The organism is Flavobacterium sp. ASV13 (assembly GCF_000745775.1).
Classification (GTDB): Bacteria; Bacteroidota; Bacteroidia; order Flavobacteriales; family Flavobacteriaceae; genus Flavobacterium.
Map to the genome: position 1 here is coordinate 1 of NZ_JQJY01000001.1, position 230,686 is coordinate 230,686.

At 31.9% G+C, this 230,686-nt stretch carries 200 protein-coding genes, 1 tRNA gene and 3 pseudogenes (1 of these 204 cut by a window edge); 85 read left to right on the top strand and 119 right to left on the bottom strand.

Annotated elements, in window-relative coordinates:
• The first annotated feature begins 339 nt into the window (after nt 1–339).
• Both GQ47_RS00005 and GQ47_RS00010 read left to right on the top strand, forming a co-directional pair.
• Nucleotides 340–792 (top strand): DUF1569 domain-containing protein, encoded by a 453-nt coding sequence (locus GQ47_RS00005; protein ID WP_035643414.1) that lies wholly within the window; start codon nt 340–342, stop codon nt 790–792.
• A 13-nt stretch (nt 793–805) separates the two neighbouring features.
• Entirely contained in the window at nt 806–1,240 is a 435-nt protein-coding gene (locus tag GQ47_RS00010; protein WP_035644980.1) for a nuclear transport factor 2 family protein, read from the top strand.
• A 5-nt stretch (nt 1,241–1,245) separates the two neighbouring features.
• Here the strand turns inward: GQ47_RS00010 and nth are convergent, their stop codons facing one another.
• Together nth and GQ47_RS00020 are read right to left on the bottom strand one after the other, a co-directional pair.
• Nucleotides 1,246–1,890 carry an endonuclease III domain-containing protein gene (nth, locus tag GQ47_RS00015; RefSeq protein ID WP_035643417.1) on the bottom strand — a complete coding sequence of 215 codons (645 nt, stop codon included), beginning with the start codon at nt 1,888–1,890 and terminating at the stop codon, nt 1,246–1,248.
• Nucleotides 1,891–1,938: 48 nt separating this feature from the next.
• On the bottom strand, nt 1,939–2,805 hold the full coding sequence (locus GQ47_RS00020; RefSeq protein WP_035643421.1) for an alpha/beta hydrolase: 867 nt from the start codon (nt 2,803–2,805) through the stop codon (nt 1,939–1,941).
• A gap of 137 nt (nt 2,806–2,942) precedes the next feature.
• On the opposite strand from GQ47_RS00020, the gene GQ47_RS00025 reads away from it, so the two are divergent.
• The 6 genes from GQ47_RS00025 (at nt 2,943) to GQ47_RS00050 (ending at nt 12,557) form a co-directional block, all read left to right on the top strand.
• Nucleotides 2,943–4,370 (top strand): glycogen synthase, encoded by a 1,428-nt coding sequence (locus GQ47_RS00025; protein ID WP_035643423.1) that lies wholly within the window; start codon nt 2,943–2,945, stop codon nt 4,368–4,370.
• The gene (locus GQ47_RS00030; RefSeq protein ID WP_035643426.1) at nt 4,360–5,640 is read left to right on the top strand and encodes a glucose-1-phosphate adenylyltransferase; all 1,281 of its coding nucleotides are present in this window, start codon (nt 4,360–4,362) and stop codon (nt 5,638–5,640) included. The genes GQ47_RS00025 and GQ47_RS00030 overlap by 11 nt, the downstream gene beginning before the upstream one ends.
• A 55-nt stretch (nt 5,641–5,695) precedes the next feature.
• Nucleotides 5,696–7,600, top strand: a complete 1,905-nt coding sequence (gene glgB, locus GQ47_RS00035) for a 1,4-alpha-glucan branching protein GlgB (RefSeq protein WP_035643429.1) — start codon at nt 5,696–5,698, stop codon at nt 7,598–7,600.
• A gap of 201 nt (nt 7,601–7,801) precedes the next feature.
• Nucleotides 7,802–10,201 (top strand): glycoside hydrolase family 31 protein, encoded by a 2,400-nt coding sequence (locus tag GQ47_RS00040; RefSeq protein WP_035643432.1) that lies wholly within the window; start codon nt 7,802–7,804, stop codon nt 10,199–10,201.
• Nucleotides 10,202–10,286: 85 nt separating this feature from the next.
• The gene (locus GQ47_RS00045; protein WP_035643434.1) at nt 10,287–11,099 is read left to right on the top strand and encodes a M48 family metallopeptidase; all 813 of its coding nucleotides are present in this window, start codon (nt 10,287–10,289) and stop codon (nt 11,097–11,099) included.
• Between the two features lie 153 nt (nt 11,100–11,252).
• Entirely contained in the window at nt 11,253–12,557 is a 1,305-nt protein-coding gene (locus GQ47_RS00050) for an MFS transporter (RefSeq protein WP_035643436.1), read from the top strand.
• A gap of 125 nt (nt 12,558–12,682) precedes the next feature.
• Here the strand turns inward: GQ47_RS00050 and GQ47_RS00055 are convergent, their stop codons facing one another.
• The 4 genes from GQ47_RS00055 to GQ47_RS00070 are packed head-to-tail and all read right to left on the bottom strand — an operon-like array spanning nt 12,683 to nt 15,557.
• Nucleotides 12,683–13,405, bottom strand: a complete 723-nt coding sequence (locus tag GQ47_RS00055; RefSeq protein ID WP_035643438.1) for a head GIN domain-containing protein — start codon at nt 13,403–13,405, stop codon at nt 12,683–12,685.
• 19 nt (nt 13,406–13,424) lie between these two features.
• The gene (locus GQ47_RS00060) at nt 13,425–14,486 is read right to left on the bottom strand and encodes a hypothetical protein (RefSeq protein ID WP_035643439.1); all 1,062 of its coding nucleotides are present in this window, start codon (nt 14,484–14,486) and stop codon (nt 13,425–13,427) included.
• Nucleotides 14,470–15,006: an anti ECF-type sigma factor gene (locus tag GQ47_RS00065; RefSeq protein WP_035643441.1), complete on the bottom strand. Its 537-nt coding sequence runs from the start codon at nt 15,004–15,006 to the stop codon at nt 14,470–14,472. Before GQ47_RS00065 ends, GQ47_RS00060 begins: the two co-directional genes overlap by 17 nt.
• A complete protein-coding gene (locus GQ47_RS00070; RefSeq protein ID WP_035643443.1) occupies nt 15,003–15,557 on the bottom strand; it encodes an RNA polymerase sigma factor in 555 nt (184 codons plus the stop codon). The genes GQ47_RS00065 and GQ47_RS00070 overlap by 4 nt, the downstream gene beginning before the upstream one ends.
• A gap of 152 nt (nt 15,558–15,709) precedes the next feature.
• Here GQ47_RS00070 and GQ47_RS00075 point away from each other — a divergent pair, with 152 nt between their 5' ends.
• From GQ47_RS00075 to GQ47_RS00115, 8 genes are all read left to right on the top strand, one after another.
• Nucleotides 15,710–16,708 (top strand): DUF6252 domain-containing protein, encoded by a 999-nt coding sequence (locus GQ47_RS00075; protein WP_035643446.1) that lies wholly within the window; start codon nt 15,710–15,712, stop codon nt 16,706–16,708.
• A 243-nt stretch (nt 16,709–16,951) separates the two neighbouring features.
• Entirely contained in the window at nt 16,952–19,405 is a 2,454-nt protein-coding gene (gene lon / locus GQ47_RS00080; protein ID WP_035643448.1) for an endopeptidase La, read from the top strand.
• 209 nt (nt 19,406–19,614) lie between these two features.
• Entirely contained in the window at nt 19,615–20,634 is a 1,020-nt protein-coding gene (porQ, locus tag GQ47_RS00085) for a type IX secretion system protein PorQ (protein ID WP_035643450.1), read from the top strand.
• Nucleotides 20,635–20,638: 4 nt separating this feature from the next.
• On the top strand, nt 20,639–21,244 hold the full coding sequence (locus GQ47_RS00090) for a murein L,D-transpeptidase catalytic domain-containing protein (protein WP_035643452.1): 606 nt from the start codon (nt 20,639–20,641) through the stop codon (nt 21,242–21,244).
• Nucleotides 21,245–21,529: 285 nt separating this feature from the next.
• Entirely contained in the window at nt 21,530–22,222 is a 693-nt protein-coding gene (cmk, locus tag GQ47_RS00095; protein WP_035643455.1) for a (d)CMP kinase, read from the top strand.
• Between the two features lie 69 nt (nt 22,223–22,291).
• Complete coding sequence (locus GQ47_RS00100; RefSeq protein ID WP_035643457.1) at nt 22,292–23,668, top strand: nucleoside permease; 1,377 nt, start codon at nt 22,292–22,294, stop codon at nt 23,666–23,668.
• Between the two features lie 385 nt (nt 23,669–24,053).
• Nucleotides 24,054–25,829, top strand: a complete 1,776-nt coding sequence (gene rpsA, locus GQ47_RS00110; RefSeq protein ID WP_035643463.1) for a 30S ribosomal protein S1 — start codon at nt 24,054–24,056, stop codon at nt 25,827–25,829.
• 188 nt (nt 25,830–26,017) lie between these two features.
• Nucleotides 26,018–28,327 (top strand): DUF7619 domain-containing protein, encoded by a 2,310-nt coding sequence (locus GQ47_RS00115; protein ID WP_238567924.1) that lies wholly within the window; start codon nt 26,018–26,020, stop codon nt 28,325–28,327.
• 68 nt (nt 28,328–28,395) lie between these two features.
• On the opposite strand, the gene GQ47_RS00120 is transcribed toward GQ47_RS00115, so the two are convergent.
• Nucleotides 28,396–28,932: an ExbD/TolR family protein gene (locus tag GQ47_RS00120; RefSeq protein ID WP_035643467.1), complete on the bottom strand. Its 537-nt coding sequence runs from the start codon at nt 28,930–28,932 to the stop codon at nt 28,396–28,398.
• Nucleotides 28,933–29,013: 81 nt separating this feature from the next.
• Entirely contained in the window at nt 29,014–29,964 is a 951-nt protein-coding gene (locus tag GQ47_RS00125; RefSeq protein ID WP_051951246.1) for a S66 peptidase family protein, read from the bottom strand.
• A gap of 351 nt (nt 29,965–30,315) precedes the next feature.
• On the opposite strand from GQ47_RS00125, the pseudogene GQ47_RS00130 reads away from it, so the two are divergent.
• Nucleotides 30,316–30,567: pseudogene (locus GQ47_RS00130) on the top strand (fasciclin domain-containing protein); the annotation flags it as partial.
• A gap of 752 nt (nt 30,568–31,319) precedes the next feature.
• Here GQ47_RS00130 and GQ47_RS00135 read toward each other — a convergent pair.
• Entirely contained in the window at nt 31,320–32,354 is a 1,035-nt protein-coding gene (locus GQ47_RS00135; protein ID WP_035643471.1) for a LacI family DNA-binding transcriptional regulator, read from the bottom strand.
• 164 nt (nt 32,355–32,518) lie between these two features.
• Between GQ47_RS00135 and GQ47_RS00140 the strand changes: the two genes are divergently transcribed.
• From GQ47_RS00140 to GQ47_RS00170, 7 genes are all read left to right on the top strand, one after another.
• Nucleotides 32,519–35,158 (top strand): TonB-dependent receptor, encoded by a 2,640-nt coding sequence (locus GQ47_RS00140; RefSeq protein ID WP_051951248.1) that lies wholly within the window; start codon nt 32,519–32,521, stop codon nt 35,156–35,158.
• Between the two features lie 89 nt (nt 35,159–35,247).
• Nucleotides 35,248–36,468: an MFS transporter gene (locus GQ47_RS00145; RefSeq protein WP_035643475.1), complete on the top strand. Its 1,221-nt coding sequence runs from the start codon at nt 35,248–35,250 to the stop codon at nt 36,466–36,468.
• Nucleotides 36,458–38,323: a trehalase family glycosidase gene (locus tag GQ47_RS00150; protein WP_035643486.1), complete on the top strand. Its 1,866-nt coding sequence runs from the start codon at nt 36,458–36,460 to the stop codon at nt 38,321–38,323. The genes GQ47_RS00145 and GQ47_RS00150 overlap by 11 nt, the downstream gene beginning before the upstream one ends.
• Nucleotides 38,324–39,353: 1,030 nt before the next feature.
• Nucleotides 39,354–41,015 (top strand): T9SS type A sorting domain-containing protein, encoded by a 1,662-nt coding sequence (locus GQ47_RS00155; protein ID WP_035643489.1) that lies wholly within the window; start codon nt 39,354–39,356, stop codon nt 41,013–41,015.
• A gap of 6 nt (nt 41,016–41,021) precedes the next feature.
• Nucleotides 41,022–46,172: a DUF5977 domain-containing protein gene (locus tag GQ47_RS00160; RefSeq protein WP_152560970.1), complete on the top strand. Its 5,151-nt coding sequence runs from the start codon at nt 41,022–41,024 to the stop codon at nt 46,170–46,172.
• Between the two features lie 77 nt (nt 46,173–46,249).
• Nucleotides 46,250–49,594 (top strand): DUF6443 domain-containing protein, encoded by a 3,345-nt coding sequence (locus tag GQ47_RS00165; protein ID WP_238567926.1) that lies wholly within the window; start codon nt 46,250–46,252, stop codon nt 49,592–49,594.
• A gap of 5 nt (nt 49,595–49,599) precedes the next feature.
• Entirely contained in the window at nt 49,600–49,854 is a 255-nt protein-coding gene (locus GQ47_RS00170) for a hypothetical protein (protein ID WP_035643494.1), read from the top strand.
• Nucleotides 49,855–50,509: 655 nt separating this feature from the next.
• Here GQ47_RS00170 and GQ47_RS00175 read toward each other — a convergent pair.
• The 4 genes from GQ47_RS00175 to GQ47_RS00190 all read right to left on the bottom strand — a co-directional run bounded on the left by GQ47_RS00175 (nt 50,510) and on the right by GQ47_RS00190 (nt 56,006).
• On the bottom strand, nt 50,510–51,112 hold the full coding sequence (locus GQ47_RS00175; protein WP_035643497.1) for an IS3 family transposase: 603 nt from the start codon (nt 51,110–51,112) through the stop codon (nt 50,510–50,512).
• Between the two features lie 137 nt (nt 51,113–51,249).
• The gene (locus GQ47_RS00180) at nt 51,250–52,413 is read right to left on the bottom strand and encodes an IS3 family transposase (protein ID WP_035643501.1); all 1,164 of its coding nucleotides are present in this window, start codon (nt 52,411–52,413) and stop codon (nt 51,250–51,252) included.
• A gap of 797 nt (nt 52,414–53,210) precedes the next feature.
• Nucleotides 53,211–54,059, bottom strand: a complete 849-nt coding sequence (locus GQ47_RS00185) for a hypothetical protein (protein ID WP_051951252.1) — start codon at nt 54,057–54,059, stop codon at nt 53,211–53,213.
• On the bottom strand, nt 54,060–56,006 hold the full coding sequence (locus GQ47_RS00190; protein WP_035643503.1) for an AbiJ-related protein: 1,947 nt from the start codon (nt 56,004–56,006) through the stop codon (nt 54,060–54,062).
• Nucleotides 56,007–56,209: 203 nt separating this feature from the next.
• On the opposite strand from GQ47_RS00190, the gene GQ47_RS00195 reads away from it, so the two are divergent.
• Nucleotides 56,210–56,842, top strand: coding sequence for a hypothetical protein (locus GQ47_RS00195; RefSeq protein WP_035643504.1), 633 nt, complete (start codon nt 56,210–56,212; stop codon nt 56,840–56,842).
• A gap of 118 nt (nt 56,843–56,960) precedes the next feature.
• Entirely contained in the window at nt 56,961–57,842 is an 882-nt protein-coding gene (locus GQ47_RS00200) for a hypothetical protein (RefSeq protein ID WP_035643505.1), read from the top strand.
• Between the two features lie 57 nt (nt 57,843–57,899).
• Here GQ47_RS00200 and GQ47_RS22725 read toward each other — a convergent pair whose 3' ends face one another.
• Entirely contained in the window at nt 57,900–58,505 is a 606-nt protein-coding gene (locus tag GQ47_RS22725) for a transposase (RefSeq protein WP_051951254.1), read from the bottom strand.
• A 12-nt stretch (nt 58,506–58,517) separates the two neighbouring features.
• Nucleotides 58,518–59,687 carry an IS3 family transposase gene (locus GQ47_RS00210; protein ID WP_081909292.1) on the bottom strand — a complete coding sequence of 390 codons (1,170 nt, stop codon included), beginning with the start codon at nt 59,685–59,687 and terminating at the stop codon, nt 58,518–58,520.
• A 76-nt stretch (nt 59,688–59,763) separates the two neighbouring features.
• On the opposite strand from GQ47_RS00210, the gene GQ47_RS00215 reads away from it, so the two are divergent.
• Nucleotides 59,764–60,021: a carboxymuconolactone decarboxylase family protein gene (locus tag GQ47_RS00215; RefSeq protein WP_051951256.1), complete on the top strand. Its 258-nt coding sequence runs from the start codon at nt 59,764–59,766 to the stop codon at nt 60,019–60,021.
• Nucleotides 60,022–60,165: 144 nt separating this feature from the next.
• Here GQ47_RS00215 and GQ47_RS22730 read toward each other — a convergent pair whose 3' ends face one another.
• On the bottom strand, nt 60,166–60,894 hold the full coding sequence (locus GQ47_RS22730) for a hypothetical protein (protein ID WP_051951258.1): 729 nt from the start codon (nt 60,892–60,894) through the stop codon (nt 60,166–60,168).
• Nucleotides 60,895–61,315: 421 nt separating this feature from the next.
• Between GQ47_RS22730 and GQ47_RS23815 the strand changes: the two genes are divergently transcribed.
• Entirely contained in the window at nt 61,316–61,444 is a 129-nt protein-coding gene (locus GQ47_RS23815; RefSeq protein WP_256380875.1) for a hypothetical protein, read from the top strand.
• A gap of 126 nt (nt 61,445–61,570) precedes the next feature.
• On the opposite strand, the gene GQ47_RS00225 is transcribed toward GQ47_RS23815, so the two are convergent.
• From GQ47_RS00225 to GQ47_RS00265, 7 genes are all read right to left on the bottom strand, one after another.
• Nucleotides 61,571–63,403, bottom strand: coding sequence for a DUF262 domain-containing protein (locus tag GQ47_RS00225; protein ID WP_035643507.1), 1,833 nt, complete (start codon nt 63,401–63,403; stop codon nt 61,571–61,573).
• Nucleotides 63,404–63,523: 120 nt separating this feature from the next.
• The gene (locus GQ47_RS00230; protein WP_035643510.1) at nt 63,524–64,774 is read right to left on the bottom strand and encodes a hypothetical protein; all 1,251 of its coding nucleotides are present in this window, start codon (nt 64,772–64,774) and stop codon (nt 63,524–63,526) included.
• Nucleotide 64,775: 1 nt separating this feature from the next.
• Nucleotides 64,776–65,033 carry a hypothetical protein gene (locus GQ47_RS00235; protein WP_035643512.1) on the bottom strand — a complete coding sequence of 86 codons (258 nt, stop codon included), beginning with the start codon at nt 65,031–65,033 and terminating at the stop codon, nt 64,776–64,778.
• A 498-nt stretch (nt 65,034–65,531) separates the two neighbouring features.
• On the bottom strand, nt 65,532–65,954 hold the full coding sequence (locus GQ47_RS00245) for a ubiquitination-like system serine protease family protein (protein WP_202965005.1): 423 nt from the start codon (nt 65,952–65,954) through the stop codon (nt 65,532–65,534).
• Nucleotides 65,938–67,119, bottom strand: a complete 1,182-nt coding sequence (locus GQ47_RS00250; protein ID WP_035643519.1) for a ThiF family adenylyltransferase — start codon at nt 67,117–67,119, stop codon at nt 65,938–65,940. The genes GQ47_RS00245 and GQ47_RS00250 overlap by 17 nt, the downstream gene beginning before the upstream one ends.
• The gene (locus GQ47_RS00255) at nt 67,094–67,795 is read right to left on the bottom strand and encodes a multiubiquitin domain-containing protein (protein WP_035643521.1); all 702 of its coding nucleotides are present in this window, start codon (nt 67,793–67,795) and stop codon (nt 67,094–67,096) included. The genes GQ47_RS00250 and GQ47_RS00255 overlap by 26 nt, the downstream gene beginning before the upstream one ends.
• 318 nt (nt 67,796–68,113) lie before the next feature.
• Nucleotides 68,114–68,359, bottom strand: a complete 246-nt coding sequence (locus GQ47_RS00265; protein ID WP_035643527.1) for a DUF2188 domain-containing protein — start codon at nt 68,357–68,359, stop codon at nt 68,114–68,116.
• Between the two features lie 99 nt (nt 68,360–68,458).
• Here GQ47_RS00265 and GQ47_RS00270 point away from each other — a divergent pair, with 99 nt between their 5' ends.
• The 3 genes from GQ47_RS00270 (at nt 68,459) to GQ47_RS00280 (ending at nt 70,349) form a co-directional block, all read left to right on the top strand.
• Nucleotides 68,459–68,860, top strand: coding sequence for a helix-turn-helix domain-containing protein (locus GQ47_RS00270; protein WP_081909293.1), 402 nt, complete (start codon nt 68,459–68,461; stop codon nt 68,858–68,860).
• Complete coding sequence (locus GQ47_RS00275) at nt 68,857–69,771, top strand: ImmA/IrrE family metallo-endopeptidase (protein ID WP_035643532.1); 915 nt, start codon at nt 68,857–68,859, stop codon at nt 69,769–69,771. Before GQ47_RS00270 ends, GQ47_RS00275 begins: the two co-directional genes overlap by 4 nt.
• Nucleotides 69,772–69,911: 140 nt before the next feature.
• Nucleotides 69,912–70,349 carry a hypothetical protein gene (locus tag GQ47_RS00280; protein ID WP_035643534.1) on the top strand — a complete coding sequence of 146 codons (438 nt, stop codon included), beginning with the start codon at nt 69,912–69,914 and terminating at the stop codon, nt 70,347–70,349.
• Nucleotides 70,350–70,456: 107 nt separating this feature from the next.
• Here GQ47_RS00280 and GQ47_RS00285 read toward each other — a convergent pair whose 3' ends face one another.
• Both GQ47_RS00285 and GQ47_RS00290 read right to left on the bottom strand, forming a co-directional pair.
• Nucleotides 70,457–71,080: a recombinase family protein gene (locus tag GQ47_RS00285; RefSeq protein ID WP_035643537.1), complete on the bottom strand. Its 624-nt coding sequence runs from the start codon at nt 71,078–71,080 to the stop codon at nt 70,457–70,459.
• Between the two features lie 238 nt (nt 71,081–71,318).
• On the bottom strand, nt 71,319–71,840 hold the full coding sequence (locus GQ47_RS00290; RefSeq protein WP_035643540.1) for a hypothetical protein: 522 nt from the start codon (nt 71,838–71,840) through the stop codon (nt 71,319–71,321).
• Between the two features lie 321 nt (nt 71,841–72,161).
• On the opposite strand from GQ47_RS00290, the gene GQ47_RS00295 reads away from it, so the two are divergent.
• Nucleotides 72,162–73,058 (top strand): restriction endonuclease, encoded by an 897-nt coding sequence (locus GQ47_RS00295; protein ID WP_035643543.1) that lies wholly within the window; start codon nt 72,162–72,164, stop codon nt 73,056–73,058.
• A 117-nt stretch (nt 73,059–73,175) separates the two neighbouring features.
• Here the strand turns inward: GQ47_RS00295 and GQ47_RS00300 are convergent, their stop codons facing one another.
• On the bottom strand, nt 73,176–74,216 hold the full coding sequence (locus GQ47_RS00300) for a hypothetical protein (protein ID WP_035643545.1): 1,041 nt from the start codon (nt 74,214–74,216) through the stop codon (nt 73,176–73,178).
• Between the two features lie 99 nt (nt 74,217–74,315).
• Here GQ47_RS00300 and GQ47_RS00305 point away from each other — a divergent pair, with 99 nt between their 5' ends.
• Nucleotides 74,316–74,552, top strand: coding sequence for a helix-turn-helix transcriptional regulator (locus GQ47_RS00305; RefSeq protein WP_035643548.1), 237 nt, complete (start codon nt 74,316–74,318; stop codon nt 74,550–74,552).
• Nucleotides 74,553–74,704: 152 nt separating this feature from the next.
• Here GQ47_RS00305 and GQ47_RS00310 read toward each other — a convergent pair whose 3' ends face one another.
• Nucleotides 74,705–75,130: a hypothetical protein gene (locus GQ47_RS00310; RefSeq protein WP_035643551.1), complete on the bottom strand. Its 426-nt coding sequence runs from the start codon at nt 75,128–75,130 to the stop codon at nt 74,705–74,707.
• A 601-nt stretch (nt 75,131–75,731) separates the two neighbouring features.
• On the opposite strand from GQ47_RS00310, the gene GQ47_RS00315 reads away from it, so the two are divergent.
• Nucleotides 75,732–77,330 (top strand): hypothetical protein, encoded by a 1,599-nt coding sequence (locus tag GQ47_RS00315; RefSeq protein ID WP_035643553.1) that lies wholly within the window; start codon nt 75,732–75,734, stop codon nt 77,328–77,330.
• Nucleotides 77,331–77,614: 284 nt separating this feature from the next.
• On the opposite strand, the gene GQ47_RS00320 is transcribed toward GQ47_RS00315, so the two are convergent.
• A complete protein-coding gene (locus GQ47_RS00320; RefSeq protein WP_035643555.1) occupies nt 77,615–77,914 on the bottom strand; it encodes a DUF1810 family protein in 300 nt (99 codons plus the stop codon).
• 549 nt (nt 77,915–78,463) lie between these two features.
• Here GQ47_RS00320 and GQ47_RS00325 point away from each other — a divergent pair.
• The 3 genes and pseudogenes from GQ47_RS00325 to GQ47_RS00335 all read left to right on the top strand — a co-directional run.
• Nucleotides 78,464–79,018, top strand: coding sequence for a fasciclin domain-containing protein (locus tag GQ47_RS00325; RefSeq protein WP_035643556.1), 555 nt, complete (start codon nt 78,464–78,466; stop codon nt 79,016–79,018).
• Nucleotides 79,019–79,151: 133 nt separating this feature from the next.
• Nucleotides 79,152–80,780, top strand: a complete 1,629-nt coding sequence (locus GQ47_RS23370) for a recombinase family protein (RefSeq protein ID WP_035643559.1) — start codon at nt 79,152–79,154, stop codon at nt 80,778–80,780.
• Nucleotides 80,767–81,090, top strand: a pseudogene (locus GQ47_RS00335) (fasciclin domain-containing protein); the annotation flags it as partial. The gene GQ47_RS23370 and the pseudogene GQ47_RS00335, both read left to right, overlap by 14 nt.
• An 80-nt stretch (nt 81,091–81,170) precedes the next feature.
• On the opposite strand, the gene GQ47_RS00340 reads toward GQ47_RS00335, so the two are convergent.
• The 8 genes from GQ47_RS00340 to GQ47_RS00375 form a co-directional block, all read right to left on the bottom strand.
• Entirely contained in the window at nt 81,171–82,016 is an 846-nt protein-coding gene (locus GQ47_RS00340; protein WP_035643561.1) for an EamA family transporter, read from the bottom strand.
• A gap of 50 nt (nt 82,017–82,066) precedes the next feature.
• Nucleotides 82,067–82,210 carry a hypothetical protein gene (locus GQ47_RS00345; RefSeq protein ID WP_035643563.1) on the bottom strand — a complete coding sequence of 48 codons (144 nt, stop codon included), beginning with the start codon at nt 82,208–82,210 and terminating at the stop codon, nt 82,067–82,069.
• 78 nt (nt 82,211–82,288) lie between these two features.
• The gene (locus GQ47_RS00350; RefSeq protein WP_035643566.1) at nt 82,289–83,722 is read right to left on the bottom strand and encodes a serine hydrolase; all 1,434 of its coding nucleotides are present in this window, start codon (nt 83,720–83,722) and stop codon (nt 82,289–82,291) included.
• 76 nt (nt 83,723–83,798) lie between these two features.
• A complete protein-coding gene (locus tag GQ47_RS00355; protein WP_035643569.1) occupies nt 83,799–85,673 on the bottom strand; it encodes a M56 family metallopeptidase in 1,875 nt (624 codons plus the stop codon).
• A 5-nt stretch (nt 85,674–85,678) separates the two neighbouring features.
• Complete coding sequence (locus GQ47_RS00360; protein WP_035643571.1) at nt 85,679–86,047, bottom strand: BlaI/MecI/CopY family transcriptional regulator; 369 nt, start codon at nt 86,045–86,047, stop codon at nt 85,679–85,681.
• 39 nt (nt 86,048–86,086) lie between these two features.
• Nucleotides 86,087–87,706, bottom strand: coding sequence for a M56 family metallopeptidase (locus GQ47_RS00365; protein ID WP_035643573.1), 1,620 nt, complete (start codon nt 87,704–87,706; stop codon nt 86,087–86,089).
• Between the two features lie 6 nt (nt 87,707–87,712).
• Complete coding sequence (locus tag GQ47_RS00370; RefSeq protein WP_035643575.1) at nt 87,713–88,081, bottom strand: BlaI/MecI/CopY family transcriptional regulator; 369 nt, start codon at nt 88,079–88,081, stop codon at nt 87,713–87,715.
• A 163-nt stretch (nt 88,082–88,244) separates the two neighbouring features.
• Nucleotides 88,245–89,465 carry an MDR family MFS transporter gene (locus GQ47_RS00375; RefSeq protein ID WP_035643579.1) on the bottom strand — a complete coding sequence of 407 codons (1,221 nt, stop codon included), beginning with the start codon at nt 89,463–89,465 and terminating at the stop codon, nt 88,245–88,247.
• 101 nt (nt 89,466–89,566) lie between these two features.
• Here GQ47_RS00375 and GQ47_RS00380 point away from each other — a divergent pair, with 101 nt between their 5' ends.
• The 5 genes from GQ47_RS00380 to GQ47_RS00400 all read left to right on the top strand — a co-directional run bounded on the left by GQ47_RS00380 (nt 89,567) and on the right by GQ47_RS00400 (nt 93,290).
• Entirely contained in the window at nt 89,567–90,166 is a 600-nt protein-coding gene (locus GQ47_RS00380; RefSeq protein WP_035643581.1) for a DUF1684 domain-containing protein, read from the top strand.
• Nucleotides 90,166–90,813, top strand: a complete 648-nt coding sequence (locus GQ47_RS00385; protein WP_035643584.1) for a TatD family hydrolase — start codon at nt 90,166–90,168, stop codon at nt 90,811–90,813. Before GQ47_RS00380 ends, GQ47_RS00385 begins: the two co-directional genes overlap by 1 nt.
• A 49-nt stretch (nt 90,814–90,862) precedes the next feature.
• Nucleotides 90,863–91,585 (top strand): tRNA threonylcarbamoyladenosine dehydratase, encoded by a 723-nt coding sequence (locus tag GQ47_RS00390; protein ID WP_035643586.1) that lies wholly within the window; start codon nt 90,863–90,865, stop codon nt 91,583–91,585.
• A 128-nt stretch (nt 91,586–91,713) separates the two neighbouring features.
• On the top strand, nt 91,714–92,376 hold the full coding sequence (locus GQ47_RS00395) for an HAD family hydrolase (RefSeq protein WP_035643589.1): 663 nt from the start codon (nt 91,714–91,716) through the stop codon (nt 92,374–92,376).
• Nucleotides 92,377–92,447: 71 nt separating this feature from the next.
• Entirely contained in the window at nt 92,448–93,290 is an 843-nt protein-coding gene (locus GQ47_RS00400) for a DUF2911 domain-containing protein (protein ID WP_035643592.1), read from the top strand.
• Nucleotides 93,291–93,528: 238 nt separating this feature from the next.
• On the opposite strand, the gene GQ47_RS00405 is transcribed toward GQ47_RS00400, so the two are convergent.
• The 15 genes from GQ47_RS00405 to GQ47_RS00475 form a co-directional block, all read right to left on the bottom strand.
• Nucleotides 93,529–94,158, bottom strand: a complete 630-nt coding sequence (locus GQ47_RS00405; protein ID WP_035643595.1) for an MCP four helix bundle domain-containing protein — start codon at nt 94,156–94,158, stop codon at nt 93,529–93,531.
• Nucleotides 94,155–94,787: a hypothetical protein gene (locus tag GQ47_RS00410; RefSeq protein ID WP_035643597.1), complete on the bottom strand. Its 633-nt coding sequence runs from the start codon at nt 94,785–94,787 to the stop codon at nt 94,155–94,157. The genes GQ47_RS00405 and GQ47_RS00410 overlap by 4 nt, the downstream gene beginning before the upstream one ends.
• 244 nt (nt 94,788–95,031) lie before the next feature.
• Nucleotides 95,032–95,364, bottom strand: a complete 333-nt coding sequence (locus GQ47_RS00415) for a DUF805 domain-containing protein (protein WP_035643599.1) — start codon at nt 95,362–95,364, stop codon at nt 95,032–95,034.
• 7 nt (nt 95,365–95,371) lie between these two features.
• Nucleotides 95,372–97,108 carry a sodium:solute symporter family protein gene (locus tag GQ47_RS00420; protein ID WP_035643602.1) on the bottom strand — a complete coding sequence of 579 codons (1,737 nt, stop codon included), beginning with the start codon at nt 97,106–97,108 and terminating at the stop codon, nt 95,372–95,374.
• A 123-nt stretch (nt 97,109–97,231) separates the two neighbouring features.
• Nucleotides 97,232–99,763: a PIG-L family deacetylase gene (locus GQ47_RS00425; protein WP_035643605.1), complete on the bottom strand. Its 2,532-nt coding sequence runs from the start codon at nt 99,761–99,763 to the stop codon at nt 97,232–97,234.
• Nucleotides 99,764–99,979: 216 nt separating this feature from the next.
• On the bottom strand, nt 99,980–101,566 hold the full coding sequence (locus GQ47_RS00430) for an LVIVD repeat-containing protein (RefSeq protein ID WP_238567927.1): 1,587 nt from the start codon (nt 101,564–101,566) through the stop codon (nt 99,980–99,982).
• 239 nt (nt 101,567–101,805) lie between these two features.
• Complete coding sequence (locus GQ47_RS00435; protein WP_035643609.1) at nt 101,806–102,324, bottom strand: hypothetical protein; 519 nt, start codon at nt 102,322–102,324, stop codon at nt 101,806–101,808.
• A gap of 194 nt (nt 102,325–102,518) precedes the next feature.
• The gene (locus tag GQ47_RS00440) at nt 102,519–104,351 is read right to left on the bottom strand and encodes a hypothetical protein (protein ID WP_035643612.1); all 1,833 of its coding nucleotides are present in this window, start codon (nt 104,349–104,351) and stop codon (nt 102,519–102,521) included.
• Nucleotides 104,352–104,435: 84 nt separating this feature from the next.
• Nucleotides 104,436–105,536 (bottom strand): AI-2E family transporter, encoded by a 1,101-nt coding sequence (locus tag GQ47_RS00445; protein WP_035643615.1) that lies wholly within the window; start codon nt 105,534–105,536, stop codon nt 104,436–104,438.
• A gap of 109 nt (nt 105,537–105,645) precedes the next feature.
• Nucleotides 105,646–106,176 carry a mechanosensitive ion channel domain-containing protein gene (locus GQ47_RS00450; protein WP_035643618.1) on the bottom strand — a complete coding sequence of 177 codons (531 nt, stop codon included), beginning with the start codon at nt 106,174–106,176 and terminating at the stop codon, nt 105,646–105,648.
• Nucleotides 106,177–106,186: 10 nt separating this feature from the next.
• On the bottom strand, nt 106,187–106,771 hold the full coding sequence (locus tag GQ47_RS00455; RefSeq protein WP_035643621.1) for a Maf-like protein: 585 nt from the start codon (nt 106,769–106,771) through the stop codon (nt 106,187–106,189).
• Nucleotides 106,764–107,690 carry a geranylgeranylglycerol-phosphate geranylgeranyltransferase gene (locus GQ47_RS00460; RefSeq protein ID WP_081909294.1) on the bottom strand — a complete coding sequence of 309 codons (927 nt, stop codon included), beginning with the start codon at nt 107,688–107,690 and terminating at the stop codon, nt 106,764–106,766. The genes GQ47_RS00455 and GQ47_RS00460 overlap by 8 nt, the downstream gene beginning before the upstream one ends.
• A gap of 83 nt (nt 107,691–107,773) precedes the next feature.
• A complete protein-coding gene (locus GQ47_RS00465) occupies nt 107,774–108,301 on the bottom strand; it encodes a KdsC family phosphatase (RefSeq protein WP_035643624.1) in 528 nt (175 codons plus the stop codon).
• Nucleotides 108,285–109,046, bottom strand: a complete 762-nt coding sequence (locus tag GQ47_RS00470; RefSeq protein WP_035643627.1) for a Rossmann-like and DUF2520 domain-containing protein — start codon at nt 109,044–109,046, stop codon at nt 108,285–108,287. Before GQ47_RS00470 ends, GQ47_RS00465 begins: the two co-directional genes overlap by 17 nt.
• 156 nt (nt 109,047–109,202) lie before the next feature.
• Nucleotides 109,203–110,888 carry a glycoside hydrolase family 28 protein gene (locus GQ47_RS00475; RefSeq protein WP_035643629.1) on the bottom strand — a complete coding sequence of 562 codons (1,686 nt, stop codon included), beginning with the start codon at nt 110,886–110,888 and terminating at the stop codon, nt 109,203–109,205.
• Nucleotides 110,889–111,201: 313 nt separating this feature from the next.
• On the opposite strand from GQ47_RS00475, the gene ccsA reads away from it, so the two are divergent.
• Nucleotides 111,202–114,420, top strand: a complete 3,219-nt coding sequence (gene ccsA / locus GQ47_RS00480) for a cytochrome c biogenesis protein CcsA (RefSeq protein ID WP_035643631.1) — start codon at nt 111,202–111,204, stop codon at nt 114,418–114,420.
• A gap of 78 nt (nt 114,421–114,498) precedes the next feature.
• On the opposite strand, the gene GQ47_RS22735 is transcribed toward ccsA, so the two are convergent.
• The 4 genes from GQ47_RS22735 to GQ47_RS00500 form a co-directional block, all read right to left on the bottom strand.
• Nucleotides 114,499–115,233, bottom strand: coding sequence for a DUF3667 domain-containing protein (locus tag GQ47_RS22735; protein ID WP_051951260.1), 735 nt, complete (start codon nt 115,231–115,233; stop codon nt 114,499–114,501).
• 9 nt (nt 115,234–115,242) lie between these two features.
• Entirely contained in the window at nt 115,243–115,629 is a 387-nt protein-coding gene (locus GQ47_RS00490; RefSeq protein ID WP_035643634.1) for a DoxX family protein, read from the bottom strand.
• A gap of 91 nt (nt 115,630–115,720) precedes the next feature.
• Nucleotides 115,721–116,509: an anti-sigma factor gene (locus GQ47_RS00495; protein ID WP_035643636.1), complete on the bottom strand. Its 789-nt coding sequence runs from the start codon at nt 116,507–116,509 to the stop codon at nt 115,721–115,723.
• Nucleotides 116,509–117,039, bottom strand: coding sequence for an RNA polymerase sigma factor (locus tag GQ47_RS00500; RefSeq protein WP_035643638.1), 531 nt, complete (start codon nt 117,037–117,039; stop codon nt 116,509–116,511). Before GQ47_RS00500 ends, GQ47_RS00495 begins: the two co-directional genes overlap by 1 nt.
• A 933-nt stretch (nt 117,040–117,972) precedes the next feature.
• Between GQ47_RS00500 and GQ47_RS00505 the strand changes: the two genes are divergently transcribed.
• Nucleotides 117,973–118,557, top strand: a complete 585-nt coding sequence (locus GQ47_RS00505) for a glutathione peroxidase (protein ID WP_035643641.1) — start codon at nt 117,973–117,975, stop codon at nt 118,555–118,557.
• A gap of 208 nt (nt 118,558–118,765) precedes the next feature.
• Here the strand turns inward: GQ47_RS00505 and GQ47_RS00510 are convergent, their stop codons facing one another.
• Nucleotides 118,766–119,263: a GNAT family N-acetyltransferase gene (locus GQ47_RS00510; RefSeq protein WP_035643644.1), complete on the bottom strand. Its 498-nt coding sequence runs from the start codon at nt 119,261–119,263 to the stop codon at nt 118,766–118,768.
• Between the two features lie 27 nt (nt 119,264–119,290).
• Nucleotides 119,291–120,466, bottom strand: coding sequence for a thioredoxin family protein (locus GQ47_RS00515; RefSeq protein WP_035643647.1), 1,176 nt, complete (start codon nt 120,464–120,466; stop codon nt 119,291–119,293).
• Nucleotides 120,467–120,641: 175 nt separating this feature from the next.
• Here GQ47_RS00515 and menD point away from each other — a divergent pair, with 175 nt between their 5' ends.
• Nucleotides 120,642–122,306: a 2-succinyl-5-enolpyruvyl-6-hydroxy-3-cyclohexene-1-carboxylic-acid synthase gene (gene menD, locus GQ47_RS00520; protein WP_035643650.1), complete on the top strand. Its 1,665-nt coding sequence runs from the start codon at nt 120,642–120,644 to the stop codon at nt 122,304–122,306.
• A gap of 91 nt (nt 122,307–122,397) precedes the next feature.
• Nucleotides 122,398–122,739 (top strand): DUF2853 family protein, encoded by a 342-nt coding sequence (locus GQ47_RS00525; RefSeq protein ID WP_035645014.1) that lies wholly within the window; start codon nt 122,398–122,400, stop codon nt 122,737–122,739.
• Nucleotides 122,740–122,786: 47 nt separating this feature from the next.
• On the opposite strand, the gene GQ47_RS00530 is transcribed toward GQ47_RS00525, so the two are convergent.
• Complete coding sequence (locus GQ47_RS00530) at nt 122,787–124,136, bottom strand: M28 family metallopeptidase (protein WP_035643653.1); 1,350 nt, start codon at nt 124,134–124,136, stop codon at nt 122,787–122,789.
• A gap of 142 nt (nt 124,137–124,278) precedes the next feature.
• On the opposite strand from GQ47_RS00530, the gene GQ47_RS00535 reads away from it, so the two are divergent.
• From GQ47_RS00535 to GQ47_RS00560, 6 genes are all read left to right on the top strand, one after another.
• Complete coding sequence (locus GQ47_RS00535) at nt 124,279–125,136, top strand: CvfB family protein (RefSeq protein ID WP_035643656.1); 858 nt, start codon at nt 124,279–124,281, stop codon at nt 125,134–125,136.
• Between the two features lie 727 nt (nt 125,137–125,863).
• Complete coding sequence (locus GQ47_RS00540; protein WP_012024845.1) at nt 125,864–126,697, top strand: 1,4-dihydroxy-2-naphthoyl-CoA synthase; 834 nt, start codon at nt 125,864–125,866, stop codon at nt 126,695–126,697.
• Between the two features lie 101 nt (nt 126,698–126,798).
• Nucleotides 126,799–127,761, top strand: coding sequence for a 1,4-dihydroxy-2-naphthoate octaprenyltransferase (menA, locus tag GQ47_RS00545; RefSeq protein ID WP_035643660.1), 963 nt, complete (start codon nt 126,799–126,801; stop codon nt 127,759–127,761).
• A gap of 26 nt (nt 127,762–127,787) precedes the next feature.
• Nucleotides 127,788–128,465 (top strand): metal-dependent hydrolase, encoded by a 678-nt coding sequence (locus GQ47_RS00550; protein WP_035643662.1) that lies wholly within the window; start codon nt 127,788–127,790, stop codon nt 128,463–128,465.
• Between the two features lie 235 nt (nt 128,466–128,700).
• Entirely contained in the window at nt 128,701–129,903 is a 1,203-nt protein-coding gene (locus tag GQ47_RS00555; protein WP_035643664.1) for a tetratricopeptide repeat protein, read from the top strand.
• Between the two features lie 93 nt (nt 129,904–129,996).
• Complete coding sequence (locus tag GQ47_RS00560; protein ID WP_035643667.1) at nt 129,997–131,043, top strand: o-succinylbenzoate synthase; 1,047 nt, start codon at nt 129,997–129,999, stop codon at nt 131,041–131,043.
• Nucleotides 131,044–131,104: 61 nt separating this feature from the next.
• Here the strand turns inward: GQ47_RS00560 and GQ47_RS00565 are convergent, their stop codons facing one another.
• Nucleotides 131,105–131,644 (bottom strand): hypothetical protein, encoded by a 540-nt coding sequence (locus GQ47_RS00565; RefSeq protein WP_035643669.1) that lies wholly within the window; start codon nt 131,642–131,644, stop codon nt 131,105–131,107.
• A 289-nt stretch (nt 131,645–131,933) separates the two neighbouring features.
• Between GQ47_RS00565 and GQ47_RS00570 the strand changes: the two genes are divergently transcribed.
• Both GQ47_RS00570 and GQ47_RS00575 read left to right on the top strand, forming a co-directional pair.
• Complete coding sequence (locus GQ47_RS00570; protein ID WP_035643671.1) at nt 131,934–132,407, top strand: CYTH domain-containing protein; 474 nt, start codon at nt 131,934–131,936, stop codon at nt 132,405–132,407.
• A gap of 7 nt (nt 132,408–132,414) precedes the next feature.
• On the top strand, nt 132,415–133,380 hold the full coding sequence (locus GQ47_RS00575; RefSeq protein ID WP_035643673.1) for a YpdA family putative bacillithiol disulfide reductase: 966 nt from the start codon (nt 132,415–132,417) through the stop codon (nt 133,378–133,380).
• A gap of 109 nt (nt 133,381–133,489) precedes the next feature.
• Here GQ47_RS00575 and GQ47_RS00580 read toward each other — a convergent pair whose 3' ends face one another.
• Both GQ47_RS00580 and msrA read right to left on the bottom strand, forming a co-directional pair.
• Nucleotides 133,490–135,058 carry a protein adenylyltransferase SelO gene (locus GQ47_RS00580; protein ID WP_035645015.1) on the bottom strand — a complete coding sequence of 523 codons (1,569 nt, stop codon included), beginning with the start codon at nt 135,056–135,058 and terminating at the stop codon, nt 133,490–133,492.
• 86 nt (nt 135,059–135,144) lie between these two features.
• Entirely contained in the window at nt 135,145–135,675 is a 531-nt protein-coding gene (gene msrA / locus GQ47_RS00585; RefSeq protein WP_035643676.1) for a peptide-methionine (S)-S-oxide reductase MsrA, read from the bottom strand.
• Nucleotides 135,676–135,857: 182 nt separating this feature from the next.
• Between msrA and GQ47_RS00590 the strand changes: the two genes are divergently transcribed.
• Entirely contained in the window at nt 135,858–137,345 is a 1,488-nt protein-coding gene (locus GQ47_RS00590) for an aminotransferase class V-fold PLP-dependent enzyme (RefSeq protein WP_035643678.1), read from the top strand.
• A gap of 278 nt (nt 137,346–137,623) precedes the next feature.
• Here GQ47_RS00590 and GQ47_RS00595 read toward each other — a convergent pair whose 3' ends face one another.
• The 6 genes from GQ47_RS00595 to GQ47_RS00620 form a co-directional block, all read right to left on the bottom strand.
• A complete protein-coding gene (locus GQ47_RS00595; RefSeq protein WP_035643681.1) occupies nt 137,624–139,366 on the bottom strand; it encodes an APC family permease in 1,743 nt (580 codons plus the stop codon).
• 144 nt (nt 139,367–139,510) lie between these two features.
• Nucleotides 139,511–139,981 (bottom strand): nuclear transport factor 2 family protein, encoded by a 471-nt coding sequence (locus tag GQ47_RS00600; protein ID WP_035643683.1) that lies wholly within the window; start codon nt 139,979–139,981, stop codon nt 139,511–139,513.
• A 52-nt stretch (nt 139,982–140,033) separates the two neighbouring features.
• On the bottom strand, nt 140,034–140,558 hold the full coding sequence (locus tag GQ47_RS00605; RefSeq protein WP_035643686.1) for a hypothetical protein: 525 nt from the start codon (nt 140,556–140,558) through the stop codon (nt 140,034–140,036).
• 12 nt (nt 140,559–140,570) lie between these two features.
• The gene (locus tag GQ47_RS00610) at nt 140,571–141,044 is read right to left on the bottom strand and encodes a hypothetical protein (protein WP_035643689.1); all 474 of its coding nucleotides are present in this window, start codon (nt 141,042–141,044) and stop codon (nt 140,571–140,573) included.
• 6 nt (nt 141,045–141,050) lie between these two features.
• Complete coding sequence (locus tag GQ47_RS00615) at nt 141,051–141,728, bottom strand: peptidoglycan DD-metalloendopeptidase family protein (RefSeq protein ID WP_035643690.1); 678 nt, start codon at nt 141,726–141,728, stop codon at nt 141,051–141,053.
• An 11-nt stretch (nt 141,729–141,739) separates the two neighbouring features.
• Nucleotides 141,740–142,405: a spermidine synthase gene (locus tag GQ47_RS00620; RefSeq protein ID WP_035643692.1), complete on the bottom strand. Its 666-nt coding sequence runs from the start codon at nt 142,403–142,405 to the stop codon at nt 141,740–141,742.
• 66 nt (nt 142,406–142,471) lie between these two features.
• On the opposite strand from GQ47_RS00620, the gene GQ47_RS00625 reads away from it, so the two are divergent.
• Nucleotides 142,472–143,023, top strand: coding sequence for a 1-acyl-sn-glycerol-3-phosphate acyltransferase (locus tag GQ47_RS00625; RefSeq protein WP_035643694.1), 552 nt, complete (start codon nt 142,472–142,474; stop codon nt 143,021–143,023).
• A gap of 84 nt (nt 143,024–143,107) precedes the next feature.
• Here the strand turns inward: GQ47_RS00625 and GQ47_RS00630 are convergent, their stop codons facing one another.
• Entirely contained in the window at nt 143,108–143,578 is a 471-nt protein-coding gene (locus GQ47_RS00630; RefSeq protein ID WP_035643696.1) for a helix-turn-helix domain-containing protein, read from the bottom strand.
• A 312-nt stretch (nt 143,579–143,890) separates the two neighbouring features.
• On the opposite strand from GQ47_RS00630, the gene GQ47_RS00635 reads away from it, so the two are divergent.
• From GQ47_RS00635 to GQ47_RS00650, 4 genes are all read left to right on the top strand, one after another.
• Nucleotides 143,891–145,045 carry a M14 family metallopeptidase gene (locus GQ47_RS00635; protein ID WP_035643699.1) on the top strand — a complete coding sequence of 385 codons (1,155 nt, stop codon included), beginning with the start codon at nt 143,891–143,893 and terminating at the stop codon, nt 145,043–145,045.
• Nucleotides 145,046–145,122: 77 nt separating this feature from the next.
• Complete coding sequence (locus GQ47_RS00640; RefSeq protein WP_007805990.1) at nt 145,123–145,602, top strand: Lrp/AsnC family transcriptional regulator; 480 nt, start codon at nt 145,123–145,125, stop codon at nt 145,600–145,602.
• A gap of 94 nt (nt 145,603–145,696) precedes the next feature.
• Nucleotides 145,697–148,279 carry a phosphoenolpyruvate carboxylase gene (locus GQ47_RS00645; protein WP_035643701.1) on the top strand — a complete coding sequence of 861 codons (2,583 nt, stop codon included), beginning with the start codon at nt 145,697–145,699 and terminating at the stop codon, nt 148,277–148,279.
• A gap of 11 nt (nt 148,280–148,290) precedes the next feature.
• Nucleotides 148,291–148,806 carry a DinB family protein gene (locus GQ47_RS00650; protein ID WP_035643704.1) on the top strand — a complete coding sequence of 172 codons (516 nt, stop codon included), beginning with the start codon at nt 148,291–148,293 and terminating at the stop codon, nt 148,804–148,806.
• 50 nt (nt 148,807–148,856) lie between these two features.
• On the opposite strand, the gene recQ is transcribed toward GQ47_RS00650, so the two are convergent.
• From recQ to aroB, 6 genes are all read right to left on the bottom strand, one after another.
• Entirely contained in the window at nt 148,857–150,977 is a 2,121-nt protein-coding gene (gene recQ / locus GQ47_RS00655; protein ID WP_035643707.1) for a DNA helicase RecQ, read from the bottom strand.
• Nucleotides 150,978–151,129: 152 nt separating this feature from the next.
• The gene (locus GQ47_RS23535) at nt 151,130–151,540 is read right to left on the bottom strand and encodes a hypothetical protein (protein WP_035643709.1); all 411 of its coding nucleotides are present in this window, start codon (nt 151,538–151,540) and stop codon (nt 151,130–151,132) included.
• An 8-nt stretch (nt 151,541–151,548) separates the two neighbouring features.
• Nucleotides 151,549–152,517 (bottom strand): deoxyhypusine synthase family protein, encoded by a 969-nt coding sequence (locus GQ47_RS00665; RefSeq protein ID WP_035643712.1) that lies wholly within the window; start codon nt 152,515–152,517, stop codon nt 151,549–151,551.
• Nucleotides 152,518–152,623: 106 nt separating this feature from the next.
• On the bottom strand, nt 152,624–154,027 hold the full coding sequence (locus tag GQ47_RS00670) for a type III PLP-dependent enzyme domain-containing protein (RefSeq protein WP_035643715.1): 1,404 nt from the start codon (nt 154,025–154,027) through the stop codon (nt 152,624–152,626).
• A gap of 60 nt (nt 154,028–154,087) precedes the next feature.
• Nucleotides 154,088–154,267 carry a hypothetical protein gene (locus GQ47_RS23540; protein WP_026728688.1) on the bottom strand — a complete coding sequence of 60 codons (180 nt, stop codon included), beginning with the start codon at nt 154,265–154,267 and terminating at the stop codon, nt 154,088–154,090.
• 57 nt (nt 154,268–154,324) lie between these two features.
• Entirely contained in the window at nt 154,325–155,392 is a 1,068-nt protein-coding gene (gene aroB / locus GQ47_RS00680) for a 3-dehydroquinate synthase (RefSeq protein WP_035643719.1), read from the bottom strand.
• A gap of 259 nt (nt 155,393–155,651) precedes the next feature.
• Here aroB and GQ47_RS00685 point away from each other — a divergent pair, with 259 nt between their 5' ends.
• Nucleotides 155,652–156,821, top strand: a complete 1,170-nt coding sequence (locus GQ47_RS00685) for a proline dehydrogenase family protein (RefSeq protein ID WP_035643722.1) — start codon at nt 155,652–155,654, stop codon at nt 156,819–156,821.
• A gap of 298 nt (nt 156,822–157,119) precedes the next feature.
• On the opposite strand, the gene GQ47_RS00690 is transcribed toward GQ47_RS00685, so the two are convergent.
• Entirely contained in the window at nt 157,120–158,910 is a 1,791-nt protein-coding gene (locus GQ47_RS00690) for an ABC transporter ATP-binding protein (RefSeq protein WP_035643725.1), read from the bottom strand.
• A gap of 269 nt (nt 158,911–159,179) precedes the next feature.
• On the opposite strand from GQ47_RS00690, the gene GQ47_RS00695 reads away from it, so the two are divergent.
• From GQ47_RS00695 to GQ47_RS00705, 3 genes are all read left to right on the top strand, one after another.
• Nucleotides 159,180–159,254: transfer RNA gene (locus GQ47_RS00695), tRNA-Val, on the top strand.
• Between the two features lie 310 nt (nt 159,255–159,564).
• Entirely contained in the window at nt 159,565–160,131 is a 567-nt protein-coding gene (locus GQ47_RS00700) for a hypothetical protein (RefSeq protein ID WP_035643728.1), read from the top strand.
• A gap of 355 nt (nt 160,132–160,486) precedes the next feature.
• Nucleotides 160,487–161,602 (top strand): nuclear transport factor 2 family protein, encoded by a 1,116-nt coding sequence (locus GQ47_RS00705; protein ID WP_035643730.1) that lies wholly within the window; start codon nt 160,487–160,489, stop codon nt 161,600–161,602.
• Between the two features lie 100 nt (nt 161,603–161,702).
• On the opposite strand, the gene GQ47_RS00710 is transcribed toward GQ47_RS00705, so the two are convergent.
• Nucleotides 161,703–162,629, bottom strand: coding sequence for a gliding motility protein GldB-related protein (locus GQ47_RS00710; RefSeq protein WP_035643732.1), 927 nt, complete (start codon nt 162,627–162,629; stop codon nt 161,703–161,705).
• Nucleotides 162,630–163,191: 562 nt separating this feature from the next.
• Between GQ47_RS00710 and GQ47_RS00715 the strand changes: the two genes are divergently transcribed.
• The 5 genes from GQ47_RS00715 to GQ47_RS00735 all read left to right on the top strand — a co-directional run bounded on the left by GQ47_RS00715 (nt 163,192) and on the right by GQ47_RS00735 (nt 168,059).
• On the top strand, nt 163,192–163,860 hold the full coding sequence (locus tag GQ47_RS00715) for a GNAT family protein (protein ID WP_051951262.1): 669 nt from the start codon (nt 163,192–163,194) through the stop codon (nt 163,858–163,860).
• Between the two features lie 212 nt (nt 163,861–164,072).
• Entirely contained in the window at nt 164,073–165,266 is a 1,194-nt protein-coding gene (locus GQ47_RS00720) for an outer membrane protein assembly factor BamB family protein (protein WP_035645020.1), read from the top strand.
• A gap of 203 nt (nt 165,267–165,469) precedes the next feature.
• Nucleotides 165,470–166,336 carry a chromate resistance protein ChrB domain-containing protein gene (locus tag GQ47_RS00725; RefSeq protein ID WP_035643734.1) on the top strand — a complete coding sequence of 289 codons (867 nt, stop codon included), beginning with the start codon at nt 165,470–165,472 and terminating at the stop codon, nt 166,334–166,336.
• Between the two features lie 59 nt (nt 166,337–166,395).
• Nucleotides 166,396–166,893 (top strand): hypothetical protein, encoded by a 498-nt coding sequence (locus tag GQ47_RS00730; protein WP_035645022.1) that lies wholly within the window; start codon nt 166,396–166,398, stop codon nt 166,891–166,893.
• Between the two features lie 2 nt (nt 166,894–166,895).
• Nucleotides 166,896–168,059: a chromate transporter gene (locus GQ47_RS00735; RefSeq protein ID WP_035643737.1), complete on the top strand. Its 1,164-nt coding sequence runs from the start codon at nt 166,896–166,898 to the stop codon at nt 168,057–168,059.
• A gap of 14 nt (nt 168,060–168,073) precedes the next feature.
• On the opposite strand, the gene GQ47_RS00740 is transcribed toward GQ47_RS00735, so the two are convergent.
• The 3 genes from GQ47_RS00740 to GQ47_RS00750 all read right to left on the bottom strand — a co-directional run bounded on the left by GQ47_RS00740 (nt 168,074) and on the right by GQ47_RS00750 (nt 170,667).
• Entirely contained in the window at nt 168,074–168,679 is a 606-nt protein-coding gene (locus GQ47_RS00740; RefSeq protein WP_035643740.1) for a class I SAM-dependent DNA methyltransferase, read from the bottom strand.
• Nucleotides 168,680–168,763: 84 nt separating this feature from the next.
• Nucleotides 168,764–170,065 carry an alginate export family protein gene (locus tag GQ47_RS00745; RefSeq protein WP_051951264.1) on the bottom strand — a complete coding sequence of 434 codons (1,302 nt, stop codon included), beginning with the start codon at nt 170,063–170,065 and terminating at the stop codon, nt 168,764–168,766.
• Between the two features lie 194 nt (nt 170,066–170,259).
• Nucleotides 170,260–170,667: a VOC family protein gene (locus GQ47_RS00750; RefSeq protein WP_035643743.1), complete on the bottom strand. Its 408-nt coding sequence runs from the start codon at nt 170,665–170,667 to the stop codon at nt 170,260–170,262.
• 135 nt (nt 170,668–170,802) lie between these two features.
• Between GQ47_RS00750 and GQ47_RS00755 the strand changes: the two genes are divergently transcribed.
• Nucleotides 170,803–171,246: a PepSY-like domain-containing protein gene (locus GQ47_RS00755; protein ID WP_035643745.1), complete on the top strand. Its 444-nt coding sequence runs from the start codon at nt 170,803–170,805 to the stop codon at nt 171,244–171,246.
• A 274-nt stretch (nt 171,247–171,520) separates the two neighbouring features.
• Nucleotides 171,521–172,972, top strand: coding sequence for a glycosyltransferase family 2 protein (locus GQ47_RS00760; protein ID WP_035643747.1), 1,452 nt, complete (start codon nt 171,521–171,523; stop codon nt 172,970–172,972).
• Between the two features lie 60 nt (nt 172,973–173,032).
• Here the strand turns inward: GQ47_RS00760 and GQ47_RS00765 are convergent, their stop codons facing one another.
• Together GQ47_RS00765 and GQ47_RS00770 are read right to left on the bottom strand one after the other, a co-directional pair.
• The gene (locus tag GQ47_RS00765; protein WP_081909295.1) at nt 173,033–174,088 is read right to left on the bottom strand and encodes a linear amide C-N hydrolase; all 1,056 of its coding nucleotides are present in this window, start codon (nt 174,086–174,088) and stop codon (nt 173,033–173,035) included.
• Between the two features lie 132 nt (nt 174,089–174,220).
• Entirely contained in the window at nt 174,221–174,595 is a 375-nt protein-coding gene (locus GQ47_RS00770) for a hypothetical protein (protein ID WP_035643749.1), read from the bottom strand.
• Between the two features lie 297 nt (nt 174,596–174,892).
• On the opposite strand from GQ47_RS00770, the gene GQ47_RS00775 reads away from it, so the two are divergent.
• Nucleotides 174,893–175,942 carry a serine hydrolase gene (locus GQ47_RS00775; protein ID WP_238567928.1) on the top strand — a complete coding sequence of 350 codons (1,050 nt, stop codon included), beginning with the start codon at nt 174,893–174,895 and terminating at the stop codon, nt 175,940–175,942.
• Between the two features lie 36 nt (nt 175,943–175,978).
• Here the strand turns inward: GQ47_RS00775 and GQ47_RS00780 are convergent, their stop codons facing one another.
• The 8 genes from GQ47_RS00780 to GQ47_RS00815 all read right to left on the bottom strand — a co-directional run bounded on the left by GQ47_RS00780 (nt 175,979) and on the right by GQ47_RS00815 (nt 181,448).
• Nucleotides 175,979–176,911: a transglutaminase-like domain-containing protein gene (locus GQ47_RS00780; protein ID WP_035643752.1), complete on the bottom strand. Its 933-nt coding sequence runs from the start codon at nt 176,909–176,911 to the stop codon at nt 175,979–175,981.
• Nucleotides 176,912–176,930: 19 nt separating this feature from the next.
• Nucleotides 176,931–177,782, bottom strand: coding sequence for a substrate-binding domain-containing protein (locus GQ47_RS00785; RefSeq protein WP_035643754.1), 852 nt, complete (start codon nt 177,780–177,782; stop codon nt 176,931–176,933).
• A 53-nt stretch (nt 177,783–177,835) separates the two neighbouring features.
• A complete protein-coding gene (locus GQ47_RS00790; RefSeq protein WP_035643756.1) occupies nt 177,836–178,309 on the bottom strand; it encodes a DUF4265 domain-containing protein in 474 nt (157 codons plus the stop codon).
• Nucleotides 178,310–178,401: 92 nt separating this feature from the next.
• Nucleotides 178,402–178,794: a VOC family protein gene (locus tag GQ47_RS00795; protein WP_035643758.1), complete on the bottom strand. Its 393-nt coding sequence runs from the start codon at nt 178,792–178,794 to the stop codon at nt 178,402–178,404.
• 38 nt (nt 178,795–178,832) lie between these two features.
• Nucleotides 178,833–179,096, bottom strand: coding sequence for a hypothetical protein (locus GQ47_RS00800; RefSeq protein WP_035643760.1), 264 nt, complete (start codon nt 179,094–179,096; stop codon nt 178,833–178,835).
• Nucleotides 179,089–179,964 carry a nucleoside phosphorylase gene (locus tag GQ47_RS00805; RefSeq protein WP_035643762.1) on the bottom strand — a complete coding sequence of 292 codons (876 nt, stop codon included), beginning with the start codon at nt 179,962–179,964 and terminating at the stop codon, nt 179,089–179,091. Before GQ47_RS00805 ends, GQ47_RS00800 begins: the two co-directional genes overlap by 8 nt.
• Before the next feature lie 95 nt (nt 179,965–180,059).
• Nucleotides 180,060–180,392: a translation initiation factor gene (locus tag GQ47_RS00810; RefSeq protein WP_035643764.1), complete on the bottom strand. Its 333-nt coding sequence runs from the start codon at nt 180,390–180,392 to the stop codon at nt 180,060–180,062.
• Nucleotides 180,393–180,497: 105 nt separating this feature from the next.
• Entirely contained in the window at nt 180,498–181,448 is a 951-nt protein-coding gene (locus GQ47_RS00815; protein WP_035643766.1) for an isopenicillin N synthase family dioxygenase, read from the bottom strand.
• 174 nt (nt 181,449–181,622) lie between these two features.
• Here GQ47_RS00815 and GQ47_RS00820 point away from each other — a divergent pair, with 174 nt between their 5' ends.
• Nucleotides 181,623–183,599: an alpha-ketoacid dehydrogenase subunit alpha/beta gene (locus GQ47_RS00820; RefSeq protein ID WP_035643767.1), complete on the top strand. Its 1,977-nt coding sequence runs from the start codon at nt 181,623–181,625 to the stop codon at nt 183,597–183,599.
• Between the two features lie 112 nt (nt 183,600–183,711).
• On the opposite strand, the gene GQ47_RS00825 is transcribed toward GQ47_RS00820, so the two are convergent.
• The 4 genes from GQ47_RS00825 to GQ47_RS00840 all read right to left on the bottom strand — a co-directional run bounded on the left by GQ47_RS00825 (nt 183,712) and on the right by GQ47_RS00840 (nt 186,262).
• Complete coding sequence (locus GQ47_RS00825) at nt 183,712–184,683, bottom strand: quinone oxidoreductase family protein (RefSeq protein ID WP_035643769.1); 972 nt, start codon at nt 184,681–184,683, stop codon at nt 183,712–183,714.
• 74 nt (nt 184,684–184,757) lie between these two features.
• Nucleotides 184,758–185,336: a Crp/Fnr family transcriptional regulator gene (locus tag GQ47_RS00830; protein WP_035643771.1), complete on the bottom strand. Its 579-nt coding sequence runs from the start codon at nt 185,334–185,336 to the stop codon at nt 184,758–184,760.
• An 11-nt stretch (nt 185,337–185,347) separates the two neighbouring features.
• Nucleotides 185,348–185,848: a hypothetical protein gene (locus GQ47_RS00835; RefSeq protein WP_152560972.1), complete on the bottom strand. Its 501-nt coding sequence runs from the start codon at nt 185,846–185,848 to the stop codon at nt 185,348–185,350.
• Between the two features lie 9 nt (nt 185,849–185,857).
• Nucleotides 185,858–186,262, bottom strand: a complete 405-nt coding sequence (locus GQ47_RS00840) for a hypothetical protein (RefSeq protein WP_035643775.1) — start codon at nt 186,260–186,262, stop codon at nt 185,858–185,860.
• A 126-nt stretch (nt 186,263–186,388) separates the two neighbouring features.
• On the opposite strand from GQ47_RS00840, the gene GQ47_RS00845 reads away from it, so the two are divergent.
• Nucleotides 186,389–186,817 (top strand): hypothetical protein, encoded by a 429-nt coding sequence (locus tag GQ47_RS00845; protein WP_035643777.1) that lies wholly within the window; start codon nt 186,389–186,391, stop codon nt 186,815–186,817.
• A 186-nt stretch (nt 186,818–187,003) separates the two neighbouring features.
• On the opposite strand, the gene GQ47_RS00850 is transcribed toward GQ47_RS00845, so the two are convergent.
• A complete protein-coding gene (locus tag GQ47_RS00850; protein WP_035643779.1) occupies nt 187,004–188,260 on the bottom strand; it encodes a mechanosensitive ion channel family protein in 1,257 nt (418 codons plus the stop codon).
• The gene (locus GQ47_RS00855; RefSeq protein ID WP_035643781.1) at nt 188,253–188,540 is read right to left on the bottom strand and encodes a DUF3817 domain-containing protein; all 288 of its coding nucleotides are present in this window, start codon (nt 188,538–188,540) and stop codon (nt 188,253–188,255) included. Before GQ47_RS00855 ends, GQ47_RS00850 begins: the two co-directional genes overlap by 8 nt.
• A 105-nt stretch (nt 188,541–188,645) precedes the next feature.
• On the opposite strand from GQ47_RS00855, the gene GQ47_RS00860 reads away from it, so the two are divergent.
• The 4 genes from GQ47_RS00860 (at nt 188,646) to GQ47_RS00875 (ending at nt 193,698) form a co-directional block, all read left to right on the top strand.
• Nucleotides 188,646–189,179: a DUF6155 family protein gene (locus tag GQ47_RS00860; protein WP_035643784.1), complete on the top strand. Its 534-nt coding sequence runs from the start codon at nt 188,646–188,648 to the stop codon at nt 189,177–189,179.
• A gap of 109 nt (nt 189,180–189,288) precedes the next feature.
• The gene (locus GQ47_RS00865; RefSeq protein WP_035643785.1) at nt 189,289–190,827 is read left to right on the top strand and encodes a DEAD/DEAH box helicase; all 1,539 of its coding nucleotides are present in this window, start codon (nt 189,289–189,291) and stop codon (nt 190,825–190,827) included.
• A gap of 186 nt (nt 190,828–191,013) precedes the next feature.
• On the top strand, nt 191,014–192,348 hold the full coding sequence (locus GQ47_RS00870; protein WP_035645026.1) for a DEAD/DEAH box helicase: 1,335 nt from the start codon (nt 191,014–191,016) through the stop codon (nt 192,346–192,348).
• Nucleotides 192,349–192,429: 81 nt separating this feature from the next.
• Nucleotides 192,430–193,698, top strand: coding sequence for an NAD(P)/FAD-dependent oxidoreductase (locus GQ47_RS00875; protein ID WP_035643786.1), 1,269 nt, complete (start codon nt 192,430–192,432; stop codon nt 193,696–193,698).
• A 58-nt stretch (nt 193,699–193,756) separates the two neighbouring features.
• Here the strand turns inward: GQ47_RS00875 and GQ47_RS00880 are convergent, their stop codons facing one another.
• Nucleotides 193,757–194,029, bottom strand: a complete 273-nt coding sequence (locus GQ47_RS00880; protein WP_035643788.1) for a DUF4242 domain-containing protein — start codon at nt 194,027–194,029, stop codon at nt 193,757–193,759.
• 156 nt (nt 194,030–194,185) lie between these two features.
• On the bottom strand, nt 194,186–195,415 hold the full coding sequence (locus tag GQ47_RS00885) for a multidrug effflux MFS transporter (protein WP_035643790.1): 1,230 nt from the start codon (nt 195,413–195,415) through the stop codon (nt 194,186–194,188).
• A 142-nt stretch (nt 195,416–195,557) separates the two neighbouring features.
• Here GQ47_RS00885 and GQ47_RS00890 point away from each other — a divergent pair, with 142 nt between their 5' ends.
• Nucleotides 195,558–195,977 (top strand): hypothetical protein, encoded by a 420-nt coding sequence (locus GQ47_RS00890; RefSeq protein ID WP_035643792.1) that lies wholly within the window; start codon nt 195,558–195,560, stop codon nt 195,975–195,977.
• A 269-nt stretch (nt 195,978–196,246) separates the two neighbouring features.
• Here GQ47_RS00890 and GQ47_RS00895 read toward each other — a convergent pair whose 3' ends face one another.
• Nucleotides 196,247–196,612: a hypothetical protein gene (locus GQ47_RS00895; RefSeq protein WP_035643793.1), complete on the bottom strand. Its 366-nt coding sequence runs from the start codon at nt 196,610–196,612 to the stop codon at nt 196,247–196,249.
• 43 nt (nt 196,613–196,655) lie between these two features.
• On the opposite strand from GQ47_RS00895, the gene GQ47_RS00900 reads away from it, so the two are divergent.
• From GQ47_RS00900 to GQ47_RS00910, 3 genes are all read left to right on the top strand, one after another.
• Complete coding sequence (locus GQ47_RS00900) at nt 196,656–197,204, top strand: hypothetical protein (RefSeq protein WP_035643795.1); 549 nt, start codon at nt 196,656–196,658, stop codon at nt 197,202–197,204.
• A 524-nt stretch (nt 197,205–197,728) separates the two neighbouring features.
• The gene (locus tag GQ47_RS00905) at nt 197,729–199,648 is read left to right on the top strand and encodes a DUF294 nucleotidyltransferase-like domain-containing protein (RefSeq protein ID WP_035643798.1); all 1,920 of its coding nucleotides are present in this window, start codon (nt 197,729–197,731) and stop codon (nt 199,646–199,648) included.
• Nucleotides 199,649–199,651: 3 nt separating this feature from the next.
• The gene (locus GQ47_RS00910; protein ID WP_035643800.1) at nt 199,652–200,248 is read left to right on the top strand and encodes a 3'-5' exonuclease; all 597 of its coding nucleotides are present in this window, start codon (nt 199,652–199,654) and stop codon (nt 200,246–200,248) included.
• A gap of 78 nt (nt 200,249–200,326) precedes the next feature.
• On the opposite strand, the pseudogene acs reads toward GQ47_RS00910, so the two are convergent.
• The 7 genes and pseudogenes from acs to GQ47_RS00945 form a co-directional block, all read right to left on the bottom strand.
• Nucleotides 200,327–202,234: pseudogene (gene acs, locus GQ47_RS00915) on the bottom strand (acetate--CoA ligase).
• Between the two features lie 498 nt (nt 202,235–202,732).
• Nucleotides 202,733–204,202: a ketol-acid reductoisomerase gene (gene ilvC, locus GQ47_RS00920; protein WP_035643802.1), complete on the bottom strand. Its 1,470-nt coding sequence runs from the start codon at nt 204,200–204,202 to the stop codon at nt 202,733–202,735.
• 61 nt (nt 204,203–204,263) lie between these two features.
• A complete protein-coding gene (gene ilvN / locus GQ47_RS00925) occupies nt 204,264–204,785 on the bottom strand; it encodes an acetolactate synthase small subunit (RefSeq protein WP_035643804.1) in 522 nt (173 codons plus the stop codon).
• 90 nt (nt 204,786–204,875) lie between these two features.
• The gene (gene ilvB / locus GQ47_RS00930; protein ID WP_035643806.1) at nt 204,876–206,564 is read right to left on the bottom strand and encodes a biosynthetic-type acetolactate synthase large subunit; all 1,689 of its coding nucleotides are present in this window, start codon (nt 206,562–206,564) and stop codon (nt 204,876–204,878) included.
• A 64-nt stretch (nt 206,565–206,628) separates the two neighbouring features.
• Nucleotides 206,629–208,302 carry a dihydroxy-acid dehydratase gene (ilvD, locus tag GQ47_RS00935; RefSeq protein WP_035643807.1) on the bottom strand — a complete coding sequence of 558 codons (1,674 nt, stop codon included), beginning with the start codon at nt 208,300–208,302 and terminating at the stop codon, nt 206,629–206,631.
• Between the two features lie 272 nt (nt 208,303–208,574).
• A complete protein-coding gene (leuB, locus tag GQ47_RS00940; protein WP_035643809.1) occupies nt 208,575–209,693 on the bottom strand; it encodes a 3-isopropylmalate dehydrogenase in 1,119 nt (372 codons plus the stop codon).
• 70 nt (nt 209,694–209,763) lie between these two features.
• On the bottom strand, nt 209,764–210,939 hold the full coding sequence (locus GQ47_RS00945; RefSeq protein ID WP_081909306.1) for a 2-isopropylmalate synthase: 1,176 nt from the start codon (nt 210,937–210,939) through the stop codon (nt 209,764–209,766).
• A gap of 155 nt (nt 210,940–211,094) precedes the next feature.
• On the opposite strand from GQ47_RS00945, the gene GQ47_RS00950 reads away from it, so the two are divergent.
• A complete protein-coding gene (locus tag GQ47_RS00950; RefSeq protein ID WP_035643811.1) occupies nt 211,095–212,639 on the top strand; it encodes a hypothetical protein in 1,545 nt (514 codons plus the stop codon).
• Between the two features lie 78 nt (nt 212,640–212,717).
• On the opposite strand, the gene GQ47_RS00955 is transcribed toward GQ47_RS00950, so the two are convergent.
• Together GQ47_RS00955 and GQ47_RS00960 are read right to left on the bottom strand one after the other, a co-directional pair.
• The gene (locus GQ47_RS00955) at nt 212,718–214,373 is read right to left on the bottom strand and encodes a M1 family metallopeptidase (RefSeq protein WP_035643813.1); all 1,656 of its coding nucleotides are present in this window, start codon (nt 214,371–214,373) and stop codon (nt 212,718–212,720) included.
• A 167-nt stretch (nt 214,374–214,540) separates the two neighbouring features.
• Complete coding sequence (locus GQ47_RS00960) at nt 214,541–216,193, bottom strand: M1 family metallopeptidase (protein ID WP_035643815.1); 1,653 nt, start codon at nt 216,191–216,193, stop codon at nt 214,541–214,543.
• Nucleotides 216,194–216,306: 113 nt separating this feature from the next.
• On the opposite strand from GQ47_RS00960, the gene GQ47_RS00965 reads away from it, so the two are divergent.
• Nucleotides 216,307–217,005, top strand: a complete 699-nt coding sequence (locus GQ47_RS00965; protein WP_035643817.1) for a carbohydrate-binding family 9-like protein — start codon at nt 216,307–216,309, stop codon at nt 217,003–217,005.
• A gap of 14 nt (nt 217,006–217,019) precedes the next feature.
• On the opposite strand, the gene GQ47_RS00970 is transcribed toward GQ47_RS00965, so the two are convergent.
• From GQ47_RS00970 to GQ47_RS01020, 11 genes are all read right to left on the bottom strand, one after another.
• Complete coding sequence (locus GQ47_RS00970; protein ID WP_035643819.1) at nt 217,020–217,730, bottom strand: hypothetical protein; 711 nt, start codon at nt 217,728–217,730, stop codon at nt 217,020–217,022.
• Nucleotides 217,731–217,809: 79 nt separating this feature from the next.
• A complete protein-coding gene (hisIE, locus tag GQ47_RS00975) occupies nt 217,810–218,406 on the bottom strand; it encodes a bifunctional phosphoribosyl-AMP cyclohydrolase/phosphoribosyl-ATP diphosphatase HisIE (RefSeq protein ID WP_035643821.1) in 597 nt (198 codons plus the stop codon).
• 44 nt (nt 218,407–218,450) lie between these two features.
• Nucleotides 218,451–219,206 (bottom strand): imidazole glycerol phosphate synthase subunit HisF, encoded by a 756-nt coding sequence (hisF, locus tag GQ47_RS00980; RefSeq protein ID WP_035643823.1) that lies wholly within the window; start codon nt 219,204–219,206, stop codon nt 218,451–218,453.
• Between the two features lie 84 nt (nt 219,207–219,290).
• On the bottom strand, nt 219,291–220,016 hold the full coding sequence (gene hisA / locus GQ47_RS00985) for a 1-(5-phosphoribosyl)-5-[(5-phosphoribosylamino)methylideneamino]imidazole-4-carboxamide isomerase (RefSeq protein WP_035643824.1): 726 nt from the start codon (nt 220,014–220,016) through the stop codon (nt 219,291–219,293).
• Nucleotides 220,017–220,117: 101 nt separating this feature from the next.
• Nucleotides 220,118–220,699: an imidazole glycerol phosphate synthase subunit HisH gene (gene hisH / locus GQ47_RS00990; protein WP_035643826.1), complete on the bottom strand. Its 582-nt coding sequence runs from the start codon at nt 220,697–220,699 to the stop codon at nt 220,118–220,120.
• A gap of 86 nt (nt 220,700–220,785) precedes the next feature.
• Complete coding sequence (gene hisB / locus GQ47_RS00995; RefSeq protein ID WP_035643828.1) at nt 220,786–221,922, bottom strand: bifunctional histidinol-phosphatase/imidazoleglycerol-phosphate dehydratase HisB; 1,137 nt, start codon at nt 221,920–221,922, stop codon at nt 220,786–220,788.
• Nucleotides 221,923–222,030: 108 nt separating this feature from the next.
• Complete coding sequence (gene hisC, locus GQ47_RS01000) at nt 222,031–223,080, bottom strand: histidinol-phosphate transaminase (protein WP_035643831.1); 1,050 nt, start codon at nt 223,078–223,080, stop codon at nt 222,031–222,033.
• 85 nt (nt 223,081–223,165) lie between these two features.
• On the bottom strand, nt 223,166–224,449 hold the full coding sequence (gene hisD, locus GQ47_RS01005; protein WP_035643832.1) for a histidinol dehydrogenase: 1,284 nt from the start codon (nt 224,447–224,449) through the stop codon (nt 223,166–223,168).
• A gap of 125 nt (nt 224,450–224,574) precedes the next feature.
• Nucleotides 224,575–225,432, bottom strand: a complete 858-nt coding sequence (hisG, locus tag GQ47_RS01010) for an ATP phosphoribosyltransferase (protein ID WP_035643834.1) — start codon at nt 225,430–225,432, stop codon at nt 224,575–224,577.
• A 325-nt stretch (nt 225,433–225,757) separates the two neighbouring features.
• The gene (locus GQ47_RS01015) at nt 225,758–227,143 is read right to left on the bottom strand and encodes a sensor histidine kinase (RefSeq protein ID WP_035643836.1); all 1,386 of its coding nucleotides are present in this window, start codon (nt 227,141–227,143) and stop codon (nt 225,758–225,760) included.
• Complete coding sequence (locus GQ47_RS01020; RefSeq protein ID WP_035643838.1) at nt 227,144–227,809, bottom strand: response regulator transcription factor; 666 nt, start codon at nt 227,807–227,809, stop codon at nt 227,144–227,146.
• Between the two features lie 204 nt (nt 227,810–228,013).
• Here GQ47_RS01020 and GQ47_RS01025 point away from each other — a divergent pair, with 204 nt between their 5' ends.
• On the top strand, nt 228,014–230,146 hold the full coding sequence (locus GQ47_RS01025) for an LTA synthase family protein (RefSeq protein WP_035643840.1): 2,133 nt from the start codon (nt 228,014–228,016) through the stop codon (nt 230,144–230,146).
• 145 nt (nt 230,147–230,291) lie between these two features.
• Here GQ47_RS01025 and GQ47_RS01030 read toward each other — a convergent pair whose 3' ends face one another.
• A protein-coding gene (locus GQ47_RS01030; protein ID WP_035643842.1) for a zinc dependent phospholipase C family protein crosses the window boundary here: on the bottom strand, nt 230,292–230,686 show its final stretch. 604 nt of this gene lie beyond the right edge of the window; the window shows 395 of its 999 coding nt (coding positions 605–999); its start codon lies beyond the right edge, outside the window; it ends in the stop codon at nt 230,292–230,294.

Consider the following 230,686-nt stretch of genomic DNA (forward strand, 5'->3'; position numbering starts at 1 on the left):
TTTTTTGTTTTATAACCACTTTGGAGAAATCTTCTGGAACTGAAACTTATCATTTACCCCGAAGCGCGTTAGTGATGGGAGCGGCATCCTTTTGCGGGAAACCAGCAGCTGCTCTATTTTCCTGAAACTACTCCCGCAAAAGATACAGCGGACAGCACGACCCAGAGGGAAACGCCCAAAATATTTTTATTTATTAAATATCTGTGTATTGTAAATCAAGGCGTTGTGTTTTTATTAATTTTAGATTTTTTTTGCTGTCAACGACATTAATTAAAATGATTGCAAAAATGTATTTATTGCTAAATTTTATATTTTTGTTTTCTAATAGAATTTTAAGATATGCAAAATATATTTCAGAAAGAGGATTGTGATCAATTCATAAATAGAATAAGCGAGCTTACACCTGATTCAAAAGGACTTTGGGGTAAAATGAGTGTTGCTCAAATGCTTGCACATTGTAATGTTACTTACGAAATGGTTTATGATAATATCCATCCGAAACCTAATGGATTTATGAAATTTATTTTAAAACTGCTAGCAAAAAAAACAGTGGTAGGTGACAGACCTTATCCTAGAAATGTTGGTACAGCATCACAGTTTATCATTAAAAATGACCGTGATTTTGAAATTGAAAAAAGCCGATTAATTGCTTATATTGATAAAACACAGGAATTAGGTGAAAAGGAATTCGAAGGTAAAGAATCACTTTCTTTTGGAAAATTGACTTCTACAGAATGGAATAATATGTTTGCCAAACATTTGGACCATCATCTTTCTCAATTTGGCGTTTAAAATTTTTATGAATATGAAATTTTATATAGTTATATGCTTTCTGCTATCAGGGTTGTGTGCAAATGCTCAAAAACAAGAGGTTCAAAAAAGTATTGAAGTCTTTTTTGAAGGATTCCATCAAAAAGACACTTTGAAGATAAAATCGGTTTGTGCAGATAAAATGATTCTGCAATCTATCAGTGAGAGTGTTTCAAAAGGAAATAAGTTGTCTAATGAAACTGCAAAAGAATTTTACAAATCAATTGCATCAATTCCGTCAACTATGAAATTTCAGGAGAAAATACTTAGTTATAATATTCAAATTGATGGAACAATGGCACATGTTTGGGCACCTTATGAATTTTATCTAAATGATAAATTGAGTCATACAGGTGTAAATACTTTTACTTTATTTAAAGAGAAAGATTCCTGGAAAATTATTTATTTAATTGATACTAGAAGAAAGTAGAGATTTTAAGCAACTTCTGTAGAATAATAAAAGCAAATATCTGCTAAAATACATTCTTCACACTTAGGTTTTGGTCTACAGGTTTCTCTTCCTAGAAAAGAAATTGCCATTCCAATTTCTGACCAAATATTTTTTGGCAGCACTTGCATTAAATCTTTTTCAACTTTATTTCCGTCTTTTGCTTCTTTTATTATTCCAATTCTGGGAGCTACGCGAATAACATGCAAATCGGCAATAATTCCTTCTGCGGGTTTTCCAGTTTCTCTTAATATAACATTGGCTGATTTTCTTCCAACTCCCTTTAAGGTTGTTATTTCCTTCATATTTAACGGAATATTGTCATCATTTTGAATTGTTTTAGCAATTTCTAATAACCAATTTGCTTTTGTTCCAAAGTTTCGAACTTTACTTATATAAGGGATAAATGTTTCAAAATCGGTTTTAGATAAACTATTAAGTGTTGGGAATTTTTCAAATAAAGAAGGTGCTATTTTATTAATATTTGCATCAGAATCTTGTGCAGACAAAATTACCATTACTAATAACTGATAAGTGTTATGATATTCTAGAGGGTGTGTTTTTCCTTTATATTTCTCTAAAATTGGTTTTAATTTTGTTTCCCAATCTGATGTTTCTCCAAATAAATCCATTTTCTTTCTCTAATTTAGGTTGTCTTTAAAAATGTAACTACCACAAAATTAGCTAGTTTTAATAAAGTTTAATGCTTTTTTGATAACATTTTGATTACCAAGTATTTTTCTGTGACCTAAACCATCAGTTAAATATAAACTTCCATTTTCGAGTTGTTCATGAATGTGAATTCCTGCTTTTACGGAAACTTCTGGATCGTCATTATCATGAATTACTAAAACGGGTATTTTTACTTTTTGTGCTGCTCTGTACGCTGAAAAATCATCCATTTTCACTTGATATTTTTCTTCAAAAAGATTACGAAGACGCTCACTTATTTCTTGATTTAAACCTAATTTTGAAATGAACTCATCTAAAATATCCTGAACAATATCTCCGCTTCCTATAATAATTGCTTTATTTGTTTTTAATCCATCTTTTATAGCATTTAAAACTGACATCCCGCCTAAAGAATGTCCAATTGCAATTTCAAATGGCCCAAACTGCTTTTCGATTTCTAATATTGAAGCAATAAATTCAGACATAATAGTTGACTTTCCTTTAGATTTTCCATGTGCTGGCGCATCAAAACTTACAGTTGAATAACCATTTTTCAAAAGTTCATCAGCTATTTTGAATAATTGTGTACCTCTTCCAGACCACCCGTGAACTAATAAAATTTTATGATCACTTTTGCCATAATGATAAGTGACAATATTTTTGTCTATTGCGGGAACGTTAATCGTTATTTGTTCACTTTTAGAATCCATCTCAAGTTCTCGTTTGGGAATCTTATGTTTTATTGGCGTAGTAAATAGTTTAGCCGCATATTTTGTAACCAATTTGGTTGAAATAAACGCGCAAATTTTACAGGATACAATAATAAACTGTGGAATTTTTAATGATTTAGTAGGATTACTTTCCTTTTTTGCCATATTAATAATTTTTTTTTGAAGGCTAGATTATGCTTATTTTTTCCTAAATTTAGGAAACATAAAAGTAGCATATTAATGATTGTTTCTAGAAAAAAATAAATCATAAATTAATATTGAATGCTGTAATTAATTTTAGGATGGAAATATTTCATTTAAGTGCAGAGTGTTATCCAATGGCAAAAGTTGGTGGATTGGCCGATGTTGTTGGAGCATTGCCAAAATATCAGACCAATGCTGGACATCAGGTAAGAGTCGTTGTTCCTTGTTATGATACAAAATTCAGAAAAGAAAATGATTTTGAGTGCGTTCATTGGGGAAATGTCAAATTGGGAAATTTTGAATTTCCTTTCAGTGTCTTAAAAGAGACTTCTAACAAGCTTGGGTATGAACTTTATTTGATTGAAATTAAAGAATTATTTGACAGACCAAATGTTTATGGCTATGAAGATGACATTGAACGATTTTTATCTTTTCAAATTGCAAGTTTAGATTGGATTACCGCACGAAATAAAGTTCCAGATATTATAAATTGCCATGATCATCATACTGGAGTAGTTCCTTTTTTAGTAAAATATGCTTATAAATACGAAAGTTTAAGAAGCGTTAAAACTGTAATTACTATTCACAATGGTTTATATCAAGGTTGGTTTGGTTTTGATAAGCTGCATTATTTGCCGGAATTTAATTTGATTCATGTTGGATTTTTGGAGTGGAATCATTCTATTAATTCTTTGGCAGTTGGTGTAAAATGTGCACATGCTGTTACTACGGTTTCTCCTAGTTATTTAAATGAAATTAATTATGCTGCAAATGGATTAGAAGCATTGTTTAATTCGGTTAGAAATAAATCAAAAGGAATTTTAAATGGAATTGATATTGAAGTTTGGGATCCATTAAAAGATAAAATGATTGAACATCATTATTCGATTGAAACTTTTGAAATTGGTAAACAAAAAAATAAAGAGAAGCTTTGTGAACAATTTGATTTAGATCCAACAAAACCGTTATTCAGTTTTATTGGGCGTTTATTTGAAGAAAAAGGGGGCGATTTATTACCACAAGCGTCTGCATTGGCATTATCCGAAAATTTCGAAAATATTAATATTCTGATTTTAGGATCTGGAAATGCTGAAATTGAAATGCAATTGACACAATTGCGAAATGATTATAAAGGCAATTACAATGTTTTTATTGGTTATAATGAAGAATTGGCACATTTAATATATGCAGGTTCCGATTATATTTTGATGCCTTCGAGAGTTGAACCATGTGGTTTGAATCAAATGTATGCAATGCGATATGGTACAATTCCGATTGTGAGAAGAACCGGGGGATTGCGAGATACGGTTATTGATTTTGGAGATGAAGGAAATGGAGTTTGTCATGATCAGGCTTCCGTTGGAGATGTTTGTTATTCGATAAATCGTGCAGTTAAACTGTACGATGATAAAATAAGTTTTAATAAAGTATTAAAAAGAGGAATGTCAGCAGATCATTCCTGGGAAAGTGTGTGCCAAGAATATATCGAAATATACAACTTAATAATTCAGCAAAATGAAGTTTAAAAAGAAAAATGTAGTTGCCATTATTTTAGGAGGTGGACAGGGATCTCGTTTGTTCCCATTGACAGAAACAAGATCAAAACCTGCTGTTCCGATTGGAGGTAAATATCGTTTGGTTGATATTCCAATTTCAAATTGCATCAATTCAGATATTTTTAAAATATTTGTTTTGACGCAATTTAATTCTGCATCTCTGAATGCTCACATTAAAAATACTTTTAACTTTAGTATTTTCAGTCAGTCGTTTGTTGATATTTTGGCGGCTGAACAAACACCAGACAATCCTACATGGTTTCAGGGAACTGCCGATGCTGTTAGACAATGTATGTCTCACTTTTTAAAACACGATTTTGATCATGCTTTAATTCTTTCTGGAGATCAATTGTATCAAATGGATTTTAATGAAATGTTAGAAGCCCATATTGCTGCTGATGCCGAAATTTCTATTGCAACTTTGCCTGTTAATGCCAAAGACGCTCCGGAATTTGGAATTTTAAAAACCAATCATGAAAGTGTTATTGAAGCTTTCATAGAAAAACCTGACGCTTCATTATTACCGCAATGGGAATCTGAGGTAAGTGAACAAATGCAGGAAAAAGGCAAAAAATATTTGGCTTCAATGGGAATTTATATTTTTAATAAATCATTGTTGGAGGAATTAATGGCGAATCCAGATACGAAAGATTTTGGAAAAGAAATTATTCCTCAAGCCGTTGGAAAACATAAAATATTGAGTTATCAGTACGAAGGATATTGGACAGATATTGGAAATATTGAATCATTTTTTGAAGCAAATATTGGCTTAACAGCAGATATTCCGGAATTTAATTTGTTTGATAACGACAATAAAATCTTTACAAGACCAAGATTACTACCGCCATCAAAATTTAGAAATTCAATCATCAATCAATCATTGATTTCTGAAGGGTGCATTATCAATGCTAAAGAAATTAAAAGTTCGGTAATTGGAATTCGTTCCAGAATTGGTGTTGGAACTGTTCTTGAAAACTGTTATGTGATGGGGAATGATTTCTATCAAGATTTGGACGAACTCAATCATGAGGCAAGTGTAAACAAAATTCATGTTGGAATTGGTGAAAATTGCTTCATAAAAAATGCTTTAGTAGATAAAAATGTTCGCATTGGAAATAATGTTCATATTAGCGGAGGAAAACATTTAGATAATTTTACCAATGAATTATACAGCATAAAAGATGGTATTGTTGTCATTAAAAAAGGTGCGATTCTCGCTGATAATTTTAGAATTGAATAATATTAAAATTTCAAATCCAATAAAAAAAATCCAATTGTTGCCTTAAAAACCAAATATGACAAAAGTAATTACGCATTCTCTATTTACCGATTTTGATATTGATTTATTCAAAGCTGGCAAACATTTCAAATTGTATGAAAAGTTGGGAGCACATTTAATTGAAGTAAATGGAGTTAAGGGAGTTTATTTTGCTGTTTGGGCACCCACAGCCAAATTGGTTTCAGTGGTGGGTGATTTTAATTATTGGACACAAGATGAACATCAGCTTCAGGTTCGCTGGGATTCTTCTGGAATTTGGGAAGGCTTTATTCCTGATTTGTCTAAAGGTTCGCTTTATAAATACAAAATTCAATCTAATATAGACGGTGTAGTAACAGAAAAAGCAGATCCGTTTGCTTTATATTGTGAAAAACCGCCACATACGGCATCTGTTGTCTGGGATTTAGATTATAATTGGAAAGATAAGAATTGGATGGAATCTCGTCATGAGAAAAATGCTTTAGATAAACCATATTCAGTATATGAAGTGCATTTGGGATCTTGGAAACGAGCAGAACATAACCGATTTTTGACTTATTTAGAATTGGCAGATGATTTAGTAAAATATGTAAAAGAAACTGGTTTTACACACGTTGAATTTATGCCAATTATGGAATATCCTTATGATCCTTCTTGGGGATATCAGCTAACAGGATATTTTGCTCCGACTTCTCGTTTTGGAAAACCACAGGATTTTATGGTTTTGGTTGACAAACTGCATCAGGCTGGTATTGGTGTGATTTTGGATTGGGTTCCATCACATTTTCCTGATGATGCTCATGGTTTAGGTTTCTTTGATGGTTCACATTTATATGAGCATCCAGATCGAAGAAAAGGCTATCATCCGGATTGGAAAAGTTTGGTTTTTAATTACGGTCGCAATGAAGTTCGTGCTTTTTTAATCAGTAATGCTGTTTTTTGGCTTCAAAATTATCATGCTGACGGATTAAGAGTTGATGCAGTAGCTTCGATGCTATATCTTGATTATTCTAGAAATGACGGCGAATGGGAGCCAAATATTTATGGTAGAAGAGAAAATCTGGAAACTATTAGTTTTCTTAAAGAATTCAATGAAGTTATTTATGCTAATTTTGATGGAGTTCAGACAATTGCTGAAGAAAGCACATCTTTTCCGATGGTTTCGAGACCAATATCTTACGGAGGTTTAGGCTTTGGAATGAAATGGATGATGGGCTGGATGCACGATACTTTAAAGTACTTTCAGAAAGAAACTGTTTACAGAAAATATCATCAAAATGATTTGACTTTTTCAATGACTTATGCTTTTACGGAAAATTTCATGCTTCCGTTTTCGCATGACGAAGTGGTTTATGGTAAAAAATCAATTGCTAATAAAATGCCTGGAGATGAATGGCAGAAATTTGCTAATTTAAGATTACTTTATGGATACATGTTCACACATCCCGGAACAAAATTATTGTTTATGGGATCGGAGTTTGGACAAAGCGATGAATGGAATTTTGAAAAAAGTCTGGATTGGCATTTACTTCAATATGATTATCATTCAGGAATTAAAAAGGTAATTACAGATTTGAATCAGCTATACAAATCTCAGCCAGCATTGTACGAAAAACAATTCACAGGCGAAGGTTTTGAATGGATTAATTATTCCGATCATCAAAATGCTGTTGTTTCTTATATCCGAAAAGGAAATAATCCTGATGAAAATCTAATTGTGGTTTGCAATTTTACGCAAGTTATTAGAGAAAATTATAGAATTGGTATTTATCAAAAAGGAAAATTAAAAGAAGTTTTCAATACTGATGCTAAAATTTATGAAGGAAGTGGCGTTGGTAATTCTGAATCTTTAAAAATTGATAATTTACCTTATGACGGAAGAGATTATTCAGTCGAATTAATTTTGCCTCCTTTGAGCGTAACGGTTTATTCTTTTGAATAGAAATTTAGGTATAATTTTCAATAATGTCGTTTTATCAATTTTGTGTTTTAAAATTATCGAATTATTGATTTTTTGTAAACTAATTTAGTACTCATTCAGAAAAAACGTTTTCGTGAATAAACCTTTTATTCATAGTGCTTTACCAAGTTTTTTTGTATGTTTGAAGTAAGGATTGAGTTATATAATTAAGACAATAGCGATATGATTACAAATACATCACTAGAACATAAAGGCAATTTATTTCCGTCAAAAATAGTTTCGTATGAACATGAGGGAGATTCCATTTCTTTTTACACTGACAACAATGTAATTTTAAAAGTCACGGTTCTTAGAGACAGTTTACTTCGTTTTCGTTTTACCACAAAAGGATATTTTAGCAATGATTTTTCGTATGCAATTGATAAAACGCAATTGCATGGCTATAATTTTTTGCAGGTTAGTGAAGACGAAAATTATTTTGAAATCAGAACCAGTAAAGTAATTTGTAAAATTAAAAAAGCTGATGTCCGTCTATCTATTTATGACTTGGAAAATTGCTTGATTCTTCAGGATGAACTTGGATTTCATTGGGAAGAAAGTTATGAGTATGGCGGAAACGTTGTAAAAATGAGCAAATCCTCAAAAGATGGAGAATGTTTTTACGGTCTTGGCGACAAAGCCACTCAGATGAACTTAAAAGGCAAAAGAGTAGAAAATTTTGCCACCGATCAATATGCGTATCAAAAAGATCAGGAACCGCTTTATAAAGTAGTTCCGTTTTATATTGGATTGCATAATCAAAAATCCTATGGAGTTTTCTTCGATAATACTTTCAGAACCTTTTTTGATTTTTGTCAGGAAAGAAGAAATGTAACTAGTTTTTGGGCTGAAGGAGGCGAAATGAATTATTATTTCATTTATGGTCCTCAAATGCAAGATGTTGTTACAACTTATACAGATTTAACGGGAAAACCTGAGCTACCACCACTTTGGGTTTTAGGTTACCATCAATGTAAATGGAGTTATTATCCAGAAAGCAAAGTAAAAGAAATTACTTCGAAATTCAGAGAACTTAAAATTCCGTGTGATGCCATTTATTTGGATATCGATTATATGGATGGTTTTCGATGTTTTACATGGAATAAAGAATATTTTCCTGATCCAAAAAAGATGGTTGCTGAATTAGCGGAAGACGGTTTTAAAACAATTGTTATCATTGATCCGGGAATTAAAATTGATAAAAATTATTGGGTTTATAAAGAAGCTTTAGAAAAAGATTATTTCTGCAAGCGCGCCGATGGTCCTTATATGAAAGGGAAAGTTTGGCCTGGAGAATGTAATTTTCCAGATTACACAAATCCCATAGTAAGAGAATGGTGGGCAGGATTATTTAAAGAATTAATTTCAGATATCGGCGTAAAAGGAGTTTGGAATGACATGAATGAACCGGCCGTTATGGAGGTTCCAAATAAAACTTTCCCAATGGATGTTCGCCATGTTTACGACGGAAATCCATGCAGTCACAGAAAGGCTCATAATATTTATGGAACCCAAATGGCCAGAGCCACTTATCATGGTGTAAAACGATTTGTTTATCCAAAACGTCCTTTCGTAATTACAAGATCGGCATATTCGGGTGCGCAGCGTTATACATCTTCATGGACAGGAGATAATGTAGCAACCTGGGAACATTTATGGATTGCGAATATTCAGGTTCAGCGAATGTCAATTTCGGGAATGGGCTTTACAGGTTCTGATATTGGAGGTTTTGCGGAACAACCAACAGGCGAATTATATGCACGCTGGATTCAGTTAGGCGTTTTTCATCCTTTTTGCAGAACGCATTCTTCTGGAGATCATGGAAATCAGGAACCTTGGGCTTTTGATGAAGAAGTAATTAATATTACCCGAAAATTTGTGAATCTTCGTTACCAGTTGTTGCCGTATTTATATACGATGTTCTGGCAATATATTGAAGAGGGTATTCCGATGTTGAAACCTTTGGTTTATTACGATCAAGATGATACACAAACACATTATCGCAATGACGAATTTATCTTCGGAGATCAAATTTTAGTTTGTCCAATTCTTGAACCTAATGCTGTAGGTAGACGAATGTATATTCCTAGAGGTGAGTGGTATAATTTCTGGACAAATGAACTTTTCTTAGGGGGAAGAGAAATCTGGATTGACACCAAATTTGATGAGATTCCAGTTTTTATAAAAGCAGGCGCTATTATACCTAAATATCCAGTTCAGCAATATGTTGGAGAATTGGAATTTGATGAATTAACGTTAGATGTATATTTTAAAAAAGGCAAAGAAAAGTCCGTAGTTTATGAAGATGCACAAGACGGTTATGATTATAAAAAAGGGCGATATAGCTTTTTGTCTTTCAGAACTATCGGAAAAGAGAAAGAATTGATCATTCAGCTTCATAAAGAAGGAAAATATGATACGCCGTACTCTAAGTATAAAATTAATTTAATCGGACTTCCATTTAAGGTTACTGAAATTGAAATCGATAATGAAAAAATCGAATTTGATAAAATTAGCTTCGAACAAAATAATTGCTTAATTATTGATAAAGAGTTCAATGAACTTCATATTGTTGGTGAATAAGTAAATTCTGATATCGTTTTTGAAAATTATGTAAAAGTGAAATCAAATTTAGTTGTATTTTTGTTAGTGCTAAATTTGTAAAATCATGAAAAAACATCTAATCACAGGGCTTTTTACGGCAGTTTTAGTATGTAGCTGCGCGACAAATCCAATAACGGGAAAGCAGAATTTAAATTTTGTTTCAAATAGTGAATTATTTCCATCTTCTTTTCAGCAATACAATCAGTTTTTGACTGAAAATAAGGTTGTTATAGGAACATCTGATGCAAAACTTGTTGAAACAGTAGGATATAAAATTAAATTGGCCGCTGAGAAATATCTAAACTATTTAGGGCAAACACAATATTTGAAAGATTATCGATGGGAATATAAACTTGTTGATAATAAAGAAGTTAATGCATGGTGTTTACCCGGAGGGAAAATTGTTGTTTATTCAGGTATTTTGCCTGTAACGCAAAATGAATCTGGTTTAGCAACTGTTATGGGACACGAAGTTTCGCACGCATTAGCAAATCACGGAGCACAAAGAATGTCTGCAGCACAATTGCAGCAAATTGGAGGAGCGGCTTTAGGAGCAGCAACAAGTGGAAAATCTGAAGCAACTCAACAAATTTTTGCACAAGCATACGGAATTGGATCAGAAGTAGGAGTGATGCTTCCTTTCAGTAGAAGTAACGAAAGTGAAGCAGATAAAATCGGTTTGACTTTAATGGCCATTGCAGGATATAATCCTGAAGATGCTGTTGCTTTCTGGAGCAGAATGTCTGCAAAATCTGGAGCGGCAGGAACTCCTGAATTTATGAGTACACACCCATCAGATGCAACAAGAATTGCTAATATAAAAGCACTGGTTCCTGAAGCTAAGGCAATTGCGCTTAAAGTGGGAACTATAAAATAAAATTCTGAATATCAGATAAATCAAATCTTAGCTATTCGTTTTTCGAGTAGCTTTTTTTGTAGTTCATAATTTAATAATATATGAATCGAATAATTTGTATTTGATTATGATAAAAATTGGATAAATTCGTAGCGCATTAACAAAATCATTTCTATGAAAAACCTACCAAAAGGAGATAAGAAATTATTAAATGCCTGGGCATTTTATGATTGGGCAAATTCAGTTTATACACTAACTATTGCATCGGCGGTATTTCCAATATTCTACGAAGCTTTATTTACGGATCGCGGTCATTATATTGATGTTTTCGGCATGCGTCTTAAAAATTCAGCTTTAATTAGTTTTACTACGGCAGCAGCATTTTTAGTTGTTTCATTTATTTCTCCTTTATTATCTGGAATTGCAGATTATGTGGGGAATAAAAAAGCTTTCATGAAGTTTTTCTGCTATTTAGGAGCTTTGTCATGCGTAGGATTATATTGGTTTGATCTTGGAAATATTTATATAGGATTGGCATTTTATTTCTTGGGATTGATAGGATATTGGGGAAGTTTGGTTTTTTATAATTCTTATCTGCCAGATATCGCTTTTGAGGATCAGCAGGATAGAATCAGTGCAAAAGGTTATTCTTTGGGATATATTGGTAGTGTGATTTTATTGCTGATTAATCTTGGTATGATTATGTTTCCAAAAACTTTCCATATTACAGCAATAGAAGCAATGCGTTATTCTTTCATTATGGTTGGTATTTGGTGGATTCTTTTTAGCCAATATACGTATTATTATTTGCCAAAAGGAAGTAAAGAAAACGGTCAAAAGTTGACTAAAGATGTAGTCTTTAATGGTTTTAAAGAATTGAAAAAAGTGTGGGGCTTATTGAAAGATAATGTTCCTTTAAGACGTTATTTAGGAGGTTTTTTCGTTTCAAGTATGGCAGTGCAAACTGTAATGCTGGTAGCTACTTATTTTGGAGCACAAGAAATCCAATGGTCATCTAAAGAAGAGGGGACAATAGGTTTAATTATTTGTATCCTTATTATTCAGTTGGTTGCTGTAATTGGTGCAGTTGCCACTTCCAGAGCTTCTGCAAAATTTGGAAATATTCCAACTTTGATTTTTATTAATGCTATTTGGGCAGTATTTTGCGCTTTAGCTTATTTTATAACATTGCCAATGCATTTTTACGTTATGGCAACAATTGCAGGATTTGTAATGGGTGGAGTTCAAGCACTTTCGCGATCAACCTATTCAAAATTATTGCCAGAAACAGAAGATACAGCTTCGTTTTTTAGTTTTTATGATGTTGCCGAGAAAATCGGAATTGTAATAGGGATGTGTATTTATGGAATAATTGACCAAAGAACTGGAAGCCCACGTAAAGCAATTGTTGTTCTCGCAATTTTCTTCGTTACATCGATTTTCCTTTTAAGAAGAGTTCATAAAAAAGAGGCACTTTAAGCGCCTCTTTTTTTATTTAATAAAGTATGAAGAAAATAAAAGCTCAATAATAAAAGAGGAATGATTAGTTCGTTTTTTGATTTGATGATTTAAAAAAATCTTTTATTATTGAGCTTTATTTAGAATTATGCTTTTGAAATACTTCCTGAACCCGAAACTTTTACATCACGTTTTTCAGGATTTCCAGTATATTTAATATCTCCTGAACCTGAAACTCTTGCTGTTAAACTTTCGTTGCAATTGATTTTGACATCGCCTGAGCCTGAAACCATTACATTAGCGTTTTTAGATTTCAAATTCGCCGCTTCAATATCTCCAGAACCAGAAAGTTTAATAACTAAGTCATTTGAATTTCCTTTTAATTTGATATCTCCTGAACCGCTCAAACTGAAATCGAAAGAATTTGTTGCGACATCTAAATCAATATCTCCTGAGCCAGATAATTTTGCTGAAAATTTATCATTTTTGATTTGAGATTTAGTAACAATATCACCTGAACCTGACAAATTAAGTTCAGATATTTTTTCAAATGGAACTGTAATTTCAACTTTTTTTCCTGTGCTCGGACGTAAATTGGTGCCTTTCTTCGCGTAAATTTTTAAAGCATTGCCTTCGACTTCAACAATAATTGCTGATAAGATATTTTGTTCACCTTTAATCGTAATTTTTCCTTCTTTTCCTGCAACCAAATCAACATCAAAAAAGCCTGAGATCTTAATCGCATCATATTCTGAAGTTGTTCTTGTTTCTGTTACAACATTGCCATTTCCGTTAATTTTTTCTTGTGCATTAGCTGTAAAGCCGATTAAAAATGCTGCGCAAACTACTGATTGAATAATTTTTTTCATGGTTTTTGATTGTTTAAAATTATTGTTTTTTGATTAATGATACGTTTCCGTAAGTTGAATTAATTATTACCTTATTCTGACCTTTCTTTTTATGAAAGCCGCTAATATTTTTTGAACTGTTTTTGGTTTCGTTCACATTGATTTCTAAATCATCACCGTTTTTAATATTAGCATATTTAGTGTTGATATTAAAGTCGAAAGCGTAATTGTAATTATAACCCACTGTAATATCGGTATATCCTGAATTAATATTTACATTTTTTGCTTTTTCGGTTAATGTGCCAATGTTAACTTTGCTGTAATTGGTATCAATGCTCAAATTGTTTGAAACCTCTGCAACAGAAACGGTTAAATAATTTCCTGTACCTGTAAACGAATTTACTTTTTGAAATTTTAAATTTCCGTAACTACAGTCGTATTTAATGTTTTGAGAATCAGAAACAACTAAATCTGTATAATTAGCATCAAAATTTAAATTACCTGAATCGTTTACTTTCAATCCTGAATAACGCGCTTCAATTGTGCCATTTTTTATATAATCGATTGATGAATTTTGGCAGTATTCAATATTAAGTCTGTTGGTTTGATTGTTTAGTTTTCCAATATTGACTTTTCCATATTTACAACTAATATCTGTTGAACCTTCTATAGTTAAGGTTGTAATATTTCCGTACTTGTTCATCAATTTTACGGTTCCGTTTTTAGGTATTTTAATTACGTAATTAATCTCAAAGCTGTTGCTGCTTCCTCTTCCTTTATTGGTTGAGTTCCCAATTTTTGTTACAGCAGTAACCATAGATTTTAAGCCCGTAATATCAACATCGATCGTGTTAAGTTTTTCGTTTACCCAATTCTCATTTGAGCCGGTAACTTTGATTGTGATGTCAAGATCTATTTTATCCTCATCCCAGGTTGATACTGTAATGTTTCCGTATTTATTATCAATGTCAATTCCTGCATTCGAATTTACGATAAAGGTTTTCTTGATATTTTTTTGTTTTGAAATAGCAGTGTCATCATTTGAAAATCCCAGAAAAGGAATCAAGATGAACAGGATTAATATTTTATAATGTTTTTTCATGGCTTGTGTTTTTTAAATTTTCGTTTTCTTCAATTCTTTTCAAAACCGTCTGCAAAAAAGATATTCTGGTTTGCAGATTGCTTATCATGGCATAAATGATTTGTTTGTTTTCACCGTTTTTTTGCAATTCATTAATGATTTTTTGGTAGTCGGCATCAAAAACTTTCATCTGTTTTAATGCATCATTGATAATCTGCTCATTTTGAGGCGAACTTTTTTCCTTCAGTTTAACCAGTTCGTTATCAATTAGAATGTTGAAAATAGAATCAGTACGTTGTGTTTCTTTAGATGCAAATTTGAATTCCTTTGGTTTTTCATTTTTATAAAAAAGAGTTATTCCAAGCATTAAAACTATCGTTGCTGCAATTGATGCTGCAAACCAGTAATTTTTCTTTTTGGGTTGTTTCTTGTTTAATTTATTTAAAAAAACGTCCTGATGATCTGAATTTAATTCCTGAACATCCCATTGGTTTTCAAATTTGTTGAATAATTGATCTAAATTGTCATTTTCCTTTTTCATATCTCCTCTAATTTTTTTCGCAAACTTTCCTTTGCCCTGCTTAATGTAGTTCGGCAGTTTTGATAACTAATATTTAAAATTTCGCTTATTTCTTCCTGATCGTAACCTTCAATGTAAAAAAGTGTCAGAACCATTCGGTAGCTGTCTTTCAGCGCTAAAATAGTGTCTAAAACCTGTTTCACTTTTAAAGTGTTAAAATCAATGGTTTCCGAATAAAAATCATCATTTTCTTCGATTTTATAAAGTGTTTTGCTCAGATCTTCGACCTGAAAAGCATTATTCTTTTTGTAAAAATCAATACTGTAATTGATGACAATTTTCTTCAGCCACGCGCCAAAAGCAACTTCTTGTTTGTAGTCGTTTATTTTTGTAAATGCTTTCAAAAAACCTTCTTGCATGACGTCTTGTGCAAAATGTTCGTCTTTTACAATACGGTAAGCCACGTTGTACATAGCTTTACTGTAACGGTTGTAAATTTCAAATTGGGCTTTTTGATTATTCTCTTTACAAAGCGCGATTAATTCTTCGATATTTTGATTGGTTATACTCAAGTAATGGTTGCTAGTTTTTTATAATGACTTTGCTTTTTTTTATTTGTTACACTTTCTATAAAATTAATTTTATTTTTTTTCAAATTATTAGGTTGTGTAAGATTTTTATTTCTTCGTATAAAATCTATATTTGTACGTAAATTAAAATCCATATGAAGAAAATTACTATTTTATTTCTCTTGCTTTTTGCAATAGGCAGTCTTTTTAGCTCTTGCAGTCCTTTTGATGATGGTCGTGATATTTCAGGTTCTGAGAATAACGGGAATGGAAATGGGGGTGGAAGTGTAGAAGAGAAACCGATTTTTAAGGCTAAAATTGGCGGAGAAGAATTTATTGCAAATACCACAACTGCTGTCGTAACAAACGACTATGTATTAATAGCAGGTACTAGATCTTCAAAAGGAGATTTAATTCAAATAATTTTACCAAGCAATAAAATAGGAACCTATACATGGGCGAACAGCAAAGAAAATGCAGATCGTTTTGTTTTAGCTTACGCAGAAAAAGTTGATGGCTATGGATTTATTAGTGCTTCAAACGAAGATGCGGCATTTTTGGAAGTAAAAAATTATACAGATACAGCAATAATTAAAATTACTGCGGTAGATAAAACAAAAAAAACAATTTCAGGTACTTTTCAATTTACAGGATTTAGAGAAACCGATAATGGTTCAACTGAAACTAAAGTGGTTACAAATGGTACTTTTACGAATGTGCCTTATACAGAAAATATTCCTGCAGATGATTCAGATCAAATTTTGAAGGCAAAAGTAAATGGAGTTGATTTTATTAATGACAAAGTTGATGTAACTGCTGTAAGTGCATCTGGTAGTAATCCATATTATAGTATAGTTGGAAAAAAGAATGATGGTAGTGTAAGTGTTGGTTTGAGTATTAATAAATCATATGAAGCTGGAACTTATCAGGTTTCAACTAATTCATCGAATACGGGTGGCGCTCTGGTAAATGTTATTGCAGGTACTTTCAAAATAAATGATTATTTATATACATCTAAATCAGGTTCAATCACAATTGTTTCAAAAACAGCAACAAAACTAGTGGGGACTTTTGATTTGGTCGTTCAAAATTTTAGTATAAATGATGAAAAGACAATTACAGGATCTTTTGATATAGATATAGAAGGTTTATAATAATTTATGAACTCGCTTAAAATCCGCCTTGTGCGGATTTTTTTTGGTAATGCAATTTGATTTTATTAGTTTGGCTAATTAAATAGATATTCTACATTCCATTCTTGGCATAGTGATTGTCTATTTTATAAGATGTATCTTGTAAATTAAGTTTTAGCTTGTTTTTATTAGAAAATAATGAATTTCAGGCTTTATTTGCAAGTTGTATTAATCATTTAATGACAAAACGACTTATATATTATTATGTCAAATCATAAAATACTTACTATTGACAATCTGTCACTTCAGGAATTTGATTCTGAAGCAGAATTAATTCCTTTATTAACTCCCGAAGACGAAGAAGAAATGAATAATGAGGAACTTCCGGTTTCTCTGCCAATCTTGCCTTTGCGTAATACTGTCTTATTTCCAGGTGTTGTTATTCCAATTTCAGCAGGAAGGGACAAGTCTATTAAACTGATTAATGATGCCAACGCTGGCGGAAAAATCATTGGAGTAGTTTCACAAATTAATGAAGAAGACGAAGATCCGTCTAAAGATGATATTCATAAAATTGGTACTGTAGCCCGAATTCTTCGTGTTTTAAAAATGCCTGACGGAAATGTTACGGTTATCTTGCAAGGAAAAAAACGTTTTGAAATAGACGAAGTAGTTTCTGAAGAGCCTTACATGACAGCTACCATTAAGGAAGTTTCAGAAGAACGTCCGGATGAAAACGATACTGAATTTACAGCGATTTTAGATTCTGTTAAAGAACTAGCGATTCAGATTATTAAAGAAAGTCCAAATATTCCATCTGAAGCTACATTTGCCATTAAAAACATTGAAAGTCAATCGTTTTTAATCAATTTTGTTTCTTCAAATATGAATTTATCTGTAAAAGAAAAACAAGGTCTTTTATCGATAAATGGTTTAAAAGAACGTGCTTTAGAAACTTTACGTTATATGAATGTCGAACTTCAAAAATTAGAATTGAAGAATGATATTCAGTCAAAAGTTCGTTTTGATTTAGATCAGCAGCAACGTGAATATTTCCTTCATCAGCAAATGAAAACCATTCAGGAAGAATTGGGAGGCGTTTCGCAAGAAGAGGAAATGGATGAAATGGGGCAGAAGGCTAAAACCAAAAAATGGGACGAAAAAACGCAGAAACATTTCGAAAAAGAATTGTCTAAAATGCGCCGTATGAATCCACAATCACCGGATTTTGGAATTCAGCGCAATTATTTAGAATTATTTTTAGAATTGCCTTGGGGCGAATATTCTAAAGATAAATTCGATTTGAAACATGCTCAGAAAATATTAGATAAAGATCATTTTGGACTTGATGAAGTTAAGAAAAGAATGATTGAACATTTGGCAGTTTTAAAATTGCGAAATGACATGAAATCGCCAATTATTTGTTTAACAGGACCTCCGGGAGTTGGTAAAACATCTATTGGTCGTTCTGTTGCTGAAGCTTTAGGGCGTGAATATGTACGTATTTCATTAGGAGGTTTACGTGATGAAGCAGAAATTCGCGGACACAGAAAGACATATATCGGTGCAATGCCAGGAAGAATTATTCAAAGTCTGAAAAAAGCGGGAACTTCAAATCCTGTTTTTATTTTAGATGAAATTGATAAACTTTCGAACGGAAACAGTGGTGATCCATCTTCTGCTTTATTAGAAGTTTTAGATCCGGAACAAAACAATGCTTTTTACGATAATTTCCTTGAAATGGGATATGATTTGTCTAAAGTAATGTTCATTGCGACATCCAATAATATGGCAGCAATTCAGCCAGCATTGCGTGACAGAATGGAAGTTATTAAAATGTCAGGTTATACAATTGAAGAGAAAGTTGAAATTGCAAAAAGACATTTATTTCCAAAACAATTAGAAGCACACGGATTAACTTCAAAAGATTTGACAATTGGTAAAAAACAATTAGAAAAAATTGTTGAAGGTTATACGCGTGAATCTGGTGTTCGTAATCTCGAAACAAAAATTGCTCAGGTAATTCGTAATGCAGCAAAAGCAGTAGCGATGGAAGAAGAGTACAATAAAAAAGTTACAGATGAAGATATTGTAACTGTTTTAGGTGTGCCAAGATTGGAGCGCGATAAATACGAAAATAATGATATTGCTGGAGTTGTAACAGGTTTAGCCTGGACAAGCGTTGGTGGTGATATTTTATTTATTGAATCATTAATTTCTGAAGGAAAAGGTTCGTTGACAATTACAGGAAATCTTGGAAATGTCATGAAAGAATCAGCAACAATTGCGTTGGAATATATTAAGGCTAATGCGAAGAAATTAGGCTTAAGCACAGAAATTTTCCAAAAATATAATATTCACTTGCATGTACCGGAAGGAGCAACTCCAAAAGATGGGCCAAGTGCTGGTATTGCTATGCTTACTTCTTTAGTTTCTTTATTAACGCAGAAAAAAGTGAAGAAAAGTCTTGCCATGACTGGAGAAATTACACTTCGTGGAAAAGTTTTGCCTGTAGGTGGAATTAAGGAAAAAATCTTAGCTGCAAAAAGAGCTGGCATCAAAGAAATTATTTTATGTCACGAAAACAAAAGCGATATTGATGAGATTAAAGCTGAATATTTAGAAGGACTTACTTTTCATTATGTAAAAGAAATGAGTGAAGTTTTGGCGTTGGCTTTAACAGATCAAAGCGTAAAAAATGCTAAGCAATTGAAATAAACGTCAATTTAAAATTTCAATACTTTAAAATCCCAAATTCCAATTTTATTATTGGAGTTTGGGATTTTTTTTATGTAGAAATATGATATATGGAATTAAAAAGTGTGGTATAAATATTGATTAATAGCTAGTTATAAAAATTATTTTTTACGTTATATAATTTTATCTTTGTATTTGCGTTATTCCCATATAGGAATCGCCCCAAAAACATGTTCAAACGATTTGGTTCATTTTTAATGTTGTTACTCTGCTCGATTTCTTTCGGGCAAGTTGGAGGGCGCTACACCTATCAATTCCTCAATTTGACTTCCTCGCCAAGGCAAGCAGCGTTAGGAGGAAAAAATATTACGATTTATGATGATGATGTAAATCAGGTGATGTTTAACCCGGCGGTATTAAATGAAGATATGGACAATCATCTTGCTGTAAATTATGGAAGTTATTACGGAGAAGCATCTTATGGAACGGCTTCATATGCTTATACGTATGATAGACATATTCAAACCTTTTATGCAGGCGTGAGTTATGTGAATTATGGCAGTTTTGAAGGTTATGATGAAAATGGCCAGGCAACATCAGATTTTACAGGAAGTGAAGGCGCGCTAACGCTTGGATACGCATACAATATTCCCTATACAGATGTTCATATTGGAGTAAATGGAAAGCTAATAACTTCGAATTTAGAAAGTTATAATTCCATTGGTGGAGCAATTGATGTGGGAATTATGTATCAAATTGAAAAAAATAATGTAAATTTGGCCCTAGTATTTCGTAATATTGGAACTCAATTTACAACTTACTCAGGAATAAAGGAGAATTTGCCCTTTGAAATTATTGCTGGTATCTCGCAAGAATTAGAGCATGTACCGCTTCGTTGGCATCTTTCATTAGAAAATCTGCAGCAATGGAACATATCTTTTTCGAACCCCGTTCGTGGAGAAACCAATATTGATGGATCAACAACTAACGAGAAAATCTCGTTTGCAAATAATACCTTAAGGCACGTCGTTTTTGGTGTGGAGCTTTTTCCACAAAGAGCATTTAATTTGCGTTTAGGATATAATTTTAGAAGAGGCGAAGAATTACGAATTGATGAACAACGCAATTTTTCGGGAGTTTCATTAGGATTTGGCTTAAGAATGAATAAATTAAAATTTAACTATTCTTATTCAAGGTATACGTTGGCGGCTAATACAAGTCTTTTTGGTTTAACTTTAAATTTTCAGTAATAATATGAAAATATTTACTTTATTTTTGTTCATGACTGTGAGTGTTTTTACGGGAGCTAAACACTTTTTCAATGAAGATGAATCTACGATAACCAATGTCGAGATCGAAAGAATCAACAGCAGAATAACAGACATAAAAAACATGATTAATAATGATCCAAAATACAATTCTAAAATTGCATTTTTGATTGATATGAAAGTTCCTTCTGGAAAAAATCGTTTTTTTGTGTATGATTTAGAAAAGAACGAAGTTATAGATCAAGGTCTGGTAGCACACGGTTCCGGTTCTGAAACAGGTATTAAGGGCGTGCTGAAATTCAGCAATATGCCAAATTCTAATTGTACAGCCTTAGGCAGATATTCAGTTGGAAAAACATATAAAGGAATTTTTGGAAAAGCTTATAGATTAGCAGGTTTAGATGAAACTAATAATAAAGCTTTAGAACGTGCTATTGTATTGCATGCTTATTCGGCAGTTCCATTGCAAGAACAGGATTATTACATCAGCAACAGCCATGGTTGTCCAATGGTAAATGAAGAGTTTTTTAAAAGAATTCAAAAGTTAATTGATAATTCAAAAACAAATATCCTTATGGATATTTATTATTAAAAAACAGCAATAAATAAAATTAAAAGTATAAAACTTTTTATGATCGAGATGAATTTGATTTTCGATGATGAAAAGTTTTTTTTTGTTTAGAATTTATTGGATTAAATTAGTTTATAAGTGTTATAAATCTTCAGAATAAAGAGAAAGATAATTACATTTGCAACGCTTAAAATTATTTAATTGTTTATTGAAAACATTAGAATAATCAAGGCTTTCTAAGTAAATAACTGATTCTCAAAATGCTGTTTTGTGGAGTCTGAAATAATAAAATTTAAAAATACAAAATTGAAAAAAATTACAATTGCAATCGACGGATTTTCATCAACTGGAAAAAGTACTTTGGCAAAACAATTAGCAAAAGAGCTTGAATATGTGTATGTTGATACTGGTGCAATGTATCGCGCAGTGGCTTATTTTGCTATGAAAAATCAATTCATTGATGCTGATTCGTTTAATAAAAATGCTTTGATTGCGTCTTTGCCGAAAATTCAATTAGAATTCAAATACAATGTTGATTTAGGTTTTGCCGAAATGTATTTGAATGGCGAAAATGTTGAAAAGCAAATTAGAACAATTGAAGTTTCTAATTTTGTTAGTGCAGTAGCTGCTGTTTCTGAAGTTCGTTCTAAATTAGTTGAACAACAACAGGAAATGGGAAAAAATAAAGGCATTGTGATGGATGGAAGAGATATAGGAACTGTAGTTTTTCCTGACGCAGAACTTAAAATATTTATGACCGCTAGTGCCGAAACACGTGCACAAAGACGTTTTGATGAATTGCAGCAAAAAGGTGACAACGTAACCTATGAAGAAGTTTTGAAAAATGTTGTTGACCGTGATCATATGGATACACACCGTGAAGATTCTCCATTGGTAATTGCCGATGACGCAATTGAAATTGATAATTCTTACTTAAATAAAGAAGAACAGTTTGTGGCTGTTTTAGAATTAATAAATGATGTTGTAAAAACAGCGTAATTTTTTGCAGATATTATTTTAAATGTTAGTTTTACCGCTTCATTTTTATTTTAAAGACAATTTTATCATATGGGGATTAAAAACAGATTGATTATAATGAGCTTTCTTCAATTTTTTGTTTGGGGAGCCTGGCTTATAACAATAGGAAATTATTGGTTTGGGACAAAAAACTGGGAAGGAACTCAATTTGGACTCGTTTTTGGAACCATGGGAATTGCTTCTCTTTTTATGCCTACACTTACAGGTATTATTGCAGATAGATGGATTAATGCTGAAAAATTATACGGCGCTCTTCATATACTTTATGCGGTGGTTTTATTTGCAATTGCACAAGTTACAACTCCGGATACTTTTATTATTGTAATGCTTTTGGCAATGTGTTGTTATATGCCAACAATAGCTTTAAGTAACTCTATATCCTATACCTCATTAAAACTAAACAATAAAAATATAGTAAAAGATTTTCCGCCAATTCGTGTTTGGGGAACAATTGGTTTTATTGTTGCCATGTGGATTACCAATTTGAGCGGAAGTAAAGCGACAGAATATCAATTTTATATTGCTGGAATTGGTGCTTTAATTCTTGGAGTTTATGCTTTTACTTTGCCAAAATGCGAGCCACAGCGCCTAATTAAAGAAAATGCGACTTGGATTGAAACTTTTGGTTTAGAATCTTTTAAGCTATTTGCTAATTATAAAATGGCTTTATTTTTTGTTTTTTCTATGTTTTTAGGAGGAGCGCTTCAGTTGACAAATGCTTATGGAGATGTGTTTTTAGATGAATTTAAGCATTTTCCAAAATATGCTGATTCATTTGTAATTAAGTATTCGACTATTATTATGTCGATTTCTCAGGTTTCTGAAACTTTGTTTATTCTTGCAATTCCTTTTTTCTTAAGACGTTTCGGAATTAAACAAGTTATGTTGATTAGTATGTTGGCTTGGGTTTTACGTTTCGGATTATTTGCTTTTGGTGATCCTGTTGGTGGATTATGGATGATTATTTTGTCTTGTATCGTTTACGGAATGGCATTTGATTTCTTTAATATTTCAGGTTCTTTATTCGTAGAAAGCAATACTGATTCTAAAATTCGTTCTTCTGCACAAGGTTTATTTATGATGATGACGAATGGAGTAGGAGCCGTTTTAGGAAGTTTGACTTCAGGTTGGGCAATTGATCGTTTCTTTACAAAGTCATTTGCTAATACAACAGAGTTGGCAGGATTTTTACAAACAGATACAACGAACTCTAAAATGTTGGAATTTGTAAAAAGCCAAGGAAATTCAGTTTCTGCAGATGGAATTTTTTCTAATCCAATTTTGATGAAAGACTGGCATACCATCTGGTTGTCTTTTGCAGCTTATGCTTTGGTTATTGCTATTGCTTTTGCTGTTTTGTTTAAGCATAAACATGATCCGAAGGAAATTGAGAATTTGAGTCATTAAGATTTTTAGATAATAATCGGAATTAAACCCGACAGGTTTTCAAAACTTGTCGGGTTTCGTTTTTCAAGGTTCTTATGAAAACGAGACTTTCTAATCTAGCCCCGATAGAAGTGGAAATCCTTTTATGTCCGCCGCGGCGGACATAAAAGATTGTAACGGATAGCGGGACTTGACATCTCGAAAAACCTAAAAACTTCTGCTTCTAAACAATTCACTGATAATCAACTCGGAATTATTTTGTAAGTCCAAATATTTGTAGTAATTTTGCAAACCTTTTGGCAGAGAAGAGTTTCCTTTAGGTATCAACCATTTATGTAAAACAACTTCTGTATTTTCTATCGCATGAAGAAACTCGAGAAAAACAGAATACAAATTTTTTATCAGCATGTCTGAACAATTAAAATCACAAGAAGAGTTTTTAGCAAATTTTAACTGGCATAACTTCCAAGAAGGAATTGATGCAGTAGATGAGAAAAACTTACAAGAGTTTGAAGAACTAGTATCAAAAACTTTCATCGCTACAGATCAAGAAGAAGTAGTTGAAGGAGTTGTTGTTAGAATTACAGATAGAGACGTTATCGTTGATATCAATGCTAAATCTGAAGGTGTTATTTCTTTAAATGAATTCCGTTACAACCCAAACTTAAAAGTAGGTGACAAAGTTGAAGTATTAATCGACATCCGTGAGGATAAAACAGGTCAATTAGTATTATCTCACAGAAAAGCACGTACTATCAAATCTTGGGATAGAGTTATTGCAGCTAATGAAACTGGAGAAATCGTTAACGGTTTTGTTAAATGTAGAACTAAAGGAGGTATGATCGTTGACGTATTCGGTATCGAGGCGTTCTTACCAGGATCTCAAATTGACGTTAAGCCAATTAGAGACTACGATGTATATGTAAACAAAATGATGGAATTCAAAGTGGTAAAAATCAACCACGAATTCAAAAACGTTGTTGTATCTCATAAAGCGCTTATCGAAGCTGATATTGAAGTACAGAAAAAAGAAATCATCGGTCAATTACAAAAAGGACAAGTATTAGAAGGTGTTGTTAAAAACATTACTTCTTATGGTGTGTTCATTGACTTAGGTGGTGTTGACGGATTAATTCACATTACTGACCTTTCTTGGAGCAGAATCAACCACCCAAGTGAAGTTCTTGAATTAGACCAAAAATTAAACGTTGTAATCCTTGATTTCGATGATGAGAAAACAAGAATTCAATTAGGATTGAAACAATTAAACGCTCACCCATGGGATGCTTTAGATGCTAATTTAACTATTGGTGATAAAGTTAAAGGTAAAGTAGTTGTAATCGCTGATTACGGTGCATTTATCGAAGTTGCTGAAGGTGTTGAAGGTTTAATCCACGTTTCTGAAATGTCATGGTCAACTCACTTACGTTCTGCTCAGGACTTCGTGAAAGTTGGAGATGTTGTTGAAGCAGTTATCTTAACTTTAGATAGAGATGATCGTAAGATGTCATTAGGTATCAAACAATTAACTCAAGATCCATGGACTGACATTACTTCTAAATACCCAGTAGGTTCTAAACATACAGGTATCGTTAGAAACTTTACAAACTTTGGTATTTTCGTAGAATTAGAAGAAGGAATTGATGGATTAATCTACATTTCTGACCTTTCTTGGACTAAGAAAATCAAACACCCATCTGAATTTGTAAATGTTGGTGAGAAACTTGATGTAGTTGTATTAGAATTAGATGTTGAAGGACGTAAATTATCTTTAGGTCACAAACAAACTACTGCTAATCCTTGGGATCAATACGAAGATTCTTTCGCTGTAGGAACTATCCACAATGGTGAAATTTCTGAAATCGTTGACAAAGGAGCTACTGTAGAATTCGGAGATGATATCGTTGCTTTCATTCCAACTCGTCACCTTGAAAAAGAAGACGGAAAGAAATTGAAAAAAGGTGATACTGCTGATTTCAAAGTAATTGAATTCAACAAAGAATTCAAAAGAGTAGTTGCTTCTCACACTGCTATCTTCCGTGAAGAAGAAGAGAAAAACGTGAAAGCTGCTACTGAAACTACTACATCTGCATCTACAAACGCACCAGCTGCGACTTTAGGTGACAACAATGATGTATTAGCTGCTTTAAAAGCTAAAATGGAAAAAACTGAGAAAAAATAATTCTTAGCTTTTTTATAAATAGAAAGTCCCACATTACTGTGGGACTTTTTTTTGTTTTGTATTTCTGCTTTTAAGATATTTTAACAAATAAAGTTGTGTTATTCTTGCAAAAAGTTACTTTTGTATGAAAACCCCCAAATATGAAAAAAATCTACTTTTTGCTTCTTACTGTATTTTTTTTAAATTTTTTGAGCGCACAAGATATTAATTTTCCTGATGCGAGTTTTGAAGCTAAGTTGGTAGCTGCAGATAAGTTTAATAGAACAGCACTTGACGGTTCTTATAAAGCGATTACGGTTGATGTCAATAATGATGGAAAAATACAAGAAAGCGAAGCATTGCTAGTTGTTCACTTAAGTGTAAGTTATTCTAATATAACTTCTATAGTTGGAATCGAAAAGTTTATTAACCTTAAAGAGTTAGACTGTGCTGAAAGTAAATTAACTACTCTAGATGTGACAAGTTTAAAAAATCTTACTAGTTTACGTTGTAATGGTAACAATTTAACGAGTTTAAATGTAACAGGTTTAAACAATCTTACGGAATTTTTTTGTCACGATAATAAATTGAAAAGTCTTGATGTGACAGGTTTAACGAAACTTAATATGTTATCCTGCTTTACAAATTTATTAACTTCTTTTGACGCCTCGCCATTAGTTGAATTGTCAAATTTAAATTGTTCAACCAATCAGTTAACTTCTTTAAATGTTTCATCTTTAGTTAAACTAAGAACTTTACAATGTGATGAAAATCAATTAACTGCTTTAAATATTTCACCATTAGTAAATTTAATAAGTTTAATTTGTAATAATAATAAGTTAGCATCTCTAGATGTATCGCCTTTATTACAGTTGTCTAAGTTAAGTTGCGGAAATAATAATTTTGAAAGTTTAGACTGTACAAATAATAAATATTTGACAACTCTTTATGCGGATGGTCCCAATCTTAAAAGATTGTTTATTAAAAATGGAAGTAATGATATGGCTAATGCTGAAATTGAAAATCAAAGAAGAACCTGGACTAGTAATGTAAATTTAGAATATATCTGTGCAGATGAATTTGAAATTGATTCAATTAAAAAATACTTTGATGAGCTTAATAGAAAAACTGTAATTAATAGTTATTGTTCATTTGTTCCTGGAGGTACTTTTTACACGATAGAGGGCAGTCAAAGATTAGATAGTAATAAAAATGGCTGTGATGCAAATGACGTTCTAATACCAAATTTAAAATATTCAATTACTAGTACTAAGGCAGTAGGGACTTTAATAGCTAAAGCTACCGGTAATTATTCAATTCAAGTTCAATCTGGAACTCATACAATATCCCCAGTATTCGAAAATCCGAGTTATTTTAATGCATCACCAACAGCTGTAAACATAACTTTTCCACTACTGAATAGTCCCTTTAAGCAAAATTTTTGTATCACACCTAATGGTGTTCATCCCGATTTAGAAATCACCTTAATTCCGCTTGAAGTTGCAAGACCTGGTTTTGATATCAAATTTAAATTGGTCTATAAAAACAAAGGAAATACGCTCCAATCGGGTACGGTAAATGTGGTATTTGATGATGCAATATTAGATTTAGTTTTGTCTAATCCAGTAGTATCAACTCAAAGTAGTAATAATTTGTCTTGGAATTTCAGCAACTTGCAGCCTTTAGAAACTCGTGAAATCAACTTTGTTTTGAATTTAAATGGCCCAACAGAAATTCCAGCTGTAAATAATGGTGTTATTTTAAAATTTACTACTACAATTGCTTCCCAAGTTACAGATGAAACTCCAATAGACAATACATTCGTATTAAATCAAGCCGTTGTTAATTCTTATGATCCAAATGATAAAACCTGTTTAGAAGGTGAAGTAATAACGCCAAATTTAATAGGTGAGTATGTGCATTATATGATTCGTTTTGAAAATACAGGAACTTATTCGGCGCAAAATATTGTGGTAAAAGATATGATTGACTTATCTAAGTTTGATATTTCGACTTTAATTCCAACAAGTTCCAGCCATCCTTTTGTAACTAAAATTTCAGAGACAAACAAAGTAGAATTCATTTTTGAAAACATCAAACTTCCATTTGACGATGCGAATAATGATGGATATGTAGCGTTCAAAATTAAAACAAAATCAAATCTAACCGTAGGAGATTCTTTTACAAATGATGCAAATATTTATTTCGATTATAATTATCCAATTTTAACGAATAAAGCTATTTCTACATTTAAAACATTAGGAACACAAGATTTTGAATTTTCGAATTATTTTGTGGTGTATCCGAACCCGGTAAAGGACGTTTTGAATATTAGTACTAAACAATCTATAGAAATTCAGTCGTTAGAAGTTTATGATATTCTTGGTCAAATTATAATTGCAGTTCCTAACGCAAAATCAGTTTCTAACATTGATGTTTCAAAACTGAAAGCTGGTAATTATTTTATAAAAGTAAAATTAGATAAAGGGACTTCAAGCATGAAATTTATTAAGAAATAAAAAAGAAGTTTTCGTCTAAACAAAAAGTCCCACGCAATGTGGGACTTTTTGTTTTTATAACATTATAATTATTTAACTGCTAGTAATTTTGTTTCTTCCGGAGAAAAATCATTTACAATTGCATAAGTATCTATTTTTGCAATGGCCATTTCATCCAGAATATCTACCAGATTTTTAAAATTGGATTTTTTGCTTGGTTTTATAATTACAATTGCACCATTTTTTGGCTTTCCAAGTGCAGTTGAGTATTTTATAATTTTACTATTTTTTTCAAATAATTCTTTACGAATTCCGTTTTTGCTATAATCTAATTTTTTAGGATTTTCCCTTGGTATAGCTAAAAGACCTGAGTACGTAATTATTTTATTATTTTCATCTAATAAAATTGTAATAATACGATTTGAATCTCCACCACAACGAATAACGCAGGTAAATTCTTTGTCAGAATATCTATCTGGCAAACTCAAACCCATAGATTTCGGTTTCGATAATTCCCCAACAACCATAAAAAATATAATCAGCAAAAAAGAAACGCTGACCATTGCTGTTAAATCAACTCGTAAACTTAACTTTTTGCTTCTGACTTTTTGTGGTAGATTTTTCATAGGAATACGATTTTATATTAAAGTTAATGAAAATTTTATTCAGAAAATAAATCTAGTTTAAATCAAAATATTTTTTCAGGCTTATTTGTAAGAAATAATAGCAGATGTTGCATTTGATTCTAACTTAACTTTTTTACCGAAAATCAACGCATGATTGTTTCTGATGTGTCCTGCCGGAAAATCGAAAATTACTGGATAATCATATTCTTTTACAGCATTTAGAATGATTTCACGATGTGTTCCGCCAAACAAAATATTTTCTTCTGTTTTATAATCAAAATCGCCAACGATAATTCCCTTTAAATCTTTCAAGAAGCCATTTCTTTTCAGCGTATACATCATTCTGTCTACTCGGTATAAATCTTCACCAACATCTTCAATAAATAAAATTTTGCCTTTTGGGTCAATGTCAGAATTACTACCTAACATCGACATAATAATCGAAAGATTTCCGCCTATAAGAACACCTTTACTTGTGCCTAATTTATTGAGTGGATTAGTAGTTACCTCATAACTTAAATCCTCACCAAATAAAGATTTATAAAGTGTTTCTTTGGCTTCAGGGGTAGCTCGTCTCATTCCGCCGGGCATTGTAGCGTGGATAGATGCAAATCCCAATCTATGAACTTGTTCGTGAAGAGTAGTAATATCTGAATAACCAATAATCCATTTTGGGTTTTTCTTAAAAGCAGAAAAGTTCAATTGATCAACAATTCTAACAGTTCCATAGCCTCCTCTGGAGCACCAGATCGCCTTAATGTTTTTATTATCTAAAGCTTCTTGCATATCATTTTGTCTTTCAAGGTCTGTTCCAGCAAAATGGTTGTGCCTTTTGAAAAGATTTTCGCCTAATTTAATATTAAGCCCCCAACTTTTTGCAAGCTCGATTCCCTGATCAATTTCTGTTGAGTCGGTTAGAAAACCCGCTGGAGCAACGATCATTATTGAATCACCTTTTTTAAGATAAGGTGGAATTGTATATTGTTTAATTGCTTTATCTGCTTCCGAAAGATAATTTTCTTGGTAATTCATTTTATAAGCCGGGGATTTACATTGAATAAAAGTGAGTAAAATTAAAATAGAAAAAATCGTTTTTGTGTGGTTATTAATTATCATTTTGAGGTTAAATTATGGAATGTTTTTAGCTTTAGTTTCTTGTTTTTTTAAGTAGATTTTTTATAATAAATATGTTTTGAATTTAATAATAAAAAGATGTGAAATCTATCACAGCTTAAAAATAATCAAAAATAATTGTAATTATTAATTACTTGTTTTACAGTGTATTTTGAGAATATTTCAGTGTTTTTTGAAATTATTTTAATTTTTGTTAAAACCAAAACCAATATTCCAGCGTAAATGAGCTTATAACTTAAAATATTAATTATGAAAACTAGAAAATTTTTAGCGACAGCAATTTTAGCTTTAACATTCGGATTTGCATCATTTGCTCAAAAAACGGTAATGGTGGGCGGTGCAGCAATGTATCCGAGTAAAAATATTATTGAAAATGCAGTAAATTCAAAAGATCACACTACGTTAGTAGCCGCTGTAAAAGCTGCTGATTTAGTAGAAACATTACAAGGCAAAGGACCGTTTACTGTTTTTGCTCCAACAAATGCAGCATTAGTCAAATTATTTTGTATGGGGGTGTGATTAATGATCAGATAACGCTTATGGTGTCAAAGAGATTTAAAGCGTTTCAAATATTTTAAGTTATAAATAGATACATAAAAAGCCAGAAATACACCAATTTTTAACTTCTTTAGAATAACAAGCAATAGATTTACTTAAGCAAATGATTGCAATGAAATAGTGCTTCCTTGTTTACTGCTTTACTATTTTTGTATCTCTTATGCACCTAGTATGATCCGTATTTGATGTAAGGCTTGAATGTTATTATCTGGGAGTGTAATTAACAATATTCTATTGAAGGAAAATTTTTGAGATGCAAATAAAAAAATAGAAAAGAAGTAATGTATTATTGTATTGTTTTTTTAGCATACAAAGGTCTTATGCTTCTGTGTCCATTTTTAGGTATGAACTCCAAATTGGACATGTGAGCAAGATTTGACAAATGTGGAGTTATTGGCTTTTTATGCATATGAAAAATTGATTATAATGAATCCAAGGCTAAAAAAGCATACAAAGGCGACTTACAATTTTTAATAGTTCTGCAAGTGCGAATTTCATAATTATTTTTATTTAATATAATTAGAAAATAAATTTAGTGCATAAATTAAGTATAAAAAAATAGTTTTGATTTATATTATTGTTATTCATTATTTTACTTGTAAAATAAAAGGTTAGAAGAACATATGAAAAGGTATTTGGCACAAAACATTTGTTGTTGCTGGATACCTTTTTTGATTAGTTTGCTAAATAAAAGTTTAAGAATTTATTCTAACTGTAGATTCTCGTTCAATGATTCTTGTTGGAAGTTCAATAAGCTGGTGTGTTATTGGCTTAAGATCTTTTATATCTGCAATTTCATCAATAAGAATGGAAACTGCCGTTTGCCCCATTTCAAATCCAGGCTGATCAATTGTGGTCAATTTAGGGGAAATAACCGTACTCATAAACCAATTACTGAATCCAAAAACGGCAACTTGTTCAGGAGTTTTTATTCCGGCTTCATTAAAATATTTTATAATCCCGATGGCGACTAAATCTGTAATCGCAAAAATCGCATCAATATCCGGATTCTCGCTCATTACTTTTTGCGCATTTTCGTAACCATCTTCAAAATCAGTATTGTTGTCGCAAACATAAACCAGTTTCGAATCGTACTCAATTCCGTGAGCTTCGAGTGCTCTTTTATAACCTAAAAAACGATCGATAGAATTTTGCGGAACATAAGAACCTCTAAAATGCGCGATTTTTTTATATCCTTTATTAATAAGATACGTCACAGCATCATAAGCTGCTTTTGCATCATTAATAACAACTTTGGAACAATCAACTCTTTTGGCAATTTTATCAAAAAGAACAACAGGAGTATTTTTTCGAATCACTTCATTAATATGACTGAAATCATCAGTTTCATTTGAGAGAGACATTAAAACTCCGTCAACTCGTTTTTGAATTAAAAGAGCAAGTTGTTTTTTCTCGAGTTCGTACTTTTCATTTGATTGTAATATAATGACCAAATAACCTCTTTTTTCGGCTTCTTCAAGAATACCATTTAATACGCTCGAAAAAAAATGATGTACCGTAGCCGGAATAATGACGCCAATTGTTTTGGTTTCATTAGTTCGAAGGTTTACCGCAACAGAATTGGGCATGTAGTTCATCGTTTCGGCCATTTCGATAACTCTGGCTCGAGTAGACTTACTAATATCTGTATACCCTTTTAAGGCTTTTGAGACTGTGGTAACCGAAATTCCCAAGGCTGAGGCTATATCTATTAATTTTGTGTCATTCATGAAATAAAAGTACTAAAAATAAACTGCATGAATAAAATTTTAAGTTCCGAAAACGTTTTAGGTCTTTTCGAAAACGTTTTCGATTTTTAATTCCTATATTCCTTATAATTAGTTATTAAGTTTGACAGTGATAACCATAATAACTAACTAACCGAACAAAAAAAATGAAAAAGCTACACCAGTATTTAGGTACATTACTTTTAATGTTTTGCCTGTTTTTTTTACCAAATAATATATTTGCCCAAAATAAAGGCACCATATCAGGAAAAGTATTAGACGACAGCGGAGTAACAGTTCCGGGAGCAAATGTGACTCTTAAGGAAACAGGAAAAAGTACGATTACAGATGAAAACGGAGGATATTCATTCTCTAATATCGATGCAGGAACTTATACTATTATTGCAACAAATGTGGGGTACAAAACTTTCGAAAAGCAAATTGCAATAAAAGAAGACGAATCTCTAGAGGTGAATTTACTTCTTGAAGGAGAATCACAAAGTCTAAAAGAAGTTGTGGTTACAGGATCATCATCGCCAAGATCTAAATTGGAATCCAGCGTTGCAATTACAACAATGGGCTCAAAAGCTATCGAAGACAGAGCACCATCGAGCACAGCGGCTTTGCTTCAAACCATTCCGGGATTTGTGGTAGAAGCATCTGGAGGAGAAATAGGAAATAACCTTTTTGCAAGAGGAATTCCATCAGCTGGAGCGTATGAATATGTACAAATTCAAGAAGATGGATTGCCGGTTTTTGAAGATGGTGCTTTGCAATTTGCCAACGCCGATACTTTTTACAGATTAGACGAAACAGTAAGTAAAATGGAAGCTGTTCGTGGAGGTTCGGCATCAATTTTCGCGAATAATGCTCCGGGTGGAATCATCAATTTCATCTCTAAAACAGGTCAGAATGAATTTATGGGAAGAGCAAAATTCACGACATCAGATTATGGAATGTTCAGAACAGATCTTAATTTATCAGGCGCTTTGATTAAAGATAAATTGTTTTTTAATGTTGGAGGTTTCTACAGAGCCGATAATGGTGTGAGAAATACAGGTTTTACAGCAAATAAAGGCGGACAAATAAAAGGAAACATCACTTATAAATTTGATGACAACGATTATTTAAGAGTTAATTTCAAACACCTTGACGACAGAAATACATTCTATTTGCCAATTCCTTTAAAAAGTAATAACGGAAAAATTGAAGGAATTCCGGGATTTAATCCAAATTATGGAACGTTGACTTCAGTAAATTTCAGCCACTTAAATGTGCCTCAATATGGCGGAGGAACTTTTAGTGCAGATTTAGAAGATGGTTCTCATCCGGTTATCAACTCAATTGGAGCTGAATTCAAAAAGAAAATATCTGAGAAAGTAACGTTCAAAAATGCATTTAAACAAACCAATATTGATTTAAATTACAATGCAATTTTCCCTAACGGAGGTCCTTGGACACAAAGCGCTTATGCAACAGATGTTCAAAATACAACGGCAAGCAATTTAACCTATTCTTATGTAGACAACGGTCAAACTCTTGATCCAAATGCTTTAATTATGAGAGCAGATCTTTGGCATATCGACAAAAAGATGAACAATTTTGCTAATAATTTCTCTTTCAATTTTGACTTAGATCCTGTAAAATTAACAGCTGGTTATTACTATTCAAACTGGAAATCAAACCAATATTGGAACTGGAATTCTTATTTAGTAGGCGTTTCAGATAATCCAAGATTGTTAAATGTAAAAGACAATACAACAGGAGTTGATCACACTTGGAACGGAGTAGAAAGGATTACATGGTTAGAAAGAGACGCTCAAACCAAAGGTCTTTTGAATGATATTTATGCTGATGCCGAAATTAAAGCTACAGATAATTTGACCTTCAACGCAGGTTTAAGATACAACAAAGACAAATATTCAGGTTATAGAGACAACGCCAGATTTTTTGCAGAAAACTTAGGGATTTTAGACAACAATACGGCTGATGATAAAGTTACAACCGTAAAAGGAAATCCTTATACCTATTGGAGATATGATGTAAGCGAATGGTCTTATACAGCTGCGGGGAATTACAAATTCAATGATAATATGGCTTCGTATGTTCGTTATAGCCACGGTTTTAGATCACCAATCGAAGAATCATTTTATGATAATGCAGCAGATTTAAGCAAATTAGAAAATACAGAAGTAAATCAGTTTGAGTTAGGTTATAAATATTCTAATTCATTCTTTAATGTGAATGCCAACTTGTTTCATATGAACTTGAAGAACGTTGCTTTTACTGACATCTTATCTGACGGATCTTCTGAAAACAAATTTGCCGATGTAAACAATATTGGTCTAGAAGTAGAAACTAATGCGAGATATGAAATCGTAAAACTGAATTTCACTTTTACAGTTCAAAAACCAGAATACAATAATTTTACAGGAACAAATGCTGACGGTTCGACTTTTGATTTTAACGGAAATACAGCACGAAGAATCCCTAAATTTTTCTGTAATCTAAGACCAGAAGTAGATATCACAAAAGATCTTACGGCTTACGTTCAGTTTTCTTATTACGACAAAAAATTCACGAATCAGGATAACAAACAAGTTTTGCCGGCTTATAAAGAAGTTGGAGCAGGTTTGAATTATACCTATAATAATCTTCGTTTTGCAGTAGATGCTTCGAATTTATTCAATGAAATTGGTTTAACAGAAGGAGATCCAAGACAAACAACTTCTGCGGCAAGCGATGTGTTTATGGCAAGACCTATTTTAGGACGCGCGTTTAGATTTTCGGTAGCGATTAATTTCTAAATTTATACATACGGTATTGTAGAGGCGCACAGTAGTGCGTCTCCACACCGTAATTGCAACGTAGCCGCAAACAAATCACATCTAAAAAAATGAAAAACATAGGAATTAAAATCTCTCTTTATCTTAATTATTTTGTCTTCGCTATTTTATTAAACAGCGTAGGAATTGTGATTCTAAAATCGCAAAGCAATTACGGAGTAGATGAAGTTCAGGCAAGTATTTTAGAAGCTTTCAAAGACATGCCAATTGCTATTGTGTCCTTTTTTATAGCCTCTTTTTTACCAAGAATAGGCTATAGAAAATCGATGTTAATAGGATTAGGTTTGGTTACTCTGGCTTGTATTTCTATGTATTTTGGAAACTCATTTGACAACGCTAAATTTCTTTTTGCGACTGTAGGAGTTTCATTTGCTTTGATCAAAGTTTCGGTTTATTCCTTGATTGGAACTGTGACCGAAACCAAAAAAGAACACAATGCTTTGATGAGTAGTATCGAAGGTTTTTTTATGGTTGGGATTGCGTTGGCTTATTTTTTATTTCCAGCTTTTAATAACGAAAATGATCCTAATTCATGGCTAAATGTATATTGGTTTTTGGCTGCATTATCGTTCCTGTCATTTTTGTTTTTATTTTTTGTGAAATTCAAAGAACCGGAAGTTTCGGCGGGAGCAAACCTAAAAGATGACTTTCTGCAAATGTTCAAATTAATGGCAAAATTGCTTACCGTAATTTTTGTTATAAGCGTCTTTTTGTTTGTCATGATCGAACAGGGGATTCTTTCATGGTTGCCAACATTCAATACAAAAGTGCTCCATTTGCCGGAGAATATCAGTATAATGATGGCGAGTATTTTGGCGATTTCACTAGCAATTGGACGAATGATTGCAGGGATTGTAACCAAAAAAGTGAACTGGATTTGGGTTTTAACCGTATGTATTTTTTCGGCGATGCTGATCGTGATTTTTGTACTTCCAAAAACAGTTGGCTTAGAAGTTAAAAACATCAATACACTTTCGGATATACCTTTAATTGGTTTTGCATTTCCTTTAATCGGGTTGTTTATTGCACCAATTTATCCTTTGCTAAATTCGATTGTACTTAGTGCTTTACCAAAGAATTTGCAAAGCTCAATGACCGGATTAATTGTAATATTTTCTGCTCTTGGCGGAACATTAGGTTCCAGAATAACAGGCTGGTTGTTTAAAAATGAAGGACCGGAAAACGCATTTTATTTTACTTTAATTCCAATGTCTTTATTATTAATATCCTTTTTTATTCTCAAAAAAATAACTGCAAAAGATGAAATTTAAATTACATATAAACCAAACCATCGAAAAATTATTGGCTCAGGAAGATACTGATGGCGATAAAAAAATAACGATTGATGATCATGGTCCAAAGAAATTTTTGGTGTACGATCAAGATGGGAATCCGGCAGTTATCGAAGGAACTTATCAGCTTTCAAATTTATTGCAGGAATTGGCTTTGGCAAAAAAAAATAAAACCGAATTTGCCGAAATCAATCTGAATGAAATTACCGAAGATCCTGTAAAAAGGATTTCGAGAAAGATAAAAAACCTGTATTGGAAAGGTCTTACGCGAACAATTGATGCCGATGGTGTAAAGAAAATCCTGGAAGACAATAAGATCGAAAATGAATTGGCTTATTTGTATGTTCCTTTTGGAGATGAAATTGTTTTTGATTATTTCAAGAAATTAGAAGCTACAACTCCAAAGTTAAAAGTGGTACAAATGCCTAAAAATATTTCGCCCGAATATGTGCTTTCGCTGAATAAACAACCCGGAATTTTAGCTTTGGCACTTCAGATAAAAAACAATGAAATTTCAGGCGTTCCGTTTGTAGTTCCCGGCGGTAGGTTTAATGAAATGTACGGTTGGGACAGTTATTTTATTGCCAAAGGACTTTTGATTGACGATAAAATTGATCTTGCTTTAGGTATTGCAGAGAATTTTAAATATCAAATCGATCATTACGGAAAAATCCTAAATGCCAACCGAAGTTATTATTTAACCCGTACACAACCGCCACTTTATACGTCGCTAATTATGGATGTTTTAGAAAAGTCGAATCCGGATATTTTCTGGATTGAAAGACATTTAAAAACCGCCATAAAAGAATATCAAACCGTTTGGATGGAAGAAGGAAAGCGACTAACAGCAAATGGATTAAACCGCTATAAAGCAGAAGGAATCGGGCTTCCGTTTGAAGTTGAAGAAGGGCATTTTGATGATATTCTGGAGCAATATGCGCCTAAATATGATCTTTCAACGCGAGAATTTGAAAAGAAATATCTCGAAAGAGAAATTATAGATGCTGAACTTGATAAGTATTTTATTCACGATCGAAGTATGCGCGAAAGTGGGCATGATACAACAAATAGATTGGTTGGAGTTTGTGCCAATTTAAATACGGTTGCGATCAATAGTTTGCTTTATAAATACGAAACTGATATTGCTTTTTTGATTAAAAAGTACTTTAAAAATGAATTTCAATATTTTGAAGACAAATCTTTTTCAAGTGAATATTGGATTTCAAAAGCGAATTCAAGGAAAGAGAAAATCAATAAAATGTGCTGGAATTCAGAATTAGGATGTTATCTGGATTATGATTTTGTAAACGAAAAGCAACATTTCTTTGAAGCTGCGCCAACTTTTTATCCGCTTTGGGCGAAAATAAGCACACAGGAAGAGGCTGAAATTTTGGTTAAAAAAACACTTCCAAGGTTTAAAATGAAAGGTGGAATTGCCGGAAGCACCAAAGAATCAATTGCGGGTGTTGACGAAAATGCACCAATAAGACAATGGGATTATCCGTTTGGATGGGCGCCGCATCAAATGCTTTTATGGGAAGGTTTACTGAACTATAATTTCAACGAAGAAGTCCAGGAAATGGTGTATCGCTGGCTTTGGTTAATTACCAGAAATGCGGTTGATTATAACGGAACAATTCCGGAGAAGTTTGATTTATCGATTAGTTCGCACAAAATTTTCGCAGAATACGGAAACGTAGGAACGGAATTCGATTACATAACTGAAGAAGGTTTTGGCTGGATGAACGCTTCTTACCAATACGGATTAACGATTTTAGAAGACGATTTAAAACAAAAACTATCAGGTTTAGTTGATCCTGATGATTTGTTTTAATTTTTTTGTTAGCATTCAAAATTGGAATATGTGTTGTTTTTTACCACAAATATTTTATAACTGTATTCCATTTATAAAGCTTAAATCATGAGTATTGAATCGATTTTTTTGGGTGATGGATGTAAAATGATGTTATTGTTAATAATACAACTGCAAACATGTATTTAATTAGTCTTCAGTTTTATAACGAATGCTAATTACATTATTATTTATTCTAAATAAGCAAGTAAACAAGTTGCGAAATAAATAACTTATTTGCTTCATTAGAATAGCAAATTAATTAAGTGATCTAGTAAGTGTAAGAAAAGTAATCTGCCTATTCTTTAAAAAAATACATGTTTTCTAGTTTTGAACTGGGACGCTCCGCCATTCGAACCTAAGCAGATAAGTGCTTGATTTTAATAAGTTTAGTATAAGTAAAAGAATTAAGCACCAGGATTTTGCAACAAATTTGAAATGGCGAATTATTTGTAAATTCACCTTAGCTTTTTGTGGCACTTTTGAAGTGAACTCCAAAATTACTTTCTTTTAAAAAAGGACTTGTTAGATTTTTTAAAAAGCTTCAAGTTTTTTTGCCTAAGATTTAGGATAGCATTATTTCTAATGCTTGCAATTAAAATTCCACAAATATCATATAAATAATTTTGCAGTAGCTTAAAATAAATGTTGCTTTTGATACAATAATATCATAGAAAGCACAATCTTCAGTTGTTCCTTATCAATATTTCTAATTGATTTGCACGTTCTTTTTGACTAAAAATATATATGCCAAATATTGTGAAATATGGTAAATGTAAAAATCTCATTTTATCTTAAGTATTTTACTTCGCTTTTTAATGAATTAGAATAATAAAGACATATTTGTAGTTTTTTTTGCAATTTTTTAGTGCGAAAATTATTTTTTTTACTGTATTTACTGATAATTTCAATGATAAATTTTCAAAATGAGGAAAACCGTAAAATTTTAATAAATGGGGTTATTAGATTTGCGGGCAAATTATTATCGCCCAAAACCTAACTCAGTTTGCTTATGGAAAAACTTTACTTATTAATTTCTCTATTCTTACCAATATTTATTTATTCCCAAGATATTCAGTGGGAAAAATCGTATGGCGGAATTCACGCCGATTATCTATTTGATGCCCAGCCTACCGCCGATTATGGCTTTATCCTAGCAGGCAGTTCTTTATCAGACAAAACAGGAAATAAATCCGATGACAACCATGGAGATCTAGATTTCTGGATTTGGAAAATGTCAGAAAAAGGAGAACTTGATTGGCAAAAGAGTTTTGGAGGAAACGGTTTTGATCTGCTTCAAAGCATAAAAGGCACAAAAGATGGTGGTTTCATTCTTGCTGGTACATCAAGTTCAGGAAGTGGTTTTCAGAAAGGGGAAGATTGCAAAGGAATTACTGATTTTTGGGTCATTAAACTTGATGCTGCAGGTGGAGAACAATGGCAAAGAACGATCGGTGGAATTGGGCAGGATGAATTATTATGTGCCTTTCAGACTAAAGATGGAGGCTATATTTTAGGAGGTTCTTCAAGCTCGAGCCCTCAGCCAATTTCAAATATTAAACTTGACGGAAAATCGACAGCAACTTCAAAAGCAGACCTATTCAGTAAATCTGAAAAAAGCCGTGGCAATATGGATTATTGGATCGTAAAGCTTAATAAAGAAGGTAATATTGAATGGCAGAAAACATATGGTGGCCAATATGCGGATTTATTGAGAAGCATGGAGCAGACTTCTGACGACGGATACATTTTGGTTGGATATTCAAATTCTCCAATTTCGGGAGATAAAATAGATAATATTAATGGAGAAGGAGATTACTGGATTGTTAAAATTGACGATTCAGGAGCTATTCAATGGCAAAAAACATATGGTGCAGACGGTGATGATCAGCCGTATGTTATTCATCAGACTGTGGATGGAGGATATATCGTTGGAGGGAATTCGGATAGTAAAAACGCCTTAACTACACAAGGGGGTATCGTAAGTAATGGTACAGATTTATGGCTTCTTAAGTTAGATAAAGAAGGAGATGTTGACTGGAGTAAAACGTATGATTTTGGGAAAACAGACATATTGACTTCTTTGGTTGAAAATGCTGACCGTAGCTTTTTAATTGGCGGCTACGCAAAATCAGAAATTGTAAGATCTGCAGCATCTACCATTGCAAAAGCGGTCGGGGCAAGCCTTGAAAAGGACGGTGTAAACGATTATATCGCACTTAAAACGGATGAAAAAGGCGAAGAAATCTGGAACAAAACTGTTGGAAGCGGGGGCGAAGATATTCTGAGAAAAGTAATTGAGACCAGAGATGGTGGGTATATTATGGCAGGCACTTCAAATTCCGGTTCTTCAAAAGATAAGAATACAAATATCGGAAGCAATGACTTCTGGGTGGTCAAACTAAAAGACAAGGAAAAAGTTGAGAAAGTGAAGTCAAGTATAGAGGCCATACCAAACCCAGCAAAGACTTACACAAACGTGATTATTGGATACGATTTCAAGGAAGGCACTGCTACTTTAGTGGACATATCTGGAAGAATTCTGCAGGAATTCAAAATAGAGAGCCGAACAGTACCGGTAGATTTAAGCCGATACGCAGAAGGAATCTATATCATCAACATCAGGACTGATGTGAAAAAGGAATCGGTTAAGGTTATAAAATCAGTTAATTAAAAAGACATGAAAAGAATATTTTTTATATTGTTTCTACTAAAATCGGCCTCGTCTATAGCGCAAACCGGAAAGGAAAATTACTTTCCGCCGACACCTGAGGCCAATTCATTAATAAAACATGTCGATGTTCCTGTAAATTACTCGACAGGAGCAACCAATTATTCGATCCCGATTCATACCATAAAGTTGAAGGAAGTGAATATTCCGATTACGTTGTCATATCAGTCTTCAGGATTCAAGCCTTCAGAAATTGCCAGCAACGTGGGATTTGGCTGGGAGCTAAATGCAGGTGGGAAAATCACGCAAAATATTGTTGGAAAAAATGATTTAGAATACAATGGAGCTTCTAATAATTTTGGAAGTTTAGCAAATGAGAAGGATTTTAAGCTGCCGACGCCTGTTATGGATTTAGTGTGGGGTCAACAGGTATATACTCAAAGGCAATTGGACAGCATAAGGGCTGCAGGAACTGATTACGCCCGACTATACGATATTGATCAATATGGAACCGATACCAAGCCTGATATGTATTATTATTCAATACCGAACAAATCAGGCAAATTTTTTTTTGGAAACTTTTTTGAAACCAAGCAGATTCCTTTCGGAAAAGAGAAGATTTTGTATAATAGTGCAAACGGAACTTTTGAAATTGTAGACACAGATGGTACCAGATATATTTATAATATCAAAACACAGAACTTTAATTCTACGGAAAATGTATGCCAGAAGTTTCCAAAGCTAAACGGAACCTCCAACAGTTCGACATATACTTTTTATTTGACTCAGATCATTACTACAAATAACGAAACAGTTGATTTTATCTATGATAATATTGTAAAATACTCGCTTTACAATGACAAAGATTATACGAGATATTATCACTGGTTTTTTGGAGGCGGGGAAAAGGTTACTTCCTTCTATTCAGAAATAACTGCCAAAGTATTGACAAAAATAAAAGTGAATCAGGATTACGAGATAGAGTTTTTATACAATAATTACCGAAAAGATATAAAAGGCACCCTTCAGGCATCAGCACCAAAAAGTCTTGATGTAATAAATGTGAAATATAAGAATACAGTAGAGACTTATAATTTTAGTTACGGATATTTTGGTATTGCAGACAATACATATAACCCAAGTCTTTTTGAGTCTATCCTTGTAAATGATGATACAAATTATAGATTAAAGTTAAAAAGTTTTCAAAAAATAGGTGAAACCCCTTATGTTTTTTCATACTATAATGAATTTGCATCTAGCAGGTATCCACCCAATCTTGATCATTGGGGATATTTAAGTTCTCAAGGAGGCAAATATACAATGAATACACTTTTCAACGACCTAGGCAGTTCAAAAGAACCGAGTTTAGAGTCTAGTAAAACCAATATACTAAAGGGAGTAATTCTGCCAACAAAGGGAGAGGTAGAATTCAATTATGAGCTGAATACTTGTTCTGACTGTGATATTGAGTATAAGTATTATGACTGGGACTCTTTTGGAGTTTATGCAAATACAGATGATGTTTATTCCAATGAATGGTTGACAGATAATAAGATTGTGTTTACAGTTCCTGAAAAAATAGAAAGTGTACCTTTTGTCAGTTTTAATTTAATTAGTGCCGGTGAAGCCACAACAAGTAATTACGCTATAGCTGAGCTTTATGATGATCAAAATCATAGGATGAATTTTGAACTTGCGGGTACCACAGGTAACAATTCTAAGCAATACATAGGAGATCCATTGCTCCCTGGGAAAACATACACCTTGTTTTTAAAATGTTATGATACAATGGAAAATGAGAACAAGTTTGTCATGATTAATTTCCTAAAATCTACGACTGTTAAGAATGTAATATCTAACGTTGGCGGACTGCGAATACAGAGCATAAAAACAAAAGATTCCAATAGTTATGTCACAGACCGCTCTTTTGATTATATAGATCAGGGCAAATCTTCTGGTATACTGTATGAAAGGCCATCCTATTATGATGAATATGCCTATTTTAATGAAGGCAGCGATCCAGATGCAAACACGATGGGTAATGGATTAGTAAGTTTGGCTGTTCAATATTCGAGAATCCCTTCAGATTTGTTTGGATTTAATGGCTACCATATTTTCTACAAAAAAGTTACTGAAAAGAACAACGACGTAAAAAATTCTTCAAATATCATAAAAACCGAAAAATATTTTACCTTCGATGATGACCTTCGATATGGCGAGCAGAGTTATTTTTCAAAAGTGTCCTACAATTGGAAGAGAGGCCTACCTTTACAGATCAACGAATTTAATCAAGCAGGTATAGCAAGAAAAACTGTATTTTCTTATAAATTCTGGGATACGCCTGTAGGTACAAATACCTCAAAATATGAATCAGGCTTTCCGATCAACAATCCTACACAGCCAAATGAGTTTTATAAGAGAGGCATTGATCTCAGTGCATACAGGCGCAGCTCACACTTTTACAATCTCTATCAATATTCGAATTCCAGATTAATATCCGCCTGGTATTACATGGACAAAAAGACTGTAGAGGAGACGCTTTCAGGAAGCATTCTTAAAACGGAAGAGAATTATAAATACAACAATACAGTACATGCACAGCTTACCTCGCAGACTACAATAAACTCCAAGGGAGAGACACTGGAGACAAAATATTACTATCCTGGAGACTTATTGGGCGAGCCATTGATGGCGGAGCTGAACAATGCAAACAGAATTGACAAGCCGATATTGACCGAGACATACAGGGCAGGCGGACTGATCGCAAGAAATAAGACTGTTTATGCCAAAGATGCAACGACTGGCGATCTGATATTACCGAAAGACCTATATTCTGCGAAGTTTCCCAATTCACTGCCCAATATTTCCAATGTGGGCAATCTGGAAAAGAAGATTACCTACAATCAGTATGATGACAAGGGGAATGTTTTGCAGTATACTCCTGAAAACGGCACTCCGGTATCGATTATATGGGGATATAGGAAAACCATGCCATTGGCAAAAATAGAGAATGTTGTTTATAGTAGTATTCCAGCTGGGACGATAAGCAATTTGCAGGCACTTTCGGATGCGGATAATGACAACTGCCTTACAGCAGACTGTACCGAGCAATTGCTGCGTGCGGCATTGAACACTTTTAGAGGCACACTGCCAAATGCGTTTATAACAACCTACACCTATAATGCCCTTGTTGGGGTTACCAGCGTGACAGACCCTAGGGGAATATCTTCTTATTACGAATATGATGCTGTCGGGCGCTTAAAATTTGTAAAAGATCAGGATTTAAATGTGCTCCAAAAGTATTGCTATAATTATAAGGGACAACAGGTAAATTGTGCTGATAATACTTCAACAAGTGTAATTTTTTATAAAAACATTGCAAAAAGTGTTGTGATTGCCAGAAACAATTGCCCGGCCGGAGGTACTCCGCAAAGCGCTACTTATACTGTACCAGCGGGTCGCTATAGTTCTGATGTTTCCCAAGCTGCGGCGGATGCAAAAGCCCAGGACGATATCGATTTGAATGGCCAGATATATGCCAATACAAATGCAAAATGTATTTTCGTAAATGCTGCAAAAAGTGTTGTGATTGCCAGAAACAATTGTGCAGTAGGAGGTACTCCGCAAAGCGCTACTTATACTGTACCAGCTGGCCGCCATAGTTCTGATGTTTCCCAAGCTGCCGCGGATGCGAAAGCTCAGGACGATATCGATTTGAATGGCCAGACGTATGCCAATACAAATGCGAAATGTATTTTCGTAAATGCGGCAAAAAGTGTTGTGATTGCCAGAAACAATTGTGCAGCCGGAGGTACTCCGCAAAGCGCTACTTATACTGTTCCAGCGGGCCGTTATAATTCTGACGTTTCCCAAGCTGCTGCGGATGCAAAAGCTCAGGACGATATCAGTTTGAATGGTCAGGCGTACGCGAATGCAAATGCGAAATGTATTTTCGTGAATACTGCAAAAAGTGTTGTGATTGCCAGAAACAACTGCGCAGTTGGAGGTACTCCGCAAAGCACTACTTATACTGTTCCAGCAGGCCGTCATAATTCCGATGTTTCCCAAGCCGCAGCAGATGCAAAAGCTCAGGACGATGTCAGTTTGAATGGCCAGGCGTATGCCAATGCAAATGCGAAATGTATTTTCGTAAATGCTGCAATAAGTGTTGTGATTGCCAGAAACAACTGCGCAGTTGGAGGTACTCCGCAAAGCGCTACTTATACTGTTCCAGCAGGCCGTCATAATTCCGATGTTTCCCAAGCGGCAGCGGATGCAAAAGCTCAGGACGATGTCAGTTTGAATGGCCAGGCGTATGCCAATGCAAATGCGAAATGTATTTTCGTAAATGCTGCAAAAAGTGTTGTGATTACCAGAAACAACTGCCCAGCCGGAGGTACCCCTCAAAGTGTTACCTATACTGTCCCAGCAGGCCGTTATAATTCTGATGTTTCTCAAGCTGCAGCAGATCTTCAGGCCCAGAATGAGGTTGTTAATAATGGTCAAAACTATGCAAATGATAATAACAATGCGAAATGTATTTTCTTAAGCGCGGCAAAAAGTGTTGTGTTTGCCAGAAACAATTGTCCGGCCGGAGGTACTCCTCAAAGTGTTACTTATACTGTTCCAGCGGGTCGTTATAATTCTGATGTTTCTCAAGCTGCGGCAGATCTTCAGGCCCAGAATGATGTAGCTAATAATGGTCAAAACTATGCGAATGACAATAACAATGCAAAATGTATTTTCTCAAGCGTGGCAAAAAGTGGTGTCTTTACAAGAAACAATTGCGCCGCTGGCGGTACTCCTCAAAGCGTGACTTATATTGTTCCTGCCGGTCGCTATAGTTCTGATGTTTCGCAAGCTGTGGCGGATGCTAGGGCTCAGGATGATGTCAGTTTGAATGGCCAGATTTATGCGAATGCGAATGCGTACTGTACATTTAGAAGCAAGCTGATCGTGTATCAGATTTATAAAAATGATTATTGTCCTCCCGGAACCACCTTCCCATATGTTTATTATATTGTTGATGAAGGAGCTTATCAATCTAATGCATCACAGGCAGATGCAGATAATAAAGCATGGGCAGATGTAGCTGCAAATGCACAGGCTTATGCCAATGCAAATGGTCGATGCTTGGATCCGGGCGAGACTGAAGAATAAATAAAGGCTTGGCCATTTAATCATTTTAAAACCATATTTAAAGGAGGATGAAAAGATATATATCAATAATAGTATTGTTGTTTTTAGTAAGTTTTGAGCTTAAGGCCCAAACTTTCAGTGATGACAATTTTGTTTACACTGCGGCACCAAAAAAAGCGGTGCAGGCAGCTGCCTATAGTTCACTGACCAAAGATGAAATAAACCAGAGTGTCACCTATTTTGATGGGTTAGGCCGTCCAATCCAATCCATTGTGATAAATCAAGGAGCTAATGGCGAGAATATCATTACTCCTATGGAGTATGATGGTTATGGGCGTCAGGTTATAGATTATTTGCCGTATACTGCTACTAATGGGGGTATGAGTTATCCAAAGATTGATCCAGTTGCAGCAATTACTGCAACGAAAGGATTTTATAGCAATAAATATGCGGGTACCGTTAATCCTTTTTCACAAAAGAAACTGGAGTCCTCTTCGTTAGGCAGGATGCTCAAACAGGCAGCACCGGGAACCGCCTGGGCTATGGATGCAGGCCATGAAATCAAATTTGAATATCAGGCGAATAAAGACGGCGAAGTGAGAATGTTTAAAGTGTCAAGTAGTGGTCTGAATTCAGCGGGTGTTTATGATATCACTTTTTTAGATTCAGGAACTTATCCGGTTAATGAGTTATATAAAACCATTACATATGATGAAAACACAACTCCAGGAGCCAAAGTAGGAACAGAAGAGTTTAAAAATAAGGAAGGACAGATCGTTTTAAAAAGAACCTACGAATCAGGTGATGAACATAATACTTATTATGTCTATGATAATTACGGAAATCTGACTTATGTACTGCCTCCAAAAGTAGAGGGTGCAATCAATTTGGATATTTTGAATGATTTATGTTATCAGTACAAATACGATTATAGAAATCGCTTGGTCGAGAAAAAGCTTCCGGGCAAGCAATGGGAATTTATTGTTTATGACAGATTAGACCGTCCTGTGGCGACAGGCCCTGCATTTTCGCCTTTTAAAGATGATGCTGCCGTGGGATGGATTATAACCAAATATGATGCCTTTGGGCGTACTATATATACAGGATGGAGCAATCAGGCTGTAAGTTCTGCAGCAAGAAATACGCTTCAGATAACTCAAAATGGAACAGCCTTATTTGAAACCAAGGTGGCTTCAAGAAGTATTGATGGAATTGCGGTCAATTATACCAACGCTAATGCGCCGACAAGCTTTAAGCTTCTGACAGTTAATTATTATGATGATTATTCATTTCGTAATCCTCCGACAGTAGCTCCAACAGTAGAAGGACAAACTGTATTGGCAAATGTTAAAGGTCTGAAAACAGGAAGTTGGACAAGGGCTTTATCTACACCTTCTTCGTTAGCAGGTGAAATCAATATTATAGTTTATGATGTCCAAGCAAGGCCGATACGAACTTATACACAAAACCATTTGGGAGGCTACACTTATACGGATTCGATGCTTGATTTTAGTGGAAAGGTAATATACACTATCACCAAGCACGCACGAACTTCAGGTGATACGGAATTAGAAATTAGGGAGGATTTTACTTATTCAGCTCAGGATCGTCTGCTTACTCATACACATCAGATCAATAAGGGGAATGTACAGCTTATGGCTTCTAATACGTATGATGAGCTGGGAAAATTGATAGGTAAGAATGTTGGAAATACAACAGGAAATCCATTACAGAAAGTTGATTTTACTTATAATATCAGAGGATGGCTTACCGAAATCAACAAGACTGCCAACCTGCAACAAGGCTCAGATCCAAAAGATCTTTTTGCGTTTAAAATTAGTTATACTACACCATCAGGAGCAATTACAGGATTAAGCCCATTGTATAACGGGAATATTTTAGAAGTACTTTGGAGAACTGGTTCAGACAATATATACCGTGGTTATGGCTACAAATATGACAACCTAAACCGTCTAAAAAATGCCATTTATGAAAAGAGCGGTTCCACTACAAATGCCTATGACGAGAATCTGACTTATGATAAAAACGGCAATATTTTGTCTTTGGCTAGAAATGGTGATATAGATCCGCAGACAGGTACTATTGCCATAGATAATCTTGGTTATTCCTATTTGCCTAATACGAATAAATTGGTAGGCATAATGGACAGTTCAAATAATACCAGCGGTTTTAGCGATCTCAATAAAACCGGTGATGATTATACTTATGATGCCAATGGCAATTTGTTCACTGATAATAACAAAAACATTACTGCCATCGCTTACAACCATCTAAATCTTCCTAAGAAAATTACATTTGGTACAACCGGTAGCATTGAGTACATTTACAATGCTGAGGGGCAAAAGCTCGAGAAAATAGTGACGCAGGGTGCAGTTACTTATAATACCAACTATTTAGGAGGTTTTCAGTACAAAAACAATGTTTTGGAATTTTTCCAGACAGCTGAAGGTTATGTTAAAAATACCAGCGGAGCGCTTTCATATGTTTTCCAATTCAAGGATCATTTAGGGAATATCCGTTTGAGTTATGCTAAAAATGCATCAAACGTTCTTGAAATTATTGAAGAGAATAATTATTATCCTTTTGGATTGAAACATAAAGGGTATAATGATTATGTGGGGACAAATAATAAGTATAAGTACCAAGGTCAAGAGCGTCAGGACGAGCTGGGATTGGGTTGGGACAGTTTTAAATACAGAAACTACGATTTTGCTATTGGGAGATTTATGTCAATTGATCCACTTACTGAAGACTATGAAACATGGTCGCCGTATGTTTTTAGTGGTAATCGGGTAATTGATTCACGAGAACTAGAGGGATTAGAACCAGAGGCTGTCAATAAAAAAGACGATATAAAGCCAGGCTCCTTTAAGTATGAAGTAGGGATGTTTGTGCTTAAATTGATTGATGCTGTTGGATCTTTAGGCGCTATTGTTGATGGTCAAAAACCTGGAACATTTGAAGAAAATCTGAGCCATGTACAGAGTGGAGGATTGTTTATAGTTGATAATTCTCTTTTTATTGAGGGAGCTATTGAAATAAATAGAGCTCCTTCAGATGGAGAGTTTAAACCTAACTACGCAAAAGGAACTACTGAAAATGCTGCAAAAGCTGAAGTAGGAGCTGCGAAAGGTTATTCAAACTTAAAAGATAGTAAATCAGTGGGGCCTGGGAAACCTTATACCTCTGCCCAGAAAAAAAATATCATACAAGAAAATATGGCAAAAAATGGAGGAGTTATAAAAAGTGATTTGAGTGGTAAGGTTCTAGATCCAGCTGTTCAATCGAAAAAAGGTGTCAAAGCCAATATGAATCAAGCAGAAGTAGATCATATTACAGCAAAGAGCAAAGGAGGTAAAAACTCGTATGGGAATGCTCAAGTTTTAAGTAAAGAAGAAAATTTAAAAAAAGGTAATCGTTGATTTAAATGAAAAATATAGCAGTAATAACAACAAAATTTGTTTTAGAGAAAAAATCTCCCATTGTATCTGTGTTTAGGGATGACGATGGTGATTGGCAATTTTTTGGAAAAGAGGAGGATATACAAGAAGAAGATGCACGGGTTATAAGTTTAGATGAAATATTGAAAATTGATGACAGCATAAATGATATTCTGTGGATTAATAATGGAATGCATGCTTGGCGTGAAAATAAGAATGAGAAATGGAATATTGACTTGTAAACGATTGTTGGAAAGCTCACAAACTATTTATTTTGGTATTGCATAGAAATAAACCAGTTTTTAACTTCCATGGAACAACAAGTAATAAGTACAGATATAAAATGTTTTTTTCAGGGATACTTATTAAAATTAAAGCAAAGGCTTTATAGAAATCTGAAATTATAGCTTTTAGCACTTGCAAGACCCGAACCGTAATAATTAAAGGAGGAGAAATCTGGTAAATGATAGTAATGATTAAAAACTATACTTGGTTCGATTTTATTATTTTTTGTATGTATTGTTTACCACATAAAGTCTCATATTTTATTAAGACTTAACAATTAATTTTCTGGGAGTGAAATTAACTTTTTGATTTTAAGAAGATTTATTTAAAAATTACTGATAACAAATCGCTCCTAATTTATTTTAAACCTTTAGCCATTTTCTTATTTCTCTCTGAAAGGTAAAAGGAATAATTTATAATAGTATGTATTTAATAAAAAATCAAAAATTTAAAGTATTGACATCATTGTTTATTACTAAAGTTATTTTTATATTCAGTGCTAAAAAATATAAACTAAATGTTTTTTTTTAGATTAGGTTAAAATATGAAGGAGGTCTATTTGATACGCTCAAGCTTGCCAGGAACAACTAAGATTATGTTTTAATTCCGTTTTCAATTCTTTTTTATGGGGCTTGATAAACCCAGTTCTTTCATGTATTCATAGACAGTACTACATGATATTTGATACCCGTTGTTTTGTAGTTCTATAGTAATCCGCTGACATCCATAACGTTGCTTAAATGCGAAGAACATACGCATTATTTCGTTCTTTATTGCAATTTTTCTTTTCAGTTTTTCTGTAATTTTGGGATTTTTCCATACGCGATAGGTGGTTCTGTTTTGACCCAATACTTCGCACATCAGTCGCACTGAGTACTTGTTTTCATTGGCGTCCATAAATCGAAAAAGCTGCTGTCTCTCCTGATTTAGATACTTACCAGCATTTTTTAGAATTTCAAATTTTAATTCTGACTTCTTAGCTTTTTTTTCAAATTCCAGAATTCCCTGCCTTTCAAGATTTATTTTTAGATAATCATTTGTTGTGCCATCTGCTGTATTGTATTTTTCATATTCCCGACGCCATGAACTTAAGGCAGCTGTGTAAAGACCAAGTTCCTTTTCTAATTTGGCCAGACTGGTTCCGCTTCTCTTGTAGCTCAGTAGGACCACCTTCTCTTTGAAAGCATAATCATATTTTTTTCTGTTTTTCTTCATAGTTCAAATTGAAATGTCGTCAATTAAATCTACATCTTGCATTCTCATTTTTTAGATTAGTTATTTTGTTTTTTTAGATATTCTGATTGGTTTTATATTTTTATGTATGTTATGCATTCGAAGATATTATTGAGGCTTTATAAACCGTTTGTTGCATTAAATTGTTCTATCGTTTTAAAGTCCAGTGTAGAATGGATTCGTTTTCTATTGTACCAATTTTCAATAAATTCATTTATTTCCGCTTTCATAAGTTTCTGGCTGATCAGTGTGCTTTTGCGGTGTATTAATTCTCTTTTTAATGTATTGAAGAAACTTTCAGCAACAGCATTATCAATACTGCTGCCCTTACGGCTCATGCTTCTGGTACACTGATAGGAATCAAGTTTAGCAACGAAAATTTTGTTGGCGTATTGAACTCCTCTGTCAGAATGGAACAGCAATCCTTTTGAAGCCTCTCGATTGGCGGTAGCCATCTCAAAAGCGGGTAAAGTTGTAGTTCGGGTGAAGAGCCTAAAGCTTAAATTCCAGCCGATAATCTTTCTGTCATATAGATCCATAATAATAGTCAGATATAAAAAACCTCTGCTAGTTTGGATATAAGTAATGTCAGATACCCAGACCGTTGATGGAGCATTAACCTTAAATTCTCTGTTTAGAAGATTAGGGGCAATACAGTTATTATGGCTGGAATTGGTTGTTATCTTAAACTTTCTTCTGGCAACTCTTTTTAATCCAAGCTGATTCATATATACAGCGACCTGTCTCTCGCATATTTTATATCCAAGCTTATTTAATTCATCTGTAATTTTATTTCTTCCGTAATGTTTCTTGAAGCGAAAAAATATGAGGGCAATATTTTTTTTTAGTAAATCTATGTGCTGTTTTTTTTCTGAAATTCCATTCTTTTTCCATCTATGGTATCTGCCGTATCCTACATTTAAAACTTCACACATTCTCAATATAGAATATTTGTGTTCGTTTTCTTTTATGAATTGATATATCACTAAATTTCCCTGATGAAGATAAGGAGATGCGTTTTTTAAAATTTCATATCTGAGTTCTGCTTCCTTTGATTTTTTCTGAAGATCAAATATTTTTTTATTATCGGGATGAATCCTGTCGTATCCCGATCCAAGGAAGCTTCCTTCTCCGAATTCATCATATTCTTTTCTCCATCTGCAAATCAGACTTGATCGTATTCCGAGTTCTTCTGCAGATTCTTTGATACTGTTTTTTTCATAACTGAGCTTAACGGCATCCTCTTTATAAATACGATCATATTTTGCGTACTTTCCCTTCATAAGTTGGATTAATTAGATTATATGATTGAAAACTAAGTTAATAAAATAGTCTGTTTTTAATTTGGTTAGAAACGAAAATTAATTTTTAACCTCATTCCTATTAAGTTGCAATTGATATTTTTTTGACATTTTGAATTATGCTTTTAGAGTGGTATAAAAGCGGAAATAAACCAATTTTTAATTTCGTTAGAATAACAAGCAATAGATTTACCTAGGCAAATGATTGCGATGAAATAGTACTTCCTTATCTACTACTTTACTATTTATGTATCTCTTGTATAAGCCTGTATGACTCATATTTGATGTAGACTTAAATGTTATTATCCAGGAGTAAAATTGATTTTAAATATATTAATGTCATTTTCTTTTTTTCTTGATAAAGAAATAAATCAAATTATGCCTTTCGTTAAACAACAATCAATATATATGTTTTATAAGAAAGAATAATTGAAATGAAAAAACAAAAGGAAAAGCTCCAGATTTGGTTGAAGCTCTTCCTTTTTTGTCTATCTGCACATCAGAACTTTAATATATTCAAACCTGAATGTTGATGTGATTATTTTTGCTTACTTTTCTATTCTGCAAAAAACTGTAGAATTCATTCTGTTAGTTTAATATGTAAAAGTAAATGAGTATTATCTGATATATTACTAATTATTATGTAAAGTTTTTATCTTTTTCCCCAATCTAATGGTAATAATTTTAGCCCATTTCTCCATATTTAAATTACTGAATCTCTAAAATTTTCATTATTTTTTAAGTATGCATGGTCTGTAATTATGACTTGGAAATTAGGATTAATCCCTAAGCGATTGGATAAAATCTTCATTATTAATTAAAGTTAACTCAAGGATTGATTCCCAATAATTCATTCCAAATACATTGCGATTTAGATTTGCTGTTTGAATTGTCATTGTTATTATTTCTTCCATCGGTAGAAGATTCATAAAAGGCTTAATTTTGTTTTGAAGCGGGGTTATAACTTTGTCACTATTTCTAGAAAATCTTTCTAATAAATGAAGTCTGCTGTAATGACTTTCAATAAGATCAAATAGATTCTCATCTATCCCAAATCTATTTTCCAAATAAAATCTTAGCCCAAATGTATTATTATTGTATTCAATGTCTACAAACAAATATTGCGAATCCGGAAGTCTATCTAAATAAAGATTTAAATATAATCGTCTACCATTTTCTTGCCAAAATTGACTTTTATAGCTATTGCAGATTGTACAACTAGGAAAAAGATTAAGAGGGTTTACAACAAATTCACAAAACTCTTCCTTAGGCAAAATATGATCAAATGAATTGATCTCACTTAAAGTACAATTTTGGCATGTATTAATAATACGTCGTGTATTTGTTGTGGTGATTTCAGTCCTAAGATTTTGAATCAATTTACTTTTATAATTATATAATTTTAATAAATCACCCTTATTATTATCAGGATATGCATTTGGAATTGTAGTTTCAAGGATATTTCTATCAAAATTTATTTGATAAGTATTGTATAATGCTTCAACTTCATCTTCTAAAGCAAGCAAACGAGTTTTGTAATCGGGATCGATTCTCGTTGTTTTTTTGCTTTCTACAATAAGTTTATGAAAATCAAATGAGTTTCTTCTTGTATTATCTAAATTTCTCATTTATTGTTGTGTTTTGCTTTTAATATACAATCTTGTATTCAAACTTAAAGGCAGTTCATCAAATTGAAGTAATGAAATAATTTCTTGAAAAGACATTCCTAGGGAAGCTTTTTCATCAATTATTTTTTTGTACTGTTTTGGAATTTCTCGATTGCCAAAAACATCATCAGTTAAAGTAGTTAAATTCTCTCCAAATGATTCTATTCCAATTCTTCTGATATCTGGAATATTTCCATTTCGCTCAATTACATAAACATTTTTAGATAATAATTCTTGAATTATTAAAGGTGAGTGAGTTCCAATTATACAATATGATTGAAATTCATTCACCAATTCATAAATAGTATTTATTAATTGAGAAATAGCATTTGGATGTAAATGGGTTTCGGGTTCATCATATAGAATTAAAGAATCTAATCTAATATTTGCCGTTATCTCTGTTATAATATACAATAAAATATTTTGACCAGAACTTAATTGATCTTTTACTCGATTAAATCCTTCTATATCAACCTGAAATGAGTTGTGAAATGATGTAATAAATTCACGTTTAACTAAAAACTCATCCAGAATTTCTGATTCAATGAAATTAGACAGAATTATTCTCCATTTATCAATTCTTTCGCTTTCCTCAATTTTCTTCCAAGTATTATGAAATCTTAAAACCAGTCCTCTTTCAGTAATAAAATCGCCTTTTTCATTTTTCAAGCCACAATACAAATAATTAAATTTGGACGTTTTTTCGGGGATTTTAAATCTATCAAAAATACTATATGAAACAGAAATCATTTTGCTAAACATAGGGACTCTTGGCAAAAAATATTCTTTTTCACTTTTTGAAATATTAAGAGGTAATGAAGTTAAAAGTTGTGTCTTTCCTGTACCATTTTTACCAATTATTGCATAAATTCGGTTTGATAAAATATCATTATTACTAAAATCAAAATTAATATTTACTGATTCTTTAGAATATTTGGGAGTAAATTTATAATCAAATGAAAATAAGTTTTTTAAATCGTAACCATTTATAACATATCTCACCAATCTTGATATTCGTTCAGAATCATCTTCTCTAATTAATGATTTTTTGAATCCTCTTAGATTTTCGAATTTTTCTAGTTTATCAGGGTAAAAAGCACAATCTCCAATTGCATAAAGTATATCTTCAAAATCATAGGGAAAAATAGATTTTAAATTAGTATAAAAATCAATGGTTTGTCCAAGGGAACAAAAACTTGATGGCAACATGACAAATTTTTCAGGAATTACATTTATTGTCTCTTGTTCATCACTAGACATTATTTTAACATATCCTATTTTAATTTCAGAGCCATCTTTTCTATAATACAAGGTAAAGGATGTTTTATTATAGAAATCATCCCAACTAAAATATTTTAATACAAAACAATTCCTTTCATTATCAATTAGTCTTTTTCCTCTTGGTCTACCATTATCAACAAGAAACAAAATATTATTCCTCTTTACGTCAATTGGGATATCTTCAACTTCTTCTTTAAAATAAACACGATAAACTGGTTTCCCTGTTTCATTATAATCAAATAGTGCAAGTTGTAATTTATCTTTGTTAAGAATATTGTTTACTTGAATAACATACAATAAAATGTCATCCTCATCCTTTCTGTAAATTGGAGACACAACAGTTTCAATAAATTTTATGAATACTTTCGTGTCTTCATATATTTTCAGTCTAACTGTAAATAAATATTCCAAATCCCAATCATCATTATTAATCATATGTTGGTAGATATCTCCAGCGGCATTTGGATATCTAGAATCTTCTGATGGCATTGTGGAAATATCCCAAATGCTTTTTAAAAATTCAAAATTATTATTTATCCAATTATTATGGTGGTTGCCTAAAAAATCAGTTTCACTTTTTATAAGAATATTAAATATTTCTTTTTTATTTTCTTGAGAAATTTCCATAAAACATTTTAGTGGTCATTATAGTTTTGCTAATATAAATTATTTAATGAAAGAACATGTTTTTAATTATGGACTATTTGAATGTAAGAAAAAAATGTATATTTGAAAATGTCAAAGATTAGAATAAATTTACACTAAGCTTTATTATTTGGGTATATATAATATTTGTCTACTCATGTGAATAATCTAGTTGATTGAGAACTATGGATAACAAGACAAGGCATCTTATTAGATTGATTAAAAAAGCACAAAATGAATATGCTGAAGATTATTTAGTGGTTGCAATTCCTGGATTTCTATCTAAAAAATTTATTGCTTATTGTGCAATGCATGAAGATTTAAAAAAAACGCTGGAATATATTAAGCTCTTAAGAACAGATGTAGATCCAATTATTAAATCAGCTTTGACATACTCTCTCATTTCATTGTATGGGAAGTGTTATACAGATGCATCTAAGAATAATTTTCCCAAACTTGAACCTAAAAACTTATTTAAAGATGATAATCAATTAATAGAGATTCATAATTTTTTAATGGATTTAAGACATCAATTTATTGCTCATCGAGGTAATACTGAAAGTGAGATAGGGGTTGCCTATATGGCAATTCCTAAAAAAGAAGGAGTTGAACAGTCGCAAGTTAACTTTAGTCAAATTAAGCTAAATGCTTTTTCACCAAAGGAGCTTGATAAAATTGAGACATTAATTAATTATGTAGTAGAATATTTGAAACAAGTAATTAAAAAAAATGGGCAAAAAATATACGAAGCCTTTTTTGAAATGTTTACTCCTGATCAAATTGTATTGATGCTGATGAATAATGCTAAACAAGAGTAAAATTAAAGAGTAAAGTTTTCTTCTGCTATATTCTGATAAGTCGAAATTGTGTTCTATTCAAAAAAAGTAATTTTTAGCGTTCTGGAATATTTTAGTAAAATCTTTTAAATTTATAAAAATGAATAATGATTGGAACTGGTTTTTTAGCTCATTTTGCCAAAGTGCCGCCGCATTGATTGGTATTATTGGAGCATTTGTGATTTCAAGACTTCTTGGTATTAGTGAAAAAATAAATTCAACTATTTCTGAATTTGATAATTTGAAAATAGATTACAATAAGATTCTACTTAATATTAAGAATTGTAATTTTTATTGGTGTACAAAAGTGCATGTAAAATATAATAATGATTTACATGATCAAATTAAAAATGGTGACTTTGACAATTTGAGCCCTGAAGAAATTTTAAATAAGATTTATGAATTAGATAATCAACTATTTAAGATTGATGAAGCAGTCATTGAAAGTTTTGATAAAGTCTATGAAGAGTATAAACCTAAATATACTCCTTTAGGAAATGGAATGTCTGTGAAAAATCTTTCTTTTGCAGGTGCTTTCGATATTGCTCCCACAGGATTATGGGATACTTTAAGCGAACAAAAAAGTTTAATTGATAAGCTTGAAATTGAATCCAGAACATTAATTCAACATTTTGAACGAAACTTACAAAATTTAAAAGCATTCGATGATTCAACAAAGCCATTGAAAACTATAATAATTCTATTATTGGTAGCATTTCCTTTTACTGTAATATACCCATTGCATTTCATGCCAATGCCCACAAATTCTGATCCTGAAATTACTTTTGATTTGTTTAGTGTGCTTAATTCAATGGTCACTTTTAAATCAGTTTTACTTTTTATATTTTTTGCCTCGATTGAATCTATATTTTGGTATTTTCTATTCATAATTAATCAGTTAAATGAAAAGTTAATTTCTGCAAAAGAAGATAATTCAGAAGATTTAAGAACTCTTGAAAATTATTCGGAACATTTCAAGTAACCTTTTTTATAATTGAATTGTAATTAGATTGGACTTTTAATGAATTTATGAAAAAAATCAAGTTTTGATTTTATACTTTTTTACAGAAACACTCAGATTTAACTCGCGCATATATATTAGCACTGTATTAGAAGATAATTGGTATCCTGATCTTTGAAGTTCTGCTGTTATACGTTTTGAGCCATAACGTTGTTGAGATGCTAAAAATATAGACATTATTTCTTGTTTGACCATCATTTTCCATTTTTGTCTCTCAGAAACAAATTTATTTTTCCATTTTTTGTATGTTCCTAAATGTACACCCAGAGTTTTACAAATAAGGTAGCTGGAATATATCTGGTCCTTTTCGGCGATATACTGATATATGGTAGGCAATCCTTTATGAAGGTAATCCGACGCTCCGTTAATAATATCAAATTCTATGTTTAATTTTTTAATTTTCATTTCAAGTTCATAGATCTTTTTCTCTTCCGGTTTTAATTTTGTTTTTCCTATTGTGGTAAACGCTTCACCAAATATTATGTAATTCTTACGCCATTGCAAGAGTGTTCTGTTTGATATGTTCAGTTTTTGAGCTACGATATCTATAGTCTCTTTTTTAAAACTCAGCATTACTGCATTTCTTTTGAAATCAGCACTGTAGCTTTTTTTATTTTCTTTCATTGCAATTGGAGATTATTTCTTGTATTTTTTTTCTTTATTAAATTCTTCTATAGTTTTATAATTAAGAGCAGAATGCCTTCTTTTTTTGTTGTACCAGTTTTCTATATAGTTTAATATCTCCGCTCTCATCTCTTTTGGAGTTAATAATATCTTCTGGCTATATATTAATTCTCTTTTTAATGAATTAAAAAAACTTTCGGAAACAGCATTATCTATACTATTTCCCTTTCCACTCATGCTTTGCACACACCTATAATGTTTGAGAGTACTGGTAAAGACTTTGTTAGCATACTGTGTTCCCCGATCGGAGTGGAATATTAAGCCGTCTTGTATTTTGCGATTACTTAGAGCCATATTCCATGCAGGAAGAATAGTTGAGTTTGTTGAAAGCACTGAACTAAGATTCCAGCCGACAATTTTTCGATCATAAAGGTCTATAATAACAGTAAGGTATAGAAAACGTTTTTCGATCTGTATATAGGTGATGTCGGAGACCCATGCCATCGACGGTTTGTTTGTTGTAAATTGCCTTTTAAGTATATTGGGATATATATACAGTTTATGATTGGAATCAGTGGTTGCTTTGTACTTCTTTTTGACCTTACGTTTAAGACCAAGCTGTTTCATATAAAATGTAACCTGGTCTTCTGATATTTTTACTCCTCTTTTGCAGAGCTCTCTAGCAATTAAGACACAGCCACTATATTGTTTAAATTCATAAAACACAGTTGTTATAGCTTCTTTTAATAGGCAGGCCTTTATTTCTCTTTTTGAGAGGGGCTGCTGTATCCTTAAATTATACATTGACGTAGAGACACCTAAGACCTGACACATTATTCCAATCGGATATTTCTTTTTATTTTGATGGATAAAATTGTAAATCTCCTGTTTGCCTAGAGGTTTTATTTTTAAACCATTTTTCAGTATCTCTAATCTTAATTGTGATTCTGCAAGTTTATTTTCTAATTCAAAAATCTTTGAATTCTCGAAATAAAATCTTTTTTTACCTTCTCCAGGAAAACTACCCTCCTTATATTTCCGATATATTACCCTCCATTTAGAAAGTAATTTGGGGTTTATTTCAAGTTCTTTAGCAGTGTCGACAACATTTTTTCTTTCATAGCTAAGCAGAACTGCATTCTTTTTAAAATCGGGTGAGTGGTGTCTTTGTGTTTTTTCCATCTTATTAGTATTATTGTGAATCAGAGTATCTATACTAAAATATTAAAAATAAGATTGGAAGTTAAGTCTAAGTTATTTGATTAAAATATACTATTATTCAATTGGTAAGGCATCATTTGACAGCAAGTTTGATGCACTTGCAAAATTAATCAAAAGCATTGCCGAAAATAAAGGTCATGTCGACGAACAATTAGTGGAAGAAATTTTCTCTGCCGGATATAATGAAGGATCATTGATTGATGTAGTAGTTGCTGTAGGAGACAAGACTATTACAAATTATATTTATGCATTAACCAAAATACCTGTAGACTTTCTTATAGCACCTCCTTTATAAAAGAAAGAATGATACCCAAAAAAGGCACTCAGAAAGGGTGCCTTTTTTATTCTTAAATATCATTTTAAATCAATTCAAATTTGACATCTTACAAGAAATATGTTGCGAAAATGTAGTATTTGTAAACAGTGGATAAGAAAAATTTTAGTGAATTGTTTGTATTTTGGACATTATGTGAACAGCTTCTTCAAAAGTTGTTTTTGGCATATCCATTTGGTCCCAATTTAATAATGAACATATGCCAGCATCAATTCGGATATTTGTATTATGCTCTTTCATTAATTTATTGGCTTTCGGATGAATTGGAATTCTTTGATGTAAGTAGAATTTTCCAGCTTCTAGCGAATAATTCTCATGTATCGGTTTCAATATTTTATAAATTGTACTTGTGATAAACTCTCCATAAATAAGAATTTCTTGACGAGTGGAAATGTGTCCTTTATGAATCACTTTATTTCTAAATTTTACCATATCCATATTTATGGACCATGCTTCTTTTGCAAACTTCAAATATTGAGAGCAAAATGCACCATATTGTCTTTCTGATTGACTTGCAATCTCTTTCCAAAATAAATCTATTTTTTCGTATTCTAAACCTTCACTGTGCAATGTTACTTTTGTGAACAATTCGTATGCACGTTCTAATGACGCAGCAAAACTCATCACACTCTCAGAATAACAACCTTTTAGAAATGCATTTACCCCCGAGGAATATAAAACGTCAAAGAGATGATGTGCTATTCTTGATATAACCTTGTGACCAATCGGGCAAATACTAACTGCTACTAAGTCAGAATTTACTTCGCCAACACAATATTGGTAGTTTTGAGGGTCAATATCTAAGCACTGGGAGCATGGAACATAGTGTTTCATTGAAAAAAAATTAAATAGTCATTAAGTAGAAGGTAGAATTAATCTTTGAATGAGAAGATTTCAATTAAACGAAAATACGATAAAAAAATGTCAATTCTAATTAGCTTTTTTCGAAGTTATAAATAAATTAAGAATTAGTTTTTACTAAAAATACATTTCTTTTTTCTACATATATTTTTGTGACCTTAAATGAGTTTTCTAATCTGCCAATTTTTTGGAAATATAAAAAACCAATTAATTATTGTAAGTACTATGCCATATATTCTAAATATTAAAGCTATTTGAGACGTCATTTTTTTGTGCTTTTTGAATGATTTGAATCAAATGAAAAATTTAATTTAAAGTGATGATTTATTTTAAATGAAAACAGCGATTTAAATGTTTAAACCTAATAAGTAAATAACAACAAAATTTTAAACACATGGAAAACTATTTAAACAAAATGAAAACGCACTATTATTACGGAAAAACTGGGATTTATTTAAAGCTGGGGCCCGATTCTTCAGGTCGAAAAGGAAAAACATTAGTTTACTATCCTCACAATTACTAATTTAATAAACTCCATTGGTTAAAAGCCAGTGGAGTTGATTTTTTTTGTATTAATTCGATTATTATTGCTTGTCAAAATTAATGTGTAAAGCATAGATTAGGAGTCTGTTTAAAAGGCTAAAATGATTTAATTCCAAATGTTTCCAGTATTTATAATTTTATCATTAATGAAATCTCTAATTGATTTGCTTCTCTCTTCAATTTTGGACGAAAATGCTTCTGGATTTGTCCAAGATTCTACCTGTTCTACAGTCTTTATCAATCCAAATTTTTTAAATGAATTTAAATGTTTGGTTGGTAATTCATTGGAATCGGATGAATTAGCGCTCGATGTTGATAAAGAGAGATTTCCGATTCCATTAATAACACTGATGATTTCTTTCCAAAGTACATCAGCGTAATCTTTATTTGTAAGATAATTTTCAATGCCTAAATCTTTCCATTCGATACTTCTGGCAACAATATGGTCTATCGAAAGAGAATCATTTTTATAAACGTTCTTTCTTATTATTTTGTAATCGGCACCATGTGCTATTTCAAATTTGTAAAGTAAATAAGCAGTTTTGTTCCAACCATATGCATTCGTTAACCATTTCTGTTTCTCTACTTCAAACAATCTTTTGGTATTGTCTCCTAAGTGTTTCCAATGATATGAGAAATTTTTTTGTCCTTTATAAAACATTGATAATAAAACGTTACACTTATTTAATTTTGAATCTTTGTTGATTGACTTATATATGCTTTGGAATTTACTTCTGTATGCTTTAGCATTATAATAATAACCGTTCCAATAAATTATTTCATAACAAATTAAGAAATTTTCCCAACGATCAATTAGTTTGTTTTCGATTGGATTTCCCCATCTAAAAGCTCGAAGTAAGAAGATTATACTTCGGTTTTTATCTAATAGTAAAACATCACCTATTAGATGATTCTCTTGATCAGCATTTGGTATTTTATTGACAAGTATATCCATTGAAATTTCAAATTCTACTGCTAAATTTATAGCATAGTTCAAAATCTCATTATTGTTCTCTTTTTTAAGTAATTCTTTTCTAACATATTCAAAGGAACCATTATCTCCAGTTATCCATGATGGCGAAGCAAAATCTTTATCTTTATACCCATCATCGATAGATTGTAAGTGATACATTAAAACATGGTCTAATGATAGATTACCACGTAACCATAAATCACTCGCTCTTTCTTCCATTTCAAAAATTCCTGCAAAAGATTTTTGTATTTTTTCAATTTCCTGTTGAGGGTTTTGGGAATTTATATACACATTCTTCATTAATAACGCTTTAACTTTTTCAGTTTCAGAAAGAGGTATTCCTCGAGTATTATGTAATTCAAAAATCTGAGAAGCAACAGCTTTATCATTGTATATAGCTATTGAACAATGTGCTCTGTCAATTACCTTTATATATTGATCAATTTTATCAACATCTAGTTTTGGCAACTTAGGTTCTCCAAGAAAAGAATTAACAAATAAATTGACGGCGTCTAACATTCTTATAAAAGACATTGTCTTTATTTTTGTCTCGCTTAGTAATTCAGTAAGCTTTACACAAATGTTTTCGTCACTAGTTTCGAGAATATTAATAATAGTATTTAAACCTTCTTTGTCATATGAAACCGGAGTTAAATTAATTAGCTTATAATAATCAGAATCTTTCAAATGCTTACATACAATCAGGAATAAATAGACAGTAGTGATACGTTGTTGCCCATCAATAATTTCATAGTCATAAGATCCAGACTTTCCTTCTAAAATATAATGTCCAAGATAATAGTTTTTGTTCTCTGACTTAACAAGATCAGTTTCGGTATAGTATTCTAAAATGTCATTAATAAAAGGGATAAGTTGCTTTTCTCCCCAAGAATATGCTCTTTGATAATCAGGGATTTTGAAATGATAAGTTTTGATTATCTCACCAAAAGGTTTTTGCTGTTCCAATTTTTTTGTTATTTATTATTAATGATTTCCTCCATTAAGACGATTTGGATCATTATATGGTTTGTTAATTTGTATTTAATTTATTGTTAAAATTAATAAGAAAACTAATTAAATAATTAGTTACTCTGTTATAACTACTTTTAGATTCTTGATATCTGCCAAACTCAAAGGTACAGTACCTTTAAATAAGTCATAATCTGAAACTTTAAGGTTTTGAGTTTGCTTTATCCAACTTAAAAGTTGTCCAGCGCTCACCGGAGAATCAAAAATTAATTGTTCAAGAAGTCCAGTCTTTGAAACATGTAGATAATTAAATCCATCTGAAATTTCCCAAGTTTTTGTTTTTTCACTCTCTTCTTTATCAAATATTTTAAATTTACTTTTTTCTGTAATTTCTCCTCCAATATAAGTGATACAATCATCATACTCGGGTTCCGTATTTATCCCATGATTAACTTTTCTAAATCGAAATTTATATGTAAGATCAATTGGAATATTGATATTAGAATCACCAAAGTCAGGTCTGACCAAAGTATTTTTAATCATTCCAATTTTAGATTGATCTGTAACTATCGAGGTGCCATTATAAAATCCAGAAAACTCATAAATAGGAACTTCCTTAACGAATTTTGATTTTAGGGTTATTTCGACAACTATATTCCCAGAAATATCTTCGTTTGCTATCCCTTTTCTTAACACTTGAAATTTAGAACCACTGACCAAAGAAGCATTTAATCCAGCAAGCCTGCTACTAAATGATCTTTCCTGATTAAAAGTTTTTGTATTTGACACAGATCCTGGTGCCTTGCCTTGAATTGTGCCAGCCATTGTGATTTCTGGTGAAAAAGATAAGGTAGTTGAATTTCCAGAAGTTATTTTGCCAAGATCAATAATTTGCGTTTCAGTTACTATTTTATTCCAATTTACAAATTCGACTTTGTCAATTAAGTTTTGAGGTATGTCCATAGTAAATAATATCTGTTCAATTCTGTTTGCCTTTTCATCATCAGTTTTAAGAACATTCAGAACTATTTGTTTTTTCCAGAGTTTGCTACCTTTAATATTTCCTGAAACAGATTCTTTTATTGGTAGGGCTATAGAAGACATCAATTCTTTTGCAGTTGTGCTTTTTGAACTTAAAGCTTCGATTAATGCTGCTTGACCTTTGTCTGAAAGATCAGTAATTGTTTTATTAGATAATGTTGAGGGATCTAGTACAAAGGCACTTATCTGTAGTAATGAGCCGGCATCCTCTTTTGTTGTAATATTAATAGTGGTATCTTTAATTGATTTTTGATATTTTAATATTTTTGGAGCTTTACAAGATGATAGAAATAGTATTGCACTGAATATTAGTATTGATTTTTTCATACTAAACAAGATTAAAATTACCTTTCAAATTTAAATTTGAAATATTAACTATTTTGAATTCGCTTGTATTTCCTGTCACACAACTTTGCTTCCTGATGGTTGTAGGATTTATAACTCCAGGGTATTGTGTTTTTGGCAACTTTATAATATTTGGATTAAAACATTGAAGATTTTGAATTTCTTGAATAGATTCAGCAATTATATAACAAATCCAATCTCTCTTACTTATGTCTGAAGACAGTACCAAAGCATATTTCATAAATTTTTATTTTTTATTTTTTACTAAATAAAATTAAATAATTGAATTAAAATATTATTAAGTATAACTACGTGTTTTCTGAGATGAAATGTTTTTCTACTATGATCAAGATATATATGTGTAATCAATCATAATATGTAATTTTAGGGTATACTTATATGTTGCTCGATTTAAGCGTAATACTTCTCAATAAAATATAGTAAAGCATATGTGCAAAATACATGACTCTAAATTTACACAAAACGATTGGATATTAGAAAAAATGTGGTACTACAAAACTGTAGTACTTTTATCTTTTGAAAGAAAAAAAGAATTAGAATAACTTGTTACATTTTTCCTTTGGATTAAAAAATTTTGTATATTTTAATGTCTGATACTTTTTCCAAATGAAATAATTTAATTCATTAATTGAATTATCAAAAATAATTTTGAGATTAGTTTTCTTTATCTCAAATACAGAATAAAAGAAAGCCGAAGTATTACCTCCGGCTTTAAAAATTACAATCGGAAGAACATTGATATCTTTTTCCAAATACTTGGTTTAGGAATTTCTTGAATAAGTGGTTCTTTTTTTACCACCATATTTTGTCCTTCAAAATAATCCATCTTACGATCCATGTCATTTTCTCTCCCTACACGAATTTCCTTTTCTGTCCAAAGACTGGCAAACTCAATTTTATTGTTCTTTATCCAGTAGTGGGACTGGCACTCAAAGTTCCAATTGCCTATGGATGGATGGAGCGAAACAGATTTACCATTAAAGCTCAATTTCCAATCTGTTGGGGAAAAAGGGGTTACTACCTCGTTACCACATCCACATATGCATTTATGTATTGCTGTGCAGTATTCGATTGATATGTACAAGATGCCTTCTTCAACCTTCTCAGGAATAAACTCAATAAATCTATATTGTAGTAGCATCTTCATTAAAAATTTTAGATACTCCAATAGAATAAGAGCTGTGATGTTCGTTTTCTAAATCAACATAAATTCCAGATATTTTTTTCCATTTCAGAATAGCAAAAATGGCGTTCAGTGCATTCAATTCAGCAATCTGAATGTTGGTGGCATATTCATTATTGTCGGAGTCTTCTGGGAAAATACGATGAGATAGGTGGTCATTTTTCACACCTGTAGCGGATGTAACCCTTACTGCGCCAGTAAGCTTTTGATCAACAACATTAACCCCTAATCCGACATCGGAAAAAGATATGCCTATACTTACCAAATAATCAGTTATTAACTTCCTTGAAGAATTCTTGTCCACACATATAAATACATAATCCATTTGATTCAACTTTTGTAAGTTATCTTTCTTTAGATAGTAATCATGAACAAAGATGTGCCTGTGCATGTTTGAGTAGATTTTCTTGTAATAGTCTACTTTTCTTAGATTTTCACTCAGATCATTCAAGGACGCTGCACCAGGTGAGCGGAAAGCATTGTGTTGATCGAAACTATCCCCATCGTAAAGGTGAATCTCCTTTACTGGATTTTTAGCCACTATATCTAAAATATAAGCTCCTGTACCACCCAATCCGATAATTGCTATTTTTTGATTTTCTAACTTAGCATTAATTACTTCAATGTTTGCTCTACTCGAATTGGTGTCAATGTACTGAAACACCGTTTCATTTCTACTGTCCATTATAACTTTAAAAGTCTTTTCCGTTACAGAGGAATCAAGGTATTTTGCAGGTGCGGAAATAATATCTGCATATCTCTTGATTTTTTCATAATAGTTCTGATATCCTGTAGCAGGTTTATTTGAAAAAGATCTATTTACCGTAATAAGATTGTTTAATGTTGAAGTAGTGTTATTATGTTGAATTGCTGTTATGTTTGTTCCATCAATTTCACATGGATTATCACCAATAAAATATATCACATGGTTGTCAGGTATACCTGTTCGGTCGTTACTACTTAATGTAAGTGTACTTACGAATGTTCCATATTGGATTTTTCTATTTTGATCAATAAAAGGTACATGGTGGATAAGTAAATATCCACCACTAACCTCGATCTCGTAACCTTCGTCTCTTAGACGTTTAAGGTCGGGACTATGATTTATCAGTTGCTGTGACATCGAAGATCATTTTATTTTTTACACGAACACTTGAACCTTTAACCATAGTTCCTTCTGGCTTAGGTTCCCAACCTCTACTATACGTAACCGTATATCCTTTGTTTGGATTATTGTCATATGATCCGAAAGCTAACACAACTAGCTGTTCAAAAGAAATATTTACTTCTTTCCATATATGAGGACGAGCGTTGACAATTATTGTCACTTCCGTTTGTCTAGTTTTAGAGAAAAATTTCTCTTTACCCGGGCGTGCTAAATCAACGATTTCTTCATCTAATATTTGATCGTCTTGCCAATCTTGTTTGATATCAAGAAAAATATCATCTTCGGCAGGAATATTACCTAATTCTCTGATTTGGATACCTCTGATGTATTGTTTATACCAAGTAAAAGGTTTATTATTAATAAAGAACTCAAGCTTTTTCTTTACAAAGAAATACTCCGTTTCAGGTCGAGCTAAATTAACTTGTTTCTCATTTTCAATAAGCTCATCCTTATAAGGTTTGCTAATTGACAGAAACAATTCAGTATCCAGAGGTATTCCAGCAAGTTGCTTTAATTCTGTTCCTGTTTTGTATTGTTCAAAGGTTTCATATTCTTTACCTTCTATTGTAAACTTTAAGGGTACTTTTGAATTAGGGGAATATAATTCCCCTTGATTATTATTTGAATTCATATTCTAATAATTTTAATATTAATTTATTATAAATTGCTTACAGCCTATCATTTCAGCAGTAAATAAGGCGTGCCTTATGTTGATTTTAATTTTTCTGCAATTGATTTATATTATTAATACCAGGCCCCTAATAACTGAAATTATAGCGGTCAAAGGGTTAAAATCACTAAAAGCTTTGTTTATTTCAAATAAAGGAGGTAGTTTTGAATTGCAAATAATATTACTACCAAGAGCCTTGCAAGGGCTTTTGTTTCCTTTTGAAAAATTAAGCCAGGTAATTTTTGCCTGGTTTTTTATTTTATAAATAACTTGTTCTCATTAATGTTTAGTGTCTTTAATAGATTTTGGATCATTTCCAGGTTTAACTGTGTCACTATCCCTAATAGGTCCACCGTTTTGGCGATGTATTCTTACTTCGCCACCACCATTATTTGATGAAAACTGTTTTGCAAGTTGTTCCGCTTGCTTTTGAGTGCTGACAACAGCTGAAGCCTTTTTGCCACCTTCTTTTTGGACATTCCAACCTTCCTGTCCTTTTTTCTGAGTTACATGATAATTTGACATAATTAATTTGTTTAAATTATAAATTCTTTATTGCAAATATATAAAAATCTAAATATATCAAGCAAGTATTTTTTATAAATTTAGATTTTAATTAAAATCATGCTTGATATATTAAGCAATAGTTGTATATTTGTACAAAAAAAAACCATGAGTTCACTTGGAGCAACTTTGAAAGATGCCCGCAAAAATGTAGGGCTTACATTAAGACAAGTAGAAGAAATGACAGATATTTCTAATGCTTATCTTAGTCAGTTAGAAAATGAAAAAATTAAAAATCCATCTGTCAATATCTTGTCAAAGCTATCATCTTTATATAAAGTGTCTTTAAAAACACTTCTTTCAAATGCTAAAATGATAGATAAGAATGAGGCTCAACAGGAAGAAATTAATTTAAGTTTTGCCCAAAAAATAGCTTTTCGAGCGGAAGATTTATCAGAAGATGAAAGAAATGATGTTTTGAAATATTTGGAATTTATTAAGTCACGAAAAAGAGAATTATGATAGATGATTTTACTCGAAAGGAAATTGAAAAGATATCGCGTAATATTTTAAAAGAAAGCAAATCGTTTGATGTTTTCCCGACACCGGTAGATAAGATTTTATCGTATTCGAATTTTGCAGTTGATAATAAAATAGATTTGCAAAATATTGATGATTCTTTTTTTGATTCATTTAAAGAAAAATTAGTGGATCCTTCAAAAAAGGCTCTATTACATGCTTTGTCAAAAATAAAAGGCTTTTTTTATCGAGAAGAAAAAATCATATATATAGACGCAAATCTAGATCAAAATCTTGGGAAAAAGAATTTTGTCAAGTTACATGAAATTGGACATGGAGTCTTATCATGGCAAGATGAAATTATCTTGGCGTTAGATAATGACGAGACTTTAAGTGAGGAATATGATGAGCAATTTGAGGCGGAAGCTAATTATTTTGCTTCTATAACATTATTTCAGCATGATCGGTTTTTAGAAGAGTGTGAGAAGTTAAATTTGGGATTAGGAGCAGTGATGTCTTTAAGAAAGAAATTTGGGGCATCAGTACATTCTGCTTTTAGGAATTATGTATTACAGTCTAAAAACAGATGTGCTTTACTTGTTTTAAATCATCCTGTAAATGCAAATGGATTTACTAATGTTTTGACTACTAGGGATTTGTTTTATTCTAAATTTTTTCTACAAGAGTTTGGCGAGTTAATGCTTCCTAATGAATTCGGTTTTAAGTGGGCATTTGTCCAGGACTTCAAATTTCAAAAGAAATTTCATGAAAAAGGAGCAATTTCGTTAGATACAAAGGATGGGGAAAAGTTAGAAGCCAGTTATCATTTTTTTAATAATACATACAATAGTTTTGTATTTATTTTCCCAAAAGGCGAGAAAAACAGGGCAAAAACTAAGGTAGTCTTTCAGTGAGGTTTTTAATAAAGTGATTAAACTCACATATGTAAATTTGATTTTTCGGAAAAATCAAAAGATCAAAACTTGGAAATAATATTCGAATAATTGAAAAGAAAATTTAAGGCGTTATTAATTTAAAACTACGATTTATTAAAATGGGAAAGCACTATTGTCATAAATGTTCTCTGAAACTTGGTTATCTGAATTCAAATGGAGTAGATAAATTAAATTTAACAGGAAGTACTTATCTCCTTGAAAAATATATTAAGCATACGCTTCCTCCAACGAAATCAGGTTTAATATCAATCTTCTCTGATCCAACTTATGAAAACTATAAAAATAGCACTGTGAATGCCCTTGCATCCGGAAGTACCGTAGTTAACAATAGTCAAATAGACGTTGTCTGGTTTTCAAATCAGGCAAATGGAATATCATTTATTAATGGAGTGCCGCAGAACAATACAGATGTTGTAAAAACTGTTTTGCATCATGATGCAACAAAAATCCATAGTTTTCCCGTAGATTCCGCTGACTTGATTACAAAAAATTGTGATGACTGTGGGATCAATATCTTAACTGGTACTACAAAATAAAAATTAATATTAGAGATGACATTTAAGTACTGAACTTTATTGTCATTGAGAAAAATTTTAATGATCTAGTATTGTAATAAATTATATTGTTAGATTCTAGGTAAATATTAGTGGACTAACAACTTTTTTATTTTTTGAACTGTTCCACTACTTTTATCGGTCAACTTCATTATTTTTCTTACTGAATAATCCTGTCGTAGAAGTTTTACAATATCTTTGTGTTCTGTCAAAAGTGTTTGTGTGTCTTTTTTAAAACCATCTTTGCGGCCTACTTTTCCGCCATTTTTTCTAAAATTATCATAACCAGATTTGATTCGTTGTCTTATCTGCTCTTTTTCTAAGGAACTAACCGAAGTTAGAATCTGAATTAAAAATTGAGACATTGGATTTATCTCGCCTTTATCATTAAAAGTTTCTATATTGTGATTTTTAATGTAAAGCGAAATACAATTTTCATTTAATATCTGTATTGTTTTAAGGACCTCAATTGTATTTCTTCCTAATCTACTAATCTCCCAACAAAGAACTTTATCAATTTTGTTAGTTTTGATATAGTTTATCATTTTTAAAAGTTGTGGTCTTTCTTCATTTGTTTTTCCTCCTGAAATCTTTTCTTCAAAAATATTGACAACCTCATAATTCATATTTTTGGCAAACTCTAATAATTCTTCGGTTTGTCTTTTGTAATCTTGAATATTGGTGGAAACTCGAGAGAAGATAATTATTTTCAAATCGTATCGTTTTAATATTTTATATTACAAAGATACGTATAGTGTGTCATATGTATGTGTTTTTAAATATTAAAATGATACACTTTTGTGTTTGATACAAAATCAATTAATTTTTAGAGGCTTTGGGATTATGAATGTTACCCATAATTCAAAAATATTTCAATCTTGACATCAATATAAATTTAAAGGAATGTCCATTTTTTGAAAATTCAAATCAAATTTCTTATTAATTATAAACTTAATTGTTGATGATTTCGTCAATATTATTTAGTCTTGTTACATATTTTTTATGAGGCAGTTTTGATATTGCTATAACCAGCGGACATTGATTAAACTCTATACAGTTTGTTACATAACATTCATCATCGATATCCCAATGTTGCTTATTTCTATCAAATAAATGTAAGAAATATTGTCGTCCTAATCCGCCAATTGTGAAATCATTTTTTGAAATGTATATTTTTACAATTATAGTTTTAGCTATTAAGGGAAATTTAATTGGATCATATTCCCACGCCTTAAGAAACCAACTTTTGCTAAATAAAATACAAACTCTATTCTTCTTGTCATAGTAATACTTAAAATTTAAATTTATTCTTACGGGACACTCTACCATTGTGCTTTCGCAATAACATTTTTTTAAATATTTTGACATCTCATTTTTTTTTATCATTTGTCCGTCGGTTAACCCTAATTCAAATCCAATAATCTCCTTTTTGTCCAAATAATCTAATTCTTTTTGGATATTAATTCTTGCCATATTTATAAGTTTAATAATTATATCCTAATCAAGTTTTAAAGTTGTTTGTTTTTATAAAAAAAATAGAATTATCTTCATTTTATTATTTTTGAAAAAAGATATTTGATTATATAAATAATTGTTTAGAGATTAATTATTTACTAAAAATTTTAAATTGAAAAAGAATGAGACATATAACTGCTGAATATATATGATGAAATAAGAATAGCTAAATAAAATATGATTTAAGTTAGAATGTTCAAGATAAAAATTAATCGAACCTTCAATTTAAATAAATTAAAAATTGAATTAGTATTATTGAAAAACTGCTTGATAGGATAAATGAGAAAAGATATTAGACTCCCGGTATTTGAAAAAGAGTTCATATGGAATGTCAAAAATGAGATTGAAGTTATTGCTGACGAACCAAATTTGAAATGGATTGATTCAAATTGGAGACCATATTCAATATTAAGTAAAGATAGTTTTAGTTATGATCCTGTTGCTGAAAATGAATTATTTAGGCTGCTTAAATATAATACTTGTGCATATTGTAGAGAAAAAATGACAAAACTTCAAGAGCCTGTGAGCGGGCCTGCGGACGTTTACGTATGCAAAACTTGTTTTTATTGGGGAGGAAGGGGGACAAGACCAGGTGGCCCTACTTATACAAGAGGAAATCTAGGAAGAATGAGTTTTATTAATAATCCAGAAGATGCTAAGTTAGAATTGATTATAAATCACATAAATTCTTATTCCGAAAAATTATATGATTTAACACCACAACAAGCAGAAAAAATAATGCCAATAGTCTTAAGTGATTATTTAAATTGTGAAGTTATTGCTTTTGGAGGAACAAAGGATAAAGGAATAGATGCACTTGCAATTAGGGGGGCAGATGAAAAAATACTGGTACAAATTAAATGGAGAGAGGATCAAAAAAAATCTGAAGCAGTATCTACTATTCGAGAAGTTGGAGGTACTCTTTTAGCTCGAGGTATTCCAAAAGGATTAATTATTTCTACACGAAAAAAATTCTCAAAGGATGCTATACTAGAGTCAAAATTAATAGGAGAAAGAGAAATTGTGAACATTGGAAAGATTAATATTGAGTTAAATGATTTTAATGATTTGTTAGATATGTTTGAAGTCTCATCACGTCTAAGGACCGAAAATTTAGATCCAGAAGAAATTATACCTTACTATAATAGCGGATGGGAATTATTTGGAATTTCTTAGTTTTAGCAAAACAATTTCATATATATATCATTCAATGCTATAAAAAAATTGACTGAAGTAAAAACAATCAATTAAATCTAATTTAGTGTTTTTACTTCAGTCAATTTTTTATGCGTATTAGTTTATTTTAAATTTTACGACTGGTCCATAGCCAACTCCATATTTATTCTTTGCAAAACTACGTATGTAAAAATAGTTTCCTAATGGATATAAATTATTAATTCTCGCTTCAAAGTAATCAGCTTTAAGAACTTCGGTTTTAACATACTTTTCAGTATTGTCAGTTTCTAAAGTCGGCACTAAAGTAATATTAGACCAGCAAAAACCATATTCTGTTATAGGGCCTCCCGAGTCACTTAGAACTCTAGCATCAAGTTCAGCCATAGACTGAGATAGTGATCTTACACCACCGGTGGTGATACTCGGAACTGTCGCTTCTTTTGTTGTAAAAGAAACGATTTCACCTAAATATATACCGAAAATAGTTTCTACGAAGCTTCGCACGTAGTATTTAGTATTAGGCATTAACTTAGAAATATTAACTGTGTATTTCTTAGTGATATAATTTTCATCAATAAGTACGGTTTTATTAATATCTACCGAAGAGGGATTTGAACTCGTAGATATGTATATACCGGCAGAAATAATCATTATTTTATCGAGATTTTCATACACAGTATTAATCGAAGCAGAGGTTGGAGTAATAGAAGTAATGCTTCCTGTATTAACTTTTGGTTCGGCTAATACTGTCTTTGCAGTAGTAAAACTTGTTTCACTTGAATATGTAATACCTAACTTTGATTGGGCATAAGCTCTAACGTAATACTTTGTATTTGCAGATAAATCTTTTAAGTTGCAATTAAAATTTCCAATGGTAACAGTAGTATTGACTTTAAAACCACTGACAGTTGGAGATGGCGAAGTACTTATACAAACACCTAATTCACTTAATCCATTATCGCCAATTGAAACTAAATTTCCAGAAACGGTTGCGGTAGTTTCAGTGATCTTTGATACTTCTAAGCTTTTAATTTCAAGAGATGTCTGGTTTTCTTCGATTGGATCTTGGGAATTTGAGTCCTCATTTGCACATCCGGTTGCAAGAATAATCGAGCATAAGAAAGTGAAGAACAATACTTTTTGTGTAAATTTCTGCATAATTAGTTTTTTTAGTTCCGAGCAAACGTACAAAAAAAAACAAAATAACATACGATAGTATGTTAAAATGTTTTGGCATTATGCAGAAATTGTCCAAGTATGGACAAGCAAGATGATTTAAAAAAATTAGGTGAAAGAATTAAGCAATTAAGGCTTGAACGTGGCTTGTCACAAGCAAAACTAGGATTGCTCATTATGAAAGATCAGCAGTCAATTTTTAAGGTCGAAGCCGGACAATTCAACCCATCTTATATTTATTTATTGGAATTAGCAAAAGGGTTAGGTATTACAATTGGTGAACTACTGGATTTTAAACAAAATGATAGTTTGAATTAAGTAATAAAGGTTTATATACTTCAGTTTATGAAGTAGTATTTATGTAAAGTGATGGAATTTTTATAAGATATATGTTATGGTATTGTGCTTTTAAGTTATAACTTGCTTCATGTTACATTTATGCGCAATTGGTATTTTTGTTCATTTTGAATCTAATTTAAAATATCATTTAATATCAAATTTCTCCTAACTCGGCGGTAGTCGTCACCGTGATGATACATGTAATTTTCACGATTTTCTTTGTCCCAGATTTTGATTAATGGAGATATTTTAAATGCACCACCACTACACCGATGCATGATGAAGTTAAAGTCTTGGTAAGATACTTGTTGCCAATCTCCCCTTAATATATTGTCTATATTTACATTAAAAATTTTGTAATCTATTTTTATAATTTCATCAGTAGCTTCAAATATAAAATCAGGTTTAATAGATTTTATTTTTCTTTTTATCTTGGTTAGTTCGCTTTTAAATTTTTTTGTAAAGTGTGAGTTTTCTTCGTACGTATAAAGTGAAAACAAGTAATATTCATTTAGGATTTTATATTCGTCAATTAAAAGTTGTTTAATTTCTTTCATTTATGTTAGCTTATTTTATACAGTATATATTAAAAAATTAATATTGAAATGAAATCTTAAAGATAATTTAGGGAATAATTTTTTCTAATAGTTTGATGAGTACATAAATTTTGTTTGTGATCTAGCAATTAATAGAAAATATTATCATAATGTAAAATGTACTTTATTCTAGCAGATTTGAAGAAATAAATGCTGGATTTGTGTAATGAATTATTAAATAAAATTTGGTCTAAGTCTATGATGTGAAGTTTCAGTTTTGATTACCTGAAAATTTAAAAAAAGAGTTGCTCTGTAATGAATGTAGATGTAAACGTGTATGTTAATTGATATTTTTTCTTTGTTTTTGAATAATTCTGTGTTTTTACAAGAATATAAGTTACAATAATAATCCATACCGTTTCTTATGTTATACATTTAATTTAAAAATAAATAATACTCTAGGTTTGTATTGCTTATCTACTGAATACTTAAAGATAACATATCTGTAATTTACTAGAGTTGAATTAGTATTTTATTAATTTTTGATAAATATGTCTGGTATTTAAAACTTTAGTTAAAGGTGTTGCTATAATTTTTATATATATAATAAAAATTAAATATTATGAAACAATTAATTATAGTTAATCCGGTAAAAAACTTTTTCACAGAAAAAATTACAGACATATTAACCGCAAAAATAGATTACGTAAATATTGAATTACCAATAAAAAAAGAATCACTAAATAGATATAAAGAAAGTTATAATAGAAGAAGTAGAACAATCAATACATCTAATAAATTAACTAATATTTTAAATTTATTTATAAATATTAATAATACATCTATCAATTATGATGTTCTAAATATTAAGACTTCAAATAAGACTTTATCTATTGATTTCACGGCTATTAAGGCATATTATGAGTATGATAATTATAGTAATATTTACGCACAAATCCCGTTATTTTTCGAAGATGTAAATGTCATAAAAATACCAAAAAAAGTTGAAGTTGCTGTCAAACATATTCCCAACAAGTTATTGCAGGAAATTCATTCAGATACATCGGTTGCAAGGGAATTATGCCTTCTTTTTATTATGCATCTAAACTCAACTTATTTCACAATTATTGACGGTACAAACCCAGATGGTTGGAAAGCACTTAGCGCAAAATATCTACGTGATTTTTTTACCTTAAATTCTGGTCTTTATTTAAAAATTATAGATGCTTTAGAATATAAAATAAAGACTGGGTCTATTCTGGAATGTGATGGAATATATATCGTTGGTGAGAAGAGTTATAAATATAGGTTAGGAGAAGCTTACATTGGTAAAGGATTTACTTCCTATGAGGTAAAAACTGAAAAAGCAATAGCCCTTTTAAATAATTTCTATATTAATAAAATTAGAGATGCTAATCATAATATTATATGTAAAAATTTAATAAAATTTTATTCAAAAGTTACGTTGCCAACCGAGCAAGAAATTTTAAGAGAAGCAGACAGACTGATAAAAAGTAAATATATAACTAAAAAGGGGAAGAAATTAACCAAGCTTAATAATCAAAGTAAAAATTATTTTAAAAATCCTGAAAATCGCTCTTTTGTAGAGGATGCAGTTTTAATTTTTAAATATTTGACAGATAATGGTTTGATGATTCCGAGAATAGGTGGTGAAGCAAGTGGAGGAAGGGCAGTGGATTCTTTTACACTTATGCCCTCTTGGATTCGCAATCTTGTGAAGGTTAATGGTAAACCGTTTAAAGAATGTGATTTTAATTGTCTTCATCCTAATATTTCTATGACTTTATATGGTGGTAATAAAAGATTTTTAAATCATGCAGATTTAGTGGAAGAGTTAAAGATTCCATTAGAGATAATAAAAATTGAACATCTTTCATTTTTTAATAAAGAGATCTGGCAAATGAAAAAATCGCCTCTCTACGAATACTATAATAATTATGAGCCGATAATGTTGAAGAGAATCATTAAAGAAAAATGTAACAATAAAAATAAACACAAAATAACATCCAGAAGATTATTTGCAACGGAAGTTAATATAATGACTGATGTAATTAAGCAACTAAATTTAAATAATATTTATGTGGGATATGTTTATGATGCTCTTTTTTTTGATCAAAAACATGGAGAATATATAAAAGAAATTATGGATGAAGTTGTGCAAAAACATGGAATTTATACAGTTGCCAAATTATCTGCATAGTCTTCTAATTATTAATTGGTACGGAGGCTTATGGTGCATCCCTATCTTTTTCAATTGATCTATTACAAGAAATAAATTTTATTAATAATAAGCTATGGTCAGTGAAGTATTTTATAAAAAATTGGAAAAGGTAATTGAGAGTTCGGATGCGAAAATCATGCTTTACATGTTTATTAATCTGAAATAAAATAGTATTTTAAAACTTTTAATGAAATATAATATATATAAAAAAGAGCTGATTAGCTCTTTTTTATACCTGCACTATAGGTTTTATCTTTAGAGATTTAGAGTCTGGAATGGTCTGTAGCCCTTTTGTGTTTTTTATTTCTGTCTATGGCGCTTATTATTTTATAATTGACATAATTACTGGTTTCCAAACCTCTTAGCTGCGGAAAAACAAACCACATCCAAGAAAACATCAATGGTACATTATCAATTTCTGTAAAATGAACATTTAAATCCTTTCTTAAGTTTTCTGACAACCATTTTGCATCACAACTTTTAACTTTCTTAATTGCATTTTTAAGACTTCTAAGACGATTTTTTGAATATTCTAAATTTTCTTGTTTTTGTTCTACTAACATATTTTTAATTAATTAATATAGAGATACTTTGTTGTACTCTATTTGTTCCGTAAAGGAATGTTTATAATTACTTTTTACACTGGTATTTAATCAGTAACCATTAGAATGGAATAATGCTGTAGTTTGTTTGGTGATACAAATCTACAATAATGTAATTTGTTTTACAAATTGAAAATTTCACAATATCTGTGTTTATCTAATATTTTGTATATGTTGTTTTGAATTATTTCCTGTTTTTTAACTAAATTACTGATTATTGCTTAGTATTATAAGTTTTTTTCTTTCTCAATATTTTGTATATGATTGTAAAGAGGAGTATAGTATTAGTATACAACAGAATTTCATAAAAATTCATTTAAAAAAAAATAATTTTTAGCGATTTATAAGAATGTAGAAACATAGGACTATTCAAGATTTTAATCGTTTAAACCTCCTTTTCTTTATTGTAATGGTTTGTGGGAATTTATTTTTTTTTATATTATTTTTTGATTTAAAAAAACCAAATGAAGTTTTAAAGCGTAAATGAATTCATAACTTAAAATATAAATTATGAAAACTAGAAATTTTTTAGCCGTAGCAATCTTAACACTTGGATTTGCATTTACATCTTTTGCACAAAAAACAGTAATGGTAGGGGGAGCAGCAATGTATCCTAACAAAAATATTGTCGAAAATGCCGTAAACTCAAAAGACCATACAACTTTAGTTGCTGCTGTAAAAGCCGCGGGTTTAGTTGAAACATTACAAAGTAAAGGGCCATTCACTGTTTTTGCTCCCACGAACGAAGCTTTTGAAAAGCTACCAAAAGGTACAGTTGAAACGTTATTGAAACCAGAAAATATCAAAATGTTGCAAACAATCTTAACCTACCATGTTGTAGCTGGGAAAATGAATGCATCTGATATTGCAAAAGCAATTAAAATGGGTAAAGGAAAGGCAGTGCTTAAAACAGTAAGCGGTGGAACCTTAACAGCTTGGATGGATGGCAAAGATTTATACATCAGTGACGAGAGTGGGAATAAAGCCAAAGTTACAATCGCTGATGTTAATCAATCAAATGGTGTTATTCATGTCGTGGATACCGTTTTACTGCCAAAAAAATAATTAAAATCCCTATAAATTTCTTAAATGCCTTATTTTTATAAGGCATTTTTTTATTATAATTCAATAAGGTTAAATTATTTTGTAGGGGTATAAACTTTTATTCTATTTTTGTATAAAAGGATAAATTAATAGAATGAAATTAGGTATATATTGTAGGATTAGTAGAATTAAAGATGGAAATGATTTAAGCATTAAGGACCAACAGCAAAAAGGAATTGAAAAAGCCAAGGAACTTAAATTACCATATGATATATATATTGATGAAGGTTTAAGTGGAGCTTCAGAAAAGATAGAAGATCGGCCGGAATTTGAAAGATTTATTGGAGACGTCACCAATGGAATGTTGACGCACGTTTTTGCTTATGATCAATCAAGATTCGAACGGAATCCTCAAATAAGATTTGTAATTAACGACTTATTCAAAAAGCATAAGATTATCTATATTACTCAATTGGATGGGATCGTTGATTTGCATGATCCTCAACAAGAATTCTTCGGAGATTTATTATCAGTCATCAATAAATATCATGTGACAACTACTAAATTAAAAGTAAAGTCAGCTTTAAAAGTCAGAGTAAAAGAAGGAAAGTCAAGAGGTTTAAGGCCCTATGGCTATACCGCAGATTCTAGTGGACTATTAATAATTAAAGAAGATGAAGCAGAAATAGTCAAAAGGATTTATGCTTTAACAATTGAAGGGCATGGAGCTAGAGCAATTTCAACAATATTTAATGATGAAAAAATACCAACAAGAATGAATTTGGTCGAAAAAGGAACAATGAAAATGACCAATAAATATACCGGTATAACTATATATAAGGATAAAAAACAAATACTTTGGTCACCTAATACGATTGTTGGCATAATTAAAAATACCCTATATAAAGGGGAAAGAAATTATTCTGGGGAGGTTTATGATGCTATGCCTCTGTTCACAAAAGAATATTGGGAGAAGGCTAATGATTCACTGAGTAAAAAGAAGAGTTATATTTCAAACTCACCAGTCCATCAGTTTTTGCTGAAAGGTTTAATGCGTTGTGGAAAATGTGGCAGAAACTATTATGGAATAAGAAAATTGAATAAACATGATAATCACTATGTTTGTTCGTCGACTCGTTTAACGGGTGGTAAATGTGGTAATCGTCGCGTTAACATAGATAAAATAGAAACGATACTTTGGGATAATTTATTTGCATCTGGTTTAATCGTCGAAAGACTTTCAAAAGACTTTTTTGATAATAATACTCAGACTAAAAATGAAATATTAAAAAGAGAAATAAAAGAAATTTCAAATCAAAACACTACACTTTCAACAGAAAAAGAAAAGGCAATTAATCTGGTGATAAAGGGCCTTATCCAGGAGTCTGATATTCAAAAAATTCTCTTTAATTTAGATAAATCAATTTCTGATAATACGATCAAAATAAACGAATTATCAAATAAAATTAGCTTAAATGAAAACTCTGTTTCTGTTATGGCGTATATCAAAAAAGAATTTAATGCTTTTTTAAATATCAGTTCCTTTGAAGCAAAAAGGAAAATTGTAAATGATATAATAGAAAATATCTTAGTTAATTTTGATGAAGAGAAAGGAGAATTTTTATTTAAGATTGATTATAAAATTAATATAAATCAAGATGTTTTAAATGTTAATATGAAGGATAAACTAACTTTTGATGCTACAACACCACATGAGCGTATGATGAAAGGAGTTGTAAATAATATTATAAATGGTCCCCACACATCTAAATCTAACCTTTGATAAATTACCAGCAGGAACTGTTGAAACTTTATTGAAACCAGAGAACAAAAAGATGCTTCAAAATATCTTAACATATCATGTTGCCGCTGGAAAATGGAATGCATCAGATATTGCAAAAGCAATTAAAGCTGGTAAAGGAAAAGCAACTATAAAAGCTGTTAACGGTGGAACTCTTACTGCTTGGATGGATGGAAAAGATTTGTATATAACAGATGAAAACGGAAATAAATCAAAAGTAACAATTGCAGATGTGAACCAATCAAATGGTGTGATTCATGTTGTCGATGCTGTTTTGCTTCCGAAAAAATAATATTTAATCAAATTCCAATCTTTAAAATTCCAAATCCCAATTTAAAAGTTGGAATTTGGAATTTTAAAAATTAGATTTTTTTATTTTTTAGTTGTTAAAGTTGATCCTGCAGAAGCGACTACGACACAAACAACAGCCAAAATTTCATAGAAACTTAAGTTTTCTTCTAGAAAAATAAAAGCACAAATTGAAGCTGCAGCCGGTTCTAAGCTCATCAAAATACTGAAAGTACGAGGAGGAAGTTTTCCTAAAGCTTTCATTTCTAAAGTGAACGGAATTGCACTTGACAATAATGCAAGAGCAACACCCATTCCGAAAAGCCTTGGAGTAAGATTTACAAGTCCATTTTCGAAAATTCCAAAAGGCAAAACCAGAATTGCTGCTAACAACATTCCGGTTGAAACAGCTGTACCTTCATTCATTATTTTTGAAATTTTACCTCCAAAAACAATATAAGCTGCCCATAAAGCTCCAGCAATTAAAGCAAAAAGAACACCTAAAGTATCTAAGCGTTCATTTGTCCAGGGAGCAATCAACAGAATGCCGATTCCAGCTAATAAAACCCATAAATAATCAATCAGACGTTTTGATCCAATAATCGCAAGCAATAACGGACCAATAAATTCTAAAGTAACCGCAAGTCCAATTGGGATTCTTTCAATTGCAAAATAAAAAATCAAATTCATAGCACCTAAAGAAAGCCCATACGGAATGACAACTTTCCATTGCGTTTTTGTAATTGCTTTTAAATTTGGCCTATAAACCAATAAAAGAATGATTGCAGAAACACCAATTCTGATAGATGCTGTACCTGCCGCTCCAAGTGTTGGGAATAAAGTTTTAGCAATTGCTGCACCACATTGTACGCTAATAATTGCAAGCAATACAGCCTGAACAGGAGGAAGGTTGATTTTTTTGTTTTTCATGAATCGAAGAGCAGAAAAGCGTAAAAGATTTTCTGCTTAAAAGTATTTGATTAATTACCTAATGCTTTCTTGGTAATATAAGCACGATATCCGATAATTGCCATTTGCCATTTTTTGGCTTTTGAAATATCTAGACCTTGTTTCGTAAAACTAGGTAGAAGCATTTTGTTTAATTTGGCTAGAAATTTATACATAGTAGGTTTGTTTCTTCAAAGATATGAAAAAAGACTTTGCGTTAAAACAAAGTCTTTTAGGGTATAAAAATTGAAAGTTTAAATTTTTAGAATAAGATTTTGATCTCCTTCAGTTTCTTTATTTATGGCATTTTTTGGCGCTTCCATCCAGCCACTTTTGTTGATTACAAACTTAAATAAATGCGTTTTGTTTTTTTCAAACTGAGATATAGGAACAGCTAATTCAAACGTATTTTTGTTTTTTCGAATCATTTGAAAATTTTTATCATCGGGATTCCAATTGTCGAATGAACCTGCAATTGAAACGCTTTTTACTAAGTCGGCATTTAAAGCTTTATCGTGTATATAACTAAAAACTACATTATCATTGACTATTTTATATCCGTAAATTCCGGATTGCTTTTTGTATTCATTTAATAAATCATTTGAAAGACTTACAATGGCTTCGCCTAAAGCATTTCCCGTATTTTCATCGCTTATATTTACAATGATCGAAAGCCCTAATTGTCGTTCAGGATAAACAACAAGCATATTTTGAGTCCCAAAAGCGCCGCCATGTTTCCAGCAGTTTTTTCCATTGTCGTCAACTTCAATATGATCCCAAAAATAGCCGTTCCAGATGGTAGGACTATTTAAGAGATTTCGTTGTGATTCCTGAACAATTTTATCTTTTGTATTTAATTCATAAGCAATGAATTTGGTTAAATCACCTAAAGTAGATTTTAAGCGTCCGGCAGCTCCCCAAAGATTATCTGAAATCTGTGGCATTAAAGTCCCTTTTAGATTATAACCATTTGCAACAATAACATTCGAACTCAAATTTATCCCTGTTGATGTCATTTTAAGTTTTGAAAGAATATGTTCATTTAAAAGTGTTTCGTAATTTTTATGGTAAACATTTTCTAAAATATGAGCTGTAAGGTTTAAACTTCCGTTGCTGTATTTGAATTTTGTTCCAGGTAAAGTATCCAATTGAATTGTTTTTAAATCTTCAAAGAATTTTTCCCGACTATAGGATTCGTCTAATTTTTTGAAAGCCAAATAACTGCTGTCGTTTCGATTTTTGCGTAATTCTGAAGTATCAGGAAGATCTTTGTTGAAACCAGTTCTAAAAGAAACTAAATCTTTAATGGTAATTGGTGTTCCATGATATTCCAAATTAGGATAAGAACCCGTAATGTATTTTCGGATATCATCGTCTGGATTAAGTTTTCCTTCTAAAACTGCTTGAGCGGCAAGCAAACCTGTAAACAATTTAGTTATTGATGCAACTTCAAAAACAGTATTGTTATTAGCAATATTCTCTTTTCCTTTATCAATTTCACCATAATGACGAGTGTAGGTTTCACCATTTTTTACAACTCCAATAGAAATAGAATTTGCTTTTGATTTTTGCATTAAAATTGAAGCCGCTTTGTCCATTGCTATGAAGATGCTCTTTTCAGCGTTTTTTTGTTGCGCTAAAATTGATAGCGAAAAGTGTAAAAACAGGACTAAATAATATTTTTTCATTTTACGGTTTTAAAATTAAATATTAATAGAAAAACCAGTGTTTTTGCACTGGTTTTTACATTGTTATTTGAAAATATTAAGCTTTCTTATCTGCTTTCTCTGCCGCTCTTCTGTCTCTTTCTTGCATCTTCATATCTTTAGCATGCTGTTTCATTTGTTTTGCATGTTCCTTCATATCTTTTTCATGCTGTTTCATGTCAAGTTCATATCGTCTCATGTCTAACTCATATTGCTTCATGTTATTTTCGTAATCTGAGTCATTGCCAAATTTCATTTTCATGTCGATATTGAATTTATCCATGTTCATATTGAATTTCTGCATGGCAATTTCATATTGTTCCATTTGTTTTTCAAAAATGACTTCACGTTTAGACATGATTTCTTCTACTGCGTCACCATATGCAGACATAGCATCGATGTTAGGTTGAAATTTTTCCATTTTTTTCTCAAATTCGGCTATTTCTTTTTCAAACTGAGCCATTGCAACTTTATCTTTTGGATCTCTTGGCGCTCTAGGAGGTTTAGGCATTTTTGACATATCAATAGCTGGAGCTGGAGGAAGTGCTCCTGCAGGGAATACTGGTGGTGTAGGAGGAACTGGCGCAACCATACCCGGAGCACTTGGTGGAGCAGGCGCATCTGGAGCTTCTGGAGCATCATCTGAATTTTTAAAATCGGTAATAACTACATTCTGAGTTTTAACCATTGTTGGCGCTTCAGGGCTTTCTTCAGTAGTTAAAGTGACGTTTTTAGCACCATTATCATTAGTGTCTAACACAATACTGCAATCTTTTATTGCTTTTGTGCTGTTTACTTGTATAATTTGTTTTTTGCCGTTTTCTTTAACAATCTGAATTTTGATACTTGTAATTTCGTTGTTGCTGTTTCTTTTTAAATCTGAAATTACTACATCAATATTGTGTTCTGATTTTAATTTTGCTGTTAAGTCTTTTAATTCCTGATCTGTAGTCGATTTAGTAATTTTAAAAACTTGAGTATCCTCGTTTTTTGTTACAGCAGTTTTTTCTGCCAAAGCTTTTTTCTCCTGTGCAATCGTTTTTATTTGGAATAAAAATACAAAAGCTGCGAGGGCCGGAATTACAGCGTAATATTTCCAGTAATTCCATTTTTTTGATTGATTTTTGTTTAACATGACAATTCGTTTTTTGATTAATGATTGATAAAAATGATTGGTGATTGCAACACAAGTTTCATGTGTTGTTATTTTTAAAAGCGTGTATTGATACGCTTTTTTGTCTGATAATTTTTTTGAAGCTTCGTTATCGGCAATAAATTCTAAATTTTGCAAAATTGCTTTTTTGTATAGCCAGATAATTGGATTGAACCAAAAAAGAATACAGAAAATCCTAGAAATTATTACATCAATAGTATGATATTGATCGCTGTGCACTTTTTCATGTTCTAAAATACTTTGCAGTTCTGCTTCGCTGTACAGTGATGAGTTGTAAACGATATAATCGAAATAAGAAAAAGGAGCAATGTTTTCAGTAACATCAACAAACTTGAAATCTTCTTGCTGTTTTATTTTTTTTCCTTTTAAAACCGAATTTAAACTGTAAAAATCAATAGCAAATTTTAGCATAAAAGCAGCAAATCCAATTGCGTAAATAGCTAGTGAAACCAGATTCCAGTTTATTTCAAAAGATTCTTCTTCAACAACTGGCAAATGATTATATGTTGAAACATAATTATGACTAACAGAAGCAGTAGCAGTTTGAACAACAGGTGAATAAATTATAGGAGCTGGATCAACCCAAACTACTTTAGTATAAATCACAAAAGGCAAAACAACTGAAGTGATTAATCCGGCCAATAAAAAATATCGGTTACTGGTAAAAAAAGTCTCTTTACGCAATAAAAAATAATAGGCAAAATAGAATAATGCTATTAAACTGCCAGATTTGATGATAAAGGTGAAAAGTGCTTCCATAACGATTATTTTTCTTCTTTTGGATTTTCAATCATTGCTAAGATTTCTCGTAATTCGTTTGCCGAAATTTTCTCTTCTTTGGCAAAAAACGAAACCATGCTTTTATAAGAGCTGTTGAAATAATTATCAATTGCGGTGCTCATAAAACCTTTTCGGTATTCTTCAATACTCACAATTGGATAATATTGATGCGTATTTCCAAAAGCATTATGGCCGACATATCCTTTTTCTTCAAGATTGCGCACAATAGTCGAAAGCGTGTTATAATGCGGTTGTTCTTCAGTAATTTCAGCCTGAATTTCTTTTACAAAAGCTTTTCTAAGCTTCCATAAAATGTGCATTATTTCTTCTTCTTTGTTGGTTAACTTTTGCATTATTTTGGTTTTGGCTGTTAATTAATGGGTTAGATGTATTTATTTTTTTGTTTCTATAATAACAACACCGTCTTTCGCTTCTTCTCCGTATTTTTTTATGGCATTTTTCCCAGTCAATACTGTTACAGTTTCCATCTTTAACTTATTCATATCATCAATCGTAACTATATTTTTTGTTATAGTTCCATCAACAATTACTAATGGTGGTAAGTTATTAGAAACATTTGTACCATTTCTTAAAATCATAATACTGCTATTTGACTTACCGTCACTATTTGTGCTTACACTGACAGATGTATTAGCGTTAACATTTACATTTACATTATCGCTAGTATTTGTGCTACTACTTGTAGTAACGCTTGTATGAGTATTATCAGTAGTTTTAACATCAGAGTTTATTTTAGAATTTTCAACACTTTTTACTTTAACTTTTCTTTCTTTATTGACAACTTTTATCTGATTTTCTGAATTTTCAGAAGCAAAATCAATTTTTATAGATCCGTCATCTTCTGTTGTAACAATAATTTGGCAATCTTTAATAGCTTTGCTTCCATTAACCATAAAAGTTTGGTTTTGTTCAGAGCCTTTTTTTACTGCAACTCTAATAGCGGTAATTTCGTTGTTTGAGTTTCTTTCAACATCAGAAATAGAAGCTACAACATCATATTTTTTCTTTAAATTTTCCGCAATTTCTTTTAATTCCTGATCTGTAGTTGTTTTGGTAATTTTATAATTGTCTACAGATTTGCTTTCCTTTAGAACTTCTTTTTTGCTGACTTGTCTTTCTTTTGCAATTACTTCGACTTGAAATAACAAAACAAAAGCGGCAAGTGCTGGAATTACAACATAGTATTTCCAAGAATTCCTTTTTCGTGATTGATTCTTGTTTAACATAACAATTCGTTTTTTGATTAATGATTGATAAAAATGATTGGTGATTGCAATACAGCTTTCGTGAGTTGTGATTTTTAAAAGCGTGTATTGATACGCTCTTTTATCTGATAACTTTTTTGCGGCTTCTTTGTCGGCAATAAATTCCAGATTTTGAGCGATTGCTTTTTTGTAAAGCCAGATAACTGGATTAAACCAAAACAGCAGACAAAAAATGCGGGCTACCAAAATATCTGCAGTATGATTTTGATCGCTGTGCACTTTTTCGTGCTCGATGATATTCTCTAATTCTGATGAAGTGTACATTGATGAGTTGTAAACTATATATTCAAAATAGGAGAAAGGAGCAATATTTTCGTTGGTATCAATAAATTTGAAATCAGCTTGTTGTTGAATTTTCTTTCCTTTTAAAACAGATTGTAGACTGTAAAAGTCTAAGGCAAATTTTATTAATAAGATTAAAAAACCGAGGCCATAAACCGCAAGAAGAACATAATTCCAATTAATTTCAAAAGTTTCGTTTGGAATATTGTGAGAAAGAGGCACTTTAATTTGACTTAGATTAAAGTTTGAAACCGGAGCAGGGTTGACTAAAATTGTTTTAGAATAAACCAAAAATGGCAATAAAGCTGAAGTTCCCAGACCTGCCAGTAAAAACCATCTATTGGTATTGAAGAATGTTTCTTTGCGAAGTAAAAAATGATAAACACAATAAAACATTACAACTAAACCTGCTGATTTTGCTATATATATGAAAAGTGCTTCCATAAACGACTATTTTTCTTCTTTCGGATTTTCTATCATAGCCAGGATTTCACGTAATTCTGCTGCCGAAATTTTTTCCTCTTTAGCAAAAAACGAAACCATATTTTTATAAGAACTATTGAAGTAGTTGTCAATAGCGGTTTTCATATACTTTTTACTATACGCTTCCAAAGTTACAGTAGGGTAATATTGATGCGTATTTCCAAAAGCATTGTGCGCCACAAAACCTTTTTCCTCAAGATTGCGGACAATAGTCGAAAGTGTATTGTAATGCGGCTGGTCTTCAGTAATTTCTGCCTGAATCTCTTTTACAAAAGCTTTTTTAAGCTTCCATAAAATCTGCATAATTTCTTCTTCTTTATTTGTTAACTTTTGCATGTCTCCTAATTTTAATTCAAACCTACAACTATTTTTGTAGTTACGCAACTATAAATATAGTTATTTAACTATTTTTTAAGTTTGAATTGCCATTTAGGCGTGCGAAATTATTTCAATTTAAAATTAATAAATTGAATTTAAATGAGTTAAGTAAAAACAAACTTTATGATTTTTTTTTGGTATGTACCAATTTATTAAGCCAAAAACAGCAAAGTAATGCTAGTAAACCCAGTGTTCCCATAATCAACCAATTGATTTGGTAGTTATAATGCGCAATAATTTCCAATCCCGTTTTAGAACTGACAATATGAGCCAGACTGAAACTCATGGTGTAAAACCCCATATATTGGCCTTCCTGACCTTTTGGTGCGCGACTTAATGCTACTGCATTCACAAACGGGAAAGAGAAAATCTCTCCAAATGTGAGTAATACAATACTGATTACAAGAATTCCAACCCAGGAATCAAATAGTAGAATAAAGTAGCCAGCGGCAATAAAAAAGCAACCGTAAGCAATATTTTTAATTTTATTTACTCCTTTTCGCTCTAGAGTACTTACAATGGGCATTTCTAATAGAAATACTAATAAACCATTTATAGATAAAAGCATACCAGTTTGAAATTCGCTAAGTCCAAACTTCTCATTATGATATAAAGGTAAAGTTGAAAATATTTGCAGAAAAACCATAAATGTAACAAAACTGATAAAAAGCAGTAACCAAAAAGGTTTGTCTTTATAGATGGATTTTGGCAAATCTGATAAAACGATATTTTCTTTATTTATTGGTGTTTTCTTTTTTTCCTTAATATAAAATGCGAAAATTGAAATTGCAATCATACAAGTAATACCGTCAACCCAAAATAGGCCTTGATATCCCATTCCTATAATTATTAATCCGCCTAATGCCGGACCAGCAGTGAAACCAAGATTTACTGCTAAGCGTACTAAAGACAATGCACGAACTCTGTTTTCTGGTTTTGCGTATACACTTAGTGATACAAACATGGCAGGACGAAACATATCTGAAATTGCCATTATTATAAACATGGCAAAACATAATCCCCAAAATGTTGTGACAAATTGTAATAAGATAAATAGAATTCCGCTGGTAAAAAGACTGAAAATCATGATTTTGTAAAACCCAATTTTGTCACTCAATTTTCCTCCTAACCAGGAACCTAACATAGAACCTAATCCAAAGGAAACCATAATCCAGCCCACTTCGCCATAAGTAAATTGTAAATCTTCTTTTAAATATTTAGATAAAAAGGGCAAAACCATTGTTCCTGCTCTATTGATAAAAGTAATTAATGCAAGAATCCAAACTTCGTGAGTGAAACCCTTAAAATTATTAATGTAGCGACCTAAGGCAGTTTTAAGCATTGTAGAATTATTCTTATTTGCAACAAAGTTAGGAAACTTTGTCACGTTTTACCGTTGTTGCTTTGTTACTTTTGAACTATTTTTGCGTAAAATTTCTAACTATGAAAAAAGCGATTATTCTTATTGTCTGGATGATTTTTAGTTTTGGCTATAGCCAAAAAAAGTTTAGTTACGGTGAAGTTGCAAATTTCCAGACGACGATCAATTCTGAATATGCTGACGCTAAGACTAGCCCATTGATGGAAGAGGATTTGAAGACTTTTAAATCTTTAGATTTTTATCCGATTAATGGGAAATATTTTGTGATTGCAAAATTTGAAAAGGCAAAAAATGAGAAAGTTTTCGAAATGAAAACTACAGGAACCCGAACTCCAAAATATATAAAATACGGAACGCTATCTTTTACTTTAGAAGGAAAAGCACTGAAATTGAATGTTTACAGAAGTATTGATCTTTCGAAACAAGAACAATATAAGGATCATTTATTTTTGCCTTTTTCAGACTTAACCTGTGGAAAAGAAAGCTATATCGGCGGAAGATATATTGATTTGAAAATTCCGAAAGGAAACACAATTGCAATCGATTTTAACCAGGCTTATAATCCGTATTGTGCTTACAATCATAAATATTCTTGCCCGCTTGTTCCTCTAGAGAACGATTTAAATATAGAAATCAAAGCGGGAGTGAAAACGTTTCATTAATGGAGTTCTTTAACTTTCATACACATCAGTTTACAAATCAATCCAATGTTTTGGAATTGGTAAATCAGTATCCTCATGAATTTGATACTTCAATTCCGTTTTATTCTATTGGGATTCACCCTTGGTACATTTCAGAAGAAAGATTAGAAACAGATTTGAAAATTATTGAAGAAAAACTACAAACAGAAAATTGTTTGGCAATTGGCGAATGCGGATTAGATAAACGAATTGAAAAAGCTTTTGAAATTCAGATTTCAGTTTTTGAAAAACAATTGGCGTTGGCTGAAAAATATAAAAAACCGGTCGTAATTCATTGCGTTGCGGCTTTTCAAGAAGTGATAGAAATCAAAAAGAAATTGAAAATTTCAGTTCCAATGATTATTCACGGATTTTCAAAGAACAGTCAGCTCGCGAATCAGCTAATTGCAGCAGGATTTTATATTTCATTTGGCAAATATTTGCTAAGAAATCCAGAATTAAAAACAGTTTTTCAGAATGTTCCAAATGATAAATTTCTGTTAGAAACGGATACAATTGAAGAAAATATTCAACAGGTTTATGATTTAGCAGCAGAATATAAAGGTTTGAATTTAAAAGAATTACAAAGTATTATTTCAAGTAATTATAAAGATATATTTGAGAAGTAAGTAGAGAAATCTCAAATAAGAAAACAAAAAAATAAACAAAAGATTATATATGGCAGAGTGGACAGAAAGAGCCGAGCTTTTATTTACAAAAGAAGGATTAGAGAATTTGCAGAATGCAAATGTATTAGTAGTTGGATTAGGCGGAGTTGGATCATTTGCAGCTGAATTTTTAGCGAGAGCGGGAGTAGGCAATATGACAATTGTTGATGGCGATGTGGTTGATATTACTAATATTAACAGACAATTACCAGCTTTGCATTCTACCGTAGGTGAACCAAAAATTACAATTGTTGGTGATCGTTTAATGGATATTAATCCAGAATTGAAATTAACTCGTGTAAAAGAATTTTTATCGCCAGAACGTGCTTTTGAAATCGTTTCACCAGAGTTTGATTATGTTTTAGATTGCATCGATAGTATTACTCCAAAATTGAATTTGATTATTGCGGCAAAACGCAAAAGAGTTAAAATCATAAGCAGCATGGGTGCAGGAGGAAAGATGCTGGCATCTAAAGTAAAAGTTGCAGATATTTCGAAAACAATCAACTGTTATTTTTCAAAAACAATCCGTAAGCGATTAAAAGCAGCCAAAATTAATAAATTGAAAGTGGTTTTCTCATCTGAAATTCAGGATGAAAAAAGCTTAAAACTAACTGACGGGAAAAATTTCAAAAAATCTTTCTACGGAACAAACAGCTACATGCCAGGATTATTTGGACTTCATGCAGCCGAAACAGTAATTCGCTATTTGATTGCAAACAAAAAAGAATAAAAAAGATACTAAGATGCTAAGTTTCTAAGGTTCTAAGATTAAAAAAAAAAAACAGAACTTTAAAAGATTAGCCTCTTAAAAAAACCTTAGAACCTTAGTCCCTCAGAACCTTAGCACCTTTAAAAAAAATGATTAAAACAGTAATTTTTGATATGGACGGCGTGATTGTCGACACAGAACCCGTTCATCGTTATGCTTATTACAAACAATTTTCGGAATTAAATATTGAAGTTCCAGAGGAAATGTACACTTCATTTACTGGATTTTCAACGCGAAATACGTTTCAGACGCTGAAAGGACATTTCCCTGTAATTGAACATGAAGTAGAAGATTTGATTCAAAGAAAAAGAAATATTTTTAATGATGCTTTTGATACAAAAGAGGATTTATTTTTATTGGAGGGAGTTGAAGATTTGATTAAAGATTTACATGCTAACGGAATTCAGATTATTTTGGCTTCATCTGCATCAAAAGTTACGATTGAAAGAGTTTTTACAAGATTCAATTTGCATCAATATTTTTCGCATATCGTGAGCGGTGAAGATTTTCCGCAGTCAAAACCAAATCCAGCGATTTTTATTCATGCAGCTTCGTTGTCAATTGCACCAAAAGAAGAATGTATTATTATAGAAGACAGCACAAATGGGGTGAAAGCGGCTAAAGCAGCCGGAATTTATTGTGTTGGATATAGAAGCGAGAATTCAAATTTGCAAGATCTTTCAGATGCCGATTTAATAATTAATCATTTCAACGAATTAAACGCTCAAAAAATATCACAGATCACAGTCTGAATTAAGTTAAATTTAACATTTGTTAGCTAATTGAATTTGTAAATTTGAACAAAAACAAATAAAACTCTAAAATGAAAAAAATACTTATTGCATTTGCTATTTTATTAGCGCCTTTTGCTTCTGAAGCACAAATAAGAACACCACAGGCAAGTCCAAAAGCATACATCAAACAAACTGTTGGTTTAACTGATGTTGAAGTGACATACTCGCGACCAGGTGCAAGAGGAAGAGCAGTTTTTGGAAATTTAGTTCCGTTTGGAAAATTATGGAGAACAGGAGCTAATGAAAATACGATTATTAATTTTGGTGATGATGTTGTAATTGACGGAAAAACTTTGAAAAAAGGAAAATACTCAATTTATACAATTCCTAAAATTGAGAGCTGGGAGATTATTTTTTACTTGTCTACAGATAATTGGGGATTGCCAGAAAACTGGAGCGATGCTTATGTAGCATTAAGAACAACTGTAAAAGAAGAAGCATTGCCAACACCGGTTGAAACTTTCACGATTGGTATTAATGGTTTAGATCCAAATTTTGCTTATTTGGAAATGGCTTGGGAAAATTCTCATGTAGCACTTAAATTTGAAGTTCCAACTGCAAAAGCTGCAACTGCAAGCATCGAAAAAACTTTAGCTGGACCAACATCAAATGATTATTATGCAGCAGCTCAATATTTATTTTCATCAAATGGAAATATCGAAACAGCAAGAACTTATGTTGACAAATCGTTGGATATGGTAACAGAGAAACCTTATTTTATCTTAAGACTTAAATCAATTATTCAGGCAAAACAAGGTGATAAAAAAGGAGCAATTGAGACAGCAAAAGCTTCATTGGCAGCAGCTGAAACAGCTAACAATCAAGATTACGTAAAAATGAACAAAGACAGTATCGCTGAGTGGAGCAGATAATTTGTTTAAAATTCTAAATATTAAAAATCCAAAGCTTTTGTTTTGGATTTTTTTTTTGCGAGTTTTTTAACCGCAAAGAGCGCAAAGTATTTTTAATAGAATTTAATAATTACGCAAAGTTCGCAAAGCTATATGAAATTTTCTTGCGACCTTTGCGTAAACCCTTGCGCTCTTTGCGGTTAAAAAATTCTCATTTCAACTTGAAACCTGAAACCTGAAACCTGAAACCTGAAACAACTTAATTCATACTAGGCGGTTCAGGAATTTTGATATTTCTTTTTGGTTTCTTTACAATTAGTAAATAAAACGTAATTCCACCAAGAATTATAAGAAGCGCTATTTCAAGCTGTCCCAAACTATTATTATCATTATACATAGCATTTGCACTTGCCAATTTTGCTTTCCCTTCTTTAATCTGAATTTGGGATAAAGATTCTAATGTTTTCAAAGCCTGTTCGCTCGCATAGGCGATTTTGCTCCAATTTTTATTTTCAACCTGATTATTTATTTCTTTGCATGAAGCAAGGAAAGCATCAAAATGCTCTTTTTCCTTGTTTGTCAAAACTGTTTTGGCATAGAGATCATCAATATTATGAATAATATCAAGTGTGTGAATAATTTCATCTTTTTTAATAGTATCACTCAAATCTAGTTTTTCAGCTTCTGCTTTTATAAAATGTAGTTCTTTAGAATATTGAAAAATATAATGCGCCACAACCAATCGATCGTTGTAGATTGCATTAATATTTTCATTCACTTTTTTAGAATTTTGAAGCGTGTTGAAATTGTTCAAAATAATAATCAACATCACAATCAACAAAATAAATGCAGCTTTAGCTTTGTTGCTATATTTTTTCAAATCTTTCATAATGAAGTATTATAAAGAAACAACCCTTGGTTTACCATTTTATTATCTATAAGTTCAATACTTTTAACAGCTCCCAAAGGTGTTATTTTTATGGCTTTGCTTCCTTTAGCAGTATAAAAATAATAAAGACTGTTGGTGTTGATTAAAAAGATTTCTTCAGATTCGCCACTACTATAATTGATTTTATAATTATACTTTTCTTTATGTTCTCTAATTTTTTTTGAAGTACCATAACCGCCTGCTAGCCCGTAACCAAAGAAAAATGAACAAAGTATCACGGCAAGTGTTTTTATTGAAATACTATTAAAATAACTTTTAGTTTCTGCAGGAGAAAGACCTTCCACATTTTTCAGTTCAAATGTTCTTATGATAAATTTCCTATCTCTATATTTTGCTATCAACGATGGTAAATTATAGTGAAATATAAATAGTGAAAGTATAAAAATTAAAACTATTGGATTTGAAGTAAAAGTAGCAATCGGACTAATTAATATGTCCATGATTGTAGAATATTTCAATATATTTATTCCTAATTGATAATGAAAAAAGCACTCTTTTACAATTCCCATTATAACAAGAAAAAGGTAACCAAAGGGAAGCAATTTTTGAATATCGTCTGAAATTTTCATTCGCAGTTTTTTAGTTTGTTTATGGTGGTATTTAAACTTACTAAAATAACATTTTTTACTTACAAATGCAGAAGAATTGAATTAGGAATAAAGCGTTTGTAATTTTTAGGAGCTATTTCCTGCTGTCCGCTATATTCCCGATAAATAAAAACTACGGCTAAAAAGCCTTGTTTTTCTAAATCGGGAGATGCCGCTTCCATCAGGGCTAGGGCATCCTCGTTCTAAGAAGTATAAATTATTTGTTTTAAGCCTTAGTTTTTTTAGCAATTAATAAAAATGCAATAAAAACAATATTCAAAACAGGAATAAAATTAAAAATAAGAAATGCAGGATTTGCATTTAAATCTCTCAATCTTCTAGCTGTAACGGCCTGCATCGGAACGAATGTAAATAAAACAATAAAACAGCTGTAGAAGAAATGCAAAATAGTTTCATTATTTAGATCAATCGTTTGATATAAATGCAAAGCAAACATCTGCATCAGAATTGTAAAAAATGCATAAATTCCATATTCAACTCTTCCTGATTTTTCTGAAAAGGAAGAATAAAAGAAAAGCATATTTCTAAAATATTTCATCTAGATTTTATTCCAAAATCACATTATCAGCATCTGGTTTGTCTCTGAAAAACAAAAACTGTAATACTAATGATAAAGCAACAGTAAGATTTGCTCCAATGAAATTCAGCCATAAATATCCCAGTTTTTCCTGACCACTTGGATAAATATAAATCATGAAATAATAAATAACAAAAATCGTCAATTGGCTAATGATGGCACTAATAAACATCGACTTTGCCTGAACGCGTTTTAAATAAAAACCTACAAGGAATATTCCTAAAACAGTTCCGTAAAAAATAGAACCAATAATATTTACAAGCTGAATCAAATTCTCAAACAAAGTTCCAACGCAAGCAAAAAGAATCGCTACAACTCCCCAAAACAGCGTGAAAAATTTAGTTGCCATCAAGAAATGTTTCTCTGATTTTTCACCTTTTACATTTCGTTTGTAAATATCAATTGCCGTTGTCGAAGCCAAAGCATTTAATCCAGAAGCGGTTGAAGACATGGCTGCCGAAATAATAACAGCAAGTAATAAACCAATAAGTCCTTTTGGCAAATAATGTAATATGAAATGGAAGAAAACGTAATCCTTGTCATTAGTTTCACTATTACTGTCAGCTCTTGAAATAATTTCTTTTGCTTTATCGCGTAAATCTTTTTCTTTGTTTGATAAAGCAACTAATTCTTTTCGTAAAATCGGATTGTCATAATCTTGATTCAGCTGATCGATATATAATAGGTTTATTACTTTTTTATCTTCAGAAAGTTTATCTAATTTCTTCTCCAGAGCATGATATTCTTCTTTAAAAGCCGATTTTTCAATTACAGTTTTATTATTCGGATTAAAGTTTAATGGAACTGGATTGAATTGGAAAAAAACAAAAACCATAACTCCGGTCAGTAAAATAAAAAACTGCATCGGAACTTTTAAAAGTCCGTTCATGATTAATCCCATCTGACTCTCCTTAACCGATTTTCCAGATAAATAACGACCAACTTGTGATTGATCTGTACCAAAATAAGAGAGTGCAAGGAAAAATCCACCGGTAATTCCGCTCCAAAAAGTATATTTTTCTTCTGGATCAAAAGAGAAATTTACAATATTCATTTTGTCATTTGCGCCTGCAATGTGCATGGCACTTGTAAAAGTCATATCGTTTGGCAAATAATGTAAAATCAGGAAAAAAGTAATAAACATACCTGAAATAATCACAAACATTTGTTGTTTCTGCGTTACGTTCACCGCTTTTGTTCCTCCGGAAAACGTATAAATAATTACCATTACACCAATTATGATATTCATTACGGTTAGATTCCATCCCAATAAGGCCGACAGAATAATTGCAGGAGCATAAATTGTTAGTCCTGTTCCTAAACCTCTTTGAACTAAAAACAGAATAGCCGCAAGCGAACGTGTTTTTACATCAAATCGTTTTTCAAGAAATTCATAAGCGGTAAAAACTTTGTTTTTATGATAAAGCGGAATAAAAGTCACACAAATGACAATCATAGCGATTGGCAATCCAAAGTAAAACTGCACAAATCCCATTCCGTCATGATATGCTTGTCCAGGAGTTGACAGGAAAGTAATCGCACTTGCTTGAGTTGCCATTACTGAAAGTCCAACAGTGTACCACGGAGTTTCGTTGTTTCCTAAAATGAAATCTTCAACATTCTTGCTTCCTTTGGTTTTCCACGAACCATATCCAACAATGAATAAAAGTGTAACAATAAGTACGATCCAATCAAATAGTTGCATAGGTTATGAGTATAATTGCATGATTAAGAGAAAAATAAGAATATAAATAGCATTAGCCACCAAAACATAGGTGTAGCTTTTTTTCCATTTTTTTGTTTTTTTGGCTTCCATTTTACGAATGTATTATTGCTTTAATTCTTGTTTAGGAGCTTCTATTGGCTGTTTCAGCGAAATGATATTAGATAACAATCGATAAGCGCCGGCTACGCCTTCTGGCAATTCTCTAAAAAAGCTTAACCCAGTGTAAATATAGTATCCTTTTCCGTATGGCGCTACTAACAATGCACCATCTTTTGGAGATTCACCTTTGTCATGCGATGAAATAATAGGAGTGAAGGCAGCGTCGTATTGATCTGGGTAATATAAACCTTGTTCCTGAGTCCAGCCTTGAAAATCTTTTTCAGTGATTTTATTCGGAATATTCAAGACCGGGTGATTTGGTGCTAAAAATGTGATTTTAGCATTTTCCTCGGTTACGCGATCATTTGAAACTTTTAACGGATACGGCGCAATTTGGTCGGTTACCATTTTGCCATATGTATTGTATTGTACAATCATGTTTTTACCGTTTTTTACAAAATCAAAAAGTATTTTTTGTTTATGTGCCAAAGCATTTACAGTATTGTAAGCGCGAATTCCCGTAATAACGGTACTGAAAGAATCTAAACGTTCTGGTGTAATTTCTTCTGGTTTCAGAATCGTAACTTTGTATCCCATTTGTGCTAAACTTTCTGGAACTTCGTCTCCGGCGCCCATAATATAAGCAATAGCATCACCAGAAGTTTTTAAGTCAATTCGTATGCATTTTGATTCAGCTGATTTTAAAACCATTTGTTTCGTAATATGACTGTAATCAATAATCGTTTCATCTTTGTCAAAACGTTTGTTGTCAGTGATCGCAACGGCTTTTGCAACAGCTTCTTCTGGATTTACAGGAGGCGTAACTTCAAAATAAAAAGTTTGTTCACTTCCTTTTTTATCTAATGAAAACGGAATCTGTTTTGGTGAAATTACCCAGCTTTTTGGCAATTCTAATTGAAGATTTCCTTTTATTCCGTTTTTTCCGGCACGAACTTTTACCGGAATCATTTTGCTTTTGGTATCTTTAAAAATCAACACTTTTTCAAGAATTGAAGTCGTAACTTCAGGTACGATATCTAGGAAATTATACATTTCGCCTTTAACGCCGTCATTATATTTGTAAACAACAGTACGCTCAAAAGGAATTTCAACGCCATTTATTTTTACGTTAAAAACAACTTTCACTTCTCTGATAATATCTGGAATTCCAATGTTTTCTTGGTTTGAAACGGTGTACATTCCAACAGTCGCTTTTTCTTTTAGCCAATATGGTTGTGTATATTCAATAGTTTCAGGAAGTTGTAATTGAAGGCTGATTTTTTGATCATTGTTATTCTTCAAAATACTATTCTGAGCCGTTGTTTTATTGTCTGGCAATGTTGTTACACTAACTAATTGCATTTCAACAGCACATCTGTTAATAGCTTCAAGGTTTAATTTAATGGTGCTTCCAGGAGTAGCTTCCTGTTCAGTGGCAACTGCTTCCAGATATAAACCTGAGCAAGATGCTATAATGTTTTTAATTGCATTGGCTTTTAAAGGTTTCCAATGATCGTCTTCTAAAGCTTCAATCATTGTGTATGCTTTTATCAAATCAGGAATACTTGCCGACGGATTGCTGAAATCATATTTTGAAATGATTTTAGAAATTAATTCGCCAATTGGTTTTCCATTTTTAACTCGGTTCCAAGAAGTATCGATTCCATCAAATAAATTGTCTCTTTCTTTTGGAGTTTCGCCATTAATAAGTTCAAGATATTCCGTTTCTTCACCACGTGCGCCTGTACTTCCAAAACCTTGTGATTGATGACGGCTTCGGCTTAAAGCAGCAATTTCTTGATTCGATTTTCCGATTCCGGTATAATAAACTCCTGTTTCTAGTTTAGTGAATTTTGATTTATTGGCAGCATCAAATTTTTCCTGGCTTCCATAAAACCACCAAGACGGATTAAAAAACTGACGTTTTACCTGCCAAGGCGTTACAAATTTTAATTGTTCCGGATATATTTTTGGATCATTTGTCAATTTATAACTTTCAACACTCAGCATTGCTGATGACGTATGATGTCCATGTGTCGTTCCTGGTGAACGATGATCAAAACGGTTTATGATTACGTCTGGTCGAAATTTTCTGATAGTCCAAACTACATCTGCAAGAACTTTGTCTTTATCCCAGATTTCTAAAGTTTCGCTTGGATTTTTTGAAAAACCAAAATCATTCGCACGAGAAAAAAACTGTTCGCCACCGTCAATTTTTCGGGCTTCTATTAATTCCTGCGTTCTGATCACACCCAACAATTCACGCAATTGCGGGCCAATTAAATTTTGACCACCGTCACCCCGTGTCAAAGACAAATATCCAGTTCTTGCATTCATTTCGTTTGCCATATAAGAAATCAAACGAGTGTTTTCGTCATCCGGATGTGCGGCAACATATAAGACCGAACCTAAAAAATTTAATTTCTTGATTTGATTATAAATTTCTACAGAACTCGGTTTTTGTGGCTGTTGTGCAAAAGAAATTGAAATCCCGGTTAAAAAAAATGAAAGAATTAGTAAATGAATTTTTCGCATAGCGTGGTTTGATGTTTTTGAAAGTGCTTCAAAAATAGTAATTATATTTTTGAAGACTATTTAAATGAATTGTTAATGTTTGGTTATTGATTTCCTTTTTTAAGAAAAACTACTCCACAAAAAAAATGCCATCAGATTGTCTCCGACAGCATTTTTTTTTTTAAAGAATTGATTTAATAAATTAAATCAGGTGGTATTTCTTAGGATTACAGAAAATTATTTCAATTTGTTTTCTGTGTCTTTGTACGTTCCAGTAATGGTAACGCCACTATTTTTAGTCACTTTTCCGTAAATCGTAATCGACGAATTGTTTCCAATAAAATTAATTTTTGCACCGCTGTTCAATCTTAGGTCGCTCCAGATTACTACAGAACCTTCAATTTGCAATAAAGCATTGCTGTTGATAATAAGTTCTGTTGGGTTTGATTGCTGGTATTTTCCTTGTGCCAAAGTTCCAGTCATATTAAAAGTCCCTCCGCTGTTTAAAATCAAAGTATTTTGAACAGAAATTGATCCACAGTGTGTTAACACACCGCCAGAATTTACAATTATAGAATTGATACCTGTTGAACCATTATATGATTTTACTTCGTTTGAATTCAAAATCAAATCTTTACCTTGATTATAAACTCCGTAAGAAGAACAATTTGCGAAAGTTGCATTTGGTTTTTCCATCTTAATGATTTTCAAACCGCCTTTTCCACTAGCAACATAAATATAGTCTCCGCTAGATTTTACATAATTAGATGAACCTGTAATTCCAACAGTTCCAACTAAACTATATGGAGTTCCAGATTTGTAAACATTTAATCCTGCAGCACCGTTTGCAACAAAAGCATATCCGTCGTTTACAGAAACCGCATTAGTAACATTATCGCCTCCAGCAGAAGCCAAACCAATTGTTTGCAATTTTGATCCGCTGTTTATGTCGTAAATTCCTAAACCATTATATCCTTCAGAAACTAATAGTTTTGTTCCGTCAAAATCGATTGTTCTTTTTGCAGCGCTAACATCAGTGCTTGTTGCAAAAGATTTTTGAAGCGCAAGAGTTGATTCACTATAAATATTTACACCTTTCTTTCCGCTTAAAGTTACAATTTTGTCGCCAGTAAGAGCTACAGTACGTAAATCTTCTACAGCTACTTTTGAAGTTACTGCTTTTGTAGAATTGTTAATTTTAAACAAACTTCCTGTATCACCAGTTACTGCAAAATAAGATGTTGAGTTAGCAGCAACATCAGTTGTAGCATGGCTTTCAAGTTTTGTTACTGTATATTTATCTGTAAGCATTCCAGAGCTTAATTGCATATTGATTACAATTGCAGGATTTGTCAAAGTTGCATCTTTGTCAATATCTTTTGCTCCGGCAATAATTAAATTTCCGTTTGAGTAAGTAAGAGAAGTAATATCTGTATTAGCAATTAATGCAGATGTAAGCAATTTTGGCTTGTAAGGATCTGTAACATCAATAACATCAATCGCTCCAGAATAAGCTTCACCCATCATTGTATAGGCTACATAAGCATAATTTCCATTTACAGCAACATGATTTGCTTGCAAAGTTCTACCATTACTATCTGTTGGAGGATTAATTTCTGCAATTTGAACCATTGGCAAATCTGTTGTTGACTGAGTTGCTAGTCCTTTTGCAGTTGAAGTGTTAGTAATTGAGATAACTCCAGAATTAGTGTAATCAAGTCTTTGATTCAAAGAAGTGGCATCAGAAGTAATTGTAATGCCATTTCCAGAAGATTGATTACTAGAATTGTCATCATTGTTGTCACACGAAATAAAAAGTGACATAGTTAAAAAGGCGAATAGATAGAAATTATTTCTCACAAACAACTGAAATTTAAAATATTGTGCAAATATAAGTTACAATTATAATAGAATAAGACAATTGTTATAAATATAATTGATTCTTGTATTATTTTTAAACATTACGTAATAAATTAACAAATTCAGATTCTACAATACATGCATAAAAAAAGAGTATCAATATTTTTGATACTCTTTTGTGTTGAAAATTAGATATTTAGTAATTATCTTCTTCCATGTCCGCGATGATCGTCGTGGTCATCATGGTCGTGACGATCATGTTTGTCATGGTGTTTGTCGTAATGTTTGTCATAATGTTTGTAATCTCTGTGATCATGACGGTCATTATATCCATAAACCGGTCTTGGTTTGTATGGTCTTTGAGGCGCTCCATGATACCCTCTGTAATATTTCACTCTATGACGATCAAAATAGGTATATGGAGTTCTTCCGTGGTAATCAGTTAAAACTACTTTATAACCTCCGTATAAATCATAATTTCTGTATTGTCTTGGCAAATAAGTGGTTCTAACCCATCTTCCGCCTCCAAAATAAATAAACTGTGAAGCTCGAACATCATAATAAGCTTCAATGTCTGGTAAATAATAATATTCCATTTCAGAATATCCTGCAGGTCCCCAAGCTGGTGGTGTACCTATATTTACATTAATTGATACTTGGGCTTGCGTGGCATTTGCAACCAAAAGAAATAATCCGGCGATTGCTATTTTTAACGTTTTCATTTTTTCTAAAGTTTTAATGTTACTCTTGCTTAGTAATATTCATATACTGTGCCAAAAATAAAAACCTAATGTATTTCGTCGGATAAAATTAGCAGTTTAACGAGTGTGAAAGCGCTAAATATATGGTAATAGTTTGATTTTCAAAATGTTTTGTAAGCTTTAAAAAAAGATAAAAAATAGTAAAAAAAATCTTTTTATTTATAATCAACAATTCTTGGTTTTGACAGCTCAAAATTCATTAATCCAAAATCTGTTGTTTCAAAAGTATTGGTTTTGAAAACATTATCTCCTTCAAATGGAATAGTAGGGTAGTATGACAAGGATAATTGAAATGAACTGAATACTAGATAATCATTACTCACTATTACGCCGAGCGTAAATTTTGAATACGCTTTGTTTCTTCCCATCACATTATTCGGACTTCCTAAAACGGCTATTGAATAATTGAAAAATGGATTTAAACGAAAACCCAAAAGCGCATTTGGCGAATAGGTTTGCGTCTGTAATGATAAAATCATTTTGTTGGTTCCGTAAATGGCGCTGTTGAAACCCGCCAAACCATTATCTTCATTTATATTCAATTTATCTCCAATAATGTCTTCACGGTTGATGCCAATTACCATTTTTGGATTCACAAATTGTCTTAATTTCCAAGTTCCAATGCTGTAAAGCTTTGTGAAATAATTAGTTTCTACTGAAAATGCTGTTTCATAGGTCTTTGAATCATGAAAAAAGGTTCCGCCTTCAAAATTAGCACTCAAAAATCCTAACCTATAATAATTACCAAATGAAAACTGACCGCCCACATAAGGCCTCCACATTTGATTTTTATATTGATAGCCTAAAGTAACGCCATAAATTCGGCCAATAGGAACGTCTTCGGTCTGCCCATTTCTAAAAATATAATTATCTTTAATAAATTTACGGGTATTGATTCCAATTCCTGATAAAATAAGTTTTTGATCGGAATAGAAATGAGTTGGATCGTATAAATCTGTTGGCGTTTCGCTATAATTTACATTCAGAAATCGGCCTGAAACAATTAAATTGGTAATTCCTTTATCTTCGTCTTCAAAAACTTTAGAAGCTTTTCCTGCCCAAAAATCCTGAAAATTATATTTGAAAGGCTGATAAGCATAAGACATATCGGGAGCCTGCAAAGTATCTTTCCTGAAGTTCTGCCCAACATAAATTCCGCCAGCCCATTTGGTTAAAGGTGAATAAAACAATCGTTCAATATTGATACTTTTGGTGTAATTATTATCGAGATCCATTTTGTAATTCAACGTGGTTCCGATGTAAGTATTTTTAATATTTGGAACCGTATAAGTTACATCATTACCATTTGCGCCATCACTAAAACGATTGGTAAAACGATATTCGAGCTGCTGGCCAGATCCAAAGAAATCTTTTTCTTTAAATCCAACAGAAACCTGATTACTGGAAATTGAAAATCGCGGAATAGTACTCCAGGAATCCAAAACTCTGATAGTAACATCGACAGAATCTGATGCCACGCCGGCTAATTGATGTGTGATTCGAACTGCTGTTACGTATTTTTGAGATCGAATTAAACGCTCGGTTTCTTGTACTTTATAACTGTCATAAACACTATTTCTTTTGAATAAAAGTAAATTGTAAATGGCGATTTTTTTGGTTTTTAAATGAAGTCGGTTTCCTGTTCGTTCTCCCCAATTTTTTGGCGTTTGCGTTGTATCTACAACAGAATGTCCAAATGGATCTAACGTAACGATGTTTATTTTCCGAATGATTTTGCCATCATAATTTGATGTGTCGGTCGGTATTAGGAGTTCTTCTTTCTTTTTTGGTTTATTAGTTCTAAAAAAGAGTTTGTGCATGGCTTTCGTGAAATTATTTTTTTTTGAATAATTTCGGATTTTGTCATAAACCTGAGTTGAATCTTTTTTTACTGTAGGATCTTTTTTTGTTTTATCTGATTGTCCATGAATGCTTTGTAAACAAAAGCAAAACAAAATAAAAACGACTATTTTTTTGTTTAGAAACATTCAGATTCTTTTCTCTTATTTAAACACGATTTACAATATGAATATAGACTAAATATCAGTGCTATTTTTAAAATTAACTGTTTTTTAGCTTTCAATTTTAGCTTTTCGAACCCTCCAGGTAAATTTTCTCGGCACATGATTGCCCATCAAGTAACCCCAGGCTTCCATAGATTCTATTCGGTCAAAAATTATTTTTAACATTGCCAAAAGTGGAATTGCTAAAAACATTCCCGAAATCCCTGCAGCCGCACCACCAATGATAATTCCGATGATGGAAACAAAAGCATTAATTTCAACTTTAGAATTTATAATTAACGGAACTAATAAGTTGTTGTCAATTAGCTGAACAATAATATTCACGATTAAAATTCCCAATATAATTGACGTTTCTCCAGTTCCGGTTAGCGAAGCCAAAACTGTAATTATTCCTGCTATAAATATTCCGATGTAGGGAATAAGATTTAAAATTCCGGTTATCAATCCTAATAAGATGAAATATTTTACTCCAATGATCCAAAGCCCTAAACTTGTTAAAACGGCTACTGTAGTCATTTCTAATAAAAGCCCGACAATGTAATTATTTATAGAAACTTTAATTTGCGATAAAATATCTTTTAAAGCCGAATGGTTTTCTTTGTTGATCAATTTGGCTAAAAAAAGAATAAAATGATCTTTATAAATTAAAAATAGAAAAGTATAAATTGGAATTATAGTGCAGTCTAAAAGTAAATCGGTTATGGAAATCAGTGCCGAACCTATTGTTGCATTTCCATTTTTAACCGAATCTTTAGTTACATTATCTATATATTTTTTTTGTTCGCCAATGCTGACATTAAAATTATCTTTAATGAATTTATGAATATCGACGATAAAAGCATTTGCATTTTTTTTGATGGTGTCAAAATCATTGGCCATATCTGTTACTTCGTAGGAGATAAAAACCAAAATTCCAATAATAAAGGCAGCAAACGTCAAAACACAAATAATCGCAGCAAGATGTCTTGGGAACTTTAACCTGGTATTTAAAAATGAAAAAATCGGCAACAATAAAACAGCAAATAAAAAGGCCATGAGTACAGGCGTGATAACATCTTTTGCAATGCAGAAAATATAGGCAAACGAAATCAAACTGATTAATATGCAGGCAAGCTTTGCATAAAAAGGTAATTTTATAGGCTGAGTCATTTTTTGTGAATTTTGAATAAACGTAAATTGGCTAAACAAATATTACACTTAAAATCAGTAATTCTGTTTTAGGTTTTTTAATTTACGTTATAAAATTCCCATTCAAAATTTAGTCAAAAAACTCCTTTTCCTCGTATTGTACCGGCATTATTGAGATTCCTTTTTGAAGCAAAAGATTATTTGGGAAAATAATTCGTTCTCCTTCTTTGGTTTTTAAGTTAACATGAAAAGCGCTGATGTCTTCAATTTCAGCTTCAATAGGAAAATCTTTGTCGTGGATTTTTATAGTATCTCCGATTCTAAAAGGAAATGAAAAAAACAAAATCATTCCGGAAGTTATATTACTTAAAATGGACCACTGCGCAAACATAGCGACGCCAATTACAGTTGCGATAGAAGAAACAGTGATAAAAATATCCTTAGTGTCGACGCCCCAAATTACAATCAGACATATAGTTACCAATATATTCATTAAAATATGAACATATTTAATGACCAGATTTGTTCTGTGCTCTAATAACTGACTGCTGCTGGCATAGCGTCTGATTAGTTTCGCAACGATTATTCTTAACGCAACTAAAATTAATAGGAGAATAAGGGTCGCAAATATTTCCTGGCTATATTCTTTAAAAGAAAACATAAGATAATTTTTATACTAAAGTACTCAAATATTCGTAAACTTTAGCAGTCGGGAGCCCCATAACATTGGTGTAAGAACCTTCTACTTTTGCAACAGCCATAAAACCAAACCATTCCTGAATACCATAAGCTCCAGCTTTGTCATAAGGTTTGTAATTTTCAATATAATACAAAATGGCTTCGTCTGATAAATCGTTAAATGTTACTTTTGTTACATCGTTTATCACGGTAGAAGTATTTTCTGTTCTAAAACAAACTGATGTAAATACTTCATGTGTTGCATTAGACATCGATTTAATCATTTCAAAAGCTTCTTCAGCATTTTTTGGTTTTCCTAAAGCTTTATTTTGATGCCAAACGATTGTGTCGCTAGTGATCAATATTTCATTTTCTTTTAATTCACCATCAAATGCACTGGCTTTCAATGCTGCCAGATAATCTGTAATTTCATCAGCTTCTAATTCAGGCGGATAGACTTCTTCAATATCTTTTAATCGGATTTCAAAATCAAGATCCAAATCCTTAAAAAATTGTTGTCTTCTTGGTGATCCTGAAGCCAGAATCAAAGTATATTTTTTTAGTTTTTCTTTAAGCATTGTACTTGATGTTTAGTGTAATTACAAGAATTGATAAAATTCCGAAAAGCAAGATTAGCTTTAAAACGGTACTCAAATGATGGAATTCTTTTTGAGTTTTTGCTGTAAAAATTTTTACAATAAAATATAATAGGGGAGCAAGAACAAAGGCGAAACTATATAAAGTGGCAATATAAAGTTTGTTCTGCATGAAATAAGTATTGATATAAAGCAAAGACAATATAAATGGAATTATAGCAAATCCTAAAGCGATTTTTGCAGCTCTGCTAATTCCAATTGCAATTGGTAAAGTATTCATTCCTTGATTGTAATCACCATTTACATCTTCAATATCTTTAACTATTTCTCTAATAAAATTGATCATAAAAGCAAAAAGAGCGTAATCAATCAAAATCGAAAAAAGACTTGCCATTTGTGCTTGATTCTCAGCGTTTGTTGCAGGAAACAAATCAAATATTCCAATAATAATAACGCTTAAAGCCAATAAAAGAGCTACGATGAAATTCCCTAAAATCATGATTTGCTTTAAACTTGTAGAATAAAAATAAAGCAAAGACGCAATTAAAATAAAAACTGTTGCAAAACTCGGTCTCAAAATGACATTTGATAAATAAAAACCAATAGCAACACCAGTAATATTCAATCCGATATAAATATTATAGGCTCTTGCTTCAGAAATTCCTTTGCCAATAATAACATTATTTGGCTTGTTGATTGAATCTGTTGCTACATCAAAAATATCATTGATTACATAACCTGCAGCCGCTAATAAAACAGTGCTTAAAACCAATAATCCGTATTGCCAGTCGGCCAGAGCTAATGGAATATTTTGCTGTTTTAAAAAGGCATAACGAAACAAAACCTGCATAAAAGCAAGCATCAATAAGTTTTGATATCGAACGAGTTTTAAGTATTTCATTTTTTAAAGGTTCTAAGTAGCTTGGGGCTAAGTTGCTAAGTTTTTTTATAATTGATAATTAACAATTTATAATTGACAATTAGTTAATCGTGTTTTCCATTAAAATATTCCATCCATTTTCCTTGTACTTTCATTACTTGCTCAATAACGTCACGTGCAGCGCCGCGTCCGCCTTTTACATGCGAAATATAACGGCAAATATTTTTGATTTCCGGACTTGCATCTTGTGGGCAAGTTGGCAATCCTACTAATTTCATTACGTGAAAATCTGGAATATCATCTCCCATGTAAAGCACTTGTTCTGGTTTAATAGTATTACTAGTTGTATAATCCTTAAAAGTCTGAACTTTATCAGGAGTTCCTAAATGAACATCTTTAATTCCTAAATTATTTAAACGAATACGAACGCCTTCATTGCTTCCGCCAGAAATAATACAAACATGGTAACCGCTTTCGATTGCCGCTTTCATTGCATAACCGTCACGAATGTTCATTGTTCGAAGCATTTCGCCTTCATTGGTTACAAAAACGGAACTGTCTGTAAGTACGCCATCAACATCAAAAACAAATGTTGTGATGTCATTCATTATTTCTTTATAACTTTTTGCCATTATTTTGAATAGATTGTGTGAGTATATTATAAATGTTTTTTTGATTTTCGTTGGTTAAAAACGCTAAATGCGCTTCTATAGTATTAGAATCGTTTCGTTTTGCTGGTCCGGTTTGCGCATCAATTGGATTAAGAGTGTTGATTTTTTCAGCAGTTTCCTGAATCAAAGGTTTTAATACTTCAAAAGGAACACGGTGTTCATCACAGATTTCTTGTCCAATTTGATACAAATGATTCGTAAAGTTATTTACAAAAACTGCTGCGACATGCAATGCTTTTCGTTGCTCCGAATCAATTGCAAAAACAGCATTTGAAATGGTTTTTGCTGTTTTTTCCAACAAATCAAAATCGGTACTATTTTCTGCTTCCAAACACATTGGAATTACTGAAAAATCTACGGCTTTGTTTTTTGAAAAAGACTGAAGCGGATAAAAAACACCTCGTTTGTTTTTGGAATCTAAAGTATCTAGCGGAGCAGCACCAGAAGTATGAACCACAAGTTGATTTTGAAAAGATAATTGTTGTGAGACTTCACCAATTGCATTATCAGAAACTGCGATGATATATAAATCTACTGGTTTTAATTCAGTTAAATTTGTTGTGATTTTGTCTTCATTAATAAGAGAAACCAAAACTTCTTTTTTTCTCGAAAATACCTGCACAATTTCGACAGCTTCACTTTTTGTGAAAGCCTTAATTAAATGTTGTGCAACATTCCCAGAACCAATTATCGAAAGTCGAATCATAGCACAAAATTAACATTATTTTTTTGAAATGCAGTTTGGTTTAATTTCGTTTAAAGCCAATTTCAAATTTCAATTATCAATTTAATTCTGACAAAATTAAAAACCCGCTTTTTTGTAATTATAAAAAGCGGGTTTAATTAATTGGTTTTAATGTTTTTAAAATTTCACAGCGCCTTTTGGAACTGTTTGGTCAACAGTGATTTTTTTAGATAAATCAAAATTTGGGTTTGAAATAAATTCTATATTCTGGCTTACTTCGCCATTAATTGAGATTGCTTTATCTGATTTTGAATTGAATTCAATATTCTTGAAAGACATGTTTTTTCCGTTATAAATTTCGAAAACTTCTGGTTTCTGAATGTCTAATTTAACATTGCTGATTTTAATTCCGTTTGCATCAATTATTGAAAAACCATTTTCTGCTTTTGCAGTTAAGTTTGAAATTTCGATATTTTCAAGATTCATTTCAGGCAATCCTTGTAAAAATACTGCTTGATAAGCGCCGGCGATTGTAATGTTTTTAATTGAAATATTCTTGAATTGTGGTGTTTCTACATTCACGGGCATCATTTTGTTTGCTACTTTAGTTCCGCCTTCAGCTAATGTTTCAGCAATAGATTTTCCTCCATAATATAAATCGAATGAAATCGCCTGAGAAGGAATATCAGTCATATAAATATCAGAAATAAAGATGTTTTCAACAATTCCACCACGTCCGCGAGTACTTTTAAAACGTAATCCAACGTCAGTTCCCATAAAAGTACAATTTGAAACATGAAGGTTTTTAACGCCTCCTGACATTTCGCTTCCTACTGTAACACCGCCGTGACCATGATATACAATATTATTTTTTACAATGATATTTTCGCAAGGAACACCGCGGTCACGACCGTCTTTATCCTTTCCGGATTTAATGCAAATGGCATCATCGCCAACATCAAAACTAGAATTTTCTATTAAAACATTTTTACAAGATTCAACATCAAGTCCGTCGCCATTTTGAGAATACCAAGGATTTCTAACAGTCAAATTTCTAATAATCAAATCTTCAACCATTAAAGGATGAATATTCCAGGCTGGCGAATTTTGAAAAACCGGACCATCAAAAAGAACTCTTTTACTATTTTGAATACTTACCATTACAGGACGAAGAAAATCATGGATTTCTTCAAATTGTTCTTTCGTTTTTAAATCAAGGCGTACATTTTGATCAGCTCCAACAGAAGCTTTCATAAAGGTTTCAGATGGATACCAGCTTTCTTTTTTATCATTTAAAACACCTCCTGAAGCAACAAATTTTTTCCATTGGCTTTCAGTCAATTTGCTCTTTTTTACTTGTCTCCAAACTTCTCCAGAACCATCCCAAACGCCATTACCAGTGAAAGCAATATTTTCAAGATTTTTACCATAAATAGGAGAAATGCAGCGCCATGTGTTTAAACCTTCAAAACTGGTTTCAATAATTGGATACAAACTTTTATCTGTCGAAAATTTAATCAAAGCGCCAGTTTCTGCGTGAAGTTCAATATTACTTTTCAAAATAATCGGACCTGTAAGCCAGATTCCTGGTGGAATAATCAATTTTCCGCCTCCTTTTTTTACAAGAGCATCTATAGCATCGGCGAAAGCCTTTGAATTTAAAACATAACCGCCACTTACTGCACCAAAATCTTTTAAGTTGACTGTGTTTTTAGGAATTACAGGTTCTTTTACTTTTTGCATTTTGAATTCAATATCAGAATAAATGGTGTTTGATTTTGAATTCTGCGCAAGAGTTTTGGAAGACCATCCAGAAACAAAAAGTGCGAGAAAAAGGACAATGTTGATAGTTTTGGTTTTCATTTTTAATTATTTTGTAAAGAGATAGTTAATAGTCGAATATGTAATTAAATGTTCTTTTTTTGAGAAAAACTAGAATAACAACTTCAAAAAAGGATAAATTTAAAATGTAATCGATTACACAAATCTATGAAAAATTATCAATATTCAAAGAAATTATCAAATAGTTTAGTTTTGTAGTAATTAACTCTCATGAAAGCTTTGTTTCGGTAAAAAAGCATACCATATTTTAGTTTTTATTAACAAATGACAAATATTGGAACTCAACATTTTTAAGTACTTTTGTGGCACTTTTATACAATGTAATTCCTCAAAAATGGATAAAAAAATATTCTCTTTTTTGTTTTCTACACGCTTAATGGCCGTTCTTTTTTTAACATTCGCAATTGCAATGGGTGTTGGAACTTTTATCGAAAGTAAATACAACACAGATACTGCTCGAATTTTAATCTATAATACATGGTGGTTTGAAGCTATAATGGCAATTTTCATGCTAAATTTCTTCGGAAATATCAAACGTTATCAATTGCTTAAAAAAGAAAAATGGGCTACTTTATTACTTCACTTAGCTTTTGTTTTTATCATTTTAGGAGCCTTTATTACGCGTTATATCAGTTATGAAGGAATGATGCCAATTCGTGAAGGTGCGGCAGAAAATCAAATTTATTCGGATAAGACATTTATAACCGTTTTTGCTGACGGAGAATATAAAGGTGAGCCGAGAAGAAGAGTTTTTGAAAAAAATCTTCTAATGTCGCCAGTTACAAATAATGATTTCACACTTTCTGGAAAATTTGATGAAACTCCTTTTGAAGTTAGTTACGTGAACTACATTATGGGAGCGAAAGAAACGATAAAACCAGATCCTAAAGGAACTCTTTATTTAAAATTAGTTGAAGCCGGAGCCGGCGGACGTGAAGAACATTACTTGAAAGAAGGTGAAGTTCAAAATATTCACAACGTTTTATTTGCGTTAAATAAACATACTGACGGCGCTATCAATATTAATACAACTGGAGATAAATACACGATTCAAACACCATTTGAAGGTGAATTTATGAGAATGGCCGACAAATTGAAAGGAACTGTTACTAAAGATAATGTACAGCCTTTGATGATGCGTTCGTTATACAGCATTGGCGATATTAGAATTGTATTTCCTGATCCAGCTGTTAAAGGAGTTGTGGATTATGAATCAAGTAATGATTTTAAAGCAAAATCGCATACAGATGCTTTAGTTGTGAAAATTAAAGCTGACGGTCAGGAAAAAGAAGTTCGTTTGATGGGGTCTAAAGGAAGTGTTGGCGAGCCTCAAACGGTTAAAATTGGTAAAATTGAATACAGCTTATTTTACGGAAGCAAAGCTTATATTTTACCTTTTAAAGTAAAATTGAATGATTTTATTGCTGATAAATATCCAGGAACAGAAAAAAGTTATTCTGCTTTTAAAAGTAAAGTAACAGTTCAAGATTCTACAGAAACTTTTGATGCCGATATTTTTATGAATCACGTTTTAGATCATAAAGGATTTCGTTTTTTCCAGTCTTCATTTGACCCAGATGAAAAAGGAACAGTATTATCTGTAAATCATGATTTCTGGGGAACTAATATCACTTATTTTGGATATTTTCTGCTTTACATCGGTTTAATGGCTATTATGTTTACAAAGCATTCTCGTTTTGGAGATCTAAAACGTAAACTTGAAAGCGTTAAAAAGAAAAAAGAAAAACTAATTACTATTCTGGTTTTAATGATTGGTTTGAGCGGTTTTGCGCAACAAAATCCTCATGTTCATTCGCATGATCACGATCATAATCATACTGTTGATCCAAACGATCACGCGAATCACGTTGTAGCACCGCCAAGTCAAAAACAATTGGATTCATTATTGACAATCTACAAAGCTCCAGAAGCGCACGCTGCTAAATTTGGTCGCTTGATTATTCAGGATGCGGGAGGAAGAATGAAACCAATTAATACTTTTTCATCTGAATTACTTAGAAAAGTAAGTCATAGTGATAAGTACAACGGAATGAATTCTGATCAGGTATTTTTATCTATGACGCAATATGCTCAGGTTTGGATTCAAATTCCGATTATTTATATCAAGATGGGTAATGATAGTATTCGTAAAATTATCGGAATTGATTCGAAAGATCAATATGCCCCATTTGTAAAATTCTTCGATGAAAACGGAAATTATAAATTGTCACCCTATTTAGATGCAGCTTATAAAGCAGGAAACCCTAATCAGTTTGAAAAAGATTATATTGAAACGGATAAAAAAGTAAATTTGATGGAATCTGCTTTAAGCGGAAGCATTTTAAAAATTTTCCCTGTTCCAAATGATCCAAACAATAAATGGGTTTCTTTCTTAGAACGTGAAAACAGTGCTTTTAAAGGAATGGATTCTACTTATGTAAAACAAATTCTTCCGTTATATTTTAGCGCTTTAAACAACGGCTCTATTTCTAAAAATTGGGATACGGCCGATCAATTGGTAGAAAGCATTAATGGTTTCCAAAAGAAATTTGGCGCAAAAGTTCGTCCAAGCGAGCAAAAAATTGATGCTGAGATTGCTTATAATAAATATGATGTTCTTCAAAAATTGCCGTATTGGTATATTACTGTAGCAATATTGATGCTTACTTTTACGATTCTCAATATCTTTTTTGAAAAAAAATGGCTTCGTATTACAGTAAACGCTTTCCATGTTATAGTTGGATTGTTATTTGTGATTCATACAATAGCATTAATAGCACGTTGGTATATTTCTGGTCACGCGCCTTGGAGTAATGCGTACGAAGCTATTGTGTATGTAGCTTGGTCAACAATGTTCTTCGGTTTGGCTTTTGATAGAAAATCAAAATTAACCGTTGCTTCATCTGCTTTTGTTACTTCGATGATTTTAATGGCTGCCTACATGAACTGGATTGATCCGGAAATTGCAAACTTACAGCCGGTTCTTAATTCATATTGGTTAATGATTCACGTTGCTGTTATTGTAGCGAGTTATGGCCCGACTGCATTAGGAATGATTTTAGGTTTTGTATCATTAGTATTGATTTTCTTTACAACGGAGAAAAACAAAGCTAAAATGGAACTGAATATTAAAGAGATCACTTATATCAACGAAATGTCCATAACTATTGGTTTGATCATGCTGACTATTGGAAACTTCTTAGGCGGACAATGGGCAAACGAAAGCTGGGGACGTTACTGGGGATGGGATCCAAAAGAAACCTGGGCTTTAATCTCGATTATGGTTTATGCGTTTGTAATTCACGCTCGTTTTGTGCCTGCTTTACGCGGAAAATGGTTCTTCAATTTAATGACGATGTTTGCCTTTATTTCGATTTTGTTTACTTACTATGGAGTTAACTTCCATTTAGTTGGTTTGCATTCATACGCAAGCGGAGAGGCGCATTCTCTAAATTGGATTTATTATTCAATGGCAACAATTGCAGTAATTGGTGCTGTAACGTATCCGAAGTATCGTAAATACTATAAAACTAAAAAAGTAAAGAAGAAATAATTTATTGGGGTAATTATTTAATTCAAATAAAAAAGGTTCAGTGTTTACTGAACCTTTTTTTATATCAGAATAAAATATTTAAACCGGTAATTTACCCATAATTGCAAGTACAATCGCCGCGACGATAAAAAAGCATATTAAAAAGATAATATGGCTTAATATGCTCAAAAAGAAAGCTTTTATTTTTGAAATATTATTAAAAAACTGAATGTTAGTCCAGAATATCAATATCAATCCGATGAAATAAGTGAGAGTTGAAAATTTTTGAATTTCTGATGTGCCATTTAAATAAAGTAATATTGGGAATGTCAGAATTTGTACAAAAAGTCTTTGAGATGCTTTAAAAGTATTTAAGACAAAAAATTCAACAAAATTATATCCCTGTTTTCTAAAAACAATATAAGTTCCAATTGTATAAATGGGAATTGTAGCAATCGTTACCCACGAAAAATGCGTTGCGACCCATTCATTAAATTCATGATAATCTAGAGTTTTATCAACTGAATCCGGAAATGTATTGATGTCGAAATAATGATAGAGCACTCCATAAAGTGTTGCCAAAACAACAACCAATGAAAGTGGTTTGAAATGTCTGACGCGTTTTCCTTCAATAAATTCACGTACAGAATGTCCTGGTCTTGTAAAAAGCTGTTTTAATGAATACGTAATTCCTTTGTCAAAATGCAATAAACCATGCTGAATATCGTGCCATAAAAAATGAATATTTATTTTATGAGTTGCCGAAGGCTGTCCGCAATTACTGCAATAATGCCCTTTAAAAACATGATGACAATTTTTACAGATTATTTCCATTATAATAATTTAATTAGATTGTACTTTCTTAAAACCATTCGGGAACATAATCGCCAGTAAAACCACAATGAGAAGAAAGTTATATTCAACGCCGTTTCTTCCTCCGCCAACAACAAACCATCCTTCTTTAAAGTGAACTAAAGCAATTCCCATTATTAAAACAAAAATCGTTACAAAACCTGCGAGCTTAACATATTTATTAAGCAGTAGAAGTACAGCTGCAATAACATGAGATAATTTAATACTCCAAGCCAGAAAAACGCCAAAAGGAGCAAAACCAATTTGGTTCAAATATAAATTTCCAAAATCATTAATGCCATTATTCAACATTCCGAAAACAGAATGCGTGAGAAGAATAATTGAAACTGCAATTCTTAAGAGTAAATTTCCGTTCATGATGTGGTATTTGGTTATTAATCAATTAAAAATAATAAAAAAGCGCATATTATTTCAATATGCGCTTTTTGTTTTTATACAACGTTTAATTTTAAACTTTTCCTAAAGTGTACAATTGTGTCATTGTTGGCGTTAAACTACCACCAGCAGGCTCAAGTGTAATCCCGAAAGCCTCAGCTTCGTTTGTACGATCTACAGCAAAGATTTTATTTGAATTTCCTTCAAAATCGCTCAGTAAACCAATGCTTGTTGGAGTCAGAACCGGACTTAATTTTAATGCCCAAACTTGGTATACCATTCCTTTTGGAGGTTTTGGCAAACCAGCCGCATCAATGTAAGTCGTTTTAGTGTCTTTATTCCAATACACTTTTGCAAAAGAGGTTGGAGAAACTGCCTGACCGCCAAGTGTTACACCAGTATTTTTGATGTCTCTTACAATGGTTAAACTTTTTTCAGTTTCTTTATTCTGTTGGCTTAAAAAAGCATAATCTCTTTCAATTTTGTTTTTTTCAGTTCCAACAGTAGAAATTGCTTCTTTCGTTTTTGTCAATTCTAAAGTCTGATATCCTAAACCTAACAATAAAAGTACCGCGGCAGCCCAACCAACATATTGCGACCAGTTTGATGCTGGCTTAATATCGACTACTTTGCCATGTTTAAGTTCTAGTCTTGCTTTGATTTTTTCAAAATTAGCTACAGAATGGAAAGGAGCGAAGCTTGATGATAAAGCAACAATAGCTTTTTCAATCGCAATAATTTCAGCATCGACCTCTGGATTCTTTTTAGCTAATTCGGTAATTTCTATGTTTTCCTTTTCGGTTAATAAACCATATACATATAGTTCTAATAACCCTGATTCAATATATTCTTGTGCTTCCATTATATTTTTAGATAATTTCTTAAGTCATTAATACAGTTTCTGTTTTGTGTTTTGATAGTTCCTAGTGGCATCGCCAATTCCTCTGATGCTTCTTGCTGAGTATATCCTTTAAAGAATAACAAATTAATTATTTCAATACATTTTGGTTTTAGTTTCTTTACGAATTCTTGAATTCCAATTGCATCAAGTTTATTGCTTAATTTATTACTGTCATCTAACAGATTTACGAAATTATCGGATGAAAGGTTTTTTTGAGAGTTATTAAAATTTTTGGATCTTAGTGTATCGATAGAAGTATTTCTAGCAATATTAAGGATCCAGGTGTAAAATCGGCCTTTGCTTTCGTTATACGAATCTATGTTTTTCCAGATTTTAACAAAAACTTCCTGTAAAACATCTTCGGCTTCTTCACGATTTTTGATAAGTACATTAATGACTGAAAACAAACTTTTCGAGTACATGTCGTACAAATGGGTAAAAGCTCTTTCGTCTTTTTTGTAAATTAAAACTAATAATTCTTCTTGACTCATAGATTGGGATTTTAAAGCTTAAACAATAATTAATATCACATTATTTTATTACCTGAGATAAAGATACTTTATTTTTTTGTGAAAATTATATTTTTTTTAACAGGCAAAAACCTAAGAAACATAAGGGTTTGAAAAAAAAATCAACTTTTTTTTATTTTTTTTTCGATTTTTTAAAACCAAAATTCATTCAATTACGTAAATGCTATTATATAAGAAAATTAAGATGCAGGATAATAGCAAAAACCTTGATTTAACAGGGGAAATCTAAAACTTAGCTATCTGAAAGTTCTAAAATCATTAAAGAAAAATAAATTTTATTAAAGTTAAAAACGTAAATAAAATCTCAATAAATAAAAAAATATGATGATGAATAAGGCAAATATTTTAAAAATATTGATTGTGGCTCTTACGAATGTTTTGTCAGTGATGCATTTTGGAAATACTGATGATAAAAATGATATTAAAAAACTGAATTTTTCAATTTCCGAATTGCAAATTCAATAATATAACAATTAATAGTTGGTGTCCTCGGACTTCCAAATAGAAAATTTATTTATAAGCAAGTATTTTCAATTATAAACGAGTAAAATTATCCACTGTACACGCCATTGAAGAAAATCAGATGAAAATGCGAATTAGGGTTTAAAATTAATTTTCACCATAACCGAGAGGCATCAACTATAATTCGAAATACTATAAAATACAATACGAGTCCGAATAAAGATTAAAGCTCTTTTACAAGGTCTCACTTTAATTTATGAAAACGCAATAAGGCATAATAATTAATTCATGGTTTGATTTGTTTGTATGGGGGGAAGCCTAACGTCTGATTAACGTTAGGCTTCATTTTTTTAACGAATCTTTAATATAAAATAAAATTGCCAAAGCCTTTTTGTAAATCAGATTTTAACTAATTTTATAAAAAATTAAACAATGAAAAAAATAGTATTTATAGCTTGCAGTGTTGCTTTTTTATTCGCTTCACAAGTTCAGGCTCAAACGAGTAATAAAAAATCGAAAACAGAGAAAGCTATGGCAAAAGAAACCATTTATCAGTTTAAGGTTGAAGATTTATCAGGAAAAACTTTTGATTTTGCTTCTTTAAAAGGAAAAAAAGTGATGATTGTTAATACAGCATCAAAATGTGGTTTAACACCTCAGTACAAAGATCTTGAGGCAGTTTATAAAGAATACAAAGACAAAAATTTTGTAATTGTAGGTTTTCCGGCAAATAATTTTGCAGGGCAGGAACCTGGAACAAATGAAGAAATTGCTACTTTTTGTCAGCTGAATTATGGTGTAACTTTTCCAATGATGGACAAAGTTTCTGTAAAAGGCGATGACATTTGTGAAGTTTATAAATTCCTGACTCAAAAATCTAAAAATGGTTTGCAGGATTCTGAAGTTGAATGGAATTTTCAAAAATATTTAATTAATGAAAAAGGAGAATTAGTTAAAGTAATCAAGCCTAAAACTTTAGTTACAGATCCTGAAGTTATCAATTGGATTAAAAGCTAATCATAAGACCGAAACCAAAAAATCCACAAATTTGAGAAATTCAAGTTTGTGGATTTTTTTTTTGTGAGGGACAAAGCAACAAAGTAACAAAGGATCAAAGGTTTTCTCCAAGGTCTTGTCATTTCTCTCACTAGACTTCAAAATCAAATAGAAAAACCGCGCTAATCCGCGCTTTCGCGATAGCGAATCCGTTAAATCCGTGTGCCATCTACACTAATATTAACTGCATAAAAACCAAATCCAGCCAGTGATCAAATTTGTATCCAACCTCGCGGATTGTTCCCGTTGCAACAAAACCAAATCGCTCATGAAAAGCAATACTTCCGGCATTATCTGCATCAATTGCGCCAATCATAACATGATAACCTTGTTCTTTTGCCAAACGAATTAATTCAGTCAATAATTTTGATCCAATTCCTTTTCCGATCACATTATCAACTACATAAACAGAATGTTCGACAGTATATTGATAACCAATTTTTTCTCTAAACTGTCCGTAACTTCCAAAACCTAAAACTTCACCATTTAAATCGGCAACAACAATAGGAAGATTTTTAGCTTTTTTATCTTCAAACCATTTGGTCTGCACTTCAAGAGTTTGAATATCATAACTATAATTTGCCGTTGTGTGCAAAATCGAATGGTTTACAATCGCTAGAATTTTTTCTAAATCATTTTCTGTTGCTGGCCTTAATTGTACTTCCATGTTAAATGTATTGGTAATTTTATTCGGTTATTTTGTGTTTAATTCAGCTAATAAAGTGTCAACTTCTTTTGGGTTCCAAGTCATTTCGGTGCAAATAACTTTGGCATCTTTGGCATATTGCAACGCCATTTTTTTGTCTTTAATTTTATTATAAAGTCGGGCGAGCAATAAATTTCCGTCGTATGAATCATTGATTTCCAATGAATGTTTTACCCAGAAAATTGATTTTTTTAAACTTTCAGTGTCGTTAATATGTTTTAGATACGTTTGTCCGATATCTTTCAGAAAACTAGCATCGTTCCAAACTAATTTTTGAGTGTTTTCCAAAGTTGTTTTTTTGTAAAACTGCCATTTTTCAGTTCTTTCGGCTAATGTCAAATCAAATTTAAAAACCAAAGAATCAGTCTTTTGAAGACGTATTGATTTTGCAACTTCTCTTTGTTTATAATAATTTACAGTATCTAAATTATCGACATAAGGGCGAAGTAATTCGGTTACAATGCTTTCGATTTTTCGGTCTACACGATTTTGAGAAGCAACAGCAGCAAATTCTTTTTGATGTTTTAAAACGAATTGAAATTCTCTCGAATTAATATCGGTAACGCCATTGGCAATAATTCTCCAATTTGTTTCACTAATTAATTGTGCATCAGATTGTGTATTCAGGTAAACATGAGTTGCTGGCGATAAATCTGTTCTGTCTTTCCCTTTTTTTAAAGTGTTCAAATAAGTAAAAAACTTATCAGAATTGCTTGGATCCGACATAAATTCTTTTTCTAAATAGGGCAATTGCATTCGAGAATTCAGCGCGTATTTAGCTTCGGTCATAAACTCTGCCGTTTTCATTTCGCCTTTTAGCGCATATAAAAGCGTTTCATTGGCATCCAAAAACAAAAAAGTTGGAAGTGATTTGGTGTTGTATTTGTTTTTTAGCGCAATTCCTTCTTCTTTTTCAATGTTTTTCCAGATGCAGATATAGTTTTCTTTTAAAAAAGACATCACATTTGGATCGCTAAAAACTTCCTTTTTCATTTGATTGCAATGCGGACACCAATCTGCATACAGCATTATAAAAAGCGGTTTCCCTTCTTTTTTTGCATTTTCCAATGCAGTTTTATACGGCGTATCATCTGGAACAAACTGATTTTGAGATTTTACAGTTTGCAGCGAAAGAAAAAGTACTACAATATATAGGAAACGCATACGAAGTATATTTTTTATTACAAATTCACTTTTACAAATATATTCCCTTTTTCTAAAAAGCGCCTTAATATCTTCCTATTTATAAGTTAAATCAAATACGAAGTTTGTAACTTTGTAATAGTAAAAGAAAATGCTGAATTTTAGTTTTTCTTTAAAAAAGTAATACGCTACAGGAATGATTTACCCCAAAATACCGCTTGCACAAAGCATTATCGAAATTTGTTCAGCAAAAGGAATCACTAATATTATTATTTCTCCAGGTTCAAGAAACGCGCCTTTGACGATAGGATTTGCCCAAAATCCGAATTTTAAGTGTTATAGTATTGCCGACGAGCGTTGTGCAGCATTTTTTGCTTTAGGAATTGCACAACAGACTAAAAAACCAACAGCAATTGTTTGTACTTCAGGATCAGCTTTGTTGAATTATTATCCGGCTGTGGCTGAAGCTTTTTACAGCCAAATTCCATTAATTGTAATTTCTGCAGATCGTCCTCAAAACAAAATCGACATTGGAGACGGACAAACGATTCGTCAGCAAAATGTTTTTGAAAATCATTCTGTTTTCAATGCCAATTTAACCGAAGAAGCTTCTGCTGAAAATGATTTAAAAATCAATAAAGCTATTGAAACTTCGATTCTTCAAAAAGGTCCGGTTCATATTAATGCACCTTTTGAAGAGCCTTTGTATGAAACTGTTGAAACGCTTTCTGTTCAGCCAAAAATAACAACTTTGGAAGAAGAAGTTCCAACCAAAATTATTGATAATAGCGAAGAAACTGCTTCCATTTGGAATTCGGCTAAAAGAAAACTAATTCTTATTGGAGGAATAAATGAAGTAAACTCTATTGAACAGGAAATTTTGGAAAACTTTGCCAACGATCCATCAATTGTTGTACTTACAGAAACTACTTCGAACTTGCATCATCCGAGTTTTATTAATAGTATAGATACTTTAATTACACCATTTGACGATTGTGATTTTAAAGAGTTGGAAGCAGAAGTTTTAATCACTTTTGGAGGTATGATTGTATCAAAACGTATTAAAGCTTTTTTACGCAAGTATAAACCTGCACATCATTGGCATATAGATACTTTGCGTGCATATGATACGTTTAATGCTTTAAGTAAACATTTTGTTATGGAACCAAATGATTTTTTTAAAGATCTGCTTCCAAAAACAGAATTTGTAACTAGTAATTACTTTAAGAAAATCGATAAAATTTATAGTCTTAGAAATAAAAGAAAAGAAGAATATTTAAAGAAAATTCCATTTTCAGATTTTAAAGTTTTTGAAAAAATAATTGAATCGCTTCCTAAGAACATCCAATTACAAATTAGTAATAGTTCGGCGATTCGTTATGCACAATTAATTGAGATTGATCCATCAATTGAAGTTTTTTGTAATCGCGGTACCAGCGGAATTGATGGAAGCACATCAACGGCAATTGGTGCGGCTGTGGCAAATGCAAAACAGAACGTTTTTGTTACAGGTGATATCAGTTTTTTGTATGACAGCAATGCTTTGTGGAATTCTTATATTCCTAAAAACTTTAAAATTATTTTGATTAATAATGGAGGAGGAGGAATTTTCAGAATTTTGCCGGGTCATGAAGAAAAACCTGTTTTTAATACTTATTTTGAAACTTCGCACCATTTGACAGCAGAACATTTGGCGAAAATGTATCAGTTTAAATATTTGCAAGCTTCTGATAACGAATCGCTGGAAAAAGGTATTTCTGATTTATATGCTGATAATGATTCACCGGTTATCTTAGAAATTTTCACTCCAACAGCTCAAAATGATATTATTCTGAAGCAATATTTTAAAGAGTTGAATTAATTATTTTGTAAGTTAAATTTTGTTAAAATTTATAAAATAAACATTTTTAATTTTAAATTTGGCTGCATTAATTGTAACCAATATTAAAATTATGAGCGCTAGAGAAGAATTAATTAAGAAGTATGCCGCAGATTTAAAAGACAAATGCGGTGTAACACCAAACATGGATTTGTTGACAAAAGTAACGATTGGCTGTGGTCCATCAATTTACAATGGAGATGCATCTACAGTTGCTGCGTCGCAACCGTCAGAATTAGAGACTGTAAAAAAGAATTTTTTGATTAAAAAATTAGGATTAGCAAACACTCCGGCTTTAGATGAAGGACTTCATGCTGTATTAGAAAAATATGGCCACGCAAACAAGCATAAATACAGAGCAGTTGTATATTATTTATTGACAGTGCACTTTAAAAAAGAAAGTGTTTATAAATAGAAACTAAAAAAAGCGCCTTTAAGGCGCTTTTTCTATATTATACAAAATTATTTAATCGGAATTGGAAAAACGGGCAAACTCGCATGACCTAAAGCATCTACAGTCTGCACAGCAAAAAAGTAATTATCTTTAGAATAAGGAATTTCTGCTTGTGTATCTTTCACAAAAAATGTTTTTTCCCAATGTGAAGATGAAGTTTCTCTCATTAAAATCTGATAACCGTATTGGGCTTTTCCTTCTGGAGCTGACCAAATCAAAGTAGATGAATTCGAAAGTTTTTTAACTTCAATTCCAACATTTTCAGGTGCTTTTGGCGATGAAGCTAGATTAGCCAATGTTGCCAAATTTGCACAAGTATTTTTTCTTAAATAATCAAAATCCATAAATTCAGGCAAATCACCATATTGAATATTGTTCTCTGTTCTTAAATCCTGATGTTGATGATCAAAATTTTCATTCATTTCACAAAAACGAACTGCTGTAAAACCATTTTGGCTAAATGGTGTATGATCGCCGCCTCTTAAAAAACGATCATTTCTATACACTAATTTCACTTTCAATTGATCTACATATTGTTCCGTAACCGTTTTAATATATCGGGCTAAAAGTCTTGAAGGACTATCATTGTCACGGCTTATAGCTTTACGCATTTTAGCTTCTTCCTCCGTTTCTAAATAAGGAATTGTTTCACTAAAAATACGAATTTGAGTATTGTCTCTTAAATTAGTTCCGCTTGATAAACTGTTACCAATCATATCATTATTAAGCATTGCAACAATATTCCAGTTTTGTTCTTTCGCTTTTTCAGCAAGATGACGCGCTCCAATTAAACCTTGTTCTTCGCCAGTTACTGCAACAAATATAATAGTAGCCGGAAAAGATCGCTTGCTCATTACTTTTGCCAACTCAATAACTGCAGCAACACCAGAACCATCATCATTTGCTCCCGGCGCATTTGATTTTATATTCATAACATCTGTAACTCGGGAATCTAAATGTCCGCTAATAATCAGAACGCGATTATCTGTTGGGTCAGTTCCTTTTAAAGTAGCCATTACATTTCCAATCTGACTGTCGACATTAATTCTTTTTCCATCCGCTTTGACGGTGAAATAATCAATCTCAGAAGTTAATCTTCCGTTTGATTCCAAAGCAAATTTGTCAAATTCCGATTTTACCCATTGCTGCGCAGCACCAATTCCTTTCGTTTTGTTTTTAGGATCACTTAAAGTATGGCGGGTTCCAAAAGAAACTAATTTATGAATTGTTGCTTCGAGATTTTCGGCTTTGATTTCACTAATCATTTTCTTTATTTCCGGATCTTCAGAAACTTGAGAAACAGAAACCTGAGTGAATAATAAAAAGGCAAAAGCAGAATAAATAATGGTCTTTTTCATTGATTTGGGATTAATTATAGGTTTCCAAATTTAACCAAAAGGAATAAACTACAATATAATGTATGCTTCTTTTTTTATCCAAAACATTTTTCGGATTACCATTCTCAAACTTCGTACATTTGCAGCATAGAAATTTAAGAATATGCTTGAAATAGGAAAATACAATACACTTACTATATTACGTGATACTAAAGTGGGTTTGTTTTTAGGAAATCCTGAAAAAGATCCGGATGGAATTCACGATGTTTTACTTCCAAATAAATATGTTCCAAATGAATTTGAAATAGGCGAAGAGCTTGTTGTTTTTGTTTATTTGGATCACGAACAGAGACCAGTTGCAACAACACTTGAACCTTATATTTTATTGAACGAATTTGCACTATTAAGAGTAAATTATATTAATCAGGTTGGTGCTTTTATGGATTGGGGAATGGAAAAAGACATTCTTGTTCCGTTTAAAGAACAGGCGCGCCCGATGGAAAAAGGAAAACGTTACTTGGTATATTTATATTTAGACGAAAAAACAAAACGTTTAGTTGCTTCAAGTAAAACGAATCAGTTTCTAAACAACGATCATTTGACTGTTGAAAAAGGAGAAGAAGTTGATTTGATCGTTTCGCATATTACTGAAATCGGAATTAATGTAATTATCAACGAGCAACATAAAGGTCTTTTATATAAAGATGAAGTATATGATGATTCAATACGAACTGGAGACAGAATGCGCGGTTATATTAAAAACATTCGTCCTGATAATAAAATAGATGTTGCTTTACAAGTTCAGGGTTATCAGAGCATTGAGCCAAATGCAGAAAAAATTCTAGATGAATTAAGAGCCAATCGCGGTTTTTTACGTTTAAATGATAATTCGCATCCAGAAGATATAAAAACGGTATTGAAGATGAGTAAAAAGACTTTTAAAAAGGCTGTAGGAGCTTTATACAAGGAAAAACTTATTGAAATAAAAGAAGACGGAATTTATCTTGTAAAAGAGAATTAAAATTCCAACAATTTAATATAACAAGAAAGGCCGCTCATTACAAGCAGCCTTTCTCTTTTTATTCTAGTTTTAAAAAAAATTGTAATTAAAAAAAAACAGAAATAAAATAATTCGAATCCATTCAAAAAATAATAGCTTTATTAATTTTAGAAATTACTTTTCATCATGGGTATGTCTTTTAAACAATCAATACATTCATTTTTATTAGCAAAAGCTCGATTTCACGGCTAATCCATTTGGTTTGATAAAATAACTTTTAGAAAGTTTCAGTTAGTATTTTTTTCCTCTTTTCGTAATCAATTTTCTATACTAATTACATTCAACAATTCTATTGTTTAACCGTAGGTGCTACTATCTCCTTTTTGAAGTTTTAACAAACGCATAAATCATTTGCTCACTGTTTAAGGTTTTTTTACTAATTAGAACCGTAAAAAAATGAGCGACAAATTTTTTAAATTTTCTCAAAAAAATCATTTTTTAGGTTAATAAATCAGTGAAAGAAAATCAATCTAATATCAACAAAATAAATTGTATCTCGTTGATTTCTAGGGTGTAAAATTACTTATTATTTTTTAAAACTAATGTTAAAAAGTGTTATTTTTTGTAAGTAAATACCAATTGTTAACATTGAGTGCTGTTTTGTGGTAAGACTTAAATCAAATTGAGTAGGTAAAAATGTAAAAATGCTTTATTTTTACACTATAATTATTAAAACAAACAGATAAAAATGGATTGGATTACTGCCAGAGAATTCGAAGATATAACCTATAAAAAATGTAATGGAGTTGCCAGAATTGCTTTCAACAGACCAAATGTGAGAAATGCTTTTCGTCCAAAAACAACTTCAGAATTATACCAGGCCTTTTATGATGCACAGGAAGATACTTCAATTGGAGTAGTTTTACTTTCAGCTGAAGGTCCGTCAACTAAAGATGGAGTTTATTCTTTTTGCAGCGGAGGCGACCAAAATGCACGCGGACATCAAGGTTATGTGGGAGATGATGGACAACATCGTTTGAATATTCTTGAAGTACAGCGCTTGATTCGTTTTATGCCAAAAGTAGTTATTGCTGTAGTTCCGGGTTGGGCTGTAGGAGGCGGACATAGTTTGCACGTGGTTTGCGATATGACGCTGGCAAGTAAGGAACATGCCATTTTTAAACAAACAGATGCAGATGTAACTAGTTTTGACGGTGGTTACGGTTCTGCTTATTTAGCTAAAATGGTTGGACAGAAAAAAGCACGTGAAATTTTCTTTTTAGGAAGAAATTATTCAGCTCAGGAAGCTTTCGAAATGGGAATGGTAAATGCTGTTATTCCGCATGATGAGCTTGAAGCAACAGCTTATGAATGGGCACAGGAAATTCTGCAAAAATCACCAACTTCAATCAAAATGCTGAAATTTGCCATGAACTTAACAGACGACGGAATGGTTGGCCAGCAGGTTTTTGCCGGAGAAGCAACTCGTCTAGCTTATATGACAGAAGAAGCGAAAGAAGGAAGAAATGCATTTTTAGAAAAAAGAAAACCAAACTTTGGCGAAAATAAATGGTTACCATAAATTAATAAAATTGTTTCAGGTTTCATGTTATATGTGCTGTAGAAAACGTAAAACTTGAAACCTGGAACTTGAAACTTGAAACCAAATAAACTAAAATATAAATGAAACATTGGATTGAAGCCGCAAGATTGCGCACATTGCCTTTATCAGTTTCTGGAATTATTGTTGGAAGTATTTATGCTTTATCAAACCCAACAGAAACAATTAATACGCCGACAGAAGTATTTAGCTGGAAAATTTTTGGTTTTGCACTTTTAACAACATTAGGTTTACAGGTTTTATCCAATTTTGCCAATGATTATGGTGATGGAGTAAAAGGTACAGATAACGCTGACAGAGTAGGGCCACAACGCGCTATTCAGAGTGGGAAAATCACGCCTCAGGCCATGAAAAAAGCAATAATAATTACTTCATTATTAACGCTTTTATCGGCTATAATATTGATTTATTTTGCATTCGGAAAAGATAATTTTGGGTATTCGATTTTCTTTTTATTATTAGGAATTGCAGCAATTGTTTCGGCAATTCGTTATACAGTTGGAAATTCAGCTTACGGTTACAAAGGATTTGGAGACGTTTTTGTTTTCGTATTCTTCGGATTGGTAAGTACTTTGGGTGTTAATTTTTTATATTCCAAAGAAGTTGATCCGCTGTTGATTCTTCCAGCAATTTCAATTGGTTTGCTTAGCGTTGGTGTTTTAAACCTAAATAATATGCGCGATGAAGAATCAGATAGAAAATCAGGAAAAAATACAATTGTAGTTCAAATTGGTGGAGCAAAGGCTAAAATTTACCATTTTACATTGATTATTACAGCTATGATTTTGGTAGTTGTTTTTGCTATTTTGAGCGATTATAATTTTGACCAATACTTATTTTTACTAGCCTATATTCCTTTAACAAAGCATTTAATTACGGTTTCTAAAAACCAGGATCCTAAACTTTTAGATCCAGAGTTAAAAAAAGTAGCGCTAAGCACTTTCTTGCTTTCATTATTATTGACAATCTGCATGATTTCACTGATTTCAGATATTATCGTTAACCTTTTTCTTGGAGGAAGATAACCAAGTTCAATTAAAAAAATAAGATCATGAAAATAACATTTTACGGACACGCTTCTTTAGGCATCGAAGTTGGAGGAAAACATATTATTGTTGACCCTTTTATTACCGGAAATCCAGCTGCTGCAGCAATCGACCTTAGAGATTTAAAGGCCGATTATATTTTACTTACACACGCACATGCTGATCACGTTTTAGATGTTCAGGCTATTGCAAAATTGACAAATGCTGTAATTGTATCAAATGCAGAAATTGCGAGTTATTATGCAAAATTAGGTTTTAATTCACATCCGATGAATCACGGCGGAAGCTGGAAATTCGATTTTGGAAAAGTTAAATATGTAAACGCTATTCATTCAAGTACTTTTCCTGACGGCACTAACGGAGGAAATCCTGGTGGATTTGTAATTGAAGGCGAGCATAAAAATATTTACATCGCGGGAGACACTGCCCTTACAATGGATATGAAATTGATTCCTATGCGAACAGAATTAGATTTGGCAATTCTTCCAATCGGAAATAACTTTACAATGGATGTCGAAGATGCTATTATCGCTTCAGATTTTGTAGAATGCGACAAAGTTTTAGGGTATCATTTTGATACTTTTGGCTATATCGAAATCAACCACGAAGAAGCAATCAAAAAGTTTTTCGATAAAGGAAAAGATTTGATGTTGTTAGGAATCGGAGAGTCAATCGAATTATAATTATCAATTTAAATATAGCCGAAAGAAGGAGCTAATCCCGCTTTCGGCTATATCTTTTTTAGGCAATGAAAAATTGCCCAAAAAAGGATACCGCCTCTATCGGGGCTAGGGCACTTGATTTCATAAGAAATATTTTGGCATAATTTTTACTAAGATTATTGAAATCCATGAAATTAACTACAAATAAAAAAGTAGAGAAATTGGTGTAATTCTTGGCAAAAAACAATCATTCAACATGACTTTCAAAAAAATAATTCTATCACTATTAATTACTTTTTCTTTTAATGCTTTTGCACAAAAAGACGGTTATTGGGATAAAGAACGCGCAACAACAAAAGAAATAATTGTTTCTGCCCGTGACCGAATCACAATAAAAACAGAAGATCTTCCCGTTGGAACTACTGAAATTGTTTACAGAATCACACTTTTGGATGAAAATCAACAAATGGCAAACAGTTTGGTTTCGGTATTAAAAGCAATTCCAGATCCAACTGGAGTTAGCCAGGGCTCAGCTGGAGCGGTATTTATAATGTCCAAGATTTCGGGAGATGATACTTGCACTTACGCCTTATTTACATCTGCAGAAAATGCAAAAAAATACATTGACGACGGAAAAACAGATAAAGCTTGTTATGCTCAAGAAGAACCTTTAAGCAAGGATGCGAAAAGATTATCGCTTGATAAATCTACTTGTTTGGGACAAAATGTAAGCACAATTTGGTTTGGATTTCATAGTAAAAACTGGCTTTTGAATCAAAAAGTTGTTTTAGAAGTTGTGCCTTGGGTGGATACAAAATTAAATCGTGGCTGGAATCAGGATAATAAAAATGAAATCATCAGTTTGTGTAAAACATCAACAATGGCACAAAAAATGGCTAATTCTGATGATTTCTGCGTTTGTATTTTAGATAAAATCATGAAGCAATATCGCTATAGTGAATTTCAAAAGTTGCTTCCAATAGAAAAAAATAAAGTTTATAAAGACTTTGGAAGCGCTTGTTATAAAGATGCTGATATTTCTAAAAATGTTTTTAACGACCTCAGAAAACAGGCTTCTCTATTAATCAAACAGCAAAAATACAATGAAGCAATTCCTAAATTAAATACTATAATTAATGAAGGAAAAGCTACCGCATTAGATTACAGTTCAATCGGTTATTGCTATATTTTGACAAAGCAATATGAGAAAGCGCAAAAGTTTTTGCAAGAAGGTGAAAAACTAGACAGCACTGAATTATTGGTCAAATTAAACTTGGCACATTTGTATTTAGTGAGCAATAATTATAGTGATGCAAAAGCAATCTATAAAAAATATCAGGATCAAAATGTCACAGATAGTTTAAGTTGGAAAGACAAAACAAAATCAGATTTTGTAATTTTTGAAAAAGCAGGCCTGCCATCAAAAGATTTCGAAAAAATTCTAAAACTTTATAATTAAAGATTCTAAGCTACTAAGGTGCTAAGATACTAAGTTTTTCAGTATCTCATACCTCAGTCCCTTAGAACCTTAGCTTCTTAGTACCTAAAAAAAATGACCGCTACTTACCACAAATACATGCTCGAGTTTAAACGTCCATCCGGAACGTCGCGAGGGATTATGACCGAAAAAGAAACCTGGTTTATCGTTTTAGAAGAAAACGGTAAAAAAGGAATAGGCGAGTGTGGTATTTTACGTGGTTTAAGTGCCGATGATCGCGACGATTATGAAGAAAAACTGCAGTGGGTTTGCCAAAATATTCATTTAGGTGAAACAGCACTTTGGGAAGCTTTATTAGAATTTCCTTCTATTCAGTTTGGAGTGGAAATGGCTTTTTTATCTTTAAAAAGTGAAAATCCGTATTTATTGTTTCCTTCCGATTTTACCAATAATTCAAAATCAATTGAGATAAACGGCTTAGTTTGGATGGGTGAAGCATCTTTCATGAAAGAGCAAATCGAAGACAAATTAGCGGATGGTTTTAAGTGTATAAAACTTAAAATTGGTGCAATAGATTTTCAACGAGAATTAGATTTATTGCAATTTATCAGAACCCATTTTTCGGCTGAACAAATTGAAATTAGAGTTGATGCCAATGGTGCTTTTCCATTAAATGAAGCTTTAGATAAGTTAAATCAACTCAAAGAATTTCAATTACATAGTATTGAACAACCTATCAGGAAAGGTAATGTTCAAGCCATGCATAATTTATGCAAAGTAACACCATTTCCAATTGCTTTAGACGAAGAATTGATAGGTGTATTTTCATTTGAAGATAAAGAGAAACTATTGCAAGAAATCAAACCACAATATATTATTTTGAAACCGAGTTTTATTGGAGGTTTCAGAGGAACAAAAGAATGGATTGATTTAGCAGATAAATATGGAATTGGTTGGTGGATCACATCAGCGTTAGAAAGTAATATTGGTCTAAACGCGATAGCACAATGGACTTTTATTCAAAATTCAAAGATGCCACAGGGATTAGGAACTGGCGCTCTTTACACCAATAATTTTGATTGCCCACTTGAAGTTTCAAAAGGACAGTTGTGGTACAATGTTTCAAAAAAATGGGATTTTTTTGAAATAGATACAAAGTAACAAAGTTGCAAAGAAATAAAACCTTTGTCCCTCTGTTACTTTACAGCTTTGTTACTTTTTCTCACTCTTTTCCTCCCAACAAATTAGCTTGCCAGTCTTTCAGTTCTTGCCATTTCCCTTGATAAGCCATTAATGCTTGTTTTGGCCAGGTACTTGGATTGTGCATGGCAAAATTTTCGCCTGCTGCGTCTAGAATATTCTGCAGTTTTTCAGTAGATGCTTTTGATAAATCTTGCCATGTCGCAATTCCCGCTTCATTAAATAAAGCTTCGATTTTAGGGCCAATTCCTTCAACAATTTTCAAGTCATTTTCTTTTACTTTTTTACCTAAAATATTTAAAGCGATTTCTTTGTCAAATATAAATTGTGATATAGGTGATTGTGGGGCAGGATTATTTTTTGCTTTTGAAGCTAATTCAACATCAAGAGCATTTATTTTTTGATTTAAATTCTTTACCGTGGACTTGCATACATCTAAATCTTCTTGCAAAGATACGGCGAGCAAAACATCTTTTTTTGAGCTCATTTTTCCTAGTAGGTAACCGAAAATCCCAAAGATCAAACCTACTAATGCCGGTATTATAAAACACATTATATCCATGATCTGTTATTTTTAAAATGATAAGATTGGCCGTCGGAATTTATCTGCTTAAACTTTCTTAAGAAGTTTTAGAAACGTCTGAAAAATCAAAGTATTTGATAAATCAACAACAGTGTTAGGGTCAATCAAATTTAGCAAAAAATAAAAGTGTAATATATTAACAATCAGTTAATTTGCTGAGTGTGTTTTGATTTTGGTTAAATGAAAAAACAAGCTAATACTTTCTTATTGCAATTTCGGGACTGAATTAAATTGAGTAACTTGCAGTAAAATTAATTGAAGAATCAAAATGGTTGAAATTGAAAGAAAGTTTCTTGTGAAATCTGAAGATTTTAAAGAACAGGCTTTTACTCAAAATAAAATTGCTCAGGGTTATTTAAGCTCAATTCCTGAAAGAACAGTTCGTGTGCGAATTAAAGGAGAAAGAGGATTTTTGACAATAAAAGGTATTGGGCATCAAGGAGGAATGACTCGTTTTGAGTGGGAAAATGAAATTCCGCTGGAAGAAGCGCAGGAATTGTTGAAATTATGCGAAAAAGGGAAAATCGAAAAAACTCGTTTCGAAATTAAATCTGGAAATCATGTTTTTGAAGTTGATGAATTTTATGGTGAAAACGAAGGCTTGATTATGGCCGAAATCGAATTGGAATCAGAAACAGAAACTTTTGAAAAACCAGATTGGCTAGGAGAAGAAGTTACCAATGACAAAAGATATTACAACGCTTATTTGAGCAAAAATCCATTTAAAGACTGGGAAAAATAATTCATTTATGACAGATTATGATTTGATTATTGTTGGAGGCGGGCCAATTGGTCTTGCTTGCGCAATTGAAGCTCAAAAGAAAAACTTACGATATTTGATTATTGAAAAAGGCGCAATTGTAAACAGTATTTTCAATTATCCGCTTTACATGACATTTTTTTCAACCGCTGAAAGATTAGAAATTGGTGACATTCCGTTCAATTGTCTGGCACCGAAACCAGGTCGTCAGGAAGCTTTGGAATATTACAGAAATATTCATCGTTATTTTAATTTCAACATAAATTTGTTTGAAGAAGTAACCGAGATTCGTAAAAATGAAAATGCTGTTTTTGAAATTACAACAAACAAGAATTCTTATAAATCTAAGAATGTAATTATCGCGACAGGATTTTATGACATTCCAATTACAATGAATGTAAAAGGAGAAGAACTGCCAAAAGTTCGTCATTATTATAAAGAAGCGCATGAATATGCTTTCAGAAATGTTTTGGTAGTTGGCGCCAATAATTCATCTGTTGATGCGGCATTGGAATGTTGGCGTAAAGGTGCAAATGTAACAATGGTCATTCGTAAAAATGAAATCAACAGCAGAGTGAAATATTGGGTTAAACCCGATATTGAAAACCGAATTGCCGAAGGAAGCATCAAAGCTTATTTTACATCGAATATTACTGAAATAAAAGAAAGCGAAGTTGAAATTGAAACCCCTGACGGAAAAGTTACAATTGAGAATGACTTTGTTTTGGCATTAACGGGTTACAAACCTGATTTGAATTTTCTTGAAAATATTGGAATTCAGCTTTCAGACGATGAATTAAAAATTCCGTCGTATAATGCAGAAACTATGGAAACGAATGTTGAAGGATTATTTCTCGCAGGCGTTGTTTGTGGCGGAATGCAAACGCACAAATGGTTTATTGAAAACTCAAGAATCCATGCTAAAATGATTGTGGATCACATTACTTCAAAATAAAAAAGTTTGCCACATTGAGCGGAGTAGAGAACTTCATAAAACATTTCGACTTCGCTCAATGTGACAAACTAATAAAATAATTTATTGGAAATTTGTGACTTACAAAAACTTAAGAACTACAAGATAACATTGAACAACCTACTTTAGATCTAGCCCAATCTGGACGTTTTGCAAACCATTTTTCAAACTCCGGTTGTTCATCATATGGTTTTTGTAAAAGAGTATAAAGTTCATCAATTAATGAATAATCCTCTTTTTCAGCAGCGTCGATGGCAAGTTGCGCCATATAATTTCGAAGTACATATTTTGGATTAATAAGATTCATTTTTCGAGAACGATCTTCATCTGATAATGTTTCAACTTTCAGTCTTTCTAAATAATCATAAAACCATTTTGTCCAGATTTCTAAAATTTCTCCTGAAACTTCTTCTGGTTTATAAAATGAATATTTAATTTTTTCAATTGCTTCTGGTGCAAAATCTGATTTTTCAACAAAACTTAAATTTCTAAAAAAGATTGTCATATCAGTCTCGGTCAATTGCAAAGTGTTTTCTAAGTCTACAATTAATTGATCATCAGTTTCAGTTGAAGTGAATAATCCTAATTTGCTTAAAAACATTGTTTTATAATCAAAATTAAAATCATTCATAAATGATTCCAATATTTTTTCTAAAGGTGCTGCTTCATTAATCAGCGGATAAAGTGCGTTGGCTAATTGAAATAAATTCCATTGTGCAACGCTAGGTTGATTGCCAAAACGGTATCTTCTATTTTGGCTGTCGGTTGTATTTGGTGTCCAATTTGGATCATAATTTTCAAGCCAGCCGTAAGGACCGTAATCAATCGTGATTCCGTGAATCGACATATTGTCTGTGTTCATTACGCCGTGTACAAAACCTACACGTTGCCAGTGTAAAATCATTTCACGCGTTGTATCGGCAACTTTTTTGAAAAATTGTAAATATTGTTCTTTTGGTTCACCAGTTATTTCCGGGAAATAATGTTTGATTGTAAATTCTACAAACTGTTTTAAATTTTTCAACTCATTTCGAGAAGTAAGCATTTCAAAACTTCCAAATCGGATAAAAGATGGCGCAACGCGACAAACGACAGCACCTTTTTCATAAGCCGGATTTCCGTTATATAAAATATCACGTAAAACCTGATCGCCTGAAAGAATCAAAGAAAGCGATCGGGTAGTGTGAACGCCAAGATTATACATTGCTTCGGCACATAAATATTCTCTTATTGAAGAACGCAAAACAGCTAAACCATCAGCAGTTCTGGAATATGGAGTTTTTCCGGCGCCTTTTAACTGAAGTGTATAAAACTGATTATTATTTTCAATTTCAGTCAAATTGATGGCACGGCCGTCGCCCAATTGTCCAGCCCAATTTCCAAATTGATGTCCCGCGTAGCACATTGCATAAGGCTGTGTTTCAGGAAGAATTTCTTTTCCCGAAAATACATTTAAAAAGCTTTCAGACTGAATTTCATCTTCAGAAATTCCAACCAATTCAGCTACTTCTTTTGAAGCATGAATCAGTTTTGGATTTGAAGGTTTTGTTGGATTTACAAACGAAAACAAAGTGTTTTTTACCTGACGAACTTCATTTGTTAAATCAGGATCTGCAGGTAATTCGGATGTAAATCGATTGTTTATTTTAAGGTTTTTCATTTTGTTTTTTTCTTTTTTTGCCACTGATTGCACAGATTAAAAAGATTTTTTAATCTGTGCAAATCCTTTAAATCTGTGGCTAAAAATTAAATTAATCTGTCGGCGTACATTTTTTTCAGTTTCTGCACTTTTGGATCAATTACAATCTGACAGTAACGTGCATCCTGATTATTGTTGTAATAGTTTTGATGATCTTCTTCGGCTTCATAAAATACTTCAAAAGAAGCCAATTCAGTTACAATTGGATCTTCATAAAAAGGTTTTACTTCCTGAAAAACTTTTTCTGCAATTTCTTTTTGTTCCAAATCATGATACAAGACAAGCGAACGATATTGAGTTCCAACATCTGCACCTTGACGATTCAGCGTTGTAGGATCATGGCTTGTCATAAATATAAAAATCAAATCGTGATATGAAATTATGTCAGGATCAAAAGTGACTTGTATTACTTCAGCATGTCCGGTTCTGCCAGTACATACTTCTCGATAGGGTGGATTCTTAATAAAACCACCAGAATATCCTGATTTTAAAGATTTTACTCCATTTAATCGCTGAATCACAGCTTCAATACACCAAAAACATCCTCCACCAAAAGTGGCTGTTGCTAAATTTCCCATAGAATTTGTATTGTTTAAGTTTCTATTGTCCCATTAATCCGATAGAATATTATGATAAATTACTAAAATAATGTGTATTTAGTTAAATATACTAAACGGTTATGTAATATTTGAAGTTTACAATTGATAAATTCGCAATTTTATAAAAAAGCCTTTATATTTGCATTCAAACTCTCACTGTAATGAATAGCAAAAATAGTACCATCACTCTAGAAACTTATTTTCAGGATTTTCGTAAAAATATTGTTGGCATAAATCAAGAATTTACTTCGCCTTATGGCAAAAAACAAATCATTTATACTGATTGGACTGCCAGCGGAAGGCTATATCGCCCTATAGAAGAGAAACTTTTAAACCAATTTGGGCCTTTTGTTGCGAATACTCATACTGAAACTACTGTGTCAGGTACTGCCATGACAAAAGCATATCATCATGCCAGACATATTATCAAGCGTCATGCAAATGCTAATAATGATGATGTTTTAATTACAGACGGCACCGGAATGACTGGCGTTATCAATAAATTTCAGCGTATTTTAGGATTGAAAATTCCTGAAAACCTTAAAAGCTGTACGACTGTTCCGGCTGAGAAAAAACCGATTGTTTTTATCTCACATATGGAGCACCATTCCAACCAAACTTCTTGGTTAGAGACAATTGCCGACGTTGAAATTATTCCATCATGCGAAAAAGGGCTTTTCAGTCTTGAGCATTTAGAAGAACTTTTAGAAAAATACAAAGACAGAACAATTAAAATTGCTTCGATTACTTCATGCTCAAATGTTACGGGATTAAAAACTCCTTTTCATGAAGCAGCAAAATTAATGCACCAATATCATGGAGTATGTTTTGTAGATTTTGCCTGTTCAGGACCTTATGTAGAAATAGATATGCATCCTGCAGATCCTGAAGCGTATTTAGATGCTATTTTCTTTTCACCGCACAAATTTTTGGGTGGACCTGGAACTTCGGGTGTTTTGATTTTCAACAAAAAATTATACAACAATATGATTCCCGATTGTCCGGGTGGAGGAACTGTAAGTTGGACAAATCCTTGGGGCGAACATAAATATATTGATAATATTGAAGATCGTGAAGACGGTGGAACTCCGGGTTTTTTACAAGTTATAAAAACAGCTCTTGCAATTGAACTGAAGGAAGAAATGGGAATTGAAAACATTTTGCAACGCGAACATGAAATTGTTGATTATGTTTTTAACCAATTACAGCCAGTTGAAAATATCAAGATTTTAGCTGGACAACATAAAGACAGGTTAGGTGTTGTTTCGTTTTTTATTGAAAATCTTCATTTCAATTTAGGTGTAAAATTGTTGAATGATCGTTTCGGGATTCAAACTCGTGGAGGATGTAGCTGTGCCGGAACTTATGGACATTTTTTATTACATGTTGATCAGGAAACTTCTAACAAATTAGTTAATGAAATCACGATTGGTGATTTGATTAAAAAACCAGGATGGATCAGAATGTCTATTCACCCAACGACAACTGATGAAGAAATTGCTTATGTATGCAAAAGCATTAAAGAATTAGCTGAAAACCATGAGAATTGGGCTTTGGATTATTCTTATAATAAAAATACAAACGAATTTATTCATAAAAATGCAACTTCATTTGAAGATGAATTAGTAGAAAGCTGGTTTAAATCTTAAGATTTTTTAACGGCAATCCCGATAGCTATCGGGAGCTAAGATTTACACGAAGTACGCAAAGTTTAATAAAGTAAACCCGATAGATTTTTAAAACCTTTCGGGTTTTATTGTATAAATGAGTTTGTTGTTTTTCATGAAAATGAAATTTCTCGTTTAGCCCCGATAGAAGTGGAAATCCTTTTGTATCTCGTTTTTTCTAACGAGATACAAAAGATTGTAACGGATAGCGGGACTTGACTTGAATTGAAAACAGATTTTTCTGCTCCTTAAAATTAGGATTACATTATCAATCGGACTCCGCCGAGATCTGAAACTCGGTAAGAAAATTTATTTCCAGGCGAGGCAATGAACATGAAATTTTTTGGGATATTCCATTTTTTAGAAAGTTCGTCAATCATTTCGGGGCCAAATTCTCCTTTTATTTCCAGATATTCAATGTCGATATCGTCGTACGCTCGGTCTAAAACTTCAAGATCTTTTTTCAAAGCATTATTGCTTGCTTCGTCTTTTTTGACATGAACTATTTTAAGTTTTTTGGTTGTTTCATTATTTTCAACATATTGTAAAACTTTGTTCAAAATTGCAATATCATCGCCTTTAGTAAAAAAAACAAATTCCTGCGAATTAATTTTTAGGCTTAAATTTTGGAGATAACGATTGCTCAAAATGACCATACGCCGCAATGGCTGATAAAAATATTCGAGCGCTTCGATTAAAAGCTTAATCAGAATTACGCGATTAAGCATGATTCCGATAAAAAGTAACGACGGAATCATGTATTTTAAAAAGGTATAAAACGAATTAATATTTAATTCCATGTTTCCGATAAAGGCTGCGATTATAAAAATAACCGCTGTTACTACTGCAATTCCACGTGCGCGCTCAGGCCTAGGAAGTTTTCGACGTTTGAATTTCAATAATAAATTCCCGATTCCGAAGAGCGCCATTACTGCTAAAAATGAAAAAGTATAAACTCCAGCCAGTGATTCTAAATGCCCTTTTGTAGCAAAAAGCACTGAAATACAAAGAATTAAAAAACTAATTACGATTCGGTAATGAGAACCTCTTTTGTTTTGTTTTAGGAAATAATTTGGTAGAATTCTGTCTAATGTCATTCGGTTTAATAATCCCGAAACACCGACAAATGAAGTTAATACTGCTCCGCATAAAACTAAAACAGCGTCAATAGAAATTAACCAAGCCAACCATGAACCGCCGGTTGTTTCACCCAAATGTGCCAAAAGTGATTCTTTGTTTTCGCCAACTTCGGTAAGCGGAATTACACTAATCAATAAAATGGCAATTACGGGATTGAAGAAACTGACAATTGCCCACATATTACGAAGCGTTTTTGGAAAAATTCCTTGTTCTTGTTCTTCGACAAAATTGGCTGAACTTTCAAAACCTGAAATTCCGAGCATTGCGGCAGAAAATCCGAGAAAAAGAGCCGTTTTTATACTTCCCGTTGCAAGAGGAGTTTGCCAATTTATGTGGAAAGTTTCCAATCCATTAAAAAGCAAAAACCAAACAGATGCCAAAACTAGTAAAGTTAAAGTCGTAATATGCGTTACAAAAATGATGACGGCAACGAACGCCGATTCACCAATTCCTAAAATTGCCAGACAAGTAAATATAATTAAGATAATAACAGTTGCAATGGTAATATTTAGTCCTTCAAAAATTCCGTGCAAGTAATGCATGCCTTCTGAAGCCGAAATTACGGCAGTTGCCATATACGATAAAACGGTCAGTGTTGCGGCAACTGATGCCAATCGTTTTGTTGAAGTATTTAATAATACGTTGTAAGCGCCTCCGTTTAAAGGAATTGCACCAACGACTTCACCATAAATTTTTCGGAATAAAAATAAAACAACTGCTACAATTAGTAGAGAAATCCAGGCGTATTGTCCGGCATATAAAATCGTAAGCGCTGAAACATACAGACAAGAAGAACTAATGTCATTGCCACAAATGGCAGTTGCCTGTAATTGATTTAATTTTTTTTGTACAATTTCTTTCATGATTATTCAAAATTATAACCTGATTAACTTTATAATAAATGGCAACAAAATAATTAAAATCTTTATCTGATCGCAGTTCCTGAAATTTTAGAAACTTTATTAATATCCAGTTAATCTGAATTTTGAATATTCAGTTTAAGAAGATTATTTGGCTTGCTGAAACTTTTTAAGTGATAGTAAAGCCTGCTCTTGAATTTTTTTATGAAAAAATCCTGTCCAACCTAATAAAAGTCCAGTAATACCAAAGGCTTGTTTTGACCATTTCCAAACGTCAAAATTATCAGTGTGCTTAATAATAAGTCCGTCTTGAAACACAAACTCTGCGGAAATAGTATTAACTACATTTCTGTTGGTTTTACTAAAATTGTAAGTTGCTATCCATCGTGCAGATCCTGTAAAGTCATCGGCTTTGATATTTGAAAATTCAATTTTAATATTGCCTTTACTTTTTAAAAGTAGCATTTCCCACATTTTTGAAACTTGCTCTTCCTTTAATAATCCGAAAGCAGGATCAATAAAATGAACTTTTGGATGATAGCATTCGCTCATTGTTTTGGCGTCGGCGTTTGCAAAAGCGGTATAGAATTTTGCAATTAAGTTTTCGTTGGCGTTCATGTAGATTTTAATTAAAGTATAAATATAAGATTTATTATTTTAAGTCTTTTCTTTATAAAACGCTAATTTCTTTAGCAGTATCGAAAGTCTTTTTCGATTTATCGTAGGCCGTTGAAAAATAAGAGCTTCTGTTTACAGCTGTAAAATATCCAGTTTGATTGCCAAAGGAATTTGAGCCACCTGCAATTATAAAACGTATTGCCTGGATATCTGTTTTTTTTAGTTTGATCATTTCTGCCGGAGTGAAGTAATAGTAGGCAGTTGTTTTTCCGTCGGCACTTTCTTTTACATTTTTGTCAACGCAAGGTATTACATCACCATTCGCCAAATCAACATAAACGCCACCAGAAATTCGGGCCTGATCATTTGCTGTTGCAATAGTTAATTTTAAAACACCACCTTTTTCTGTTTTTGCAACCTGAACATTAGTTTCACCGGAGAAAGCATATTTTTCACAAATAAAAATATAATTCTGTGTTGCCGGATAAGGTTTTGAGCCTTTTATACTGATAGTTTCCTGAGCATTGGCAAAGCTTGCCATTAAAAGTAATAAGAAAAGCGGTAATTTTAAATTCATATATATCCTTTATTATTCGTTTATTTTAGCATCAAATTTTTCATCCCAATCCATTGATTTTATGGCAGAAATCAAATTGTTTTCATCAACAAAAATCCTAAGTTCTTTGTTGGCTACTTTTTTGGAATACAAAGCATGATAGCGGTAAATGACTTCCTGCTTGCTTTTATAAACGCCGTCTAATTTCAAATCAATAAAATTACCATAATACTGTCTAAATCTTGTGCAGGTTTTAGTCAGTCGTTCTTCAGTTGTGTTTTCCATAACTGATTTGGTAACTTCTGTTTCATTAAATGGTTTAAATTTAGAAGTATTGCAGGTTTCTAATACGCGTTTGCCTAATTCGTACGCTTTTTTTTGCTGGTTCGAATTAATTTCTGAAACTGCAATTTTCTTAATTTTCAAATCGTCAGTATCTCTGCTGACCGTTTTTGATTTGCATCCAATAAGTAACAACAAACATATAATCAATCCTGCTTTCTTCATAACTATTTATGTTATTTTTAATAATAAGTTAGGGTCGGGGCAGTTTTCTATATAAAAATTGAGATCATTTGAATTGCAGACTCCAGGATAATCTCCCCAAAAATCTTCGATATCTTTGATAATCTGAAAGTGGACATGCGGTGCGTAGTCACCATTTACAGCTGCATTTCCAAGAGTTGCAATTTGTTCTCCTTTTTTAAAAGGTTTCCCGACACTTAATCCCTCTAAACTTTCTAACGATAAATGTCCATATAAAGTATAAAATTTTTCATTTTGAATTTCATGTTCTAAAATAATAGTGGGACCATAATCACCCAGCCCAACATTATTTTTAAAACTATGAACCTTTCCATCCAACGCTGCCAAAACAGTTGTTCCTACTTTTGTCCATAAATCAAGACCAATATGAATATTGCGTTCCGGAATAGAATCATTTCTAAAAATAGTACTCCTTTTATATAATGTACGACCTTCAATATAACCGCCAAAAGCAACTTCAGCATTATTTCTTGACAAATAATCTGAAATAAAAATTTCAAATTCGGCAGCATTTTCTGGCCGGACATCCATTAATTCTTCATTGTTGGCAGATAAATCCAAAGGTAAATACTTTGAAAAATCAATACTAGAATCGATAATTTTAGTAGGCGGCAAGGCGTTTAAAATGGCAGAAAGGGGTTTCATAAAAATAAAAATTAAGCTACTTTTTTTATAATAATTAACTCATTGTGAACCTCAATGCGGGGAAGCATTTTTAAGGAAAACAATGTAGTGTTTATTTCTGAAATGTACTTCCTATTTCTCACATTATGTGCTTCATCTAAAATCATGGTATTAAAAAGTACAAAACCTTGATCTTTTAACAGGGAACAAACACGTTCACTAAAAAAACGTTCAAACAGGAAATTTGGCATTTTGATATCTTCAAAAATATCAATTATGATTAAATCGTATTGATCTTTTGTTTTCAAAACAAATTCAAATGCATCGTCAATAATCAGTTCAAGTTGTTCGATTTTATTTAAATTAAAATATTGATTCGCAATCTGAATCATTTCGGGGTCAATTTCAACTCCGGTTATTTTTCCTTTATAATCAATTTCGTCTACTAAAGTTTTTATAACGCTGCCGCCAGCAACTCCCAAAACTAAAATATGATCCATTTTTAAAATCGTATCATAACCAATATTTCGCAAGCCATACCTTAATATACGTTGTAGGCTTCCATAAGAATAATTTGTGTTTTCAGAATCTAAAACTAATTCGCCATTTGCCCAGGTAACTTCAATTGTTTTGCTTCGAGCCGATTTTTTTTTGAATATTTTAATTGGAATTAGATAACTGAATAATTTTTGAATCATTTTATAAGGCTTTTACTCAAAAATACATTTTAAATCTGTTATTTTTGCAGAAATAATAAAATTTTAATGAAAAAACAGCTATACAAATTCATCTTTTACAAGCTAATGGGCTGGAAAATCAAGGGAATCGAAAATGCAGAGGTGAAAAAATGCATTCTGATGGTTATGCCTCACACCAGTAATCACGATTTTTACATTGGGCTTTTTACTCGCGGAATTTCTGGATTGCAAATGAATTGGGTTGGGAAGAAGGAATTATTCAAATTTCCTTTTGGTTATTATTTTAGAAATGTTGGAGGCGAACCGCTTGATCGTTCTGGCGGATTAAATAAAGTTGATTCGATTGCGGCGATTTTTGATCGCAAAGAAACTTTTCGTTTGGCCGTTGCTCCAGAAGGAACCCGAAAAGGAGTTACAGAACTCAAAACGGGTTTTTATTATATTGCGCTTAAAGCAAATGTTCCAATTGTTCCCGTTGCTTTTGATTGGGGAAAGAAAGAGGTTAATTTAGGAAAGCCTTTTTACCCAACAGGAAATTATGAAGCTGATTGGGAAATTTTAAAACAACATTATAAAGGAGTATTAGGAAAGATTCCAGAAAACGGAATTCAAATCTAAAAATTTTAATATTTTTTTGATTGCGTGAGAATCTCTTAAATCAAAAATATTTTTAAAAATTTTCAAATACGCGAAATTTTTGAACTACGGTACATAAGTCTTGAATTTACCATTTTTATAAAAAAAGATGATTTTTTCGACTTCATCTTCATCCGGATTGAAAATTGTATTTTTTATTGAAGATGTACTTTTGGTTTCTACTTTTTCTTTTTCTGGATTGATTTCAGAAAATAAATCGATCGTATTGAAATTTTCATTTGATGAAGTAGGGGCGATAGTTTTTTCAATTTCTGAAATTGCTCCAAATTGTAAAGTTGATTCTTCATTACTTTTTGGAAAATTTCCTTTCCCATTCAGTAACCAATATATATCTACATCTGGAAAAACTTCAATAATTTTCATGACAAAATCAAGGCTCGGTTTATTTCTGCCAGATAGGAGATGAGACATACTTGAGCGTTGAACTCCAATTTTATCAGCAAATGAAGAAGCGTTTATCCCGTAATAATCCAATATAATTTCAAGTCTTTTTACAAAATCATCGATGTTTACCATTGTAAATTATTTTAAAGTAGTAACTGGTTTACAAATGTAACAAAAAAGAATTGCATAAACAATTACACGGTTGCAAAATATAAAATCAGGGCTATTTATATTAGATAATAGCTTTATATAAATATATATAACTAATTGAAAATAAGTAATTATTAATTTAAGTATTTAAATTATAACATTTGTTAACTTAAGACTTTAGAATTTATTTGAAATAAGGTTAATCCCTGTTTACAATTCTGAATTCTTGATAAAATTTAAAGTTTACAATTGTAAAAATAAAGATGTTTACTTTTGTAAACAAATCAAAAGACAATGAATTTAGAAGAATTATTTAACCAGAACAAAGAAGAATCCATCTCAGGTCGTTATCTAACTTTAGATCACATAGAACCTTTATTGAACAAATTAAATACAGATAATCAAGTTTCAGTAATAGGTAAATCAGTTTTAGGCGCACCTATATATAGTTATCAAATAGGCACAGGAAAAACACGCATTTATCTTTGGTCTCAAATGCACGGAAATGAAAGCACAACGACAAAAGCATTTTTCGATTTCATTAATGTACTTAACAACGGATCAGAGTTTGCTCAAAAAATGCTTAGTACTTTTACTTTTTACAGCATTCCTATACTAAATCCAGACGGAGCAAAGTTATATACCCGTGAAAATGCTAATAAAATTGATTTAAATCGTGATTCACAGAATTTGACTCAGCCGGAAAGCAATGTTTTAAGAGAAGTTTTTGAAACATTTAAGCCCGATTTCTGTTTTAATCTACACGATCAGCGAACTATATTTGGAGCAGGAGAAACAGGAAAACCAGCAACAGTATCGTTTTTAGCACCATCATTTAATGAAGAAAGAGATGTAAATGAGAATAGATTAACGGCTATAAATTTGATTGCAGGAATTAATGATGAATTGCAAAAATACATTCCTGGACAAATAGGACGTTTTGATGATTCTTTTAATATTAATTGTATTGGAGACACTTTTCAATTTTTAGGTGCGCCAACAATATTATTTGAAGCAGGACACTATGCAGGCGATTATAATAGGGAAATCACGCGAAAGTTCATATTTTTCTCACTAATTACGGCGTTTAAACTCATCTCCGAAAACGATTTAGTTGATAATAGAATTAATGATTATTTGAATATTTCACAAAATAAAGTGGTTTTTTATGATTTTATGTATAAAAATATCAAAATAAATTATGATGGTATCGAAATTATTACGAATTTTGTCGCACAATACAAAGAAGAATTGATTGAAAATAAGATTCATTTTAATGCTTACATCGTTGAAGCAGGAGAATTAGAAAATTATTTTGGACATTATGAATATGACGCAAAAGGCGCAATTTATTCAGATGAATATGATAATTTTCCGAAATTGAATCAAAAAGCAGATTTTTATTTAAATAAAAATATTAAATTTGTTAACGGGTTGATAAAAAGTTAATTTTTATGTGAATTTGTTGTTTTTTATATATATTTTTATACTTTGTAATAGCAATTAGTAATATTAATTAAAGAATTATGAGTAAATTTCGTTTAGATGAAGTAGATCACCAGATTTTAGATATGTTAATAGACAATACGAGAGTTCCGTTTACTGACATTGCAAAAAAACTATTGATATCTGCTGGAACAGTACATGTTAGAGTAAAAAAGATGGAGGATGCCGGTATCATTATGGGATCTTCACTAGCCTTAGATTATGATAAATTAGGGTATTCATTTATTGCTTATGTGGGTGTATTCCTTAATAATACGTCTCAAACTAAATTTGTATTAGAGCGAATCAATCAAATTCCATTCGTAACAGTAGCTTCTGTAACGACAGGTAAATTCAACATTTTTTGCAAAATTAGAGCAAAAGATACTAAACACGCAAAAGAAGTTATCTTCATGATTGATGATATCGAAGGTGTTTACAGAACAGAAACAATGATTTCATTAGAGGAAAGTATAAACGATAAGAAGCGTTTGATGCATACTATTTTCAAAAATATGTAATATTTTCTTGAATGCTATATTATAAAATATAACCTCAAGTTTATTCTTGGGGTTTTTTTATGACCTATTAACCAACCAACTACACAACACAATTATGTACACGTTACCAAAAATTGAACGTTTTAATCAGGACGTTCTCTCTAAATACTACATTTATAATAGTGTTTTTATAACATTGCCGTTTGATTCTATTGATAATACAGGAGTCTTGCTACCGTTGTTTACAGAAACTTGCGAAACAGGATTTAAAAAACAAGAAACACCTAAAGAGATTTTTGATTTTTTCTCAAATAAATTTCTTAACAATGCTTCTGAAACTGAAAAAATCGATTTAATGTTTCGATTTATTCAATACATAGAGCGTCAAATTGTATTATTTGATGCGATTGAAGATGCAGCCTTTCCTGAAGTTAATAATATGGAAGGACGTGGTTCTCTTCGCGACATTAAAGAAAAAACAGATGCAAAAGAAAAAGATGAGGAATTAATTGAATTTTTAGAAAACTTCAATGTGCGTACTGTTTTGACAGCGCATCCAACTCAGTTTTACCCTGGTCCTGTATTAGGAATTATAAATGATTTGACAGAAGCTATTCGTCAAAATGATTTATTGCAAATCAAACAATTATTGGCGCAATTGGGTAAAACACCATTTATTCAAAATGTAAAGCCAAATCCGTATGATGAAGCTGTAAGTTTAATTTGGTATCTGGAGAATGTTTTTTATGCAACTTCTGGAGAAATCGTTCATTATTTACAGAAAAATATCCTTGGCGGAAATGCAATTCAAAATCAATTGATCAAACTTGGATTCTGGCCTGGAGGAGATCGTGATGGAAATCCTTTTGTTACAACAGATATTACTTTAAAAGTTGCTGACCGTTTGCGTACTTCTATCTTAAAGTGTTATTATGTTGAAATGAGAAACTTAAAAAGAAAGTTAACTTTCTCAGGAGTAGACACTTTAGTAGCTGAACTTGAACATAAACTTTATCGTTCTGTGTTTTATTCTAAAGGCGAAATCTTTATCACATTAGATGAATTATTGGCGCAACTAAACAAAATCAGAACTATTATCATTGAGAAACATCAGTCATTATATTTAGATGAATTAGAAGCGCTGTTAGTAAAAATTAATTTATTCGGATTTCATTTTGCTACTTTAGATATTCGTCAGAATAGCAAAATTCATAACGCTGTTTTCAAGGATGTGGTAAATTATTACCTGAATTCTGGTTCTGAGATTTTTCCGAAAAATTACTACGAATTGAATGAAGATCAAAAAATCAATGTTTTATCAAAAGTAAAAGGTAATTTGAATCCGAGTGATTTCGAGGATGAAATTACAAGATCAACATTAGAATCTGTTCAGGCAATCAAAACGATTCAACAAAATAACGGAGAAGAAGGAGCTAATCGTTACATTATCAGCAACAACGAAAGTGCGTTGAACGTAATGGAAACTTTTGCTATGATTCGTTTGAATAATTGGGAAAATCCATCAGTTGACATTATACCGCTTTTCGAGTCAGTTGATGATTTGCAGAATGCACATGCAATAATGGAACAATTGTATACAAATCCGGAATATTCTAAACATTTGCAGGCAAGAGGAAATAAGCAGACTATTATGCTTGGTTTCTCAGACGGTACAAAAGATGGTGGTTATTTAATGGCGAACTGGAGCATCTATCAGGCAAAAATTTCATTAACTGAAATTTCAAGAAAATACGGAATCAAAGCTATTTTCTTTGACGGACGTGGTGGACCTCCTGCGCGTGGTGGTGGAAAAACACACAAATTCTACGCATCTCTAGGGCCGAAAATTGAAAATAACGAAATCCAAATTACAGTTCAAGGTCAGACGATTAGTTCTAATTTCGGAACTTTGGATTCTTGTCGTTATAATATTGAGAATTTATTGACTGCCGGAGTTACCAATCAGGTGTTCAAAAAAGAAGAAAACGAGCTAAGTCCAGAAGAAACGCAAATTCTAACACAATTAGCGACTTTAGGATATGATAAATATTTGAGTTTTAAAAATCACCCAAAATTTATTCCGTATTTGGAAAAAATGAGTACGTTGAAATATTACTCAAAAACTAATATTGGAAGCCGTCCATCAAAAAGAAGTAAATCTGAATCATTGGATTTTGCTGATTTAAGAGCGATCCCGTTTGTTGGTTCTTGGAGTCAATTAAAACAAAATGTTCCTGGATTTTTTGGAGTTGGATCAGCATTGAAGCACTTTGAAGAATCTGGACAATGGGAAAAAGTAAGCGATCTATATCATAATTCGTTATTCTTTAAAACTTTGCTTGAAAATAGTATGATGTCCTTGGCAAAATCATTTTTACCATTAACAGCATATATGCGAAAAGATCCGGAATTTGGTGAGTTTTGGCAAATTATTTACGATGAGTTTTCAGAAACAAAGCGTCTTTTATTGAAAATTGCTGGTCATAAAACATTAATGGAAAATTATCCTGATGGTATAGCTTCAATTCAGATAAGAGAGCGTATTGTATTGCCATTGTTGACAATACAACAGTATGCATTGTTAAGAATTAATGAATTGAACAAAGAAGAAGGCAACGAGGATTTGATTAAAGTTTATGAAAAAATCGTTACTCGATCACTTTTCGGAAATACAAATGCAAGTAGAAACTCAGCTTAAAAATTAAAAATATGAATGCAGATCAATTATTAGATAATGAATATTCGGGCGGATTTGCTACTTATATTCGTGAAGCTGGAAATGTAAATTTGATTGATGAATTGGAAATTTCTTTACATGATTTCATCAGATTTGTACAAAATATTCCAATGGATAAATTTGATTATCGATATGCTGAAGGAAAGTGGACAATCAAAGAAATTATACAGCATATTTTAGATTGCGAACGCATTTTTGCTTATCGAGCATTACGTTTTTCAAGAAATGACAAAACACCTTTGCCAAGTTTTGAAGAAAACGATTATGCTGAGAATACGAATGCAAACGGTCGAAGCATTCAGGATTTATTGACTGAACTATCAGCCTTAAGACATTCAAATTTATTGTTTTACAAAAGTTTATCTGAAGAACAACTTAAGAGAATTGGAACCGCTTCAAACAATCCAATTTCAGTTCGCGCTTTAGGTTTTGCAATAATCGGACATCAAAAACATCATCAAAAAGTTTTTGAAGAAAGATATTTATAAACGTTATAAAACTAAAATCCTGTGAAGAAAATTTTCACAGGATTTTTTATTTAAACTTGTTGTGTTTGATTTTTTCGTTCTATGATAGCCAAACCAAAACGAATTTTATCATAAGACATTTTTTCTTCAAAATAATCGAAATAAGGTTTTAGAGCATTTGGTTTCTCTAATTCTATTTGAGCTTTTTGAATTTTATTGATTTCTTTTTCAGAAACGAATTGGCTTAAATCTAAATTGTGCCCATCAACATATAATTTTGCTAAATGTGAAATTACAGTGGTTTGGCTGATATTTCTTCTTTCTGCGATTTCTTCAACAGAAATTCCGTTTTCAAATAATTCTAAAGTTTTTTTATAAGTACTGTCTTTTTTTTCTTTTTTAACAACTGACTTATTTCTTTGAAATTGCACTATTGCATTAATAAATTCCGAGCCATATTTTTCTAATTTTACTTTTCCAACTCCTTCAACAGCAAGGAATTCATCTTCACTCATTGGTCGTAAAATCTCCATTTGTCTTAAAGCAGCATCACTAAAAATTACATAAGCAGGAACTTCCTCTTCTTTAGCAATTTCATAACGTAGTTTTCGAAGTGTTTCAAAAAGTGAATTTTTAACTGCTTTCGCTTTTTCTTGTTTTATTTCATTTTTGTCAATTACTTTTTTGACAACCGTTGTCAGTTTTACTTTTTCACCATCAAATAAAACTTTTTTAGCAAAAGGGGTAAGAAGAATTTTATTGTGTTGATGAAATGCAATTTCGCAATAACCTAGATTTATCAATTGAATTAAATATTGATTCCAATCGTACCAAGATATATCAGCGCCAATTCCGTACGTTTTTAGCGTTTGATAATTTTTTTCGTAGATATACGCGTTTCTCGAGCCTCTTAAAAAATCGACAATTACCGCTAATGGCTCAGATTCCTGTAAACGTGTAATTGCTGACAATGCTTTTTGCGCGAGAATCGTCCCATCGAAAAAAGTTGGCGGATTTTTGCAAATATCGCAGTTTCCGCAATTCTCAGTTACTAATTCACCAAAATAAGAAAGCAAAATTTTTCTACGGCAACTTACAGCGTCTGCATATTGCTTCATACGATCTAGTTTTGCAAGCTGGATATCAGAATTCAATCCTTCAGATGCAAATTTTTGAAGCTGAATCACATCGGCATAACTTTCATACATCACAGTTTCAGCAGGTAAACCGTCACGACCTGCACGACCAATTTCCTGATAATAACCTTCAATGTTTTTTGGAAGATTATAATGAATCACCCAGCGAACATTTGATTTATCAATTCCCATTCCGAAAGCAATAGTAGCGCAAACCACCTGACAATCGTCATTTATAAATTCATCTTGAGTTTTTGCTCGTATTACATTATCTAAACCAGCATGATATGCTTTTGCAGTAATTCCATTTTTAGTTAGCTTTTCAGCAAGTTCCTCTGTTGTTTTTCGGCTTAAACAATAAATAATTCCAGATTCGTTTGGTTTCTTTTCCACAAAATCAATAATCTGTTTTACGCGATCTAAAGCTGGTCGAACTTCTAAACTTAAATTTTTTCTATCGAATGAAGCAACAAACGTTTTTGGATTTTTTAAATTCAGCTGTTTTGTAATATCAGTACGAGTTGCTTTATCTGCGGTGGCAGTCAAAGCGAGAATTGGAGTAGAAGGGAAGCGGTTTTTCAAATACCCTAAATTTGTATATGCAGGTCTAAAATCATGTCCCCAAGAAGAAATACAGTGTGCTTCATCAATTGCAATCAAACTGATTGTCAATTCATTAAAAATAACATCTAGATAAGACAAACTTTCCGGAGCAATATAAACAAGTTTAAAAGTATTTGATTTTAAATTATCTATATAAAATTGCTGTTCCTGTGCAGATTGACTACTATTAATATAGCAAGCAGAAATTCCGTTTGTTTTTAAACTATCAACCTGGTCTTTCATTAAAGCAATTAAAGGAGAAATTACGATTGTAATTCCCGGTAAAATGAGAGCTGGTAATTGAAAGCATATTGATTTTCCACCACCGGTTGGCATAATTGCAAGTGTATCCTGACCAGAAAGTACAGTATTAATTATAGTTTCCTGATTTGGACGAAATTTTTCAAATCCAAAGTTTTCTTTTAATTTGGCGTGTAGTAATTCGTTAGTCATATTGCAATTATATTTTAAATAATAAAATTAAAGAATTTTCTTTCAAATTTTGATTATTTTTTAAATTATTATTTAAAGAAAAAAGTTTATTTAGAGTAATAAAAAAAGGAACTCAAATCTGAGTTCCTTAAATTTATTTTGAAAGATATAGATTAATCTTCATCATCTTCATCGTCGTCGTCATCTGCGATATCATCTTTATCTTCGTCATCGTCCTCGTCATCACCACCGTCAGTATCTGGTTTGTCTTGGCTATCATCATCATCGTCATCATCAGCTGCATCATCATCAAGATCAAGTCCTTTTACTGGTTCGATTGTATCAACATCCAGATCAATATCATCATCTTCGTCGTAATTTTCAATTCTGTCAGCAAGTTTTGTACTGATTTTTACTAAATAAATAGTGTCTTCGGTACGAACTTCAACAGCTTCTACCAATTCGTTTTTAGCGTTTCTAAAACGGATAACATCCGAATCATCATAACCATCAGGAAATTTTTCAACCAAAAGGTTTAAAATTTCATTTGTCAGTTTGGCGTAGTCTACTATAACTCTTTTCATAAAATATCCTATAAATCTAATAAATATGCAAAAATTAACGGAGCAACAATTGTAGCATCCGATTCGATAATAAATTTAGGGGTTTTGATATCTAATTTACCCCAAGTAATTTTCTCATTTGGAACTGCTCCCGAATATGATCCATAACTAGTTGTTGAATCAGAAATTTGGCAGAAATAGCTCCAGAACGGAACATCGTGCATCTCCATATCTTGGTATAACATTGGTACAACACAAATAGGGAAGTCTCCAGCGATACCACCACCAATTTGGAAGAATCCGATACCGTTACTGCTGTTTTTTGAGTACCAATCAGCTAAGAAAGTCATGTACTCAATTCCAGATTTCATTGTTGACGCTTTTAACTCACCTTTAATTACATATGAAGCAAAAATGTTACCCATTGTACTGTCTTCCCATCCTGGAACGATGATTGGAAGATTTTTTTCAGCTGCTGCATACATCCAGCTGTCTTTTAAGTCAATTTCGTAATATTCCTCAAGGACACCTGATAATAGCATTTTATACATGAATTCATGTGGAAAATAACGTTCTCCTTTATCATCCGCATCTTTCCAAATTTTGTAGATATGCTTTTGTAAACGTCTGAAAGCTTCATGTTCTGGGATACAAGTGTCTGTTACACGGTTTAATCCTCTTTCAAGCAATGCCCATTCGTCTTCTGGTGTCAAGTCACGGTAGTTAGGAACTCTCTCATAGTGAGAATGAGCTACTAAATTCATGATGTCTTCTTCTAGATTGGCTCCAGTACATGAAATAATTTGTACTTTATCTTGTCTAATTATTTCAGCGAAAATTTTACCAATTTCTGCTGTACTCATAGCTCCAGCCATACTTACAAGCATTTTAGCACCATTAGCTAATTGTTGCTCGTATTCTTTAGCTGCATCTACAAGAGAAGCAGAATTAAAGTGTAGATAATGTTTTTCAATAAACTGACTGATTGGTCCTTTCATTTCCTCGTTTTTTTTGTTTTTTTTTGAATTAAAGATTTTAACCTCTTTCTGCTGTATGCAAATTAATCATTTTTCAAATATTAACATTTAATTTGCAATTATTTTTTTACATTTTTTTCTTGTATCCTAAAATCTTCAATACATCATCAGAAGTTTGTTGTTCTGAGAAAACTTCTGTTGCCAGAATTCCGTTTTCATCACGATCAATTAAAATATGTTTTGGCTGTGGAATTAAACAGTGATGTAAACCTCCGTAGCCTCCAATTGTTTCCTGATACGCACCAGTATTAAAGAAACCAATATACAATGGCTTTTCTTTGTTGTATTTAGGCAAATAAATGGCGTTCATATTTTGTTCTGAGTTGTAATAATCGTCACTATCGCAAGTCAGACCACCTAATAAAACCCGTTCGTAAGTATCATTCCAGCGATTGATTGCCAGCATAATAAAACGTTTATTTATAGCCCAAGTATCAGGCAAAGTTGTAATGAACGACGAATCGATCATATTCCATTTTTCTCTATCATTTTGTTGTTTTTGATACAAAATCTGATAGATTGCACCGCCGCTTTCACCAACTGTAAACGAACCAAATTCTGTAAAAATATTTGGAACATCCACTTCAGCTTCTTCACAAGCAATTTTAATTTGATTGATAATTTCATCAATCATATATTGATAATCGTATTCAAAAGCAAGCGAGTTTTTAATTGGGAAACCTCCTCCAATGTTCAAGCCATCTAGAGTAGGGCATTCCTTTTTAAGTGCAATGTATACTTTAATACATTTTACAAGCTCATTCCAGTAATATGAAGTATCGTTGATTCCGGTATTAATGAAAAAGTGAAGCATTTTAAGCTCTAATTTGTCATTTTCCTGAATTTGTTTTTTATAGAACGAAACAATATTTTTATAACCAATACCTAATCTTGAAGTATAAAACTCAAATTTAGGCTCTTCTTCAGCAGCAATACGAATTCCAATTTTGAATTTTCCTTTAATTTCGCCCTGAAGCAAATCAAGTTCTTCGTAATTGTCAATAATCGGAATAGTATTTTTATGTCCGTTATTAATTAATCGTGCAATATTGCTGATGTATTCGTCTCTTTTAAAACCATTGCAGATAACGTATGTGCTTTTGTTGATTTTTCCGTTTTCCAACAAATTTTCAACAATATTAACGTCAAATGCAGACGAAGTTTCAATATGAATGTTATTCTTGAAGGCCTCATTCATAATGTATTCAAAATGAGAGCTTTTTGTACAATAGCAATAGTAATATTTTGCTTCGTATTTATTCTTTTCCATTGCTTTTCTGAACCAAGACTTTGCCTTGTTTATATTTTCAGAAATTTGAGGTAAATAAGTAAACTTTAAAGGTGTACCATATTGTTCAACCAATTTCATCAAATCGATATTATGAAACTGAAGGTTGTCCTTGTTTAGTTTAAATTCCTCTTGTGGGAAATAGTATGTTTGGTTTATTAGATCAGAATATTTTGTATTCATTTAATTTTCAATATTTTAATTTGTATTTAAATTTAGTAAAAACGGCGCTAAATCTAAAATTCAAACTCTAATATTGGCAAAAATAATCGGCAGTTTTTCGTGCTCGGCTTTTGAACATAAGAAAACATCAAAACAAAATGGACTTTTACTATTATAAAAACGGTTCAGCATTCTCAATAAAGAACTGTTGAGTCTGTTTCTATAAGAGCTGAAATGTCTTTGTTTTCTGTTTGTTTTCATCGAGGCAAATGTAAAAAATAATATATACCTAAAGCAATGCTTTTGATTAAAAAATATTTAAGATTTATAATCTTGAAACGCTTCTAGAATTAATTTATTTTCAACTGATTGGTTAATTTTTATCTTTCCGATTCCTTCAATTAATGCAAATTGAATTAAACCGTATTCATTTTTTTTGTCATGAATCAGCAATTCTAATATTGGATCGATGTCATTTTCATTAAAAATAATGTCATCATAAATTCCTTTTATTACGGTTTTGATTTCTCGATATTCTTCTTCAGAAATTAAATTCTTCTTTAGTGAAATATAACCTTCTAGAATCATTCCTGCAGCAATCGCTTCTCCGTGTAATAAAGTTGTTTTTTCTTCGCTTTCTAAAAAATAACCTTCAATCGCATGCCCTAAAGTATGACCAAAGTTTAAAGCTTTACGAATATTTTTCTCTGTTGGATCCTGAATAACAATTTCATTCTTAATCTCAACTGAACGATAAATTAACTGATCTAGTTCATCAAAAACGATTGATTTTAAATCTGAGAATTGTCTCCAATAAGGCGCATCATAAATTAAACCGTGTTTTAACATTTCAGCTAAACCGGAACGCATTTCGCTTTGTGGCAAAGTTTCTAAATATTCGGTATCGATAAGTACCATCTGCGGAACATTAATTACACCAATTTGATTTTTAAGGTTTCCTAAATCAACACCTGTTTTTCCACCAACAGAAGCATCAACCATCGATAATAAAGTAGTTGGAACATTTATAAAATTAACTCCTCTTTTAAACGTAGAAGCAACAAATCCGCCCAGATCAGTAACGACACCACCACCAACATTAATCACAAGCGATTTTCTATCAGCTCCTAGTTCTGTTAAAATATTCCATATTTCAATACAGGTTTCAATATTTTTATTGGCTTCTCCTGCTTCAAATTCAATAATTTCAATTGCTAAATCTGTTTCCAACATTGGAATAAATTTAGGAAGACAATGTTCATTTGTCTGATCATCAACGATTATGAAGATGTTTGAATATTTATTTTCTTTTAAGTGTTTATTTAAGGCTTCGTATGCATTTTGGTTGAAATGCACCAGATAGTTATTCGCTTGTATAGACTTCATAATTTCTTTGGTTATTTGAAAGCGCAAAAATAAGGCATTTTAAGCTAAATAATATTCAAACTTTACCTCTAATTTGTTTTAAAATGAATCATTCTAAATTGTGTATTTCTGGATTTTAAGCAGAATCTAAAAGAAGCAGTAAAATTTTACTTCATAATTTAATATTCGTTTTTTCTATATTGATGATTTAGAAAAATTTCACACGATTTCGTAAAGAATATTCAAAACACTCTATATCTTTGCATAAAAACTAAACTTAATGGAAAAAATATTCGATAACACTCAAGTTGCATTTTCGCTAAAGAGTGATACAGAACTTGATAGAGCTTACTTTCTTTTTAAAATGATTGACAGTGAACCGCTTGTAAGAATTGGAACAGCTGTAACAAATTTTGCAATTAAAGCGCACCTTCCTGTTGAAGGATTAATTAGAGCAACTGTTTTTGATCACTTTTGTGGTGGTGTAAACGAGAATGATTGTCTTACTGTAGTAGATAAAATGTTCACTAAAGGTGTTTCGTCAGTTTTGGATTATTCTGTTGAAGGAAAAGAAGAAGAAGAGCAGTTTGATGCCGCTTTAGAAATGACCTTAAGAACAGTAGAATTTGCTAAAGAACGCCTTGCTATTCCGTTTGCTGTTTTTAAGCCAACAGGTTTAGGTCGTTTTGAATTGTATGAGAAATTAGGAGAAAAACAAACTTTGTCTCCTGCAGAACAAGCAGAGTGGGATAGAGTAGTAGCTCGTTTTGACAAAATTTGCAGTGAAGCACACAAAAAAGATGTTGCGTTACTAATTGATGGTGAAGAAAGCTGGATGCAAGATGCTGCTGATGATTTAGTGACAGATATGATGCGCAAATACAATAAGGAAAAAGCTATTGTATTTAATACATTACAAATGTATCGTTGGGATCGTTTGGATTATTTGAAAAAATTGCATGATGTAGCAAAAGCAGAAGGTTTTTATATTGGAATGAAACTGGTTCGTGGTGCTTATATGGAAAAAGAACATAAAAGAGCTGAGGAAAAAGGATATGTTTCTCCGATTTGTGTTTCTAAAGAAGCTACTGATGTAAATTATGACGCAGCTGTTCAATATATGTTAGAGCATTTAGATACTATGGCAATTTTTGCAGGAACTCACAACGAATTGAGTTCATACAAATTAATGGAAATGATGGCTCAAAAAGGAATTGCTAAAAACGACAACAGAATTTGGTTTGGTCAATTATACGGAATGAGCGATAACATTAGCTATAACTTAGCCGAAAACGGATATAATGTTGCGAAATATTTGCCATTTGGACCCGTAAAAGATGTTATGCCTTACTTGATTCGTCGTGCAGAAGAAAATACTTCTGTAGCTGGACAAACAAGCCGTGAATTGTCAATGATTAAAGCAGAAAGAAACAGAAGAAAAGGGAAATAATTTTAATTTTCTGTTTTCTGTATCAGTTTTACAGATATTAAAAAAAGCTCCAATTTACGATTGGAGCTTTTTTTTGTCTTTTCTAAAAAATGATTTTCTTTAATATTCTCTGTCTAAACTGGACTAAAGTCCAGCCCTACAATATTATTTGTTCCTTTGGAACTGCAAAAGAGCCTTTGGCTCTATTTGTATTGTAGGGCCGGACTTCAGTCCGGTTTAACATGTTTTGTTTATAATAAAAAACAAACCCGACAGGTTTAAAAGCCTATCGGGTTTGTTTTATCATTTGAAATTCCTCTTATGAATTACTAAACTGAAGATTACTTAGGTTTTTATAAATTCCGTTTTCAAGACTTATTAGTTCCTGATGTGTTCCTTCTTCCGAAATTTTTCCATTGTCCAAAACAAGGATTTTATCTGCATTTCTAATAGTCGAAAGTCTATGGGCAATGATGATGCTGGTTCTTCCTTCCATTAAGACTTCTAACGCTTCCTGAACCAGTTTTTCGCTTTCGCTGTCTAATGATGATGTTGCTTCATCTAATATCAATATACTTGGATTTTTAAGCAAAGCTCTGGCAATTGCAATACGCTGACGTTGCCCGCCAGATAATTTTACTCCACGCTCTCCAACTAAAGTTTCAAATTTCTCTGGGAAACCTTCTATAAAATTAAATGCGTTTGCTTGTTTTGCAGCTGCTATAATTTCGTCTTCAGAAGCATCTGGTTTTCCATATGCAATATTTTCTCTGATTGTTCCTCCAAATAGAATAACATCCTGAGGTACAATACTCATATTACCTCGAAGGTTTTCTAAATCATAATCGTGGATATTTTTCCCATCAACTAAAATTTCTCCGTCTGTAATATCATAAAAACGCAATAATAAAGAAGATATGGTAGATTTTCCCGCGCCACTTGGTCCAACAATTGCGATTTTTTGACCAAATTCTGCTGAGAAATTAACGTCTTTCAAAACCTGAACTTCTTTTCGGGATGGATAATGGAAAGCAACATTTTTAAACACTACATTTCCTTTAATTTTTTCTACAGAAGATGCATGAGGATTTGCATTAATTGCTTCAGGAGTTTCTTCTAATAATTCAAAAACACGTTCTGTTGCTCCAACCGCTTTTTGAATCTGTGCATACATTTCGGCAATTCCACCAAAAGAAGCTCCGATAAAAGTGGTGTAAAGAACAAAAGAAATCAAATCTCCGACACCTTCAACTTCACCTTTTATAGTTAGTGTAATTCCGTACCAAACTACAGCAACAACACATCCAAAAAGGCATAAAATAATAAACGAAGCAAAATAACCTCTATATTGACCACCTTTGATGGCAATTTTTACGATTTCTTTGATCTTGTTTTTATAACGCTGAATTTCGTACCATTCATTTGCAAAGGCTTTAACATTGCTTATTCCTTGTAATGTTTCTTCAACAATTACTTGGCTTTCGGCTACTTTATCTTGTGTTTTTTTTCCGTATTTACGAATAAATCTTCCAAATATTACAGCGGCAACGGCGACAACAGGAACAATAGCAAGCATCATCAAAGTCAATTTTGGACTGATGCTTCCTAGAATTACGAATCCGCCGATGATTAAAATAAACTGACGTAAAAATTCGGCTATAGTTGTTGTAAAAGTGTCTTGTAATTGCGAAATATCAGCACTGATTCTACTGTTTAATTCTCCAACACGCTTTTGAGAATAGAATGACATTGGCAATTTTACCAAGTTTTCATACAATGCAAAACGAATATTCGATAATGAATTTTCAGTAAAATTTACAAAAAGAGAAATTCTGAAGAAAGAGAAAATCGCCTGTAAAGTCAAAATTCCCATTAAAGCGATGGCAATTTCGTTTGCTTTATCAAGATCTTTATTTGTAACACAATCAACTAGCATCCCCATTAATTTAGGGAAGGCGAGGGCAGTGGCGCTGGTCAATAAAAGGAAAATCAAGCCAAGGAAAAATTTCCATTTGTGATTCTTGGCATATTTAAAAATTCGGAGTGCTTTTTGAAGGGAGTTAGAGTCTAATTTAGCTTTCGGTAAATCGTTTTCTTGAAATCTAGCCATTTGAATATATTATTAAGATATGCAAATGTATGATTATAGCAAGTGAATACAAAAGAATATTATGATTATGATTTAGAGTTTGTGTTTTCTCTTTTTAACTAAATTTAAGAAAATGAAGATTTTTTTAGTTTTTTAAATCACTGAAAAATAGCTTTCTAAATATTTTATTGAAATTATTTTTCATTTTTTTCTAGAAAACGCTTGCAAATACAAAATCTAGCTGTATATTTGCACTCGCAATCACGAAATGATAGCAGCCTAATAAAATAGGGCGATTAGCTCAGCTGGTTCAGAGCACCTCGTTTACACCGAGGGGGTCGGGGGTTCGAACCCCTCATCGCCCACAAGTTTTAAACAACCTCTAAAGTCTTTTGATTTTGGAGGTTTTTTATTGTTTTAAAAAATTGTATTTTTTGTATCCTCTTTGAAGTCTTATTTTTATTGAAATAAATGGTTCGTAGCTTTTAAGGAATATAGATAGAAAAGGAATAAATCTTTAATAATTGAAATTTCTCTGGCAATTCATAAAGAATAGTTTCTAAATTCGTATAAAATAACTTTTAATATAATATTATTCTTCCACCAATATGTTATACTACTAAGCTTAGTTTTGTCATTTATTTGCTGGAAGAAATATTGACTAAATAACAACGTATGAAAATATTTAATTTTTATAAATGCTTTAGTTTAGGAAAAAATAAAAATAATGAAAAAACATCAAACAAAGATATTGATAACGAATCTTCAAATAAAGTTTCTAATTCAGCTTTTTCAGAAGAAGAATTAGAAAGAAATTTATATTTTAAGGTATTTGAAAATTTAGATAAAAATTTATTAAATCAAAATAGTATAGAACTTTATGGTGAAGGAACTAATATAACTGTAAATGGAAGATCACGTTATGGACATGTTAAAATTAAACTTTCGCTTTCGACTAAAAGCAACTCAGAAATAATTTGGAATATAAGTAGGGAAGAAGAAATTCCAACTGTTTACAGAGAAAGTGTTATTAAGGCTGCACAGCGATTTATAGATTTTTTTGATTACGAAAGAAAGGATCTTAAAAAATTAAATTTTGAAATTATTGGAGGAAGCAACCATCCAATTAATTCAGATTTTTTAGCATTTGAAGCTGCTACATTAAATGCAATTTATAATTCTTTTGATAAAAATCTACATCAACCAAACCTAGCATTAGTAGTAAATAAAAAATTATCATAGATTGGTTTAATAAACATTTATTTAATTAAGTTTCTTCAAATCATCTGTTAAATGGTTTTTAAATAGCTTCTTAAGGACCATAAAATTTTTCAAAACCTCCAAAGTCTTTTGATTTTGGAGGTTTTTACTTTATATATGTTTAAAGAACTTTATGTCTTATATTTTCATATATAATTGCAGATAAAAACACATTAGATGAGCACGAGATACATTGTGGGCATTGTGTTTTCTGAATTATAAGAAAAAATTACTCCGAAATTATAAATCCGTACTCCTGATATCATAAACTTGGAATGATTTAAAAGTTAATCAACATAGTTTTGAGAAACATTTTTAAATCTATAATCCAAAGTTTATGAGAAAAATCTTTTTCGCAATCTTATTTGCTCTACTATCAAATTTATCTTTTTCACAATCGGAACAGTCTCTAATTGAGAACTGCATTCAAAATTATATTGAAGGCACATCTTATAACAAACCAGACAGTATTAGTAAGGCTTTTTATTCTGAAGCCAATCTTTTTTTAAGCCATAAAGAAAAACCTTTATGGATAGTTCCGAGTTCAGAATATGTAACATGGTTTCAAAAAGGCAACAAAGGAGAATTTAACGGTCGTATAGGTAGAATCATCTCTATAGGATATTTTAATGATATCGCTGTAGCAAAAGCCGAAATTCTTATTCCTGAAAGAAAACAAGAATTTATGGATATGTTCTTACTGAAAAAAATTGAAGGTGAATGGAAAATAATTAGTAAATCCGCAAGCAGTAAAGCAAGTAATAAATCAGGTAAAAAAATATTATTCATAGTTTCTAATTCACATTATTACGGAAATTCTACAATTTCAACGGGTAACAGTTTTGCCGAAATTGTAAACGCTTATGACACTTTTATAAATTCAGGTTATACTGTTGATTTTGTGAGTCCAAAGGGTGGAGCGATTCCTTTAGCTTATATCGATACCTCTGATAGCTTGCAAAAACAATATTTATATAATGAAGACTTTATGTATGCGATAAAACATACTCTCAATCCTAAAGAAATTGATTATAAAACTTACAAAGCCGTTCATTATATTGGAGGCGGAAGCGCAATGTATGATGTTCCTGAAAACTCGGACATTCAGAGCATTACTATGCAAATTTATGAAGATAATAACGGAATTATTTCTTCGGTATGTCATGGAACTGCGGGGATTGTTAACTTAAAAACTAAAAATGGTAAATTCTTAGTTGAAGGAAAAAAAATAAGCGGTTATCCTGATTCTTTTGAAAAACAAGATGGTGAATATTTTAAACATTTCCCATTCTTAATTCAGAAGACAATAGAACAAAGAGGAGGGGGTTTTAAATTCTCAAAGAGAAATGAATCTTATGTTGAACAAGACGGCCGAATTATTACAGGACAAAATTTTCAATCCTCAAAAGGTGTTGCTTTAAAAATTATTGAATTGATTGAGAAAAATAAATAAGTCATTTTATTAATGGTTAAAAAAGATGTTTAACCAAAATGGTTTGATAGGCTTACAAAAAAAACTCCTTAATTTCTTAAGGAGTTTTTTTACCATTTTATTAAAAAAACGCATCAAAACTTTCTTTTTTTGATTTTTGATATCTTTCAATATACACATCTAAAAAACCACTTTGTTTCAAAAACTGTATTGGATCTTTTATATTTAGTATTTCTTCAATTGCTTTTTGTTTATCTTTCTGTTTATTAAAATAAGATTCAATTATTTTATAGCCAATCCAATATCCTAAATCATTTGGCCTGTCATCTTTCTTAGTCGTTTCATATAACCAATCTTTATATTCAGGATTTTTTAATTTCGTTACAAATTCATCGCATAATTTATCTAGCTTTTGGTTTCCATATTTATATTCAAACTTATTTATGGATTCTCCCGAAATAAGTTCACCAATAAAATCGGCGCCTCCTTCAAGTAAACACCATTTCAACAACATATCTTTACCTTCAATTTTTTGCTGATAATGAATAAGTTCGTGTGCAATTAAACCTGAAACACCATCCAGATTTTTAAGTTTTTCAGTTCCAATAATAATTCCATCAGGAGAAGAAGTTCCGCCTGAGTTAAATCTTCCATAAACAAAATAAATTGGAGGAAATTTTGCCTTTGGATACCAATATTTTAAAGCACTATAAATGGCTCTAACTCTCTTTTCTTTGGATGAAATACCGTCCAAAACATTTCTTGAAAGTTCATAATCTGCTTTTCTTTTTTTTACAACTGTAAAAAGAGAGTCGGCATTGATTATTCTGTTTTCTGTAAATCCTTTAACACCTGGAGAACCTTTTTGCATGTATTCAATAAACGGATTTTCTTTTGATCTGTCCATTTTGTCAAATGCTTCCCAAAAATTCTTTGAATCTTTTGTTTCAAAAACAGCATCTAAAGGATTGTCAGAGAAATTAGTTTGCGCACAAAGAAAATTAGAAAAAATAATAAAAAGTGTTGTTAGAATAAGGTTTGACTTCATATCTGCTTTATGTTTATTTTCATAACGTTAAATTTCTAAAATTAATACTTCGGCAATGAATTTCCTTATCCCTAATTTTATAAAAAAGATTTTGTCTTTTTACACTAAGTCCTATCCGCGAGAAAGCATTTTGAACTACTCCAGCCAAGCCGAGTGTTACAACATAAAAATATTCCTTTCATTTTGAAAGGCCAATCTTATCATTTTGATAGCTTTTTAAAACACAAAGATCTTTTGTATTTTACAATACATTGATATTTAAATACTTATTTTCTTTTTTTTATTCTGGCATGCCCTTTGTTTTTACTCGGTAAATCAATTTAAATTAACATCGAAACTGAACATAAATTAAAAAAATATGAAAACAAATAAAACAAGAAGCAAGGAGATTACAAAACTATATGTATCAAATAAATCTTTGAAAAATAAAGATAGGTTTATCAATTTAATGGTCTTTGCCATAGTTTTCTTTACAGCTGTTTTACTGATTTCTCAAATTGTCTAACTCATATAATTTGAAACTTTCAATTTGTATTTCCACATGTTAATATCTTAAACTATCATGAAAATTATAAACCCCATAATAGATCCTAAAATAAATCTAACAAATAAAAATCTCTTTTTTTCAAGCTCATTTCGTAACAGAACAACATTTTCAGCTGCTGAAGAGACAGAAGAATTAGTTGAATTTACTATTGAAAAAGCCAGATCTACTCATACTTTTTGGATCAAAGAAATCTGCGATGTGACATTTTCTTCTGCGGTAGCCCGAGGCACTGGAATTTCTGGTCGTTCTCCTGAATTTCTTGAAACAAAAATAAATAAAGGTGAAGCTGTAATCGCTTTTGCCTCTGACGGGAGATGGGCTGGCTTCTCTTTTATTTCTTCATGGGAGAATGGAAAATTTGTTTCTAATTCTGGATTAATTGTAGCGCCTGAATTCAGACATACCGGACTTGCAAAAAAAATTAAAAGAAAGATTTTTGAGCTAAGCCGTGAAATGTATCCCGAGGCTCGCATATTCAGCTTAACTTCAGGTCTAGCCGTTATGAAAATGAATCATGAACTAGGTTTTGAACCGGTTACTTTTGCAGAATTAACTTCAGACGAAAGGTTTTGGGAGAGTTGCAAATCATGTGTAAACTGTCCAATATTAATGAGTAAGGAAAGAAAAAATTGTTTATGTACTGCAATGCTTTTTGATCCAAAACAAAGTACTCCAGTTATCTAATAATAAAGAAAGTACATAGCAATTCGAAAAAAAATCATAACATTTTATTGCTTTGAACAAGGAATACAAGCCAGCATTTATAGATATTCTAATTCACAAAATAAAGAACTAATAAGCTCTAAAACATTTTAATTATATTTGACATGAAAATTTATTTTTTTGGCAAATTTATTGCTGAACAAATAAATCAAATCATCAAACCAAATCTTAAAATGAAAAAAAATCTAATAACTCTTTTCTTTGTATTTAGTGTTATAAATATTTTTGCACAAACGACAACCAATTCAAAACCAGCCGAGACTAATACGTCAACACTTACTGACGCTGTCTCTAACAAAGCGATAAGCCCACTAAAAAAAGTCCCATTAGATGAAGCTTCAATCTTGCTTTATGATTATGATGGTACTCTTTTTTCATTTGATTTAGAATCTGAAACCATTGTTTGGACAGTAAAAGCATCCGATTCTCATAGTGAAATGTGTGCAAATGCTGTAACGCTGCAGGATGGCGTTGTATATGTTCCGTTTGTTAATGGCGAAATTTTCGCAATTGACAATCAGACAGGTACTCTTTTTTGGAAATCAAGAATCGGTAATTATACAGATCAAGTTGTTTTGAAAGACCAGGCTCCAACTATAAATAATGGAAAACTATATATTACAACTCAAACCCAAAATAGCAGCATTTATGCTCTTGATATCAAAAACGGAAGTTTAGCCTGGAGCTATAAATTAGATGCTTTACAAAATCATGCACCGGTTCTTAGTTTTGATAATAAAGTATTTACTCAAAGCGGATCAACTTTTTATTGTTTTGATGCCAATACAGGAAAAATCATTTATCAAAAAACTTTTGATGAAGCTATAACCGGAAAACCTGTTACAGATGGAGAAAATGTGTTTGTTGCAACTGAAAAAAATACACTTTTTGCTTTAAGTCCGAATAAAGCAGATATTTTATGGGAATTTAAATTTGATGAAAATCAGAATAATATCAAGAATCGAATCTTTAGCAAGGATAAAAAAATATATTTTGCAGCCCAAGGTTCAAATGTTACTTCTGTATATGCTGTTGATTCAAAAACAGGAACTCAGTTATGGAAAACTGATTTTAAAGACGATAATATCGAATATATTACTCAGGAAAATGATAATTTATGGGGATATACCCAAAAGAAAAAACTTTTCCAAATACTTTTAGACAATGGAGAAATCGTATTAGACAAAAAGTTAACAACTATGCCTATTTCAAATATCGAGTTTCCAGTTGATGACAATTTACTACTTTATTATTGTGATGCTGGCCTTATTTCATACGATTTAAAGGAACAAGATGAAAACATGATGTATATGCGAACCTCAATTAAAGATGATGTTTATAGCGCATTTATAAAAATTATTAGATAATAAAATAGCATCAAAAAACTCCCTGATTTCTCAAGGAGTTTTTTTTTTTTATTTCTCGCTATAAATTATCCAGGTACTTGACTCAATTACAACATTTCCATCTGGGTATTTTTCAGATTGATTCGTAAAAAAAAGAATCTGCATAATATGTAACCAAATGATTTTATTAGATTTGAACATCCGAAATTCTTAATATTTATCAAATGAAATGGATTACCAGAGAACGTCCAAAAATAGACCGAATTGCATGCCCTTGGCTAATTCGAAAATTTGTTGACGCTGAAGCTGAATTCATTTATGTGCCGTTTAATATCGTTTTGGAAAAAGCAAAAGAGCTAAATGCAATTCCGTTTGATATTCCAGATGTTGAATTTACACATTATGAAGATCAAAGCACTTTTGATTATATCATTAAAAAATATGAGATTGATGATCCCGCAATATCAATTATCGCTGGTATTGTAAGAGGAGCGGATACAGACCGTCATGATATTGCAAAAGAATCAGCTGGACTTTGGGCGATTTCAGCCGGACTCTCTTATAATATTACTGATGATTATAAATTGCTTGAAACAGGAATGATTCTCTACGATGCTTTGTACAGCTGGGCATCACATCTATACAAACAAAATCATTTACAGAATAGCCCTTTTGAAAATTTGCTTCATGAAGTTTACAATAAATTTCTGAAAGACAAAAAATCTTCAGTCAAAACGCCAACTTGGGTCAAAGATTTAAAAGAAATAATTCAGGATCAGATTGATGCTCAATTTGCATTTGATTTAAAGAAAATTTCTAATGAATTAGACTTAAATCCGTCCTATTTATCGCGAGAATTTTCGAAACATTTTGAAGATTTGAATTTTGGAGAATATGTTCGAAAACTCCGAATCGAAAAAGCAATCAACCTTATTTCAAATTCCTCTCATTCCTTAACCGAAATTGCCTACATGACTGGATTTTCAGACCAAAGTCATTTTACCCGAATTTTCAAAGCACATACGGGCAAAAATCCATCGGCTTATCGAAAAAAAAGTACAAAAAGTAATCCTGATACAAAAGGTAAATAAGATTCTATTTTAAGCTATACATGGTTTTTAATTTTGTTTTTATAACTAAAACAAAACCAATGTACTCAAAATCAATCTTTCTTTTTGCAATATTACTATTCAGTATCAGTGTTTCATCTCAAACAACATATCCAAAAATAACAGGATATTTTGGGATAATGCATCCAATAGTTACATTTAGTAAAGATGAAACGACTGTAAATTTTAGAGATTATTACGCAGTAGGTTTTCCAACTGGAATTAATATTTGGAAAAGTGAAAAAATTGGTTTTTCGCTTGAATTTGTTCCTAATATTAAAGATGATAACGGAACTGATAAAGTAACCAATTTATTATTTCATCCAGGAGTTTTGGTAGCATTAGGAAAAGGCTACACTTTTGCCGGAAGAGCTGCTTTTGAAACAAGTGGGAGATATGGTTTCACACCCGTTTTCAATAAAACTATAATTAAAAACAAGAGCTGTAGCTATTATGCCGCCGTGCCATTGCCGGTTCGATTTGGGAATGACCATCCTGCGAGTTTCACCATAGGTTTTCAATTTGGAATTGCTTTTTAATTATGGAAAAAACATCAAAATACAGTTTGTTGCAATTAACACTTTACTTTCTAAAACTGGGAACTACAGGTTTTGGCGGTCCTGTCGCTTTAGTTGGATATATGCACAAAGATTTGGTAGAAGACCGAAAATGGATTACTGAAGAAGAATACAAACAAGGATTAGCTTTGGCGCAGCTTGCTCCGGGGCCGCTCGCAGCGCAATTAGGAATTTACATAGGATTTGTTCATTATAGTTTTTTAGGAGCAACATTAGCTGGTTTTGCGTTTATTTTACCTTCATTTATAATGGTTGTGCTATTGGGAATTGTTTATAAATTATACGGTGGTCTAACATGGATTCAAGCTGTATTTTATGGCGTTGGCGCTTCAGTTGTTGGCATTATTGCACTCAGTTCTTATAAGTTGACTTTGAAATCTATCGGAAAATTAAATCTCGAATCTTTTAAATCGAAATGGCTGCTTTGGTTGTTTTTTATTTCAGCCGTAATCGTAACGTTTGTAACCGAAAAGGAGCAAATTTTACTATTTATTTTAGCTGGATTTTTTTATATGATTTTCACAGCTCCTCCAAAATGGTGGAATTTCAGAACAACAAATTCTTTGATTTTATTTCAATTTACTCTGTGGAATTCAGAAGAATCGACACTCGTTAAATTAGCTGTGTTTTTTGCTAAAGCAGGCGCATTTGTTTTTGGAAGCGGATTAGCAATTGTTCCTTTTTTACATTCTGGCGTTGTAACAGAAAACCATTGGCTAACTGAACAGCAGTTTCTGGATTCAGTTGCGGTAGCAATGATTACGCCGGGACCAGTTGTAATAACTGTAGGTTTTATCGGTTATTTAGTTAACGGATTTTCGGGTGCTTTAATAGCAGCTTTAGCCACTTTTTTACCTTGTTATCTGTTTACAATTATATTGGCGCCGTATTTCAAGAAAATTGCTGATAATAAATCGGTAAAAGCTTTTGTAGAAGGAATTACTGCTGTTGTAATTGGCGCTTTGGTTGGATCTGTGGTTGTTATTTCTTCACGAAGTATTATCGATGTACCTACAGCAATTATTGCCATTTTGACTATTTTGGCTTTAATTTATTTGAAAAAAATACAAGAACCATATATCATTTTAATTGCCGGAATTATTGGGATTTTCATAAAACTGATTTGACGCTGGAAAACAAATTATTTTTTCTGAACCAAAACAACCCAGTCTCTTTGCGTATTTTCTTCGATGAAATTCTCGATTTCATATTCTAATCGAAAACCTAAATCTTTCATTAAGATCAAAACATCTTTTCTCGTTAAACAGCTGTAATAGAAAGGTTCTCCAAACATTTTGTCTGTATGCTCGTCTTCTTTTTTTCCATGAGTAAAAAGAAAATAACCGTTTGGTAATAGCAAATCATAAATTTTGGAATAAATCTCTTTTTGACGTTCCTTTGGAAAATGAAAAAGTGAATCCCAAGCTATGATACCGTTGAAGTTTTCATTTGATTTGAAGTCGAAAAAATCGCAGACAAAGAATTGTGAATTTTGAATTTCCTGAGATTTTGCAATTTCAATCATATTCTCCGAGAAATCAATTCCAATTACAGACTGATTATTATCCGAAAAATATTTTGCTATCGGAAGCCCAGCTCCGCATCCAATATCTAGGATGGTTCCGTTGGGTTCTATCTGTTCTAAAAAATCTTTAATCGGTTTATTTATAGCCGAATTATTCCTGATTTTCACCCATTCATCAACTATTTTATTATACGATTTTTTGTTTACAGCTGCATTTTCCATATTGTAAAGGTATTTCCTCTCAAATTATTTATTCGAATATAAAAAAGCTGTTGCAACTTTTTTGAAACAATTTATAAATTTAATTTACTTAACGAAGATTGTTTTGTGCTTTAAGGCATTAAACGAATAAGAAACCATAACATAACTCCATAATGTGAGCTTATTTACATCTTGAATCTTGGGAAGATTTTGCATTGAATTTGTTGATTGATAAAATGAAAAGGCACAGTTAATCTCTACTTGTTTAATTGGAAGATATTTTAATGAAATGTCATTTTCGAAACCTAAAAATTTTGACATTTCTTGATTTAAATTATTCAGCAAAGGATATTGTGTATAGAAAAGATGAAAATCAGAACGAAGCGATAATTTTGGGTTTATTGGAAACGTGGCAAATAAATAGGGATTGACTAAACCTTTTCCGCCAACATCAGCTGGAAAACGCGTAAAAACATTCATATTCCCATTAAATTTCCAAGTTACACCATATAAAACATCAAAATTTTCAGAATTGTTTGCAGACAAGCTCGGATTGCTTCCACTTATAATTTCAGCACCCAAACGCCAATTTGATTTTGGAAGTGACAATTTTACTTCGGGTTGAAAATAGTAGGCAAATAGATGTTGCCCTTTTGAACTTTGCCCAAACTGCAAGTAACTATTTAAAGTGTAATACCATTGTTTCTTTTTAAATTCGATTCTTCCACCTGTTGTAGCTCGGGCATAAATAGCATTAGAATTTGAATCTTCAAGAAAATCAACCGTATTAATCAAATTAAAAGAAAACGCTTTTTTAGAGATATAACTGAAATTATAAATCAGCATATACTTGTATTTATTGGATGCTACTGGAGAATATGCAACATCAAAACTATTATTATAATTTCGAGTAAATAAAAAGAAAAAATCATGCGAAAAATGTTCTGAATATTTCATTACACGAATACCTTCATGTGCTCTTCCCTGCTGGGCCCACGGAGCATCAGAAAATAATCTACCATTATCCAGTAAGACATTCTGTCTTCCTAACCTAAAGTTTATCGATTTAAGTTTGGTTTCAAAAAACAACTGATAAAAATTAATGCTTCCGACTTTGGATGCTTTATTATGCTCATCCCAAAGATGAATTTCTTGCAAGTCAGATTTGATAAACCATTTTTTCCTTTCATACTGCATCGAAATTCGATTTCTCTGTGTGATATAAAAGTAAGGATCAATCGAATCGTTAGGAGGAAGAATATAATTTGACGTATATTCAGCTCTAGGTCTGATTTCAATATTCATCAAGAATTGCTGAGATAAACTATCTTTTTCTTGGGCTATTATCTGATTAACTGAAACAATAAAAATTAAGAGTGAGATAACCTGCTTTATCTGGTTGGTCATTATTTTCTTCTTTAATCCGATAGATTTACTATACAAATATAGTAATCAAAAATTAATTTCAGTTTTAATATCTATTTTGTTAAATACAATTAGCCTCATGTTTGTTAAATAAACTCCTTAATTGATTATTTAATAATAACACAAAACTCCAGAATTAAATAATTCTGGAATTTTGTGTTCCGTATTTTATTTCATTAAATCGGTTCCCAAAGTTCAATTTTATTGCCGTCTGCATCCATAATATGAACAAATCTGCCGTAATCATAAGTTGCAATATCATCCAAAACTGTCACTCCGTTTTCTTTTAGTTTATTTATCAATCCTTCAATATTTTGTACACGGTAATTGACCATAAACTCTTTTTTTGAAGGAGAAAAATAATCATCATTTTTTTTAAACGGACTCCATTGAAGCGCTTCTTTTAGATCTGGATTGTCTATATTTCTGGATTCAAACGTTGATCCCCAATCATTGACTTCTAGTCCTAAATTTTTAGCGTACCATTCTCGTGTTTCTTTTGGATTTTCGGTAAAAAAGAAAATGCCACCAACTCCTGTAACTTTTGGAACAATATTATCCGATTGCTTGTTTGAATCTTCCATATTTAGTTTGATTTTTAAAACTTAAATGTACTAAAAAAAGCATTTCCTAAATAATTAAAGGTTTCTTAAATTAATTTGAACCCAATTTTAGTTGTTGTAAATTAGCTATTTATGAAAATTTAAAAACGTTAAATTATGAAAACACATCATATAATTGTCGTATTATTATTCGGTTTTGTAATATCGGCCAATGCACAAAAAAGAATCGAAACTACTGAATTACCAAAACCAGCACAGGAATTTCTTCAAAAATATTTTAGCTATACAGCCGTAGATATTGCTAAAAAAGATGCAGAACACGGCGAAAAAGGCTATGAAGTCATTTTAAAAGACGGAACCGAAGTTGAGTTCTGGAAAGATGGCTCGTATCGTGAAGTTGATGGAGAAAAAAATCCGATTCCAACAGACTTTATTCCGGCAAACATTAAAGATTACGTTTCGAAGAATTATCCAAATGAGAAAATTACCCACATCGATTATGGACACAAAGATCTGGACGTTGATTTGACAAATGGTATTGATTTAGAATTCACAAAAGATGGAAAAATTCTAAAAGACAAAAACAATAATATCAAGTAAATTCCGTTTTTAAAATCTCCGGACAGCCCTATTTCTGGGCATTTTTTTCAAAATATAAAGTATAAACTTTTTACAACTGTATAAATTTTATACATCTTGATTTTAGCTAAAATTTGCTAAACCGCTAATTATCAGTTTTTATTATTTATGGCACAACGCTTGTAAAATGGGATATAGTCCATTTTTGTGTAATTCATTTTTCATTGTTTAACGAAAAAGAAAAAGCAGAGACGGTCAATTTAAAAGCCATTTTACGATAAAAGCAAATAGCCCAATGAAAAGTGAAACAATTATTTCTGAATCATTATATATTTCAGATAAAAATCTCAGCACAAAAGAACAAATATTAAAAAAATCAATTTTTAGTTCAAGTACAAAATCCCAACAAAAAACAGCCGAAAAAACATCAAGCACTTTAGGTTTCATAGTACTTTCCGGTACTTTTTTATTAATGCTAGGAGGCGCTTTTGTAGTTTATTATCTGCAATCCGATTTTGATCAATTTCAATTAGATAGAATAAATTCGAGCTGGGGATTTCCATTTTTAATTTTGGCAGCAGCTTTATTCTTTTTCCAGACAGGTTCTTTTTTGTACAATTTGTATTTATATTTTAGATATAAGCCAATTGAATCTGTTTCAGATGATTTATTGCCTACTTGTACAGTAATTGTTCCTGCTTACAATGAAGGAAAATTAGTTTGGGAAACCTTATTAAGCCTTGCAGACACCGATTTTCCAGAGCAAAAACTTCAAATTCTTGCCATTGACGATGGAAGTAAAGACGATACCTGGTACTGGATGCAACAGGCAAAAATCAAACTTGGAAATCGATTATCTATTTATCAGCAGCCTGAAAATAAAGGAAAACGTCACGCGCTACACCGCGGATTCGAACTTGGCACTGGAGAAATTTTTGTTACTGTCGATAGTGATTCAATTGTAAAAAAGGATACTTTACGAAATTTGGTAAGTCCGTTTGTAGTTGATGAAAAATGCGGTGCAGTAGCTGGAAATGTACATGTTTTGAACAATAAAAAAGCGCTATTGCCAAAAATGCTGAACGTTAGTTTTGTGATGAGTTTTGAATTCATGCGTTCAGCTGAAAGTATGTTAGGATCGGTTTTATGCACGCCAGGCGCAGCTGCAGCATACAGAAGAGATGCCGTATTTGAATGTCTTCCAGAATGGATTAATCAAACATTTATGGGGCAACCATCAGATATTGGTGAAGACCGAGCTATGACAAATATGATTTTAAAGCAAGGATTGCATGTTTTATTCCAGAGAAATGCTTACGTATTGACAAACGTTCCCGAAGAATATAAAGGTTTGTACAAAATGTTCATCAGATGGGGCAGAAGCAATGTTCGTGAGAATATCATGATGGCGCAATATGTTTTTAAAGATTTTAGAAATGAATCTAAATTTGGCGCAAGACTTTTGTTCGTAAATCAGTCTTTAAAAATAATCATGGCATATCCATTCTTGTTATTTATGTTATTTTTTATAGCTGTGCATCCGGTATTGTTTTTTAGTTCAACACTTTTAAGCATTTTAATTGTGTCAACATTTTCAGTATTATTTTATGCTAAAAGATACAGTTTTGCTGATGCTTTTTGGGCTTATTCTTATAGCATATTTTATACTTTTAGTTTATTCTGGATTACACCTTATGCAATAGCTACTGCAAATAAAAAAGGTTGGCTGACACGTGGTTTATCATAATTTAAAAAAGCAAAACCCTCAGAATTATTGAGGGTTTTGCTTTTTAATTAAAGTTTTCATTTAATCTAAACCTGCAAATTTGAATGGAGCCATCGCCTGAAAATTCATTGAAGATTCTCCAGAATAATTTTCATTATTAGCCAAGCTAAGTTTTCGCACTTTAGCTTTTTCGCTAAAATCAAGTTTACTAAATGCAACCCAAACTACATTTGGATTTAAAACATTGTCGAAATAATAAACCAGATTTTTTTGATCAGCAACAGTTCTCCATCGTGTTGACGATATATTGGGTTCTGTAGCAGAAGAAATTCCAAGAGGTACAGAACAATTTCTAATCACGCCAAAAACGCTTGCAAGTGCTGTTCTTATATTATCAGTTTTAGGAATAGCATCGATATAATAATGAGCTCTCACAAATCGATCTGCGGCTCTGTTGGTTCCTGGGAGCATAATCGTTCCCGGAATGCTTTTCCAGTACGCATTTATAGCCAACTGTTCATCAAAAATAGGAGAGTTTGTCATGGCCACATATGATTTGTCATGATGAATTACGAGTTTTCCGTTTATGTATTCAAAAATTGCATTATCACCAGATGCATCTGAAATGGACAAATGGACTGTTGCAAAAATATCGGTTCCAGGAATATGCGAAGATGTTACTGTAAATTCATTTTTTTCTAAAGCACTTACTGCATCAGAAACTGTAGAAAAATTATCCAGAACATATTGCAGCCATAATGAAACCGCCAAACCTTTTGTTTTGCTATTTTTTTCAAATTGTGGATAAGCCGATTCAGCCAGCCAAAGCAAATTTCCAACCAAACCTTTTTCATTCATTCCGTCAGAAGAAGCAATGTCCCAGGAACTTGTAACCACACTTCCGTATTTTGATTTCCATTTAACGGAGTTATTACCAGCTTCTCCAAACCTTTCGATTCCTCTCGGGAAAACCCACAAATTAGCCGGAATTTCGCCTTTCCAGTCCATTGAGCGAGCGGTTAAAATAGTGCCATTCGGACCTTGATAAACTATTCTTGTGCAGGCAAAAGTTTTTTCGGAATAAATTATTGTGCTCAAAAAAGCAAAAACTATTAAAATTCTAATTTTTGTCTTCATATAACTGACTTTTATTTTGTTAAAAGAAACTCATTTTGAATTCTGTAAAATAAAAAACTCCTAAAAACTTGAGATTATTTAGGAGTTTTCAATGATTTTTATGTGGTTATTGTTTATTTGTGAGTGAAGAGATCAAATCTTTTTAAGAGTCAATTTTACTTCATCAGTCTCTAAAATTAGATTGTCATCAGTGATAGTGCTCACACAAGGCCATGGAGTACCTGTTTCATCTTTAATTACAAGGCTTTTCCCTTTTTTCGTTAAAGCATAAGTACCATCTGTCATTTCTCTTAGTAAAAATCCTGTTACATGACCATCTTCAGTAAAAGTTAATTGGCCGTTAGTAAGAATCACATTTTTCAATGAATCAGAAAGTGGTTTTTTGTTTGCTTCAACACCCGTAACTTTCCACGAACTTACTAATTCATTTCTTTTTGCTTTGTTGCATGAAAGAATTAATACTGCAGATAATAAAATTCCGAAGATAAATAATTTAGATTTTTTCATAATTCTGTGATTAAAAAATTAGACAGGAAAAGTTACAAAAAAAATCAATAGTTAAAATATTTATAATCAAATATTTACAATCTAATAGAATTAAAAGTAAAAAAAACAGCTCAAAAGGCTGCGTTTTCTAATGATTTGAAGATAAACGTAATACATTTTTTTTCTAAACACATAAAACTAATTTCCATTTTTTATATTTGAGTTTCCATTTTAATCTAAATTATGTCGTTAATAAAAAAAACAATTTTATATTTTGCCATTCTGTTGCTCTTTAGCTGCAGTTCTAAAAAGAATGTTTTGGAAAAAGTATTAGCCACTGATAATGACAAAATAAAAGAGGTAATAAAAAATTCAAAGCAATACGAGCTGCAAATCATTTACACTCAAATTGTAAGAGACAAAGGAAAAATCACATTCAAAGACTACACGTATAATTTAGATGCATCAAACTATTATTATCCAGCAAGTACTATAAAATTTCCAATAGCAATTTTAGCACTTGAAAAGTTAAATACTATAGAAAATACGTCTGTAAATAACATTTATACTATAGAAGGAAATTCTGAGAAACTAAAATTTGCTGATGAAATCACTAAAGTTTTTGCTGTAAGCGATAATGTGGCCAGCAGCAATTTATTTGAATTTACAGGTTTTGATTATATCAATCAAAAAATGAAAGAAAAAGGATTAGAGCCTTTCAGAATCAGTCACAGACTTTCTGGTTCTGAACCTTCAAATCCTCTTGTAAAATCGGTTACATTATACAAAGATAACGGATCTATTGAAGTTTTTCCTTCAAAATTAAACGAAAAAAGTGCACCATTAAAACTTAATAACCTCATTAAAGGAACAGGATTCATTAAAGATGATCAACTTGTAAATGAACCTTTTGATTTTTCTAAGAAAAATTATTTTCCGTTAAAAACGCTTCATAATACATTAAAAAGAATTGTATTTCCTGAAGCTTTTAATGAAAGTGAACGTTTTAAAATAACAGATAAAGAGCGTGAGTTTATTTTGTTTTCGATGCAGAATTTACCTCGAAATGCTGGTTATAACCCAAAAGAATATTATGACAGCTATTGTAAATTTTTCATGTTTGGTGATACAAAAAATCAAATCCCTGATCACATAAAAATATACAATAAAATTGGTCAAGCATACGGAACCATGACAGAAACAGCTTATATAATTGATACTGAAAATAAAGTTGAATTTATGTTATCCGCGACAATATTGGTCAATAAAGATGGAATTTTTAATGATGGTGTTTACGAATACGATTCGGTTTCAATCCCTTTTTTTGCTGCGCTTGGAAGAGAATTATATGCAAAATCAAAAATGTGATTTGTGAAATGTGAAATGCAGAATGAAATTCATTATTTAGTTAAGCGTTAATTCTCCCAAAATTTCCTCATATAAAAATGGCCCGCCAGGATATGTAGCGGTATAATCTAAATTCATCCAGACTTGTCCGCGTTCATCAATGTGGTAATGTATTTTTTTGCCATAACTTTCTTTGACAAAAAGTACATTTTTTATCAGGAAATTGACCTTTTCTAAATCAATTAAAGAACCAATTAAAATTTCTGGATAAATATGGCCTTTGGTATGAATAAGCCTCGGAGTTCCGCCAATGGAACGAATTGCAGCCGCCATTAAAATGGAATGATCATCACAATCTCCAGAAAAATATTCTAAAGATTCGCTTGCAGTTGCAATGTAATCACCTTCTTTTGGATCATTTACATAATTCCATCGGCTGTTGATTTCTTTAAAAACGGCGAAACATTGAATTGTAGTACGATAATCTGAATATCCTTTAATTCCTTTAAAATGCTTTGTTGTGGCCATAATAGCAAAATTTCGAACTTTCGGATTTTGATATTCAATCGCATTTATAATTTTTGATTTATTTGGAAACGGAAGCAATTTTGCCACAATAATATCTTGCGGAAAAGGATTATCAGACATGGTATAAATCATCGAATTATAGTCTTCAGAAATTTCACTGAAACCATAATTTCCAATAACAGAACCATAAAATAAAACCAGCAAATAAACCGCAACGCATAAAATTATTATCGTTCGAAGCAACATCAACAATAAAAAGATAGCCGCAAAAACAAATAGAAAAATAAAGACGCGATCCAAATTGAAAGCCCAATTTAAATCGCGGAGATTTTGATGCAGAATGATGAAAATCGGAATGGTGATCAAAAGACTCAACAGCATAATAATAATCCTGTCATAAGGTGATTTCACCTGTAATTTGGATTTTAATTGCGGAAAGTCAATTTTAGGGAATTTCATCATAAAAATTCAAAGCAGTTTTTTAAAGCGCTTTTACGGTTTCAACAAAAGTACTTTTTTTATCGATAATTCCCAGATCGAATAATTGATTTTGAATTTTCGTAAATGCTTTTTCGTTTAAATGTTTTTGAGACCATTGTGTGAGTTTCAGCCACTCGCGAATGTCTTCTTTTTTTTGATTAAAAAGTTCGGATAATGTTTTATCAATATGTGGAATTTGAGCAAAATCCTGCGTTGTTTTATTGATTATTTCAAGAATTTTCTCCATTGCTTTCGAATTCTTTTTCAAAAATTCATCACGAACTGCAATTACAAAAGAGGGCCATGGCGTAGGGCAGTCACCCACACGTCTGAACACACCTTTGTCGACAAGAGGTTTCGTCATAAAACGTTCCCACATAAAATAATCTGCAGTGCCGTTTGTCAAAGCTTCAACAGCGCCATCAATTGTATTGATGATTTCAAATTTCAATTCATCTTGTTCCCAACCTTGCTCAGCAGCATTTACATACGCCATTAGTTGTGAACCTGATCCAATTCTTGAAATTGCCACTTTTTTGTTTTCTAAATCTTTTACAGTTTGAAAATCTGATTTAGCTGCTACATGAATTCCCCAAATTAAAGGAGACTGTACATAAATCTGAACAATTTTGCTTGGATTTCCTGCCAAAATATCTTTGACAATTCCTTCAGTAAGGATAACGGCAATATCAGCTTCGCCATCACGAAGCATCTGGCACATTTTACCCGTTCCTTCAGGAATATCTTTCCATTGCAAATCAATGCTTTCTGCTTCAAATTCGCCATTTTCAATGCATAAATGCCATGGCAAATTGAAGTGTTCGGGAACACCCACAATGTTTACGGTTTTCATTACAGTTTTAAGTTTAAGTTAAGTTTGGTATGCGTATCTTAAGTTTTGTTTGTTTAGTTTTTTAATAAATCTGCCCGATGTTTGTCAGAAAGACATGGCTCAGCATATTCAATTATTTCTTCCGATTCATATTCGTTCAAAATGCTTTTTACTAATGAATAATCAACATCCCGAACAATTTCAACTGCAAATAAAGTTTCGTTTAAACCTTCTGATTGGCAATTGATTGCTTTTAATTTTTCTCGGATAATTTCTTTATCAAATCCTTTTTCTAAAATTAAAACCTGAACAATCGAATTTCCTGAATTTTCAATGGTTTCTTTATAAACAAATCGATTTTCCTTTTCGTCAAATTCAGCAAAAAATAAATCATCTGTCGCAATAAGTGGTCCAAAAAATGGAATATTATCCAATTTAAAAAGACCTTTTTCTAAATCTATAATTTCAGCCCACATGGTTTCTGAAACATTGTCTTCTAAATAATCGCTGTAATATTTAAAAAGTATTTTTTTGTGTGTTTCTGTCATTATTTAATCTGAAATTATTTTTTAATTACCCAATCCTTTAATGATTTGGAAGTGGCTTTCTAATTTTCAAATTGACTAATTGTCTAATTTGTCTATTCAATTTCGCTTATTTCAGCTTTCAATGGTGATATAACTATACGATAACCATCTGGATCCTGAATCATTTTTCCATTTTCATTCCAAAATGGATTTGTTGCAGCTATAGTTGAGATATTATGATGTTCAAGTTTGTTTATCAGATTATTATAATCTAAAATTGATTTTGGATACAGTACAATAACGTCGTCTTCATCAAATGTATGTTTTGCTTTATTATTGGACTGCGTAAATTCAAAATGCCAGTCTAAACCTGATTTTCCAATGAAAATTCCATTGTAATTATTATGATTCTGAAACTCTCCCAATTGTTCAAAACCAAGAACATTTACATAAAAATCTTCGATTCTTTTTAAATCATCCGTGTGTCGTGCAACTCTTAAAAACATAAATTATACGTTTTAAAAATTATTCTACTAATTAAATATCAACCTTCTACTTTATCAATCAAAATTATAAAACAGATAAAAAGTAAAAAACCCGCAAATAAATTTTTCTGGGCGGTATTCAATCCATTTTTATCAGGGCTTTCATTATCATGATCCCAATAATACTCTAAACTTTTAGGGTATTTTTCTTCAATTGATATATTAAGCAGCTGAAAAAAACTCCACCTAAACAAACCTCCCATGCCTAAAGTGAATTTTCTTAACGGCTTATAAATCAAATGTTCAATAAAAAAATTAAACATTAGTTTGTGCTAATTTATTTAATGTATATGTAATAAGTTCATCAACAGCTTTATAAGGATCCTCGCTAAAAGTTCCAGATGCACGATTGGCAATAATGGCATTTAAAGATAATGCATTATGTCCTAACAGTGCCGATAACCCATAAATTGCCGCTGTTTCCATCTCTAAATTAGTGATTTTAGTGCCATCAAAATCAAAATTATCCATTTTATTGTTTAATTCTTCGTCTTGAATATTCAAACGCAAAACGCGTCCTTGCGGACCATAAAAACCGCCAGCTGTAGCCGTAATTCCTTTAAAGATTTTTTCTGATTCAATGATTTTTTCTAATTTTTCAGAACATGCAATCGCATAAGGTCTTCCTTTTCGGATATCCCAATTTGTATGCATGATAAAAGCATCTTCAATAGCAGCATTTGAAACATCATCAATCAAATAGGAGCGAAGCATATTATCAAGTCCAAGTCCGAATTTTGACATCACAAAACTATCAACAGGGATATCTTCCTGCAAAGAACCCGAAGTCCCAATTCTGATAATATTTAAAGAAGTTAAATTTTCTTTTGTTGTACGCGTTTCCAAATCAATATTTACCAATGCATCTAATTCATTTAGTACAATATCAATATTATCCGGGCCAATTCCAGTAGAAATCACCGTAATACGTTTTCCTTTATAAATACCGGTTTGGGTTTTAAATTCTCTTTTTTGTGTAGAAAATTCGATCTTTTCAAAAAACTGAGTAATTTTTTCAACTCTGTTTTGATCTCCAACAAAAATAATGTCGTGTGCAATATGTTCAGGACGAAGGTTTAAGTGATAAACGCTTCCGTCTGGGTTAAGTATTAATTCTGATGCTTGTATCATTTTTTTATAAGGTGCTAAGGTTCTAAGTAGCTAAGGTTCTAAGTTTTTTTTTGCTTCAGGCTCATATAACTTGAAACGTTAAACTTGAAACTTTTTTAACCGCCTACACGTTTTGTTTTAAATCCCTTTTCTTTTAAAATTGCCATGATTTTGTCGCGATAATCACCTTGAATAATGATTGAATCGTCTTTAAAAGTTCCGCCAACGCTAAGTTTTGTTTTGATTTCTTTGGCTAAGATTTTAAAATCTTCATCAGAGCCTTCATAACCTTCAATTATAGTAGTGGCTTTTCCTTTTCGTTTTTCAAATTTACAAATCATAGGTTCTTTCTGAACATACAATACATGTTCTTCTGCCTGAATTTCTTCAGGTTCATTTGATTCCATGTGATCCGGAAATAAGTTTTTCAACTGATCTTTTAAATCCATAATATATTAAATTCGAATATTTAAAGTTATGTAAAAATGAAATTCCAAATTCCAAAATAAGGTATTTTTTGGAATTTGGAATTTTAAAACTGAGAGATTTAGGTTTTATTTTTTAATTAAACCCAATTCTACTAAACGTTCGTGTAAAAACTCTCCCGCAGAAATATCTTCATATTTTTTAGGATTTTCGTCATCGATACAGTTTTCTAAACAATCCAAACGCATATCGCTTACTGGATGCATGAAAAACGGAACTGAATAACGAGAAGTTCCCCATAATTCTCTTGGTGGATTTACCACTTGGTGAATTGTTGATTTTAATTTATTGTTTGTATGTCTTGACAACATATCTCCAACGTTAATTACTAATTCATCATCAGCTGCGATGGCGTCGATCCATTCTCCATCATGATTTTGAACCTGTAATCCTTTTCCTTGAGCACCCATTAAAAGTGTAATAAGGTTGATATCACCATGAGCAGCCGCGCGAATAGCGTTTTCTGGCTCAGAAGTAATTGGAGGATAGTGAATTGGTCTTAAAATTGAGTTTCCTTCTTTAGCATAATTGTCAAAATAAAACTCATCTAAACCTAAATGCAAAGCTAAAGCTCTAAGCACATAAACACCTGTTTTTTCAAGCATTTGGTACGCATCTTTACCAACTTCATTAAAACGTGGTAATTCTTTTACTTCAACATTGTCTGGGTATTCTGAAGCCCATCTTGAATCTTTGTCAACATACTGACCAAAATGCCAAAATTCTTTTAAATCTCCTTCTTTGCGTCCTTTAGCATGTTCTTTTCCAAAAGATACATAACCTCTTTGTCCGCCAATACCAGGAATTTCATAATTATGCTTAGTTTCTATTGGCAAAGCGAAAAATTTTCTAATTTCGCTATAAAGCTCGTCTACCAATTGATCATCTAAGAAATGACCTTTTAGGGCTACGAAGCCAATGTTTTCAAATGCACTGCCGATTTCATTTACAAATTTTTGTTTACGTTTCGGGTCGTCCGAAAGGAAATCACGTAAGTCTACACTAGGAATGTTTTGCATACTTTACATTTTTTGTTTAAAGATGAAAGGTGTCGAAAAACCTTTCAGAAACAAAGGTAGAGAATATTTTAGAATTGAATTTTAAAAGTTATATTAAAATTGAAATTTTATAACAAAAACAAATAAAATTGTTATAATTTTTTATATTTGAAACACTAAAAAAACATAAACCCAATGATCTTTAACAGACAAAACCTAACTGACGCTCAATTATTAGATTTATATAAAAAAATTCTTAAACCTCGATTAATCGAAGAAAAAATGCTGATTCTGATTCGTCAGGGTAAAGTGTCAAAATGGTTCTCCGGAATCGGGCAGGAAGCAATTGCCGTAGGTGTTACAGCTGTTTTAGATGAATCTGAATATGTATTGCCAATGCATAGAAATCTTGGTGTTTTCACTACAAGAAATATTCCACTTCACCGATTATTCTCGCAATGGCAAGGAAAAGCAAATGGTTTTACAAAAGGGAGAGATCGCAGTTTTCACTTTGGAACGCAGGAATATAAGATTATCGGAATGATATCCCATCTCGGACCGCAATTAGGTATCGCAGATGGAATTGCATTAGCCAATAAACTTCAGAATAATAAAAAAATCACGGCCGTTTTTACGGGAGAAGGCGCCACAAGCGAAGGCGATTTTCATGAAGCATTAAATATTGCAGCAGTTTGGAAATTGCCTGTAATGTTCGTCATTGAAAACAACGGTTACGGGCTTTCGACACCAACAAACGAACAATATGTATGTGAAAATTTAGCAGACAAAGGCATTGGCTACGGAATGGAAAGCCATATTATTGATGGAAACAATATTCTGGAAGTTTACAACAAACTTTCACAGCTAAAAGAAGAAATGCAGATCAATCCGCGTCCGGTTTTATTGGAATTTAAAACTTTTAGAATGCGTGGTCATGAAGAGGCGAGTGGCACTAAATATGTTCCGCAAGAATTAATGGACGAATGGGCAGCCAAAGATCCTGTAACGAACTATAGAAAATATTTGACCGAAATTGATATTCTTACACCTGATTTTGACGAACAACTCCACCACGAAATCAAACAAGAAATTGATCAAAATTTAGCTATTGCAAATGCTGAACCTGAAATTGTCCCGACTTACAGCGGAGAATTAGATGATGTTTATAAAGATTTTGAATATGAAGAATATACTCATGGTGAAGAAGTGAAAAATATCCGTTTTATTGATGCTATTCGAAATAGTTTGGAACAATCGATGTGGCGCAATAAAAACTTAGTCATTATGGGGCAAGACATTGCTGAATATGGTGGCGCTTTTAAAATTACAGAAGGATTTGTAGATGCTTTTGGAAGAGAAAGAATCCGAAATACGCCAATTTGTGAAAGTGCTGTTGTTTCAACTGGAATGGGATTATCAATCAACGGTTATAAAGCGATTGTAGAAATGCAGTTTGCCGATTTTGTTTCAACTGGTTTTAATCCGATTGTTAATTTACTGGCAAAATCACATTATCGCTGGGGTGAAAATGCTGACGTTGTGGTTCGTATGCCTTGTGGCGGCGGAACTCAGGCGGGACCTTTTCATTCGCAAACAAATGAAGCCTGGTTTACAAAAACTCCAGGTTTAAAAGTAGTTTATCCTGCTTTTCCTTATGATGCAAAAGGACTGCTTAATACTTCTATAAATGATCCAAATCCGGTCTTGTTTTTTGAGCACAAACAATTGTACAGAAGTATCTATCAAGATGTTCCGACAGATTATTACACGATTCCTTTTGGAAAAGCGGCTTTAATAAAAGAAGGAAACGCAGTAACCATTATTGCTTTCGGAGCAACTGTTCATTGGGCTTTAGACACTTTAGAAAAGAATCCACAAATTGATGCTGATTTAATTGATTTAAGAACATTGCAACCTTTAGATACTGAAGCGATTTTTGCTTCTGTGAAAAAAACAGGAAAAGCCATTATTTATCAAGAAGATACTATGTTTGGCGGAATTGCAAGCGATATTTCTTCCTTGATTATGGAAAACTGTTTTGAATTTTTAGATGGTCCTGTAAAAAGAGTTGCAAGTTTAGATTCGCCGATTCCTTTTACTAAAGCTTTAGAAGATCAATTTTTAGCAAAAGATCGTTTTGAAGAAACGCTTTTGGATTTATTGAACTATTAATGGCAAAATGAATATTGATCTTAAGGAAAAACATTATACAGCTTAAGAGAAGAATTAAAAAAGGTTTGACAATCATTTTTGTCAAACCTTTTTTTCTTATAAAATTATTAAGTTAGATAAGAACAACCAGTCGTTTTCCGTCTGAAACTTCTTTTGCCCACATTTCTTCAATATCAACAATACTTCCTGTTTCTATATTAACTTTCAACTTATTTTGGGCTGCCAAAAGAAACATTTCTGGAAGAATTTCTGAGAATAATAATTTCACTTCATCTTTTGACCAGCTTCCTAAGCCAGAACCAGATAATTGAAGATCGACGCTTCTTAAAATCCCTGACGACAATTGAATACTATCACCAGCCATTCCGCCAATTGTTACATATCTTGTTTTATTAGTAAATGATCCGTTTCCTTTTAAAACGGAAAGAATCAACTCTGCAGGATGTCCCCACAGATAATCCAAAATAATATCAATTGGTGTATTTTGATGAATTTCATTTAATTGAGAAAAAAATGCATCATCGTTTTGTTTTAATGAAATTGTTTCATCAGCGCCTAATTCTTTTAGGTTTTGAAGCGTTTTTTCATTTCTTCCGGTAACAATTATTCTTTTTGCTCCATAATGTTTTGCAATCTGAATTGCTATTTGACCTGTAAATCCGGTTGCTCCGTTGATCAAAACAGTATCTCCAGTTTTGATATTGGCACGAAATCGCAAAGCCATAGCTGAACCTGCTACTGCATTTGGCAATGAAGCTGCAACGGCATCACTTACTCCATCAGGCAACTTTACCAATATATTTTTATCGATTATTGCTTTTTCGGCCATTGTGCCTGAAATTCCACGGGCATAAACTCTGGTTCCGTTTTCGAGTAAACCAACGCAATCGCTTCCAATTACAAAGCCATTTTCTTTATTGTTATCTGAAGAATAATGTTTTCCGGATGCTTTTCCTTTATCCAGATTTGTAATACCAACGGCTTTTACTGAAATTAAAGTCTGGTTTTCGTTTTGAACAATTGGTTCTGCAAATTCTGCATATTTAGGCATTTCGCCTTTCGTATAAACTACTGCTGCTTTCATAATATTTAATTTTATGAGACAAAGTTCAAAATTCGATTTTCCGCAGACGATAACATTTGTTATCAAATAAGATTTTACTCTTTTTTATGAACTAATTTGCTTTTGATTCGGCTAAGATGAACCGTGCTTACGCCAAGATAAGAAGCAATATAATGTTGCGGAACGCGTTGAACAATTTGAGGCTTTTCTTTAATTAAATCAAGATAACGTTGAGTAGGGGAGTCTTTTATAAAAGAAAAAAAGTGTTTCATATAATCAAATGTTCTCTGAAAAAGCATATTGATTAATCGATCTCTTAATTCGGGAATTTCTTTAATTTCTTCTAAAATTTTATCGACATCTTTTTTACTGATCCACCATAAAATCGAAGGCTCAATAGTTTCAACCACAACCGGACTCGGAAATTGCTTCATGAAACTTTCAATAGATGCCACACTTTGATTTTCGAAAAAAAACTGCGAAGTCAAATCTTTTCCGTTATTGTTAAACCAAACTCTGATACAGCCTTTTTCAATTATAAAAAGCTTTTTCGAAATTTCTCCTTCTTCAATAAGAACTGTTTTAGCTGGAACTTCAATACGATTGAAACAACCTGTATATTCAATCCATTTTTCATCGGTTAAAGGGAATTTATTTCGGAATTGGCTAAACATTTCTGCTTCAATTACTTTTTTATAAATTTTGCAACTCTAAAACTATTGGTCATCAATAAGTATCCTAAAACTGCTTTACAAAGATAAAAAATGATCCATCCTGATTTTGGATAATCTTTAAATTGCGCTTTATCATGAAAGAAAACAGCTATTTCTTTCAATAAAATTGGAAGATTTTCGATAAAAATAAATCCTCCAATTACAATGAGAGCAATTGCAATTATTTTATTTTCATTTGATTGTATTTCAATAGTTTCAGTTTCAAAACCTTTGTCAAGTTTCAGTTTCTCAATTATCCACACAGTTTTAAAAAGAAAGACTCTTATTATCAAACTAAAAAATAAAATTGCAATCAGAATACTTGAAAGCAAAACAATCAATTCTTTAGAATCACCATTTTCATAAATAAAATAAAGATTAGAAATCAATTCTGGCAAAATTGTTAAAATCCGATATAACATCCATAATCCTAGTATTTTTATTAGGATGGTCCAAAAAGTTTTAATTGACATTTAAAAGAATTAATTATTAGTTTCCATTTCAAACAACTGCACTTGACTTTTTAATCGGTCAATCAATAAATTCATCATGCGTTTATTTAAACTGGAAGAATTCTGAATATAAGTTTCATATTCTTCAAGCGTAAAAAGCGCCATAACGATTCCTTTTAGGGAATTACGGAACTTAATATCTTTTTGAATTGAATTTTCTATCGTCTGAAGTTTCTTTTCGACTGAATAGGAATAAAAATCGGCTTTGTTTTTATTTATGTAGTTTATAAAAACTGCAACAAACAAATCGTTTTGAAGTTTCAAAATAGGTCTAATCGTCTGGTTTTGAAAGATCTCATCTGAAGAAGATTGAGCACTTACAGTTCCTAAAGTTTCGCCTCTGAATTCTCTTAAAAAAGTATCTCTATCTGCCATGTTTTTTCTTTAAATTTAGAAAAAATTACAATACAAAAATTAAATTGACAGATAAGTTATTTAACAAAATTTAAGTTTTAGCTTTTAAATGTACTTTTGTCACTTCTCTGGTTTTAAAAATTTATTATGAACAAAAACACGTTACTTTTTCTGTTTTTAATTATGATTTTTATTATTTCTTGTAACTCAAAAGATAATAAAACTGATTATAAAGAAGTCGTTTACCGCGCCGTACATCAAAAAGATACTGCAATTTTAGTCATCAACATCAACGAAAAACGTTTTTTTGGACGATATGAAATTCTGTATCATCAAATTGGAAAAGATTCGGGTGATGTTAGGGGAGATATTAAAGGTGATACTTTGAGAGGTGATTTTCATTATATTTCAAATGGCGGAAGCTGGAAGAGAATTCCTTTGGCATTTCTCAAAAAAGATGACAAACTAATCTCAGGAAATGGAGTAATCGGAACTTATATGAGTCTTCCGTGTTTTATTCAGGGAACACTCAATTATAACGACCCGAAGTTTGTTTTTGAAGAGATTAAGAAATAGTTTGTTTTTGTTTCAAGTTTCAAGTTTCAAGTTTCAGGTTTCAGGTTTCAGTTTTCAGTTTTCAGTTTTATATATATATATATATATAACAAACCCGACAGTTTTTTTTAAACTGTCGGGTTTACTTTAATCTAAATCTTCTAAGCATTTTAACTTGAAACCTGAAACTTGAAACAAAATAAAACTTTATTCCAAACTTCCAATCTTAGAAGGAAGTTCAAATATTTCAAGGTCAAAATACTCAACAGAAGCCATAACGTGATCAAAAATATCAGACATGATATATTCGTAATTCGCCCAACGTTTATCGCTTGAAAAAGCATAAATTTCTAACGGAACTCCATGAGCAGTAGATTGCAACTGACGGCACATAATATGCATATCCTTATTCAATCCCGGATGCGTTACGAGATACTGCATAATATATTTTCTAAACAAACCTAAATTGGTCATATTTCGACCGTTAAGAGCAAGTGTTTTATCAACTCCTCTAAGATCGTTGTATTTTTCAATTTCGGCTTGTCTTGTCTCGATATAAGATGAAATCAGCTGTACTTTTTTCATTTGTGCCAAATCTTCATCATTCAAAAACCGAATTGTACTGCTTTTGATCAAAACATGTCTTTTAATTCGGCGTCCGGCAGATTTCTGCATACCGCGCCAGTTTTGAAAAGAATCTGAACTTAAAGCGTACGTTGGAATCGTTGTAATCGTATTATCAAAATTTCGAACTTTTACTGTCGTCAAATTAATTTCAATAACATCTCCGTCAGCACCAAATTTATCCATTGTAATCCAGTCCCCAATACGAACCATATCGTTAATCGCAACCTGAACACTTGAAACAAATCCAAGAATTGTATCTCTGAAAATCAATATAATAATTGCCGAAAGTGTTCCTAAAATCGTAAGCAATTCACCTTTTTTGATTCCGAATAAAGTCGAAATGATAAGAGCAACACCAAAAATCCAGAGCACAATCATGATAACCTGAACGAAACTATCGATAGGTTTATCGCTGTATTCAGGTTTCTGTTTTAAATAATCTCGAAGGGAATTAAAGATTGTTCGAACAATCCATAAACCCAGTAATACAATATAAACACCAACAATTTTCCCAAAAATAGATTCCCAATATTCATATTTGTCTAAAATTACGGGAACCGCTTTATAAATAAAGAAAAACGGAATTAAATAAGCGGTATATCTTGTTGTTTTGTTCTGAATTAAATAATCGTCAAATTTAGTTTTAGTACGTTGAGCAAAAATGGCGGTTAGAGTAACTAAAACAAATTTGGCAACATAATAAATAACATAAGCCAATATCACCAAAATGGCGATATTAAAAATAAGACTAGTGTATGACGCCACATTGCGGCTCATTCCCCAATCTCTGAAAATCGGATATAAAAAATTAAATATTTTATCCAAAAGCTTATGCATTATTTTCTAAGTATTTTTTTTCGATATAAAAAGTTCCAAACGGAACAAGAGAAGCAATTAAAATGATTCCGAAAGTCTTTAAATCCCAGTTCATTGATTTTTTCAATAAAAAAGCAAGAACAATATATCCGATAAACAAAACACCATGTGTCATTCCTAACGGACGCAATAATGTATGATAAAGTTCAGGATTATTGGTTTTTATAATAAGCATATTAGCAAACAATACTAAGTATGATATTCCTTCTAAAATGGCAGTAACTTTAAAAATCTTGAGCATATAGATGTATTTTTTGAATTTATGGAAGCAAAATTAAGTATTAGGATTGGTTTTTAAGTTATGTGTCAGAAAAGTAATTTATTTTTACAGTCTTAAACTTTGATAATGAGCAAACGCGATTTAAAAAAATATTTAGCCGAATTAAGTAAAGAACAGCTCGAAGAACAACTAATCGATCTGTATGAAAAATTCAGTCCCGTAAAAGTGTATTATGATTTTGTTTTTAATCCGAAAGAAGACAAACTTTTGCAGGAATCAAAGGTTAAAATCTCGCATGAATATTTTCCAATCAAAAAACCAGGAGCAAGATGGCGTCCGAAAGCAAAAATGCGTCGCTCTGTTGCTCAAAAAATAATTAAACATTTTATTTCTCTTGGTGTCGATTCTTTTGTAATTGCCGATTTGATGCTTTATAACATCGAAATTGCCCAAACCTATTCTTCTCAAAATCTTATAAAGCAGGATTTATTTTACAAAAGCATATTTAATTCATTTGAACAAGCAGTTAATTTTTTAATTTCAAACGGAATTTTAACTGAATATAAAGCAAGAATTATTGCAATTCATGATGAAATTGTTCAACAAAAATGGAAAAACAAGTACGATTTTGAAGCGATTTTAGACAAAATTGACCTTTAAATGCACTTCTCATAAAAAATCTTTATTTAAAAAAAACATTTATTTTAGGTTAAATTACGATGAATAACTGTTTTTTCGGTGTATTTTTGCAAAAATCCAAAAATAAACAATGTCTCAAAACACTTTAGAAATAGAAAGAGAAGAGAAAAAAGAACTTTATGCGTACCAAAAAGGCGATATTGATGCCATTTTTGACCGTTTAGACAATGCTCCTCAAAAACACCATTTATTGTATCAATTACCAACTGGTGGAGGTAAAACAGTGATATTCTCAGAAATTGTGCGTCGTTATTTATCTAATAATGACAAAAAAGTGGTTGTTTTAACGCACCGAATCGAGCTTTGCAAACAAACGTCAAAAATGCTGAAAGGTTTTGGCGTAAGCAATAAAATAATCAACAGTAAGGTAAAAGAACTTCCTGATCAAAATGATTATTCTTGTTTCGTGGCAATGGTTGAGACCTTAAAAAACCGTATCAATGATGAAAAATTGCATCTTGACAATATTGGTTTGGTTATTATTGATGAGGCGCACTACAATTCATTCAGAAAATTATTAAACTCATTCAAAAATGCTTTTATTCTTGGAGTAACAGCAACTCCATTGAGTTCAAACATAAAATTGCCAATGCACCAGAGTTACGACGAATTAATCGTTGGAGATACAATTGGTTCATTGATCGATAAAGGATTTTTGGCAAGAGCAACAACTTATAGTTATGATGTTGGATTAACTTCACTAAAAGTAGGTATCAACGGTGATTACACTGTAAAATCTTCTGACGATTTGTATACTAATACAATGATGCAGGAAAAATTACTTCATGCTTACACAGAACGTTCTTTGGGTAAAAAAACGCTTATTTTCAATAATGGTATTCATACTTCATTATATGTATATGATACTTTTAGAGAAGCAGGTTACGACATCAGACATCTTGATAACACAAGCAGTTCTGAAGAACGTAAAGATATTTTGGCTTGGTTCAAGAAAACTCCAGATGCGATTTTGACTTCTGTCGGAATCCTTACAACTGGTTTTGATGAGCCAACTGTCGAGACTATTATTTTGAACAGAGCAACAAAATCGCTTACATTATATTTTCAGATGATTGGCCGAGGCTCTCGTAAATTGCCTGGAAAAGACGAATTTACCGTAATTGATTTAGGAAACAATGCTGCTCGTTTTGGATTATGGAGCGAGCCTGTAAACTGGCAACACATTTTTAAATCTCCAGAATTTTATCTTGAAAATCTTCGAGATGATACTGAGATCGAAATGTTTTTCAAATACAGTATGCCGCCTGAATTAAGAGCGAAATTCAGCAAAACTGCCGATGTGACTTTTGATGTAGATGAAGAACATAAACTGGCAATTAAACAAAATTTACGTTCAAAAATTGTATTGGACAAATCATTAGAGCAACACGCTTCAATGTGTGTCGATAATACTGAAACGCTGCAGGAAGCAAAATCATTAGGAAAAGAACTTGATGATGATATCGAATGCCGTATTAAGCGTTATGCTAAATGTTTAAGCCAATGCAGTAAAAACTACCGTGAATGGCTGGTTGACGATTATAAAAAGAATATGACTTTATTGATCGGTAAAAAATACCGTGAAAAAATCATGAACGAACCAGATTGATTTTAAAAAAGTTTAAAGTTTTAGGCTTCATGTTTCAAGTTATTGGAATCTAGAACATTATTTATAATTTTAAAGGAGAAATCGCATTTCAGAATAATTCATTTCGAATGTGATTTCTCCTTTTTCGAATTTATTAAGTTTCTGTACAACTTGAAACATGAAACTTTAAACAAAAAAACAAAAACTATGTCTAAACAATTCTCAGCATTAGGAGTTTCAGCGCCAATTTTAAAAGCCTTAGGCGAATTAAGCATTGTTGAACCAACAGAAATTCAGCAAAAAACAATTCCGCTTCTTTTGGCCGAAAAGCATGATGTTGTTGGTTTAGCCAAAACAGGAACAGGAAAAACGGCTGCTTTTGGATTACCATTATTGCAATTGACTGACACTCAATCTTCAGCAGTTCAGGCCGTAATTTTAGTTCCAACAAGAGAACTTGGACATCAGATTTTTAGAAATTTAGAGGATTTTTCGAAACATATTCCAAATATTTCAATAGCTGCAACTTGTGGCGGAATTCCAATCAAACCTCAAATTGAGCGTCTTACACAGCCTGCACATATCGTTGTAGCGACTCCGGGACGTTTGATCGATTTGATTCAGCGAAAAGCCGTTGATTTAAGTAAAGCAGAATATTTAGTTTTAGATGAAGCCGATGAAATGGTTTCAATTCTAAAAGAAAGTTTAGACGAAATTATTGCTGAACTTCCAAAGAAACACCGTACTCTTTTATTTTCAGCCACTTTACCAGGTACAATCAAACAACTGGTTCAAAATTATTTAAACAAAAATGCCGTACAAATTAGTGCGAGCATGGAGACAACAGGAAATCAAGAAATCGACCATCAATATATTGTGGTAGATCCAATTGAAAAACTAGATGTTTTAATGCATTTCCTGAATTCAAGAGAAGGTGAACGTGGTATTATTTTCTGCAAAACGAAAGCTGCTGTAAATAAATTAGCTAAAAATTTAGCCATAAATCGTTTTTCATCGGGAGCCATACATGGAAGTTTGACACAAGGAATTCGTGACCGAATTATGGAACAATTTCGTGAAGGTCACATCAATATTTTAGTAGCAACAGATCTTGCGGCGAGAGGAATTGATGTAAAAGAAATTGCTTATGTTGTCAATTACCATTTACCAGACACTTACGAAAACTATGTTCACCGAAGCGGAAGAACAGCAAGAGCTGGTGCAAAAGGACTTTCATTGACTGTTTTACAAGAAGAAGAAACTGTTGAAATTCCTGATTTTGAAAGAGAATTGGGAATCAAATTTACCAAATTCGAAAAACCATCTACTTTGAGTTTAGAAGAAAACAACACACTTTTATGGGCAAAACAAATCTTCAAAACAAAGCCAAATCATGATATTTCTTCAGATTTAAAAACAAAAGTAAAAACTGTTTTTCATCACCTTACAAAAGACGAATTGATTGAAAAATTGCTGGCAAATTATGTCCTTCAAAACAAAATCGATGTAGTTGAAAAACCTGTTAAAAAATTCAAAAAGTAATAAATTCAGCAATTGTCATTGCATATTAAAGTTGTATATTTATAAGGTATTATTTTATAATCCTATTTAATAACAGCATATATGAACATAGTCATAATAGGAGGAGGTTTTGCGGGAATCAATCTCGCAAAGGAACTTGTAAACCATCCTCAGATACAAGTAACGCTTGTAGACAAAAATAATTATAACTTTTTTCCTCCGTTAATATATCAAGTTGCAACGGCTTTTTTAGAACCATCAAGCATTAGTTATCCTTTCAGAAAATTTTTCGCAGGTAAAAAAAATCTTCAGTTTCGTTTAGGCGAATTACTTTCTGTAGTTCCAGCCGAAAATAAAATCATTTTAAGCAATGGTGAATTAACATACGATCATCTGGTTTTTGCAACAGGTGCAGAAACGAGTTATTTTGGAATGGAAAACGTAATGAAAAACGCCATTCCGATGAAAACGCTAAACGATGCCATCGAAATGCGTAATACATTGCTTAAAAATCTTGAAAAAGCGGCAATTTGTAAAGATATGCGCAAACGTCGTAAATTATTAACGATTGTAGTAGCAGGAGGAGGACCAACAGGAGTGGAAGTTTCTGGAATGTTTGCCGAAATGCGAAAAAGTATCCTACTGAAAGAGTATCCTGAATTGGATACTTCTGCCAGCAATGTTTATTTAGTTGATGGAGGAGATGCATTGCTATCACCAATGAGTGAAGCTTCGCAAAAAGATACTTTGAAAGCATTGACAAATCTTGGCGTTGTAGTCAAATTAAACAGTCGTGTAACTGATTATGTTGATGATACAGTATTTTTTGAAAATGGAGAAACCATCAAAACCAAAAATCTAATTTGGGCCGCTGGTGTTTCTGCTAAAATTTTCGAAGGAATTCCGAAGGAAAGTTATGGACGAGGACGACGTATGGCAACAGACCAATACAATAAAGTCAACGGATTAGATAATGTATATGCAATTGGAGATACTGCTATTTTAGCTGGAGATAAAAACTTCCCTGATGGACATCCGCAAGTGGCGCAAGTAGCGATTCAACAAGGAATAAATCTAGCCAAAAACTTCATGAATATGGCTGCAAAAAAACCGCTTAAACCTTTTGCTTACAATGATAAAGGATCTATGGCCATTATTGGAAGAGCTAAAGCCGTAGTAGATTTACCAAGTCCGAAATGGCATTTTAATGGATTTTTCGCTTGGGTAATTTGGTTATTCATTCACTTGATTTCTTTGATAACCTACAGAAACAGATTAAATACTTTCTGGAACTGGATGGTTGCATATTTCGCAAGAGATCAGTCTCTTAGAATGATTATAAGACCTGACAAGAGACAATCTGCAGAGTAATATATTTAAAATTTCATAAAAAAAGCCAGATTTTTTGTCTGGCTTTTTTGTTTTAAATTCATTCGGCTGTAGTCGGATCAATTATTCCTACTACTTCATTTACTGAATTCGCAGGAAAACCGCCTAATTTAGCATGTTCATAAACCAATTCTTTATTTGGTGCTATATAAATACAATAAAGCTTGTCATTTGTAATATAGCTGTTTAGCCATTGAATTTGTGTTCCTAATTGATTAAGCACACCACAAGAAGCCTGTGAAATACTTTTTAATTGATCAGATGTAAGTTTACCGGCATTTGGGATTTCCCTTTCAATAACATATTTCGGCATAATAATTCTAATTTATTCCTACTCATGTGGCTTTTCGGTTTCGCCCCGTTTTTCAAATGGTATCTGGATTCCATTTAATTTTAAGCACTATAAAATTAATGAAATAAAACACATTAAAATATTATTTATTGATTTTCAAATAGATAAAAAACAAAATTAATGAACAACAACAATGTCATCTTCAGCGCTTAATTCTACTTTCTTTTTAATAAATCGCTTTCCGATATTTAAAACAATAAAAGCAATAATCGTAGTAACTGTCATAATAAGAACCATAGGCGTTACAGAATCCTTAACAAAGATCCCAACAGCAAAAGATGCAATAGATCCTAAACCTAATTGAATAGCTCCCATTAAAGCCGATGCGCTACCAGCATTTTTAGCAAACGGAGCCATTGTAAGCCCCGCCGTATTTGGGTTTGAAATTCCTAAACAGCCTAAAAATAGAAATAGCATCGTTATAGTTTCATATAAACCTAATAAATTATTTAAGGAAAGCAAAAGGAAAACAATACTAACAACTGATTGTAAAATCAACGCTCCAAAAATCATTTGTTCACTTGTGAATTTCTTTAATAAAACAGAATTTAACTGACTCGAACCAATAAAACTAACCGACATAAAAGCAAAAATCCATCCGTAAGTTTTAGCATCAACATGATAAATATTCATAAAAATGATAGGTGAGGCCGCTACGTATGTAAATAATCCAGAAAAAGCTATTGCTCCCGTAAATGCATAAGTGAAAAACTGAGGTTCTTTTAGGACTTTTAAAAAGTTTGAAATAATAGGCTTTGGCTTTAATGATATAGAAACATCTGGTTTATAACTATTTGGCAAACCAATTTGAGAGGCAAATAATATAGAAATTCCCATAAACATTAAGATAAAAAACACAATATGCCAGCCGTAATCTTCTGTTACATAACCGCCAATTGTAGGCGCGAGCATTGGAGAAAGACCAAGAACAAGCATTAAAAGTGAAAATACTTTAGGAATATCTTTGACAGGAAAAAGATCACGAACCATAGCTACAGAAGCAACTGTCGCAGCACAGCTCCCGATTGCCTGAACGAATCGCAACAGAATAAATGTATCAACATCAGTCACATAAGCACAGCCTAATGATGCTAATATGTAAACCATCAAACCTATAAATAAAGGTTTTTTTCGCCCAAAACGATCTAAAAGCGGTCCGTAAAGCAATTGCCCGGCAGAAATTCCAATAAAATAACTGGACAAACTCATCGAAACTTTTGCAATAGTAGTGTTCAAATCTTTTGCAATATCTGAGAAACCAGGCAGATACATATCGATTGAAAAAGGTCCAAGTGCGGTTAAAGAACCTAAAATAAGAATAAGTTTGATGTATTTTTTTGTTGTCATTTTTATAAAAAATTACTTATAATTCCAAATTATCAATTAATATTCACTATCTTGTTAGATATAATAACATTTTCACATGAAAAATGGAAATTATGTAAGTTTTCAGAAATATTTTTGAATCCTTAACTATAAAATTTAAATTATGAAAAAAATCACTTTATTATTAGCGTTTATTTTTACAACAATTTCATTTGCTCAAACCATCGTATCAAAACAAGAAGATGCAAATGTAGAACAATACGAACTTCTAAAAAAAGTAAATGAGTATTATCCGGACATTACATTAAACAAAACGATTACAAATTTTTATGCTGACGGAAAAATTATCGATTCGCAACAGCAATTTGATTTAAAAGGCACAAAATTCTCAAGTTATAAATTAGGAATTGAACCAGGGAATAAAAAACTATTATTTGAATACATTTCAGATGAAACCGGAAAAGTTTTTGGCGATGTTCAGCTTTTTAAAGGAAATGTTTTAAGAACGACATTTAGTGATAAAACAAATCAAATTGAAATCTCACTTAACGGAAAATCCGTTTATTTGAAAAAATTAGATTAAATTTTCAAATATGAGAAATTTGAAGCATCACAGAATTGTGATGCTTTTTTATTTAAAATTTACAAATGCTCATAAATCGCTTATTTGATAAAAATTAATTTATTTTTTCAAATATGAGAAATTCTGTTTTAAAACGAATCGGAAATAAATCCAAAAAGCGTTTTGAAAAAAAATTCGGGAGAGTTGGGGGAAACCATCCCCAACACAAAGTATGTAACATTCTAGATTTTCTAAAGTGAAACGAAGGCAACGGAGCATAAGCGGAGTTTTTAGATAGAAATGTATAAAGCAATAATAGAAACTATTAAAGATAATATTGAAATTATTATTGGCATTAGCTTTATAAAATTATCATAAGAATACCAACTAAAATGTTTTGTCAAAATTGCATTTCTTCCTTTGTCGGTAATTGACCAAATTATCACATTTCCATTTGTGAATTTTGTAATATATCCTTCTGACTTTAATGAAGCGAGTATTAGCAATAATTTTTCTTTAGGAATTTGTGTTTCATCTTCAATTGTTTGTGTATAACTTCCTCTTGCTTGTTCTATTGTTCCAATTCCATAAACCCCCACTTTACTAAAAGCATTCAGTAAATTATTTAGTACTTTATTTTTCAATCTATCACTCATATAAACAGTTTTAAATTACAAGGTTAATTATTTCTAATAATTATTGTGGGTTGTAAGTACTGCTTTTGCTTTGCTTGCAATTATTATTCCAATAGCTATTCAATATTTTCAAAATAAAAGTCTAAAGGCTAGTGAGAGAGAATTAGAGGGAATATTAAACTTGAAAATTGAAGAAGCAAAAAAGGAAATTAATAACGAAATGATTTTAACGCTTGAAAGCAAACTAAGTACATACGAAAAAAAATTACAAAAAGATATTTCAAATTTGAATGGACAAATTATGCAATTACAAGCGAATAGTTTTTTTGATGATAGGAACTATTTAGACGCTTTTGGAGATTATTGCTTAGCTGTATCGCATTACACATATTCAGATGACGTAATAAACTTAGGTAGAGCAATTGAATGTATAAAAAAATGTCTCGATTATTTAACAAAAGAAGAAATTTTAAGATTGAAAACAGTAGAAAACATTGATATCGTTATAATCCTAAACGAATTGGAGGAAGAAAAGCCAACTATATCTGCAGAAATGGTTAGAACTGTAAGAGATAAACTTCACGATTTAGACACACAAAAAGGAACTAAATAAAACATGATCTTTAATTGAATTAATTATTTGGTAATTGCAATAAAAGTTATTTCGCCAAAATATAAAATATCCTGAATTGGAGTTTCTTTAATTTTCATCAATCGATTTTTATATTCATTGATCATCAAATCATTTTATAAAAGCCTTGAATTTTCAATCCGTTATGCTTAAGAGACACTATCTCATTTTGACCTATAATTTATATTATGTAAAATAGAATATTTCAAAAATATATCTTCGAATCGTTTTAGTTCAATGTAAATTAATATTGTGAAGACACTTCCACTCATTGAAACTAATTGTAAATGAGAATTTTGCATAATTATTTTAAAAATCATCATCAAAATCAGATTAACTTTAGAATGATAATTTAAATTTTAAACGTAAAAAAAACATTTTAAAGCCTTGAAATCAGTAATTCTTAACATTTCTTTAAAATATTAAGATTCTGCCAAAGTTGCTATCATTGTAAGACTTTATTTTCTTATTTTTACATTCGATACTTTAAAAAAATTATCAAATATATGAATACTATTGCTGAGCATATTGCAGATTTTTTAAAAGAATACCCGCCGTTTAATAATTTGACTTTTCAGGAATTATCTGATATTGCAACAAACATCCGTGTATTAAATTTAGAAAAACATACTGTATTATTTCAAAATAACGATACGCTGCATGATAGTTTTTATGTTGTAGCTTCTGGTGTCATCAATTTAACTACAATTGCTGATGCTGAGGAAACTATTATCAATAAATGTCATGAAGGCGATATTTTTGGTTTAAGACCTTTCTTTGCCAAAAATAATTATATGATGACGGCAAAAGCGCGTGAAGAAAGTATCATATATGCTATTCCGATTGCGGTTTTCAGACCTTTTGTTGCTAATAATTCTGATGTTTTAAACTTTTTACTTGAGAGTTTTGCAACAAATTCAAGACACACAAAAGACAGTGTAAATTCAAACGGAAAAATGATTTCTGATACTTCGTTCTATGTTGATCAGCAATCAGAAATGCAATATATTCAGTCACTAAACTATAACAATTCGCCTTTAACAACCGAGGCAACTCATATTGTTAAAGACGTTGCAATTTTAATGACTGAGGCAATGGTCGATAATATTATAGTTTGTGGCGAAAAAAGTCGCCCAATTGGTATTGTTACTGCTACCGATTTAGCTTCAAAAATTGCAACTGGCCGCTATCCTATTACAGAAACGATTGATAAAATCATGTCTTCGCCGGTAGTAACAGTAATTGAAAATGTTTCGCTTGCCGAAGCACAATTACTAATGCTTAAACATAATGTAACGCATCTTTGCGTAACAAAAGATGGTACGAGTAAATCTGCTGTAAAAGGAATTATTTCTGAGCACGATTTAATTGTAGCTCAAGCTAGTAATCCTGGTGTTTTAATTAAAGAAATTAAGCGTTCGCAGTTACCAAAAGACTTAAAACAAATTCGCGATCGTTTGTCTGATTTGATTCAGAATTCAATTCAGAAAAATATTCCGATTTCGCATGTGAGCAATATTGCAAGTGAAATCAATTTGGCAATTATCAAACGTTCTGTGGAATTATCTATTTTAGATTTAGGCTCACCTCCTGCTCGTTTTGCTTGGTTAAGCATTGGAAGTCAGGGACGTAAAGAACAATTATTACTTACAGATCAAGACAGTATTTTAATTTTTGAAGATGTTGCTCCGGAAAAATACAGAGAAGTAAAAGATTACTTTTTAAGATTGGCAAAAAGAGCTACTACTATCTTGGAAAAAGTAGGATATGAATTTTGTCCGAATGGCCATATGGGAAGCAACATGTTATGGTGTAAATCATTGACAGACTGGACAAAACAATACAACAGCTGGATGAATACTCCAGGTGAAAACAGCAATGATTTAAGCAGTATTTTCTTTGATTATGAAATTGTTTTTGGTGAACCAAAAATTGAAGAAGTTATAGAAAATGTGATTTTCAAAAATGCAGTAAACAATACTTTATTTTTTGATTTCTTAGGAAACGATGCCTTGAAAAAGAATTCTCCTCTGAGTTTTTTCAAAAAATTCATTGTTGAAGAAGAAGGTCCGCATAAAACTAAATTTGACATCAAAACGCGTGCTTTAATGCCATTGATTGATGCAGCACGTTTACTAATTTTAAATGCAAACATTAAAGGAATCAAAAATACTTATTTGAGATTCAAACAATTAGCAATAACAGATTCTAAAAATGCCGAAATCTATTTGAGTTGCGCTGAAGCTTTTTTAACACTCTCAAAATTTAGAACTGTTGAAGGTTTAAAAAATGACGATTCTGGACAATATATTAATCTTAGAGAAATGTCTAAAACAGACAAAGAAAAGTTAAAAAATGCCTTGACCCCAATGAAAGATCTTGAGGAATTAATTAAGAGTAAATTTCAACTTACACAATTCTCGTAAAATATGCTAGACTGGCTTAAAAATATTAATAAAGAATATCCAGATTTTTGGAAAGATTACCTAAATAAATTCGAGACAAAACCTAACAGATTCGTTGTTCTATCAACGGAAACATCTGGTTTAAACCCGAATAAAGACGTGATTTTGTCTTTAGGTGCTTTCTCTGTAATTGATGATAGCATTGTAATTAAGGATAATTTTGAATCTGTGTTGCTGCAATACAAATTTTTGCAGGACAATGGACTTTCAAACGAATTTATTATTGAAAGCAAAATGAGCAAAATGCAGGAACCGGAAGCACTGGAAGCATTCGTTAATTTTCTGGGAAATGCCGTTTTAGTTGGTCATCATATAAATTTTGATATTGAAATGCTTAATTCTTCTTTAGAACGTCTTGACTGTGGAAGATTAAAAAACGAAGCTCTCGATGTTGATGTGATGTACCGAAAATTAATGGATATTAATGACAAGCAATTTTCACTGGATGATTTATGTGAAATTTATAAAATCCCAAAAAGCGATAGAAATTCATCAGCTGAAGATGCTTACAGAATAGCGCTTTTATTTTTAAAATTAAAATCAAGACTTGGAATTAAATAAAAAAATCAATTTTAATAAATCACATAAAAAAAAGCCTCTTAAAATTTAAGAGGCTTTTTTATTTATAAATTCAAATTATTAAATTCTTCCTTTTGTAATTTCTTCTACAATTTCAGGATTCAATAATGTTGATGTATCTCCAAAATTAGAAAAATCACCTTCTGCTATTTTACGTAAAATTCTACGCATAATTTTTCCAGAACGAGTTTTTGGCAAACCAGACACAAATTGAATTTTATCCAATTTTGCAATTGGTCCAATGTGATCAGAAATGTATTGATTGATTTCTTTAGACAAGTTTTCTTTATTTCTAACTTCTCCAGTTTCTTTCAAGATTACATAACCATATAATGCATTTCCTTTAATATCATGTGGGAATCCAACAATTGCAGATTCGGCTACCGCTGGGTGTTCGTTAATAGCATCTTCAATTGGAGCAGTTCCTAAATTATGACCAGAAACAATTACAACATCATCTACTCTACCCGTGATTCTGTAGTATCCAACTTCATCTCTTAATGCACCGTCTCCTGTAAAATATTTCCCAGGGAAAGCTGAGAAGTAAGTTTCTTTATAACGATCATGATTATTCCAGATTGTTCTTGCAATTCCAGGCCATGGAAATTTAATACACAAACTTCCAACTACTTGATTTCCTTCAATTTCATTACGTTTTTCATCCATTAAAACTGGCTGAATTCCTGGTAATGGCAAAGTTGCATATGTTGGTTTTGTTGGCGTTACAAAAGCAATTGGAGAAATCATGATTCCACCAGTTTCTGTTTGCCACCAGGTATCTACAACCGGGCATCTCTTATCTCCTACGTGGTCATTGAACCAGTGCCAAGCTTCTTCATTGATTGGTTCTCCAACAGATCCAATAACTTTTAAAGATTTCAAAGGATATTTTTGAATATAATCTAAACTTTCTTTTGCTAAAGAACGGATTGCCGTTGGTGCTGTATAGAATTGAGTGATTTTATGTTTTTCGATAATATCTCAAAAACGGCTGAAATCAGGATACGACGGAACTCCTTCGAAAATCACTGTCGTTCCACCATTTAATAATGGACCATATAAAATGTATGAATGCCCAGTAATCCAACCAATATCAGCTGTACACCAGAAAATATCATTTTCTTCATGACTGAAAACATTCTTAAATGTATATGCAGTGTAAACCATGTAACCAGCTGTAGTATGTACCATACCTTTTGGTTTTCCTGTTGATCCTGAAGTATATAAAATAAATAAAGGATCTTCTGCATCCATAATTTCAGCAACGCTATTGTCTAGAGCAGCATCTAACAATGGCTGTAACCAGATATCACGGCCTTCTTTCATTTTTACATCAGTTTTAGTTCTTTTAGCAACCAAAACTTTTGTTACTGAAGGGCAAGTTTCTAAAGCTTCATCCACAATTCCTTTAAGATCAATTGTTTTGTTTCCTCTGTAACCACCATCAGAAGTAATAACCATTTTACATTCACAGTCATTAATTCTTGCAGAAACTGCTGAAGCAGAGAATCCAGCAAAAACAACTGAATGAATGGCCCCTATTCTAGCACAAGCCAAAACAGCAACAGCCAATTCTGGAATCATTGGCAAATAAATACAAACTCTATCTCCTTTACGTACACCTTGCTCGCGCAAAACATTCGCCATTTTTGAAACGCGTTCGTATAATTCGTTATATGTTATATGTAAAGCTTCTTCAGATGGATCGTTTGGCTCAAAAATTATAGCCGTTTTTTCTCCTCTTTTACTTAAATGTCTATCGATACAGTTTTTAGTAATATTAACTTTTGCATCAGTAAACCATTTTACTTCAGCGTCAGCCATATTAAAATCAACTACTTTTTCCCATTGTTGGTACCATGTAAAATTTTCCTCAGCGATTTTACCCCAAAATTTTCTTGGTTCCCTTATTGACTTATTGTAATGTTTAAAATATTGTTCTAAATTTTCAATTTTATAATAACTCATATGTTTCTTGGAATTTTTTTTATAAATGTATTAAATCTCAGCGTATTCTTAAAATTATTTAATTCATAAATTTTGACAAATAAAAACACATATTAAAAAAAATATCTCTTTTTATTGTGTTTAATATAAAAAAACACTTTTTTACATCAAAAAGCATATTACAAAAAAGGTGCAGCAAATAAATACTACACCTTTTTATTTTTAACAATTTCAATAACAATTAATTTTGTAATTATATAATTACAATACCTTCTTCTATTTTGAAAATAGAAGCATCTTTATTAATTACAACAGAAATTTCAACAAGTATATTTATTAGAAAATATACCCCATTATGAGGGATCAGCCTCACTTAACTTACTCTCGCTGAAGTTAAGTGAATGCAATATGCATCTATATCTAGTTTCTTAATAAGTGCTTACTAATTCAAAATATTATAAAATTTGATACAGTGCAAATCCCGCAAAATCCAATTTTGCGAGATTTCCCCAATTTTAATTATCCAATTTTTTTCATTGCCGTCATAGACTCTCTCAACCAAGCTCCTACTTCCTCAATAGGGTGTTGACGAATTTCTTTATTCACAGCAATCAAAACAGCATTATCTACTCCGTTTGAAGTTGAGAATGGTTTTCCTATTATATTTGTTTCAACAGTTTTCATGAATTCTGTTAACAAAGGTTTACACGCATGATCAAATAAGTAACATCCGTACTCAGCAGTATCAGAAATTACACGGTTCATTTCGAACAATTTTTTTCTTGCAATTGTATTAGCAATCAAAGGCAATTCGTGTAATGACTCGTAGTAAGCAGATTCTTCGATAATTCCAGCTTCAGTCATAGTTTCAAAAGCCAATTCAACACCAGCTTTAACCATTGCAATCATCAATACTCCATTATCAAAATATTCTTGCTCAGAAATTGGAGCTTCTTGTGGAGCTGTTTTTTCGAAGTTAGTTTCTCCAGTTGCAGCTCTCCATTTCAATAAATTAACATCGTCATTTGCCCAATCAATCATCATCGTTCTAGAGAATTCTCCAGAAATAATATCATCTTGGTGTTTTTGGAATAACGGACGCATAATGTCTTTCAATTCTTCAGCTAACTCGTAAGCTTCAATTTTTGCAGGATTTGACAAACGATCCATCATATTTGTGATACCACCGTGTTTCAAAGCTTCTGTGATAGTTTCCCATCCGTATTGAATTAATTTTGAAGCATACGCAGCGTCGATTCCTTTTTCAACCATTTTATCAAAACATAAAATAGATCCAGTTTGCAATAATCCACAAAGAATTGTTTGCTCTCCCATTAAATCTGATTTTACTTCGGCTACGAAAGATGATTTCAAAACTCCTGCTTTATGACCTCCAGTTGCTACAGCGTAAGCTTTTGCCTGATCTAAACCAAATCCGTTTGGATCATTTTCTGGGTGAACAGCGATAAGAGTTGGTACACCAAATCCTCTTTTGTATTCTTCACGAACCTCAGAACCAGGACATTTTGGAGCACACATAATTACTGTGATATCTTTACGAATCTGCATTCCTTCTTCAACAATGTTGAATCCGTGAGAATACGCTAAAGTCGATCCTTGTTTCATTAATGGCATAATTGCAGTAACCACAGCAGTATGTTGTTTGTCTGGAGTTAAATTACACACTAAATCAGCAGTTGGAATCAATTCTTCATACGTTCCTACTTTAAATCCATTTTCAGTTGCATTTTTATATGAAGCTCTTTTTTCAGCAATTGCATCTGCACGCAATGCATAAGAAATATCTAAACCTGAATCTCTCATGTTTAAACCTTGATTCAAACCTTGTGCACCACAACCTACGATAACAACTTTTTTTCCTGCTAATGCTGCGATTCCGTCTGCAAATTCTGATTGCTCCATAAATTCGCAAACTCCTAGTTGCTCTAATTGTAATCTAAGTGGTAATGTGTTGAAATAATTTGCCATTTTTTTTTATTTAATGAATTGTGTAATTTAATAATTGATTTAATAGTAATTATGAATGATATTATTTGAAAGTCTCTAATAGCGTTGAAATTTCCATTTTTTCTTTAGAAACTGAAATTCTTCCCGAACGTACAAATTGCATGATTCCGTATGGCTTGAACTTAGCATACAATTCTTCAATTTCAGAACGTCTTCCTGATTTTGAAATCACAAAAAAATCACGAGAAACCGTTACAATCGTAGACTGACTCTCTTTGATTATATTTTGAATTTGTTTTTCGTCGAACAATAAATTTGAAGCAATTTTAAACAAGGCATTTTCTAAATAAATAGTCTCTTCATCTGTGTGATAAAATGCTTTTATAACTTCAATTTGTTTTTCAATCTGTCCCACAATATTCTGAACCCATTTCTCTGTAGTATTAACTACAATAATGAATCTTGAAACATTCTCTATTTCTGATTCTGAAACATTTAAACTTAATATATTAATGTGACGCTTTAAGAATATTCCAGATATTCTATTCAACAAACCCACGTTATTTTCTGAGTATACCGATATGGTAAATGTTTTATCTTCCATTTTGTTTTTTAGTTTTATTTGTTTCAAGTTTCAGGTTTCAAGTTCTGCTGAGAACGTGAAACTTAAAACTTGAAACCTGAAACTTTTTTCTTAGCTTAATCTAATTTCTGAAACACATGCTCCTGTTGGAATCATTGGGAAAACGTTGTTTTCTTTTTCCACCATGACTTCCAAGAAGTACGATTCTTTAGAAGCTAACATTTCTGCTACAGCTTCATCTAAATCTTCACGTTGCGTAACTTTTTTAGATTTAATATGATATCCTTCTGCAATTGCAACAAAATTTGGATTAATCATTTTTGTTGATGCATATCGGTTGTCAAAGAACAATTCCTGCCATTGACGTACCATTCCTAAAAATTCATTATTCAGAATAACAATCTTTACTGGAACCTGAGTTTGGAAAATTGTTCCCAATTCCTGAATTGTCATTTGGAATCCACCATCACCAATAATCGCTACAACTTCACGCTCTGGTTTACCCATTTTTGCTCCAATTGCTGCTGGAAGCGCAAATCCCATTGTTCCTAATCCGCCAGAAGTAATATTACTTTTAGTTGAATTGAATTTTGCATAACGACAAGCAAACATTTGGTGCTGACCAACATCTGAAACGATAATTGCATCACCTTTTGAATGTTTATTGATCATTTCAATAGTTTCTCCCATTGAAATTCCTTTACCATTCGTAGGATTCAACTCTTCTTTAATAACCGTATTATATTCAACTTCTTGCAATGCCTTAAATTCATTATGCCATAAATCGTGAGCTTTAGAATCAATTAAAGGCAACAAAGCAGCTAAAGATTCTTTTACATCACCTAAAACTGCAACTTCAGTTTTAACATTTTTGTCAATTTCAGCTGGATCAATTTCGAAGTGAATTACTTTCGCCTGTTTCGCATAAGTAGCTAATTTACCTGTAACACGGTCATCAAAACGCATTCCGAAGGCAATTAAAACATCACATTCGTTGGTCAATAAATTTGGACCATAATTTCCGTGCATTCCAAGCATTCCAACATTTAAAGGATGATCTGTAGGTAAAGCCGATAATCCTAAAATTGTCCAAGCTGCAGGGATTCCTGATTTTTCTACAAAAGCTTTAAATTCAGTTTCGGCTTGTCCTAAAATAATTCCTTGTCCAAAAACAATGAACGGTTTTTTAGCGCTATTAATTAAAGCTGCTGCTTCGGCAACTTTATCTAATTTTAATTTCGGAACTGGAACATAACTTCTTATTCCTGTACATTTTTCATAGCTATAATCAAACTCGTCAAATTGTGCATTTTTAGTTATATCAATCAAAACCGGACCTGGACGGCCAGAACGAGCGATATAAAAAGCTTTTGCAATTATTTCCGGAATTTGAGAAGCTTCAGTAATCTGAAAATTCCATTTTGTAACCGGAGTTGAAATTCCGATAATATCAGTTTCCTGAAAAGCATCAGAACCTAACAAATGTCTTCCAACTTGTCCTGTAATACAAACCATTGGTGTTGAATCGATTTGTGCGTCTGCAATTCCTGTAACTAAATTAGTAGCACCTGGCCCAGAAGTAGCAATTGCAACACCCACTTTTCCAGTAGCTCTGGCATAACCTTGAGCTGCATGCGTTGCTCCTTGTTCGTGACGAACTAAAACGTGGTGCAACTGATCCTGAAATTTATATAATTCATCGTAAACCGGCATGATTGCTCCTCCTGGATAACCATAAACCAAGTCTACACCTTCTTCTAACAAACATCTTATAACGGCTTCTGCCCCTGATATTCTCATAGTATATTGTTTTTCAAGAACCAATTTCAATTTTCAATTGATTCTTGATATTATTGTTTTTTAATTAATTATCGGTAACGCATCCTGTAGAAGCACTTGACACCGATCTAGCGTACTTAAACAAAACTCCTCTATCAACTTTTAAAGGAGGCTGAACCCAAGCCGCTTTACGAGCAGCGAATTCTTCGTCAGATATCTTCAGGTCGATTGTATTTTTCTTAGCGTCGATAGCAATTATATCTCCATCTTTTACTAGTGCAATACCACCACCATCATATGCTTCTGGTGTAACGTGTCCTACCACGAAACCGTGTGAACCTCCGGAAAATCTACCGTCTGTGATTAGTGCACATGTGCTTCCTAATCCGGCTCCAATAATCGCAGATGTAGGTTTTAGCATTTCAGGCATTCCCGGACCACCTTTTGGTCCACAACCTCTAATGACGACTACATTGCCTGGTTTAATTTTTCCGGCTTCAAGACCTGGAATTACTTCAAATTCACCTTCAAAAACTACAGCTGGACCTTCAAAATATTCTCCTTCTTTTCCACTGATTTTTGCTACAGCACCTTCAGAAGCAAGATTCCCGTATAAAACCTGAATATTTCCTGTTGGTTTCAACGCTTTTTGAATTTCGTGAATTACTTCTTGTCCATCTTGTAAATCTGGAGTCGAAGCTAAGTTTTCAGCAACTGTTTTTCCTGTTACAGTCAAACAATCTCCGTGAATAAGTCCAACCTTCAAAAGATATTTCATTACTGAAGGAATTCCCCCAACTTCATGAATATCTTCCATCATATATTTTCCACTTGGTTTCATGTCTGCAAGAACTGGTGTTCTGTCGTTAATTGCCTGAAAATCATCCAAAGTAATTGTAATTCCAACAGAGTGAGCCATTGCAATTAAGTGCATAACTGCATTTGTAGAACCTCCTAAAACTGCTACAATTGTAATAGCATTTTCGAAAGCCTTGCGAGTCATGATATCTCTTGGCTTAATGTCTTTTTCTAATAAAATTTTAATTGCAGCTCCGGCAGCAAGACATTCATCTCTTTTTTCCTGACTCAAAGCAGGATTTGAAGAACTATATGGCAAACTCATTCCTAATGCTTCAATTGCAGAAGACATAGTATTTGCTGTGTACATACCACCACAAGCACCAGCACCCGGACAAGCATTTTTAATAACACCTTTAAAATCTTCCGGAGTGATTTCTCCTTTTACTTTTTTTCCTAAAGCTTCAAAAGCGGAAACAATATTCAAAGATTCACCTTTCCATTTTCCAGAGTGAATTGAACCTCCGTAAACCATCATTGACGGGCGGTTTAATCTTCCCATCGCGATCAACGCCCCAGGCATATTTTTATCACAACCAGGAATCGCAATAATACTATCGTACCATTGAGCTCCTGCAACTGTTTCAATAGAATCTGCAATTACATCACGAGAAACTAAAGAATAACGCATTCCTTCAGTTCCATTTGAAATTCCGTCACTAACACCAATGGTATTAAAAATAAGTCCGACAAGATCTGCATCCCAAACACCTTTTTTAACATCTTTTGCTAAATCATTCAAGTGCATGTTACAAGTGTTACCATCGTAACCCATGCTCACAATTCCAACTTGTGCTTTTTTCAAATCTTCTTCAGTTAAACCAATACCGTATAACATCGCTTGCGCCGCAGGCTGTGTCTGATCTTGAGTGATGGTTTTGCTGTACTTATTTAATTCCATTATGTATTATTTTATTTTAATTTTTGTTCAAAAAAAAACCTTCCAGTATTTGGAAGGTTTATAATATAGTCTTTCAATTATATTTATACCATTCCCGACGCAGATGTGCTAATCACATTGACAACAACGACAGAAGAAATAATAATAATTGAGATTTGCATCTTTTCTATTTTTTAGTGAGACAAAAGTATAAAAACTTTAATGACTAAAAAAATAAAATCTCAACATTTTAAAGACTTCTTGTTATTTCTTCTACGTTTTAACAAAAAATATTAAACAATTGTCGATTGTCCAATAGTTACATTGTCATTATTAAAATAAAGCAGATCATCTTTGCTGAAAATAAAATTAGAAACAAACTCCCCTACTTCATTTGTACCGAATTTTGAATCTGGTTTTAAATCAACCGTTACTACTTTAAATTCTATTGCTTTTTCTATCGCTTTATAAATGACATTAGCTTCTTTAGTTAAACCAAAATGCTCTAACAAAAGTGCCGCCGCCAAAATCGAAGCAATTGGATTTGCAATATTTTTTCCTTTTGCCTGCGGATATGATCCATGAATTGGCTCAAACAAAGCATTCTTTTCTCCTAAAGATATTGATGGCAATAAACCTATTGATCCTGTAATTACACTTGCTTCATCAGATAAAATATCTCCAAATAAATTTTCTGTCAAAATCACATCAAATTGTTTTGGATTTAAGATGATTTGCATTGCTGCATTATCCACAAATAAAAAATCTAAAGCTACATCTGGATAATCTTCGCTCACTTTCTGAACTACTTTTCTCCATAATCTTGAAGTTTCCAAAACGTTTGCTTTATCAACCATCGTTAACTTTTTGCGTCGTTTTTGTGCCGATTTAAAAGCTAGATGTGCAATTCTAGTAATTTCTTCTTCTGAATATTCACATAAATCCGAAGCATGTGTTCCTTCTTCATTAAGCGTTTTTGTTCCAAAATAAGCGCCACCTGTCAATTCTCTGAAAATAGTAAAATCAGCTCCTTCAATAATTTCTCTTTTTAAAGGGGAAGATTCGATTAAGGCTTTATATGGCTTAATAGGACGAATATTAGCAAACAAACCAAGCTCTTTGCGAAGTCTCAACAAACCTTGCTCTGGACGAACTTTTGCATTTGGGTTGTTATCATATTTTGGATCACCAATAGCACCAAGCAAAACTGCATCTGTATTCAAACAAAGATTAAGCGTTTGTTCCGGGAGCGGGTTTCCTGTTTTATCAATTGCAACCGCACCCATAAGCGCTTCTTCAAAAACAAATTCATGATTGTACACCTCGCCAATTGCGTATAATGCTTTTTTGGCTTGTAAAATTACTTCTGGTCCAATTCCGTCTCCTGGTAAAACTGCTATTTTCAAATTCATAACGTCTCGTTCTTTATGATTTAAATCTTTATTTTTTTTTCTTTTCTCTATTTTCTTTTCTCTTTTGAGACTAGCTTCTGATTAATTCTCCCTGAATTTTTGAAGCTTCGATAATCTGATGAATATCAGCATCAACAACTTCTTTTTTAATATCAGCGAATTTCAAAAACTCAATATATACAATGTCTAATTGTACTTTCGTTAGTTCATAACCTACTTTTTTAGCACGGTAAGCCAAAGCTGCTCTTCCACTTCTTGCTGTCAAAATAATTGACGATTCGTTCACACCAACATCAAGCGGATCCATAATTTCGTAAGTTGCTCTGTTTTTGATCACACCATCTTGGTGAATTCCAGAACTGTGTGCGAAAGCATTTGCTCCTACAATAGCTTTGTTTGGCTGTACAATCATTCCCATACTTTCAGAAACTAAACGGCTCATTTCGTTTAATTCTCTAGTATTGATATTCGTATCTAAGTTTAAGTATGGGTGTTGTTTGAAAATCATTACCACTTCTTCAAGTGCTGTATTTCCAGCTCTTTCTCCAATACCATTAATTGTACATTCAATTTGTCTTGCACCATTTATAGCTCCTGCAATTGAGTTTGCAGTTGCCATTCCTAAATCATTATGACAGTGACATGAAAGGATTACGTTTTCGATTCCTTTTACGTTTTCTTTTAAGTATTTAATTTTTGCTCCATATTCTTCTGGAAGGCAATATCCTGTTGTATCAGGGATATTTAAAACTGTTGCTCCAGATTTGATAACTTCTTCGCAAACTTTTGCCAAGAACGCATTATCAGTTCTTCCAGCATCTTCAGCGTAGAATTCAACATCTTCTACATATGATTTTGCATGAGCTACTGCAAATTTTGCTCTGGCAATAATATCTTCGGGCGTAGTTTGTAATTTGTGGAGGATATGAGATTCTGAGGTTCCGATTCCGGTATGGATTCTAGGTTTCTTCGCATGCTTTAAAGCCGCTGCAGCAACGTCAATGTCGTTTTTAACGGCTCTAGTCAATCCGCAGACGGTTGCATTTTCTACAATTTTACAAATCTCAGAGACCGATAAAAAATCGCCCGGACTTGACACAGGAAAACCAGCTTCGATAATATCAACTCCCATTTTGTCTAGTCGTTCTGCGATAACTAATTTCTGATTAGTATCTAACTTACATCCTGGAACTTGTTCACCATCGCGCAAAGTGGTGTCAAAAATTTGAACTTTCTCTCTATTCATATTCATTTATTTAATGTAATTTCACATTGTAATAACAAATATATATTGTACTTATGCAGTACAAAATTCGTTTTAATGAAATTATACTGTTCATAAAACATTTTATACGTAGTTAAATACTTTATAATCAATAAGTTATATTATTATTTTTTACAATGGCTAACCATCAAAAAGATTTCTTATTTGTTCTGATTAAATCCCTTTCCAAATCTGAAAAAAGACAATTTAAAATTTTTGCGAGTCGCTTAGAAACTAGTTCGAATACAAAATTCATCGAACTCTTTAATATTTTAGATAAATCAGAAACCTACGATGAAAAGCTTATTTTGAAGAGCGGAATCATCAAAAAAGTTCAGTTATCTAACTTAAAATCATACTTGTACAAGCAAATTTTAGTTAGCATTCGTTTAAATATTCCGAGCCAGAATATTCGCTATCAATTGCGGGAGCAAATAGATTTTGCTGTTATTCTATATAATAAAGGTTTGTACAAACAGAGCTTGAAGATTCTTGATAAAACAAAACAGCAGGCTTTAGAGAATGATGAAAAATATATGGCGTATGAAATTGTAGAATTCGAAAAACTGATCGAATCACAATACATTACCCGAAGTATTCAAGGCCGCGCTGACGAATTAGTAATTCAGGCAAAAGAATTGAATTACCGAAATACGATTTCAAGCAAATTATCCAATTTATCGCTTCAGTTATACGGAATCATGCTGAAAACCGGTTACGTAAAAAGCGACGAAGAATATAAATATATTGACGATTATTTCAACCGACATATTGCAAAACTAGACGAAAGCAAGTTTGGTTTTAGAGAAAAATATTGGTTTTATAATGCTAATTTATGGCGCAGTTTCTTAGTGCAGGATTTCTTAGCAAGTTATAAATACGCTTATAAATGGGTTACGCTGTTTTATGATAATCCAAACATGATTTACTTGAATCCGGTATTCTTCTTAAAAGGAAATCATTACTTTTTGGAATCGCTTTATATGCTTAAATATACTTCGAATTTCAAAAGATACCTTTCACTTTTAGAAGAAACAATCGAAGATCCAAGATTTCCGGTAAACGATAACATTGCATCGCTATCATTTCTATACATATATAATAATAAATTGAATTTGCATATTCTCGAAGGGACTTTTGCCGAAAGCGAATATTTAATTCCGGAAATTTTAGAAAGACTAAAATTACACAGCGAACATCTTGATGAACATCACGAAATGTTATTTTTCTACAAAATTGCTTCGATTTATTTTGGAAATGAAAAATACAACGAATGTATTCTTTACTTAGATAAAATCATCAATAACAAGAATTTGACAATGCGTGAGGATTTAATGTGCTTCGCAAGACTTTTGTCATTAATTGCGCATTACGAACTAGGAAAAGATTATTATTTAGAAAACCATCTTAAAAGCACGTATAAGTTCTTGCTGAAAATGAATGATTTACATGAAGTTCAAAAGGAAATCATCAAATTCTTAAGAAACTTAAATAATTTTTATCCAGCCGATATTAAGAAGGAATTCAAAAAAATGCACGCTCGTTTTGTTGAACTTGAAAAGAACACTTACGAAAAAAGAGCTTTCTTGTATTTAGATATTATTTCCTGGCTTGAAAGCAAAATTGAAAATCGCAAAATTGCTGATATTATTAAGGAAAAAGCTAAGCTGAATAGTCGTTAAGGCTTTAAAAATTTAATAACAAAAAAGCGTAAAAGATCTGATCTTTTACGCTTTTTTGTTATTGATTTTATCGAAGTTCTATTCTACAATATTCGAAGTCGTAACATAGAAATCCTTATCAACTTCTACCTTTCTATCTTCATTAGTAGTTTTTTCAGATTGCCATTCAGTTGTTGGTTTTAGCCACATTTCAACTCCATTTAGTTTTACTCTAACCGGCATATCAAATTTGGCTACGCAATTTGTCCAATGATACCCAAAAGTTCCATTCTTAAACATATATTCAAAAACCGGAATTTGAGTTGTAGTCAAATATTGAGCAAAAACTCTGTTGAAATTAATTCCTGATTGTTCGTTGATATAATCCTGAATTTGTTTACCTGTTACAGTTTGATGATAGAACGTTTTATTCATTCCTCTTAAAATCGATTTCCATTTTGCATCGTCATTAATTACCTGACGAATCATGTGCAGCATTGAAGCTCCTTTTGGATACATATCTCCAGATCCTTCATTATTTACATCATAATGTCCGATGATTGGAGTATCATTTTTAATGTTTTTTCTGCATCCAATAATATATTCAGAAGCGGCGTCTTTTCCATAATAATACTCTAAAAACAAACTTTCTGAATAGTTGGTAAAACTTTCGTGAACCCACATATCAGCAATATCTTTGTAAGTAATATTATTTGCAAACCATTCGTGGCCAGATTCATGAATAATGATGAAATCAAACTTTAATCCCCAACCAGTTCCGCTTAAATCACGTCCTAAATAACCGTTTTTATATTGGTTTCCATAAGTTACAGAACTTTGGTGCTCCATACCCAAATACGGAACTTCTACTAATTTATAGCTGTCTTCGTAAAACGGATAAGGTCCAAACCAGTTTTCAAAAGCTTTTAGCATTTTTGGAGCATCTTTAAATTGCTCTTTGGCTAGAACCAAATTATCTCTCAAAACATAATAATTACAATCTAAATTGCCTTTTTCACCTTTATAAACCTCAGAGAAATTAACATAATCACCAATGTTGATATTTACTCCGTAATTATTAATTGGGTTCGAAACATACCAATTAAAAGTTTTCGTTCCGTCTTTTTCTTTTTTAACACTTTTTAATCTTCCGTTTGAAACATCTGTCAAATCTCCCGGAACATTCACGCTGATTAACATATTCTCAACTTCATCATACATATGATCTTTACAAGGCCACCAAACACTCGCGCCTAGACCCTGGCAAGATGTAGCAATAAAATCCTTTCCGTTATTATCTTTTTTCCAAGAAAATCCGCCGTCCCAAGGTGCTCTCACGGCTTCTTTTGGTTTTCCTTCAAACTTGATTATAATTTCTTTCGAATCTCCAACTTTCTGTTTTTCTGATAAAGTGATAAAGAAAGCATTTCCATCTCTTTCAAACTTTAATGGCAAACCATTCTGAGTCACTTTTGTGATATTCATTGGTTGCTGCAAATCGATTTGCATTCTGTTGTTTTCTGTCAAAACAGTATAACGTACTGTATTTGAACCTGAAATTGATTTCTCTGAAGGATTCACTTTTACATCTAAATGATAATATTTCAAATCCCACCAGGCTCTTTCTTTTGTAATGCTGCCACGCAAACTATCCTGATGCGTAAAAACAGTTTCTGACTTATTTAAAAGTCCTTGCGCATTTGCACCGAAACCAACTAAAAAGGCGATAAAAGCGCCACCAAAGTATTTTCTCATTATTTATAAATTTGTAATAAATAAGGTCATTAAACCTGTTTAATCTGTAACAAATGTAAACATTCAGATTAATTATTCTAAAATTTTATGATTTCTGAAATAAAAAATAAACCCGACTGAAATTTAAAATATTCAGTCGGGTTTGATTTTTAATCTTTTAGAACAATTTAATTCGTAATATCAGAAGTAGTAATATAAAAGTTTTTGTCTGTTACAAGTGTTGGTTTATCGCCTTTTACATCTAATGCCTGCCACTCATTTTTAGGTTTTAACCAGGTTTCAACACCATTTAAATTTACTTTTAGAGGCATATTAAATTCTGGTGTACAATTGATCCAATGATATCCTAATTTTTGCTTAAAGAAAAAATATTCAAAAGTTGGCAATTGAGTTGTTCTTAAATACTGATTAAAAATAGGACTTAAATCGATACCTGATTCTTTGCTCATGTAATCCTCAATTTCTTTAGTGGTAACGGTTTTATGATAAAAAGTGCTGTTTAAGCCTCTTAAAATGTTTTTCCATTTTGTATCGTCATTCACAAGCTGACGAATGGTATGCAGCATATTTGCTCCTTTTGGATACATATCTCCAGAACCTTCTTTATTAACATCATAAATACCAATAATCGGTTTGTCATTACTAATCAATTTTCTTTCACCAATAATATAGGCTGAAGCAGCATCTTTACCATAATAATATTCAATAAAAAGACTTTCAGAATAAGTAGTAAAGCTTTCATGAATCCACATATCAGCAATATCTTTATAGGTGATATTATTAGCAAACCATTCGTGACCAGATTCGTGAATAATAATGTAATCAAATTTTAAGCCCCAGCCAGTTCTACTCATATCACCCCCCAGATAGCCATTTTTAAACTCGTTCCCATAAGTCACAGAACTTTGATGTTCCATCCCTAAATAAGGTGCTTCTACCAATTTATAACTGTCTTCATACCAAGGATAAGGTCCGAACCAGTTTTCAAAAGCTTTCAGCATTCGTGGCGCATCTTTAAAATGTTCTTTAGCAATTGCCAAATTATCTTTTAAAACATAATAACTACAATCTAAATCACCTTTTTCTCCTTTATATTTCTCCGAAAAATTGACATAATCACCAATATTAATATTTACGCCATAATTATTAATCGGATTTGAAACATACCAATTAAAAGTTTTTGTTCCGTCCTTTTCTTTTTTAACGCTTTGTAATCTTCCGTTCGAAACATCAGTTAAATCTCCAGGAACATTCACACTGATCAGCATATTTTCAACTTCATCATACATATGATCCTTGCATGGCCACCAAATACTAGCACCTAAGCCCTGGCATGATGATGCAATAAAATCTTTTCCGTTTTTATCTTTCTTCCAGGTAATTCCTCCGTCCCATGGTGGATTAACGGCTTCTTTAGGTTTTCCTCCAAAAGAAACAACAATTTCTTTCGTTTCTCCAACTTTTTGTTTTTCAATTAATTCAATAAAAAAAGCATTTCCATTTCGTTCAAATTTAAGTTCTTTTCCATTTTGAGTCGCTTTCGTGATATTCATTGGTTCCTGCAAATCGATTTGCATTTTGTTATTTTCAGTCAAAACCGTATAACGTATTGTATTTGAACCTGTAATTGTTTTTTCAGCCGGATTTACTTTTACATTTAAATGATAATGTTTCAAATCCCACCAAGCTCTTTCTTTTGTGATGCTTCCTCGTAAAGTGTCCTGATGTGTCAAAGTTTCTGACTTGCTAAAAATAGACTGTGAATGTGCTGAAAAACCAGAAATTAAAGCTATCAAAATAGCGCTTAAGTTTTTTTTCATAAATAATTTGAAAATTAAAAGATTATTGGAAAAATGTTTGCATTCAAAACAAAAAAATAACACTAAAATTAATAATTCTTCTCTATTTTTAGCTTTTTAAATCCTTCATTTTTATGAAATCTTATTTTATACTGTATTTGTTGCTTTTTTTATTTCTTAACAATTCCTATTCACAAGAAATCCCCATTCATAAAACTACTGAAAAAGTGATTATTGACGGCGATTTATCAGATTGGAAAACTTCATTTTTAGGGCCATTTGTAATTCATAATTCGGGAGAAAAAGCAACTCAAAATACTTTTGTTTCCTTTTCATGGAATGACGAAGCTCTTTATATTGCTTATCGTTGTACAGATTCTAAAATTATAGGCGCAAAACAAAAAAATGATACACAGATTTTCAATACAGATGATTTAGTAGAAATTTTTATTGATCCCGACGGTGACGGACAAAACTATATTGAAATTGGAGTAAATGCTTATTCCACTTATTATGATATGCTTTTAAAATGTATTTCGCCAGATTGTGGTGGATGGAAAATGTCAATGGCCTATAACATTTCTGGACTGGAAACGGCAAGCAAAATTAATCCGGAAGGTTTTTCTGCAGAAATTAAAATTCCATTTTCAAGTTTAGAAAAAATTGAAAATGGAAATTTTACAAAACCAAAAACTGGCACAATATGGCGTGGAAATGCTTTTAGAATAGATTACGGTAACACAACCGAATATCTTGCAATTCAGCCTTATAAAAGCTTAAAATTCGGATTTCATCAACCTTCTGAATTTGCTATTTTTGAGTTTAAAGAATAAAATTTAAAAAGCGATTAACCGTAAGATTCAAGCCCAATCTGTGCTCCTCTTTTTAAATTTCTTTTGCCTGCAATTCCGTTTATTACTAAACCTAAACCGGACAAAACAGCACCATAAAAAACAAGTCCGCCTCCAGTTCCTATTGTAAATACCAAACCAAGAGCTAAAAGAACAATTCCAATTATAATATTTCTGGTAAATTTTCTGGAAAAATCTTTACGGGTAATATCATTTATACGGTCTATTTTCTTTAGAACTGAAACTGGAATTTTAACACTTCTTTGTTCAATTATATTGCTTACAATAAAATAATTCTCTTTGGAATAGCTTTCTGTAAGTTCTCCAAAGTTTCCGTTTTCTATTATTTTATCCAGAATACTTTCAAAATTTGCAATTAATTCTGCATCAGTAAGATCTTTGTGATTATCTTCGATTATATCCTCGATATTTTCTTCAAATTCAAGTCTTCTTTCCGATAAATATTCAATTTGTTCCAAAGGAGAAAGATCTTCAATATGTCTCTTTTCTGTTTCTTTCTCTTCTGCTATTTTCTTTTCATTGGCTTCTTTCAGAATCGTATCAATATCAATATTTCGGGCAACTAAAATTTCCTTTGCAACAATTAATGCATCAGGATTGTATTTACTGGCGTTTTTAGTCAGCATCAAAATTAAATCTTCATCTGAATGATCCACAAAACGCTTTCTGAATGTTTCTATGTCCATGGCTTAAATATTTACGTAAATATCAAAAAATAATTTTTATTTTAACATAATTTAGTAAATATTTTTTCACAATTTAGAATTATTTCTGACGTTTCTTCAGAACTTCAACAACGTCATTTAATTGGAAACCTTTAGCCTGCAATAAGATCAAATAATGAAAAAGCAAATCAGCGCTTTCGCTCAAAAATAAATCATCATTGTCATCTTTTGCTTCAATAACCACTTCTACAGCTTCTTCTCCAACTTTCTGAGCAATTTTATTGATGCCTTTTTCAAACAAAGAAGCTACATAACTTTTCTCCGAATCAGCATTTTCTCTTCTGATTTTAATTGTATTTTCCAATTGAGAAATAAAACCATAATTCGCTTCATTTGGCTCTTGCCAACAAGTATCTGCTCCAGTGTGGCATGTTGGCCCAACAGGTTTTGCCTGAATCAAAAGTGTATCTCCATCGCAGTCGTTTTTAATACTTACCAAATTCAAAAAGTTGCCACTCTCCTCGCCTTTTGTCCAAAGTCTTTGCTTTGAACGACTGAAGAAAGTTACTTTTTGAGTTTCTATGGTTTTTTGAAGCGATTCTTCGTTCATATAACCCAGCATCAAAACATTTTTAGTTTCTGAATCCTGAATTATTGCCGGAATCAATCCGTGTGCACTTTTTATATCGATTTCCATAATTTTAGTCTAAAGTTGTAAAGTCCAAAGTCTTAAAGTTAAAACTATAATCGAACTTCTATATTATTATTTTTTAATTCTTGTTTCAAAGCTTTTATCTCAATTTCTTTAAAGTGAAAAACGCTTGCTGCTAAAGCTGCATCTGCTTTTCCTTTTTTAAAGGAATCAACAAAATGCTGAATATTTCCAGCACCTCCCGAAGCAATTATTGGAATATTTACTAATTCTGAAAGTTTAGCCAAAGCTTCGTTTGCAAAACCATTTTTAGTTCCGTCATTATCCATTGAAGTAAATAAAATTTCTCCGGCACCGCGTTCTGCCACTTCAACAGCCCAATCGAATAAATTTAATTCGGTAGGTACTTTTCCTCCAACTAAATGCACAATCCATTGTCCGGCAATTTGTTTGGCATCAATAGCCACAACAACGCATTGGCTTCCAAATTTCTGTGCCAAATCATTAATCAACTGCGGATTTTTAACTGCAGATGAATTAATCGAAACTTTATCTGCACCGTTATTCAACAGAATATCAACATCTTCAACAGATGAAATCCCACCACCAACAGTAAACGGAATATTGATTTTCTCAGCAACGCTTCGCACCATATTTACTAAGGTTTTACGTCTTTCTTCCGTAGCCGAAATATCCAGGAAAACCAATTCATCCGCACCTTCAGCCGAGTAAATTTCAGCCAATTCAACTGGATCTCCAGCGTCACGCAAGTCAACGAAATTTACACCTTTTACAGTTCTTCCGTTTTTTATATCCAAACAAGGTATGATTCTTTTTGCTAACATTTATCTAATGTGTTAATTAGAAAATTAGTCAATTAGATAATTAATTTACACTCCGCAAAACAATTATCTAATTATCAAATTTTCTCATTTTCTAATTATAAAATCCTCTAGTTGTTTCAAACTAATTCTTCCTTCGTAAATCGCTTTTCCAATGATTGTTCCTTCGCAGCCTAATTCAGCTAATTTTGGTAATTCGTCGAAAGTTGAAATTCCTCCTGAAGCGATTAGTTTAATTCCTTTTGCTTCTGCTAAAATTTTACTGTACAAATCAAAACTTGGACCTTGTAGCATTCCGTCTTTAGCGATATCGGTACAGATAACATACTGAATTCCTCTTGATTGATAATCTTGAATAAACGGAACCAAATCTTCATTAGATTCTTCTAACCAGCCAGAAACCGCTATTTTTTCATCTTTTGCGTCGGCGCCTAAAATAATTTTCTCTGAACCATATTCTGAAATCCATTTTTCGAAAATCGCTCTGTTTTTTACGGCAATACTTCCGCCAGTTATTTGATTTGCACCGCTTTCAAAAGCAATTCTCAAATCATCATCTGATTTTAATCCGCCGCCAAAATCAATTTTTAAGCTTGTTTCTGTGGCAATTTTTTCTAATATTTTATAATTGACAATTTTACTTGATTTTGCACCATCTAAATCTACTAAATGCAGATATTCAATTCCGTGAGCTTCAAATGATTTTGCCACTTCAAGCGGATTCTCATTGTAAATTATTTTCGTATCATAATCACCTTTGGACAAACGAACGCATTTTCCTTCAATGATATCTATGGCTGGTATTATTCTCATTTTTTTTTAGTCTTAAAGTTTGAAAGTCTAAAGTCATAAAGTCTTTTCTGATTCTCAAAAATTGTTATTTTGATTGATCTTGTTTTTTGAATTTGAAAATTTTACATCTTCAGGAAATTTCCAAGAATTTTCTCTCCAACATCACCACTTTTTTCTGGGTGGAACTGAGTTCCGTAAAAATTATCTTTTTGCAAAGCAGATGCATATTCAACATCATAATTCGTTGTTGCGATGGCTTCTGTACAATTTGGTGCGTAAAAACTGTGAACCAAATACATAAATTCATTTTCAGAAATTCCTTTAAACAAATCGGTTTTTAAATCATAAATCTGATTCCAGCCCATTTGAGGCACTTTTACGTTGTTTGAAAATTTCAAAACGTCAACATCAAAAATTCCTAAACCTTTTGTATTCCCTTCTTCGGTTTGATTACACATTAATTGCATTCCAAGACAAATTCCCAAAACAGGTTGTTTCAATTCAGGAATCAAATTATCCAATCCGCTTTCACGAAGTTTAGTCATAGCCGAACTCGCCTCGCCAACGCCAGGAAAAATCACTTTATCAGCCGACTTAATTTCGTCCGGATCATTACTTAAAACAGCTTTAAACCCCAATCTTTCAATAGCAAACATAATGCTCTGAATATTTCCTGCTCCGTAATTTATAATTACTATTTTCATTAACTTTTTGTTTCAGGTTTCAAGTTTCATGTTTCAAGTTACTCCACTGAACTTGAAACATGAAACCTGAAACAATTTTTAACCTTTTAAAGCATTCCTTTCGTCGAAGGCAAAATCATTTTTTCAGTATCTCTTTTTACGGCTACTTTTATTGCTTTCGCAAAAGCTTTAAAGATTGCCTCAATTTTGTGATGCTCATTGATTCCTTCTGCTTTTATGTTTAGATTGGCTTTTGCGCCGTCTGTGAATGATTTGAAGAAATGATAAAACATTTCAGTTGGCATTTTCCCAACCATTTCACGTTTGAATTCCGTTTCCCAGATCAGCCAGTTTCTTCCTCCGAAATCAATTGCGGCTTGCGCTAAACAATCGTCCATTGGAAGACAGAAACCGTAACGCTCAATTCCTAGTTTGTTTCCTAACGCTTTTGCGAAAACTTCTCCTAATGCAATTGCCGTATCTTCAATTGTGTGGTGTTCATCTACCTCTAAATCACCTTTTACTGTGATTTCTAAGTCCATTTGACCGTGACGTGAGATTTGATCTAACATATGATCGAAAAACGCAATCCCTGTATCGATTTTGCTTTTTCCTGTTCCGTCAAGATTTAGATTGATATAAATATCCGTTTCGTTTGTTTTTCTTGTAATTGATGCTGAACGAGCTTCTAATTTCAAAAACTCATAAATTGTCTTCCAATCCATTGATTGTAACACAATTGTTTCGTCTAATTCCTCACGTTTTGATGAAATTTCATTACTTCCAATTCCGTCTGTATTGTTCATGAAAATGGCTTTTGCACCAAGGTTTTTAGCCAGTTCAACATCTGTTAAACGATCTCCTAAAACAAAAGAATTTGCCAAATCATATTCTGGATTATTTAAATATTTTGTAAGCATTCCGGTTCTTGGTTTGCGAGTAGGCGCATTTTCTTCCGGAAAAGTTCGGTCTACAAAGATTTCATCAAACAAAACGCCTTCGTTTTCAAATGCTCTTAAAATGAAATTTTGTGTTGGCCAAAACGTATCTTCCGGAAAACTATCTGTCCCTAATCCGTCCTGATTGGTTACCATTACTAATTCATAATCTAATTCATTGGCAATTTTAGCCAAATATTGAAAAGCTTTTGGATAAAACTCTAATTTATCTAAACTGTCTAATTGGTAGTTTTCTGGTTCTAAAACAATCGTTCCGTCACGATCGATAAAAAGTACTTTTTTCATAAATTATTTATTTGCCCACAGATGACACGGATTAAACGAATTAAAAAAAAATTAAATTTCTACACTAAATAAAAATCCGTTTAATCCGTGTCATCTGTGGGCTATGTTTTATTTTAACAATTTTAATTCTCTAATAACAACAGCATTTTCTTCTTTTGTTCCAATCGTAAAACGAAGACAATTTTCACATAAAGGCTGTGTCGTTCTATTACGAATTACGATTCCTTTTTCAATTAATTGATTGTATCTTTTATTGGCGTCATCTACTTTTGCCAGAATAAAATTAGCTTCTGTAGGATAGACTTTTTCCACAAAAATAACTTCAAGTAAAACTTTAAGTAATTCTTCTCTTTGTTCAATAATAGAAGCTATTTCTTGTTTTATTTTTTCAGAATCTTTTAAACGTTCGATTGCTCTTTGCTGTGTTAATTCGTTTACATTATAAGGCGGTTTAATTTTATTCAGAATTGAAATCACTTCTTCAGATGCATAACAAATTCCCAAACGAATTCCAGCCAAACCGTACGCTTTTGAAAGTGTCTGTGTGATAACCAAATTTGGATATGCGTCAATTTCTGCCAACCAGCTTTCCTTCTCCGAAAAATCAATATAGGCTTCATCAATTACTACTAAACCTTTAAAGTTTTGCAATAATTTCACCACACTTTCATCTGAAAATAAATTTCCGGTTGGATTGTTTGGAGAACATAAAAAAATGATTTTTGTATTCTCATCAACTGCTTCCAGAATTTTTTCAACTTGTGGCTGAAAATCTGTTGTCAGTAAAATTTCTCGGTTTTCAACTGCGTTAATATTCGCTAAAACACCATACATTCCGTAGGTTGGCGGCAATGAGATAATATTGTCTTTATTGGGCTCGCAAAAAGCTCTGAAAAGCAAGTCCAAAACTTCGTCACTTCCATTTCCTAATAAAATCTGACTTTGTTTCGTTAAATTATTTTTAGCCAAAATCGCTTTAACCGAATTCTGTTGTGGATCAGGATAACGATTTACCCCATTTTGAAACGGATTTTCATTCGCATCCAAAAAAATCATTTCGGCAGTATCAAAATCCTCAAATTCATCTCTTGCCGACGAATAAGGTTTTAAAGTTTTCACGTTTTCACGTGTAATTGTATTTATATCGAAAGTACTCATTGCTTTATCTTTTTAAGAAGCAAGAACCAAGATGAAAGACTCTTTTAAAATCTTGCCTCTTTGCTCTTTCTTCTTCCTTTTGTCTTTATTTTAAACTCTCCAATCTCAACGTTACAGCATTCTTATGCGCTTGTAAACCTTCGGCTTCAGCCATAGCTTCAATCGCTTTTCCGATGTTTTGAATTCCGGTTTTAGATATTTTCTGAAATGTCATTGATTTCATAAAACTATCCAGATTTACACCGCTATAATTCTTCGCATAACCATTTGTTGGAAGTGTATGATTTGTTCCCGAAGCATAATCTCCGGCGCTTTCCGGCGTATAATTTCCAATGAAAACTGAACCTGCATTTACAATTCCGTTACAATAGAAATCATCATATTCAGAACAAATAATAAAGTGTTCAGGCCCATATTCATTAATTAAATCCAAAGCAATCTGATCATTTTCGACATAAATTAATTTCGAATTTTCGATCGCTTTTTCTGCAATAGCTTTTCTTGGCAGAACCTCTAATTGTAACTGAATCTCTTTTTCTACTTGAGCAATCAATATTTTTGAAGTAGAAACTAGAATCACTTGACTATCTGTTCCATGCTCAGCCTGAGATAATAAATCTGACGCAACAAAAGCCGGTTCTGCTGTATTGTCAGCAACAATTAATAATTCTGAAGGACCGGCTGGCATATCAATTGCAACTCCAAATTGTGTCGCCAACTGTTTTGCCACCGTTACAAACTGATTTCCTGGTCCGAATATTTTATACACTTTCGGAATCGATTGTGTGCCGAAAGTCATCCCTGCAATCGCCTGAATTCCTCCAACTTTTAAAATTTTAGTTACACCGCATAAATTTGCCGCATATAAAATCGCTGGATTAATTTTCCCTTTTTTATCTGGCGGAGAACATAATACGATTTCTTTACAACCTGCAATTTCTGCTGGAACAGCCAACATTAAAACGGTTGAAAACAAAGGTGCAGTTCCACCTGGAATATATAAACCAATTTTCTGAATTGGTCTTTTTTCCTGCCAACAATTTACTCCTTCAATGGTTTCAACTTCAATTCTGTCGGTTTTTTGTGCTCTGTGAAATTTGTAAATATTGTCTTTTGCTAATTGAATTGCTTCTTTCAATTCATTCGGAATCAATTCTATTGCTTCATTTATTTCTTCTAAAGAAACTTCATAATTATCTTGAGAAATACCATCGAAAATTGAAGTGTATTTTGCTACAGCTTCATCTCCTTTTTTCTGTACTTCTCTAAAAATTTCTTTTACCGTAACCTCAATATCATCAATAGTTTGGGTTGGTCTTTTTAATATATCTGACCAGATTTCTGGTTTTGGATTGTCTATTTTATTCATGCCTTTAATTTTTAACCGCAAAGGGCGCAAGGTTTTATTTATTCTCTTTGTCTATAAAAACGCTAAGTTCGCAAAGCTGTAATCTTAAAATTGGAATTTGGAATTTAAAAATTGAATTTTCTTCTTTATAGTACCATTTTCTCAATTGGACAAACCAGAATCCCTTCTGCTCCAACTTCTTTTAATTGATCGATTACATCCCAGAAAGTATCTTTATCAATTACAGAGTGAACACTACTCCAACCTTCTTGTGCCAATGGAAGAACCGTTAAACTTCTTAAAACCGGAAGGATTTTTCCAACAGCATCAATTTTATCATTTGGAACGTTCATCAAAATATATTTTGAGTTTCGGGCACGCAAAACCGCCTGAATTCTGAACTTTAAAGTATCAATGTGTTTTTGGATTTCTGGAGAAACTTTTGGGGAAACTGCTAAAACTGCCTCGCTTTTTAGGATTACTTCAACTTCTTTTAAGTTGTTTTTGAATAATGTACTTCCGCTTGAAACAATATCAACAATGGCATCTGCAAGACCAATGTTTGGTGCAATTTCTACAGAACCAGAAATTTGGTGAATATCTACTTTCAAACCAAATTTACTAAAATATTCATTAACCGTATTTGGATAAGAAGTAGCAATACGTAAACCTGCTAAATCTTGTACAGAATTGTAGTCAAATGTTTTAGGAACAGCTACAGAAACTTTGCATTTTGAGAAACCTAATTTCTGAACGACTTCAATTCCCTTTCCTTTTTCTACCAAAAGATTGTCGCCAACAATAGCTAAATCTACAACTCCATCAATTAGATATTGAGGAATATCTGAATTTCTTAGATATAAAACTTCAAGAGGAAAATTTGAAGCTTCGGCTTTTAATTGGTCGATTCCGTTGTTGATTGAAATACCGCAATCTTTTAAGATTTGAATGCTGTCTTCGTTTAAACGACCTGATTTTTGAATTGCAATTTTTAAAGTACTCATTTTTTAGTTGTTTGTTTGATTAATAGTTTGAGTACAAAGAATTGGTATAAAAAAACCCGTTTGATGTACTCAAACGGGTTTTAAAATATGATGATTTACACACATACCATTAACACATCGCTTGAGAGCAATAATGAAAATGATGATGATGTAATTGTTTTGAAATCATTGTTTGGTTTGTTTTATAATTCTTTGATTCGGTTGCAAATATACTAGTTAATTTCATAAAAAAACAATTTTTAATATAACTTAACGATAGTTTATTGTTAAATAAAAATTGAAGTGCCGTTTTTACTACCAATTTTTCATTTACTACAACGTTTTCTTATTTATCATTAAAAGTCAAAAATACAGTTGTTCCGACATTTAATTCGCTTTCAATTTTAAACTTAATATTTAATAACTCTGTGGTTCTTTTTACAATAGACAATCCTAGTCCAGTCCCTTTAATTTCAGGATGATCCGTAGAATTTGATCTAAAAAACGGGCTCGAAATTAATTCTAAATCACCTTTTGCAATCCCTATTCCGTTGTCTGTGATTTTACATATTGTTTTACCATTTTGCTTTAAAAGTAAAATCGAAATATGTCCTCCTTTATCAGTATACTTTAATGCATTCGAAATAATATTTCTTATAATAGTAATTACCAAAAAAGTATCAGACTGAATATAACAATCTGCAACAGCATCAAATTTTACATCTATTTTTTTTGCGTTTATCTTCTCCGAATTCAACGTCAGAGCATCTAAAATTAACGAATTCAAATAAACCGACTCCGTATTAATGTTCTGTTTTTGATTCTCAAAACGTGCCATTAAAAGCAGCTGATCAACAAGTGCATTTAAATGGTCAACCTCATTTATGCAATAGTTAATTTTTTCTTCGTATTCCTTATTGTCACGGGGTTTACGAATTAGCACTTCAAGTGTTCCTTTAATTACCGTTAAAGGCGTTCGTAGCTCATGAGATGCATCGGAAGTAAACTGTTTTTCGCGCTCAATCGCATCTTCAATTCGGTTTAATAAATTGTTTATTGTTTTTGAAAGTGTGAATAATTCATCGCGCGTTTTTGGCAATGGAATTCGGGTTTTCAGATTGTCTTTTGTAATTATTCGGGACGTATTTATAATCGCATTTATTGGTTTTATGCTTCGTCCGGCAAAAAAACGAGCAATTAAAAATAATAACACTAAAATAATCGGAAATGCAATTAATAAAGTATCAAGAAGATTTTTTAATACTTTGGCCGAATCTGACAATGACATTGCAATAATTAAATAACCTATTTTTTTTGATTTCACATGAAGCGGAATCTGAATTTGCCTGATTTTGCTTCCTAATAAATGGGTATCAAATAATTCATAGTGCTCTTTACTTTCATGATAAACCAGTTTTTCATTTTTTAAGTTGGGCGATTTTTCAATTATTTTTTTATTCAGATCCAAAAACTGAACAAAAACCGGATTTACATCAACAGAATTGTGCTCTCGTTCCTCCCATTCTTCAGCATCCATGAAAATCACTTTCTTATTTTCCATTCTGATTTCTTTCAAGTGATCCTGAATTTCAATCATCAAATTTTCATCAATGTGTTTATAAACAGTAAATTTTACTGTAGAATATGTTGCTGAGAAAACCACTAAAATCAACAAACCTGTTGTAATAATATAGTTTAAGGCAATTCTGTTTTTAAATGATAATTGTGCCATTTATAAGTCGTTAGCGATATAACCAATTCCGCGAATTGTTTTTATATAATCTTCCTCAATTTTTAAATTGAGTTTTTTTCTAATTGCATTCATAAAAACGTCAATTACACCAGTATCATATTCAAAATTAATATCCCAAACATCTTTTAAAATCTGATTTCGAGTACAAACTTTGCCTTTATTCTGAATCAAATAGGTCAATAATTCAAACTCTCTCTGTGTCAGTGAAACTTCTTCGTCATTTTTTAGCACAATATGTTTCGATAAATCAATTTTTATAGTGCCCAGCGTTAACTCTTTATCCCCTTTTACATGTCTAAAATGAACTTTAATACGTTCAACAAGCTCTTCAAAACTAAAAGGTTTTTTTATATAATCATTCGCGCCTGCTTTTAAGCCAGCAACCGTTTCCTGAACAGTATCTTTTGCGGTAAGGAAGATTATTGGTGTATGCTGATCCTTGATCCGAATGGCTTTGCATAAATCCAGTCCGTTAATTTTAGGAAGCATCCAATCTAACAGAATCAAGTCAAATTGATGATTCTGAACTAATTCAAAGCCTTTTGAACCGTCATTAGCAGTAGTTACCAAATAACCTTCTTCCTCAAGTCCCTGTTGCAAAAATTGTACAATTCCTAATTCATCTTCAACTATTAAAATATGCATGTATATATAATTTAGATTTTAAATTAATCTCTGTTCTTAGTTTGTCAAAGATAAAAATTTTCGCACTCAGAAATAGTGCTAATGCATTAGAATAAACCAATTTAATCATCTTAAGACAACTTTAAGTTAACACTAAGCAAGGTAAAAGCATCTCTTCATCTCTTATTCATTAATGCAAATTAATTTTGCATAAAATATAATACCATGATTTACAAAAAGCTTTCACCTTTTTACAATCTCGCAATTTTCTATTTTCTCATTAGTTTTCTATTGCGAATTGTTCTCTTTTTTCACCCTATAACGCAAAGTTCTTTTACGGTTTTAGAAAGTTTAAAAATTTTCAGCTTAGGATTAGTTTCTGATCTTTTCGTTTTTGTATTGGCGAGCGGATTTTTATGGCTTTATTTAATTTTTATTTCTAATTTAAAATACAACAAGCCATATGGATATATTATTCTGGGCGGTTTTGTTGCCTTACTTTTATATATCGCTTCAGGAAAAAGTATTTTAGATGAATATGGCGGCGCTTTGCCGAGAATTGTTTTAATATTCGTCGGAATCAAAACATTGCTTTTTTCTTTGTTGCTTTTTCTTCCAAAATGGAGAGATCAAATTAGATATTGGCTTTTTGCTTTTGTAATTTTTCTTTACGTTTTACTAATTCTTCAAAACGGTTTAAGCGAATATTTCTTTTGGAATGAATTTGGTGTAAAATACAATTTTATCGCTGTTAATTACCTGATTTACACCAATGAAGTTATCGGAAATATTATGCAATCGTATCCAGTAATTCCAATTTTTTCAGCACTTTTTATTATTACCGCTGCCATAACTTATTTCATTTTAAAAAGATCTAAAAACTATATTGAAGATATTCCAAACTTGACTGAAAAACTGAAAATTTCAGGAATTTACCTAGTTTTGTTTTTGATTTCTTTAATTGCGGTTCCAACTTTATCAAAAACCGAGAATTCTAAAAATGTTTTTGTTAATGAATTACAATCAAACGGATTATATAAATTTTATTTAGCATTTCAGAATAACAAATTAGATTATTTCAAATTTTACAAAACGCTGCCAAATAATAAGGCATTTGCCAATTTAAAAGAAAATTTCCCTAGTATTTCAGGTCACAATACCATTCGTGAAATTAATAGTGATTCTCTTGAAAATCATAAAAATGTTGTTCTAATTACGATCGAAAGCTATAGCGCCGATTTCATGAAAGCTTATGGAAATAAACAAAACATAACGCCTTTCTTAGACAGTTTAGCGCAAAAAAGCCTTCAGTTCACTAATTTATATGCTGCTGGAAACCGAACTGTTCGTGGACTTGAAGCTGTAACTTTATGCCTTCCTCCAACTGCCGGAGAAAGCGTTGTAAAGCGTGAAGACAATAAAAACAAGTTTTCAACCGGATCTGTTTTCAAACAAAAAGGTTATAATGTAAAATTCATGTATGGAGGCGATGCCTTTTTTGATAATATGAAAGATTTCTTTTCAGGAAATGGATATCAAATTGTCGACAAATCAAGTTTTTCACCCGAAGAAATCACATTTTCAAATGTTTGGGGCGTTTGTGATGAAGACATGTATAATAAGGCAATAAAAGTGATGAATGCTGAAGCTAAAGAAAACAAGCCTTTCTTCAATCATATTATGACGGTGAGCAATCACAGACCTTTTACTTATCCAAATAATAAAATCGACATTCCAGGCGACATCAAATCTCGTGAAGGCGGTGTAAAATATACGGATTATTCTCTTCGAAAATTCTTCGAAATGGCAAGTAAACAACCTTGGTTTAAAAACACTGTTTTTGTTATTGTCGCAGATCACTGCGCTTCAAGTGCTGGAAAAACACAACTTCCGTTGGATAAATATAGAATACCTGCTTTTATTTATACACCAAATGAAAAACCAGCTCAATACAATCAATTAATGTCTCAGATTGATTTGATGCCAACACTTTTCGGTCTGCTTCATTTTGACTATCAAAGTAAGTTTTTCGGTCAGGACGTTTTTAAAACCGATTATAAGCCAAGAGCTTTTATTGCAACGTATCAGGATTTAGGATTGATAAAAGACAATGTTTTGACTATTTTATCGCCTAAACAAACAGTAAAACAATATAGTTTAAAACTAAAACCAACTGCTGGAGTTGCTCCTGAATTTCAAATCATGTATGAAGAAACTCCATTGAAAGCAGAAAGAACTGATTTAGTAAATGATGCTATTTCTTTTTATCAATCGGCATCATATGTTTTAAAAGAAAAACAATATCAGTTTAAAGATTTAAAAGCAAAGAATGCTAAGCTTTACGCAAAACTTCGTTAGAATAGAAGCAAAAAAATAGAAGCAAGACGATAGAAAATAAATTAAAAGAGAAAGCCTCAAATTCATTTGAATTTGAGGCTTTCTCTTTTATTTAAATTTCAAATTAACCTGTAACCTGAAACTTTAAACTTGAAACAAAAAATAATTAATCGTTTTGATTCTTCATCCCGAATAAATCTCCTTTTTGATACAGTTTTAAATCATCCTGTAAAGATTGGTAATTTCTTTGTGTAACTGCTGGCGAATCTAAACCACTTAAATCTGGTTTTCCTGCATTTACCCAAGCCGTATACCAAAAACTTGCTGTTGCAGCGATAGCTTTTTTCATTTGGCTTTCTACCATTCCGTTCAAATCTTTATGCAATTTTTCAGCATATTCATCAGCGAAAACAGCAGTATTGTATTTCGTTTTTAATATTTTACCATCCGCATCTTTTTTAAATACAGCATCTTCCGGAGTTGATGTTCTTAGTTTTTTGTCGATGTCTAATAACGGCTTCACTAAACTGTGAGTATCATTAATCATTGCCCAAATTGCTT

What these genes read in the sequence shown, in the direction of transcription:
- GQ47_RS00390 (WP_035643586.1), top strand. Translation starts at nt 90,863, where the DNA reads ATGGCAGAGTGGACAGAAAGAGCCGAGCTTTTATTTACAAAAGAAGGA.
- GQ47_RS00765 (WP_081909295.1), bottom strand. Translation starts at nt 174,088, where the DNA reads ATGAAGACAAAAATTAGAATTTTAATAGTTTTTGCTTTTTTGAGCACA.
- GQ47_RS00300 (WP_035643545.1), bottom strand. Translation starts at nt 74,216, where the DNA reads ATGCAGAAATTTACACAAAAAGTATTGTTCTTCACTTTCTTATGCTCG.
- GQ47_RS00495 (WP_035643636.1), bottom strand. Translation starts at nt 116,509, where the DNA reads ATGGAAGCACAAGAATATATTGAATCAGGGTTATTAGAACTATATGTA.
- GQ47_RS00795 (WP_035643758.1), bottom strand. Translation starts at nt 178,794, where the DNA reads ATGTTTTTAAGAGTTGCACGACACACGGATGATTTAAAAAGAATCGAA.
- hisF (WP_035643823.1), bottom strand. Translation starts at nt 219,206, where the DNA reads ATGTTAGCAAAAAGAATCATACCTTGTTTGGATATAAAAAACGGAAGA.
- GQ47_RS00310 (WP_035643551.1), bottom strand. Translation starts at nt 75,130, where the DNA reads ATGAAAGAAATTAAACAACTTTTAATTGACGAATATAAAATCCTAAAT.
- GQ47_RS00370 (WP_035643575.1), bottom strand. Translation starts at nt 88,081, where the DNA reads ATGCAAAAGTTAACAAATAAAGAAGAAGAAATTATGCAGATTTTATGG.
- GQ47_RS00510 (WP_035643644.1), bottom strand. Translation starts at nt 119,263, where the DNA reads ATGGAAGTACAATTAAGGCCAGCAACAGAAAATGATTTAGAAAAAATT.
- GQ47_RS00825 (WP_035643769.1), bottom strand. Translation starts at nt 184,683, where the DNA reads ATGAAAGCAGCAGTAGTTTATACGAAAGGCGAAATGCCTAAATATGCA.
- GQ47_RS00410 (WP_035643597.1), bottom strand. Translation starts at nt 94,787, where the DNA reads ATGAAAATTTCAGACGATATTCAAAAATTGCTTCCCTTTGGTTACCTT.
- GQ47_RS00810 (WP_035643764.1), bottom strand. Translation starts at nt 180,392, where the DNA reads ATGGATTTAAAAGATCAGTTGAAAAACTTATTTCCGGATCACATGGAA.
- GQ47_RS23535 (WP_035643709.1), bottom strand. Translation starts at nt 151,540, where the DNA reads ATGAAAAGAGTTATAGTAGACTACGCCAAACTGACAAATGAAATTTTA.
- GQ47_RS00245 (WP_202965005.1), bottom strand. Translation starts at nt 65,954, where the DNA reads ATGCTACTACAATATAGATTTATTGAGTTTATTCCTGAGAAGGTTGAA.
- GQ47_RS00760 (WP_035643747.1), top strand. Translation starts at nt 171,521, where the DNA reads ATGAAAAGTGAAACAATTATTTCTGAATCATTATATATTTCAGATAAA.
- GQ47_RS00715 (WP_051951262.1), top strand. Translation starts at nt 163,192, where the DNA reads ATGAAAATTATAAACCCCATAATAGATCCTAAAATAAATCTAACAAAT.
- GQ47_RS00555 (WP_035643664.1), top strand. Translation starts at nt 128,701, where the DNA reads ATGACTTTCAAAAAAATAATTCTATCACTATTAATTACTTTTTCTTTT.
- GQ47_RS00055 (WP_035643438.1), bottom strand. Translation starts at nt 13,405, where the DNA reads ATGAAAAAAATTATTCAATCAGTAGTTTGCGCAGCATTTTTAATCGGC.
- hisB (WP_035643828.1), bottom strand. Translation starts at nt 221,922, where the DNA reads ATGAAAAAAGTACTTTTTATCGATCGTGACGGAACGATTGTTTTAGAA.
- lon (WP_035643448.1), top strand. Translation starts at nt 16,952, where the DNA reads ATGTCAAATCATAAAATACTTACTATTGACAATCTGTCACTTCAGGAA.
- GQ47_RS00395 (WP_035643589.1), top strand. Translation starts at nt 91,714, where the DNA reads ATGATTAAAACAGTAATTTTTGATATGGACGGCGTGATTGTCGACACA.
- porQ (WP_035643450.1), top strand. Translation starts at nt 19,615, where the DNA reads ATGTTCAAACGATTTGGTTCATTTTTAATGTTGTTACTCTGCTCGATT.
- GQ47_RS00650 (WP_035643704.1), top strand. Translation starts at nt 148,291, where the DNA reads ATGAATGCAGATCAATTATTAGATAATGAATATTCGGGCGGATTTGCT.
- GQ47_RS00525 (WP_035645014.1), top strand. Translation starts at nt 122,398, where the DNA reads ATGAGCGCTAGAGAAGAATTAATTAAGAAGTATGCCGCAGATTTAAAA.
- GQ47_RS00445 (WP_035643615.1), bottom strand. Translation starts at nt 105,536, where the DNA reads ATGACTCAGCCTATAAAATTACCTTTTTATGCAAAGCTTGCCTGCATA.
- GQ47_RS00185 (WP_051951252.1), bottom strand. Translation starts at nt 54,059, where the DNA reads ATGAGAAATTTAGATAATACAAGAAGAAACTCATTTGATTTTCATAAA.
- GQ47_RS01025 (WP_035643840.1), top strand. Translation starts at nt 228,014, where the DNA reads ATGATTTACAAAAAGCTTTCACCTTTTTACAATCTCGCAATTTTCTAT.
- GQ47_RS00565 (WP_035643669.1), bottom strand. Translation starts at nt 131,644, where the DNA reads ATGGATATAATGTGTTTTATAATACCGGCATTAGTAGGTTTGATCTTT.
- GQ47_RS00690 (WP_035643725.1), bottom strand. Translation starts at nt 158,910, where the DNA reads ATGGCTAGATTTCAAGAAAACGATTTACCGAAAGCTAAATTAGACTCT.
- rpsA (WP_035643463.1), top strand. Translation starts at nt 24,054, where the DNA reads ATGTCTGAACAATTAAAATCACAAGAAGAGTTTTTAGCAAATTTTAAC.
- GQ47_RS00465 (WP_035643624.1), bottom strand. Translation starts at nt 108,301, where the DNA reads ATGGCAAAAAGTTATAAAGAAATAATGAATGACATCACAACATTTGTT.
- hisH (WP_035643826.1), bottom strand. Translation starts at nt 220,699, where the DNA reads ATGAAAATAGTAATTATAAATTACGGAGCAGGAAATATTCAGAGCATT.
- GQ47_RS00950 (WP_035643811.1), top strand. Translation starts at nt 211,095, where the DNA reads ATGGCTAACCATCAAAAAGATTTCTTATTTGTTCTGATTAAATCCCTT.
- GQ47_RS00830 (WP_035643771.1), bottom strand. Translation starts at nt 185,336, where the DNA reads ATGTTTAGCCAATTCCGAAATAAATTCCCTTTAACCGATGAAAAATGG.
- GQ47_RS00340 (WP_035643561.1), bottom strand. Translation starts at nt 82,016, where the DNA reads ATGAAAAACAAAAAAATCAACCTTCCTCCTGTTCAGGCTGTATTGCTT.
- GQ47_RS00375 (WP_035643579.1), bottom strand. Translation starts at nt 89,465, where the DNA reads ATGCTTAAAACTGCCTTAGGTCGCTACATTAATAATTTTAAGGGTTTC.
- GQ47_RS00730 (WP_035645022.1), top strand. Translation starts at nt 166,396, where the DNA reads ATGTACTCAAAATCAATCTTTCTTTTTGCAATATTACTATTCAGTATC.
- GQ47_RS00535 (WP_035643656.1), top strand. Translation starts at nt 124,279, where the DNA reads ATGCTTGAAATAGGAAAATACAATACACTTACTATATTACGTGATACT.
- GQ47_RS00610 (WP_035643689.1), bottom strand. Translation starts at nt 141,044, where the DNA reads ATGAAGAAAGCAGGATTGATTATATGTTTGTTGTTACTTATTGGATGC.
- GQ47_RS00255 (WP_035643521.1), bottom strand. Translation starts at nt 67,795, where the DNA reads ATGAATTCAAATAATAATCAAGGGGAATTATATTCCCCTAATTCAAAA.
- GQ47_RS00560 (WP_035643667.1), top strand. Translation starts at nt 129,997, where the DNA reads ATGACCGCTACTTACCACAAATACATGCTCGAGTTTAAACGTCCATCC.
- GQ47_RS00425 (WP_035643605.1), bottom strand. Translation starts at nt 99,763, where the DNA reads ATGCGAAAAATTCATTTACTAATTCTTTCATTTTTTTTAACCGGGATT.
- GQ47_RS00435 (WP_035643609.1), bottom strand. Translation starts at nt 102,324, where the DNA reads ATGAAAACGTTAAAAATAGCAATCGCCGGATTATTTCTTTTGGTTGCA.
- GQ47_RS00710 (WP_035643732.1), bottom strand. Translation starts at nt 162,629, where the DNA reads ATGAAGTCAAACCTTATTCTAACAACACTTTTTATTATTTTTTCTAAT.
- GQ47_RS00720 (WP_035645020.1), top strand. Translation starts at nt 164,073, where the DNA reads ATGAAAAAAAATCTAATAACTCTTTTCTTTGTATTTAGTGTTATAAAT.
- GQ47_RS00235 (WP_035643512.1), bottom strand. Translation starts at nt 65,033, where the DNA reads ATGAAATATGCTTTGGTACTGTCTTCAGACATAAGTAAGAGAGATTGG.
- GQ47_RS00280 (WP_035643534.1), top strand. Translation starts at nt 69,912, where the DNA reads ATGGGAAAGCACTATTGTCATAAATGTTCTCTGAAACTTGGTTATCTG.
- GQ47_RS00605 (WP_035643686.1), bottom strand. Translation starts at nt 140,558, where the DNA reads ATGAATTTAAAATTACCGCTTTTCTTATTACTTTTAATGGCAAGCTTT.
- GQ47_RS00270 (WP_081909293.1), top strand. Translation starts at nt 68,459, where the DNA reads ATGCTTGATATATTAAGCAATAGTTGTATATTTGTACAAAAAAAAACC.
- GQ47_RS00160 (WP_152560970.1), top strand. Translation starts at nt 41,022, where the DNA reads ATGAAAAGAATATTTTTTATATTGTTTCTACTAAAATCGGCCTCGTCT.
- GQ47_RS00325 (WP_035643556.1), top strand. Translation starts at nt 78,464, where the DNA reads ATGAAAACTAGAAATTTTTTAGCCGTAGCAATCTTAACACTTGGATTT.
- msrA (WP_035643676.1), bottom strand. Translation starts at nt 135,675, where the DNA reads ATGGGAAATTTAGCAACAGCCACTTTTGGTGGAGGATGTTTTTGGTGT.
- aroB (WP_035643719.1), bottom strand. Translation starts at nt 155,392, where the DNA reads ATGAAGTCTATACAAGCGAATAACTATCTGGTGCATTTCAACCAAAAT.
- GQ47_RS00305 (WP_035643548.1), top strand. Translation starts at nt 74,316, where the DNA reads ATGGACAAGCAAGATGATTTAAAAAAATTAGGTGAAAGAATTAAGCAA.
- GQ47_RS00540 (WP_012024845.1), top strand. Translation starts at nt 125,864, where the DNA reads ATGGATTGGATTACTGCCAGAGAATTCGAAGATATAACCTATAAAAAA.
- GQ47_RS00050 (WP_035643436.1), top strand. Translation starts at nt 11,253, where the DNA reads ATGAAAAACCTACCAAAAGGAGATAAGAAATTATTAAATGCCTGGGCA.
- recQ (WP_035643707.1), bottom strand. Translation starts at nt 150,977, where the DNA reads ATGACTAACGAATTACTACACGCCAAATTAAAAGAAAACTTTGGATTT.
- GQ47_RS00195 (WP_035643504.1), top strand. Translation starts at nt 56,210, where the DNA reads ATGGATAACAAGACAAGGCATCTTATTAGATTGATTAAAAAAGCACAA.
- GQ47_RS00820 (WP_035643767.1), top strand. Translation starts at nt 181,623, where the DNA reads ATGATCTTTAACAGACAAAACCTAACTGACGCTCAATTATTAGATTTA.
- GQ47_RS22735 (WP_051951260.1), bottom strand. Translation starts at nt 115,233, where the DNA reads ATGGAAATAATCTGTAAAAATTGTCATCATGTTTTTAAAGGGCATTAT.
- GQ47_RS00320 (WP_035643555.1), bottom strand. Translation starts at nt 77,914, where the DNA reads ATGTTAGTAGAACAAAAACAAGAAAATTTAGAATATTCAAAAAATCGT.
- ilvD (WP_035643807.1), bottom strand. Translation starts at nt 208,302, where the DNA reads ATGGAATTAAATAAGTACAGCAAAACCATCACTCAAGATCAGACACAG.
- GQ47_RS00515 (WP_035643647.1), bottom strand. Translation starts at nt 120,466, where the DNA reads ATGCGTTTCCTATATATTGTAGTACTTTTTCTTTCGCTGCAAACTGTA.
- GQ47_RS00295 (WP_035643543.1), top strand. Translation starts at nt 72,162, where the DNA reads ATGAGAAAAGATATTAGACTCCCGGTATTTGAAAAAGAGTTCATATGG.
- GQ47_RS00120 (WP_035643467.1), bottom strand. Translation starts at nt 28,932, where the DNA reads ATGAAAAATCTACCACAAAAAGTCAGAAGCAAAAAGTTAAGTTTACGA.
- glgB (WP_035643429.1), top strand. Translation starts at nt 5,696, where the DNA reads ATGACAAAAGTAATTACGCATTCTCTATTTACCGATTTTGATATTGAT.
- GQ47_RS00005 (WP_035643414.1), top strand. Translation starts at nt 340, where the DNA reads ATGCAAAATATATTTCAGAAAGAGGATTGTGATCAATTCATAAATAGA.
- hisA (WP_035643824.1), bottom strand. Translation starts at nt 220,016, where the DNA reads ATGAGAATAATACCAGCCATAGATATCATTGAAGGAAAATGCGTTCGT.
- GQ47_RS00360 (WP_035643571.1), bottom strand. Translation starts at nt 86,047, where the DNA reads ATGCAAAAGTTAACCAACAAAGAAGAAGAAATAATGCACATTTTATGG.
- GQ47_RS00135 (WP_035643471.1), bottom strand. Translation starts at nt 32,354, where the DNA reads ATGAATGACACAAAATTAATAGATATAGCCTCAGCCTTGGGAATTTCG.
- GQ47_RS00065 (WP_035643441.1), bottom strand. Translation starts at nt 15,006, where the DNA reads ATGAAAAAGGAAAATGACAATTTAGATCAATTATTCAACAAATTTGAA.
- GQ47_RS00250 (WP_035643519.1), bottom strand. Translation starts at nt 67,119, where the DNA reads ATGTCACAGCAACTGATAAATCATAGTCCCGACCTTAAACGTCTAAGA.
- GQ47_RS00800 (WP_035643760.1), bottom strand. Translation starts at nt 179,096, where the DNA reads ATGTTTAATTTTTTTATTGAACATTTGATTTATAAGCCGTTAAGAAAA.
- GQ47_RS00430 (WP_238567927.1), bottom strand. Translation starts at nt 101,566, where the DNA reads ATGTCACTTTTTATTTCGTGTGACAACAATGATGACAATTCTAGTAAT.
- GQ47_RS00180 (WP_035643501.1), bottom strand. Translation starts at nt 52,413, where the DNA reads ATGAAGGGAAAGTACGCAAAATATGATCGTATTTATAAAGAGGATGCC.
- GQ47_RS00670 (WP_035643715.1), bottom strand. Translation starts at nt 154,027, where the DNA reads ATGAATACAAAATATTCTGATCTAATAAACCAAACATACTATTTCCCA.
- GQ47_RS00685 (WP_035643722.1), top strand. Translation starts at nt 155,652, where the DNA reads ATGGAAAAAATATTCGATAACACTCAAGTTGCATTTTCGCTAAAGAGT.
- GQ47_RS00790 (WP_035643756.1), bottom strand. Translation starts at nt 178,309, where the DNA reads ATGACAGAAACACACAAAAAAATACTTTTTAAATATTACAGCGATTAT.
- GQ47_RS00805 (WP_035643762.1), bottom strand. Translation starts at nt 179,964, where the DNA reads ATGATACAAGCATCAGAATTAATACTTAACCCAGACGGAAGCGTTTAT.
- GQ47_RS00385 (WP_035643584.1), top strand. Translation starts at nt 90,166, where the DNA reads ATGGAGTTCTTTAACTTTCATACACATCAGTTTACAAATCAATCCAAT.
- GQ47_RS00910 (WP_035643800.1), top strand. Translation starts at nt 199,652, where the DNA reads ATGCTAGACTGGCTTAAAAATATTAATAAAGAATATCCAGATTTTTGG.
- GQ47_RS00745 (WP_051951264.1), bottom strand. Translation starts at nt 170,065, where the DNA reads ATGACCAACCAGATAAAGCAGGTTATCTCACTCTTAATTTTTATTGTT.
- leuB (WP_035643809.1), bottom strand. Translation starts at nt 209,693, where the DNA reads ATGAATTTGAAAATAGCAGTTTTACCAGGAGACGGAATTGGACCAGAA.
- GQ47_RS00590 (WP_035643678.1), top strand. Translation starts at nt 135,858, where the DNA reads ATGAATAGCAAAAATAGTACCATCACTCTAGAAACTTATTTTCAGGAT.
- GQ47_RS00170 (WP_035643494.1), top strand. Translation starts at nt 49,600, where the DNA reads ATGAAAAATATAGCAGTAATAACAACAAAATTTGTTTTAGAGAAAAAA.
- GQ47_RS00405 (WP_035643595.1), bottom strand. Translation starts at nt 94,158, where the DNA reads ATGAAAGATTTGAAAAAATATAGCAACAAAGCTAAAGCTGCATTTATT.
- GQ47_RS00870 (WP_035645026.1), top strand. Translation starts at nt 191,014, where the DNA reads ATGTCTAAACAATTCTCAGCATTAGGAGTTTCAGCGCCAATTTTAAAA.
- ccsA (WP_035643631.1), top strand. Translation starts at nt 111,202, where the DNA reads ATGGATAAAAAAATATTCTCTTTTTTGTTTTCTACACGCTTAATGGCC.
- GQ47_RS00860 (WP_035643784.1), top strand. Translation starts at nt 188,646, where the DNA reads ATGAGCAAACGCGATTTAAAAAAATATTTAGCCGAATTAAGTAAAGAA.
- hisG (WP_035643834.1), bottom strand. Translation starts at nt 225,432, where the DNA reads ATGAGTACTTTAAAAATTGCAATTCAAAAATCAGGTCGTTTAAACGAA.
- GQ47_RS00580 (WP_035645015.1), bottom strand. Translation starts at nt 135,058, where the DNA reads ATGAAAAACCTTAAAATAAACAATCGATTTACATCCGAATTACCTGCA.
- GQ47_RS00705 (WP_035643730.1), top strand. Translation starts at nt 160,487, where the DNA reads ATGAGAAAAATCTTTTTCGCAATCTTATTTGCTCTACTATCAAATTTA.
- GQ47_RS00365 (WP_035643573.1), bottom strand. Translation starts at nt 87,706, where the DNA reads ATGGAAGCACTTTTCATATATATAGCAAAATCAGCAGGTTTAGTTGTA.
- GQ47_RS00100 (WP_035643457.1), top strand. Translation starts at nt 22,292, where the DNA reads ATGGGGATTAAAAACAGATTGATTATAATGAGCTTTCTTCAATTTTTT.
- GQ47_RS00150 (WP_035643486.1), top strand. Translation starts at nt 36,458, where the DNA reads ATGAAATTTAAATTACATATAAACCAAACCATCGAAAAATTATTGGCT.
- ilvC (WP_035643802.1), bottom strand. Translation starts at nt 204,202, where the DNA reads ATGGCAAATTATTTCAACACATTACCACTTAGATTACAATTAGAGCAA.
- GQ47_RS00415 (WP_035643599.1), bottom strand. Translation starts at nt 95,364, where the DNA reads ATGAAATATTTTAGAAATATGCTTTTCTTTTATTCTTCCTTTTCAGAA.
- GQ47_RS00880 (WP_035643788.1), bottom strand. Translation starts at nt 194,029, where the DNA reads ATGCCGAAATATGTTATTGAAAGGGAAATCCCAAATGCCGGTAAACTT.
- GQ47_RS00125 (WP_051951246.1), bottom strand. Translation starts at nt 29,964, where the DNA reads ATGAATTACCAAGAAAATTATCTTTCGGAAGCAGATAAAGCAATTAAA.
- GQ47_RS00045 (WP_035643434.1), top strand. Translation starts at nt 10,287, where the DNA reads ATGAAAAAACATCTAATCACAGGGCTTTTTACGGCAGTTTTAGTATGT.
- nth (WP_035643417.1), bottom strand. Translation starts at nt 1,890, where the DNA reads ATGGATTTATTTGGAGAAACATCAGATTGGGAAACAAAATTAAAACCA.
- GQ47_RS00075 (WP_035643446.1), top strand. Translation starts at nt 15,710, where the DNA reads ATGAAGAAAATTACTATTTTATTTCTCTTGCTTTTTGCAATAGGCAGT.
- GQ47_RS00885 (WP_035643790.1), bottom strand. Translation starts at nt 195,415, where the DNA reads ATGACAACAAAAAAATACATCAAACTTATTCTTATTTTAGGTTCTTTA.
- GQ47_RS00315 (WP_035643553.1), top strand. Translation starts at nt 75,732, where the DNA reads ATGAAACAATTAATTATAGTTAATCCGGTAAAAAACTTTTTCACAGAA.
- GQ47_RS00700 (WP_035643728.1), top strand. Translation starts at nt 159,565, where the DNA reads ATGAAAATATTTAATTTTTATAAATGCTTTAGTTTAGGAAAAAATAAA.
- GQ47_RS00090 (WP_035643452.1), top strand. Translation starts at nt 20,639, where the DNA reads ATGAAAATATTTACTTTATTTTTGTTCATGACTGTGAGTGTTTTTACG.
- GQ47_RS00740 (WP_035643740.1), bottom strand. Translation starts at nt 168,679, where the DNA reads ATGGAAAATGCAGCTGTAAACAAAAAATCGTATAATAAAATAGTTGAT.
- GQ47_RS00060 (WP_035643439.1), bottom strand. Translation starts at nt 14,486, where the DNA reads ATGAAAAAACATTATAAAATATTAATCCTGTTCATCTTGATTCCTTTT.
- GQ47_RS00835 (WP_152560972.1), bottom strand. Translation starts at nt 185,848, where the DNA reads ATGTCAATTAAAACTTTTTGGACCATCCTAATAAAAATACTAGGATTA.
- ilvB (WP_035643806.1), bottom strand. Translation starts at nt 206,564, where the DNA reads ATGAGAATATCAGGGGCAGAAGCCGTTATAAGATGTTTGTTAGAAGAA.
- GQ47_RS22730 (WP_051951258.1), bottom strand. Translation starts at nt 60,894, where the DNA reads ATGAAACACTATGTTCCATGCTCCCAGTGCTTAGATATTGACCCTCAA.
- GQ47_RS00155 (WP_035643489.1), top strand. Translation starts at nt 39,354, where the DNA reads ATGGAAAAACTTTACTTATTAATTTCTCTATTCTTACCAATATTTATT.
- GQ47_RS00905 (WP_035643798.1), top strand. Translation starts at nt 197,729, where the DNA reads ATGAATACTATTGCTGAGCATATTGCAGATTTTTTAAAAGAATACCCG.
- GQ47_RS00505 (WP_035643641.1), top strand. Translation starts at nt 117,973, where the DNA reads ATGAAAAAAATAGTATTTATAGCTTGCAGTGTTGCTTTTTTATTCGCT.
- GQ47_RS00210 (WP_081909292.1), bottom strand. Translation starts at nt 59,687, where the DNA reads ATGGAAAAAACACAAAGACACCACTCACCCGATTTTAAAAAGAATGCA.
- GQ47_RS00380 (WP_035643581.1), top strand. Translation starts at nt 89,567, where the DNA reads ATGAAAAAAGCGATTATTCTTATTGTCTGGATGATTTTTAGTTTTGGC.
- GQ47_RS00550 (WP_035643662.1), top strand. Translation starts at nt 127,788, where the DNA reads ATGAAAATAACATTTTACGGACACGCTTCTTTAGGCATCGAAGTTGGA.
- hisD (WP_035643832.1), bottom strand. Translation starts at nt 224,449, where the DNA reads ATGAATAAAATAGACAATCCAAAACCAGAAATCTGGTCAGATATATTA.
- GQ47_RS00635 (WP_035643699.1), top strand. Translation starts at nt 143,891, where the DNA reads ATGAATTTAGAAGAATTATTTAACCAGAACAAAGAAGAATCCATCTCA.
- GQ47_RS00965 (WP_035643817.1), top strand. Translation starts at nt 216,307, where the DNA reads ATGAAATCTTATTTTATACTGTATTTGTTGCTTTTTTTATTTCTTAAC.
- ilvN (WP_035643804.1), bottom strand. Translation starts at nt 204,785, where the DNA reads ATGGAAGATAAAACATTTACCATATCGGTATACTCAGAAAATAACGTG.
- GQ47_RS00645 (WP_035643701.1), top strand. Translation starts at nt 145,697, where the DNA reads ATGTACACGTTACCAAAAATTGAACGTTTTAATCAGGACGTTCTCTCT.
- GQ47_RS00230 (WP_035643510.1), bottom strand. Translation starts at nt 64,774, where the DNA reads ATGAAAAAATCAATACTAATATTCAGTGCAATACTATTTCTATCATCT.
- GQ47_RS00620 (WP_035643692.1), bottom strand. Translation starts at nt 142,405, where the DNA reads ATGATTCAAAAATTATTCAGTTATCTAATTCCAATTAAAATATTCAAA.
- GQ47_RS00735 (WP_035643737.1), top strand. Translation starts at nt 166,896, where the DNA reads ATGGAAAAAACATCAAAATACAGTTTGTTGCAATTAACACTTTACTTT.
- GQ47_RS00190 (WP_035643503.1), bottom strand. Translation starts at nt 56,006, where the DNA reads ATGGAAATTTCTCAAGAAAATAAAAAAGAAATATTTAATATTCTTATA.
- GQ47_RS01015 (WP_035643836.1), bottom strand. Translation starts at nt 227,143, where the DNA reads ATGGCACAATTATCATTTAAAAACAGAATTGCCTTAAACTATATTATT.
- GQ47_RS00840 (WP_035643775.1), bottom strand. Translation starts at nt 186,262, where the DNA reads ATGGCAGATAGAGATACTTTTTTAAGAGAATTCAGAGGCGAAACTTTA.
- GQ47_RS00265 (WP_035643527.1), bottom strand. Translation starts at nt 68,359, where the DNA reads ATGTCAAATTATCATGTAACTCAGAAAAAAGGACAGGAAGGTTGGAAT.
- GQ47_RS00475 (WP_035643629.1), bottom strand. Translation starts at nt 110,888, where the DNA reads ATGAAAACCAAAACTATCAACATTGTCCTTTTTCTCGCACTTTTTGTT.
- GQ47_RS00595 (WP_035643681.1), bottom strand. Translation starts at nt 139,366, where the DNA reads ATGAAAGAAATTGTACAAAAAAAATTAAATCAATTACAGGCAACTGCC.
- GQ47_RS00785 (WP_035643754.1), bottom strand. Translation starts at nt 177,782, where the DNA reads ATGAAAACCGTAAACATTGTGGGTGTTCCCGAACACTTCAATTTGCCA.
- GQ47_RS23370 (WP_035643559.1), top strand. Translation starts at nt 79,152, where the DNA reads ATGAAATTAGGTATATATTGTAGGATTAGTAGAATTAAAGATGGAAAT.
- GQ47_RS00890 (WP_035643792.1), top strand. Translation starts at nt 195,558, where the DNA reads ATGAAAAAAATCACTTTATTATTAGCGTTTATTTTTACAACAATTTCA.
- GQ47_RS00290 (WP_035643540.1), bottom strand. Translation starts at nt 71,840, where the DNA reads ATGGCAAGAATTAATATCCAAAAAGAATTAGATTATTTGGACAAAAAG.
- GQ47_RS00850 (WP_035643779.1), bottom strand. Translation starts at nt 188,260, where the DNA reads ATGCATAAGCTTTTGGATAAAATATTTAATTTTTTATATCCGATTTTC.
- GQ47_RS00145 (WP_035643475.1), top strand. Translation starts at nt 35,248, where the DNA reads ATGAAAAACATAGGAATTAAAATCTCTCTTTATCTTAATTATTTTGTC.
- GQ47_RS23815 (WP_256380875.1), top strand. Translation starts at nt 61,316, where the DNA reads ATGGAAAACTATTTAAACAAAATGAAAACGCACTATTATTACGGAAAA.
- GQ47_RS22725 (WP_051951254.1), bottom strand. Translation starts at nt 58,505, where the DNA reads ATGAAAGAAAATAAAAAAAGCTACAGTGCTGATTTCAAAAGAAATGCA.
- GQ47_RS00625 (WP_035643694.1), top strand. Translation starts at nt 142,472, where the DNA reads ATGAAAAAACAGCTATACAAATTCATCTTTTACAAGCTAATGGGCTGG.
- GQ47_RS00530 (WP_035643653.1), bottom strand. Translation starts at nt 124,136, where the DNA reads ATGAAAAAGACCATTATTTATTCTGCTTTTGCCTTTTTATTATTCACT.
- GQ47_RS00420 (WP_035643602.1), bottom strand. Translation starts at nt 97,108, where the DNA reads ATGCAACTATTTGATTGGATCGTACTTATTGTTACACTTTTATTCATT.
- GQ47_RS00750 (WP_035643743.1), bottom strand. Translation starts at nt 170,667, where the DNA reads ATGGAAGATTCAAACAAGCAATCGGATAATATTGTTCCAAAAGTTACA.
- GQ47_RS00725 (WP_035643734.1), top strand. Translation starts at nt 165,470, where the DNA reads ATGAAATGGATTACCAGAGAACGTCCAAAAATAGACCGAATTGCATGC.
- GQ47_RS00470 (WP_035643627.1), bottom strand. Translation starts at nt 109,046, where the DNA reads ATGATTCGACTTTCGATAATTGGTTCTGGGAATGTTGCACAACATTTA.
- GQ47_RS00630 (WP_035643696.1), bottom strand. Translation starts at nt 143,578, where the DNA reads ATGGTAAACATCGATGATTTTGTAAAAAGACTTGAAATTATATTGGAT.
- GQ47_RS00855 (WP_035643781.1), bottom strand. Translation starts at nt 188,540, where the DNA reads ATGCTCAAGATTTTTAAAGTTACTGCCATTTTAGAAGGAATATCATAC.
- GQ47_RS00600 (WP_035643683.1), bottom strand. Translation starts at nt 139,981, where the DNA reads ATGAACGCCAACGAAAACTTAATTGCAAAATTCTATACCGCTTTTGCA.
- GQ47_RS00490 (WP_035643634.1), bottom strand. Translation starts at nt 115,629, where the DNA reads ATGAACGGAAATTTACTCTTAAGAATTGCAGTTTCAATTATTCTTCTC.
- GQ47_RS00030 (WP_035643426.1), top strand. Translation starts at nt 4,360, where the DNA reads ATGAAGTTTAAAAAGAAAAATGTAGTTGCCATTATTTTAGGAGGTGGA.
- GQ47_RS00865 (WP_035643785.1), top strand. Translation starts at nt 189,289, where the DNA reads ATGTCTCAAAACACTTTAGAAATAGAAAGAGAAGAGAAAAAAGAACTT.
- GQ47_RS00455 (WP_035643621.1), bottom strand. Translation starts at nt 106,771, where the DNA reads ATGCTTAAAGAAAAACTAAAAAAATATACTTTGATTCTGGCTTCAGGA.
- GQ47_RS00815 (WP_035643766.1), bottom strand. Translation starts at nt 181,448, where the DNA reads ATGCAAAACATTCCTAGTGTAGACTTACGTGATTTCCTTTCGGACGAC.
- GQ47_RS00755 (WP_035643745.1), top strand. Translation starts at nt 170,803, where the DNA reads ATGAAAACACATCATATAATTGTCGTATTATTATTCGGTTTTGTAATA.
- GQ47_RS00895 (WP_035643793.1), bottom strand. Translation starts at nt 196,612, where the DNA reads ATGAGTGATAGATTGAAAAATAAAGTACTAAATAATTTACTGAATGCT.
- GQ47_RS00350 (WP_035643566.1), bottom strand. Translation starts at nt 83,722, where the DNA reads ATGAAAAAATATTATTTAGTCCTGTTTTTACACTTTTCGCTATCAATT.
- GQ47_RS00570 (WP_035643671.1), top strand. Translation starts at nt 131,934, where the DNA reads ATGGTTGAAATTGAAAGAAAGTTTCTTGTGAAATCTGAAGATTTTAAA.
- GQ47_RS00040 (WP_035643432.1), top strand. Translation starts at nt 7,802, where the DNA reads ATGATTACAAATACATCACTAGAACATAAAGGCAATTTATTTCCGTCA.
- GQ47_RS00770 (WP_035643749.1), bottom strand. Translation starts at nt 174,595, where the DNA reads ATGAAAAAATCTAAATTATTTATCTTCGGAATTTTATTATCTGCAGTA.
- GQ47_RS00460 (WP_081909294.1), bottom strand. Translation starts at nt 107,690, where the DNA reads ATGAAATACTTAAAACTCGTTCGATATCAAAACTTATTGATGCTTGCT.
- GQ47_RS00345 (WP_035643563.1), bottom strand. Translation starts at nt 82,210, where the DNA reads ATGTATAAATTTCTAGCCAAATTAAACAAAATGCTTCTACCTAGTTTT.
- menA (WP_035643660.1), top strand. Translation starts at nt 126,799, where the DNA reads ATGAAACATTGGATTGAAGCCGCAAGATTGCGCACATTGCCTTTATCA.
- hisIE (WP_035643821.1), bottom strand. Translation starts at nt 218,406, where the DNA reads ATGGAAATCGATATAAAAAGTGCACACGGATTGATTCCGGCAATAATT.
- GQ47_RS00025 (WP_035643423.1), top strand. Translation starts at nt 2,943, where the DNA reads ATGGAAATATTTCATTTAAGTGCAGAGTGTTATCCAATGGCAAAAGTT.
- GQ47_RS00010 (WP_035644980.1), top strand. Translation starts at nt 806, where the DNA reads ATGAAATTTTATATAGTTATATGCTTTCTGCTATCAGGGTTGTGTGCA.
- GQ47_RS00020 (WP_035643421.1), bottom strand. Translation starts at nt 2,805, where the DNA reads ATGGCAAAAAAGGAAAGTAATCCTACTAAATCATTAAAAATTCCACAG.
- GQ47_RS00500 (WP_035643638.1), bottom strand. Translation starts at nt 117,039, where the DNA reads ATGAGTCAAGAAGAATTATTAGTTTTAATTTACAAAAAAGACGAAAGA.
- GQ47_RS00355 (WP_035643569.1), bottom strand. Translation starts at nt 85,673, where the DNA reads ATGGAAGCACTTTTCACCTTTATCATCAAATCTGGCAGTTTAATAGCA.
- GQ47_RS00845 (WP_035643777.1), top strand. Translation starts at nt 186,389, where the DNA reads ATGAACAAAAACACGTTACTTTTTCTGTTTTTAATTATGATTTTTATT.
- GQ47_RS00440 (WP_035643612.1), bottom strand. Translation starts at nt 104,351, where the DNA reads ATGTTTCTAAACAAAAAAATAGTCGTTTTTATTTTGTTTTGCTTTTGT.
- GQ47_RS00200 (WP_035643505.1), top strand. Translation starts at nt 56,961, where the DNA reads ATGAATAATGATTGGAACTGGTTTTTTAGCTCATTTTGCCAAAGTGCC.
- menD (WP_035643650.1), top strand. Translation starts at nt 120,642, where the DNA reads ATGATTTACCCCAAAATACCGCTTGCACAAAGCATTATCGAAATTTGT.
- GQ47_RS00970 (WP_035643819.1), bottom strand. Translation starts at nt 217,730, where the DNA reads ATGGACATAGAAACATTCAGAAAGCGTTTTGTGGATCATTCAGATGAA.
- GQ47_RS00400 (WP_035643592.1), top strand. Translation starts at nt 92,448, where the DNA reads ATGAAAAAAATACTTATTGCATTTGCTATTTTATTAGCGCCTTTTGCT.
- GQ47_RS01020 (WP_035643838.1), bottom strand. Translation starts at nt 227,809, where the DNA reads ATGCATATTTTAATAGTTGAAGATGAATTAGGAATTGTACAATTTTTG.
- GQ47_RS00615 (WP_035643690.1), bottom strand. Translation starts at nt 141,728, where the DNA reads ATGAAACCCCTTTCTGCCATTTTAAACGCCTTGCCGCCTACTAAAATT.
- hisC (WP_035643831.1), bottom strand. Translation starts at nt 223,080, where the DNA reads ATGAGTACTTTCGATATAAATACAATTACACGTGAAAACGTGAAAACT.
- GQ47_RS00450 (WP_035643618.1), bottom strand. Translation starts at nt 106,176, where the DNA reads ATGTTTTCTTTTAAAGAATATAGCCAGGAAATATTTGCGACCCTTATT.
- GQ47_RS00780 (WP_035643752.1), bottom strand. Translation starts at nt 176,911, where the DNA reads ATGATGAAATTCCCTAAAATTGACTTTCCGCAATTAAAATCCAAATTA.
- GQ47_RS00175 (WP_035643497.1), bottom strand. Translation starts at nt 51,112, where the DNA reads ATGAAGAAAAACAGAAAAAAATATGATTATGCTTTCAAAGAGAAGGTG.
- GQ47_RS23540 (WP_026728688.1), bottom strand. Translation starts at nt 154,267, where the DNA reads ATGAAAACAAACAGAAAACAAAGACATTTCAGCTCTTATAGAAACAGA.
- GQ47_RS00575 (WP_035643673.1), top strand. Translation starts at nt 132,415, where the DNA reads ATGACAGATTATGATTTGATTATTGTTGGAGGCGGGCCAATTGGTCTT.
- GQ47_RS00960 (WP_035643815.1), bottom strand. Translation starts at nt 216,193, where the DNA reads ATGAAAAAAAACTTAAGCGCTATTTTGATAGCTTTAATTTCTGGTTTT.
- GQ47_RS00875 (WP_035643786.1), top strand. Translation starts at nt 192,430, where the DNA reads ATGAACATAGTCATAATAGGAGGAGGTTTTGCGGGAATCAATCTCGCA.
- GQ47_RS00945 (WP_081909306.1), bottom strand. Translation starts at nt 210,939, where the DNA reads ATGAATAGAGAGAAAGTTCAAATTTTTGACACCACTTTGCGCGATGGT.
- GQ47_RS00275 (WP_035643532.1), top strand. Translation starts at nt 68,857, where the DNA reads ATGATAGATGATTTTACTCGAAAGGAAATTGAAAAGATATCGCGTAAT.
- GQ47_RS00140 (WP_051951248.1), top strand. Translation starts at nt 32,519, where the DNA reads ATGAAAAAGCTACACCAGTATTTAGGTACATTACTTTTAATGTTTTGC.
- GQ47_RS00665 (WP_035643712.1), bottom strand. Translation starts at nt 152,517, where the DNA reads ATGAAAGGACCAATCAGTCAGTTTATTGAAAAACATTATCTACACTTT.
- GQ47_RS00955 (WP_035643813.1), bottom strand. Translation starts at nt 214,373, where the DNA reads ATGAGAAAATACTTTGGTGGCGCTTTTATCGCCTTTTTAGTTGGTTTC.
- GQ47_RS00640 (WP_007805990.1), top strand. Translation starts at nt 145,123, where the DNA reads ATGAGTAAATTTCGTTTAGATGAAGTAGATCACCAGATTTTAGATATG.